The sequence below is a fragment of the Stutzerimonas balearica DSM 6083 genome, assembly GCF_000818015.1.
Classification (GTDB): domain Bacteria; phylum Pseudomonadota; class Gammaproteobacteria; order Pseudomonadales; family Pseudomonadaceae; genus Stutzerimonas; species Stutzerimonas balearica.
Genome location: NZ_CP007511.1, coordinates 1 through 229,446, shown reverse-complemented (window position 1 = coordinate 229,446; position 229,446 = coordinate 1). Strand labels below are relative to the sequence as shown.

The 229,446-nt window shown below is 66.3% G+C and carries 193 protein-coding genes, 2 tRNA genes, 1 pseudogene and 3 riboswitches (1 of these 199 only partly in view); of the genes and pseudogenes, 89 read left to right on the top strand and 107 right to left on the bottom strand.

What is annotated here, in order from left to right:
• The 7 genes in view from CL52_RS00960 to CL52_RS00930 are tightly spaced (at most 54 nt apart) and all read left to right on the top strand, a layout consistent with a single transcriptional unit that may run on beyond the window.
• Positions 1–1,101 carry the 3' portion of a PAAR domain-containing protein gene (locus tag CL52_RS00960; RefSeq protein ID WP_043217894.1) on the top strand. It extends 819 nt beyond the left edge of the window, so 1,101 of the gene's 1,920 nt are visible here — the last part of the coding sequence; its start codon lies beyond the left edge, outside the window; its stop codon occupies positions 1,099–1,101.
• Positions 1,098–1,733: a DUF2931 family protein gene (locus CL52_RS00955; protein WP_043217893.1), complete on the top strand. Its 636-nt coding sequence runs from the start codon at positions 1,098–1,100 to the stop codon at positions 1,731–1,733. The genes CL52_RS00960 and CL52_RS00955 overlap by 4 nt, the downstream gene beginning before the upstream one ends.
• Positions 1,720–2,430, top strand: coding sequence for a hypothetical protein (locus CL52_RS21390; protein WP_235366385.1), 711 nt, complete (start codon positions 1,720–1,722; stop codon positions 2,428–2,430). The genes CL52_RS00955 and CL52_RS21390 overlap by 14 nt, the downstream gene beginning before the upstream one ends.
• Before the next feature lie 54 nt (positions 2,431–2,484).
• Positions 2,485–4,275, top strand: a complete 1,791-nt coding sequence (tssF, locus tag CL52_RS00945) for a type VI secretion system baseplate subunit TssF (protein WP_043217892.1) — start codon at positions 2,485–2,487, stop codon at positions 4,273–4,275.
• Complete coding sequence (gene tssG / locus CL52_RS00940) at positions 4,239–5,312, top strand: type VI secretion system baseplate subunit TssG (protein ID WP_082041960.1); 1,074 nt, start codon at positions 4,239–4,241, stop codon at positions 5,310–5,312. Before tssF ends, tssG begins: the two co-directional genes overlap by 37 nt.
• A gap of 9 nt (positions 5,313–5,321) precedes the next feature.
• Positions 5,322–7,922 (top strand): type VI secretion system ATPase TssH, encoded by a 2,601-nt coding sequence (gene tssH, locus CL52_RS00935; protein WP_043217891.1) that lies wholly within the window; start codon positions 5,322–5,324, stop codon positions 7,920–7,922.
• Between the two features lie 28 nt (positions 7,923–7,950).
• Positions 7,951–9,441 (top strand): sigma-54 interaction domain-containing protein, encoded by a 1,491-nt coding sequence (locus CL52_RS00930; protein WP_043222842.1) that lies wholly within the window; start codon positions 7,951–7,953, stop codon positions 9,439–9,441.
• A gap of 42 nt (positions 9,442–9,483) precedes the next feature.
• On the opposite strand, the gene CL52_RS00925 is transcribed toward CL52_RS00930, so the two are convergent.
• Positions 9,484–10,479, bottom strand: coding sequence for a GGDEF domain-containing protein (locus tag CL52_RS00925; RefSeq protein WP_041108836.1), 996 nt, complete (start codon positions 10,477–10,479; stop codon positions 9,484–9,486).
• Positions 10,480–10,622: 143 nt separating this feature from the next.
• Positions 10,623–11,813 carry a delta-9 fatty acid desaturase DesA gene (gene desA / locus CL52_RS00920; RefSeq protein ID WP_043217890.1) on the bottom strand — a complete coding sequence of 397 codons (1,191 nt, stop codon included), beginning with the start codon at positions 11,811–11,813 and terminating at the stop codon, positions 10,623–10,625.
• 408 nt (positions 11,814–12,221) lie between these two features.
• On the opposite strand from desA, the gene CL52_RS00915 reads away from it, so the two are divergent.
• The 10 genes from CL52_RS00915 (at position 12,222) to CL52_RS00870 (ending at position 27,008) form a co-directional block, all read left to right on the top strand.
• A complete protein-coding gene (locus CL52_RS00915; RefSeq protein WP_063613240.1) occupies positions 12,222–15,227 on the top strand; it encodes a PAS domain S-box protein in 3,006 nt (1,001 codons plus the stop codon).
• Entirely contained in the window at positions 15,190–15,576 is a 387-nt protein-coding gene (locus CL52_RS00910; protein WP_043217889.1) for a response regulator, read from the top strand. The genes CL52_RS00915 and CL52_RS00910 overlap by 38 nt, the downstream gene beginning before the upstream one ends.
• Positions 15,577–15,624: 48 nt before the next feature.
• The gene (locus CL52_RS00905; protein WP_043217887.1) at positions 15,625–18,036 is read left to right on the top strand and encodes an ATP-binding protein; all 2,412 of its coding nucleotides are present in this window, start codon (positions 15,625–15,627) and stop codon (positions 18,034–18,036) included.
• Positions 18,033–18,419: a response regulator gene (locus CL52_RS00900; RefSeq protein WP_041108843.1), complete on the top strand. Its 387-nt coding sequence runs from the start codon at positions 18,033–18,035 to the stop codon at positions 18,417–18,419. The genes CL52_RS00905 and CL52_RS00900 overlap by 4 nt, the downstream gene beginning before the upstream one ends.
• Positions 18,412–20,073: a diguanylate cyclase gene (locus CL52_RS00895; RefSeq protein WP_043222839.1), complete on the top strand. Its 1,662-nt coding sequence runs from the start codon at positions 18,412–18,414 to the stop codon at positions 20,071–20,073. Before CL52_RS00900 ends, CL52_RS00895 begins: the two co-directional genes overlap by 8 nt.
• A gap of 64 nt (positions 20,074–20,137) precedes the next feature.
• The gene (locus CL52_RS00890; protein WP_043217885.1) at positions 20,138–22,984 is read left to right on the top strand and encodes an ATP-binding protein; all 2,847 of its coding nucleotides are present in this window, start codon (positions 20,138–20,140) and stop codon (positions 22,982–22,984) included.
• A complete protein-coding gene (locus CL52_RS00885; protein ID WP_041108847.1) occupies positions 22,981–23,370 on the top strand; it encodes a response regulator transcription factor in 390 nt (129 codons plus the stop codon). The genes CL52_RS00890 and CL52_RS00885 overlap by 4 nt, the downstream gene beginning before the upstream one ends.
• On the top strand, positions 23,367–24,497 hold the full coding sequence (locus CL52_RS00880; protein WP_043217884.1) for a YaiO family outer membrane beta-barrel protein: 1,131 nt from the start codon (positions 23,367–23,369) through the stop codon (positions 24,495–24,497). Before CL52_RS00885 ends, CL52_RS00880 begins: the two co-directional genes overlap by 4 nt.
• Complete coding sequence (locus tag CL52_RS00875; RefSeq protein WP_043217882.1) at positions 24,487–25,611, top strand: HEAT repeat domain-containing protein; 1,125 nt, start codon at positions 24,487–24,489, stop codon at positions 25,609–25,611. Before CL52_RS00880 ends, CL52_RS00875 begins: the two co-directional genes overlap by 11 nt.
• Positions 25,608–27,008 (top strand): glycosyltransferase family 2 protein, encoded by a 1,401-nt coding sequence (locus tag CL52_RS00870; protein WP_043217881.1) that lies wholly within the window; start codon positions 25,608–25,610, stop codon positions 27,006–27,008. Before CL52_RS00875 ends, CL52_RS00870 begins: the two co-directional genes overlap by 4 nt.
• Before the next feature lie 66 nt (positions 27,009–27,074).
• Here the strand turns inward: CL52_RS00870 and CL52_RS00865 are convergent, their stop codons facing one another.
• Positions 27,075–28,568: an aldehyde dehydrogenase gene (locus CL52_RS00865; protein WP_043217880.1), complete on the bottom strand. Its 1,494-nt coding sequence runs from the start codon at positions 28,566–28,568 to the stop codon at positions 27,075–27,077.
• Between the two features lie 266 nt (positions 28,569–28,834).
• On the opposite strand from CL52_RS00865, the gene aptA reads away from it, so the two are divergent.
• Entirely contained in the window at positions 28,835–30,160 is a 1,326-nt protein-coding gene (gene aptA / locus CL52_RS00860) for an omega-aminotransferase AptA (protein WP_041108855.1), read from the top strand.
• 73 nt (positions 30,161–30,233) lie between these two features.
• Here the strand turns inward: aptA and rpmG are convergent, their stop codons facing one another.
• Both rpmG and rpmB read right to left on the bottom strand, forming a co-directional pair.
• Positions 30,234–30,389 carry a 50S ribosomal protein L33 gene (gene rpmG / locus CL52_RS00855; RefSeq protein WP_003284185.1) on the bottom strand — a complete coding sequence of 52 codons (156 nt, stop codon included), beginning with the start codon at positions 30,387–30,389 and terminating at the stop codon, positions 30,234–30,236.
• An 11-nt stretch (positions 30,390–30,400) separates the two neighbouring features.
• Positions 30,401–30,637, bottom strand: coding sequence for a 50S ribosomal protein L28 (gene rpmB / locus CL52_RS00850; RefSeq protein ID WP_041108857.1), 237 nt, complete (start codon positions 30,635–30,637; stop codon positions 30,401–30,403).
• A 354-nt stretch (positions 30,638–30,991) separates the two neighbouring features.
• Between rpmB and CL52_RS00845 the strand changes: the two genes are divergently transcribed.
• Positions 30,992–31,774, top strand: coding sequence for an IclR family transcriptional regulator (locus tag CL52_RS00845; RefSeq protein ID WP_043217876.1), 783 nt, complete (start codon positions 30,992–30,994; stop codon positions 31,772–31,774).
• Between the two features lie 9 nt (positions 31,775–31,783).
• On the opposite strand, the gene CL52_RS00840 is transcribed toward CL52_RS00845, so the two are convergent.
• Entirely contained in the window at positions 31,784–32,371 is a 588-nt protein-coding gene (locus CL52_RS00840; protein WP_043217874.1) for a TetR/AcrR family transcriptional regulator, read from the bottom strand.
• A gap of 92 nt (positions 32,372–32,463) precedes the next feature.
• On the opposite strand from CL52_RS00840, the gene CL52_RS00835 reads away from it, so the two are divergent.
• Complete coding sequence (locus CL52_RS00835) at positions 32,464–33,330, top strand: alpha/beta hydrolase family protein (protein WP_043217872.1); 867 nt, start codon at positions 32,464–32,466, stop codon at positions 33,328–33,330.
• A gap of 99 nt (positions 33,331–33,429) precedes the next feature.
• Here the strand turns inward: CL52_RS00835 and CL52_RS00830 are convergent, their stop codons facing one another.
• From CL52_RS00830 to gabD, 5 genes are all read right to left on the bottom strand, one after another.
• Positions 33,430–34,572: an acyl-CoA dehydrogenase family protein gene (locus tag CL52_RS00830; protein ID WP_043217869.1), complete on the bottom strand. Its 1,143-nt coding sequence runs from the start codon at positions 34,570–34,572 to the stop codon at positions 33,430–33,432.
• Positions 34,573–34,584: 12 nt separating this feature from the next.
• The gene (locus CL52_RS00825; RefSeq protein ID WP_043217867.1) at positions 34,585–35,781 is read right to left on the bottom strand and encodes an acyl-CoA dehydrogenase family protein; all 1,197 of its coding nucleotides are present in this window, start codon (positions 35,779–35,781) and stop codon (positions 34,585–34,587) included.
• Between the two features lie 42 nt (positions 35,782–35,823).
• Positions 35,824–37,929, bottom strand: a complete 2,106-nt coding sequence (locus tag CL52_RS00820) for a 3-hydroxyacyl-CoA dehydrogenase NAD-binding domain-containing protein (protein ID WP_043217864.1) — start codon at positions 37,927–37,929, stop codon at positions 35,824–35,826.
• A 154-nt stretch (positions 37,930–38,083) separates the two neighbouring features.
• Positions 38,084–39,280, bottom strand: a complete 1,197-nt coding sequence (locus tag CL52_RS00815; protein ID WP_043217861.1) for an HDOD domain-containing protein — start codon at positions 39,278–39,280, stop codon at positions 38,084–38,086.
• 157 nt (positions 39,281–39,437) lie between these two features.
• The gene (gabD, locus tag CL52_RS00810) at positions 39,438–40,886 is read right to left on the bottom strand and encodes an NADP-dependent succinate-semialdehyde dehydrogenase (protein ID WP_043217859.1); all 1,449 of its coding nucleotides are present in this window, start codon (positions 40,884–40,886) and stop codon (positions 39,438–39,440) included.
• Between the two features lie 311 nt (positions 40,887–41,197).
• Between gabD and CL52_RS00805 the strand changes: the two genes are divergently transcribed.
• Positions 41,198–41,647 carry a c-type cytochrome gene (locus tag CL52_RS00805; protein WP_041108917.1) on the top strand — a complete coding sequence of 150 codons (450 nt, stop codon included), beginning with the start codon at positions 41,198–41,200 and terminating at the stop codon, positions 41,645–41,647.
• An 8-nt stretch (positions 41,648–41,655) separates the two neighbouring features.
• Here the strand turns inward: CL52_RS00805 and CL52_RS00800 are convergent, their stop codons facing one another.
• On the bottom strand, positions 41,656–42,351 hold the full coding sequence (locus CL52_RS00800) for a cytochrome b/b6 domain-containing protein (protein WP_043217856.1): 696 nt from the start codon (positions 42,349–42,351) through the stop codon (positions 41,656–41,658).
• Positions 42,352–42,516: 165 nt separating this feature from the next.
• Between CL52_RS00800 and CL52_RS00795 the strand changes: the two genes are divergently transcribed.
• Positions 42,517–42,593: transfer RNA gene (locus CL52_RS00795), tRNA-Arg, on the top strand.
• Positions 42,594–43,210: 617 nt separating this feature from the next.
• Here the strand turns inward: CL52_RS00795 and CL52_RS00790 are convergent.
• The 13 genes from CL52_RS00790 to CL52_RS00740 all read right to left on the bottom strand — a co-directional run bounded on the left by CL52_RS00790 (position 43,211) and on the right by CL52_RS00740 (position 64,095).
• Positions 43,211–43,702 (bottom strand): hypothetical protein, encoded by a 492-nt coding sequence (locus tag CL52_RS00790; protein WP_043217855.1) that lies wholly within the window; start codon positions 43,700–43,702, stop codon positions 43,211–43,213.
• 232 nt (positions 43,703–43,934) lie between these two features.
• Complete coding sequence (locus CL52_RS00785; protein ID WP_043217852.1) at positions 43,935–45,551, bottom strand: dynamin family protein; 1,617 nt, start codon at positions 45,549–45,551, stop codon at positions 43,935–43,937.
• Positions 45,544–47,787: a dynamin family protein gene (locus CL52_RS00780; protein ID WP_043217848.1), complete on the bottom strand. Its 2,244-nt coding sequence runs from the start codon at positions 47,785–47,787 to the stop codon at positions 45,544–45,546. The genes CL52_RS00785 and CL52_RS00780 overlap by 8 nt, the downstream gene beginning before the upstream one ends.
• A 50-nt stretch (positions 47,788–47,837) precedes the next feature.
• Complete coding sequence (locus tag CL52_RS00775; RefSeq protein ID WP_043217847.1) at positions 47,838–49,547, bottom strand: dynamin family protein; 1,710 nt, start codon at positions 49,545–49,547, stop codon at positions 47,838–47,840.
• Positions 49,548–49,624: 77 nt separating this feature from the next.
• Positions 49,625–49,747, bottom strand: a complete 123-nt coding sequence (locus tag CL52_RS21595; RefSeq protein ID WP_256363841.1) for a hypothetical protein — start codon at positions 49,745–49,747, stop codon at positions 49,625–49,627.
• A 14-nt stretch (positions 49,748–49,761) separates the two neighbouring features.
• Positions 49,762–50,937 carry a restriction endonuclease subunit S gene (locus CL52_RS20435; protein WP_074519786.1) on the bottom strand — a complete coding sequence of 392 codons (1,176 nt, stop codon included), beginning with the start codon at positions 50,935–50,937 and terminating at the stop codon, positions 49,762–49,764.
• Entirely contained in the window at positions 50,934–52,538 is a 1,605-nt protein-coding gene (locus CL52_RS00770) for a type I restriction-modification system subunit M (protein ID WP_043217845.1), read from the bottom strand. Before CL52_RS00770 ends, CL52_RS20435 begins: the two co-directional genes overlap by 4 nt.
• Positions 52,538–54,661, bottom strand: a complete 2,124-nt coding sequence (locus CL52_RS00765) for a DNA recombination protein RmuC (protein WP_063613239.1) — start codon at positions 54,659–54,661, stop codon at positions 52,538–52,540. Before CL52_RS00765 ends, CL52_RS00770 begins: the two co-directional genes overlap by 1 nt.
• Positions 54,662–54,669: 8 nt before the next feature.
• On the bottom strand, positions 54,670–58,050 hold the full coding sequence (locus CL52_RS00760; RefSeq protein WP_043217842.1) for a type I restriction endonuclease subunit R: 3,381 nt from the start codon (positions 58,048–58,050) through the stop codon (positions 54,670–54,672).
• Between the two features lie 49 nt (positions 58,051–58,099).
• A complete protein-coding gene (locus tag CL52_RS00755) occupies positions 58,100–59,581 on the bottom strand; it encodes a sigma-54 interaction domain-containing protein (RefSeq protein ID WP_043217841.1) in 1,482 nt (493 codons plus the stop codon).
• A 338-nt stretch (positions 59,582–59,919) separates the two neighbouring features.
• Entirely contained in the window at positions 59,920–60,903 is a 984-nt protein-coding gene (locus CL52_RS00750; RefSeq protein WP_043217840.1) for a zinc-dependent alcohol dehydrogenase family protein, read from the bottom strand.
• Between the two features lie 64 nt (positions 60,904–60,967).
• Positions 60,968–62,323, bottom strand: a complete 1,356-nt coding sequence (gene mifR / locus CL52_RS00745; protein WP_043217839.1) for a sigma-54-dependent transcriptional regulator — start codon at positions 62,321–62,323, stop codon at positions 60,968–60,970.
• Complete coding sequence (locus tag CL52_RS00740; protein ID WP_425288329.1) at positions 62,320–64,095, bottom strand: sensor histidine kinase; 1,776 nt, start codon at positions 64,093–64,095, stop codon at positions 62,320–62,322. Before CL52_RS00740 ends, mifR begins: the two co-directional genes overlap by 4 nt.
• Before the next feature lie 205 nt (positions 64,096–64,300).
• On the opposite strand from CL52_RS00740, the gene CL52_RS00735 reads away from it, so the two are divergent.
• From CL52_RS00735 to CL52_RS00725, 3 genes are all read left to right on the top strand, one after another.
• Entirely contained in the window at positions 64,301–65,521 is a 1,221-nt protein-coding gene (locus tag CL52_RS00735) for a cyclic di-GMP phosphodiesterase (RefSeq protein WP_074519804.1), read from the top strand.
• 284 nt (positions 65,522–65,805) lie between these two features.
• Positions 65,806–67,299 (top strand): SulP family inorganic anion transporter, encoded by a 1,494-nt coding sequence (locus CL52_RS00730; RefSeq protein ID WP_041109049.1) that lies wholly within the window; start codon positions 65,806–65,808, stop codon positions 67,297–67,299.
• Between the two features lie 14 nt (positions 67,300–67,313).
• Positions 67,314–68,162 (top strand): universal stress protein, encoded by an 849-nt coding sequence (locus tag CL52_RS00725; RefSeq protein ID WP_043217836.1) that lies wholly within the window; start codon positions 67,314–67,316, stop codon positions 68,160–68,162.
• Positions 68,163–68,183: 21 nt separating this feature from the next.
• Here the strand turns inward: CL52_RS00725 and cfaB are convergent, their stop codons facing one another.
• Entirely contained in the window at positions 68,184–69,365 is a 1,182-nt protein-coding gene (gene cfaB / locus CL52_RS00720) for a C17 cyclopropane fatty acid synthase CfaB (RefSeq protein ID WP_043217834.1), read from the bottom strand.
• Positions 69,366–69,485: 120 nt separating this feature from the next.
• Between cfaB and CL52_RS00715 the strand changes: the two genes are divergently transcribed.
• Together CL52_RS00715 and CL52_RS00710 are read left to right on the top strand one after the other, a co-directional pair.
• Positions 69,486–69,857: a DsrE family protein gene (locus tag CL52_RS00715; protein WP_041109055.1), complete on the top strand. Its 372-nt coding sequence runs from the start codon at positions 69,486–69,488 to the stop codon at positions 69,855–69,857.
• Positions 69,854–70,318 (top strand): glycine cleavage system protein H, encoded by a 465-nt coding sequence (locus CL52_RS00710; protein ID WP_043217833.1) that lies wholly within the window; start codon positions 69,854–69,856, stop codon positions 70,316–70,318. The genes CL52_RS00715 and CL52_RS00710 overlap by 4 nt, the downstream gene beginning before the upstream one ends.
• Positions 70,319–70,324: 6 nt before the next feature.
• Here CL52_RS00710 and CL52_RS00705 read toward each other — a convergent pair.
• The 4 genes from CL52_RS00705 to glnT form a co-directional block, all read right to left on the bottom strand.
• Positions 70,325–70,420, bottom strand: a tRNA-Sec gene (locus CL52_RS00705).
• 126 nt (positions 70,421–70,546) lie between these two features.
• Positions 70,547–71,176 (bottom strand): TetR family transcriptional regulator, encoded by a 630-nt coding sequence (locus CL52_RS00700; RefSeq protein ID WP_043217831.1) that lies wholly within the window; start codon positions 71,174–71,176, stop codon positions 70,547–70,549.
• 107 nt (positions 71,177–71,283) lie between these two features.
• A complete protein-coding gene (locus CL52_RS00695) occupies positions 71,284–72,354 on the bottom strand; it encodes a putative urea ABC transporter substrate-binding protein (protein WP_043217829.1) in 1,071 nt (356 codons plus the stop codon).
• An 11-nt stretch (positions 72,355–72,365) separates the two neighbouring features.
• Positions 72,366–73,730 (bottom strand): type III glutamate--ammonia ligase, encoded by a 1,365-nt coding sequence (gene glnT, locus CL52_RS00690; RefSeq protein ID WP_043217828.1) that lies wholly within the window; start codon positions 73,728–73,730, stop codon positions 72,366–72,368.
• A 138-nt stretch (positions 73,731–73,868) separates the two neighbouring features.
• On the opposite strand from glnT, the gene CL52_RS00685 reads away from it, so the two are divergent.
• Positions 73,869–74,888, top strand: a complete 1,020-nt coding sequence (locus tag CL52_RS00685; RefSeq protein WP_043217826.1) for an alpha/beta fold hydrolase — start codon at positions 73,869–73,871, stop codon at positions 74,886–74,888.
• Between the two features lie 19 nt (positions 74,889–74,907).
• On the opposite strand, the gene CL52_RS00680 is transcribed toward CL52_RS00685, so the two are convergent.
• The 11 genes from CL52_RS00680 to CL52_RS00630 all read right to left on the bottom strand — a co-directional run bounded on the left by CL52_RS00680 (position 74,908) and on the right by CL52_RS00630 (position 84,724).
• Complete coding sequence (locus tag CL52_RS00680) at positions 74,908–75,747, bottom strand: ABC transporter ATP-binding protein (protein WP_043217823.1); 840 nt, start codon at positions 75,745–75,747, stop codon at positions 74,908–74,910.
• Positions 75,744–76,628: an ABC transporter permease gene (locus tag CL52_RS00675; protein WP_043217822.1), complete on the bottom strand. Its 885-nt coding sequence runs from the start codon at positions 76,626–76,628 to the stop codon at positions 75,744–75,746. The genes CL52_RS00680 and CL52_RS00675 overlap by 4 nt, the downstream gene beginning before the upstream one ends.
• On the bottom strand, positions 76,625–77,470 hold the full coding sequence (locus CL52_RS00670) for a hypothetical protein (RefSeq protein WP_052264499.1): 846 nt from the start codon (positions 77,468–77,470) through the stop codon (positions 76,625–76,627). Before CL52_RS00670 ends, CL52_RS00675 begins: the two co-directional genes overlap by 4 nt.
• Positions 77,467–78,108: a cysteine hydrolase family protein gene (locus CL52_RS00665; RefSeq protein WP_041109071.1), complete on the bottom strand. Its 642-nt coding sequence runs from the start codon at positions 78,106–78,108 to the stop codon at positions 77,467–77,469. The genes CL52_RS00670 and CL52_RS00665 overlap by 4 nt, the downstream gene beginning before the upstream one ends.
• Entirely contained in the window at positions 78,108–78,881 is a 774-nt protein-coding gene (locus CL52_RS00660) for a creatininase (protein ID WP_043217820.1), read from the bottom strand. The genes CL52_RS00665 and CL52_RS00660 overlap by 1 nt, the downstream gene beginning before the upstream one ends.
• Complete coding sequence (locus CL52_RS00655; RefSeq protein WP_043217818.1) at positions 78,878–79,762, bottom strand: DMT family transporter; 885 nt, start codon at positions 79,760–79,762, stop codon at positions 78,878–78,880. Before CL52_RS00655 ends, CL52_RS00660 begins: the two co-directional genes overlap by 4 nt.
• Positions 79,759–80,496, bottom strand: coding sequence for an SDR family NAD(P)-dependent oxidoreductase (locus CL52_RS00650; RefSeq protein ID WP_043217816.1), 738 nt, complete (start codon positions 80,494–80,496; stop codon positions 79,759–79,761). The genes CL52_RS00655 and CL52_RS00650 overlap by 4 nt, the downstream gene beginning before the upstream one ends.
• The gene (locus CL52_RS00645) at positions 80,496–81,281 is read right to left on the bottom strand and encodes an SDR family NAD(P)-dependent oxidoreductase (protein ID WP_043217814.1); all 786 of its coding nucleotides are present in this window, start codon (positions 81,279–81,281) and stop codon (positions 80,496–80,498) included. The genes CL52_RS00650 and CL52_RS00645 overlap by 1 nt, the downstream gene beginning before the upstream one ends.
• A 1-nt stretch (position 81,282) precedes the next feature.
• Positions 81,283–82,314, bottom strand: coding sequence for a fatty acid desaturase family protein (locus CL52_RS00640; RefSeq protein WP_041109080.1), 1,032 nt, complete (start codon positions 82,312–82,314; stop codon positions 81,283–81,285).
• Between the two features lie 43 nt (positions 82,315–82,357).
• Positions 82,358–83,365, bottom strand: a complete 1,008-nt coding sequence (locus CL52_RS00635; protein ID WP_043217812.1) for an ABC transporter substrate-binding protein — start codon at positions 83,363–83,365, stop codon at positions 82,358–82,360.
• A gap of 46 nt (positions 83,366–83,411) precedes the next feature.
• Positions 83,412–83,515, bottom strand: a riboswitch (guanidine-I (ykkC/yxkD leader).
• Between the two features lie 237 nt (positions 83,516–83,752).
• Positions 83,753–84,724 (bottom strand): aldo/keto reductase, encoded by a 972-nt coding sequence (locus tag CL52_RS00630; protein WP_041109084.1) that lies wholly within the window; start codon positions 84,722–84,724, stop codon positions 83,753–83,755.
• A gap of 121 nt (positions 84,725–84,845) precedes the next feature.
• Here CL52_RS00630 and CL52_RS21220 point away from each other — a divergent pair, with 121 nt between their 5' ends.
• Positions 84,846–84,986: a small membrane protein YohP gene (locus tag CL52_RS21220; protein ID WP_158485392.1), complete on the top strand. Its 141-nt coding sequence runs from the start codon at positions 84,846–84,848 to the stop codon at positions 84,984–84,986.
• A gap of 91 nt (positions 84,987–85,077) precedes the next feature.
• On the top strand, positions 85,078–86,379 hold the full coding sequence (locus CL52_RS00625; RefSeq protein WP_043217811.1) for a mechanosensitive ion channel family protein: 1,302 nt from the start codon (positions 85,078–85,080) through the stop codon (positions 86,377–86,379).
• Between the two features lie 184 nt (positions 86,380–86,563).
• Here CL52_RS00625 and atzF read toward each other — a convergent pair whose 3' ends face one another.
• From atzF to CL52_RS00600, 5 genes are all read right to left on the bottom strand, one after another.
• On the bottom strand, positions 86,564–88,369 hold the full coding sequence (atzF, locus tag CL52_RS00620; protein WP_043217810.1) for an allophanate hydrolase: 1,806 nt from the start codon (positions 88,367–88,369) through the stop codon (positions 86,564–86,566).
• A 301-nt stretch (positions 88,370–88,670) separates the two neighbouring features.
• Positions 88,671–92,330 carry an urea carboxylase gene (uca, locus tag CL52_RS00615; RefSeq protein WP_043217809.1) on the bottom strand — a complete coding sequence of 1,220 codons (3,660 nt, stop codon included), beginning with the start codon at positions 92,328–92,330 and terminating at the stop codon, positions 88,671–88,673.
• A 216-nt stretch (positions 92,331–92,546) separates the two neighbouring features.
• The gene (locus tag CL52_RS00610) at positions 92,547–93,182 is read right to left on the bottom strand and encodes an urea amidolyase associated protein UAAP2 (protein WP_041109091.1); all 636 of its coding nucleotides are present in this window, start codon (positions 93,180–93,182) and stop codon (positions 92,547–92,549) included.
• A gap of 140 nt (positions 93,183–93,322) precedes the next feature.
• Positions 93,323–94,054, bottom strand: coding sequence for an urea amidolyase associated protein UAAP1 (locus CL52_RS00605; RefSeq protein ID WP_043217808.1), 732 nt, complete (start codon positions 94,052–94,054; stop codon positions 93,323–93,325).
• 53 nt (positions 94,055–94,107) lie between these two features.
• Positions 94,108–95,175, bottom strand: coding sequence for a putative urea ABC transporter substrate-binding protein (locus CL52_RS00600; RefSeq protein ID WP_043217807.1), 1,068 nt, complete (start codon positions 95,173–95,175; stop codon positions 94,108–94,110).
• Between the two features lie 70 nt (positions 95,176–95,245).
• A riboswitch (guanidine-I (ykkC/yxkD leader) is annotated at positions 95,246–95,345 on the bottom strand.
• Between the two features lie 853 nt (positions 95,346–96,198).
• Here CL52_RS00600 and CL52_RS00595 point away from each other — a divergent pair.
• Positions 96,199–97,224: an isopenicillin N synthase family dioxygenase gene (locus CL52_RS00595; protein WP_043217805.1), complete on the top strand. Its 1,026-nt coding sequence runs from the start codon at positions 96,199–96,201 to the stop codon at positions 97,222–97,224.
• Complete coding sequence (locus tag CL52_RS00590) at positions 97,221–98,147, top strand: hypothetical protein (protein WP_043217804.1); 927 nt, start codon at positions 97,221–97,223, stop codon at positions 98,145–98,147. Before CL52_RS00595 ends, CL52_RS00590 begins: the two co-directional genes overlap by 4 nt.
• A 716-nt stretch (positions 98,148–98,863) precedes the next feature.
• Here CL52_RS00590 and CL52_RS00585 read toward each other — a convergent pair.
• The 11 genes from CL52_RS00585 to uvrD form a co-directional block, all read right to left on the bottom strand.
• The gene (locus tag CL52_RS00585) at positions 98,864–99,793 is read right to left on the bottom strand and encodes an ABC transporter ATP-binding protein (RefSeq protein WP_082041956.1); all 930 of its coding nucleotides are present in this window, start codon (positions 99,791–99,793) and stop codon (positions 98,864–98,866) included.
• Positions 99,790–100,605: an ABC transporter permease gene (locus CL52_RS00580; RefSeq protein WP_043217803.1), complete on the bottom strand. Its 816-nt coding sequence runs from the start codon at positions 100,603–100,605 to the stop codon at positions 99,790–99,792. Before CL52_RS00580 ends, CL52_RS00585 begins: the two co-directional genes overlap by 4 nt.
• Before the next feature lie 155 nt (positions 100,606–100,760).
• Positions 100,761–100,859: riboswitch (guanidine-I (ykkC/yxkD leader) on the bottom strand.
• A gap of 214 nt (positions 100,860–101,073) precedes the next feature.
• Positions 101,074–102,984 (bottom strand): selenocysteine-specific translation elongation factor, encoded by a 1,911-nt coding sequence (selB, locus tag CL52_RS00575; RefSeq protein ID WP_043217801.1) that lies wholly within the window; start codon positions 102,982–102,984, stop codon positions 101,074–101,076.
• On the bottom strand, positions 102,981–104,387 hold the full coding sequence (gene selA / locus CL52_RS00570; RefSeq protein ID WP_041109096.1) for an L-seryl-tRNA(Sec) selenium transferase: 1,407 nt from the start codon (positions 104,385–104,387) through the stop codon (positions 102,981–102,983). The genes selB and selA overlap by 4 nt, the downstream gene beginning before the upstream one ends.
• The gene (gene fdhE, locus CL52_RS00565) at positions 104,384–105,301 is read right to left on the bottom strand and encodes a formate dehydrogenase accessory protein FdhE (protein ID WP_041109098.1); all 918 of its coding nucleotides are present in this window, start codon (positions 105,299–105,301) and stop codon (positions 104,384–104,386) included. The genes selA and fdhE overlap by 4 nt, the downstream gene beginning before the upstream one ends.
• 110 nt (positions 105,302–105,411) lie before the next feature.
• Complete coding sequence (locus CL52_RS00560; RefSeq protein ID WP_041109100.1) at positions 105,412–106,029, bottom strand: formate dehydrogenase subunit gamma; 618 nt, start codon at positions 106,027–106,029, stop codon at positions 105,412–105,414.
• 61 nt (positions 106,030–106,090) lie between these two features.
• Entirely contained in the window at positions 106,091–107,026 is a 936-nt protein-coding gene (gene fdxH, locus CL52_RS00555) for a formate dehydrogenase subunit beta (protein WP_043222834.1), read from the bottom strand.
• Entirely contained in the window at positions 107,026–110,100 is a 3,075-nt protein-coding gene (gene fdnG, locus CL52_RS00550; RefSeq protein WP_143008609.1) for a formate dehydrogenase-N subunit alpha, read from the bottom strand. The genes fdxH and fdnG overlap by 1 nt, the downstream gene beginning before the upstream one ends.
• Before the next feature lie 405 nt (positions 110,101–110,505).
• Positions 110,506–111,345 carry a Tim44 domain-containing protein gene (locus CL52_RS00540; protein ID WP_043217798.1) on the bottom strand — a complete coding sequence of 280 codons (840 nt, stop codon included), beginning with the start codon at positions 111,343–111,345 and terminating at the stop codon, positions 110,506–110,508.
• Between the two features lie 108 nt (positions 111,346–111,453).
• Positions 111,454–112,554: a TRAP transporter substrate-binding protein gene (locus CL52_RS00535; protein WP_041109107.1), complete on the bottom strand. Its 1,101-nt coding sequence runs from the start codon at positions 112,552–112,554 to the stop codon at positions 111,454–111,456.
• Between the two features lie 40 nt (positions 112,555–112,594).
• Complete coding sequence (gene uvrD, locus CL52_RS00530) at positions 112,595–114,784, bottom strand: DNA helicase II (protein WP_041109109.1); 2,190 nt, start codon at positions 114,782–114,784, stop codon at positions 112,595–112,597.
• A gap of 212 nt (positions 114,785–114,996) precedes the next feature.
• Here uvrD and CL52_RS00525 point away from each other — a divergent pair, with 212 nt between their 5' ends.
• A complete protein-coding gene (locus CL52_RS00525; RefSeq protein ID WP_043217795.1) occupies positions 114,997–117,849 on the top strand; it encodes an EAL domain-containing protein in 2,853 nt (950 codons plus the stop codon).
• 51 nt (positions 117,850–117,900) lie between these two features.
• On the opposite strand, the gene CL52_RS00520 is transcribed toward CL52_RS00525, so the two are convergent.
• The 3 genes from CL52_RS00520 to CL52_RS00510 form a co-directional block, all read right to left on the bottom strand.
• Positions 117,901–119,298 (bottom strand): aminoacyl-tRNA deacylase and HDOD domain-containing protein, encoded by a 1,398-nt coding sequence (locus CL52_RS00520; protein ID WP_043217794.1) that lies wholly within the window; start codon positions 119,296–119,298, stop codon positions 117,901–117,903.
• Between the two features lie 75 nt (positions 119,299–119,373).
• A complete protein-coding gene (recG, locus tag CL52_RS00515) occupies positions 119,374–121,446 on the bottom strand; it encodes an ATP-dependent DNA helicase RecG (RefSeq protein WP_043217793.1) in 2,073 nt (690 codons plus the stop codon).
• A gap of 4 nt (positions 121,447–121,450) precedes the next feature.
• Complete coding sequence (locus CL52_RS00510) at positions 121,451–122,371, bottom strand: hydrogen peroxide-inducible genes activator (protein WP_041109117.1); 921 nt, start codon at positions 122,369–122,371, stop codon at positions 121,451–121,453.
• A gap of 158 nt (positions 122,372–122,529) precedes the next feature.
• Here CL52_RS00510 and CL52_RS00505 point away from each other — a divergent pair, with 158 nt between their 5' ends.
• The 5 genes from CL52_RS00505 (at position 122,530) to CL52_RS00485 (ending at position 126,788) form a co-directional block, all read left to right on the top strand.
• Positions 122,530–123,390 (top strand): NAD-dependent epimerase/dehydratase family protein, encoded by an 861-nt coding sequence (locus CL52_RS00505; RefSeq protein ID WP_043217792.1) that lies wholly within the window; start codon positions 122,530–122,532, stop codon positions 123,388–123,390.
• Positions 123,383–124,186: a helix-turn-helix transcriptional regulator gene (locus tag CL52_RS00500; RefSeq protein WP_043217791.1), complete on the top strand. Its 804-nt coding sequence runs from the start codon at positions 123,383–123,385 to the stop codon at positions 124,184–124,186. The genes CL52_RS00505 and CL52_RS00500 overlap by 8 nt, the downstream gene beginning before the upstream one ends.
• Positions 124,187–124,245: 59 nt before the next feature.
• On the top strand, positions 124,246–124,869 hold the full coding sequence (locus CL52_RS00495; RefSeq protein WP_043222832.1) for a LysE family translocator: 624 nt from the start codon (positions 124,246–124,248) through the stop codon (positions 124,867–124,869).
• A 169-nt stretch (positions 124,870–125,038) separates the two neighbouring features.
• Positions 125,039–126,211 (top strand): zinc-dependent alcohol dehydrogenase, encoded by a 1,173-nt coding sequence (locus CL52_RS00490; protein ID WP_041109123.1) that lies wholly within the window; start codon positions 125,039–125,041, stop codon positions 126,209–126,211.
• Positions 126,212–126,269: 58 nt separating this feature from the next.
• A complete protein-coding gene (locus CL52_RS00485; RefSeq protein ID WP_043217790.1) occupies positions 126,270–126,788 on the top strand; it encodes a hypothetical protein in 519 nt (172 codons plus the stop codon).
• A 421-nt stretch (positions 126,789–127,209) separates the two neighbouring features.
• On the opposite strand, the gene CL52_RS00480 is transcribed toward CL52_RS00485, so the two are convergent.
• From CL52_RS00480 to CL52_RS00470, 3 genes are all read right to left on the bottom strand, one after another.
• Positions 127,210–127,932: a ferritin-like domain-containing protein gene (locus CL52_RS00480; RefSeq protein ID WP_041109126.1), complete on the bottom strand. Its 723-nt coding sequence runs from the start codon at positions 127,930–127,932 to the stop codon at positions 127,210–127,212.
• A gap of 14 nt (positions 127,933–127,946) precedes the next feature.
• A complete protein-coding gene (locus CL52_RS00475) occupies positions 127,947–129,116 on the bottom strand; it encodes a hypothetical protein (protein ID WP_041109128.1) in 1,170 nt (389 codons plus the stop codon).
• A gap of 183 nt (positions 129,117–129,299) precedes the next feature.
• Complete coding sequence (locus CL52_RS00470; RefSeq protein ID WP_043217787.1) at positions 129,300–130,373, bottom strand: aminopeptidase; 1,074 nt, start codon at positions 130,371–130,373, stop codon at positions 129,300–129,302.
• 115 nt (positions 130,374–130,488) lie between these two features.
• On the opposite strand from CL52_RS00470, the gene CL52_RS00465 reads away from it, so the two are divergent.
• The 3 genes from CL52_RS00465 (at position 130,489) to CL52_RS00455 (ending at position 132,469) form a co-directional block, all read left to right on the top strand.
• Positions 130,489–130,908: a PA0061/PA0062 family lipoprotein gene (locus tag CL52_RS00465; protein WP_041109132.1), complete on the top strand. Its 420-nt coding sequence runs from the start codon at positions 130,489–130,491 to the stop codon at positions 130,906–130,908.
• A 71-nt stretch (positions 130,909–130,979) separates the two neighbouring features.
• Positions 130,980–131,405, top strand: coding sequence for a PA0061/PA0062 family lipoprotein (locus tag CL52_RS00460; RefSeq protein ID WP_041109274.1), 426 nt, complete (start codon positions 130,980–130,982; stop codon positions 131,403–131,405).
• A 68-nt stretch (positions 131,406–131,473) separates the two neighbouring features.
• Positions 131,474–132,469 (top strand): LLM class flavin-dependent oxidoreductase, encoded by a 996-nt coding sequence (locus CL52_RS00455; RefSeq protein WP_043217786.1) that lies wholly within the window; start codon positions 131,474–131,476, stop codon positions 132,467–132,469.
• A 3-nt stretch (positions 132,470–132,472) separates the two neighbouring features.
• On the opposite strand, the gene CL52_RS00450 is transcribed toward CL52_RS00455, so the two are convergent.
• Entirely contained in the window at positions 132,473–133,009 is a 537-nt protein-coding gene (locus CL52_RS00450; RefSeq protein ID WP_043217782.1) for a gamma carbonic anhydrase family protein, read from the bottom strand.
• A gap of 53 nt (positions 133,010–133,062) precedes the next feature.
• Positions 133,063–133,881: an AraC family transcriptional regulator gene (locus CL52_RS00445; RefSeq protein WP_043217779.1), complete on the bottom strand. Its 819-nt coding sequence runs from the start codon at positions 133,879–133,881 to the stop codon at positions 133,063–133,065.
• 81 nt (positions 133,882–133,962) lie between these two features.
• On the opposite strand from CL52_RS00445, the gene CL52_RS00440 reads away from it, so the two are divergent.
• From CL52_RS00440 to CL52_RS00430, 3 genes are all read left to right on the top strand, one after another.
• Positions 133,963–134,955 (top strand): bile acid:sodium symporter family protein, encoded by a 993-nt coding sequence (locus CL52_RS00440; protein ID WP_041109140.1) that lies wholly within the window; start codon positions 133,963–133,965, stop codon positions 134,953–134,955.
• 64 nt (positions 134,956–135,019) lie between these two features.
• Complete coding sequence (gene prlC / locus CL52_RS00435; protein ID WP_043217777.1) at positions 135,020–137,071, top strand: oligopeptidase A; 2,052 nt, start codon at positions 135,020–135,022, stop codon at positions 137,069–137,071.
• Positions 137,071–137,346, top strand: coding sequence for a YheV family putative zinc ribbon protein (locus tag CL52_RS00430; RefSeq protein WP_102847933.1), 276 nt, complete (start codon positions 137,071–137,073; stop codon positions 137,344–137,346). The genes prlC and CL52_RS00430 overlap by 1 nt, the downstream gene beginning before the upstream one ends.
• Positions 137,347–137,819: 473 nt before the next feature.
• On the opposite strand, the gene CL52_RS00425 is transcribed toward CL52_RS00430, so the two are convergent.
• Positions 137,820–138,890, bottom strand: a complete 1,071-nt coding sequence (locus CL52_RS00425) for an acyltransferase family protein (RefSeq protein WP_041109146.1) — start codon at positions 138,888–138,890, stop codon at positions 137,820–137,822.
• Between the two features lie 302 nt (positions 138,891–139,192).
• Here CL52_RS00425 and CL52_RS00420 point away from each other — a divergent pair, with 302 nt between their 5' ends.
• The 6 genes from CL52_RS00420 to CL52_RS00395 all read left to right on the top strand — a co-directional run bounded on the left by CL52_RS00420 (position 139,193) and on the right by CL52_RS00395 (position 145,940).
• A complete protein-coding gene (locus CL52_RS00420; RefSeq protein WP_043217775.1) occupies positions 139,193–140,257 on the top strand; it encodes a PA0069 family radical SAM protein in 1,065 nt (354 codons plus the stop codon).
• An 825-nt stretch (positions 140,258–141,082) separates the two neighbouring features.
• Positions 141,083–141,313, top strand: a complete 231-nt coding sequence (locus CL52_RS00415; RefSeq protein WP_425288330.1) for a hypothetical protein — start codon at positions 141,083–141,085, stop codon at positions 141,311–141,313.
• Between the two features lie 271 nt (positions 141,314–141,584).
• On the top strand, positions 141,585–142,718 hold the full coding sequence (coxB, locus tag CL52_RS00410) for a cytochrome c oxidase subunit II (protein WP_043217774.1): 1,134 nt from the start codon (positions 141,585–141,587) through the stop codon (positions 142,716–142,718).
• 12 nt (positions 142,719–142,730) lie between these two features.
• Complete coding sequence (gene ctaD / locus CL52_RS00405) at positions 142,731–144,368, top strand: cytochrome c oxidase subunit I (RefSeq protein ID WP_043217772.1); 1,638 nt, start codon at positions 142,731–142,733, stop codon at positions 144,366–144,368.
• A gap of 106 nt (positions 144,369–144,474) precedes the next feature.
• On the top strand, positions 144,475–145,047 hold the full coding sequence (locus CL52_RS00400) for a cytochrome c oxidase assembly protein (protein ID WP_041109153.1): 573 nt from the start codon (positions 144,475–144,477) through the stop codon (positions 145,045–145,047).
• Entirely contained in the window at positions 145,044–145,940 is an 897-nt protein-coding gene (locus tag CL52_RS00395) for a cytochrome c oxidase subunit 3 (RefSeq protein WP_043217768.1), read from the top strand. Before CL52_RS00400 ends, CL52_RS00395 begins: the two co-directional genes overlap by 4 nt.
• A 5-nt stretch (positions 145,941–145,945) precedes the next feature.
• Here the strand turns inward: CL52_RS00395 and CL52_RS00390 are convergent, their stop codons facing one another.
• On the bottom strand, positions 145,946–146,146 hold the full coding sequence (locus tag CL52_RS00390) for a twin transmembrane helix small protein (protein ID WP_041109156.1): 201 nt from the start codon (positions 146,144–146,146) through the stop codon (positions 145,946–145,948).
• A gap of 70 nt (positions 146,147–146,216) precedes the next feature.
• On the opposite strand from CL52_RS00390, the gene CL52_RS00385 reads away from it, so the two are divergent.
• From CL52_RS00385 to CL52_RS00360, 6 genes are all read left to right on the top strand, one after another.
• A complete protein-coding gene (locus CL52_RS00385; protein ID WP_041109277.1) occupies positions 146,217–146,924 on the top strand; it encodes an SURF1 family protein in 708 nt (235 codons plus the stop codon).
• The gene (locus tag CL52_RS00380) at positions 146,921–147,502 is read left to right on the top strand and encodes a PA_0111/PP_0108 family redox-active disulfide protein (RefSeq protein WP_043217764.1); all 582 of its coding nucleotides are present in this window, start codon (positions 146,921–146,923) and stop codon (positions 147,500–147,502) included. The genes CL52_RS00385 and CL52_RS00380 overlap by 4 nt, the downstream gene beginning before the upstream one ends.
• A 66-nt stretch (positions 147,503–147,568) precedes the next feature.
• On the top strand, positions 147,569–148,627 hold the full coding sequence (locus tag CL52_RS00375) for a COX15/CtaA family protein (RefSeq protein ID WP_043217762.1): 1,059 nt from the start codon (positions 147,569–147,571) through the stop codon (positions 148,625–148,627).
• 16 nt (positions 148,628–148,643) lie between these two features.
• The gene (gene cyoE / locus CL52_RS00370) at positions 148,644–149,543 is read left to right on the top strand and encodes a heme o synthase (RefSeq protein WP_041109161.1); all 900 of its coding nucleotides are present in this window, start codon (positions 148,644–148,646) and stop codon (positions 149,541–149,543) included.
• A gap of 17 nt (positions 149,544–149,560) precedes the next feature.
• Positions 149,561–150,196, top strand: coding sequence for an SCO family protein (locus tag CL52_RS00365; protein WP_041109163.1), 636 nt, complete (start codon positions 149,561–149,563; stop codon positions 150,194–150,196).
• Positions 150,197–150,314: 118 nt separating this feature from the next.
• A complete protein-coding gene (locus tag CL52_RS00360; RefSeq protein ID WP_043217758.1) occupies positions 150,315–151,250 on the top strand; it encodes an AEC family transporter in 936 nt (311 codons plus the stop codon).
• Positions 151,251–151,977: 727 nt separating this feature from the next.
• Here CL52_RS00360 and CL52_RS00355 read toward each other — a convergent pair.
• Positions 151,978–152,931 carry a methyltransferase gene (locus CL52_RS00355; RefSeq protein ID WP_043217757.1) on the bottom strand — a complete coding sequence of 318 codons (954 nt, stop codon included), beginning with the start codon at positions 152,929–152,931 and terminating at the stop codon, positions 151,978–151,980.
• 17 nt (positions 152,932–152,948) lie between these two features.
• Positions 152,949–154,385 (bottom strand): iron-containing redox enzyme family protein, encoded by a 1,437-nt coding sequence (locus CL52_RS00350; RefSeq protein ID WP_043217755.1) that lies wholly within the window; start codon positions 154,383–154,385, stop codon positions 152,949–152,951.
• Positions 154,386–154,538: 153 nt separating this feature from the next.
• On the opposite strand from CL52_RS00350, the gene CL52_RS00345 reads away from it, so the two are divergent.
• From CL52_RS00345 to CL52_RS00335, 3 genes and pseudogenes are all read left to right on the top strand, one after another.
• Positions 154,539–154,784, top strand: coding sequence for a hypothetical protein (locus tag CL52_RS00345; protein WP_369806176.1), 246 nt, complete (start codon positions 154,539–154,541; stop codon positions 154,782–154,784).
• Positions 154,785–155,417: pseudogene (locus CL52_RS00340) on the top strand (flagellin family protein); the annotation flags it as partial.
• 12 nt (positions 155,418–155,429) lie between these two features.
• The gene (locus CL52_RS00335) at positions 155,430–156,464 is read left to right on the top strand and encodes a hypothetical protein (protein WP_043217751.1); all 1,035 of its coding nucleotides are present in this window, start codon (positions 155,430–155,432) and stop codon (positions 156,462–156,464) included.
• Positions 156,465–156,498: 34 nt separating this feature from the next.
• Here CL52_RS00335 and CL52_RS00330 read toward each other — a convergent pair whose 3' ends face one another.
• A complete protein-coding gene (locus CL52_RS00330; RefSeq protein WP_052264498.1) occupies positions 156,499–157,698 on the bottom strand; it encodes a lactonase family protein in 1,200 nt (399 codons plus the stop codon).
• Between the two features lie 133 nt (positions 157,699–157,831).
• Between CL52_RS00330 and CL52_RS00325 the strand changes: the two genes are divergently transcribed.
• Together CL52_RS00325 and CL52_RS00320 are read left to right on the top strand one after the other, a co-directional pair.
• Positions 157,832–158,989, top strand: a complete 1,158-nt coding sequence (locus tag CL52_RS00325) for an acyl-CoA dehydrogenase family protein (protein WP_043217750.1) — start codon at positions 157,832–157,834, stop codon at positions 158,987–158,989.
• A complete protein-coding gene (locus CL52_RS00320; protein WP_043217748.1) occupies positions 158,986–161,778 on the top strand; it encodes a response regulator in 2,793 nt (930 codons plus the stop codon). The genes CL52_RS00325 and CL52_RS00320 overlap by 4 nt, the downstream gene beginning before the upstream one ends.
• Here CL52_RS00320 and CL52_RS00315 read toward each other — a convergent pair.
• The 9 genes from CL52_RS00315 to CL52_RS00275 form a co-directional block, all read right to left on the bottom strand.
• Positions 161,741–161,953, bottom strand: coding sequence for a hypothetical protein (locus CL52_RS00315; RefSeq protein ID WP_043217746.1), 213 nt, complete (start codon positions 161,951–161,953; stop codon positions 161,741–161,743). The two genes, CL52_RS00320 and CL52_RS00315, sit on opposite strands and share 38 nt — an antisense overlap.
• Positions 161,950–163,080: a PepSY-associated TM helix domain-containing protein gene (locus CL52_RS00310; protein WP_043217743.1), complete on the bottom strand. Its 1,131-nt coding sequence runs from the start codon at positions 163,078–163,080 to the stop codon at positions 161,950–161,952. Before CL52_RS00310 ends, CL52_RS00315 begins: the two co-directional genes overlap by 4 nt.
• Positions 163,080–165,293: a TonB-dependent receptor gene (locus CL52_RS00305; protein WP_052264497.1), complete on the bottom strand. Its 2,214-nt coding sequence runs from the start codon at positions 165,291–165,293 to the stop codon at positions 163,080–163,082. The genes CL52_RS00310 and CL52_RS00305 overlap by 1 nt, the downstream gene beginning before the upstream one ends.
• A gap of 290 nt (positions 165,294–165,583) precedes the next feature.
• Positions 165,584–165,799, bottom strand: coding sequence for a dodecin (locus CL52_RS00300; RefSeq protein WP_041110449.1), 216 nt, complete (start codon positions 165,797–165,799; stop codon positions 165,584–165,586).
• A gap of 104 nt (positions 165,800–165,903) precedes the next feature.
• Positions 165,904–166,119 (bottom strand): KTSC domain-containing protein, encoded by a 216-nt coding sequence (locus CL52_RS00295; protein ID WP_041110447.1) that lies wholly within the window; start codon positions 166,117–166,119, stop codon positions 165,904–165,906.
• Positions 166,116–167,912 (bottom strand): ABC transporter ATP-binding protein, encoded by a 1,797-nt coding sequence (locus CL52_RS00290; RefSeq protein ID WP_043217741.1) that lies wholly within the window; start codon positions 167,910–167,912, stop codon positions 166,116–166,118. The genes CL52_RS00295 and CL52_RS00290 overlap by 4 nt, the downstream gene beginning before the upstream one ends.
• Positions 167,909–169,060, bottom strand: coding sequence for a glycoside hydrolase family 1 protein (locus CL52_RS00285; protein ID WP_043217739.1), 1,152 nt, complete (start codon positions 169,058–169,060; stop codon positions 167,909–167,911). The genes CL52_RS00290 and CL52_RS00285 overlap by 4 nt, the downstream gene beginning before the upstream one ends.
• A 112-nt stretch (positions 169,061–169,172) precedes the next feature.
• Positions 169,173–170,414: a UDP-galactopyranose mutase gene (gene glf / locus CL52_RS00280; RefSeq protein WP_043217737.1), complete on the bottom strand. Its 1,242-nt coding sequence runs from the start codon at positions 170,412–170,414 to the stop codon at positions 169,173–169,175.
• Positions 170,402–171,586: a glycosyltransferase family 1 protein gene (locus CL52_RS00275; protein ID WP_043217736.1), complete on the bottom strand. Its 1,185-nt coding sequence runs from the start codon at positions 171,584–171,586 to the stop codon at positions 170,402–170,404. Before CL52_RS00275 ends, glf begins: the two co-directional genes overlap by 13 nt.
• A 414-nt stretch (positions 171,587–172,000) precedes the next feature.
• Between CL52_RS00275 and galE the strand changes: the two genes are divergently transcribed.
• The 3 genes from galE (at position 172,001) to CL52_RS00260 (ending at position 176,310) form a co-directional block, all read left to right on the top strand.
• Entirely contained in the window at positions 172,001–173,056 is a 1,056-nt protein-coding gene (gene galE / locus CL52_RS00270; protein WP_041110437.1) for a UDP-glucose 4-epimerase GalE, read from the top strand.
• A gap of 220 nt (positions 173,057–173,276) precedes the next feature.
• Entirely contained in the window at positions 173,277–175,145 is a 1,869-nt protein-coding gene (locus CL52_RS00265; protein WP_043217734.1) for a di-heme-cytochrome C peroxidase, read from the top strand.
• A gap of 22 nt (positions 175,146–175,167) precedes the next feature.
• Positions 175,168–176,310 carry a catalase family protein gene (locus tag CL52_RS00260; RefSeq protein WP_043217732.1) on the top strand — a complete coding sequence of 381 codons (1,143 nt, stop codon included), beginning with the start codon at positions 175,168–175,170 and terminating at the stop codon, positions 176,308–176,310.
• A gap of 10 nt (positions 176,311–176,320) precedes the next feature.
• Here CL52_RS00260 and CL52_RS00255 read toward each other — a convergent pair whose 3' ends face one another.
• Positions 176,321–177,205: a LysR family transcriptional regulator gene (locus CL52_RS00255; RefSeq protein WP_043217731.1), complete on the bottom strand. Its 885-nt coding sequence runs from the start codon at positions 177,203–177,205 to the stop codon at positions 176,321–176,323.
• 208 nt (positions 177,206–177,413) lie between these two features.
• On the opposite strand from CL52_RS00255, the gene trpB reads away from it, so the two are divergent.
• Positions 177,414–178,625 carry a tryptophan synthase subunit beta gene (trpB, locus tag CL52_RS00250; RefSeq protein WP_043217730.1) on the top strand — a complete coding sequence of 404 codons (1,212 nt, stop codon included), beginning with the start codon at positions 177,414–177,416 and terminating at the stop codon, positions 178,623–178,625.
• Entirely contained in the window at positions 178,622–179,431 is an 810-nt protein-coding gene (trpA, locus tag CL52_RS00245) for a tryptophan synthase subunit alpha (RefSeq protein WP_043217729.1), read from the top strand. The genes trpB and trpA overlap by 4 nt, the downstream gene beginning before the upstream one ends.
• 171 nt (positions 179,432–179,602) lie before the next feature.
• Here the strand turns inward: trpA and CL52_RS00240 are convergent, their stop codons facing one another.
• The 4 genes from CL52_RS00240 to CL52_RS00225 form a co-directional block, all read right to left on the bottom strand.
• Positions 179,603–179,791, bottom strand: a complete 189-nt coding sequence (locus CL52_RS00240; protein ID WP_043217728.1) for a DUF1289 domain-containing protein — start codon at positions 179,789–179,791, stop codon at positions 179,603–179,605.
• A 2-nt stretch (positions 179,792–179,793) separates the two neighbouring features.
• Entirely contained in the window at positions 179,794–180,165 is a 372-nt protein-coding gene (locus CL52_RS00235; RefSeq protein WP_043217727.1) for a hypothetical protein, read from the bottom strand.
• Between the two features lie 161 nt (positions 180,166–180,326).
• Entirely contained in the window at positions 180,327–181,568 is a 1,242-nt protein-coding gene (locus CL52_RS00230; protein WP_052264496.1) for a type II toxin-antitoxin system HipA family toxin, read from the bottom strand.
• Positions 181,565–181,801, bottom strand: a complete 237-nt coding sequence (locus CL52_RS00225) for a helix-turn-helix domain-containing protein (protein WP_224109194.1) — start codon at positions 181,799–181,801, stop codon at positions 181,565–181,567. The genes CL52_RS00230 and CL52_RS00225 overlap by 4 nt, the downstream gene beginning before the upstream one ends.
• Before the next feature lie 260 nt (positions 181,802–182,061).
• Here CL52_RS00225 and yghU point away from each other — a divergent pair, with 260 nt between their 5' ends.
• Both yghU and CL52_RS00215 read left to right on the top strand, forming a co-directional pair.
• The gene (gene yghU / locus CL52_RS00220; protein ID WP_043217724.1) at positions 182,062–182,904 is read left to right on the top strand and encodes a glutathione-dependent disulfide-bond oxidoreductase; all 843 of its coding nucleotides are present in this window, start codon (positions 182,062–182,064) and stop codon (positions 182,902–182,904) included.
• Positions 182,905–183,120: 216 nt separating this feature from the next.
• Complete coding sequence (locus tag CL52_RS00215; RefSeq protein WP_043217721.1) at positions 183,121–183,891, top strand: hypothetical protein; 771 nt, start codon at positions 183,121–183,123, stop codon at positions 183,889–183,891.
• A gap of 88 nt (positions 183,892–183,979) precedes the next feature.
• Here the strand turns inward: CL52_RS00215 and CL52_RS00210 are convergent, their stop codons facing one another.
• The 4 genes from CL52_RS00210 to dgt all read right to left on the bottom strand — a co-directional run bounded on the left by CL52_RS00210 (position 183,980) and on the right by dgt (position 187,392).
• Entirely contained in the window at positions 183,980–184,477 is a 498-nt protein-coding gene (locus CL52_RS00210) for a DUF4126 family protein (protein WP_043217719.1), read from the bottom strand.
• 172 nt (positions 184,478–184,649) lie between these two features.
• Positions 184,650–185,216 (bottom strand): DUF1993 domain-containing protein, encoded by a 567-nt coding sequence (locus CL52_RS00205; RefSeq protein ID WP_074519784.1) that lies wholly within the window; start codon positions 185,214–185,216, stop codon positions 184,650–184,652.
• Between the two features lie 104 nt (positions 185,217–185,320).
• Positions 185,321–185,893: a primase 1D-like protein gene (locus CL52_RS20965; protein WP_143008608.1), complete on the bottom strand. Its 573-nt coding sequence runs from the start codon at positions 185,891–185,893 to the stop codon at positions 185,321–185,323.
• Entirely contained in the window at positions 185,893–187,392 is a 1,500-nt protein-coding gene (gene dgt, locus CL52_RS20430; RefSeq protein WP_074519783.1) for a dGTPase, read from the bottom strand. Before dgt ends, CL52_RS20965 begins: the two co-directional genes overlap by 1 nt.
• Positions 187,393–187,503: 111 nt before the next feature.
• Here dgt and CL52_RS00200 point away from each other — a divergent pair, with 111 nt between their 5' ends.
• Entirely contained in the window at positions 187,504–188,034 is a 531-nt protein-coding gene (locus CL52_RS00200; RefSeq protein WP_043217717.1) for a DUF421 domain-containing protein, read from the top strand.
• A 50-nt stretch (positions 188,035–188,084) separates the two neighbouring features.
• On the opposite strand, the gene CL52_RS00195 is transcribed toward CL52_RS00200, so the two are convergent.
• The gene (locus CL52_RS00195; RefSeq protein WP_043217715.1) at positions 188,085–189,281 is read right to left on the bottom strand and encodes an MFS transporter; all 1,197 of its coding nucleotides are present in this window, start codon (positions 189,279–189,281) and stop codon (positions 188,085–188,087) included.
• Positions 189,282–189,378: 97 nt separating this feature from the next.
• Between CL52_RS00195 and CL52_RS00190 the strand changes: the two genes are divergently transcribed.
• Entirely contained in the window at positions 189,379–190,275 is an 897-nt protein-coding gene (locus CL52_RS00190) for a LysR substrate-binding domain-containing protein (protein ID WP_043217713.1), read from the top strand.
• Here the strand turns inward: CL52_RS00190 and CL52_RS00185 are convergent, their stop codons facing one another.
• A complete protein-coding gene (locus CL52_RS00185; protein ID WP_043217711.1) occupies positions 190,276–190,476 on the bottom strand; it encodes a DUF2934 domain-containing protein in 201 nt (66 codons plus the stop codon).
• 240 nt (positions 190,477–190,716) lie between these two features.
• Here CL52_RS00185 and pgm point away from each other — a divergent pair, with 240 nt between their 5' ends.
• Both pgm and CL52_RS00175 read left to right on the top strand, forming a co-directional pair.
• Positions 190,717–192,381 (top strand): phosphoglucomutase (alpha-D-glucose-1,6-bisphosphate-dependent), encoded by a 1,665-nt coding sequence (pgm, locus tag CL52_RS00180; RefSeq protein WP_043217709.1) that lies wholly within the window; start codon positions 190,717–190,719, stop codon positions 192,379–192,381.
• A 195-nt stretch (positions 192,382–192,576) separates the two neighbouring features.
• Positions 192,577–192,903: a hypothetical protein gene (locus CL52_RS00175; RefSeq protein WP_041110408.1), complete on the top strand. Its 327-nt coding sequence runs from the start codon at positions 192,577–192,579 to the stop codon at positions 192,901–192,903.
• Positions 192,904–193,073: 170 nt separating this feature from the next.
• Here the strand turns inward: CL52_RS00175 and pbpG are convergent, their stop codons facing one another.
• Positions 193,074–193,991 (bottom strand): D-alanyl-D-alanine endopeptidase, encoded by a 918-nt coding sequence (pbpG, locus tag CL52_RS00170; RefSeq protein WP_041110475.1) that lies wholly within the window; start codon positions 193,989–193,991, stop codon positions 193,074–193,076.
• 276 nt (positions 193,992–194,267) lie between these two features.
• Between pbpG and CL52_RS00165 the strand changes: the two genes are divergently transcribed.
• Positions 194,268–194,579: a glycine zipper domain-containing protein gene (locus CL52_RS00165; protein ID WP_041110406.1), complete on the top strand. Its 312-nt coding sequence runs from the start codon at positions 194,268–194,270 to the stop codon at positions 194,577–194,579.
• 3 nt (positions 194,580–194,582) lie between these two features.
• Positions 194,583–195,170, top strand: a complete 588-nt coding sequence (locus tag CL52_RS00160) for an NAD(P)-dependent oxidoreductase (protein WP_043217707.1) — start codon at positions 194,583–194,585, stop codon at positions 195,168–195,170.
• A gap of 12 nt (positions 195,171–195,182) precedes the next feature.
• Here CL52_RS00160 and aroE read toward each other — a convergent pair whose 3' ends face one another.
• The 5 genes from aroE to hemF all read right to left on the bottom strand — a co-directional run bounded on the left by aroE (position 195,183) and on the right by hemF (position 201,182).
• Positions 195,183–196,004, bottom strand: a complete 822-nt coding sequence (aroE, locus tag CL52_RS00155) for a shikimate dehydrogenase (protein ID WP_043217706.1) — start codon at positions 196,002–196,004, stop codon at positions 195,183–195,185.
• A 74-nt stretch (positions 196,005–196,078) separates the two neighbouring features.
• Positions 196,079–197,599 (bottom strand): sodium:proline symporter, encoded by a 1,521-nt coding sequence (locus CL52_RS00150; RefSeq protein ID WP_043217705.1) that lies wholly within the window; start codon positions 197,597–197,599, stop codon positions 196,079–196,081.
• Between the two features lie 5 nt (positions 197,600–197,604).
• Positions 197,605–199,605 (bottom strand): TonB-dependent receptor, encoded by a 2,001-nt coding sequence (locus tag CL52_RS00145; protein WP_235366430.1) that lies wholly within the window; start codon positions 199,603–199,605, stop codon positions 197,605–197,607.
• Positions 199,606–199,759: 154 nt separating this feature from the next.
• The gene (locus tag CL52_RS00140; RefSeq protein ID WP_043217704.1) at positions 199,760–200,149 is read right to left on the bottom strand and encodes a DUF2946 family protein; all 390 of its coding nucleotides are present in this window, start codon (positions 200,147–200,149) and stop codon (positions 199,760–199,762) included.
• Positions 200,150–200,267: 118 nt separating this feature from the next.
• Positions 200,268–201,182: an oxygen-dependent coproporphyrinogen oxidase gene (gene hemF, locus CL52_RS00135; protein WP_041110396.1), complete on the bottom strand. Its 915-nt coding sequence runs from the start codon at positions 201,180–201,182 to the stop codon at positions 200,268–200,270.
• A 141-nt stretch (positions 201,183–201,323) separates the two neighbouring features.
• Between hemF and CL52_RS00130 the strand changes: the two genes are divergently transcribed.
• Positions 201,324–202,301 carry an NADPH:quinone reductase gene (locus CL52_RS00130; RefSeq protein ID WP_043217702.1) on the top strand — a complete coding sequence of 326 codons (978 nt, stop codon included), beginning with the start codon at positions 201,324–201,326 and terminating at the stop codon, positions 202,299–202,301.
• 10 nt (positions 202,302–202,311) lie between these two features.
• Here the strand turns inward: CL52_RS00130 and tsaC are convergent, their stop codons facing one another.
• From tsaC to CL52_RS00115, 3 genes are all read right to left on the bottom strand, one after another.
• Complete coding sequence (gene tsaC, locus CL52_RS00125) at positions 202,312–202,869, bottom strand: L-threonylcarbamoyladenylate synthase type 1 TsaC (RefSeq protein WP_041110392.1); 558 nt, start codon at positions 202,867–202,869, stop codon at positions 202,312–202,314.
• Positions 202,870–202,930: 61 nt separating this feature from the next.
• On the bottom strand, positions 202,931–204,025 hold the full coding sequence (gene dprA / locus CL52_RS00120) for a DNA-processing protein DprA (protein ID WP_043217701.1): 1,095 nt from the start codon (positions 204,023–204,025) through the stop codon (positions 202,931–202,933).
• 80 nt (positions 204,026–204,105) lie between these two features.
• Positions 204,106–205,131 carry a LysM peptidoglycan-binding domain-containing protein gene (locus CL52_RS00115; RefSeq protein ID WP_043217700.1) on the bottom strand — a complete coding sequence of 342 codons (1,026 nt, stop codon included), beginning with the start codon at positions 205,129–205,131 and terminating at the stop codon, positions 204,106–204,108.
• A gap of 147 nt (positions 205,132–205,278) precedes the next feature.
• On the opposite strand from CL52_RS00115, the gene def reads away from it, so the two are divergent.
• From def to CL52_RS00070, 9 genes are all read left to right on the top strand, one after another.
• Positions 205,279–205,785, top strand: a complete 507-nt coding sequence (gene def / locus CL52_RS00110; protein ID WP_041110386.1) for a peptide deformylase — start codon at positions 205,279–205,281, stop codon at positions 205,783–205,785.
• A gap of 54 nt (positions 205,786–205,839) precedes the next feature.
• Positions 205,840–206,772, top strand: coding sequence for a methionyl-tRNA formyltransferase (gene fmt / locus CL52_RS00105; RefSeq protein WP_043217699.1), 933 nt, complete (start codon positions 205,840–205,842; stop codon positions 206,770–206,772).
• Positions 206,769–208,133 carry a 16S rRNA (cytosine(967)-C(5))-methyltransferase RsmB gene (gene rsmB / locus CL52_RS00100; protein WP_043217698.1) on the top strand — a complete coding sequence of 455 codons (1,365 nt, stop codon included), beginning with the start codon at positions 206,769–206,771 and terminating at the stop codon, positions 208,131–208,133. Before fmt ends, rsmB begins: the two co-directional genes overlap by 4 nt.
• Positions 208,130–209,503, top strand: coding sequence for a Trk system potassium transporter TrkA (gene trkA / locus CL52_RS00095; protein WP_041110380.1), 1,374 nt, complete (start codon positions 208,130–208,132; stop codon positions 209,501–209,503). Before rsmB ends, trkA begins: the two co-directional genes overlap by 4 nt.
• A 385-nt stretch (positions 209,504–209,888) precedes the next feature.
• Entirely contained in the window at positions 209,889–210,746 is an 858-nt protein-coding gene (gene ehuB / locus CL52_RS00090; protein WP_041110378.1) for an ectoine/hydroxyectoine ABC transporter substrate-binding protein EhuB, read from the top strand.
• A 133-nt stretch (positions 210,747–210,879) separates the two neighbouring features.
• Positions 210,880–211,539: an ectoine/hydroxyectoine ABC transporter permease subunit EhuC gene (ehuC, locus tag CL52_RS00085; RefSeq protein WP_043217696.1), complete on the top strand. Its 660-nt coding sequence runs from the start codon at positions 210,880–210,882 to the stop codon at positions 211,537–211,539.
• Positions 211,536–212,192: an ectoine/hydroxyectoine ABC transporter permease subunit EhuD gene (gene ehuD, locus CL52_RS00080; RefSeq protein WP_041110374.1), complete on the top strand. Its 657-nt coding sequence runs from the start codon at positions 211,536–211,538 to the stop codon at positions 212,190–212,192. Before ehuC ends, ehuD begins: the two co-directional genes overlap by 4 nt.
• Positions 212,192–213,004 (top strand): ectoine/hydroxyectoine ABC transporter ATP-binding protein EhuA, encoded by an 813-nt coding sequence (gene ehuA / locus CL52_RS00075; protein ID WP_041110373.1) that lies wholly within the window; start codon positions 212,192–212,194, stop codon positions 213,002–213,004. Before ehuD ends, ehuA begins: the two co-directional genes overlap by 1 nt.
• Positions 213,005–213,092: 88 nt before the next feature.
• Positions 213,093–213,410 carry a tetratricopeptide repeat protein gene (locus CL52_RS00070; protein WP_041110371.1) on the top strand — a complete coding sequence of 106 codons (318 nt, stop codon included), beginning with the start codon at positions 213,093–213,095 and terminating at the stop codon, positions 213,408–213,410.
• A 7-nt stretch (positions 213,411–213,417) separates the two neighbouring features.
• Here CL52_RS00070 and CL52_RS00065 read toward each other — a convergent pair whose 3' ends face one another.
• The 3 genes from CL52_RS00065 to CL52_RS00055 are packed head-to-tail and all read right to left on the bottom strand — an operon-like array spanning position 213,418 to position 215,207.
• Complete coding sequence (locus CL52_RS00065; protein ID WP_041110369.1) at positions 213,418–213,681, bottom strand: PilZ domain-containing protein; 264 nt, start codon at positions 213,679–213,681, stop codon at positions 213,418–213,420.
• A 29-nt stretch (positions 213,682–213,710) separates the two neighbouring features.
• Positions 213,711–214,598, bottom strand: coding sequence for a lysophospholipid acyltransferase (locus tag CL52_RS00060; protein WP_043217695.1), 888 nt, complete (start codon positions 214,596–214,598; stop codon positions 213,711–213,713).
• 45 nt (positions 214,599–214,643) lie between these two features.
• Positions 214,644–215,207: a DNA-3-methyladenine glycosylase I gene (locus tag CL52_RS00055; RefSeq protein WP_041110366.1), complete on the bottom strand. Its 564-nt coding sequence runs from the start codon at positions 215,205–215,207 to the stop codon at positions 214,644–214,646.
• Positions 215,208–215,324: 117 nt separating this feature from the next.
• On the opposite strand from CL52_RS00055, the gene glyQ reads away from it, so the two are divergent.
• Genes glyQ through CL52_RS00030 form a run of 5 tightly spaced genes read left to right on the top strand, consistent with a single transcriptional unit; the run spans position 215,325 to position 221,026 of the window.
• Positions 215,325–216,272, top strand: coding sequence for a glycine--tRNA ligase subunit alpha (glyQ, locus tag CL52_RS00050; protein ID WP_043217693.1), 948 nt, complete (start codon positions 215,325–215,327; stop codon positions 216,270–216,272).
• Positions 216,269–218,323, top strand: a complete 2,055-nt coding sequence (gene glyS / locus CL52_RS00045; protein ID WP_043217692.1) for a glycine--tRNA ligase subunit beta — start codon at positions 216,269–216,271, stop codon at positions 218,321–218,323. Before glyQ ends, glyS begins: the two co-directional genes overlap by 4 nt.
• A 4-nt stretch (positions 218,324–218,327) precedes the next feature.
• The gene (gmhB, locus tag CL52_RS00040; protein WP_041110363.1) at positions 218,328–218,870 is read left to right on the top strand and encodes a D-glycero-beta-D-manno-heptose 1,7-bisphosphate 7-phosphatase; all 543 of its coding nucleotides are present in this window, start codon (positions 218,328–218,330) and stop codon (positions 218,868–218,870) included.
• The gene (locus CL52_RS00035; RefSeq protein ID WP_041110362.1) at positions 218,867–219,616 is read left to right on the top strand and encodes a lysophospholipid acyltransferase family protein; all 750 of its coding nucleotides are present in this window, start codon (positions 218,867–218,869) and stop codon (positions 219,614–219,616) included. Before gmhB ends, CL52_RS00035 begins: the two co-directional genes overlap by 4 nt.
• A gap of 30 nt (positions 219,617–219,646) precedes the next feature.
• Positions 219,647–221,026 carry a diguanylate cyclase gene (locus tag CL52_RS00030; RefSeq protein ID WP_041110361.1) on the top strand — a complete coding sequence of 460 codons (1,380 nt, stop codon included), beginning with the start codon at positions 219,647–219,649 and terminating at the stop codon, positions 221,024–221,026.
• Between the two features lie 81 nt (positions 221,027–221,107).
• Here the strand turns inward: CL52_RS00030 and ahpF are convergent, their stop codons facing one another.
• From ahpF to dnaA, 5 genes are all read right to left on the bottom strand, one after another.
• On the bottom strand, positions 221,108–222,673 hold the full coding sequence (gene ahpF / locus CL52_RS00025) for an alkyl hydroperoxide reductase subunit F (protein ID WP_043217691.1): 1,566 nt from the start codon (positions 222,671–222,673) through the stop codon (positions 221,108–221,110).
• A 183-nt stretch (positions 222,674–222,856) separates the two neighbouring features.
• Positions 222,857–225,277, bottom strand: coding sequence for a DNA topoisomerase (ATP-hydrolyzing) subunit B (gene gyrB, locus CL52_RS00020; protein WP_041110359.1), 2,421 nt, complete (start codon positions 225,275–225,277; stop codon positions 222,857–222,859).
• Positions 225,274–226,389 (bottom strand): DNA replication/repair protein RecF, encoded by a 1,116-nt coding sequence (recF, locus tag CL52_RS00015; protein WP_041110358.1) that lies wholly within the window; start codon positions 226,387–226,389, stop codon positions 225,274–225,276. The genes gyrB and recF overlap by 4 nt, the downstream gene beginning before the upstream one ends.
• A gap of 12 nt (positions 226,390–226,401) precedes the next feature.
• Entirely contained in the window at positions 226,402–227,505 is a 1,104-nt protein-coding gene (gene dnaN, locus CL52_RS00010) for a DNA polymerase III subunit beta (RefSeq protein WP_041110357.1), read from the bottom strand.
• Between the two features lie 26 nt (positions 227,506–227,531).
• Positions 227,532–228,983, bottom strand: a complete 1,452-nt coding sequence (gene dnaA / locus CL52_RS00005) for a chromosomal replication initiator protein DnaA (protein WP_041110356.1) — start codon at positions 228,981–228,983, stop codon at positions 227,532–227,534.
• Positions 228,984–229,446 lie beyond the last annotated feature (463 nt).

Genomic DNA, 229,446 nt, shown 5'->3' with positions numbered 1-229,446 from the left:
GAAGACTCGGCATACGGGCTGGCTACGGGCATGGGCGATACCGGTGTGGTGGCCCGCGTGATGCAAAGCCCGCAGAAGATCCAAGAGTCGCTGGACCGCCTGCTGGGTAATAACCCCGATCTTGAGATCGAAGGGCTGGAACTCGACATCTTTGGATTCAGTCGCGGGGCTGCTGCGGCTCGTCACTTCGCCAACGAAATACTCAAATCGAAAAGCGGCGTCCTGGCGAGTTTATTCAATGCGCAGGCACCTGGGTTTAGCGCGAAATTCGACTGGGCCACCAACGTTCAGATTAATTTCATCGGTCTGTTCGATACGGTGGCGGCCGTGGCCGACCCGTTCAGCTGGGACTTCAGCCCTGCTGACCACCTTAATCCCGGCGTCAACCTGTACCTTCCTCCGGGTTGCGCACGCAAGGTAGTCCAGCTCACGGCTCGAGATGAGATGCGCTGGAACTTCGCGCTCAATAGCGTGGCTCCGCATCATCAGGAGATAGCCCTTCCCGGCGCGCACTCGGATATCGGTGGTGGCTATCTCCCGATTGCCCAGGAAAAGCTGATCCTGAGTCGTCCTGTCACATCCACGGTGCCCGCGGGGGCTCCAGTTGAACGTACACACGCCTGGAGCAAAACCGAGCGGCAATATGAGAAGTGGAAGGCTCTCGGGTTTCCGGAGAGTCAGCTTAAAAAAGACGTTCGCCCCATCCGCAAAATCCACCCCCGCGGTGTTAACCATCCGCCGGAGGAATTGATGTTAGGCCTGGTAACCATTGAGCGTCCGATACGTGGCGAGCTAGCGCTAGTGTATTTACGCGTGATGCGGGAACTGGCAGTGCGCCAAGGCGTTCCTTTCGACTTCATTGATGAAAAGGAAAGCGCAACCGCGCTGCCCGAGGATCTCCAGGGAATTGCCGAGAAGCTGATGGCTTTTTCCAAAGGAGGCCGTTACGACCTGGACGAAGACGAAGAACGCCTGCTCCGTACGCGCTATATCCATCTGTCTGCACACTGGAAGCCAACCAGCGGCCTGCTTATCAGCAAACCAGCGCCCAATGTTCGCCTGGTCTATAGCAACAAGCCACAGCAGGGCTATCCGGAATGAAAACTCTTGTTCTCGCTTGCACCATCCTTTTGCTCTGCGGCTGCACCAGTAGCCAGGCTCAACCGAAACTCCCCTATAACGCCTGGTATGTCGGTGTATTCGCACCTGAACACATGGAAGTCTGGGTGGAAAGCGTGGATGTAATCGACCGCCGGGGGCTGGCCTACGAGCGGGTCAGTGGCGGGGTCCCGTCCTATACAGGCAAGGTCGACGGCTGGCCCAAGCATCCAGCGGGAGGAGCCGGTAAGGATCTACCCGGCATCGATCTGCCGGAAATCGTGTTTGTGCGCTGGCAGTCGATGGTCGAGCCGCAGACCTACAACGTACGAATCAATATTCCCGAGTGGGTGCGCGAGGAGATGCTCAAGCCTCAGCGAGGCTATTGCCACTTTCAGGGCAAATGGCTGGATGGGCAATTTCGCAAAGACATCACCATTGGCTTGGCTCCCGGAGGCATAGCCAAGGCCTGGGTAGGAGGCCCCTGCCTGCAATCCATCGAAATCGGTCGCTTCGAAGCGGCTATCAGCAAGGTCGGACCATACGGCGGGAAGTCCAACGGAGAACATCGTCCGCTTTCCGACAAAGCCAAGGCCTATATCGAGCAGCATGGAGTGCCCTATGGCTCTTGGTAAATTCTCTTCGTCCTGCGCCCGCACGGCACTCGCCGCCCTCGCGCTGACATTAGCCGCTTGCAGCAGCACGTCCCCGCCACCGCGTGAGCTGGCCGGACATTACGAACTGGTCGGCGTGATGGAAATGGGCTCACAGCTGCTGCTTCGTGAGCAGGGTACGTTCGAGGCGGTGCTTTACTACGGCTCCACCGACATCAATGCGAGGGGCCGCTGGTCCATGGTCGACGGACAGGTTGAACTGGACGTCAGGCCGAAGCCCATCCCGCCCAAAGAGACGCTAGGTATTGCTACCACCGACTTCACCGAACCTTCGGCGGCAGCGGAGAAACACGAGAACTACCGGCTCAGCAGTTTCTCGATGTCCCTCGATGCCATGCAGACCCCTCTCGAAGTCCGATGGTTGTTTGACGACGATAGCGAGCAACAGACGGTCTGGAATGCCAGCGAAATCGAGGACGCAGTTCTGCCGATACGCGCTGGTCGCGCGCTGATGATGCTCGGCATACGCGCCGCCGGTGCCGACGACCACTTCGTATGGGCAGACGTATTGCCCGACGAACGCCACTTCACGGTTATACGAACCCTCCTTCAGGAAGGCGAGCCGAGGGCCTTCTTCCACAAGATGAGGCTGGCGCCACGCGGCAACTGCCTGCTCGTGGCCATGGGATCCAGCACGGGATGCTACCGCCGACGCTAGGAGAGCCCCGCTTAAGCGCGTCGGATACGTAACGACAAGGATGAACCGTTAGCAATGTCCTTCAACCATCACTACCAAAGCGAACTCACCGCCCTGCGCCAGCTGGGCAAGCGCTTTTCCGAGCGCAGCCCGGCGCTGGCGCCGTTCCTCGGGCAGGCTGGACGCGATCCGGATGTCGAGCGCCTGCTCGAAGGCTTCGCCTTCCTCACCGGGCGGTTGCGGCAGAAACTCGACGACGAGCTGCCGGAGCTGACCCACTCGCTGATGCACCTGCTGTGGCCGAATTACATGCGGCCGCTGCCGGCGTTCAGCATGCTGCAGTTCGATCCAGTCAAGCGCAGTGGCAAGGCGCTCAGCGTGCCGCGTCACACGCCAGTCGAGGCCAAGCCGGTACGCGGAGTGACCTGCCGTTTCCGCACGGCCTATGCCACCGAGGTGCTGCCGCTGGAACTGACCGAGCTGAACTACTCGGTCAAGGGCGACGGCGCCTTGCTGAGCCTGCGTCTGGGCATGACCGCCGATGGCCACCTGGGCGAGGTCGACGTGCGCCGGCTGCGGCTGCACCTGGCCGGCGAGCGTTACGTCAGCCAGATGCTCTACCTCAGCCTGCTGCGCCATCTCGATGGTATTCAGCTGATCGCATTGGATGCCCAGGGCAAGCCATTCACCGACGCCCAGGGCCTGCCGTTGCCGCCCCTGACGCTGGAGGCCGGCAAGGTGGAGCCGGTCGGTTTCGCCGAGGACGAGGCGCTGATCCCCTACCCACTCAACACCTTTCGCGGCTACCGGCATCTGCAGGAATACTTCGCCTTCCAGGAGAAATTTCTCTTTGTCGACCTCGGCGGCCTCGACGCGCTGCAACGCCTGCCAAAGGAGCGCCTGGAGCAGGCGCGCGGCTTCGAGCTGCGCTTCGACATCCGCAAGGCCGGCGCGCAGCGCATCCGGCCGACGCGCGACAACGTGCGGCTGTACTGCACGCCGGTGGTCAACCTGTTCGAGCACGATGCCATCCCGGTGCGCCTGGACGGCAAGCAGGACCAGTACCTGGTGCGCCCCGCCGAGCTGGACAGCAGCGGCTGCGGCATCTTCTCGGTCAACCGGGTCACTGGCTGGAAGCCGGGCGGCAAGGGCTACGAGGAGTACGTGCCGTTCGAATCCTTCGAGCACGACCCCAGCTTTGACGTACCCCTGGCGCGCCCGCACTACAGCGTCCGCCAGCAACCGTCGCTGCTCGGCGATGGCCTGGAAACCTACCTGGCGTTCGGCCTGCGTGATCTGGACGGCCACGAAACGCTGTCGATCGAGCTGACCTGCACCAACCAGAACCTGCCGCGCGAGCTGCGCCTGGGCGACATCTGCCTGCCCAGCGAGGACACGCCCGAATTCCTCACCTTTCGCAACATCAGCCCGGTCACGCCGAGCTATGCGCCGCCGCTGCACCGCGACTTCCTGTGGAAGCTGATCAGCAACATGTCGCTCAACTACCTGTCGCTGGCCAACGTCGAGGCGCTCAAGGTGATCCTCGAGACCTACGACCTGCCGCGCTACTACGACCAGCACGCCGAGAAGGTCAGCAAGCGCCTGCTCGGCGGGCTGAAAGCCATCGCCCATCAGCATGTAGACCGCCTGCACCGCGGCCTGCCGGTGCGCGGCGTGCGGACCGAACTGACCATGGACCCGGACGGTTACCTGGGCGAAGGCGACCTGTTCCTGTTCGCCTCGGTGCTCAACGAATTCTTCGCACTCTACGCCAGCCTCAACTCGTACCACGAGCTGCGCGTGAGCAGTACACAGGGAGAGGTGTACCAATGGACGCCGCGCATGGGGCAGCAGCCCCTACTTTGAGTGCAACAACTACTTTGAGCGCAACAGCCCCTGCTCTGAGCAGCGGGCCGCACGGCGCCGGGCTCGGCCGGCTGAGCCAGGGCATTCGCGAGTACAGCCTGTTCCAGGGCGTGTTGCTGGCGCTGGATCGCCTGCGCGCGGTGCATCCGGAGCTCGACGAGCAGGCCCTATATGAGCGCCTGGACTTCCAGGCCAACCCGAGCCTTGGTTTTCCCGGCACCGATATCGACGCCGTCGAGTTCTACGAGGACGACCGCGGCTGGCGCGCCCGGCTGCGGCTGAACCTCGTCAGCCTGTTCGGCGCCGGCTCGCCGCTGCCAGCCTTCTATGCCGACCAGGCGCTGGGCGACAGCATCGACGGCAACCCGACGCGCGAATTTCTCGACCTGTTCAACGACCGCCTGCAGCGCCTGCTGCTGCCGATCTGGCAGAAGTACCGCTACTACGCGCGCTTCACCACGGGCGCGCGCGACCCGCTGTCCGAACAGCTGTTCGCCCTCATCGGGCTCGGCGGCGAGCAGATCCGCGCGGCGAGCGAGCTGAACTGGAAGCGCCTGTTGCCCTACCTCGGCCTGCTCAGCCTGCGCGCGCATTCGGCGGCGCTGATCGAGTCGGTGCTGCGCTACTACTTCAAGCATGCCGACCTGCGCATCGAGCAATGCCTGGAGCGCCAGGTCGACATCCTCGGCGAGCAGCAGAACCGCCTCGGCCGCGCCAACAGTCAGCTCGGCGAAAACCTCGTGCTGGGCGAACGGGTACGCGACCGCGGCGGCAAGTTCCGCATCCACATCCGCCAGCTCAGCTGGGACCGCTTTCACGAATTCCTGCCGGTCGGCACGGGCTACCAGCCGCTCTGCGCGCTGGTGCGCTTCACCCTGCGCGACCCGCTGGACTACGACATCCGCCTGGCCTTGCGCCAGGACGACATCCGCGAGCTGCGCATCGGGGAAGGAAACCCCTGCCGCCTCGGCTGGACCAGCTGGCTCGGCACCGAACGGGCCGACGGCATGGTCACCCTCGGCAGCAAGCTTCATTAAGGAACCGACATGATCAACGTAGACCTGCAACAACTCGTCCAGGCGCTCGACGCGCCGACCAAGCGCGACCTGGAAGGCGCCGCCGAACGCTGCGTGGTACGCGGCGGCAGCAAGATCCTGGTCGAAGACCTGCTGCTCGGTTTGCTCGAGCGCGCCGACGGCCTGCTGTTACGCGCCCTGCAGGACGCCGGGGTGGACGCTGGCGAGCTGGCCCAGGCCCTGCAGGCCCGCGGCGAGCACAGCGAATCGCGCAACCCGGTATTTTCCGCCGAGCTGGTGCAGTGGCTGCAGGACGCCCTGCTGGTCGGCAACCTCGAACTCGGCCAGAGCCAGATCGATCAGGCCGCGCTGTTGCTCGCGCTGCTGCGCAACCCGATGCGCTATGCCGGCAGCCGCTACCAGCCGCTGCTGGCGCGGCTGAATATCGAGCGCGTGCGTGACTTTGCGCTGGCGCAGCAACCCCAGACGGCGCCCGGAAAACCGGCCGCGAGCGGCGAATCGAACCTGGCGCGCTTCACCCACAACTTCACCCAGCAGGCCCGCGACGGCAAGCTCGACCCGGTGCTGTGCCGCGACGGCGCGATCCGCCAGCTGATCGACATCCTGGCCCGCCGCCGCAAGAGCAACCCGATCGTGGTCGGCGAAGCGGGCGTCGGCAAGAGCGCCATTGTCGAGGGCCTGGCCCTGCGCATCGCCGCTGGCGAAGTACCGGAGACGCTGAAGAACGTCGAACTGCTCTGCCTCGACCTCGGCCTGCTGCAGGCCGGCGCCAGCGTCAAAGGTGAGTTCGAGCGTCGGCTGCAGGGCGTGATCGACGAGGTCAAGAGCGCCGCCAAACCGACCATCCTGTTCATCGACGAGGCGCACACGCTGATCGGCGCCGGCGGCCAGGCTGGTAGTGGCGATGCGGCCAACCTGCTCAAACCGGCCCTGGCGCGCGGCGAGCTGCGCACCATCGCGGCGACCACCTGGAGCGAATACAAGAAGTACTTCGAGAAGGACCCGGCGCTGGCGCGGCGCTTCCAGCCGGTGCAGTTGCACGAGCCCACAGTCGACGAGGCGGTCACCATCCTTCGTGGCCTGGCGCCGGTGTACGAGAAGAGCCACGGCATTTACCTGCGCGACGATGCCGTGGTCGCCGCGGCCGAACTGTCGGCACGCTACCTGGCTGGCCGACAGCTACCGGACAAGGCCGTGGACGTGCTCGACACCGCCTGCGCCCGCGTGCGCATCAGCCTGGCTGCTGCCCCCGAGGCGCTGGAACGCCTGCGTGGCGAGATCGCCGAAGGTGAACGGCAGGGCGAAGCCATGCGCCGCGACCTGGACGCCGGCCTGATCGTCGACCACGACGCCCTGGATGCTCTGGAGGACCGCCTGGTCGCCGCTCGCGCCGACCTGGAGCAGGTGGAAACCCGCTGGGCGGTGCAGCGTGATCTCGCCGAACGCCTGCTGGAACAACGCAAGCAATGCGCCGCCGCGCGCCTGGGCAATGACGAGGGCGCCAGCGACGAACCACGCCCGAGCCTCGAGCAGTTGGAAGCCGAGCTACGTACGCTGCAGGCCGAGCTGGCGGCAGCCCAGGCCAGCGAGCGGCTGGTCAGCTTCGAGGTCTGCCCACGCCTGGTGGCCGAAGTGATCAGCCACTGGACCGGCGTGCCGCTGTCGCAGCTGGCGCGCGAACACAACAGCAAGGTGCTGAGCTTCGCCGACGACCTGCGCCAGCGTGTACGCGGCCAGGAACAGGCGGTCGCTGCGCTGGACCGGGCCATGCGCGCCACCGCCGCCGGCCTGAACCGCCCCGACGCGCCCGTCGGCGTGTTCCTGCTGGTCGGCCCCAGCGGCGTCGGCAAGACCGAAACCGCGCTGGCCCTGGCCGACCTGCTGTATGGCGGTGAGCGCTTCCTCACCACCATCAACATGTCCGAGCTCCAGGAAAAGCACACGGTCTCACGGCTGATCGGTGCGCCGCCCGGCTACGTCGGCTACGGCGAAGGCGGCATGCTCACCGAGGCGGTGCGGCAGAAGCCCTATTCCGTCGTGCTGCTCGACGAGGTCGAGAAGGCCGATCCGGACGTGATGAATGTCTTCTATCAGATCTTCGACAAGGGCGTGGCCAACGACGGCGAAGGCCGCGAGATCAACTTCCGCAACACCCTGATCCTGATGACCAGCAACCTCGCCAGCGACGAGATCGCACGCCTGTGCGCCGCCGGCCAGCGCCCCGCGGCCGAAGACCTGGAGACGGCCATCCGCCCCGCCTTGAGCCGTCACTTCAAGCCGGCGCTGCTCGGGCGCATGAAGGTGGTGCCCTACTACCCGGTCGCCGGCAAGGTGCTGGCCGAACTGGTGGGCGTCAAGCTGGCGCGCTTCGGCGAACGGCTGGCCCGCCGCAATCTGCGCTTCAGCCATTGCGAGGCGCTGGTCGATCACCTCGCCGAACGCTGCACGCACAGCGAGAGCGGCGCGCGGCTGATCGACCACCTGATCGACCAGACCTTGCAGCCGCAGGTGGTCGACCGCCTGCTCGCTGCCATGGCCAACGGCGAAGCCCTGCAGCAGGTGCATGCCACACTCGACGGTGATGGAGCGGTTGTCTGTGAGTTCGCTTAAGGTCTCGGCGGTGATCCCCGATGCGGCCATGCCCGGCGCGGCGAGCCGCCTGCTCGCACAACTCGCCGAACTCGCCTGGAGTACCGACACCAGCGCCTGGCTGGGCGGGTTGATGGAAGTCGCTGCGCAACTGGCCGGATGCCCGCTGGCGCAGCTCTACCTGCTCGATGCGACCCATACACGGCTGACGCTGTCGGCCGAATGGTTCGACGGCGAACGGCGCCACGACGCCGCCAGCCTGCCGAGCGACTATGACGGCGAGCAACTGCTGCAGTACTGCCTGAGCCAGAACCGGCTGCTGAGCATCGCCTCGCTCGACGCAAGCCTGCACGCGACGGGTTTTCTGCCCGAAGCGGCACGCCCCTGGCGCAGCCTGCTGTGCCTGCCGTTGCCGGATGCCGAGGGCCACGCGGTCGGGCTGCTGGTGGTCGCAAGCCGAGCCGGGCAGGACCTCGCCGAAGCCGTCGAGCCGCTGGCCAGCCTCGGTCGCTTTGCCCTTGGCCAGGTGCAACTGCTCAACCGCCTGCGCGGCACGGCACACCCGGCGCCGTCCGAGCAAACCCATACTCCGCGCTGCGCCAGCGGCTATGGCCTGATCGGCGACAGCCCGCGCATGCGCGCCGTGTACAGCCTGATCGGCAAGGTGCTGCACAACCCGGTCAGCGTGTTGCTGACCGGAGAGACCGGCACCGGCAAGGAGCTGGTCGCCCGCGCCATCCATGACTGCGGCTCGCGGCGCAGCCAGGCCTTCGTCGTGCAGAACTGCGCGGCGCTGCCAGAACACCTGCTCGAAAGCGAACTATTCGGCTATCGCAAGGGGGCGTTCACCGGTGCCGAGCGCGACCACGAAGGCCTGTTCGATGCGGCCAATGGCGGCACGCTGTTTCTCGACGAGGTCGGCGACATGCCGCTGACCCTGCAGGCCAAGCTGTTGCGTGTGCTACAGGAAGGCGAGGTGCGACCGCTGGGCAGCACCCGCACCCACAAGGTCGACGTGCGTATCGTCGCCGCGACCCATCAGGACCTGCACAAACGTGTCGAGGAAGGGCGCTTTCGCGAGGACCTGTACTACCGCCTCTCATTGTTTCCCATCGAGCTGCCGCCCTTGCGCGAGCGCGATCAGGACATCCTGCGCCTGGCCCGGCATTTCGCCGACAAGGCCTGCGGCTTCCTGCAACGCGACACCGTACGCTGGTCGGACGCGGCGCTGGAGCAGCTGGCCGCCTACGCCTTTCCCGGCAACGTGCGCGAACTCAAGGGCTTGGTCGAGCGCGCCGTCCTGCTCTGCGACGGCGGTGAGCTGTTGCCGGAGCATTTCAGCCTGCGCGCGGTGGACGACGCGCTGGACAGCACGCTGAATCTGCGCGAACGGCTCGAACGCGTCGAGCGCAACCTGCTGGTCGACAGCCTGCGCAAGAACGGCGGCAACCAGAGCCAGGCCGCACGCGAACTCGGCCTGCCGCGCCGCACCCTGCTCTACCGGATGGAGCGGCTGGGAGTCAGTACCAGCAACCTCTGAGCCGATGGCTACACATCAGCCCCGCCGGCCGTGGCGGCCGGCTCAGGCAACGATCACCTGATTCTTGCCCAGGCGCTTGGCCCGGTACATGGCCGCGTCGGCGCGGGCGAACAGCGCCGAGAGCTCGAGATCGCTGGCCTTGAGATAGGTCAGGCCGAAGCTCGCGGTCACCCGGAAGCGCTCGCCGCGCGGCGTGGTGAAGCTCAGCCGCTGGATCTCGCCTTGCAGGCGTTCGGCGATCTGCTCGGCCAGGTCCGGTTGGCAGCCGGGCAGCAGCGAGGCGAATTCTTCGCCGCCGATCCGGCCGAACAGGTCGCCGCGCCGCAGCACACGGCTGCCGCACTCAGCCACCCGCTGCAGCACCTGATCGCCGACCTGGTGGCCGTGGCAATCGTTGATGCGTTTGAAGTCGTCGATGTCGAGCAGCAGGAAGGCCAGCGGCGTGGCGAACTGCCGGGCATGCTCGAACTCGCGTCCGGCGCACTCGAAGAAGTGCCGGCGGTTGCTGCTCTGGGTCAGCACATCGGTAGTAGCCAACCGCTGCAGCTCACCCTCGAGCTGCTTCTTCTCGGTGATGTCTTCGGCGATGCCGACCAGAATCGGCCCCTGGCCGTTCTGCGCCGGCCGCCCGAGAAAGCACTTGTCGCTCAACCAGCGCAGCTGGCCATCGCCACGAATGATGCGGTACTCGCGGGTTTCCACCGCGCCCTCGTCAAGTACGTCGAGCATGCTCTTCTGGGCGTATTCCAGGTCGTCCGGATAGATACTGTTGCGCCACTCGCTGTAGTCGGCGAGCAGCAGCGCGGCGGAGCGCCCGAAGATGCGCTCGTACGCCGGGCTGACGTAGATCATCCGCTGCGCCTGCCAGTCGAAGGCCCAGAGGACGGCATTGACCCCGCCGAGCAGGGTGCTGAACAGATGGTCGCGCTCGCGCAGGCGTGCCACTTCGGCACGCGCATGCATCAGCGCCACGAGCATCTGGGGATCGGCGCCGGGCAACAGGCCGCCCGCGCTGGTGCGATTGCCAAGCAACTGCATAAAGGCATTCCAGAATTACCGCAGGCGCTCTAGTTCGGCGCCTACGGCGGGTTGAGAATGCCTTTCAGAGAGTCGCCGATATGCAAAGTTCCGGAGCGCCCCGGGAATTTGTCAGGCAGCGGACGACTGACCGGAAAAGCGGCTCAGGCGCTTGCCGGGGCCGGACGCAGCGAGTAGGTCTTGAGGTGCTCGGCGAACTCGCGCAGCGACTGGATACCGCTGGCCTCGGCCTCCTGCACCCACTGACGGATCGCGGCCAGCATCTCGTGCCCGTTGCTGCTGGTCCGCGTCCAGATCTGCTGCAGCGCCAGGCGCTTTTCGTAGATCACCTGCAGCGGCTGACTCTGCTCGAGCATGGCGCTGATGTGCGCCTGCTGCTCGTCCTGCAACAGGCTCGGCTCGCGCGCCAGCAGGCGCTTGGCACGACGGAGCTGATGCCGCACCGAGGCATCCACACGGCCGAGTTCCTGCCGCACCAGCGGCACGATCACCAGCCGGCGGTACTGCGCCATGATCTGGAAACGGTTGTTGAGAATCGCCATGGCGCTGTCCATGTCCAGATGCCCCTTGCCCTCGATGCGATGGGCGATCGGCGCGACGCGGGTGACCTTGGCCAGGCCGAGCAGGCTGAACAGGCGAATCCACGCCCAGCCCATGTCGAGCTCCCATTTGCGCACCGAGAGCTTGGCCGAGTTGGGGTAGGTGTGGTGGTTGTTGTGCAGCTCCTCGCCGCCGATGAGGATGCCCCAGGGCACCAGATTGGTCGCAGCATCGCGGCATTCGAAGTTGCGGTAGCCCACCGCATGGCCGAGCCCGTTGACCACGCCGGCGGCCCAGAACGGGATCCAGATCATCTGCACCGCCCAGACGGTCAGGCCGATGATGCCGAACAGCGCGAGATCCAGCGCCAGCATCAGGACGATGCCCAGGTTCGGGAAGCGACTGTAGAGGTTGCGTTCGATCCAGTCGTCCGGGCAGTTCTTGCCATAGATGCGCAGGGTCTCCTCGTTCTTCGCCTCGGCCATGTACAGCTCGGCCCCTTTGCGCAGGACGGTGCCCAGCCCCTTGTGCACCGGGCTGTGCGGGTCGTCCGGGGTTTCGCACTTGGCGTGGTGCTTGCGGTGAATGGCGGTCCACTCGCGGGTGTTCATCGCCGTGGTCAGCCACAGCCAGAAGCGGAAGAAGTGCTTGAGCGCCGGGTGCAGCTCCAGCGAGCGGTGCGCCGAATAACGGTGCAGATAAACGGTCACGCTGACGATGGTGACGTGGGTCAGGGCCAGCGTGGCGACGATGAGCTGCCAGGCCGACAGATCGAGAAAACCGGTGTACCACATATGCAGCAGGTGCCTCGCAACGGAGAAAAACGACGCCCGGCAGCAGGCCGGGCTCAGCGCATTATGTCGTGCATCCGCGGCCAATCCAGCCTGCAGCTCGTCGCCCCGACGTACGCGTTGCGCCTCCCATCCGGCCGATGGAGGCTATGCCGCGGCTAACTCGCCAGCCCCGTTGCAGTTTTTCGCGGCGCGCGAGGCGATGCCGACGGCCGGCTCTGAAAGACCCTGCGACAAAATTCCGGATGCTCTACAATTCGCGCCGGTGTCTGATATCAATAAGCCACCACCTATTTCACCTGCGCCGTCATTCGGCCGCCCGAGGTTGCCCTTGCGCTCCTACCGAAGCCGCCGTCCCGCCATCAGCGCCAGCTCGATGCCCCGCGGCGAATCCCGACGCCGATGAAAACCATGCAACCCCAACGGGTCTTCGGCATCGGCAGCCTGCTGCTCGCCGTGCTGTTCGGAGCGCTTGCGCTGTACGATTTCCAGACGCGCCAGGCGGCGCATCGGCTGGCCATCGCCAAGCAGGGCGAGCTGCAGCACCTGGCGCTACAGAACGCCCAGCATGGCCAACGCACCCAGGCCGAGATGCTCGCCGACGGGCTGGCGAACAATCCGCTGCTGGTGGGCCTGGTCCGCGAAGCCGCACGGCGCCTCGACACCCCCGCCGCAGGCCAGGACACCCAGCTGTATGCCTTGCGGCGAAGGGCGATCGAGGTGCTCGAGCCGCCTTGGCGGGCCATGCAGCAGCACCAGCCGGTGCAACTGCACCTCTACCTGGGCAATAACGGTTTCGCCCTGCTGCGCCTGCAGGACCCCGGGCGCTTCGGCAGCACCATGACCGAGAGCCGGCCGCTGCTGCGCGAGGTGATGCGCAACGGCCAGCCGCGCTCGGACGCCGAGATCGACGGCTACGGTGCCAGCATTCGCGCCGTCGCCCCGATCCAGGATGCCGCCGGCAAGCCGATCGGCGCGCTCGAAGTCAGCCTCGGCTTGCTGCCCGAGCTGGTCGACCTCGGCGAACGGCTCGACGCCGGGCTGGCGCTGATGATCAATCGGGTCGCGCTGACCGAGGCGCTCGGCTACCCGCCAAGCGGCGTGCAGCTGGGGCCGGACTGGCTGTCGGGCGGGCACTCGGCGACCCAGGCCCTGCACTGGGCGCAGATGGGCACGCTGCCCAGTCCCGCCGAGGGACGGGTCTGGCGCCTGCTCGATGCCGACGAGCGGACCTTTCTGCTCAACCAGATTCCGCTCCCGACCCGTGCAGGCGAGGCCGGCAACGCTACCGGCCCGCTCGCCGCCGCGCTGGTCTGGCGCGACGTCACCGAACTGGTCGCCGAGCATGCCCGCGAGAGCCGCCAACTGCTGCTCAAATGGGCGCTCGCCTGGCTGATTGCCGAAGCGCTGCTGCTGCTGCTTGCGGTCCTGCTGTACCGGCGCATCCGCGCACAGCTACGCCACCAGCTGAGCCGGCGCCAACAGGAACGCAACCGCCGGCGCCTGCTCGACCGGGCGCGCAAGATCGCCCGCCTGCTGCCGGGCATGGTCTTTCAACTCAAGCGCTTCGCCGACGGTCGTTATGCGTTTCTCTATGTCAGCGAGGGTGCACGCGCGGTTTACGGTTTGCCGCCTTCGAGCCTGATCCGCGACGCCGGCTGCGCGCTGGCGGCGGTGCACACCGAAGACCTGCCGCGACTCAGGGGGACGTTGCTGCGCCTGGCGCTGCAGGGTGGCAGCGCCTCGACCGAATGCCGCATCCGCCACCCCGAGCGCGGGCTGATCTGGGTCGAATGCCGCGCCAGTGCCGAGCGCCGGCGCGACGGCTCGGTAGTCTGGCAAGGCTTCGTCACGGAGATCACCGAAGTGATGGAAGCCACCCGTGCGCTGCAGAAGAGCGAAAGCCGCTTCCGCGCGATGGTCGGCAACCTTCCCGGCGCGGTGTACCGCTGCCGCAACGACGGCGAGCGGCGCATGCGCTATGTCAGCGAAGGCATCGAGCGCCTGACCGGCTACCCCGCCGAGCACTTCACCGGCGACGGCGCACAGCGCTACTGCGCCCTGATCCACCCGGACGACCGCGACTGGGCCCGGCTGGCGCCCGAGCGCGGCAGCCACGAGCTGACCTATCGCCTGCGCCACGCCGACGGCAGCACCGTGTGGGTTCGCGAGCGAGCCCGCCTGCTGCATGACCGAGACGAACCGCTGGGCTGGTGCGACGGCTTCATCTGGGACGTTACCGCGCAGGCACGCGCCGAGGCCGAGATGCTGGAGCGCGAGCGCTACCTGCGCATGCTCATCGACAATGTGATCGATGCCATCGTGATCATCGACGAGCACGGCCTGGTCGAATCCTTCAACCATGCCGCCGAGCGGATTTTCGGCTACCGCAGTGACGAGATCGTCGGGCGCAACCTCTCGCTGCTGATGCCCGAGCCGGTGCGCTCGGCGCACGACCATTACCTGGGCGAATATGTCAGCGGCGCGCAGCCGCGCGTGCTGGAGCGGACCCGCGAGCTGCAGGCCCAGCGCCGTGACGGTCAGGTGTTCAGCATCGAGCTGCGCGTCTCGCAATTCAGCCACCACGGCCAGCGCAAGTTCATCGGCCTGGTGCGCGACATCAGCGAACGCAAGCGTGTCGAGCGGATGAAGAGCGAGCTGGTCTCGATCGTCAGCCACGAGCTGCGCACGCCGCTGACTTCGATCAATGGCGCCCTCGGGCTGATCGCCGGCGGCGCGCTCGACACCCAGCCCGAGCAGCTGCGGCGCATGCTGCAGGTCGCCCACCAGAACAGCCAGCGCCTGGCGCGGCTGATCGACGACCTGCTCGACATGGACAAGCTGGTCGCCGGCAAGATGAAGTTCGAACTGAAGGTCCAGCCGCTGGCACCGATCCTCGCCCAGGCGCTCGACAGCAGCCAGGGCCATGCCCAGCAGCAGCAGGTCCGGCTGCGTCTGACGGCGGTGCCGGCCGTGCAGCTGAACGTCGACGAGAATCGCTTGCAGCAGGTCTTGGCGAATTTCCTCTCCAACGCGGTCAAATTCTCGCCGGCCGGTGGCACCGTCGAACTCTCGGCGGGTGCCCGGGCCGGTTGGGCACGGATCAGCGTGAGCGACCAGGGGCCGGGCATCCCCGACGAGTTTCGCGCCCGGATCTTCCAGAAGTTTTCCCAGGCCGACTCGTCCGATACGCGCCAGAAGGGCGGCACCGGGCTGGGGCTGGCGATCTGCAAGGAGCTGGTCGAACGCATGGGCGGGCGCATCGGCTTCGAGTCCGAGCCCGGCCGTGGCACCTGCTTCTGGTTCGAACTGCCGGTCGCCCGGCCGCCGGCACAGGCTTCAACCGACACAACCTTTGAACGAACAGCGGAGAACGAGGATGAGCGAGCTGAGACGGATCCTGCACATCGAGGATGACCCTTCCATCCAGTCGGTCACCAAGCTGGCCCTGGAAGCGGTTGGCGGGTTCGAGGTGCTGAGCTGCTCGTCCGGCGCCGAGGCCCTGCGCGAAGCACCCGGCTTCGCCCCCGATTTCGTCCTGCTGGATGTGATGATGCCCGGCATGGATGGCCCGGAAACCCTCGCCCGGCTGCGCGAGTGCATCGATCTGGAGAAAATTCCGGTAGCCTTCATGACGGCCAAGGTGCAGAGCAGCGAGATCGATCACCTGCGCAAGCTCGGTGCGCGCGACGTGATCATCAAACCCTTCGACCCGATGCGTCTGGCCGAGCAGATTCGCTCGATCTGGAGTGCTGGCCGATACTAGGGTAGCCCCAGGCCCCGCGCCTTCTTACCGACCCCGTACAGGCCATTCATGCAACCACCCAAAGCAGGCACGGATGCCGATGCGCACCACAACGAGCTGTCCCGGCTGGCGGCGCTGCTGCGCTACGAAATCCTCGACTCGGCCGAAGAGGCGGCCTTCGACGATTTCACCCAGCTGGCTTCGCGCCTGTGCGATACGCCGATCGCGCTGATCTCGCTGGTCGACGACCGCCGCCAGTGGTTCAAGAGCCGGGTGGGCCTTGCGGTCAGTGAAACGCCGCGCGACATCTCCTTCTGCAGCCATGCGATCCGCAGCAGCGAAATCTTCGAGGTGCCGGACGCCCTGGCTGACCCGCGCTTTCGCGACAACCCGCTGGTGACCGGCGAGCCCGGCATCCGCTTCTATGCCGGCACCCTGCTGCGCACCCCGGACGGTCACAACCTCGGCACGCTCTGCGTGATCGACCGCAAGCCGCGCAGGCTGAGCGCCGATCAGCGCGACGCGCTTGGTCGCCTCGGCCGCCAGGTGATGCGCCTGTTCGAGCAGCGCCTGTTGGCGCGCCGGCACGCCGAGCAGGCCGCGCTGCAGCAGGCCATCCTCAGCAGCGCCGCCACCGCGGTGATGACCACCGACATCCTCGGCCGGCTGGAGAGCCTCAACCCGACTGCCGAGCGACTGCTCGGCTACAGCGCAGCGGAGCTGGTCGGCCGCGGCATCTGCAACACCCTGTTCGACCCGATCATGCTCGAGCACCGTGCGCGCCTGCTGGCCGAAGAGTTCGGCCACCCGGTGCAGGCCTGCTTCGACGTGCTCACCCTGCCGCTCGAGCGCGGCCTGCCGGAAATGGCGCAGTGGCGCCTGCGCCACCGCAACGGCAGCGATGTCCCGGTGCTGCTGCACGTGATGGCCATCCGCGACGAGGACGAGCGCCTGCATGGCTACCTGCTCAGCGCCTTCGACCTGGCCTACCAGGAGCAGCTGCAGCTGCGCCTGCAGCAGATCGCCGCGCAGGTGCCGGGCATGCTCTACCAGTTCCACTGGCGCCCGCGCGGCGGTGGCGAGTTCCCCTACATCAGCCAGGGCGTGCAGGACATTTTCGGGCTCAGCGCCGGGCAGATCAGCAACGACATCCGCACCATCTACAAGCGGGTGCACCCGGCCGACCTGCGCGAGGTGCAGCGCAGCCTGCGTCAGGCGGCCAGGCAGCTGGTGCCCTGGCAGGCCGAATACCGCGTCGAGCATCCCGAGCGCGGGCTGCGCTGGGTCGAGGCACGCGCCACCCCGCTGCCCCAGGCCGACGGCACGGTGCTCTGGAACGGCCTGGTCACCGACATCACCGAACGCAAGGCCGAACAGCTCGAACTCGACAAGCAGCAGGAGATGAACCGCCGCCTGCTCGAGGCCCTGTCCGAAGCGGTGATCGCCTGTGATGCCGAAGGCAACCTGACGGTCTTCAACGAAAAGGCCAAGCAGTGGCATGGCGGCGATGCCGAGGCGATTTCGCCGATGCAGTGGGCCAGGCGCTACCACCTCTACCTCGCCGACGGCGTGACGCCGATGCCGACCGAGCAGATTCCGCTGCTGCGTGCCTTGGCCGGCGAGCACATCGCCGACCTGGAAATGGCGATCGTCTGCAACGGCGCGCCGCGCTACGTGATCTGCAACGCCAACCCGCTGTACGGCACGGGCGGCCAGCTGATGGGCGCGGTGACGGTGCTCTACGACATCACCGAGCGCAAGCGCATCGAGCGCCTGCAGCGCGAATTCATCTCCACCGTCAGCCACGAGCTGCGCACCCCGCTGACGTCGATCACCGGGGCGCTGGCGCTGATCAGCGCCAACGTTCTGGGCCAGGTGCCGGAGCCGCTGCGCGAGCTGCTGGAGATCGCGCACCAGAACAGCCAGCGCCTGAGCGCCCTGATCGACGACCTGCTGGACATGGACAAGCTGCACGCCGGCAAGATGCGCTTCGACATGCGCCAGCAAGCGTTGGCACCGCTGCTGCGCAGCGCCCTGCGCGCCAATTACAGTTACGCCGAGCGCCGCGGCGTCGAGTTCCGCCTCGAGCACTGCGACCCGGTGCTGGTCGAGGTCGACGCGATGCGCTTGCAGCAGGTGCTGAGCAACCTGCTGTCCAACGCCGCGAAGTTTTCCCCGGCCGGCGAGCACATCGACGTGCGCGCCGACCGACGTGACGCCTGCGTCCGCGTCAGCGTCCGAGACCACGGGCCCGGCATTGCCGACAGCTTTCGCGAGCGGGTCTTCCAGAAGTTCGCCCAGGCCGATTCATCGGACAGCCGCCAGCAGGGTGGCACAGGCCTGGGACTGGCCATCAGCAAGGAGTTGATCGAACGAATGGGTGGACATATCGGCTTTCACTCCGAGCCGGGCCAGGGCGCCTGTTTCTGGTTCGAGCTGCCCTGCCAGGAGGCGCCGGTCAACGGCGTCGCATCGGCATGAATTCGCTCCGGCGCATCCTGCACGTCGAAGACGTGCCGTCGATCCAGGTCATCACCCGCATCGCCCTGGAAAAGCTCGGTGGCTTCGAAGTGCGTACCTGCTCGTCGGCCCAGCAGGCGCTCGACGAGGCGGCCGACTTCGCGCCCGACCTCATCCTGCTCGACGTGATGCTGCCGCAGATGGATGGCGTCGAGTTGCTGCACGCCCTTGGCGAGCGGCTCGACCTGACGCAGGTGCCGGTGGTGTTTCTCACCGGCCAGACTCAATTGGACAATCTCGAGCAACTGCAGGAGCAAGGTTTGCGCGCCGTGATCAAGAAGCCCTTCGACCCCTTGCAGCTGGCCAGGCAGCTGCGCGACATCTGGGATGCCGCGCATGGGTGAGCAGGCACGCCTGCTGCTGCAACAGCAGCTACAGGCGCAACGTGAACAGTACGCCGCACACCTGGAAAGCGAGCTGCCGGAACTGGCCGCGCTGGCCAGCCGGCTGCAGCAGCCCGGGGCGCTGGAGTCGCGCCGCCAGCAGGTGCAGAACCTGCGCGACCGCCTGCACCGCATGGCGGGGGCCGCAGGCACCTTCGGCTTTACCCAGGTGGGCAATCGCGCGCGCGCCCTCGAGCAACGCATCGACCGCTGGCTCGACAGCCAGAAGCCCAGCGGCCAGGCCCTGGCAGCGCTGGCCAGCAGCATCGGCCAGTTCGCTGGCGAAGCGTTCGTCATCGACAGCGAGCTGGCATTGCCGCTGCACCCGGAAACGGATGAAGAGCTGTCGTCGGGTTGCCGCATCTACCTGCTCGACAGCCTCGCCCTGGCCGCGCAGGCCACCGCCCAGGCGCTGCGCAATTTCGGTTACGAGGTGCTGCTGTGCCAGGACCGCCCGGCGCTGCGCCAGGCGATCGCCCGGCAGGCCCCCGATGCGCTGGTGGTCAGCGTGCGCGACGACGCCGACCTGGCGGAAGTCGCCGCACTGCAACAGGGGCTCGAGGCGCCGATTCCGCTGCTGGTCATCCATGAACGCTTCGACTTCGCCAGCCAGCTCGCCGCCGTGCGCGCCGGCGCCCAGGGCTATTTCGCCCGGCCGCTGAACATCACCCAGCTGGAGACCGGCCTGGAGCGCTGCCTGAACCGCCCGCAACACGAGCCCTACCGGGTAATGATCGTCGACGACGATGCGGTCCTCGCCGAGCACTACAGCCTGGTGCTGCAGGACTCGCAGATGCAGGTCAGGCTGACCTCCGCGCCGGAGCAGGTGCTGGACATGATGCAGGCCTTCAATCCCGAGGTGCTGCTGCTGGACGTCAACATGCCCGGCTGCAGCGGCCCGGAACTGGCGCAGATGATCCGCCTGCACGACGAATGGCTGCGCGTGCCGATCATCTACCTCTCCGCCGAAACCGACATCGCCCGGCAAATGGCTGCGCTGCTGAAGGCCGGCGACGACTTCATCACCAAGCCGATCAGCGACAGCCAGCTGATCGCCTCGGTGTTCTCCCATGCTCAGCGGGCGCGGGCGCTCAGCAACGCGCTGGCGCGCGACAGCCTGACCGGCCTGCTCAAGCATGCCGACATCAAGGAGCAACTGGCGCTGGAGGCCTACCGCGCCTCGCGGGCGAACAAGCCGACCAGCGTGGTGATGCTCGACCTCGACCACTTCAAGGCGATCAACGACACCCACGGTCACGCCGCCGGGGACAGCGTGATCCGGGCGCTGGCCAACCTGCTGCGCCAGCGCCTGCGCCGTATCGACAGCCTGGGGCGCTACGGCGGCGAGGAGTTCGTCGTGGTGCTGCCCGAATGCCCCGCCGCCGAGGCGGCACGCATCTTCGACGAAATCCGCGAGCGCTTCGCCGAACTGACCTTCAACGGCAGCGGCGACCGGCCGTTTCGCGTCACCTTCAGCGCCGGCATCTGCGAAACCGAAGGCGATGCCGCGGCCAGCGCCCTGCTCGAGCGCGCGGACCAGGCGCTGTACCGGGCCAAGCACGACGGCCGCAATCGGGTGCGCATCGCCGCCGCACAGGCCTCGGCCAGCCGCTGAGGCGAACGTGCCGGCTCCGCCGGGTCTATAGCGAGGTATAGATCCCGGCCAGAGGAGTCCTGGTTTGCCGGCACGCCCCGCGAAAGCTTGGCATTGGCTGGCGTTTCTGTTCGCGTCGATCCTGCTCGTCGCCCTCGGCTGGCAGGGCAAGCGCACCCAGGAAGCGCTGCTTGAAACCAATCGCTCGGTCAGCGACAGCCTGGAAATCATCACCTCGATCCAGGCCATGCTGTCGTCGCTGCAGGACATCGAGACCGGCGCGCGCGGCTTCATGCTGACCGCCGACTCGCGCTACCTCGAACCCTACGAACGCGGCCTCGAACAGCTGGAATGGCGGCGACGCGCACTGTTCGAACAGCTGCGCGGGCGCGAATACCCCAGCTGGCACTGGTTCGACACCCTCGACTCGACCATCGCCGCACGGCTGCAGGTCGCCGCGCAAAACATCCAGTCGCGCCGCAGCGAGGGCCTGGCCATCACCATCGAGCGGCTGCAGCGTTCGGGCAGCAAGGAGCTGATGGATCGCTTGCGCGGCATGCTCAATGCCGTCGAACAGCACGAGCATCGACGTCTGGCCGCTGCCAACGAGGCCGTGGCGCAGGCGACACGACACAGCCAGCGGCTGGCGCTGATCGGCAGCCTGCTGGTGGCACTGCTGTCGCTGGCCGCGTTCTGGGCCGTGCAGCGCAACCTGCGCATCCGCCAACGGCTGGCTGAAGGCGCCCAGGCCGGCGAAGCCCGCCTCGACGCGCTGCTGCAGGCCATTCCCGACCACCTCTATGCGGTCGACGTACAGCGCCGGGTCACCACGCTTTCGCAGGGTGCACCGCACCGCGGACCGCCGCCAGACATCATCGAGCCGCTGCTGCTCGACCTGGCGGCGCGCCACGAGGACGGCCAGCTGCGCCAGACCCTGTGGTGCGAACCGCAGACGCGGCGGATCTTCGAGGTGCGCCTGATGCCGACCGGAGCAGGCGAACAGCTGGCGATCGCCCGCGACGTCAGCGAACTGGAGTACAGCCGCGACTCGCTGCGCGAGCAGCAGCTGTTCCTCCGCCGCGTGGTCGACAGCGACGAAAACCTCATCTTCGTCCGCGACGCGCAGGGGCGCTTTCTGCTGTGCAACACGGCCCTGGCGGCCGTGCTGGGGCTGCAACCGACCGATATCGAGGGGCGCACGCCGGCCGAGGTGCCGGCCGCGCACCTGTTGCAGCCACTGCTGTTCGGCCAGGGCGAACTGCGCATCAGCGAGGTCGCGCTCACCGATGCCGACGGCCAGGAGCGCTGGCTGCAGGTGGTCAAGCGCCCCCTGCGCATCGCCCCGGGGGGCACCCGGGTGGTCACGGTGGCGGTGGATATCTCGCTGCGCCGACGAATGGAGCAGATGAAGACCGAGTTCATTTCGACCGTCAGCCACGAGCTGCGCACCCCGCTGACCGCCATTCGCGGCGCACTGGGCATGCTCATCAGCGGCACCGCCGGGCCGCTCGACGAAGGCCTCAAACCGCTGCTCGGCATCGCGCACAAGAACACCGAGCGCCTGGTGCGGCTGATCAACGACATCCTCGACATCGAGAAGCTCGAGGCCGGCCGGCTGGCCTTCGATCTGCGCCGCTGCGATGTATGCCCCCTGCTGGAGCAGGCGCTGTTTGACCTCGCGCCCTACGCCCGCGAATACGACGTCAGCCTCGAGCTGGCTCCGCAGGCCGAGCCGTTCGCCAGCGAAGCGCGGCTCGATGCGGATCGTTTCACCCAGGTGATGGCCAACCTGTTGTCCAACGCCATCAAGCATTCGCCGCGCGGCGCCACGGTAACGGTCGACCTGCAACGGCACGGCCAGCAGCTGGAAATCGGCGTGCGCGACCGCGGCGCTGGCATCGCCGAGGATTTCCGCCCGCGCGTCTTCGAGCGCTTCGCCCAGGCGGACGCCTCCGACGCCCGCCAGCGCGGCGGCACCGGCCTGGGGCTGGCGATCACCCGCGCCTTGATCGAGCAGATGGGCGGGCAAATCGGCTTCGACACCCGGGCCGGCGAGGGCACGCGCTTCTGGTTCCGCCTGCCGCTTCCAGCCGACGCCGACCCACCGCCCGATACCACGGTCGTCGCCCCCGAGCCGCGGGCATCAGGCAGCGGACCGGCACGGATTCTCATCCTCGAGCCGGACGCGGCCGCCGCCGTGCAACTGGCCGAGGCGGTCAGTGCGCAGGGCTATCAGTCCGTCATCGCACACAGCGCCGGGCAGGCCCGCGAACTGCTCGGGCAATACGTTATCCATGCGCTGACGCTGAGCCCGGCGCTGGACGACGCGGACAGCCTGGATTTCCTGCAAAACCTGCGCAGCCAGCCGCGCTATCAGCAGCTGCCGGTGCTGATCGTCGGGCTGCAGCCACAGCGCCGTGCGGAAGATGACGGCGCGCTGCGCGGCGGCGCGGTCGGCGTGATCGACTGGCTGATCAAGCCCGTCGACCCCACGCAGGTGTTGCGCGTGATCCAGGCCTGCCTGCCGCCCCGCCACGGCCGGCCACGCCTGCTTCATGTCGAGAACGACGAGGATCTGCGCACCCTCCTGGCGCGGCGCTTCGAGGCGCTGGACGTCGAGCTGCACGGCGCAGCGACGCTGAGCGAGGCGCGCCAGCTGCTCGCCGCGCAATCCTTCGATCTGGCGATCATCGACCTGATGCTGCCCGACGGCAGCGGCAGCGAATTGTTCGACCAACTGGCGCAGAGCGACCCGCCGCCTCCGGTGATCCTGTTCTCCGCGCTCGACGCCCCGGTCCATGACAGCCGGCTGACCCTGCGCCAGCTGGTCAAGTCGCGCCACGACGGCGAGCAACTGGCCAGGCTGATCCAGCACCTGCTGCAACACTGGCCGCCACTCGCACAACCCGACACTGACGAGGTTCACCGATGACCGAATCCGCCAGCCAACGCATTCTCATGGTCGAGGACGAGGAGGACATCGCCTTTCTGATCCGTTTTCTGCTCGAGCGCCACGGCTTTGCCGTCGAGCACGCGGCCGACGGCCGCCAGGCGCTCGACTGCCTGGCTACGAACGCACCGCCCGACCTGGCGCTGATGGACATCATGCTGCCCTATCACGACGGTCTGGAACTGATCGAGCGGCTGCGGGCGCAACCCGGCTGGGAAACGCTGCCGGTCCTGATGCTCACCGCCAAGGCCCGCGAAGTCGACGTGGTGCGCGCGCTGGAACTCGGCGCCGACGACTATGTGACCAAGCCATTCCAGCCCGAAGAGCTGCTGGCGCGCATTCGCCGCCTGCTGAGGACGCGCCGATGAGACGCCTGGCCCTGTGGCTGTCGCTCGCGCTGTACGGCACCGGAGCCTGCGCCGGCGTCGCCGAGGCCGAGCGCCAGGTACGTGAACAGCGCCTGGACGCAGCGCGCCAGACGCTGGAGACGCAACTCGCCACGGCACCGCAGGACCGTGACGCACGCTTTCTGCTGGCGCGCGTGCTCGCCTGGCAGGGCCACGCCGAGCAGGCGCTGCCCCTGTACCAGCGCCTGCTGAGCGAGCAGCCGGACAACGCCGACTACCTGCTCGGCCAGGGGCAAGCGCTGCTCTGGGCCGGCTTCCCGCAGCGCGCACTGGTCCCGCTGGAACGCGCCGAGCGCCTCGCACCGGGCTATACCGAAGTGCAGCAAGTCATCCAGCAGGCGCGCGCCGCCCTCAGCGTGCCGGTGACAGGCGCCGCGCCAACCGTCGCCGCGCCAGCGACCCGCCGGCATGAACTGGAGATCTCTGCCCGCCAGGACTGGCTCGACAACGGCTTCGACAACTGGCGCAGCCAGCGCCTGGATTACGCCTCGACGCAGCCCGAGGGGCTTGGCTGGTATGCCGCGCTGTTGCGCGAGCAGCGTTTCGGCGAGTGGGACGAGGGCGCCGAACTCGGCGCCGTGGTGCCGCTGGACGAGAACTGGGCGCTGCAACCGGAAATCGGCTACCAGCCCTCGCCCTACTTCCTGCCCGAATGGCATGCCGACCTGCGCCTGCAGCGCCGACTGCCGCACGGCTATCTCGGCGCGCTGAGCCTGCGGCGTACCGAGTATGCGACCACCCGGGTCGACCGCCTGGCGCTGGCGGCCGAACGCTACTGGGGCAACTGGCGCGCCGGCTACACGCTCAACCTCACCGATGTCGCCAACGCCGGTACGCCGATCGGCCACGACCTGGCGCTGGACTATTACTACGACGGCCTGAGCTACGCCGGCCTGCGCCTGACCGCGGGGGAGGAGGAGGCGGTCGAGGAGCGCCAGGTGATCACCAGCGACGTGCGCGCCATCAGCCTGCAGGGTCGCCACTGGTTCAGCCGGCGCTGGGCGCTGACCTGGGAAATCGGCCATCACCGCCAGGGCGACTATTACGACCGCCAGTGGCTGCAGCTCGGCCTGCGCCATGCCTTCTGACGGATCGATGCGCTGCCCGGCCTGGCTCTGCGAAGCGCCGGCAGACCTCATCGCGGCGCTACGCCCGGAAGATGCAATCCTGCAGCTGGCGTTCTACTGCGCGCTGGCCCTGGCCGGCCTGACCCTGCTGGTGTTGCTGCAGGTGCTCCTGCTGGGCGAGCTGACCCGGCTGCGCGGCCGGCGCCGGCAGGCCTTCAACGATCACTGGCGCCCCTACTTCGCACTGTGCAGCCTGAGCGACGAACTGCCTGAAGCGACGGCACCGCGTGCCCGCAACCATCGGCTGTGGTTTCTCTTGCAATGGAACCGCACCCAGCTGCAGTTGCGCGGCGCCGCCCACGAGCGGATGAATCGCGCGCTGGTCGCCCTGGGCATGGAGCGCCGGGCGCTGGACCTGTTGCGCGGCCGCGTTCGTGCCCGGCTGATCGGCCTGACCTGCCTGCGCCACCTGGCCGACCCGCGTCACTGGGAAGCGGTGTTGCCGTTGCTGCGCAACCGCAACACCAGCGTTGCCCTGGCCGCGGCGCAGACGCTCATCGCCATGGACCCGGCGCGCGCCATGCAGACCCTCCTGCCGCTCGCCGCGCAGCGCGCGGACTGGGCGCTGCCACGGCTCACCGGACTCTGTCTGCAGGCCGGCGCCGAGGCGGTTACCGGCCCGTTGCTGGCCCTGCTGAACCTGCTCGACGAGCCGCAGCGCACGCGCATGGCGGCACTGCTGGTGTACGGCGACCCACGTCACGCCGCGCCCTGGGCTCGCGCCCGGCTGGACGAGGGCGCCGCCGCCGAAGCCTTGCAGATCGCCCTGCGCTGCCTCGGCGAGCTTGCCGACCCGCGTGATCGGACGCGCCTGCAGCGAGCCCTGGCACACGCCGGGGCCGACGTGCGTCTGGCCGCCCTCGAAGCGCTGCAGCGCCAGGCGCGCCGCGACGACAGTCCGCTGTTCGTGCCCCTGCTCGCCGACAGCAACTGGGCGGTACGCCAGGCCGCGGCCGACGCCCTGGCGCACCTGCCCGGCGCCACGCCGGAGCGACTGCAGCATCTGCTGCAGGAGGTCGACGACCGCTACGGCCAGGACGCCCTGCGCCGTGCCATGGTGGAGCTGAAGCGATGAGCGTTGACTGGCTCTGGTGGCTGCAGCTGGGCTTCCTCGGCTACTTCCTGCTGCTCAATGGCACCTATCTGCTGCTCAATCTGCTGTCGATGGCCAGCCTGATGGGCTACATGCGGCGGCGCGCCGAAGCGGGCGAAGCTGCGCCCTACCTGGGCGTGGAGCCACCGGTGTCGGTGCTCATGCCCGCCTTCAACGAAGAGGCGACCATTCGTACTTCGGTGCGCTCGATGCTGCAGTTGCAGTACCCCGAGTTCGAGGTGGTGGTGATCAACGATGGCTCCAGCGACCGCACCCTGGCCTTGCTGATCGAGGAATTCGAGCTGCTGCCGCATCCCGAGCCGCTGCGCCAGGCGGTGCCGCACCAGCCGGTCACTGCCATCTACCGCTCGCGTCGCTACGCCAACCTGCGGGTGGTGGACAAGGCCAACGGCGGCAAGGCCGATGCGTTGAACGCCGGCATCAACGCGTCGCGCTACGGCCTGTTCTGCGGTGTCGACGCCGACTCCATCCTGCAGCGCGACAGCCTGCTGCGGGTGGTTCAGCCGTTCCTGGAAGACGAGCGCACCATTGCCGCCGGCGGCACCGTGCGCATCGCCAACGGCTCGCAGGTGCGCGGCGGTTTTCTCATCCGCGCCGGGCTGCCACGCAACTGGCTGGCGCGCTTTCAGATCGTCGAGTATCTGCGCGCCTTTCTCTTCGGCCGCCTCGGCTGGTCGCCGCTCAACGCGGTGCTGATCATCTCCGGCGCCTTCGGCCTGTTCGACCGTGAACGGGTCATGGCCGTCGGCGGCTACCGCACCGATACCGTGGGCGAGGACATGGAGCTGGTGGTGCGCCTGCATCGCCATCATCGCAAGGCGCGCATCCCCTACCGCATCCGTTACCTGCCCGACCCGATCTGCTGGACCGAATGCCCCGAAGACCTCGGCACCCTCGGCCGCCAGCGCAGCCGCTGGCAGCGCGGCCTGGCCGAAAGCCTCGGCCGGCATACGCGCCTGGCCTTCAGCCCGCGCGGCGGCACGCCCGGCTGGCTGGCCTGGCCGTTCATGACGCTGTTCGAATGGCTCGGCCCGCTGATCGAACTGGCGGGCTACGGATTCATGCTCGGCGGCTTCGCCCTGAGCGCCGTATCGCCGGCGGCCCTGGCCCTGTTCCTGCTCGTGGCGATCGGCATGGGCATCCTGCTGTCGGTCAACGGCCTGCTGCTCGAGACGTTGTCGTTTCATGTCTACAGCCGCCGCCGCGACATGCTGCAGCTGTTTCTCATGGCGGTGCTGGAGAACTTTGGCTACCGCCAGCTCAACACCCTGTGGCGCGTGCGCGGCCTGTGGCAGTGGTTTTCACGGCGCAAGCATCACTGGGGTGTGATGCGCCGCAGTGGCAGCTGGGGCCAGTGACTCGGCCGCTCTGTGGCGCTGCCGGCACGGATCGGGCGGTGATCCGTGCCAGCGCCGTGTCGGCTGCTACAGCTTGATCCAGGTCGCCTTGAGCTCGGTGTACTTGTCGAACGCATGCAGCGACTTGTCGCGGCCGTTGCCCGACTGCTTGAACCCCCCGAAGGGCGCCGTCATGTCGCCGCCGTCATACTGGTTGACCCACACGCTGCCGGCGCGCAGGGCGCGCGCCGTGCGGTGCGCCTTGGACAGATCGGCGGTCCACAAGGCAGCGGCCAGCCCGTAGGGGGTGTCGTTGGCGATCGCCACCGCCTCTTCGGCGCTGTCGAAGGTAATGACCGAGAGCACCGGGCCGAAGATCTCCTCGCGGGCGATCTTCATCGCATTGTCGACCCCGTCGAACAGCGTCGGCTCGACATAGACGCCACCGGTTTCCTCCAGGGTGCGCGCGCCGCCCAGCAGCACCTTGGCCCCGGCTTCGCGGCCGGCCTCGATGTAACCGAGCACGGTATTCAGCTGCCCGTTGTCGACCAGTGCGCCGACGTTGGTCGCCGGATCGAGCGGATTGCCCGGCTTCCAGCCCTTGAGGGCCTCGACGACCATCGGCAGAAAGCGCTCCTTGATCGAGCGCTCCACCAGCAGGCGCGACCCTGCAGTGCATACCTCGCCCTGGTTGAAGGCGATGGCGCCGGCCGCTGCCTGGGCCGCCGCAGCCAGATCAGGCGCATCGGCAAAGACGATGTTCGGGCTCTTGCCGCCGGCCTCCAGCCAGACCCGCTTCATGTTCGATTCGCCGGCGTAGATCATCAGCTGCTTGGCCACGCGGGTGGAACCGGTGAACACCAGCGTATCGACATCCATGTGCAATGCCAGCGCCTTGCCCACCGTGTGCCCGTAGCCGGGCAGCACGTTCAGCACACCGGCCGGAATACCGGCCTCGATCGCCAGCTGGGCGACACGCAGCGCGGTCAGCGGGGATTTCTCCGACGGCTTGAGGATCACCGAGTTGCCGGTCGCCAGCGCCGGGCCTAGCTTCCAGCAGGCCATCAGCAGCGGGAAGTTCCACGGCACGATGGCGGCGACCACGCCCACCGGCTCGCGGGTGACCAGCCCCAGCTGGTCCTCCGGTGTTGCGGCCACCTCGTCGTAGACCTTGTCGATCGCTTCGCCATTCCAGCGGATCGCGCGCGCGGCGGCCGGCATGTCCACCGCCAGGGCGTCGGCGATCGGTTTGCCCATGTCCAGGGTTTCCAGCAGCGCCAGCTCTTCGGCGTTCGCCTCGATGAGTTCGGCGAAGCGCACCAGCACGGCCTTGCGCCGTGCCGGCGCCATGCGCGACCAGACACCGCTGTCGAAGGCCGCCCGGGCGCTGGCCACGGCCTGTTCGGCGTCGGCCTCGTCGCAACTGGCTACCTGGGTCAGCAGCCGCCCATCCACCGGACTGATGCAGTCGAACACCTCGCCCTTCGCCGCCGGCGTGTAGCGCCCCTGGATGAAGGCGCGACCTTCGATGTGCAGATCGCGCGCACGCTGTTGCCAGTCGGCGAGGGTCAGAGTGGTCATGGAGCGTCCTCTTGTGGATGGAGTCGAATGAGCTGCGCCAACCAGCCGAGCGGCGGGATCCCGCAGGACCCGCCAGGCGGTTTGCGCCTCGTCAGACAGGCACCCTAAATGAGCGGCCCTGGGCTATCAATATTTTTTACGAAAGCCCAGGATATCGGCTTGTTTTGTTCGTTTTATTAAACATAGACTCCAGGCATCGCTGTGCAAGCACCGCCCGGTCGCCACACAGCATAGCCGCCGAACCCGCATTCCTGCCGGAGCTTGCCATGGCCAACGATTTCCACCCCAGCGCCTCGCCCGATCATTTCTGGATGCCCTTTACCGCCAACCGCCAGTTCAAGGCCAGCCCACGCTTGCTGGAAAAGGCCGAGGGGCTGTACTACACCGCCAGCGACGGCCGCCAGATCCTCGATGGCACCGCCGGTCTCTGGTGCTGTAACGCCGGCCACGGCCGACGCGAAATCAGCGAAGCGGTCAGCCGGCAGATCGCACAGATGGACTTCGCGCCGACCTTCCAGATGGGTCATCCGCTGCCCTTCGAGCTGGCCGAGAAGCTCAGCCACATCACCCCCGCCGGGCTCAGCCGGGTGTTCTTCACCAACTCGGGTTCGGAGTCGGTGGACACTGCGCTGAAGGTCGCGCTGGCCTACCAGCGCGCCATCGGCCAAGGCACGCGCACGCGACTGATCGGCCGCGAACTGGCTTATCACGGCGTCGGCTTCGGTGGCATCTCGGTCGGCGGCATGCCGAACAACCGCCGCGCCTTCGGCGCCCTGCTGCCGGGGGTCGACCACCTGCCACACACGCTGGACCTGGCGCGCAATGCCTTCAGCCGCGGCTTGCCGCAATATGGCGTGGAAAAGGCTGACGAGCTGGAGCGACTGGTCACGCTGCACGGCGCAGAGAACATCGCCGCTGTGATCGTCGAACCGATGTCTGGCTCGGCCGGCGTGATCCTGCCCCCGGTCGGCTACCTGCAGCGCCTGCGCGAGATCACCGCCAAGCACGGCATCCTGCTGATCTTCGATGAGGTCATCACCGGCTTTGGCCGTGTCGGCAAGGCCTTCGCCGCCGAACGCTGGGGCGTCACCCCGGACATGATCACCTGCGCCAAGGGCCTGACCAACGGCTCGGTGCCGATGGGTGCAGTGTTCGTGGCCGATCACCTGTTCGAGGCGTTCATGACCGGCCCGGAAAGTGCCATCGAGTTCTTTCACGGCTACACCTATTCCGGGCATCCGGTGGCCTGTGCCGCGGCCCTGGCGACCCAGGAGATCTATGCGCGCGAGGGGCTGTTCGAAAAAGCCATCGAGCTCGAGCCGTACTGGCAGGAGGCGCTGTTCAGCCTGCGCGACCTGCCCCACGTGATCGACATCCGCACCGTCGGGCTGGTTGCCGGCGTGCAGTTCGAGGCACACCCCGACGGGGTCGGCAAGCGCGGCTACGAGGTGTTCCGTCAGTGCTTCGAAAAGGGTCTGATGGTGCGTGCCAGCGGCGACACCATTGCGCTGTCGCCGGCATTGATCATCGACAAACCGCACATCGATGCGATGATCGAGCGCTTCGCCGACGGCATTCGTGCAGCCGCCTGAGCGGCTGCCTGCACAAGCCGCCAAAACGAAAGAACCCGCCGATTGGCGGGTTCTTCGTTCAAGGGCCGATCAATTACTTGATCTTGGCTTCCTTGTAGATCACGTGCTTACGAACGACCGGATCGAATTTCTTGATCTCGATCTTGTCGGGCGTAGTGCGCTTGTTCTTGTCGGTGGTGTAGAAGTGGCCGGTACCGGCGCTGGACACCAAACGGATCAGGTCACGCATGATTGTTCTCCTTAAACCTTCTCGCCACGGGCGCGCAGCTCGGCCAGAACGGCGTCGATGCCACGCTTGTCGATGATGCGCATGCCCTTGGCGGAAACGCGCAGACGCACGAAGCGCTTCTCGGACTCGACCCAGAAGCGGTGATGCTGCAGGTTCGGCAGGAAACGACGACGGGTTTTGTTGTGTGCGTGGGAAATGTTGTTCCCGGTTACCGGACCCTTACCGGTAACTTGACAGACTCTCGACATGCCTCAGCCCTCTAAACCACATGCCCAACCCGGCATGGGTTGGCCGCTTGAAATCAATTGTCATCTGGCGCTTGGCGCCGCGTTTCATCGGGGTCTTACCGGCTACGCTGCGAACGAACAAAGCGTGCCCCTAGAAAAGAGCGCTGCTTTATATCAGAAACCCCCCGGTGCAACAAGCGCGGTGTGGTTTTTCCACCCGAACGGTTGCCGCTGCGCGCATCTTGCGCGATGCCGTCTCGCCGGCGTTCCGCTTCCTTTATAAGCCCGCCTCGCGCATCCCCGCATGCCGCACTGCCGCTGACGGGGCGATCTGTTATCGTTCGCCCCGCTGCCCTTTTGCCGGAACCCCAGAGCATGACCGACCACCCCGACTCCAGCCCACCCAAGGACCGCAAGTTCGTCGAGGCCTTGGCCCGCGGGCTCGAGGTGCTGCGGGCTTTCACCCACGGCTCGGTAGTGCTCGGCAATCAGGACATCGCCCGCCTCACCGGCCTGCCGAAGCCGACCATCTCGCGCCTGACCTACACCCTGACCCGCCTCGGCTACCTCAGCTATTCACCGCAGCTGGAAAAGTACCAGCTCGATTCCGGCGTGCTGGCGCTCGGCTATGCCTATGTCTCGAACCTGCGCGTGCGGCAGCTGGCCAAGCCCTACATGGACGACTTTGCCCGGCGCACGCACACCACGGTCGGCCTGACCTGCCGCGACCGGCTGTCGATGATCTACGTCGAGAACTGCCGCCCCGCCGAGGTCACTACCCTGCGCATGGATGCCGGCGTGCGCCTGCCGCTGGCGACCACCGCTGCAGGTCGGGCGTTCCTTGCCGCCACGCCGGAAAAGGAGCGCGAGCATCTGCTGGCCGCGCTGGCCGCCAAGTACGGCGATGAATGGGCGCCCATCGAAGCCTCGCTGCGCGGCTCGTTCGCCGAGTACGAGCGCGACGGCTTCTGCCTGTCGCTCGGCGACTGGGACCGCAACGTGCGCGCCGCCGGCGTGCCGCTGCGCCTGGCCGACGGCAGCATCATGGCGCTGACCTGCGGAGCGCCATCGTTCCAGCTCGACGAGGCGACCCTGCGCAGCTCGCTGGCGCAACAGCTGGAAATGCTCGCCCGCGACATCGAAAGCCTCGGCGTCTAACGTCGCCGTTCAGACCGCCGCTGCGCGCACGCTGTCCCAGGCGATCTGCGCCAGCAGCTCGCGGTACTCGGCCAGCGGCCGCTTGCTGCGCCCGGCCAGCCAGTTGCGCGCCATGTCCTGGCTCGGCCCGATGACCACCGAAACGAAGCACTCGCCGGGCAACTCACGAAACGCGCCGGCCTGGCGGTGCTTGCGCAACACGCCCGCAATCCGCTCGCCATGGGCCTGGTTGAACTGCCGCAGGCGCTCGCCAGCCTCGCCGGCTTCCACCCGCCCGCGATTGTGCAGGATGAAGCGCGCCCAATCGGGATGCTCGACCACCCAATCGATGTAGCCGGTCACGAACAGGCGCACGCAGGCCTCGGCGTCGAGCGTGTCGATCAGGCCTGCTTCGAGCAGGCCTGCGTACTGGCCAATGCCTTCCAGATAGAGCGCGGCGATGATCCGCTCGCGGTTGCCGAAGTGATGATAGAGGCTGCCGATGCTGGCGCCCGAGCGGTCACGGATCATCTCGATCGTGGTGCCGTCGACGCCGTGCTCGCTGAAGCAGGCCAGCGCCGCCTGGAGAATCTGCTGCTTGCGGCCATTGCCGGCCATAGGCGCTCCTTGACTAGAAAAATATTCTAGAACTATATTCCAGCCGGCCTATGTTGCCACGCCGTCGCCCTGCCCTGCACCGGAGAACAATAATGAAATCCTTGCACCCTCAGGCACGCCGCCTCGAAAACCGTCAGGGCCAGGCATTGGCCAGCTACTGGTACGCGCCGCGCGGCGAAGCCCGTGGGGTCGCACTGCTCGCTCCGGCCATCGGCGTCCCCCAACGCTTCTACCGCGACTTCGCCGCCTGGCTGGCCGAGCGCGGCTACCTGGCGGTGACCTTCGACTATCGCGGCATTGGCGAATCGCACTGTGGCCCGCTGCGCGCACTCGAGGTGGACATCCTGGGCTGGGCGCGCGGCGACTGCAGCGCGGTGCTCGACGCCGTCGCCGAAGCTGCCGGCGACCGCCCGCTGTACTGGCTCGGACACAGCCTCGGTGCGCAGATCGTCCCCTTGGTCGAGGGCCATGAACGCATCGCGCGGGTTATCACCATCGCCGCCGGGAGCGGTTACTGGCGCGACAACAGCCCGCAGATTCGCAAGCAGGCATGGCTGCTCTGGCATGCCCTGGCGCCCGCGCTGACCCCACTGTTCGGCTATTTCCCCGGCAAGCGTCTCGGTGCGGTGGGCGACCTGCCTGCCGGCGTCATTCGCCAGTGGCGGCGCTGGTGCCTGCATCCGGAATATCTGGTCGGCGCCGAAGGCGACTGGATGCGCGACGCCTTCGCCGCGGTGCGGACGCCACTGGTATCGCTGTCGTTCACCGACGACGAAATGATGTCCGCACGCAGCACCGCTTCGCTGCACGGCTTCTACGTCAACGCACCCAAGCGCATGCAGCGCCTCGCACCGCAGGATGTCGGCGCGTCACGCATCGGCCATTTTGGCTTTTTCCGCCCCGCGCAGCGCGAAGCGCTGTGGGAACAGCACCTGCTGCCAGCCCTGGCGCCGGCCTGAGCCGGCGGGCGCCGGGTGGCAAACGCCGAAGGCGTTTCCACCGATCTGGGCCGAGCCGGTGGAAAACCGCTGCGCGAGCTTTCCACCGGCCGGCCGCCCTCACGCCACCTGCATCAACCCGGCGAACGCCTGGAGGTGGTGGTCGTCATCGCCGAACTCGTGGCCGATCATGACCAGGCGCTTGGCGTGGTGGGCCAGGTTGTATTCCCAGGTCATGCCGATGCCGCCGTGCAGCTGGATGGCTTCCTCGGCGATCTTGCGACCGGCGCGGGTGCAGATGTACTTGGCTGCAGCCAGCACGCGGCGGCGGTCGTCGTTGTCTTCGCCGTCGGCAAAGGTCGCGGCGAGGATCGCCATGCTGGTGGCCTGCTCCAGCTCGGTCTGCATGTCGACCATGCGGTGCTGCAGCACCTGGAACTTGCCGATCGGCACGCCGAATTGCTTGCGCGTCTTCAGGTAGTCGAGGGTCAGTTTGCAGGCTTCGTCCATGTTGCCCAGCGCCTCGGCACATTGCGCGGCAATGGCGCGGCCCTGCTGGTAGCACAGCGCGGCGAAGGCCTGGCCCGGCGCGCCGAGTACCGCGTCGGCAGCGACCTGGACGTTGTCGAGGAACAGCTCGCAGCCCTTGCGTCCGTCGATGGTCGGGTACACGCGGCGAGTCACGCCCTGTGCGCTCGGGTCGACCAGGAACAGGCCGATGCCCTGTTCGTCGAAGCGCTCGCCACTTACCCGTGCCGAGACGATGAGCCTGCCGGCGGTGTGCCCGCCGATGACCACCGCCTTGCGGCCGGACAGCCTGAAGCCATCACCGGCCGGCTCCGCCTTCGTCTGCACGTCGTTGAGGTGATAGTGGCTCTGCGGCTCTTCGAGCGCCACGGCCAGCTGCAGCGAGGCGGCAGCGACCTGCGGCAGCAGGTCGTGCTTTTGCGCGTCGCTGCCGAGCTGGTCGATCAGCCCGCCGCCGAACACCACCGAGTGCAGGTAGGGCTCGAGCGTCAGCCCGCGGCCCAGTTCGGTCATCACCAGCATGGTTTCCACGCCGCTGCCACCGAAGCCGCCGAACTCTTCGGCGAAGGGCACGGCAGTCAGGCCCAGCTCGCCGAGCTGGCTCCAGAACTCGGCGGAGAAGCCCTGCTCGGATTCGCGATATTTCTCGCGCCGCTCGAACGGGTAGGCGTCGCGCACCAGACGCGCCGCCGTGTCCTGCAGCATTTGCTGCTCTTCGGTCAGTTTGAAGTCCATTGCAGTGCCCCCTTACAGCTCGAGAATCATCTTCGAGACGATGTTCTTCTGGATTTCGTTTGAGCCGCCGAAGATCGACAGCTTGCGGAAGTTGAAGTAGTGGCCGGCCAGCGCGGGGATGTAGTCGGCGTGCAGCGGCTCACCGCTGTAATCGAGCTCCAGCTCTTCCTCGAGGAAGGGCAGCGCGTAAGGGCCGATGACCTTGCGCAGCAGGTGGGTGATCGCCTGACGGATCTCGGTGCCCTTGACCTTGAGGATCGAGGATTCGGCACCCGGCACACCGCCTTCCTTCGCCGCGGCAAGGATGCGCAGGGTGCTCATCTCGATGGCCATCAGCTGCATCTCGACTTCGGCGACCTGGGCGCGGAACAGCGGGTCGTCGAGCATCGGCCGGCCGCCCGCGGTTTCCTTCATGGCGATGCGCTTGAGCTGCGCCAGCGCCGCCTTCGACGCACCGATGCCGGCCAGGCCCGTGCGCTCATGGGTCAGGAGGTACTTGGCGCAGGTCCAGCCCTTGTTCTCTTCGCCGACCAGGTTTTCCACCGGCACCTTGACGTTGTCGAAGAAGACTTCGTTGACCTCGTGGTCGCCGTCGAGGGTGATGATCGGGCGCACGCTGATGCCCGGTGTGCTCATGTCGATCAACAGGAAGCTGATGCCGCGCTGCTGCTGCGCTTCCGGGTCGGTGCGCACCAGGCAGAAAATCATGTTGGCGTGCTGGCCAAGGGTGGTCCAGGTCTTCTGGCCGTTGACGATGTAGTGATCGCCTTCGCGCACCGCACGGGTCTTGAGGCTCGCCAGGTCCGAGCCGGCGCCCGGCTCGGAGTAGCCCTGGCACCACCAGTCCTCGCCGGAGAGGATGCGCGGCAGGTAATGGTCGATCTGCTGCTGGGTGCCGAACTTGATGATCACCGGGGCGACCATGTTGACGCCGAAGGGCACGGTGCGCGGCGCGCCATAGGCGGCGCACTCTTCGTCGAAGATGTGCTTCTCGACCGGGCCCCAGGTGGTCCCGCCCAGCTCTACCGGCCAGCCCGGCGCATACCAGCCGCGCTTGACCAGGATCTGCTGCCAGCGCTGGTGGTCTTCCTTGGACAGGTGCTTGCCGAGCTTGACCTTGGCGGCGATGTCCGCCGGCAGTTCGCTCTCGAGGAAGGCCCGCACCTCGTCGCGGAACGCGAGCTCTTCAGGCGTGAAATTGACGTTCATTGATGCATCCTCTGATCGTTCGACAGGGGGTTGGCAGGCGGCTCATTGGCCGGGCTGCCAGTCCGAAAAGGTGCGGCCTTCGGCGGCCAGTTTTTCCAGCAGCGGCGCCGGCTTCCACCAGTCGCCGCAGCGCGCGTGCAGCGCCTTGACCCGCGCCAGCACCTGGTCCAGGCCGACGCTGTCGGCATAGAACATCGGGCCGCCGCGGAAGGCCGGGAAGCCGTAGCCGTTGAGGTAGATGACGTCGATGTCGCTGGCGCGCTGGGCGATGCCTTCCTCGAGGATCTTCGCGCCCTCGTTCACCAGTGCGTAAATCGTCCGCTCGATGATGTACTGCTCGTCCAGTTCGCGCCGCTCGAGGCCCTTCTCACGCGAGGCAGCGTCGAGCATCGGCGCGAGGTCGGGGTTCTCCAGCGGCGTGCGGTTACCGGGCTCGTAGCGGTAGTAGCCGGCGCCGGTCTTCTGCCCCAGCATGCCGGCTTCGCAGAGCTTGTCCGACACCGTGGGAAAGTCGCGGTCGGCCGGCAGCTCGGCGCGCTGACGCTTGCGGATCGCCTGACCGATGTCGAGCCCCGAGAGGTCGCGCATGGCGAACGGCCCCATGGCCATGCCGAAATTGCGCAAGGCGCCATCGACCTGCTGCGGCGTAGCCCCCTCCTCCAGCAGGAACTCCGCTTCGCGCCCATACTGGAAGACCATGCGGTTGCCGACGAAGCCGTCGCACACGCCGACCACCACCGAGACCTTTTTCAGCTGCTTGCCGACAGCCATCGCAGTGGCCAGCACCTCGTCGCTGGTCTTCGCGCCGCGTACCACTTCGAGCAGGCGCATGACGTTGGCCGGGCTGAAGAAATGCAGGCCCACCACGTCCTCGGGTCGCTGGGTGAATGCGGCGATCTGGTTCAGGTCCAGCGACGAGGTATTGCTGGCAAGGATGGCGCCCGGCTTGCAGACCGCATCGAGCCGCTCGAAGACCTGGCGCTTGACGTCCATCTCCTCGAACACCGCCTCGATCACCAGGTCGACGTCCGCCAGGGCGGCATAGTCGGTGACGCCCTCGACCCGCTTGAGGCGCTGCTCCATTGCCTCCTCGGTCAGGCTGCCACGCTTGACGCTGGCGCCATAGGTGTCGCGGGCGCGCTGCAGCGCGCGGCCGAGCGCTTCTTCGTTGATTTCCAGCAGCTTGACCGGGATACCGGCATTGGCGAAGCACAGGGCGATACCGACGCCCATGGTGCCGCCACCGATCACCGCGGCCGACTTGACTGCGCGCGGCTTCACGTCGGCCGGCAGGTCGGCGATCTTGCCGGCCTGGCGCTCGGCGAAAAAGCTGTGCACCAGCGCGGCGCGCTGCGGCGACTGCAGGCATTCGGCGAACAGCTCGCGCTCGCGCTTGAGGCCCTCGGCCAGCGGCAACTTCGTCGCCGCCTCGACTGCGGCGACGCAGCGCAGTGGCGAGAACAGCCCGCGCATGCGCTTGGCCACCTCGGCGTGCTTGGCGGCGATCAGCTCGGCATTGTCGGCGCCTTCCAGCCCTGCGCTCTGCTCGCCGGTACGGCGCGGGCCGCGCCCCTCATCGATCAGGCGCTGCGCATAGGCCAGGCCCGCTTCGACCAGATCGCCCTCGAACAGCTCGTCGACGATGTGGTGCTCGAGGGCCTCCGCGGCGCCGATCGGCTGACCGCTGACGATCATGTCCAGCGCCTTGGCCACGCCCGCCAGGCGCGGCAGCCGCTGGGTGCCGCCGGCACCGGGCAGCAGGCCCAGCTTCACTTCGGGCAGGCCGACCTTGGCGTCTTTGCGCGCAACGCGGTAGTGACAACCCAGCGCGACTTCCAGACCACCACCCAGGGCGGTGCCGTGAATGACCGCGACGCTCGGCTTGCGGCTGTTCTCGATGCTGTCGATGACGTCCGGTAGGCTCGGCGCCTGCGGCGGTTTCCCGAATTCCTTGATGTCCGCGCCGGCGATGAAGGTATTGCCCTCACAGACCAGCGCTACGGCCAGCACCTCGGGATCGGCGTCGGCCGCCTGGAAGGCCTGCTGCAGGCCCTGGCGCACCGGCTGGCTGAGCGCATTCACGGGAGGGTTATCGACGATGATCAGGGCGATCGCGCCGTGTCGTTGCAGTCGCACGAACTCTGCCATGCAATCCTCCGCTTGTTGTTGAAATTACGGAATCTTGTTTCGCACTGCAGAATAGATAAGCGTACGGACGCTGTCGACCCGCTCCCGTTGATGGGCCGTCATGCCTTGTAGTGATAGCAGTGGGGCGGTGCATACCGCGCCGATCATTGACCGGTCAGGCGCTACGCGGAGCCTGCTCGAGTACAGCCGGATCGAGGCGCAGCAGGCGCGCCGCGCGACAGTCGGCCAGGCTGGTCGCTGGCGTCTCGGCGGGCAGCTCCAGCAGTTGCCGCACGAGATTGAGCACCAGCGCTTCACGGCTGAGCACACCGCCCCCCAGCGTGTAGTAGGCGCCGATCAGCTGGCGCAGGCCGAGCGGCAGGCCCCAGCGCGTGCGCAACGCCGAGCCGTAGCCGGCGGCGCGGGTGGCCAGCTGGCGTTGCAGTTCGGTTTCGTCCAGCTCGCCACCGCCGTCGAGCCAGTCCTGCGTGGAGCGCAGCACCGCCAGCTCACCGATGTTCTGCAGCAGGCCGGCGGTGTAGCACAGCCGCGCATCGAGCTGCAGGCGGCGCGCCAGCCAGGCCGCCAGTTCGGCCGCCAGCAGCGCCTGCGCGGCGACCCTGGCTCCATGCTCGCTCAGGTGCGGGTCGCTCAGCCTGGCGTTGTGCTGGATCGCCAGCTGGCCGAGCAGCTCCTGGCTGCGGTGGCGCCCGAGGCGCTCGATGGCCTCGGTCAGGGTCTGGCTGGGCTCGTCCTGCTGCGGGCCGTGACTGTTGGCAAAACTGATGACCCGCGCGGTTACCTGCGGATCGCAGCGCAGCACGGCGTGCTCTTCGGCCAGCTCGCTCTGCCCGCCGAGCAGGCTGGCGATCGAGGCGTGGGCCGCCTCGGTCAGCGGCGCACCGCGGTTGTTCTCACGCATGCGCTCGAGAAAGCCGTCGAGGCTGTCGTCGGCCGGCTGCACGCGCCCGATGCCACCGGCCGAGCGCGGCAACAGCCGATCGAGCCGCAGCCGCAGCGCAGCCAGGTCATAGGGCTTGCCGAGATAGGCGGCCGGCGACAGCGGCAACGCAGCGCGCACGCTCACCGCATCGGTGCGTTCGCTGATGAGGATGCAGGGCAGGCGCTGGCTCGGCCCGTGTCGGCGCAGCTCGCGCAGCAGGGCGAAGCCGTCGAGGCCCTCCAGCTCACCGTCGACGATCATCAGGTTCGGCAGCTGCCGCCGGCAGGCCGCCAGCGCCGAGCGGCCGTCACTGAACAGCGCCACCTGCATGCCCGGGCGCAGCTCGTTGACCAGCCGGCACAGCTGGTCGGCGCGCCAGGGCTCGCTGTAAGCGATCAGGACAAAGGAGAGATGAGAAGACGCGGGCAAGGCTCGAACTCGGCAGACGGGACGAACGGGGCGGTTCGCGATGCCGGTCTGACGCAGCAGGCGGCAACCACGACACAGCCCATCGGGTCATTGTGTTCAAGCAGCCGGAAGACAGCCAGCCCTCCGGATCAAGAAGGGCCGGCTGCGACGACATGCCTCAGAGGCCGAGGCAGAGGTATTTGATCTCGAGGTAGTCCTCGATGCCGTACTTGGAGCCCTCGCGCCCCAGGCCGGAGGACTTCACGCCACCGAACGGCGCCACTTCGGTGGAGATCAACCCGGTGTTCACGCCGACCATCCCCGATTCCAACGCCTCGGCGACGCGGAACACGCGGCCCAGATCGCGGGCGTAGAAATACGCCGCCAGGCCGAACTCGGTGTCGTTGGCCAGGGCGATCGCCTCGGCCTCGTCCTTGAAGCGGAACAGCGGCGCCAGCGGGCCGAAGGTTTCCTCCTTGGCCACCTTGGCGTCGTGCGGCACATCGACCATCAGCGTCGGCTCGAAGTAGCTGCCACCGTTGTCGTGCGCCTTGCCGCCGGTGAGCACTCGGGCGCCACGGCCAACCGCGTCCTCGATGTGCTCGCGCACCTTGGCGGCGGCCTTGGCGTCGATCAACGGGCCGACATCGGTACCCTCGGCCAGGCCATCGCCGACCCGGAGCTTGGCCACCGCCGCCTGGAATTTTTCGGCGAAGGCCTCGTACACGCCGTCCTGCACGTAGATGCGGTTGACGCACACGCAGGTCTGCCCGGCGTTGCGGTACTTGGACTGCATCGCGCCCTTGACCGCCTCGTCGAGGTCGGCGTCGTCGAAGACGATGAAAGGCGCGTTACCGCCCAGCTCCAGCGAAACCTTCTTGATGCCGGGCGCGCACTGGGCCATCAGCTTGGCGCCCACTTCGGTGGAGCCGGTGAAGGAGATCTTGCGTACCGTCGGGTTGCGCGTGAGTTCGTCACCGATATCACCGGCCGAGCCGGTGACCACGCTGAACACGCCCCTGGGAATCCCGGCGCGCTCGGCCAGTGCGGCCAGCGCCAGCGCGGAGAACGGTGTCTGCGAAGCCGGCTTGAGCACCATGGTGCAACCGGCCGCCAGCGCCGGGCCGGCCTTGCGGGTGATCATCGCCGCGGGAAAGTTCCACGGCGTAATTGCCGCAGTCACGCCGATCGGCTGCTTGATCACGATGATGCGCTTGTCGGCCTGGTGCCCGGGGATGGTGTCGCCGTACACCCGCTTGGCCTCTTCGGCGAACCACTCGATGAAGGACGCCGCGTAGGCGATTTCACCCTTGGATTCGGCCAGCGGCTTGCCCTGCTCGAGCGTCATCAGGCGAGCCAGGTCGTCCTGGTTCTGCATGATCAGCTCGAACCAGCGGCGCAGCGTCTGCGAGCGCTGCTTGGCGGTCAGATCGCGCCAGGCCGGCAGCGCACGTTCGGCCGCCTCGATGGCACGACGGGTCTCGGCCGCGCCCATCTTCGGCACGCTGCCAAGGATCTCGTTGCTGGCCGGGTTGTTCACCTCGATGGTCTGGCCGCCGTCGGCATCCTGCCAGGTGCCGTCGATATAGGCCTGCTGGCGAAACAGCGAGGGATCGTTGAGTTGCATGGCAGTCTCCTTATGGGCGGCATCAGCGGCCCGCTTGAAAATGAGCCTCGGCTTGTGCGGCGTTCATCTGAGCCGCCCGGGCAGCCCCCGGTTCCAGCCAGCCAGGAACGGACCATGCTAGGACCGCTGTCGGCCGAGCGGCAAGTTCATCGGGCAGGACATGGTCACGCCATAGCCCGGGCTGATTTGCACGGCTCTGTTACGGCATGTCACAAACCGCTCTAAGCCGGCAATCGCAGCGGTATAGTCTGGCCTCCCGGCGGTCTTGGCCGCCAACCACCGGAATCTGAGGAGTGAACGTGAAAGCACTGATGTTGGGCGCTGCCGCAGCGCTGCTGGCAAGCACCGCCGTCCAGGCGCAGATGAAGCCGGAAGAGATGGTCGAAACCCGCCAGGCGGGCTACCAGTTCATGTCCTGGAACATGGGCAAGATCAAGGCCCAGGTCATCGACGGCAAGGAGCCGTTCGACCAGGCCAAGGTCGCCGCGGCCGCCGATGTCATCGCCGCCATCGCCAACTCGGGCATGGGCTCGCTGTTCAGCCCCGACACCACCACCGAGCAGTTGGGCGACAAGACCCGCCTGAAGCCGGAGTTCTTCCAGAACCTCGACGAAGCCGGGCGCATCGGCAAGCAGTTCAACACCGCGGCCAACCAGCTGGCCAGCGTCGCCAAGAGCGGCGACCAGGCTGCGATCAAGAAGGCCTTCGGCGATGTCGGCGCGTCCTGCAAGTCGTGCCACGACAAGTTCCGCGCCGACTGACCCCGCCCCTACCAGTCCAGCGCGGGCGCAGGCGCCGCCGGTGGCGGCGCCATCCAGCCGGCGGCGGACTGCACCGTCCAGACCACGGTCACCGCCAGCAGCACGGCGGCAATGGCCGCGACCCAGGAGCCGCCCTCGGCATCGCGCTGCGCCGGGTGCTCGCGGCGCCCGCGCCCGTTGAGCATCGCACCTACCAGCGGCAACCGGCGCACCAGCGTGTAATAGAGGATCGCCAGCAGGTGCAGGCCGATCAGCGCCAGCAGCAGCCACTTGGCCTGGCGATGCAGGCCGCTTAAGAGGTCCGCGCTCGCCGCACCGACCAGCGCATTCAGCGGCCCCTGAAAGGCGATGTCATCGGTCGCCACCAATCCGCTGCCGACCTGGAAGCCCACCAGCAACAGCATCGCCAGCACCGACAGCGAGCCCAGCGGGTTGTGCCCCGCCTCCTGCCAACTGCCGCGAAGATAGGCACGAATGCCAAACGCCGCCGCGAGGATGCGCGGCCAGCGCGCATAGGTCGAACCGCACAATCCCCAGACCAGCCGGAACACCAGCAGGCCCAGCACCAGCAGGCCGAGCCGGCCATGCCAGACCATCAGACCGCCGCCGAGCCAACCGGTGACGATCGCCGCCGTCACCGCCGTGGCGAATAACCAGTGGAACGCACGCAGGGGCAGATCCCACAGCCGGATCGTTTCGCTCATTGCCTCTCCTTAACCGCAACCGCTCTGGAACGAGCCCCCGAGCCTAGCAGGCCGGCCCGCTGGCGGCAGCCCGGCGATCTGTAGCCGGGTATTTCGGACGCCAAAGCGGACCGCCCGCCGGCATGGACGCCCGCAGGCGAGATGCGTATGATTGCGCCCCGCAACGCATCCGTAGCTCAGCTGGATAGAGTACTGCCCTCCGAAGGCAGGGGTCGTGGGTTCGAATCCCGCCGGATGCGCCATTTCTCTGCTTGTTAGCTTTTTCTAGGCTTTAAGCTATTCAACTCCTAGGCCGGCTCGCTCCTGCACAATCTTCCATGTCGCTCGTCAGACCGCGACGAGCACTGGCTTCACCACCATTCTTTTTGGCTATTGTCGGGCTGTGCCTGTACCGTGCCGCAGCCCATGATCGAGTGCCATCCCTAGCCAGCTACATGAGCACTAGCTCAGCGCGCGTCGCCACATACACTCAAAAAACGGCGCTTAGTCAGCCGAACTCAGAAGTTCAGCCCTTCTCGCGAAGTAGCTTCCGATTCAGACTTTGGACAAACGCATCAAGTAACTTCGACAGCTGAAGATAATCAGCTTTCTGCGAGACGGTTCCTGCAATGTTGAATGACTAGTCCTCTCGGCAGTCGATGGGGTAACCGCCCGAATTGCACCCGACACTGCACTGCAGCCTCGGGGGTAGTGGTTAAGGAGGCTAGAGCCTCACTTGGAGATGGTCTTATCCATGACCTTATCTCGCCTCACATTAATACTGCCGCACACGGGACATTTGAGCCCAAAGCGCCGTTTTGACGTGAAGCGGTGATCGCACCTCTTGCACAAAAAGAAGTACAGCGGGCCCGGCCAGAAGCTACTTAGCATTGCGCTTGAGCGACATCTTGAAAGCGCCGCCGCCCCCCATCTCTGGCTTTTCGCCCGAGGCACCTACCTGTCCGCTTGTACTGGCATCGATGTCCAAAGCGTAATCCTTATGCATCGCCAGTGCCGCAAGTCCCAGCACACCCAAGACAGAGATGCATGCAACTATCACCGCGGCCGTACCGCCAGAGATGCCTGCCGCAGAAATAGCCGCAGCGCCTCCGACCGCAGTGATACCCGAGGCGACAAGCCCCGAGGCTGTAACTGCAGTAGCTGCGCCAGCTCCCCAGCCGGCAGGGTTCCAGAAACCAACAGCGGCAACTCCCGCGCCGGTTGCGACAATTGCTAGTTTGGCGTAAGTGACCGACTTAATCACACGTACAGCGAAAGCGAGTTTCTTGTCAGTGATTACAATGTAGTCGGCCTTGTCGTTCAGAGCTTTTTTGAGCTCCTTGGCGCTGCCGACATAGCGGGAAGAGAGCATTTCGTAAACGTCCTTGCTGAATGGATCGATATAAGATGCATCAAAATGCCATCACTGGCCAGCTCTGCACCCGGCTTGCTGCTCAGTGCTCATCGAACAGCAATAGCTGAGCGATGAAGGGCTTTGACGATGTTGCCGAAGCCCTTGCAGGAATGCAGTGCCAGCACTCCCATCGGCTTTCAGCTAAACCGTGCCGCGCACCGTCCTATAGCAGCCGAATCTGTGAAAGACCTTACTCCAAGGACACTTCATGCTTTAACGGATGAACGAGATACGGTCCGAAATTTTCCTGCAGAAGTTTGTGACCACACAAACGCATATTCTCAAGCGTCTGAGATATTTCGCTTCGCTCGACGCCAAAAATACTCTCTGCCAGCTCTTTCAACTGTCTAATTCTACTTTGAGCCGTCTGGAAAACTGCCGATTCAGAGCCTGCTATCTCTAAGATATCTAGTTCAAGCGAGTGAGCCAGCTCGCCGACCATTTCGACTTTATGGAGCTGTTGGCTGGAGTGTTTCGCCAAGTTTGTAACTAACGTGTCGAATTCTTTATGGAGAACAAGCGCTGCGTCAGACAAGTGATCCCACTCATTCATGACTTCGCTGAGGCTTTTGCCTTCATGCAGCAGTTCTTTTGCGAGCGTTGAGCTGTAAGCACAAATACCCTCGAATTGAATGCCGCTGTCTTCCAAGTGCTCTTTGATCTCCTCAATAACTGCTTCCAGGTTGGCGAGAGGCCGCAGATCTGCCTTGTTGAGCACGACGTATAACGGTCTGTCATCGGCGTGCTGCAGCAAAAACTCGAGATCATTGGCGGGTAAGGTGCCGTTACTGTCCAGCGCAACCAGCCAGATCACAGCATCCGCTTCGCTCAAGGCGGCGCTGGCGATTCCATGATCAGCGGCAGTATCAGCTGTATCAGAAGCTGCCGGGTCGTAACCCGGCATATCGATGAAGGCAAGGTGCTTCAGCCCGGGCATGGGGGATTCGATCACCACATGCGGCATGATCTCTTTAACGCTGAAACCCATGTTCGCAATGAAGTCATGTGTCAGTTGAGCGTACTCATCCTTCGATAGCTGGACGTGTGCGCCTTTGCTGGTGTGCCCATAGATTGAGAGTTCATTGCCAGGCATCACATAGGTTGGAATCGCTGTTACCGGCTGGATACCCTTTGCCAGCAGCTGCGAATATTCCTTACGCATGAAGCTGGTAACGAAGGATGATTTGCCACTGCTGAAGCCACCAGCCACTGCTACCAGGAACTTGGTACGCAGTGCAGGCGAGTCGCTGAGAAGCTCTACGTGCAACCCGATAGCGTTCGCCTGCTCCAAAGCCGGACTGGTAACATCGGCGGACAGTTCGAGCCTCTGCACGTCTCGGGCGAATTCGCCTGCCAACCAACCCTTTAGCTCGCTCAGGGCAGCGTTCTCGGCCGGCTTGCTGTTGAGGATATTGCAGACCAGGGTGTAGCGGCTCTCGATCAAAGCCGCCGTTTTGCCGAGCGTTTCATACTCAAGCTGAAGCTGCTCTTGCGACTCTTTCAACGCGTCATAGGCGATTGATCGCTCCAGTAGCTGCTGCGTTTGCACAGCGTGCGCCGCCTCTAACTGCTGATGCTGCGACTGCCACTGTTCGAGATCGGTTTCAGTTCTGACTAGCTCGGCTTTGACCCTGGTTAGCTCAGCCTCGATGCGCTGGCGCAAGGCCTGCATGCGCACCGTACGCTCATCGGCGGCTGTGATGTGCTGCTGAAGCTGCTCGATCAGCCCCTTGCGGCCCCACGGCCAAATGCTTTTCAGGCGCGTAAGTGCAGGCTCCAACTGAGGCGTGAGCAATAAGTCAGACATAACTTTGCAGCTCCTGGAGTTCGACCAACAGCTCGTCGTAGCGCTGCAAGGTTTTATCCCTGTCTTGTATCTGCGCTCTGACCCCATTGAGATGCTCTTCGTAATGCACAAAAAGCGCATTACCCACATCGGCAGCATTTAAGCGTTCTTCGAAACTCTTTGTCAGAACACGCGCTTCTTTGGCAGCCAACTTTTTCAGTTGTGCTAGATATTCCAGGGCAGCGCTTTCGTAACTGCTGGCGTCACTGCCTTTCAATGTGCCGTTTTGCATCAGGTTGGATGGCAGTGAAGGCAGCTCAGGATCATCGAAGTCCCGGACCATGGCCAAGGCGGACCTGCACGCTTGCGCGAGACGGGTAGTATCGATATCCCGATCGCTGACAACCTTGTGCTCTCGCAGAGCCGCCAGAATCCCTGCTTCGATTTTCTTGCGAAGCCCTTGGCGAGTGTTATCGACAAGAGTGGTTATTTGAGTGCTGAATGAAGCCTGAAAACCCTCGAGCGCACTGCGAATTTTAGTGGAATCAACGGTCTGGACTGTTTTTGATGTTCGCTCGGCACTGACTAACCCCAAAGTAAGGAAGCTAGCGACCTTGCGTAAGGTACTTGGATCTGTGTATTCGACCTCATAGTCTTTCGACTGCTCAGCCGTATTTTGAGCACCGCTGAAAAGTTCTTGGATCTTACTGTTTATTTGCCTGCGTAAGCTCTCCCCGGCGTCCTCTGCAATATCCCCCACGGCAACATTGGTTGCCCGGACAGCCGCTTCACGGAAGCTTTGCATGGCGCTGAGCTTTTCTTCCAAGTCGCCGGCCTTGGCATTGACGATCTCTTCACGGTTACGCCGCACAGCCTCTGGTGCACCGTCCAGGTATCCACGCAAGGCCTTGGCTTGGTCATCCAGAAAAGCGTTGATCTTTTCGTCAGTGATGGCCTGCTTACGCCCACGCACCTGCTCAAGCATGAGCTCGGTTTGCGCAATGCCGGCCATAGCCTCGAGGTGGCTCTTGGCGCTGGCCACTTGAGCGCACTCCGCCGGATAACCTGTACTCAGCAGCGACCAGGTATGGCGTGCGTTGTCATCCCAATCGGATTCGGGTTGGGTCAACAGGGCATAGGCAACGCTGGAGGTAACAACGAGGCGCTCCGCCAGTTGGCTTTTAAGCGTGTCCAGGCCCTGATTGCCGCCTGGTACAGCCCCGAGGGAGCCCCCGGCCTGGCTTGCCAAGGTGTGCCGCAGCCCTTGCAGCACGTCGGGAAGGCGACCTTCGTGTTTATCACGCTCGCTGCCAAACAACTGACCGTCAATTTGGCTGGCGACAAGAAAGACCTCGCGCACGCCATCCTTGTAGGTCAGACGGCCCATCAGGTCCAGATCCTGTTGGTTCAGGAACTGCCCCGAAGGGCTGACCACGAAAACCACATCACAATTGTGCAGTTCCTCCATGGTGCGCTCTTCACGGGAACGAATAGGGTCATTCACGCCGGGGGTATCGACTACATCCACGCCTTCTAGCGCCGGTAGCGGTAAATACAGCGACAGACACTTGGTGAAGGGCGTAAAGCGCCCTCCTGCACCGACATAATCAGCCAGCTTGGTTTGCAGGTCCGCAAGATCACGCCCTTCAATGCGCTGAGTCTCATTGGCTGGCAAGCCACCGGCAACGCGGATACGTTCATACATATCCTTAGCACCGCCCAATCTTGGGTCGGCATCGAGCTCACGTTTTACCGAGGCCTTGAGGCGCTCCGGGTCTGGTTTTGGCACAGCGCGGGCACCTGGGCGGGCCGCCTTTTCTTCGGCGGCTTTCTGCCTTTCTGCCAAGGCAATTCGGAAGCGCTCGTCATACTCCTCTGCCAGCAGGCGCATATCGTTCACGTCTTCCGGGAGGAAATACTCCACCTCAGCATAGGGGTTGGCCTGCTCGCTGTAGCGCAGAACCGTCAGCGAAGCGGTCATCGGCGTAGCGGCCTGGGGCAGTACATCCTTACCGTCGAACATCAGCGCATTGAGCAGTGAAGACTTGCCTGCCTTGACCCTGCCAATGACGCCCACGCGCAGATTGCGCCCTTCCTGCGCCATTGCGTTCGCATCACGCTGTACCGTTTCCGGCTTAAGCGGCGCTGAGTCGCCATAAACGCCATCAGTGAAACCGGGACCGGGATATTTGGCGACAATGGCATTCAGCTTTTGCATGCCATTCACGAGTTTTTCGATGCGTTGCTCGACGAGCATGATCTCTTCCTTAAATGTATAAACAGCTACTTGCGGTGGTACTCGCTGCATTACCGCTTAGCGGTCTGCAAATGCGCATGAGCCAGCGCACGCACCTCGGCAAGGGCTTCTTCCAATACCCGGATCCGCGCCTCGAGATTGCCGCTCTCGGCTTGCTGATTGATTTTTTCCAAAATGTCTTTTTGCGCTTTGATCTGCTGGTCAAAAGCATCAGAGACAGCTCGCACGATTTCTTCCTGCGCCTGGAGCAGGAAGCTGCTGATCTCTGGGCGCAGGCCGCGCTCCACATCCGGCAGTACCTGTGTGCGAATAGCGTCCTTGGCCTGCTCCAGCTTTTGCCCCTCGCTAATGCGACTGAAAAGCGCGCCGAGCAGACTGGGCAGGACGGTAACCACGACCTGGAGGATGGGATTGGGGATAAGACGCGCGGCTGCCATGCTTGACATCGCAGTGGTCAACAGTCCACTGGCTGCGCCGCCGGCTTGGCCGCCAATAGCCGAAAGCAGGCCTGGCAGCAGCTGCGCTTGCAGCGTTTGCAGCAAGCTGTCTGTCCAGTTGTTCTGCGTCAGATGCAGCTCCGGCCGCAGGGAGCCGCTGACGTGCTGGCTGAACTCATTCACCATATGGGCAGACATACTGTCCGTAGCTCGCTTAAGCCCTACAGTCAGACCGCTGCGCACTTCATCGGAAATGATCCGAGTCATCTCATCCTGGCTGCGCAAGGCCGCGCGGGCCATCTCATCTATAGAGCCGGCAAGGCGTGTGTGCACGCTGCGCAATACCTCATCGACAATGCGCTCCAGATTCCCGGCACTGTTTGCCTGGGTTTGCTGCTCACGCTCTTGCTCCAAGGCGCGCAAGGCATCTTCTATCTCAGCAATTTTCTGCTCGTTACTTTCCTTGTCGCTGTTCAGCCCAGCCAGCGCCGTACTCAGGGTGCTTTCGATGGCGAAATTTTGCTGGAGCAGTTCAGGCTGGAAAATTGAGCCGAACAGCTCCTCTGGATTGAAGCTGCCCAGCATGGCGTTGACGGAGGAGATATCGTTTTTGCTGACAGCGCATACCGTGGCCGGAAAGCCCTCATCCTCGAGTTGCTCGCTGATGTAGTCGCAAATGCCCTGCACATCGGCAGCGGGCTTGAGGTCTGCCTTGTTCACGCAAACGCTGAAGTTGCGGCCCATGAGAGTGACTTCATCCATATTGCGCAGGATCTGCTTGTGCAACGATCCTTCTTCAACACTGACCACAAACAGATAGTGCGCCCCTTCGCCGATGTAGTGGGCGATGGCTTTGTTATGGGCATCGAGCGGCGAATTGAAACCGGGCATATCCACCAGCACCAGCGGCGCCAGCCCCTTCAACGCCGGACGGTTGATGTATAGCCGCAATAGCTGAAGCTCTTCCGCCCGCTCCTGCAGGGCAGGCAACTGCTCAATGCCGAATCGCTCGGTACGGCCATCGGCAAACAAAGCCTCCAGCCGCTCCTGCGTATCGTGGCGCAACTCGGTTGGGATAGCGGTTTCCGGCTTGATATCCATCGGCAGGATGCTGCTGCCGATGATGGCATTGAGAAGCGAAGATTTACCGGCGCTGAACGCACCCACCACAGGTACCAGCAGTTCACGTTCTGCAACCGCCTGCGCAAACGCCTGAGTTTGTGTGGGCTCGCCTTTGATATCCAGCTCAGCCGTACGAACGTTTTCGATGACCTGAGCTAAAGAATTTAGATAACTAATAAGAGCCTTTTGCGTGTCGAGCATAAAATTTACCTATTCCTTGTCGGTTGTGTGGGTGCGTGTCGGTTGGGCGTCAGGCACCTGGCGTGTTGGTGTTTTCTCTAGTGGGCAGTCTGCGCTGCTTGGTACGGCCCGACGAAGCCGGCCATGGCTTCGTCGATGGGAATAACCGTGGTAGTGCGGTAGCCGCGAAAATGGCTGAGCTTGACGGACTTGAGGCGCATGTGGATTTCCTTATCTACAGCATGCCGGAAAAGGCTTTTTGGCTTAGCGAATTAAAAGCGTCATTTGATGTATTTAGCGACTCTATTAGCCGTGCTCTCATACAGCCAAAATTATCTACAAAATCAATCCATTCATCCTGAATGGCTAATGATGGCACAGGCAGCTTTATCTCCTTGATCTCCACCAAGTGCAAGTTTGTTACTGTTGCGGATTTTGCTTTTTGAGTGGCCTGTTTCAATGCAAACGGCGTTTGCAAGAACGAATACAAATATCGCCCCCTCAGATAATTCGGATTCGGTTTAATCAAACACAAACTGACAAAAATACTAAACTCCTGATCCCAGTCAATCAATCTAGGCACACCAATGGTTCCATTCTTTGAATAAAGAACATCACCTTTTTCAGGTTTGCAGCGCTTAATTAACTCTTGATGCTCTTCAAGTGGAATATATTTCACTTTCGACCAGTCAACTTCACCCCTATTAATATCAGTCACCCTCAGAAAAGGTATGCCCGAGTCAACATAAGTAGGCGTAAAATGAGCACCATCTGTAACTTTTAAGGCAACATCCTTTAGTGACCTAGAGCCGAAGGGCGAATCCTTGGGATCACCAAATTTTTGCAAAAACTGTGCACTTAAGAAATCGTCGGCGAGCTGGATGGCTTGCTGGCGTTTGCGGCGGATGGCGTCAGCCTTGTCGAGGATGGCGGCGATGCGCTTTTGTTCGGGCAGGGATGGGAGAGGGACTTGGAATTCGGCCAGCTCAGAAACTCTTATATTTTTAATATTCGCACCAGAAGAAGCACTAGTCCAATTCTTAAATACTGGAGAGCATAAGAAGTGATACAAATATGAAGGTGATGCTTTTTCCTGATCAGCTCTTATCCCAGCACAAAAGGCGCCAAAAGACCCATCAAAATCTTCCGTTGACCGTGCACACTTGCCAACCAGATCAGAACTTCCAGAAGAAGTACACATCACAATGTCATCAATTCGAATCTTCTGACTGCTCTTTATCTTGTCAGCTGGCACCCAGATTTGCCCCTCACGGAGCAATAGTGACTCCTGAATACTTCCAGCTCTGATAACAGGTAAATGCCCCTCTAGAGGAAGAAGGCTCCCTTCCTCTTTGGAAAAGCTAACCCCACGGACCAATGTAGCAATATCACCGAGAGGGACATTCTTCACAGCATCCCCTCCAGTTCATCCAGATCCGCCAGAATCTCCTGCTCCAGACCTTTGAGCCGTTGCAGTATCACTTTCGGATCTTCGTACTGCTCCTGCTGGTACTCCACTTCCTTGTAACGGTTGATGGAGAGGTCGTACTTGTTGGCGGCGATATCTTCGGCGGGCACAACAAAGGCCTTTTTGCGCTTGTCGCCGAACAGGGTGTTGATGGTGCTGGCGCTGACATTGCCTTCGACCATCTGCCGGTATTTGTGCCACTGGGCGATGGCGTCAGGTAGGTCATTGCTGCCCTCGCCTTTCAGCTCGGTGCGTTTGTCGTCCAGCGAGTAGCCGTCGGCCTGCAGGTCGTAGAACCACACACGCTCGGTGCTGCCGCCCTTGGTGAAGATCAGGATGGCAGTGCTGACGCCGGCGTAGGGTTTGAACACCCCGCTGGGCAGGCTGACGATGCCTTCCAGCTGGTTGTTGTCGAGCAGCTCCTGGCGCAGTTGCTGGTGCGCCTTGCTGGAGCCGAACAACACGCCGTCCGGCACGATCACGGCGGCACGACCCCCGAGCTTGAGCGAGCGCAGAATGTGGGCGACGAACAGCAGCTCGGTTTTCTTGGTTTTCACCAGGCCGAGCACATCCGGGTTGGTGTTGCTTTCGTCCAGGCTGCCTTTGAACGGCGGGTTGGCCAGCACCACGTCGAAGAAGTTTTCCTCCTGGCGCGGGTAGTGCTCCTTGATGGATTTGCTCAGGGAGTCCTGATAGCGGATGTTCGCGCCATTCACCCCGTGCAGCATCATGTTCATGCTGGAGACACGAAGCATGGTGGTGTCGAAATCGAAGCCCCAGAACATGTGCTTGTTGATGTGATCGCGATAGGGCTCCAGTAGGTCGCCCGAGTAATGCAGGTTGCCGTCTTCGTCGGTGAAGGTGCCCTCCGGGCTGGAGTGCACGCGATTGAGGTATTCCATGGTGCGGGCAAGAAAGCCCGCCGTGCCGCAGGAGGGGTCGCAGATCACTTCGCTTGGCTGCGGGGCGATCAGCTCGATCATGGCGTCGATGATGTGGCGCGGCGTGCGGAACTGGCCGTTGATGCCGGCAGTGGTGAGCTTGCTCAGCAGGTATTCGTAGATATCGCCCTTCACGTCGCTCTGGGTCAGCGGCAGGTCGTTGACCATCTCCACGGCGGAGGTGAGCACGGACTCGTTCTTGATCTCCAGGTCGGCGTCCTGCATGTATTCGCCGATGTGGCCGAGCGCTTCCAGCGCACTGCCGTCCTCACCCAGGCCATCGACCGCATCGGACTTTCGGCCCAGCTTGGCGAAGTAGGGGTAAACGTTCTGCTTGAGGTGCTTGTGCAGCTCCCGGCCGCTCATGTTGCGGAAGTTCTTCCAGCGCAGTAGCTGGCCATCCGGCGTGTTAGGAAACAGTCGGTCGAAGGGCTTGCCGGTGCGGTTGGCCTTGCGCTCGGCCACGTCTTCCTGCATGTCGAGCATGCGGGCGAACATCAGGTAGCTGATCTGCTCGATCACGGTCAGCGGGTTGGTTATGCCACCCGTCCAGAACTTTTCCCAGAGCTTATCGATATCGTTGCGGATTTTGCCGGTGAGCATCAGGCGGTCTCGTAGTCGGTTTCAGTGTCGGCTTCGGCGAGCAGCTCTTCATCGTCGGCGCTGTCGGTCAGCACCTCGATATTCTGCTCGGCAGGGATGAAGTCGATTTCCAGCGCAGCCTTGTCGGCGAAGTAGGCTGGTAGCTGCGCCTTGATGGCGGGTGCCAGGTTCTTGAATTCGCCCACCTGTTTGACCAGGTTGCCCTTGCCGCTGACCAGTTGGCCTTCGGCCTTGACGTAGGCTTCGGTGGCCGTTTCCAGGCCCTTCTTGATCTTCTCGAAGCTGGCGAGGAAGGTGTTGAGCTTTTTAAAGACCGCCTCTGCCCGGCTGGCCAGGGCGGCGGTGTGCTTGTTCTGGTCTTCGTAGCGCCAGAGCTGGCGGACAATGTTGAGGCTGGTCAGCAAGGTGGTGGGTGTGGCCACCAACACATTGTTCTCGATGGCCCTCTGGAACAGAGTTTCATCAGCCTTGAGGGCCTCAACAAACGCAGATTCAATGGGAATGAACATGAACACCATGTCCGGCGAATTCAGCCCTGGCAGCTTGTAGTAATCACGATCCGCCAGTTCCTTGATCCGATTACCGACAGCCTGCACATGCTCCTTAAGGGCAATAGCGCGCTCGCCCTCGTCTTCGGCATTCACGAAGCGGGTATAGGCATTGAGCGATACCTTGGCGTCGATAATCAGGTGCTTGCCCTGCGGCAGGTACACCACGGCATCAGGACGCTGGCGGCCCGCTTCAGTAGTAAAACTGACTTCGCGATCGTAATCCTTGCCCTTCTGCAGGCCGGAGCGATCCAGCACGTTCTCAAGCACGAGCTCACCCCAGTTGCCCTGAAGCTTTTTCTGGCCGCGCAGTGCAGTGGAAAGCTCGTGAGCTTCAGTGGTGATCTGCTGGTTCAGCGCCTTGAGAGACTCCAGCTCCTTGCGCAGCTCACCTTGCTGGGTGGTTTCGCGGTGGTGGATCTCTTGCACTTCACGTTTGAAGGTGTCGATCGACTGCTGGAACGGCGTCATCACGGCACTCAGACTGAGCTTGCTGCTTTCCTGCAGGGCCTGGGTTTTCGCTTCTAGAATCTCGTTGGAGAGCAGCTTGAACTGCTCGCTCAGGCTGGCTTTCTGTTGCTCGAAGTTGGCCAGCTCCCGGGCATGGCTGGCTTCGCGCTCATCCAGCTCGGTTTTGAGCTTGGTGTACTCGCTGCTCTGTGCGGTAAAGCGGGCATGGAGCGCTTCGTAGCGTTCAGCGGCAGCCACTTGCTGGGCTTTAATGTCTTGCAGCTGCTCGCGGACTTCACGCTCGGATGTCGCCAAGGATTGGCTGCGTTTGCTTTCGTTTGCTAGCGAATCCTTCAGCTGATCCCGATCAGTCTGCAGTTGTGCATTAACAGTCTCGGCAGCATTTAGTCGATCACGCAATTCGGCCACAAGCTCTTCACGTTTTTGCAGCGACGTATTGAGCTCCGCATGTTGATTGCTGAGCGGCTGATAACGCCCAAGCAGCTCATTGTATTGCTGGGCTCGGCTGGCCAATTGCTGACGAATCTCAGCGAGTTGTTCGCGTGCCTCGCGCTCGCCTGTTGCCGCCACCTTGGCGCTGGCATCCAGGCTTGCCAGCTCGTTTTTGAGGTTGTCGCGCTCGCCTTGCAGCGAGGTGATAGCGGCTTGCGCGGTGCTCAGGCGATCGCGCAGGTCGGTGACTTGCTCGTGCAGCGATCGGCTATCGGCTTGCGCGGTTTCGAGGCGCTTGGCGGTTTCGTGATGCTGCCGATTGACGTCCTCAAGTTTTAGATTTTGGGCTGCCTTTTCATCCTTGCTCTCCTGCAGCTCGTGGTTCAGTCGCGTCACATTATCGAAAGCCGCCTGCAGTTTGGCCTTCAGTGTGCTTTCTGCGACTTGAAGCTCCTGACTGCGTGCTTCTGCAGCCTTGAGTTGCTCACTCAGCGCCGTGCTGGCGGCTATTGCTGAGGCCTGCCCCTGTTGCGCCTGCTCAAGCTGTGCGGTCAGCGTGCCGATCTGTCGGCCCTGCCGAAGGGTGGCGATGAAGTAGCCGATCACAAGACTGGCTAAGGCGAGTACCGCGCTGATCGCGATGATTTCAGTCGTCCATTGGCTGGCTTGCATGATCACTCCTAGTGACTGGCTGGCGGGTTATCCCCGCGCAAAAAGGGCTTGAGCACGGCGACCAGCTCGGTGACATCCTCGGGCGTAAATACACCGTCGATACCGTCGTGAGCGATGCTGGAAAAAGGCGCGTCGTAGAGCTTTTCGATCACGATGCTGCCGTGCTGGGCAATGTAGGTTTTAAGCAGGTTCATAAAGCGCACCTGCTGGGCTGTAAGGGCTGGATGGCTATGAAGGAAGCTTTTGAAATGCTGCTCGATTGCCTGCGCATCCAGGCCGACAATCTCGCGCACGGTGAGGTGGAGCTGATCTGCCGTGCGACCGTAGAACTCGTTGAGCACCTCCAGGCTCACCCCCGGATGGCTGGTGAGAATGGTTGAGGTGAGCGTTTTCAGCTCTGCCTCCGCGATGGGCTCGCCTTTATGGATCTTCTGCAGAGTCGGGTTGGCAGCCAGCATGCCGTCGAGGATGTCCTTGAGGCGACGGCGGTAGATCATTGCCTCGTTGGCACCGGCAATTTTCACTTCGCGTACGCCGACCTGTACGCCACCATCGCCGGTCGTGGTGCTGGGCATGGCGTATCCGCCACCGCCTGTTGTCTGGCGGTACTTCATGATGCCGCGCAGCTCCTTACGGGCGTTCTCCAGCTTTTCTATTGTCGGCTGAAGCCAGAAATCTGCGCTGCGAACCTCGGCGATGATCGAATCCTTCTGACGTACCGCCTGGATGTTGACCGCCAGCTTGTCCAGCTCAGCGAGCAAGGCATTCTTGCCGTCCTCAAAGCAGCTGGCTTGGTCAACCATACAGCGCTGGATACCCGCCATAAGCTTGTCAAAAGCGGTGGCATGCTTATCGCTCAGGACCCGGGCAGACATCAGTGGCGCGATGGTGCCAGTCAAAAGGTGTTGGGTTTTCGCGTTGAAGCTCATCAGCAGATCGGTCTGCTGCAGCTGGTGAACCAGGCGCAGCTCGCGCTTCACTGCAACGCTGTCGTCTGGCAGATCGTTGATATCTGCACGCAGCAATGCGATAGCCGCATCGAAGGCCGCAGCATGATTCTTTTTCAGTGCGGCCTGGGCCAACTCCAAACGTGCCTCGAAGGTGGTTTGGAGTAGAGACTTGCCACCCGTGTCTTCTGGCTCCTGATATTCCTCCTCGAAAAAATCGAAGTTTCCGTAGTGGTCGAATATGAGGAACTCGGTCTTGTCCTTGCCCGGGCCGAACAGGTTCGGGCGCAGACGAGTGCCACGGCCGATCATCTGCCAGAACTTGACCCAGGATTTGACCGGCTTGGCGAAGACCAGATTGACCACTTCAGGCACGTCGATACCGGTGTCGAGCATGTCCACCGAGATGGCGATACGGAAGTCGTTATCAGGCTTCTTGAACTCCTTGATCAGCGTATCCACATGCGGAATTTCGTTGTGGATGACCTTGCAGACCTTGGTGCCGTACTGCGGGTAGAGCTTGCAGAACAGCTTTTCCAGATGCTCGGCATGGTCCTGCCGCTGGGCAAAGACGATTGTCTTGCCCACCAGTGAACCGGTCTCATCCTTGATGCCGTTGTTGATCAGGTTTTCCAGAATGATGCGGTCGGTGTCTTCGCTGAAGATCTTGCGCCCGATGTCCTTGCCAGCAATGGTGGTGCGCTTGGCCTCTTCCTCGCCCAGATCCTCTTCAAGCTGTCGCTTTTGGTCTTCGCTCAGGTCGTTGTAGTGGATGCCGTCGCGCAGGAAGTCGGTGGTCAGGTCTTTTACCCTCGGCGGAACCAAGTAAGGCGGATCGTTGTTGATCGCCTTATCCAGGCCGTACTCGAAGGTTGGGTCCGTGGTGTCACAGTCGAACAAATCGAAGGTGTTTCGGCTAACGAACTTGACCGGCGTGGCTGTCAGGCCCACCTGCAGCGCATCGAAGTAATCGAACAGGTCGCGGTACTTGTTATAGATGCTGCGGTGGCTTTCGTCGGCGATGATCAAATCGAAGAAGCCAACATCGAGCTGGGCGAAGCGGTTCATCATGCCCGGGTAGGTGGCGATGTAGATACGCGCGGTCTGGTCCACCTTGCCAGTTTCGCCAATCACGCAGCGGGGCTCGCTCGGTAGATTCTGCTTGAACGCATCATCGGCTTGGACGCGCAATTCCTTTCGGTCGCAAAGGAACAGCACGCGCTTCGCCCAGCCGGTACGCAGCAGCAGTTCGGCCAGACCGATTGCAACACGAGTCTTGCCGGTGCCGGTGGCCTGGATGATCAATGCCTTGCGGCGTTGATCCTGGAAATGCTTGGCTACGGTCTTGATGGCTTCGATCTGATAATCCCGGTCTGCGATGCTCAGATCAGGATTGAATCTCTCGGGTTCAGGTTCGCGGTACTGCCGCTGGTAGGTGAGATATTCCAGGCTGTCCTTGCTATAGAGACCGTATACCGGACGATAAGTGTTGTACTGTTTGTCATCCCAAATGAAGGTTTCATAGCCGTTGCTGTAGAAAATGACCGGGCGCTGCTTGCCCATCCGTTCGAAACCATCGGCGTACATGCGGGCCTGTTCCCGGCCAGCCTGCAGGCTCACATTTCCCGATTTTTTGGCTTCGATAACGGCTAGCGGCTGGCCGTTGTCGCCCCACAGCACATAGTCAGCACGGCCTTTGCCTGAGACGTTATCGGGGAAGTCCACATCCACTTCCAGGCCAACCTGCGCTGGATTGCTGACATCCCACCCGGCCTGCAGCAGCATTGCGTCGATCAGTAGCGCGCGGGTCTTGGCCTCGTTCCATTGCAGGCTGTCTGCAACCTGTTGGCTCTGCTGTTGGCGCTTCTGCTGATCGGGCTTGGCCGGAGGTTCAAGCTTGTCCAGGTTGCGGGTGCGCTCCTGCTCCAGCTTGTCCATGACGCGCTGCAGCTCTTCCTGCTGCTGGTTGAGCTCCTTCTCATAGCTGGAAACGGTTTTCTGCAGGTTGAGCAGCGCGGCAGTCGGATCCTGCACTTCGGAAAACTCGGGAATTGTCGCTTGCGCTGTGCCGTAGTACTTGATGGCCATGTACATGGCCAGCTGGTAGGCAGTCTTGAGCGCCGCCTGTGCGTTGCGCAGCTCGCCTTCGGCACCGTGGGCGGTATCGTTTCCCTGGATGCGCAGAAAGTTGATCTGGTGAACCAAGGGCTTGCTGACGCAATCGACAAACACCGGGTTTTTTACCAACTCATAGAAGCTCGACTGCGGCAGGCGCGGCAGCAGCTCTTCCTTGTAGATGGCTTTGGTCAGCTCTTCGGCAAAGCTACGCAGGCGAGTAAGTGCACTGCCCGGATCGATGTGCAGTACCGCCTCGGCGAGGCCGGCCAAGTTCGCCAGCAGTTCGTTGCCGGGACGGAGAAATTCGAAGTTGACTGATTTCATAAAGGCGATTCTGTCCATGACGGTCCTAGAGCGAGGACCGTGCCAAGTTTTATTCGATGCCGTACTTGTCCATCCAATTGCTCAGCGTCTGCTGGCTTCTTAGGCCTAGCAGGCTGGCCGCACGGGTCTTGTTATTGCCGGTGAGCGTCAGCGCCTTGCGCAGATAATGCCCTGCCACATCGGCGATTACCTGTTGCAGATCAATGCCTTGCGTAACATCCATAGCCAATACATCAGCCTGCGCTTGCGGCAGCTTGAACAGTGCTTGCTCGATATCATGAGCAGCAATCAAATCCCCCTGACACCAGAGCGCTGCGCGCAACAAGGTGGATTGCAGTTCGCGGACGTTGCCACGCCAGGGGTTTTGAAGAATAAGATTTTTTGCTTCTGCGGAAATTTTCTTATCGCCCAGACTGGCGTCCTGACTGGCAATGCCTGCCAGCAGCCTTTCCGACAGTAACAGCAGGTCACCTTCGCGCTCTCTGAGCGGCGGGAGGTGCAGCACCCCCACAGCGACGCGATAGAACAGGTCTTCACGGAAGCGCCCGTGAGCAACTTCCTGCATCAGGTTGCGGTGAGTGGCGGAGATCAGCCGCACATCGGCCTTGAGTTCCTGGCTGGAGCCAACCGGGGTAAACGTGCCTTCCTGCAATACGCGCAGGAGGCGCACTTGCACATCCGGCGTTAGCTCACCAAATTCATCCAAAAACAGCGTGCCGCCATGGGCCTGTTGGACGACGCCGGGGCGATCCGCAATAGCGCCGGTGAATGCGCCCTTCTTGTGACCAAACAAGGTGGAATCGATCAGCTCCGGCGCGATAGCACCGCAGTTCACCGCAACAAAGGGCGCTGCAGAACGTGGGCTGGCGTTGTGAATGGCACGGGCAAACAGCTCTTTGCCGGTGCCGGTTTCACCGTAAATCTGTACTGGGACCTGCTTCGTCGCGAGTATCTGCGCCTGCGCCTTGAGTGCCAGCATGCGCTCGCTCTGCGTCACGATGCTGTCGAAGGCTGCATTCACCGGGACATTCAGCCCCGCAAGCTGAACCAACTTGTCGGTGCTGATGGTATTGGCAGCCGGCACATACTCGGCAGCGATCTCGAAAGGCACTTCGACCTGCTGAACGCCTTGCTCTAATGAGGACTGGTAAAAGGTTGCCGGGTAGCGGGTCTTGCCGAGAAGAATCCACACTGCTTGCATGGCCGGTGTGCCGGGACTGAGCAGAATGGAAAGCTGATTGCCGGAAGTGCACAGACGTTTTAAATGCTGGCTGGCGGCTTGGTAGATCTCCCCGAAATGAACGGGGGAGGACAGGCAAACGTAATGCGCGGTGATTGATACATTGACCTGCTGGCGCAGCCAGGCCAAATAGGGTTCAACGATCTCGGCGGGGTATGAACAAAGCAGCTCGACGCTATCAAAGGCCACCTTGTCCAGGGTCGACAAGATCGGGCCTGCCTCATCACCTGCAACTGCTTTGAGATCATTCCCGCCAACCCAGCTGGCCAATACGCGCTGCTTCTTTACCACTGTCCCTGTACTCCCGGCCTCCCTCTTGCCCATTTGCAGGCAGGAGAAAAATGTGCTCTGGTTCGCGTCCGAATAGTAAAGCAATTCTTCAACCCGGGTCTTTAACTGCCTGACTGGATGTTCAAGTTGCGCTGTAGCAACAGCGAAACTTTTGCTCCAAGCAAAGATTGGGATGTGCTGCTGCCGGGGTAGAGGGGCTCTATCCCGTTAGCCGGGACACTTTCGAGTAAGCTCACACAGGAGCTGAAGGAGTGTTTATGTCCAAGCGCAAGAAATACAGCTCCGAATTCAAGCGGGAAGCCATCGAACTGGTTCGTCGTTCGTCTGGCCGGCGAGCGTCAGGGCACCAGCACGGCGGCGCCCTGAAAGCGGCCGTGACGCAGATCGTCCAGCGCCTGGTTGGCCTGCTCCAGCGGATAGGCATGGGTCTCGGTGCGAATGCCGACCTGCGCGGCGATGGGAAAGAAGTCCAGGCCATCCTGACGGGTGAGGTTGGCGACCGAGAGCAGCTCGCGCTCGTGCCAGAGGATGTCGTAAGGGAAGCTCGGGATGTCGCTCATGTGGATCCCGGCGCAGACCACCCGGCCACCCTTACGTACCGCGCGCAGCGCGATCGGTACCAGCTCGCCGGCCGGCGCGTAGATGATCGCGGCGTCCAGCGGCACGGGTGGCGGCATGCCCGAGTCGCCGGCCCAGGCGGCACCGAGCGAGCGGGCGAAGGCCTGGGCGGCGAGGTCGCCCGGCCGGCTGAAGGCGTAGACTTCGCGCCCCTGCCAGCGCGCGACCTGCAGCACGATGTGCGCCGCCGCACCGAAACCGTAGAGCCCCAGCCGCCTGCCGTCGCCGGCCTTGACCAGCGAGCGCCAGCCGATCAACCCGGCGCAGAGCAGCGGCGCGGTGGCGACATCGTCGCCGTCCTCGCCCAGCGCAAAGGTAAAGCGGGCATCGGCCACCACGTATTCGGCGTAGCCACCGGGGCGGGTGTAACCGGTGAACTGTGGCGCCTCGCAGAGATTTTCTTCGGCATGCTGGCAGTGGCTGCAATGTCCGCAGGTATGCCCGAGCCAGGGCACGCCCACCCGCTGGCCGAGCGTCAGATCGGTCACCCCCGGCCCCAGCGCATCGATTCGCCCGACCACCTCGTGTCCGGGAATGATCGGCAGCGGCGCAGCCGGGAGTTCGCCGTCGACCACATGCAGGTCGGTGCGGCAGACGCCGCAGGCGCTGACCTTCACCCGCACCTCGCCCGCGCCGGGCTGTGGCAGGGGCACCTCGCGCAGCGCCAGGGGTTGGCCGATCCGCTCCAGTTGCATCGCTCGCATGCTCGCACTCCTTGGCCAGGTCTCGCTCAGCTTAGGCGCAACGCCAGCGCGTTGCGCGCCGTGGTCAGCCCTCGCCGGCGCCGGCCGGCAGGTAATCGCCGCGGCTCAGGCCGTGGCGCTGCATCTTTTCGTTGAGCGTGCGCCGCGGCAGCTGCAGCAGGCTCATCACCTCGCCGATATTGCCGCGGCACTGTTGCAGCGCGTTGTGCAGGCACTGCGCCTCGAAGGCCTCCAGCTGTTCGGCCAGTGATTGCCCGGTCGCCACCGCCGCCGCGGCCGCCGGCACCGGCGCGCCGAGGCCCAGGGCGTGGCGTTCGGCGGCGTTGATCAGCTCGCGGACGTTGCCCGGCCAGTCGTGCGCCAACAGCCGTGCCAGCTCGGCAGGCGCCAGGCTCGGCGGTTCGCGCCCGTTGCGCTCGGCGGCCTGGCGGGCGAAATGTTCGAACAGCAGCGGGATGTCCTCGCGCCGCTCGCGCAGCGGCGGTATGCGCAGCTCGGCCACGTTCAGGCGGTACAGGAGATCCTCACGAAAGCGCCCGGCGCGCACCTCCTCGAGCAGGTCCGGCTTGGCCGCACTGATCACCCGCAGGTCGACTTCGATGCTGCGGTTCGAGCCCAGGCGCTCGAGCGTGTGCTCCTGCAGCACGCGCAGCAGCTTGACCTGCTGCGCCAGCGGCATGCTCTCGATCTCGTCGAGAAACAGGGTGCCGCCATGGGCATGCTCGATGCGGCCGATACGCCGGCCCTGGGCGCCGGTGAAGGCGCCACTCTCGTGGCCGAACAGCTCGCTCTCGAAGATGGTTTCCGGGATGGCCGCGCAGTTGAGCGCGACGTAGGCGCGCTCGGCGCGGCGACTGAAGTCGTGCAGGCAACGGGCGACCTGCTCCTTGCCGCTGCCGGTTTCGCCGCGAATCAGCACATTGACGTCGGTGCCGGCCAGGTCCAGCACCTGCCGGCGCAGCGCCTCCATTGCCCGCGACACGCCGAGCAGCTGCGACTCGATGCGCCCCTTGCGCGCGTATTGCTCGCGCAGCTGGCGGTTCTCGCAGACCAGCCGGCGCTTGTCCATCGCGCGACGCACCGAGTCGAGCAGGCGCTCGGGGGTGAATGGTTTCTCGATGAAGTCGTAGGCGCCCTGGCGCAGCGCCTGCACCGCCATCGGCACGTCGCCGTGCCCGGTGACCATGATCACCGGCAGCTCCGCGTCGAGCGCCACGACCTGCTCGAGCAGGCCGAGGCCATCGAGATCGGGCATGCGCACATCGCTGACCAGCACGCCGGCAAAGCCCCGGTCGAGCAGCGCCAGGGCCTCGCGCGCGCGGGCGAAGGTGCGCACCTGGAAGCCGGACAGCTCCAGCCACTGCTGCACCGCCTGGCGTATCGCCGCTTCGTCGTCGATGAAAAACACCTGCCCGCTCATCTCTCGCTCTCCTGCCGCTGCTGCGCCGCGGTCGGCTCGACCGCCGGCAGCCTGACCTCGAATACCGCGCCCTGCTCGCCATTGTGCGCCTCGAGGCTGCCGCCCAGGTCGCGGACGATGCCGTAGGACACCGCGAGCCCGAGGCCGAGGCCCTGGCCGACCGGCTTGGTGGTGTAGAACGGTTCGAAGATCTTGTCCAGGTCCGCTTCGGCGATGCCGCCACCGCTGTCGCTGACCGCCAGCCGCCAGCTGTCGCCGTCGCGCCGGCAATCGATGCCGAGCACGCGCCGCTCGCTCTCGCGCATGGCGTCCAGCGCATTGTTCAGGAGGTTGATCAGCACCTGCTCCAGGCGGATCGCATCCCCGCTGATGCAGGCCTCGGCCGGCACCTGGCAATGCACCTGCACCGCCTCGCTGCGCAGGCGCGGGCCGAGCAGTTGCAGCGCCTGTTCGAGCACCTCGTGCAGCACCAGGCGCTGCGCCAGCCCGGCCGGGCTCTTGCGCGCGAAGGTCTTGAGATGGCCGGTCAGCGCCGCCATGCGCTCGAGCAGGCCCTCGACCTGGCCGAGACCGTCGCGCACCTCCTGTTCGCGGCCATTGTCGAGCAGCAGGCGCAGGCTGCCGAGCTGCATGCGCAAGGCGGTCAGCGGCTGATTGATCTCGTGTGCCAGCGCCGCGGACATCTGCCCCAGCGCGGCCATGCGCGCGGCATGCACCAGTTCGTCCTGGGCGGTGCGCAGCTCGCCGGTGCGCTCCTCGACCAGCCGCTCCAGCTCGTTGCGGCTGCGCTGCTCGACACGCCGCGTCTTGCGCCGCTGCGCCAGGTAGAGCAGCAGAAAGGCCAGGGTCATCCAAACCCCGGCGGCGGCCAGGCGATAGCTGCGCACGGTTTCGCTCACCGCCTGCGGTTCGAGCAGCAGGTGCAGGGTCCAGTCCTCCTTGGGCAGGTCGAGGCTCTGCCAGAGGTAGTCGCGGCTGCCGTCGGGGCCTTCCACACGCCGCCGCTCGGCGCCTTCGCCGAGGCGCTCGATGCGCGAGCTCGGCAGCGGCTGCAGGGTCTGCTCGGCATAGCGCCGCGCCGCGACCAGGCGTTCGCGCACCGCTTCGTCGAGCGGACGCAAATGCCGAAAGCGCCAGGCCGGCCGGTTGGTCAGGATGACGATGTCCAGCGAATCGGCAATCAGCAGGATGCCCGACTGCCCGGCCCATTCGCGCTGCATGTCCTCGAGTTCGAGCTTGACCACCAGTACGCCGAGTATCTCGCCGTTCTCGCCATGCACCGCGTGGGAAAGAAAGTAGCCGGGAATGCCGGTGGTCACGCCGACGGCGAAGTAGCGCCCGCTGTCGTGGGCCACGGCATCGCTGAAATAGGGGCGAAAGGCATAGTTGTTGCCGACAAAGCTCGACCAGTCACGCCAGTTGCTCGCCGCGATGGTTTCGCCGTAACGGTTCAGCAGGTAGAGCACCGAGGAGCCGGCCGCCTGGTTCTGCTGCTCCAGGCGCAGGTTCAGCACCTTGCGCAGCTGGCGGTCGTCGGGAGCCTCGAGCAGGCGCCGGATATCGCTGTCGAGCGCCAGCAACGCCGGCACCGAGCGAAAGCGTTCGACCTGGGTGTGGATCGCCTGGGCATAGAGATCGAGCTGGCCACGCGCCTCCTGGCTGCGCTCGGCCCAGACGCGCTGCTCGGCGATGCGCCCGGCCCAGAACAGGCTGAGCGCCAGGCCAAGCAGGATCGATGCGACGATCAGGATGAAGCGCAGGCGGCTGGACATGGGCAAAAAGCGCAGGCTCGAGGTAAAGGATCAAGACGCGAGGATGGTAAGCGAAAGCCGCGGCCCGCGCAGGCCGGTGCTGCCTGGGCGAAGCGGAAAAGTCTTGACCCATGGCAGTAATGTCATTGTGATATCACTTGCATCATGGATGCGACTGTCGGACAAGCAGGGACCGCTGACCAGCACGATCAAGCGAGGTCCCGCTTTGCTCAAGAAAATCGCCATCAGCCAGCTGCGTGCCGGCATGTACATCCATGCGCTGGACGGCAACTGGTTCAACCACCCGTTCTGGCGAACCAGGTTTCTGCTGACCGATCCCGCCGACCTGCAGACACTGCGCGCCAGTGGCATCAAGGCGCTGTGGATCGACGTGCAGAAAGGCCTGGACGTGCAGGCCCCGACCACGGCAGCAGAACAGCCTGCGCGCCCGGCCGATGCGCCGACGCCGCCCCCGCAGGCAGCTGCCGCACCCGCAAGCCCCGCCCCGTCGAGCGACCTGAGCGAGGAGCTGCAGCGTGCCAGCCGGCTGCTCAAGCGCTCCAAGCAGCAGATGACCGGCCTGTTCAACGAGGCGCGGCTGGGCAAGGCGGTCGACCCTGCCCAGTGTCTGCCGCTGGTCGAGGAGATCTCCGCGTCGCTGGCGCGCAACGGCTCGGCCTTGCTCGGGCTGGCGCGGCTCAAGACCAAGGACGAGTACACCTACATGCATTCGGTGGCGGTCTGCGCGCTGATGGTGGCGCTCGCCCGCCAGCTCGGCATGGCCGCGGATCAGGTTCGCGAGGCGGGCATGGCCGGGCTGTTGCATGACATCGGCAAGATGGCCATGCCGCTGGAAGTACTGAACAAGCCCGGCAAGCTGGATGACGACGAATTCGCCATCATGCGCAGCCATCCCGAGCGCGGGCATGCCATTTTGCTGAACGCGCAGTCATCGGTGTCCGAGGCGGTACTCGATGTCTGCCTGCATCACCACGAGAAGGTCGACGGCACCGGCTACCCGCACCGACTGGCGGGCGAGCAGATCAGCCTGCTGGCGCGCATGGGCGCGATCTGCGATGTCTACGACGCCATCACCTCGAACCGCCCCTACAAGACGGCCTGGGACGCCTCGGGCTCGCTGGCCAAGATGGCGCAATGGCAGGGCCACTTCGACACGCAACTGCTGCACGCCTTCGTGCGCGCCGTCGGCATCTATCCGCTCGGGACTCTGGTGCGCCTGCAATCCGGGCGGCTGGGCGTGGTCATCGAGCAGAATCCGCAGCAACTGACTGCCCCGCGGCTGAAGCTGTTCTACAGCAGCCGCACCCGAGCGGCGATTCCCCAGCAGGAGCTGGACCTGTCCGATGCGCGTTGCGACGACCGCATCGTCGCCCGCGAAGACCCGGCGGCCTGGGGCTTCGGCAACCTCGACGAGCTCTGGACCTAGCGGCAAGGGTCGTCAAAGCAGGGGCCGGCGGCTAGACTGTCGCCCCCCGAACGCGATCCGCCCCGGCGAATCGCTCGGCAACGAGCCCGTATTGCCCATGACCTGGCTGCCTGGTCCGCCATAGCGCTCCGCCCCTCGCGTCATCTTGCGGCTGCCCGTCAGGGGCCGGTCGTTCGCCGCTGTCCGCGCACCGCCGTTGGACAGTTCAAGCCTCAGCCTGAAAACTCGCCTTGTATCGCTGCCGGCCACCTCGGGTCTGCACGTGCCATTGCCTGGATATAACGATGCTGCACACGATCAAACACAACTGGCTTTCCAACCTGCGCGGCGACCTGCTGTCCGGCCTGGTCGTCGCCCTGGCGCTGATTCCCGAAGCGATCGCCTTTTCCATCATCGCCGGGGTCGACCCGCGGGTCGGCCTCTATGCCTCCTTCTGCATCGCCGTGGTGATCGCCTTCGTGGGTGGCCGGCCAGGCATGATTTCCGCCGCGACCGGCGCCATGGCGCTGCTGATGGTCACCCTGGTGCGCGAGCACGGCCTGCAATATCTGCTGGCGGCCACGCTGCTGTGCGGCCTGTTGCAGATCGTCGCGGGCTACCTGCGGCTCGGCTCGCTGATGCGCTTCGTTTCGCGCTCGGTGGTCACCGGCTTCGTCAATGCGCTGGCGATCCTGATCTTCATGGCGCAGCTGCCGGAACTCACCGGCGTGACCTGGCACGTCTATGCGATGACCGCGGCGGGCCTGGGCATCATCTACCTGTTCCCCCACGTGCCGAAGCTGGGCAAGGTGATCCCTTCGCCGCTGGTGTGCATCCTCTCGATGACCGCGGTCGCGGTGTATTTCGGCCTGGACATCCGCACCGTCGGCGACATGGGCGAACTGCCCGACACCCTGCCGGTATTCCTCTGGCCCGAGGTCCCGCTGACCCTGGAGACGCTGGCGATCATCCTGCCCTACTCGGCCGCGCTGGCGGTGGTCGGCCTGCTCGAGTCGCTGATGACCGCGACCATCGTCGACGAGCTGACCGACACCGGCAGCGACAAGAACCGCGAGTGCAAGGGCCAGGGCGTGGCCAACATCGTCGCCGGGCTGTTCGGCGGCATGGCCGGCTGCGCGATGATCGGCCAGTCGGTGATCAACGTGAAATCCGGCGGCCGCACCCGCCTGTCGACGCTGGTCGCCGGCGTCGTCCTGCTGCTGATGGTGGTGTTTCTCAGCGACTGGGTCGGGCAGATCCCCATGGCCGCGCTGGTGGCGGTGATGATCATGGTCTCGATCGGCACCTTCAGCTGGGACTCGCTGCGTAACCTCAGGCGCTACCCGCTGTCGACCAACATCGTCATGCTCGCCACGGTGATCGTGGTGGTGTTCACCCACAACCTCGCCTTTGGCGTGCTGGCCGGCGTGCTGCTCGCCGCGCTGTTCTTTGCCAACAAGGTCGGCCATTACCTGCACATCGGTTCGGAACTCGACGGCGGCGGCCAGCATCGCACTTACAAGGTGACCGGCCAGGTATTCTTCAGCTCATCGGACAAGTTCACCTCGGCGTTCGATTTCCGCGAGGCGATCGAGCAGGTCACCATCGACCTGTCGCGGGCGCATTTCTGGGACATCACCGCGGTCGCCGCGCTGGACAAGGTAGTGCTCAAGTTCCGCCGCGAGGGCACCGAGGTCCGGGTGCTCGGGCTGAACGAGGCCAGCGCCACCATCGTCGACCGTTTCGGCGTGCACGATAAGACCGACGCCGCCACGGCCGACCAGTTGATGAGTCACTGAGCAGGAGAGCGAGAATGACCCACGTGATGGCTTGCATCGACGGCTCGGCCGTCTCCGCCGCGGTCTGCGATTGCGCGGCCTGGGCCAGCCGGCGCCTCGGCGCGCCGCTGACCCTGCTGCACGTGCTCGACCAGCGCGAATACCCGACCGCCGCCGCCGACCTCAGCGGCATCATCGGCCTCGGCAGCCGCGAGTTCCTGCTGCATGAGCTGGCCACGCTCGACGAACAGCGCAACCGCCTGGCGCTCGAGCAGGGCCGGCTGATGCTCGAAGCGGCGAAGGAGCGCGTCAGCGCCGCCGGCGTCGAGGCCGCCGAGCTGCGCCAGCGTCACGGCGACCTGCCGCAAAGCCTGCGCGAGCTGGAGCCGGAAACCCGCCTGCTGGTCATCGGCCGCCAGGGCGAAAGCGCGCCGGAGCAGCAGGTCGGCAGCCAGCTCGAAAGCGTCATCCGCATCCTGCATCGGCCGATCCTGGTGGTGCCGCCGCAGTTCGAGGCGCCGCGCTCGGTGCTGTTCGCCTTCGACGCCAGCGACACCGCGCGCAAGGGTGTCGAGATGCTCGTCGACAGCCCGCTGTTCAAGGGCCTGCCACTGCATCTGGTGATGGTCGGCGCCGATAGCGGCGATGCCTGTGCCGCGCTGGAGGCCGCTCGCGCCAGCCTGGAGGCGGCCGGGTTCGCCGTGCAGGCGGCGATTCGCCCCGGCGAGGTCGAGCCCGAACTGCATGCCTACCAGGCCGAACACGGCCTCGACCTGCTGGTGATGGGCGCCTACGGTCACTCGCGCATCCGCCAGTTCTTCGTCGGCAGCACCACCAGCAGCCTGCTGCGCACCAGCACCACGGCGCTGCTCCTGCTGCGCTGAGGGCAGCCCCGCGGCCCCGGTTCAGCGATAGAGGTCGGCGCGGCTCCAGGGCAGCTCATGCGAGCCGTCGGCCAGCGGCTTGCTCGCCAGGATCTGGTGCAGGTTGATCCAGTTGCGGCGGAAGCCGTAGGCGCACCCGGCCAGGTAGACGCGCCAGATCCGCAGCGCCCGCTCGGGCACCAGCCGGGCGGCCTCGTCCAGGCGGTCCTCCAGGCGCTGGCTCCAGAACTCCAGCGTGCGCGCGTAGTGCAGGCGCAGGCTCTCCACGTCGACCACCTCCAGCCCGGCATCGCTGATCCAGCCGGTGATGCCGGCCACATGCGGCAGCTCGCCGTGCGGGAACACGTAGCGGTCGATGAATTCGCCGGCGCCATGGCCGACCGGCCGGCCATCGGTATGCCGCGCGGTGATGCCGTGGTTCATCACCAGGCCACCCGGGCGCACCACGTCGTAGAGCTTCTGGCAATACAGCGGCAGGTTGGCGTGGCCGACATGCTCGAACATGCCGACGCTGACCACCTTGTCGAAGCGCCCGTCCCCCGGCAGGTCGCGGTAATCCATCAACTCCAGCGTCACCCGATCCTGCAGCCCTTCGGCCACGACCCGCTCGCGCGCCAGCTGCAGCTGCTCACGGCTCAGGGTGATGCCAAACACCTCGACACCGAATTCTCTCGCGGCAAAACGCGCCAACCCGCCCCAGCCGCAGCCGACGTCCAGCAGCCGCTCGCCGGGCTTGAGCCGCAGCTTGCGGCACAGATGGCGCAGCTTGGCCTGTTGCGCGGTGTCGAGGTCCTCGGTGCCGGTCTCGAAGTAGGCGCAGGAGTAGACCATGTCGCGGTCGAGCCACAACTGATAGAAGGCATTGGACAGGTCGTAGTGATAGGAGATGGCCTGCGCGTCGGTGTCCTTGTCATGCGCCTGGCGCAGCGGCAGCGGGAAGTTATCGTCGCCGAGGGCGCGGGTGATCTCGTCACCGATGCGGATCACCTCGCCCATCGGCCCGAGCAGGTCGATCCGCCCTTCCACAAAGGCCGTGCCGAGCAAATCCAGGCTTGGGCGTGCCAGCTGCTGCACCAGGGCAGGGTCGCGGATCTCGAGCGTCACCAATGGCTGCGCGGTGATGTCCATCTCGGTGCCGTCCCACAGGCGCAGGCGCAGCGGCAGGCCGAGTTCGCGCAGGGCGGGGAGCATTGAAGCCAGCATGCGTCGTTCTCCATTCGGTCCATGAAAGAAAATCCTAGACCAACTTTGAAAAATTGTAGGCTATGGAGCCGATAGCCCCGCCCTATCGAGCCCAACGACGAAATCTGCGGAGAACATGCCATGGCCCAAGCGACGCAACGCGTGCTGATCCTGGTCGCCAGCGGGCCGAGCACCCCGGCGCGCTGCGCGGCGCCCTTCCACATCGCCACCCTGCTCGCCTGCATGGACGCCGAGGTCACGCTGTTTCTCACCGGCGAAGCCACTCAACTGGCTCGCCGCGAGGTGGCCGACAGGCTGCGCGCAATCGAAGGCGGCGAGCCGCTGCGGCACTTCATCGGCCAGGCGAAAAGCGCCGGGGCGCGCCTGCTGATGTGTCGCCAGCCAGGCGTGGTGATCGTCGCGGAGGCGCTGATCGACGAACTCGACGACATCTCCAGCGGCGGCGAGCTGGCGCAGATGATCCTCGAATACGACCGGGTGCTGACCCTATGAATCTCCACGGCCTGCCCTTCCCCGACAGCCTGCTCTACGCCCCCGAACACGCGCTTTGGCTGCGCGAGGAAGCCGACGGCAGCGTGACCCTCGGCCTCACCGCCTACGGCTGCGCGCTGTACGGTGAAATCTTCGCCTTCACCCCCAAGCGCATCGGCGCACGCATCGAGGCGGGCCGCAGTTTCGGCGTGGTGGAATTCGCCAAGGCCGCCTCCTCCGCCCGCAGCCCCCTGGCCGGCGAGCTGTTGGCCGTGAACGAGGCCCTGGAAAAGCGCCCCAACCTGATCAACCGCGACCCTTACGATAGCGGCTGGATGGTGCGCCTGCAGCCAGACGACTGGCCCGAAACCCGCGAACGCTTCCTCACCGGCGAACCCGCCCTGGCCGCCATCGCCGAACGCATGCGCCTGGACAACTTCGACCCGGCACGCGGCGAGGTACAGGCGCTGCAGTGGAAGTAGGGGAGTTGGCGGAAGGCAGTGAGAGTCGAACTCACCCGGGAACGGCTGCCGTCCCCAACCGGGTTTGAAGCCCGGCCGCACCACCGGGTGCGATTGCCTTCCTCTTTGATTTACAAGGGATTTTCCTGCGTCAGCTGAGGATCAGACGCGGGAGTGTCGATGCGCTGCGACACACGCGTGGAGCCGAAGGCTAGCACGGGTGGCGGCGCGGGCGACAGGGGCGGTGGGTCAGGTCGCGGGCGTGCCTGGGTCGGTGTGCAGCAGGGCCAGCAGCGCGGCGCTGAAGTGCGGTGCGCGGTCCTTGAGGGAGAACAGCCGCGGCGAGAACAGCCAGGTATGGGTGATGCCCATTAGCGAGGAATAGAGCAGCAGGCCGAGCGAGGTCGGGTCCTGCGTGGCGGGGATCAGCCGTGCGCGTTGGGCCTGTTCGATCAGGTCGCCTAACAGGCGGGTCATCTGCCGGGTCAGCTGGCGTTCGCGCTGCAGCGTGCCGGCGAGCTGGGCGGTCAGCTCGGTCTTGTTCAGCAGGATCTCGAACGACTGCCGGTGCCAGCGGTTTTCCAGCAGCAGGCGAAACCAGTGTTCGACGAAGTGGGCGAGCGCGAGCAGCGGTTCGCCGGCCAGCGCGCGAGTGCGTTCGACCAGTTGTTCCAGCGGTTGCTGGGAGTAGGTCAGCACGGCTTCGTAGAGTTCGTCCTTGTTCTTGAAGTGCCAGTAGATGGGGCCGCGGCTGAAGCCGGCGGCTTCGGCGATCATCGCCAGGGTGGTGTTGGAGTAGCCGTTGCGGCTGAACAGCTCGAGCGCGGCTTCGATGACCTTCAGGCGAGTCTGTTCGGCGTCTTCTTTGGTGCGGCGCATGGCGATGTCGGTCGGTTGCGAGGGAAGCGATGGTAGCGCAGCCGGCCGGCTCGGGGAGCCGACCGGGTGACGCCGGGTTGCAGCGGGTGCCGGCCCCGCGCAGCCGTTTACAGCGAGCCGTCGGCGGCCATCTGCATGTAGCGGGTGTCGAAGCGCAGCTTGATGTTGCCGGTGTCGCCCAGCACCTGATCGCCGGGCATGGCGATGCCGACGAAGTCCACCGAGTCGGCGCCTTCGCCGAGCAGGCCGTGATCGAAGGAGAAGCGGCGCACGCTATCCATCGCCTGGCGGGCCTCGTCGCTGGTGATGAAGGCCAGCGAGTCGGCCGGTTTCCAGAACATCTTCATGCCCTCGAGCTGCGCCTCATAGCCGGCCTGGTCGGTGCCCGAGGCACGGCCCAGCGCGGCACGGGCCTTGGCACCTTCTTCGCTGTCGCTCTCAAGAATCGCCATCACCTCGTACCAGGCGCCGACCAGGGCCTTGCCCAGCGCCGGGTTGTCGGCCAGGGTCTGGCTGTTGACGATGGTCAGGTCCTTGATGTGGCCGGGTATCCGGCTGGAGTCGAACACCAGATGAGCGTCGGGCATGGCCTGCACCTCGGCGAGCAGCGGGTTCCAGGTCACCACGTTGCGCACATCGGGCGTGCCGAAGGCGGCGACCAGGTCGGCGTCGGAGGTGTTGACCACCTGCACGTCGCGTTCGGAGAGGCCGACGCTTTCCAGCGCGTGCGCCAGCAGGTAGTGCGAGACCGACAGCTCGACCAGGTGCACCGGCTGGCCCTTGAGCGTCTTCAGGTCGCTGCTGCCCTTCATCACCATGCCGTCGTTGCCGTTGGAGTAGTCGCCGACGATCAGCGCGGTGGTGTCGAGCCCGCCGGCGGCGGGGATCGACAGGGCATCCATGCTGGTGGCGACCACGCCGTCGAACTGGCCGGCGGTGTACTGGTTGATCGATTCGACGTAGTCGTTGACCTGGGTGATGTTCACGGTGATGCCGTACTTGTCGGCCCACTTCTTCATGATTCCCGACTCGTCGGCGTACTGCCACGGCATCCAGCCGGCGTAGATGGTCCAGGCGAGGTCGAAGCTGTCCTTCTTCTCGGCCTGTGCCAGCGGCGAGAGGCTGGCCAGTGCCAGGGCGCCGGCGCACAGCCAGCCTTTGAGCATCGTGATCTGCATGGTGTCGCTCCTTAGAAGAACTTCAGATAACGCTGGATTTCCCAGTCGGAGACGTGCGTGTGGTAGGCGCTCCACTCGTCACGCTTGAACTGCACGAAGGTTTCGAACAGGGCGTCGCCGAACACCTGCCGCGACAGCGGGTCGGCCTCGAAGGCGTCGATGGCTTCGTCGAGGGTGCGCGGCAGGGTCTCGATGCCCAGCTCGCGGACCTCCTTTTCGCTGTAGTGGTACATGTTCTCGCGGTGCGGCAGGCCAGGGTCGAGCCGCTCGCGAATGCCTTCCAGGCCTGCGGCGAGGATCATCGCGGCGCCCAGATAGGGGTTGCAGGCGATGTCCGCCGCGCGGCATTCCACCCGCCCGCCCTGCGAGGGGATGCGCAGCATGTTGGTGCGGTTGTTGTTGCCGTAGCAGCAGAACACCGGAGCCCAGGTCGAGCCGGACATGGCGCCTTTGCGCACCAGGCGCTTGTAGCTGTTGACGGTCGGCGCGATCACCGCGCAGATCGCCTTGGCATGCTTGAGCACCCCGGCGATGAAGTGATAGGCCAGCGGCGTGACGCCGCAGCCGTGCGGGTCCTCGCCTGTGACCTCGAAGAGGTTCTGACCGCTGCCGAGGTCGGCCAGCGACATGTTGTAGTGCGCGCCCGAGCCGGTGCGGTTGGCCGAGGGCTTGGGCATGAAGCTGGCGAAGGCGCCGTGCTTGCGGGCGATCTCCCCGGCCATCAAGCGGAAGAACACGAAGCGATCGGCCATGGTCAGCGCGTCGGCATACTTGAAGTCGGTCTCGAACTGTCCGTTGGCGTCCTCGTGGTCGAAGGAATAGACGCCCCAGCCCATCTCGTTCATCGCTTCGACCAGCTCGTCGATGATCGGCAGGTTGTCCATCAGCCCGCGCGGGTCGTAGCAGGGCTTGGCCGCGGTGTCGCGCGCCGACAACGGTGCGAAGCCGCCCTCGGGCGTGTCCTTGAGGAGAAAGAATTCGGTCTCGATGCCGAGGTTGAAGCGGTAGCCGAGCGCGGCGGCGGCCTCGGTCTGGCGCTTGAGGATATTGCGCGAACACGCCTCGAAGGGCTGGCCGTCGAGGTACAGGTCGCTGGCGAACCAGGCCAGCTCGCGGTTCCAGCTGCACTGGGTGGCGCTCGCCGGGTCGGGCATGGCGGCGACCTCGTTGTCGCTGATGTCCTGCGGCACACCGTCGAGTGCAGCCCCGGTGTAGAGCTCCGACCCCTTGAGCATCTGCCCCAGGTGCGGCAGGGGCACGAACTTGCCCTTGATGACGCCGTGGATATCCACGTAGCTGGCCATGGCGTACTTCACGCCCTTGGCCTGCAGCTGCTGTTTGAGTTCGTCGACGATCGATTGCGGGAAGGTGGTCATGTGGCGCTCCTAGCTGAATTCGGGCCAGCCTCTCGGCCGTGGCACGAATCCTTCATCCAATATACATGCCAGCGTGTATAGAAAAGGCAGAGCGGCGGCGCAGCAGCGCTGTACGCAGACCCGGACGGAGATGGCCAAATGATTGAAATACATAAAGAAAAACACTTCCTGGAACTCGGCGAACTGGCCCTGGAAAGCGGCGCGACCCTGCGACAGGCGCGGCTCTGCTATCAACTAGTCGGCCAGCCGAACGCCGCGCGGGACAACCTGGTGCTGGTCCCGAGCTACTACGGTGGAACACATTGGGGCAGCCTGCCCCTGATCGGTGCAGGCAGTCCGCTGGCCGATGGCGAGCACTGCGTGGTGCTGACCAACCTGTTCGGCGCCGGCTGGTCCAGCTCGCCGAGCCAGGCACATGCCACGCAGCGTGGCGCCGACTTCCCGCGCATCGGCCTGCTGGACAACGTGCGGGCCCAGAAGCAGCTGCTCGATGCGCTGTTCGGCGCGGACTGGACGCTGCGCCTGGTCACCGGTTGGTCGATGGGCGGCATGCAGGCCCTGTACTGGGCGATGGCCTACCCCGAGCGGGTGCGCGCGATCCTGCCGTTCTGCTGCACGGCGCGCTGCTGGCCGCACAACCGGGTGTTTCTCGACGGCGTGAAGGCGGCGCTGTGCGCCGATGCCGCCTGGCACGACGGCCGCTACCAGGCGCCGCCGCAGCGCGGGCTGCGCGCCTTTGGCCGGGTCTACGCCGGCTGGGCCTATTCACAGGCGTTCTACCGCCGCGAAGGCTGGCGCGAGCTTGGCTTCGATTCGCTCGAAGCACTGCTCGCCTGGTGGGAAGCCGATCACCTGGCGCAGGACGCCAACGACCTGCTCTGCGTGCTCGATACCTGGCAAAGCGCGGACCCGGCCCGCGACTTTGCCGTCGCGAGCCTCGCCGAGGCGCTCGGCCGGGTCCGCGCGCGCACGCTACTGATGCCGGGTAGCAGCGACCTGTATTTCACCGCAGACGACGCCCGCCATGAGGCCGGGCTGATCCCCGGCGCCGAGCTGCGCGTACTGGAGTCGGACTGGGGCCACTGCGCCGGCGGCCCGGGGCGCAACCCGGCGGCGATGGCCCAGGTGTTCGCCGGCATGGCCGAGCTGCTGCGCTGAGCCGGCCGGCGCGGCGGGTCTAGTGGGCCACGGCGGTGAGCCGGGCCAGCTGCTCGAGGTCGGTCTGCATGCCGGAGGTTTCGCGGATGCGCCCGAGAATCTCGCGCTTGAGCTCGGTGAAGGCCGGCGCGAGCTTCATGTCCTGGTCGCGCACCGCCGGCAGCGGCACCTCGTAGATCGAGTCGATGCGCCCCGGGCGCGGCGCCATCAGCACCACACGCGTGCCGAGGTAGATCGCCTCCTCGACATCGTGGGTGACGAACAGGATGGTGGTCTTTTCCAGCTTGTGGACATGCCGGATGAGGTCGTGCATCACCTCGCGGGTCTGCGCATCGAGCGCGCCGAAGGGTTCGTCCATCAGCAAGGTGGCCGGCTTGGGCATCAGCGCGCGGGCGATGGCGACACGCTGCTGCATGCCGCCGGAGAGCTGGCTGGGGTAGGCGTCGGCAAAGCTGGTCAGGCCCATCAGCGCGAGCAGCGCGTCGGCGCGGCCGCTGGCGGTCTCGATGTCGGCATCGCCGCGCACCTGGTCGGCGATGACCTTCAGCTGCCGGCAGAACTTGATGTTCTTCATCACCGTCAGCCAGGGGTAGAGGCTGTAGTGCTGAAAGACCATCGCCCGGTCCACGCCCGGGCCGTCCACCGGCCGGCCGTCGAGCAGGATCTGCCCGCGGCTCTGTGCCTCCAGCCCGGCGACGATGCGCAGCAGCGTGGACTTGCCGCAGCCCGAGGCGCCGACAAAGGTGATGAACTCGTTGGGCTGCACGTCGAGGCTGACCGACTGCAGCGCCTCGACCTCGCGGCCCTCGCTGACAAAGGTCTTGCCGACCTGGCGGATGGCGATCTTCGGTGGGGTCATGCTTGTTTCCTCCAGGGAAAGGCGCGGCGCGACAGCCAGCGGAAGGCCTGGTCGGTGAGCAAGCCGATCAGGCCGATCAACAGGATCCCGGCGAAGATCTTGTCGGTGTGCATGTAGCGCTGCGCCTTGAGAATCGCGTAACCCAGGCCCGAGTTGGCGGCCACCAGCTCGGCCACCACCAGGTAGGTCCAGGCCCAGCCGCAGGTGACGCGCAGGGTATCGAGCAGCGCCGGGCGCGCCGACGGCAGGATCACCAGCTTGACGATCTCGGCGCGGGTCGCGCCCATCGTCTGCGCCGCCTCGATCTGCGCCATCGGCACCCGGCGCACGTCCTCGGCGACCATCAGCACCATCTGGAAAAAGGTGCCGATGAAGATGATGAGCACCTTCGAACCCTCGTCGATGCCGACCCAGAGCATCACCAGCGGGATGAAGGCCACCGCCGGCATGTAGCGGATGAAGTCGGTCAGCGGCTCGAGCAGCGCCTGCACCGGGCGGTAGGTGCCGATGTACAGCCCCAGCGGCAGGGCCACCAGCGCCGAGGCGGCAAACCCGGCCATGACGCGCCAGACACTGATGCCGATATCGCCGAGCAGGCCCTCCTCGCGCCACCAGCGCAGGATGCGCTCGAACACCGCACCGGGGCTCGGCATGAACAGCGGATCGGCCAGGCCGAGCGCGGTCCAGGCCCACCAGAGCAGGAAGGGCGTGGCCAGGCCGGTCGCCGCCAGCGCCCAGACCGTACGGCGCGGCAGCTCGCCGCGCAGCGTCCACAGACGTGCGCGGCGCGGCGTCGGCGCGGTGGCCGTCGCCGCCGGCGGGTCGCACGGCGCAGGGCTTGATGCCAGGTCCGGATGAGTCAGGCTGAGTTGCGCAGTCATGGGTGGTTCTCCTGCGAAGCGGGCAAAGGGGGCGGCGCCAGCGCGACCCAGCCACCGGCCGGGCAGTGCTGGCCCAGCGCGAGCAGGGCCGAGGCCGGCAGCGCGGCGGCCGACACGTAGGGGCAGTCGGCCGGCAGCAGCGCCTGGCCGGCTCGCCCCGGCAGCGTCGAATGGCTGATGCGCCAGGGCGTGGCGCCGCCGCGCTGGCGACCGAACGAGAGCTCGAAGCCGAGCAATGCCGGACGTTGCGCCGGACCGACCTCGGCCAATCGCTGGCGCAGGCTGCCGCCGTCGGGCAGCGCGCAGGCCCGCTCGGCGGCAAACAGGAAGTAGTCGCCAGCGACCAGCAGGCAGCCCTGCCGCCCGCCCGTCGCGGCCTGCAGCCAGAGGCCCCAGTTGTGCCCGCGGGACTCCGGCAGCCGCTGCCAGACTTCGTGATAGCTACCGTCGAGCCCGTCCTCGAGCAGGCGCTCGGGCTGCTCGAAGCGCATGCGACCGATGTCCGCCGGCCCGCCGCCGGGCTGGAAGTCGATCAGCCGGTGCCACTGGCAGCGGTCGCCGCGCACCTCGGTGAGCCCGGCAAAGCCGGCCTGGTCGGCCAGCTCCAGCTGTTCGGCATGGCTGGCGGTTTCCAGCGAGGCGGCGCGCACCCCCGGCTGCGGCAGGCGCAGGTCGGCATGCAGGCAAGCGGTCTGCAACCAGAACACTTCGCTGGTCTCGTCGCGCAGCCCCGCGCGGGTGGTCAGCAGGCGACGCTGCCAGACACCCAGATAGGCCTCGGGCACGGCACCGGCGGGCCCGGGCGACGCCGGGGTCGCCACGTTGTGGATGGCGGCGCTCATGCGGCACCTCGCAACCATTCGAGCAGCGCCGTGCTGTCGGCGACCCGGCCGAAGATGCCGCCCTCGACCTCGATCATCGCCAGGGCGGCGCGATGCAGCGTCGGCTCGGTACTGGCGCAGGCGTCGCTGATGGTCAGGCAGTCGAAGCCCAGGTCGATGGCCTGGCGCAGTGTCGAGGCCACGCAGACTTCGGTGGTCACGCCCGTGAGGATCAGCGTCTCGATGCCACGCTTGCGCAGCAGCAGGTCGAGATCGGTATGGGCGAAGGCGCTGTAGCCGGGCTTGTCGATCACCGGCTCGCCGGCCAGCGGCTGCAGTTCGTCGACCAGGTCATGGCCGTATTCGCCGCGCACCAGCAGCCGGCCGAGCGGGCCGGGCGAGCCGATCGGCGCGCCGGTGGCCTCGGCGCGGTGGCGCTTGGCCGCCGGCAGGTCGGTCAGGTCCGGGCGATGGCCTTCGCGGGTATGCACCACCAGCAACCCGAGCGCCCGCGCGTGCGCCAACAGGCGGGCGATCACCGGGATCGGCGCGCGCAGGCGGTCGATGTTCAGCCCTGCCTGGTCGGCATAGCCGCCGGGGGCGCAGAAGTCGCGCTGCATGTCGATGACCAGCAGCGCCGTGCGGCGTAGATCGAGCATCACGGCTGCTCCAGCTGGAATTCGTGGCACACCGCCGCGGCGATGCCCGCGACGATGTCGGCGGCCATGCGCTCGCCCTTGGCGGCGCTCGAGCCCCGGGCCGAGGACAGCACGCCGGAGGGTGGCACCCAGGCGGTGCGTGTCGGATACATGTCGTACGGCGGGAAGTCGGCCGGGCCGTCGTCCGGAATCTTCTCCAGCGCCACCAGCTGCGGGTGGAAGTGCAGCATCAGCGAGGTCTCGATCACCGCCGCGTGCTCCAGGGCAAAGCCGGGAAAGCCGTCGGGAAAGATCTCGCCCAGCGTCTGTTCGCGGCAGAAATCCCAGTGTTCCAGGCGCATCACCTCGAGCCCGGCGCCCGGGCCGAGATCGCGCAGCGCCAGCTGGATGCCTTCGGCGACGAACCAGGTGTTCTCGTAATGGCCGAGCACCAGCACCAGCCGCCGCACGCCGTGCCGGTGAAACTCGCGCACCGCATCGCGAACCAGCGCGCTGAGGGTGGCGCCGTCGAGGCTGGTGGTGCCGCAGAAGTGCTGCCCGCCGCCGCACCTGGGCTGCGACTTGTAGCCGTAGGAAAGCGCCGGCGCGACCAGCCCACCGACGCGCGCGGCCACCTCGGCGCTGATCGCGCTCGCCAGCAGCGCATCGGTGCCCAGCGGCAGGTGCGGGCCGTGCTGCTCGGTGGCGCCGCAGGGCAGGAACAGCACGGCGCCGTCGCGCACGCGGCGCTCGTAGTCGACCCAGCTCAGTTGATCCATATGGACGGGGTTCATGTCAGCGGACTCCTTGCAACGGGTAGTGCCGGCCGCTCGGGCCAGCCGGCGATCAGGGCAGCAGCGGTCACCAGCGCGGCGCCGAACCATTCGTGAGTGGCGATGCCCTGCTGGCCGAGCCAGGCCGCCGAGAGCACCGCGGCGATCAACTCGAACACCACCAGCAGCGCGGCGCGCCCGGCTTCCAGATGGGTCAGCCCGTACTGCACGGCGGACATGCTGAGGATCCAGCCAAGGGCGAGCAGGCCGACCTGCCAGGCGAGGGTGAAGTCGACCGCCGGCAGGGCCTGTTCGCCGAACAGGCAGAACAGCGCACCGAGCAGCGCACTGCCGACGAAGCTGACCAGCGCCTTGCTCGCCAGCGGCACCCGATCGGCGGCGCGGGTCGCCAGGTTGTTGAGGCTGAAGGCCAGCCCGGCCGAGAGAGCCAGCCAGTCGTTCGGCTGCAGCGGGCGCAGCGTTTCGCGGCTCACCCCCAGGGTGACGGCGATCCCCAGCAGGGCCAGGCCCAGGGCGAACACCCGCGCCAGGCTCAGGCGCTCGCCAAGCAGCAGCCAGCCGCCGAGCATCGCCCACACCGGCGCCAGGTAGAACAGCAGCATCACCCGCACCACATGCCCCTCGCCCAGTGCCGTGATCAGCGCCGCCGTTGCCCAGCCGCCGCACAGGCCGATGACGAGCAGCTGCCGAGGCTGCGTGGCCCAGCGCCGGCGCTGCCGCCAGAGCACCGGCAGGGCCAGCAGGCTGAGCAGCGCGTAGGTCAGCAGCACCAGTGGCATGCCGGCCAGGCCGCGCGCGGCGAAATACTGCAGCGGCAACCAGCCCAGCCCCCACATGACCGCGCCACCGATCAGCATCGCCTGGGGCAGCAACCGGCTCATGCGCCCATCCAGGAGCCACCGTTGGGCCCGAGCGTCTGTCCGGTGAAATAGCTCGCCTGCGGTGACAGCAGGAAGACGATCGCCGCGGCCACCTCCTCCGGCGTGCCCAGGCGCGCCATGGGAATGGCCAGCTCCTTGGCCATCCATTCGTCGCTCATGTGCTCCGCGCTGACCATCGCCGTGGCGATCGGCCCGGGGGCGACCGCGTTGACACGGATGCCGTCGGCGGCGAACTCGCGCGCCAGCGAGCGGGTGAGCCCCAGCACCCCGGCCTTGGCCGTGCAGTAGGCGGCGTAGTGCTCGCGCCCGAGAAAAGCGAGGTCCGAGGCGACGTTGACGATGGCCCCGCGACGGCGCTCGCGCATGCCGGGCAGCGCATGCCGGCAGCAGCGATAGACCGCGGTCAGGTCGACGCCGAGCACCCGCGCCCAGTCGTCCTCGTCGGTGTCGAGAAAGGCTTTCTCGAGGATCACCCCGGCGTTGTTCACCAGCAGGTCCAGCGGCCCTTCGGCGGCGATCGTCTCGAACAGGGCGGCAACCGCCTGTGGGTCGCTGACATCGGCCTCGACCGGGCGTATGCCGTGGGCCTGCAGCTCGCCGGCCGCGCTGTGCTGGCCGAGATGGTTGGCCCATACCGTTGCGCCGGCCGCCGCCAGGGCCAGCGCGGTGGCGCGCCCGATGCCGGTCGCCGCGCCGGTGACCAGGGCCATCTGGCCGCTGAGCTGGAGGTTCATCAGTGCATCACCTCGCCGTGGCTGACCGACAGCGCCTGCCCGGTCAGGGCAGCGGCCAGCGGCGAGCCGAGAAACAGAAAGGTCCCGGCCAGATCGGCCGGTCGCAGCAGTTCGGGGATCGCCTGAGCGGCCAGGATCACCTGCAGTTCGGCGGCCTCGCTGCGGCCGTGCTCGGCGGCCATGCTGCGCAGCGAACGCATCGCCGCCTCGGTAGCGATCCAGCCGGGGCATACGGCGTTGACGCGAATGCGCCGCGCGCCGAGTTCCCAGGCCAACGCCCGGGTCAGGCCGATCACCGCGTGCTTGCTGGCGACATAGGCGGAAAAGCCCGGCACGCCCTTCAGCCCCCAGATCGACGCCTGGTTGATCACGCTGGCGCCAGCGGCCAGGCGCGGCAGCAAGGCTCGGGTCAGGCGCTGCATGGAGGCCACGTTGTTGTCCAGCAGCTCGGCCCAGCGGCGGTCGGCCTGTGCGCTCGCCTCGCCCAGCGGGGTCGGATATTCCATGCCGGCGTTGTTGATCAGCACATCGACCGTCAGCTCCTGCGCCGCCAGGTCGTCGGCGTAGGCCTGCACGGCGGCCAGATCGCCCAGGTCGAGCACCACGGCGCGCGCCTGGACGCCCTCCGGCAGGGTGGCGCAGAGGCGGTCGAGCGCGGCGCCGTCACGATCGATCAGTTCCAGCCGCGCGCCGGCCTCGGCGAAAGCCTGCGCCAGGCCCTGGCCGATGCCACCGGCCGCGCCGGTCAGCACCAGCGTGCGACCGCGGTAATCGAGCGCATTCATCTCACACCGCCGTCAGAAAGGAGACGCCCACGGCGCCGTAGAAACCCTCGGCCTTGCCGGGGCCTTCGCCGACCACACCGTAGTCATCGCTGAGCACGCGCTTGAGGCGGTAGCGGTGAAACGGCCCGAGCAGCTGGCGCATCGGGATGACCTGGGCATAAGCGCTGCCGTAGAGCTCCTCGTGCAGCCGCGGCAGGCGGTACCAGGGCGCCACCGGCTTTTCGTGATGGGCGTTGTGGTAGCTGAAGTTGAGCAGCAGCAGATTCAGCGCCGGCCAGCGCAGCGAGACGACGTTGCTGAAGGTGTTCTGCTGTTCGTAGCGGCGGTCGCGCGGCTTGTCGTCGGGCACGGCGCCCTCCTCCAGCACGGCGAAGGCATCGTAGGTGTGCTGGTAGGCATCGGCGAAGCGCAGCACGCTGAGCATGATCAGCCAGGCGAGCAGGTACAGCGCGAGCGCCTTCAACGAGACCAGCCCCATGACGGTGAACAGCAGGCCGCGCACCGCCAGGGTCAGCGCCACCTGCCGACGACGGGCGCGATGCTTGTCGTTGCCGGTGATGAACGGCAAGACGATGACGTAGCCGTGCATGATCAGCTCGACCGCCGGGATGTAGGCCCATTCCAGCGCCAGCACCAGGCGCCGGACCCAGCCCGGGCAGGCCAGCAGGAAGGCCTTGCTGTCGAAGGTGATGACGTCGGCGCGGTCGACGTGGTGGCGCATGTGTTTCTTGCGCAGGTCCTGGAACTCGGCGTAGCAGCTGCCGGCCATCCAGCTGCACAGGTTGCCGGCCCAGACGTTGTGGCGCGGCACGCTGAAGATGGTGCCGTGGGCGAACTCGTGGATCAGGTAGGCGGCGATGATCATCGCGTGCGCCAGCAGCAGGGTGCCGAGCGCGTTCAGCCAGGCACTCCCGGCGAACAACAGGGCGATGCCGCCGACATAGCCGAACAGCGTGTAGCCGATGGCCAGGGTATTGGGCAGCCGGCCGTCGGCGTAGCGGAACAGCGACTTGGGCTTGGCGGTAGTGGTCATGACGGGCTCCGCAGGGGCCGACCGCAGCCGGCCCGGTCAGGGTTCACTGGACGAGCGCTTCGACGAAGCGGGCGTCGTAGGTCTGGGTGAAATCCGGAATGGTCGGGATCTGGCCGTTGGCCTTCAGCAGCTTGGCGATGATCGCGCCGCTGCCGTGGAACGAGCTGGTGGCCTGCGAGGGTGCGAAGCTGGCCGGCATTTCCTCGAGGCTGAGGTTGTGCGCGCCGGCCATCTGCGCCTGCGCTTCGGCGGCGCTGACGCCAAGCACCTGGCCAATGATCTGCGCCGATTCCTCGGGGTGCTCGCGCATGTAGGCCAGGCCGTCGAGGTAGCCCTCGATCAGCGCCTTTATGGCCTCCGGCTTCTTGGCGATCATCGCCTCGTCGAACACCAGCACGTCGGTGATGAGGCCGGGGGCGTCCTTCGACGAGAACACCACCTTGAACTTGCTACCGTCGCCCATGCCGAGGATCTGCGACACGTTCGGCTCGTAGGTCACGCCTACCGGCAGGCTGCCCGAGGCCATGGCGCCGGGAATGCCCTCCGGGGTCATGTTCACCGGGACGATGTCCTTGTCGCTCATGCCGTTCTGCTGCAGCGCGTAGGCCAGCAGGAACTCCGAGGGCGACAGCGGGTTGAAGCCGACCTTCCTGCCCTTGAAATCGGCGACCGAGCCGACCGAGGCCTCGGCGACGATGGCATCGCCGCCGTTGGAGAAGTCGATGGGCATCACCACGCGGTGCTTGAGCCCCTTGGCGACCGAGGCGACCACCTGGTCGTAGGTCAGCATGCCGCCGTCGAGGGCGCGGCTGGCCAGCGCCGTGGGAATCAGCGCCGGATCGTTGAAGAACTGCAGTTCGACGTCCAGGCCATGCGGCTCGAACAGGCCCTTCTTGTCGGCGACGTAGAACGGCCCGTAGCCGGCCCAGACCACGGTGCCGATCTTCATCGATTCGGCCGCCTGGCCGGCCAGTGGGGCAAGCAGGGTGCTGGCGGCCAGGGTGGCGCCGAGCAGGGCCTTGCGCAACGAGCGAAACGCGGAAGCTGACATGGACGTGACTCCTCACGGTGGAATGACAGGCACGGGATGACATCGCGTCTCCCGGGCTTTTATCCCGCCGTGTAGCCCGCATCCTTCGGGCCGGAGAACTCTCGGACCAGCGCCTGCGTCCTGCAGACCGGAACCCTAGTTCGCCTGGGTGTTGCTCCAGTGTGTGCCGTTACAAGCGGCGCGAGCGCGCGACTCATCCCGTTCACAGGGGACAGAGCAGCTTGCGTGCCATGTGCCCTGAAACGAGAGAAAGCCGCGGATATTCAAGAGGTTGCCGGCCGAAGCCGGCACGTCGACAGCTGGCCAGCGCTGCCGGGCGACGCCCCAATGGGGAGCCCGGCAGGAAAAAATGCCCCGTTTCGGCCGGCCTGCGGGGCCGATGCGCCGTCAGGCCGGTACCGGCACGTCCTCGCCGAGCAGCCCTTCGTGCTTGAGCGCCTGCCAGAACTCGGCCGGCACGCGAGCCTGGTAGTAGCCCATGTACTGCGCCGGGCGCGCCGGGTTGGCGGTACCCGGAATGGTCGAGAGCACCGCCGGGTGCGCGAGGCAGAAGTGGATCGCCGCCGCGCGCAGGTCGACGCCGAAGCGCTGCGCGACCTGGTCCAGGCGCGCCTTGCGGTCGCGGATCTCGTCCGGGATGCGGTCGTACTCGAAGTGATCGCCGCCGGCCAGCACGCCGGAGTTGAACGGCCCGCCGACCACGATGCCGACACCACGCTCAAGGCAGCGCGGAAACAGGGTCTCCAGCGCCTCGCGGTGATCGAGCAGCGAATAGCGCCCGGCCAGCAGGAAGACGTCGGGGTCGGCCTGCTCCAGCGCCATGCGGCAGGGTTCGACGAGGTTCACGCCCAGGCCCCAGCCGCGGATCAGGCCCTGCTCGCGCATCTCGGTCAGGGCCTTGGCGGCGCCGCTCATCGCCTGCTGGAAGTAGTCGCGCCACTGCGGGCCCCACTGGTCTTCCGAGACGTCGTGGATGAACACCACGTCCAGCCGATCGACGCCCAGGCGTTCCAGGCTGTCTTCGATGGAGCGGCGCGCACCGTCGGCCGAATAGTCCGGCACCCGCTTGTTGGGCAGCTCATCGACGAACGGTTTGGCGTTCTCCGGCGCGCTGGCCGGCTGCAGCAGCCGGCCGACCTTGGTGCTGAGCACGAACTCGTCACGCGGCTTGCCTGACAGCAGGCGGCCGAAGCGCTGTTCGGCCAGCCCGGCGCCGTAGTGCGGCGACACGTCGTAATAGCGAAAGCCGGCATCCCACGCGGCCTGCAGCGTGGCATCGGCGGTGGCCTCGCTGAGCGGGTGGAACATGTTGCCCAGCGGCGCGCCGCCGAGCCCGATCCGGGGCAGAGAAATTCGCATGCAAGCCTCCTCGCGAACGTCGAGCCGACAGGATGTCGGCCGCTTTCTCATCGGAGAAGCGCAGGCGCAGGGATGTTCCGGCGAGGCGACGGGAGCGATCACCCATCCGAGCGGGTGAACGATGACAAGGGGTGCCGAGTCGGAACAGATAGACCCCCTGCACAGGAGAGCCACCATGTTGAAGTTCCTCAGCAGCACCATCGGCATCATCTTTCTGATCGGCCTGATCGTGGTCATCGGCCTGTTCGCGCTGGTCTTCTGACGCGCCTGCAGTTGCCCCCTGGGTCGTGGACAGCGCGTCGATCGGCCCAGGGGAACGCGCTCCCCGCCCCCGCCCTCCCGTGACTCGACCGATGCATTGGCCGCTGGCCCTGCTGCTGTCACTGCTCACCCTTTTTCAGACATTTCCCGCCGCCGCTCAGGTGGACGATGGCCTGGCGACGGTGCGGCTCGACGGCCGCGCGCTGTTTCGCCTTGGCGGAACCGAAGACCTGGAGGCGCGCCTGCGGGCCCGGCAGATCGAGCGGCAACTGCTGACCGTGCTGGAAACGCCGCAGGGCATCAGCAGAGCGCGCATCGCTGCGGCCGGGGAAAACGCCGCGTCGCGCCAGATCACCATGGCCGGTCGCGTGCTGATGCAGGTCACCAGGGAAGACGCCGAAGCCAACGGCATGGCGCTGGACGCGCAGGCGCGCGAGTGGGCGTCGATTCTCGAAACTGCTCTGGCGCAGGCCAGCACACGACGCACATCCGAGCGGGCACGCTTCGTGACCGACGTGCGCGCCAGTGTCGATACCGCCTTCGCCAGATTGCTCGAAGCGGCCATCAGCATCGTGCCGCGCGCCTTGGCGGCATTGCTGGTAATCGGCGTGTTCTGGGCGTTGGCCGCAGGCGTGCGCGCAGTGGTCCGGATGATTTCCCGCCGCTTGATTCACGATCGGACGGTGGAGAATCTGATCAAGCAGGTCAGCTACTACACCGTCTGGCTGCTGGGCCTGATCGTCGCTGCCACCGCCTTTGGCCTCGAACCCGGCGCCCTGGCCACCGGGCTTGGGCTGACCAGCCTGGCATTGGGCTTCGCCCTGAAGGACATCCTGTCCAACTTCGTCAGCGGCTTGCTGATCCTCACCCTGCGGCCCTTCCAGCTCGGCGACCAGATCGTCATTGGCGAGACCGAAGGCACCGTCGAACGCATCGAACTGCGCGCCACGCAGATTCGCACCTACGATGGCCGCCGGGTACTGGTGCCGAATGCCGACACCTTCACTTCACGGGTCACCAACAACACCGCTGCGCCCGTGCGTCGTGGCCAGGTGGTCTGCTACCTCGGCTACGACGTCGAGCTGCAGAAGGTGCTGCGTGTACTCGAGGAGGCCACCCTGCGTGCCGAAGGCGTCATCGCCGAACCGCAGCCCTCGGTGGCTATCCGCGAAATGGGCCAGAGTGAACTCGCCTTCCAGGTGCAGTTCTGGTGCGACTCGCGCAGATCGGACTTCATGCTCACCGCGTCCCGGGTCAGGGCGAACCTGATCGACGCTTTGCGCGCTGCGGGAATCGCGCTGCCAGGCCCGGCTGTCCATCAGGTGGTGCTGCGAGAGGCCGGGCCAGCGCCGGACCAGGCCTTGCCGAGGCGCCGCCGCAGCGACGAAAACTAGCGTGAGACCGGACGCGGCCGGTTCCGACCTGGCCGCCTGAGCGGTTCGCCCCTAGAGCCGCCGGCACCATCGAAGGCTGCGCGGGGCGCATCCGAACCGCATGCCGGTCGACAGTCCCGCGCCTGCACCTCGCGCCCCTCACTGCTCCTGTGTGAGCGGGGCGCGGGTGAGGTCTCTGGCTGTCTCAACCCCGCTGCGCCAGCCACGCCCGCCAGCCGCCGAAGCGGGTGATGTCCTCGGCGCCCTCCAGGCCGTAGCCCTCGCAGATAAAGCCGGTCTCCCAGCGCCCGTCGGCCAGCTCGACCTTGCCCAGGCCGAGCGGCGCCGGGATGCCGGTGAGGAACGAGCCCAGCTCGGCGCTGGGGATTTCCCAGACTTCCACGCCGATCGCCGCACCGCCTTCGCTGACCCGGACCATGCCCGGGCGCAATACCGGCCCGCCGGCCAGGGCATAGAGCCTGTAGGCCGGGGCGCTTTCGGTCGCCTGCAGCAGCCGGCCGCCGCGCTGGCGCAGCTGCCAGTTGAGCGGCAGGCCGTCCAGGTGCGCACCGCAGACCACCACCTTCGCCCGGTCGTTGCGCGCCGGGTTCTGCGGCGCGGGGGCGCTGATCGCGTTGCCGCCGACCAGCGTCAGGCCTGTCTGGCGCTGCAGCGCGGCGGCCAGGCTCAGGAGGTACTGGTCGGTGAACACCCGGCCGAACAGCGTCACGCCCCAGGGCAGGCCGTTAGCCATGACGCCGGCCGGCACGGCGACGGCGGCGTAGTCGAGCATGTTCATGAAGTTGGTGTAGTAGCCCAGGTCCGAATTGCGCTTGACCGGCTCGGCGTGCAGCTCGGCCAGGGTCACCGGGCGCGGGTAGGCGGGCGTCAGCACGCAGTCGACCTCGGCCATGATCCGGTCGCAGATCGCCTTGAGCTGCTGCAGGCGGTATTGCGCCTGGAACAGCTGCACGGCGGTGGTGCCCGGGGCCTTTTCCAGTACCGCCCTGATGACCGGCAGCACGGCATCGGGCTGCTGCTCGATCAGCGCGCCGGCCACGCTGTAGCGCTCGGCGACCCAGGGGCCTTCGTAGAGCAGGCGCGCTGCTTCGAGGAACGGCGCGAAGTCGATCTCCACCGGCTCGCCGCCGATGGATTGGAGATGCTCAATGGTGGCGGCGAACAGCGCCGGGCTTTCCGGGCAGCCGAGAAACTCGGGGTTTTTCGGCACCCCGAAGCGGAAGGTTTTCACCTGGCCGAACGCCGAGCCGTCGTTCCACAGCGGGTTGGCGCGGCTGTACTCGTCGCGGGGGTCGAGCCTGGCGGTGAGCGCCAGCAGCCGGCTGGCTTCGGCCGCCGTCGCGGTGAAAAAGGTCACGCAGTCCAGTGTGCGGCAGGCGGGGACGACGCCGGCGGTGGAGATCAGGCCCTTGCTGGCTTTCAATCCCACCAGATTGTTCAGCGCCGCCGGCACCCGGCCGGAGCCGGCGGTGTCGGTGCCGAGGGCGAAGCTTGCCAGCCCCAGCGCGACGGCCAGCGCCGAACCGGCGCTGGAGCCGCCGGAGGGGTAGTCCGGGTGTACCGAGTTGCGGCATTCGCCGTAGGGCGAGCGGGTGCCGTTGAGGCCGGTGGCGAACTGGTCGAGGTTGGTCTTGCCCAGCGGCACCGCGCCGAGGGCGATCAGCTGCTCGACGATCGTCGCGCTGGTGTCGGAGGTGTAGGCGAAGGCCGGGCAGGCAGCGGTGGTGGGGACGCCGGCCAGGTCGATGTTGTCCTTGATGGCGAAGGGGATGCCGTAGAGCGGCAGCTCGGCGGGCGTCTTGCCGTCGAGCGCGGCCAGGTAGGGTTCGAGCTCGGCGGCGCTCAACAGGTGGATGAAGGCGTTGAATTCGTCGTTCAGGTCGGCCGCCTGGTCGCGCAGAGCGAGGATCAGCTGGCGCGGCGTGGTGGCGCCCGCTTCATAGGCCGTGCGTAGCGTGTCGAGGCGCAGGTCGAATGTGTCGTCGTTCATGCTCGGTTCCTTCGTAGGGTGGAAAACGGCGAAGCCTTTTCCACGCGTGTCGTTCCGGCCGGTCCGGTGGGTTCGTTGCCGGCCCGCTGGGCCGGTTGGTGGATCGGTGAAGCGCGATCCACCCTACGTTGCTTCGACCCCGGTTGTTCCGGCTGGCGTAGGGTGGAAAACGGCGAAGCCTTTTCCACGCGCGTTGTTCGGGTCGGTCCGGCGGGCCCAAGTTCGTTGCCGGCCCGCTGGGCCGGTTGGTGGATCGATAAAGCGCGATCCACCCTACGGTTGCTTCGGGTGCCGAGGGGCCTCACACCTCCTCGATCACCACCACCCGCTGCCCGGCGCGGACCGGCGACCCGGGTTGGGCGCGGACTTCCCTGACCACGCCGGCGACCGGCGCGGTGAGCGGAATTTCCATCTTCATGCTCTCGAGGATCACCAGCACGTCGCCGGCCTCGACCCGCGCGCCCTCGGCCACCGAGACCTGCCAGAGGTTGCCGGCGATATGGCTGTCGATGCCGTGCTGGCCGGCGCCCAGCGGGGTGTCTTCACCGAGGTCGGGCGCCACTTCCTCGCTCTCGAAATGCGCCTGCCCCGATTCGATCCAGCGCTGGCGCTCGGCGTCGAAGGCGGCGCGCTGCTGTTGGCGGAAGGCGTCGATGCCCTCGGCTTCGCGGTCGAGAAACGCCTGGTAATCGGACAGGCGCAGCTCGGTCTCCTCGATCTTCAACGGGTAGCGGCCCAGCGGGAAGTCGCGGCGGATCCTCAACAGCTCCTCCGCCGAGACCGGGTAGAAGCGGATCTGGTCGAAGAAGCGCAGCAACCAAGGTTGGCCGCCGAACGCCTCGACCGCGCGGTAGCGGTTCCACATCTGCAGGGTGCGGCCGACGAACTGGTAGCCGCCCGGGCCCTCCATGCCGTAGATGCACATATAGGCGCCGCCGATGCCCACCGAGTTTTCCGCGGTCCAGGTGCGCGCCGGGTTGTACTTGGTGGTGACCAGACGGTGGCGCGGGTCCAGCGGGGTGGCCACCGGCGCGCCGAGGTAGACGTCGCCCAGGCCCATCACCAGGTAGCTGGCGTCGAACACGGTCTGGAACACCGCCTCGAGATTCGGCAGGTCGTTGATGCGGCGGATGAACTCCAGGTTGCTCGGGCACCAGGGGGCGTCCTTGCGTACCGTGGTCATGTATTTCTCGATGGCCAACTGGCAGGCCGGGTCGTCCCAGGACAGCGGCAGGTGGACGATGCGCGACGGCACCTTCAGATCCTGCGCGGCGCAGACCGCGTCCCACAGGCCAGCGACGATCGCCAGCAGATCCTCCAGCGACAGGGTTTCCGGCTGGTAATGCACCTGCAGGGAGCGGATGCCGGGGGTGAGGTCAACGACGCCGTCGAGCGCCTTGGCTTCGAGCGCCTGCATCAGCGCATGCCCACGGAAGCGCAGCACCAGGTCCAGCTCCGGCTGGCCGATTTCCAGCAGCAGGTGGGTGTCGCCGGAGAGGCGCGCGACCAGGCGGGTGTCGTCCTGGCCGAGGTCGAGGACGATGGGGGAGGTGAACGACGAGCTCATGGTCGTAGGAGCGAGCTTGCTCGCGAAGGATCCAGCTCCGAGCGTGTCAGGTTCGCGAGCAAGCTCGCTCCTACCAAAAGCAGGATCGGTGCATTCCTCGGCCAATTCCCTTGCCAGCTCCCGCGCCGTGGCCACATCCACCGGCACGAAGCGCACCTTGTCGCCGGCCTTGAGCTGGCCGAGCTGCCACAGGTCGGCCTCGATGACCGTGACCGGGCAGACGAAGCCGCCCAGGCTCGGGCCGTCCGGGCCGAGGATCACCGGCATGTCGCCGGTGAAGTCCACCGCGCCGATGGCGTAGGGATTGTCGTGGATGTTCGACGGATGCAGGCCGGCCTCGCCGCCGCTCTCGCGGACCCACTCGGGTTTGGGGCCGATCAGGCGCACGCCGGTGCGGCTGGAGTTGAAGTGCACTTCCCAATCGGTGGCGAAGAAACGCGCGATGTAGCCTTCGGTGAAGTACTCCGGCGCGCCGTGGGGGCCGTAGATCACGCGAATCTCACGGACGGCAGGCAGCTCGCGGCACAGCTCGGCGGCCAGCGTGGCGCCCGCCGACGCATCGGTCAGCGGTGCCAGATGCAGCACATCCCCGGCACGCAGGGCGCGGCCGGCATGCCCGCCGAACTGGCCGAGGGTGAAGGTGCTCTTGCTGCCCAGGTAGTCCGGCACCTGCAGCCCGCCGCGCACGGCCAGATAGGCCCTTGCACCGGCGCCGAAGAGGGTGCCGATGGCCAGGGTGCTGCCGGCCGGGACGAACAGCGCGGTGTTCATTGGTTGCGGCGCATCGTCGAGCTTCACCGGGATCTCGGCGCCAGTCACTGCCACCACCGCATCGGTGTTGAAGCGCAGGATCGGCCCGCTCATGGTGATCTCCAGCCCGGCGGCATCGGCCGGGTTGCCCAGCAGCGCATTGCCCAGGCGCAGCGCGCGGCTGTCCATCGGGCCCGACGGCGGCACGCCCACAGCCCAGTAGCCGAGGCGGCCGGGGAAGTCCTGCACGGTGGTCTGGGTGCCGGCAGTGATCACCTCGACGGTGGTCGCGCGGTAGGCGAGGCCTTCCAGGCAGCGGGTCCAGGCGTTGCCGCTGGCGAAGGGCGCGTCGGCGAGAATCTGCCGCAGGTAATCGCGGTTGGTCTCCACGCCGTAAAGGGTGGTGCCACCGAGCGCGGCGTCCAGCGCGATGCGGGCTTCTTCGCGGCTCGGCGCCCAGCTGATGAGCTTGGCGATCATCGGGTCGAAATAGGGCGGGATCTCGCAGCCGGCCTCGACCCAGGTGTCGATGCGCAGGGCCTGGCCGTCCGCCGACGGGAAGTCCACGGCGGTGAGCAGGCCCGGGCTCGGCTGGAAGTCGCGGCCCGGGTCCTCGGCGTACAGGCGCGCCTGGATGGCGTGGCCGCTCGGCTTGAGACTATTCACCAGCTCGGCCAGCGGCGGCAGCTCGCCGGCGGCCAGTTCGATCATCCAGCGCACCAGGTCGACGCCCCAGACCTGCTCGGTGACGCCGTGCTCCACCTGCAGGCGGGTGTTCACCTCGAGGAAGTAGAAGCGCTGGGCTTCGGCGTCGTAGACGAACTCGACGGTGCCGGCGCTGCGGTAGCTGACCGCCTTGGCCAGGGTGATCGCCGCCGCGCAGAGTTCCTCGGCCATGCCGGCCGGCAGGTCTGGCGCCGGGGTTTCCTCCAGCACCTTCTGGTTGCGCCGCTGCACCGAGCAGTCGCGCACGCCGAGGGCAATCACCTCACCCTGGCCGTCGCCGAACACCTGCACCTCCAGGTGGCGGGCGCGCTCGATGTATTTCTCGATGAACACGCCCGAATCGCTGAAGTTGTTCTGCCCCAGGCGCTTGACCGCCTCGAAGGCCTCGGACAGCTCCCCGGCATTGCGGCATACGCGCATGCCGATGCCGCCGCCGCCGGCGGTGCTTTTCAGCATCACCGGGTAGCCCACCTGCTCGGCTGCGCCGAGGGCATCGGCGAGGCTGTCGAGCAGCTCGGTGCCTTCCAGCATCGGTACGCCGTGCTGCTTGGCCAGGGCGCGGGCGGTGTGCTTGAGGCCGAACACCCGCAGTTGCTCGGGCGTCGGGCCGACGAAGGCGATCCCGGCGGCTTCGCAGGCTTCAGCAAAGGCGGCGTTCTCGGAGAGAAAGCCATAGCCGGGGTGGATCGCCTTGGCGCCGGTCTGCCGGGTAATGCCGAGGATCTTATCCACCACCAGGTAGGTGCTGGCGGCCGGGCCGTCGCCCAGGCTGTGGGCTTCGTCGGCCTGCTGCAGGTGCAGGCTGGCGGCGTCGGCCTCGGAGTAGACGGCCACGCCTTTCACGTCCAGGGCACGCAGCGTACGCAGGATGCGGCAGGCGATGGCCCCGCGGTTGGCGATCAGGAGTTTGTCGAACATTCATTAACCCTCGGAGGGCTGGGCGGGCCGTCCCGCCTTTATTCGTTCAGTACCCCCGGCCGTCCGGAGGTTGAAATGCGCATTTGGGGCCGCGCGGCGATCCGCTTTAGCGCACCAGCGCGCGCTTGCATGGCCTGCGGTGGGCTGAAGCCCACCGCGCATACAGCCCGGCACGCGCCTGCAGCAGCGGCAGCAGGTAGCGGCGAAGCAGCGGCATCAGGCCCATACCAGCACCTCGGCGGGGGTCGGGTTCCAGCCGTTGCAGGGGTTGTTCAGCTGCGGGCAGTTGGAGATCAGCACGATCACGTCCTGCTCGGCCCTCAGCTCCACGTACTTGCCGGGCGCGGAGATGCCGTCGGCAAAGGTCAGGCCGCCTTCGGGCGTGACCGGCACGTTCATGAAGAAGTTGATGTTGGCGCCGATGTCGCGCTTGGTCAGGCGCCCGTCATGGAGGCTGGCGCGCAGGAAGTTGTCGCGACAGCTGTGCATGTAGCGCTTGTCCAGGGCGTAGCGCACCACGTTGCTCTCCTGCGCGCAGGCCCCGCCGAGGGTGTCGTGGCGGCCGCAGGTGTCGGCGACGATGGTCAGCAGCGGGTTGCCCAGGTTCGAATAGAGCACTGTGCCGGTGGTCAGGTACACGCGGTTCTGCCGGCGCAGGGTGCGCTGCGGGTCGTAGCGCTCGCGCGGGTTCCTGGCGCTGAAGAACAGGGTGTCCACGGCCTGGTTGCCTTCGAGATCGAGCAGGCGCAGGGTCTGCCCGGCCTCTACTTCGAACAGGTACGGCTCGCCGGCCGGGATCACGTGGCGGAAGGCGGCGGTTTCGGGGTGCAGGCTGCTTTCGGTAAGCGTCATGGTTAGTCTCCTTCAGGCTGCTGCGCCCGCAGCCCGGCAGTACAGGATGTGCTGCCCGCGAATCGCGTGCGATTCGGCGGGAGCCTGTCGCGGACACGTGCCGCGACAGGCGTCGCATGAGCGGTTCAGGGACGAACCGCTCATGCCAGATAAAGCCGTTCGGTGTTATGGAAGGCACGGCCGTTTTCCGGGCGCGAGGTGCGGCAGAGCACGCTGATGCCGTCGCTCGCCACCTGGTGCCAGGTGAGCTGGACCGGCTTGGGCGCGTACACCGGGTTCGGGTCCATCGGGTGCTGCAGGGCGGTGAGGATCACCAGGGTGTCCATCGGCGCGTACAGCTCGACGTAGTCGCCGGCCTGGCTGTTGCCCGGCTGGAAGGCGAAGGCGCCGTCGGCGGTGACGTCCACCCGGCTGAACAGGTTGAGCACCATCAACAGGTCCTGCAGGTTGAGGTCCCACTTGCCCATCTCGACGAGCAGGTTGTCCACGCCGTTGCGAAAGAAGGCATTGCGCAGTTCCTGGTAACGCCCTTCGCCGTACTTCTCGGCGACTTCCTCGGCGTTGAGCACGCCGCCAAAGCTGTCGTGCCAGCCGCAGGTATCGGCCGTGATGGCGGCCAGTACCCGCCCCATGTCCGAGTACAGGCAGTGGCCGGCGGTCAGTTTGGCGGTGTGCTGGCCCTTGAGGGTGTCCGGCAGGTTGAGGCGTTCGCTCTTCTCATGGGCGTTGAGCAGCATGACGCTGACGTTGGCACCGCCTTCGAGGTCGGTCAGGCGCAAGAGCTGGCCGCGCTTGAGCACGAAGGAGGTATGGCCGCCGCCGGGGACGGTTTCTTCGTAGAGGGTCGGGCGCAGGGTCGGCTCGGTGTTCATCGGTTACCTCGGGTTTTGCAGACGGCGCCGGGCGCCGTGGAAAAGGGGCGGGTTCAGAGCTTGCCGTCGGCGGCCATCTGCACGTAACTCGGGTCGAAGCGCAGCATGACGTTGCCTTCGTCGCCGATCACGGTATTGCCGGGAAACTGCATGCCGATCACCTCGGGGCTGGCGGCGCCTTCGCCGAGGATGCCGTGGTCGAAGCTGAACTGCGCGACCCTGGCCATGGTGTCGGGCAGCGCCGGGTCGGTGACGAAGGCCAGCGCGTCCGCGGGCGTGTAGAAGAGCTCGGTGGCGGCGAGCTGGGCCTTGTAGCCCTCGAGATCGGTGCCGGAGGCCTTGGCCATCTCGGTCAGCGCGGCGGTGGACTCGGGGGTGCCGGCCTGCATCAGCGCCATGGTTTCGAACCAGGCACCGACCAGCGCCTTGCCGAAGTCCGGGTTGTCCGCCAGCGTCTCGGTGTTCACCACCATCATGTCAAGGATTTCGCCGGGGATCTTCGAGGAGTCGTAGACCAGGCTCACGTCAGGCTGGGCGGCGATCTCGGCGAGCATCGGGTTCCAGGTGGCCACCGCCTGCACATCCGGGGTGGCGAAGGCGGCGATCATGTCGGCGTCGGAGGTGTTCACCACCTTCAGGTCGCGCTCGCTCATGCCGGCCGATTCCAGCGCGCGGGCGAGGAAGTAGTGGGACACCGACAGCTCGACGAGGTTGATCGGCCGGCCCTTGAGGTCGGCCAGGGTCTTGCCCTCGCCCTTGATCACCAGGCCGTCGTTGCCGTTGGAGTAGTCGCCGACGATCAGCGCGGTGGAATCGACCCCACCTGCGGCCGGGATGGTCAGCGCGTCCATGTTGGTCATGCCGCAGCCATCGAACTCACCGGCGGTGTACTGGTTGATCGACTCGACGTAGTCGTTGAGCTGCACCACGTCGATCTCGATGCCGTATTTGTCGGCCCATTTGTCGATGATGCCGGAGGAGGAGGCGTAGCCCCAGGGCATCCAGCCGGCGTAGATGGTCCAGCAGACGCTGAACTGGTCCTTCTTTTCGGCGTGGGCGTTGACGCTGAGGGCAGCGGCGAGGGCGGCGGCGGCGAGGGAGAACAGACGGCGCTTTTGCATGGAAATCTCCGTTACGAGGATGGATGCAAGCAGGAGTCACGGCACGTTTCGAATCGCTTCGAAAGGCGCGTTCTCCCGGGCTTTTATCCCGCCGTGTAACCCCGCTCGGAGGTCGACGACTCTCGGACCAGCCGTTCGCCGAGCGAACCGGAACCCTAGTCGTCCATTTGCAGATTGTGGTGCCGTAATCCGGATAGCCGGATAGCTCCTGCACGGTAACTGACAAAGCGAATTGTGTGCCAGTTTGGGGAGGGCGCAGGGAGGCGGTTTCAGCGGCTTGTGGGTGGGGAGGGTGCCGGGGAATGGGGCATTGGGGGTCAGTGGTGCACTTTAATGGGGCGGAGCGAGCTCGGGGCCGTTGTGATCCGCTCGGTGGCTTTGTTGGGAGGTTTGTTGCTGCCACCCCTGCGACTTCACCGATTACTTTCCTCGCGCCGGGCGACAGGTTGCGCCTTGCACGGCGCCTTACTTTTCTTTGTGTGGGCAAAGAAAAGTAAGTAAAAGAAAGCCCACCCCGACATCCGGGTCCGGGCGCTTCGCCCCCGGACTTCCCTCGCTCCGGTGCCGCTCCGGGGGGCGGTCTGAAGGGGCATCCCTGCCTCGGCGGCCCCGCCCCTTCAGACCTCGCTCGGCGTCCATGCCTCGCGACCCCCTGCGCAACACCTCCACTCGGCCTCCTGACGGGGACTCGCGTCCGTGCAGTCCAGTGGCGCGGTGCACCGTAGGGTGGTCAACGGCGAAGCCTTGGCCACCATGGTGCTCGGGACTCGCATTTCCCACGCGGTCTCTTGTAGGAGCGGCCCATGGCCGCGAGCTCTCGGGCGGCGTTGCCGCCTTTCGCGGCCATGGGCCGCTCCTGCAGGCTCGTTCCATGTGCATTGGTCAAAGAACGCCCAACCGCCACTGGCACAAAACTCGCTTCCCCTCACGCTCGCTGGGGCCATCGCATGGGCCTTCGGGACGACCCGACCTGCCGCTTTTCTGGACGACCAGGTAACCGACTTGTTCCCGGAGAGGTTGCCCATGGCACACACCGACTTCACCACCATTCCCGTCGTCGACATCGCCGGCCTGCACTCGCCCGATCCGGTCGCGCGCCAGGCGGTGGCCGACGAACTCGGCCGCGCCGCCCGCGACGTGGGCTTTCTGATGGTCACCGGCCACGGCATTTCCCGCGCCCTGCGTGACGGTCTGCTGGAGCAGGCCCGCGCCTTCTTCGCCCGACCGCTGGACGAGAAGATGCGCGTCTACATCGGCCAGTCGACCAACCACAGCGGCTACGTGCCCGAGGGCGAGGAGCAGTTCGCCGGTGGCAGCAGGGACCTGAAGGAAGCCTACGACGTCAATTACGACTACACCGACGGCCCGCAACGCTTCCCCTTGCTCGGGCCGAACCAGTGGCCGGATTCGCCGGCCTTTCGCGACAAGGTCGGTGCCTACTACCGCGCCGCGCTGGCGCTCGGCGACCGGCTGTTCGCCGGCTTCGCCCTGGCCCTCGGCCTGCCCGAGGACACCTTCGTGCCGATCACCCGCCAGCCCACCAGCCAGCTGCGGCTGATCCACTACCCGCTCGATACCGACCCGGCCGCCGACCGCCCCGGCATCGGCGCGCACACCGACTACGAGTGCTTCACCATCCTGCTGCCCACCGCCGAGGGCCTGCAGGTGCAGAACGGCGCCGGCGAGTGGATCGAGGTGCCGCTGGTGGAGGACGCCTTCGTGATCAACATCGGCGACATGCTCGAGGTGCTGAGCAACGGCCAGTTCGTCGCCACCGCGCACCGGGTGCGCAAGGTCGCCGAGGAGCGCTTCGCCTTCCCGCTGTTCTGCGCCTGCGACTACGACACCCGCATTGCGCCGATCGAGGGCCTCGCCCCGCGCGGCGAGCGCCAGTACACCCCGGTGATCTGCGGCGACCACCTGTACGCGCAGACCGCGCAGACCTTCCGCTACCTGCGCGAACGCCTGGAGGTCGGCGAGCTGAAACTGCCCGAGGGCAGCCTGGGGCTGTCGAGCTTCGGCCCCGGCCGCCAGGGGGTGGGCGCATGAACCTGTTCGAACTGGCGAGCCGCTACCCACAACGCGCCGAGGGCGGGGTGCCCGAGTGGATGCTCGGGCATTTTCGTCGGCGCACCATCAGCTTCGCTGACGGGCGCAGTGACCAGCGCACCCGGGTGCACTGGCTGCAGAGCCGCACCTTCACCATCGACCTGCGCCTGCCGAACGGCCCGGCGCTTCCGGTGCGGCCGCTGGCCGATTACAGCGCCGAAGAGCGGCGGGTGCTGGCCAATCACGAGGGCTGGGTGGCCGACAGCGTCTGGGCCGAGGGCCGGCTGAGCTGGGAGGGCGGGGTGGCGCTGCAACTGCACAACCGCTGGCCGGAGCCGGCGCTTCTGCAGCGGGTCGGCAACTGCATGATCGAATTCGCCCCCAGCGGCGCCTACGTCGAGGACTGGCGGTTGCAGGCCACCGGCGGCCCGCTGCTCGGCCTGCGCCTGATCGACGAGCGTGACGCGCAGAGCGGCGAGCTGCTGCATCAGGGCGGCGGGCTGATCGTCTGCGGCGCGCACGCCGGCTGGGTGCATGGGCGGCCGGAGGCGTTGCCCGACTCGCCGCTGGGCTTGCGCGAGCGCGCCGGGCAGGCGGATGCGACGGCACTGGCGGCGTTGTTCGACTTCGAGACTTCACTGGCGGTGGGCGATGCGCAGGCGGGCTACCGGGTGGAATTATCCACCGTGCCGGCGCGGGTCGGACAGGCGCTGGTGCTCGACGGTTTCGAGCGGCTGGCCGACGGGCGCCTGCGCCAGTGTCTGGAAACGCCGGAAGGGCGGGCGGTGGTCAGGCTGTTCGAGGTGGACACCCTGGAGCCGGAATGGCGGCCGGTGCTGGCCACGCCGTCGTCAGCCGAGGCGCAGGGGTGGTTCGAGGCGGAGGCCGAGACCCTGGGGCGGTATCTGGAGGTGCTGGAGTAGCGGGGGCCTTCAGGTGGTGGGAAAGGCTGCGCCGTTTCCCACCCTACGGTTCCGTGGGCGGTTGAGCCGGGAGAGCACCAAAAGCCAATGAGCCAAAGGAGAAGTGTCCAAGCCGACTACTTTCCGCGCGGCGGGCTACAGGTTGCGCCTTGCACGGCGCCTCACTTTTCTTTGCTCGTGCAAAGAAAAGTAAGCAAAAGAAACACGCCCCGACATCCGGGTCCGATTGCTCCGCAATCGGACTCCCCTCCTTCCGGTGCCGCTCCGGGGGTCGGTCTGAAGGGGCGTCCCTGCCCCTTCATCCCTCGCTCGGCGTCCATGCCTCGCGACCCCCTGCGCGACACCTGCACTCGGCCTCCTGACGGGGACTGGGCGTCCGTGCAGGCCGGTGGCTTGCGTTATCGTGTAAGCGCGGTGGACCGTAGGGTGGTCAACGGCGCAGCCTTGGCCACCTGCCGGGGGGAGGAAGCCGTGCAAGGCCGGTGGTGCGGTGCTGCGCAGGGGGGCTCGCGACAATGCCCGTTCGCCCGGACCGTCGGAAGGTTCGAATGCTTTTCTGTAGGAGCGGCCCATGGCCGCGAGCTCTTGATGGCCATTGAGCCTGTCGCGGCCATGGGCCGCTCCTACAGGTTCGTTCCAGGTGCACGGGCTTGTACTTCGCAGGATGGCCAACGGCGCAGCCCTGTCCACCGCTTCGCGCTTTACCACCGCCTGCCTCAACTCCCCTGCACCCCCTCCAACCGCTCCACCACCTGCGCCGGCAACACCGCCTCGGCCGCCCGCGCCGCGCGGCGCTCCTCGTTCAGCGGGATGTCGTAGGTCACCCGCGCGCCATAGGCGCCGGGGGCGTGGGGGTCGATGCGTGGGCGGTCGAACACCATCAGCCGGGTGCCGAGGGTGAAGCCCTCGGAGAGGTCGTGGGTGACCATGAACACGGTCAGCCGGGTCTCGTTCCACAGCTCGAGGAGCAGGCCGTGCATGTCCTTGCGGATGCCCGGGTCGAGGGCGCCGAAGGGTTCGTCGAGCAGCAGCACCCGCGGCTTCATGATCAGCGCCTGGGCAATCGCCAGCCGCTGCTGCATGCCGCCGGAGAGCTGCGCCGGGTATTTTTTCAGCGCATGGCCGAGGCCGACCTTTTCCAGCATGGCCGCCGCTTCCTCGCGGGCGCGGCGTTTGGCGCCGCCCAGCAGGCGGCCGAGCAGCGGGGATTTCGGCAGCTCCAGGCCGAGGGCGACGTTGTCCAGCACAGTCAGGTGCGGGAACACCGAGTAGCGCTGGAACACCACGCCGCGGCTGGCATCCGGTTCGTGGGCGATCGGCGCGCCGTCCAGCAGGATCTCGCCGCGGCTGGGGCGCTCCTGGCCCAGCAGCAGGCGCAGGAAGGTGGACTTGCCGCAGCCGGAGGCGCCGACCAGGGTGCAGAACTCGCCTTCGGCAACGCTCAGGTCCAGGCGCTCCAGCACGACCTGGTCACCGTATTGCTGCCAGACATTCTTTACCGCAATGAAGGGCTTGGAATCGCCTGCTAGGCGGGCCGCGGGCTGCGTTGCGCGGTGCTCATCGACTGCGTGCCCACTCCGGCCGCCTTGCTCCGGGCGCCTTGCCAAGGACCCGCTCGCGACGGCTCCGCTTTCGTTACGGCTCATGCCTTGGCTCCTTCGTACCAGGGAAACAGCGTCCGGGTCAGGCGGCGCAGGGCGTAGTCCATCGCCCAGGCGAGCAGCGTGATCCAGGCGACGTAGGGCAGGATGACGTCCATCGACAGGTAGCGACGCACGAGGAAGATGCGGTAGCCGAGGCCGCCGGTGCTGGCGATGGCTTCGGCGGCGATGAGAAACAGCCAGGCCGAGCCGAGCACCAGGCGCAGCGCGATGAGCAGGCGCGGCATCAGCTGTGGCAGCACCACCCGCAGGATCAGCGTCCAGGTGTTGGCGCCGAGGGTCTGCGCCTTGATCAACAACTCGGCCGGCAGCTGGCGGGCCTGCTGCTCGAGGTCGCGCGCCAGCACCGGGGTGATGCCGATGACGATCAGCATCACCTTCGACAGCTCGTCCAGGCCAAAGACGATGAACAGGATCGGCAGGATCGCCAGCGGTGGCACCATCGAGAGCACCGTCAGCAGCGGTGACAGGGCGGCACCGAACAACGGTAGCGTGCCGGCCAGCACGCCCAGGCAAAGCCCGGCCAGTGCGGCAATGCCCAGGCCCATGCCCAGGCGCTTGAGGCTGGCGAGCGTGTCCTGCCAGAGCAGGTAGTCGCCGCTGCGCTTGTCCGGGGTGAAGGCCATGCGCTCTACCGCATCGGCCATCTGCTGCATGCTCGGCAGGAGCTTGTCGCGCGGGTTCTCGGCCAGACGCTGCGCGGAGCTGCCCAGGTAGAGCATCAGCAGCAGGGCGAACGGCAGGATGGCCAGCATCATCCAGCCCGGGCGGCCGGGGTGGCGGTTGATCAGGCGCATGGTGTGTTCCCTCGGCTGAGGGAGAGACGAACCGCGGTGTCGTCCGCGCCGCTGGGCGCGGCGGGGCGCAATGCCGGATGGCAGGTCTGGTTCATGTAGGACTCCCTCCAGTTTTTCGAGACAGGGCGGTAGGAGCTGCGGGTGCTTGCACGCAGTTCTCCCGGGCTTTTATCCCGCCGTGTAACCTCGCTGGAGGTCGCCAACTCTCGGACCAGTCACTCGCCAGGCGAGCCGGAACCCTAGTCGGCCATTTTTGAGCAATCTGGCTCATCCGTGAGCAGCAGCTCCCTGCACCCGGAGCGTTGCAATGCCGGTGCCAGTTCCCGCGCACTCGCCGCAAAGCCGCATGGCGCCCGGCCCGCAGGCGTTCGGCGCGGCCACTGTCAGCCGCTGCCAGACACGGCGAGCGCACCACAGAGGTGCATCGCTGCTTCATGACGGCTCAGCGGTAACGGGAAACGGAGCGGGCTAGTTGGCCTGCAAGGCCAGTGCGCTGTCGCGTCGAACCTTGCGCTCGTTGCCGAAGCGCCGGGTCAGGCCGATGCGGTCGAAGTGCTCGAGCAACTGGATGCTGCGCTTGCGGCCCAGGCCGATACGGTCACGAAAGGCGGCGGCTCGGATCACCCCCTGCTGCGCCTCCAGTTCGAGCACCGTAGCGGCCAGCTCGCGCAGCGTGTGCTCGGGGTAGAACAGGTCCTTGACCACCTGCTGCAGCTGGCCAAGGCGCGCCAGCTTGCGCAGCAGCAGGCGCATCTGCGCTTCCTCCACGCCAAGCTCGCGGGCCAGGTCGCGTACCCAGGGCGGGTCGAAGCGCCCGGCTTCCAACTGCGGCCAGAGCCGCGCGCGCAGCGCTTCTTCGGGCTCGCTCAGGCGCACCTGGTGATCGGGCAGGTGCAGCCAGGGGCCGCTGGCGGCCACCCGACCGGCGGCCAGCGCCTGCTCCAGCAGGGCGATGAACACCGGTCGCTCGAGCGCGGCGAAGGCGTAGCGGCGCAGGCGGTCGCGGTCCGGGCCGAGTTCGTCCGGCTGCGCCTCGTGGAAGCGCCCGAGGGCGGCCACCAGTTCCTCGCCAAGCGCCTGCCAGCGGGGTGCGTGGAATAACCGGGTTCCGCCGCGCGTTGCGACCGGCAGCGCCGTCTGCGGCAATTGCCAGCCCGCGCTTGGCCGGTTGAACTGGCGCTCCAGCGCCGCCGGGTCGAGGCCGTTGAGGCTCTGCGCCAGCAGGGCCGGCAACGCCTGTTCCAGCTGCTCGGCGGCGAGCGCCTCGAGCTGCGCCAGGCGTGCCTCGCGGCGGCGGTTGCGCGGCGGCGCGAAGGGATCGAGCACGCGCCCGCCGCCAAGCGTGCGCTGCGCGGACTGGTCGCGCAGCACGATGCGATCACCATGCACCGCATGCACCGGCGCGTTGAGCTGCAACTGCACGAAGGCCGTGGCGCCCGGTGCCAGCTGCTCGCCGGCCAGCAGGGCGACGCGGCCGGTGACGTCCTGGGCGCCGAGGTGCACATGCACCGGGGTCCAGTGACGCAGTTCGTGCGCTTCACCGGCAAGCAGGCTGAATTCGACTTCGATGCGCTGGGTCGGCGCGTGCAGCCGCGGCTGCAGCAGCCAGTCGCCCCGGCGAATCTGCTCGACGTTCAACCGCTCGCCGGCCAGGTTCAGTGCCACGCGCTGACCGGCATGGGCCTCGCCGGCCTCGCGGTTCTGCGCGTGCAGGCCGCGCACCCGCACGCTGCGCCCACTGGGGCTGAGCAGCAGCTCGTCGCCGACCTGAACGCGCCCGGCGAAGGCCGTGCCGGTGACCACCACACCCGCGCCGGTGACGCTGAAGGCGCGGTCGATGGCCAGGCGGAAGTGGCCGTCGTCGCGCCGCGCGGCCGCCCTACCCGCCTCGGCGACCAGCGCCGCACGCAGCTCCTCGACACCTTCGCCGGTCAGGCTGGAGACGGCGAAGACCGGTGCCCCGGCCAGGGGTCCGGCGGCCAGCAGGCCTTCGACCTGTTGCCGGACGTGCGCAATGCGCGACGGCTCGACGCGGTCGATCTTGCTGATCGCCACCAGCGCACGGCGGATGCCGAGCAGTTCGACGATCGCCAGGTGTTCGCGCGTCTGCGGCATCACGCCGTCGTCGGCGGCCACCACCAGCAGCACGCAGTCGATGCCGCTGGCACCGGCCAGCATGTTGTGGATGAAGCGTTCGTGCCCCGGTACGTCGATGAAGCCGGTGAGTGCGCCTTCGCCCAGGTCGGCATAGGCGTAGCCGAGGTCGATGGTGATGCCGCGCTCGCGCTCCTCGCGGCGGCGGTCGCCCTGCTGGCCGGTCAGCGCCTTGAGCAGTGCGGTCTTGCCATGGTCGATATGGCCGGCGGTGCCGACGATCACGCCAGGGCCTCACGCAGCAGCGGCAGCTGTTCGACGAAGCCCGGCTCGTCGTCGAGCTGGCGCAGGTCGAGCCAGAGGGCGTCGTCGTCGATCCGACCGAGCACCGGAAGCGGCAGGCCGCGCAGGGCGTCTTCCAGCTGACGCAGGCTGCGGCCGCGCAGGCGCCTGGACTGCTGCGGGCGGATGCACAGCGCGGCGCTGGGCAGGCGTGCCACCGGCTGTGCGCCACTGCCGATCATGCCCAGGGCATCGGTTACTGCGACGTGCCAGCGCTCGCCGAGCACGCCGGCCAGCGCCGGGGCGAGGCGTTCGGCCTGGCTGCGGATCTCCGCCTGCGGGCGGCTGAGCAGGCGCAGGCTGGTGAGGCGTTCGGCCAGGCGGTCGGGGTCGCGATAGAGGTTGAGCACCGCTTCCAGCGCGGCAAGGGTCAGCTTGTCGACGCGCAGGGCGCGCTTGAGCGGGTTCTTCTTGATCTTCTGGATCAGTGCCTTGCTGCCGACGATCAGCCCGGCCTGCGGGCCGCCGAGCAGCTTGTCGCCGCTGAAGGTAACGATGTCGGCGCCGTCGCGCAGCGCTTCCTGCACCGTCGGCTCTTTCGGCAGGCCCCAGCGCGAGAGGTCGAGCAGGCTGCCGCTGCCGAGGTCTTCCAGCAACGGCAGATCGTGGGCATGGGCGATGCGTGCCAGTTCAGCGGTGGCGACGCTGGCGGTGAAGCCCTGCACGCTGTAGTTGCTGGTGTGCACGCGCATCAACAGGCCCGAGCGCGGGTTGATCGCCGCCTCGTAGTCGCGTGCGTGGGTGCGGTTGGTGGTGCCGACTTCATGCAGCTTCACGCCGGCGCGGGCCATGATGTCGGGGATGCGGAAGGCGCCGCCGATCTCGATCAGCTCGCCGCGGGAGATGATGCCTTCCTTGCGTACGCCGAGGCTGTTCAAGGCCAAGAGCACGGCGGCGGCGTTGTTGTTCACCACGGTGACCGCCTCGGCGCCGGTCAGCTCGCGGATCAGCCCTTCGATGAGGTCGTCGCGGTCGCCGCGCTTGCCGGTGGCGAGATCGAATTCCAGGTTGAGCGGGTAGCGCGCGGCAAGGGTGATTGCCTCGATGGCTTCATCCGGCAACAGGGCGCGACCGAGGTTGGTGTGCAGCACCGTGCCGGTGAGGTTGAACACCCGGCGCACGCGGCTCTTGTGCTGGCTGGCCAGGCGTTCGCCGGCGCGCCCGGCGAGCACCGCTTCGGACAGCTCCAGCGGCGCAAGCTGGCCGCTCAGCGCCGGCTCGCGCAGCTCGTCGAGCAAATCGCGCAGCGTGGCGAGCAGCGCCTGGCGCCCGTAGCGCTGCTGCAGCGGCTGGCAGGCCTCGGCACGCAGCAGTTTGTCTACCGAGGGCAGGCGTCCGCTGTTCACCCCTCGCCTCCCGGTGCCAGCAGCAGGTTGGGTGCCCGGCGCTGGTGGCCCTGTTCGGCGAGCAGCAGATCCAGGTCGAGGGTGGCGAGGTCGGCCGATAGCGTCTCGCCGTCGGGCGCCAGCTCCAGGTAGAGCAGCTTGAGGTAGCTGTCGCAGCCGGGGCAGACCTCGGCCTTGATGCCCTGCGGCGAGCCCTCGAAGTGCAGGTAGTCGAGCTTCTTGGTGCTCTGGCAGTGGCTGCACTTGAGTCGCACGTAATGCCACTCGCCAGCGCACAGCGAGCAGACCAGGTAGCGCAGGCCGTTCATCTGCCCCCGGTGGCGGATCACGCCGGCCATCGCCGGGGCGCCGCAGCAGGGGCAATGCGCCTGGTCCTCACGCTCGCGCAGCGTGCTGAAGTCCAGCTCCAGCGCCAGCTGCGTCCAGGCCGTCTGCAGCGCCGCGCCCAGGAAGGGCACCAGCGCTGCCGGCAGGGCGTCGTATTGGCCGCTGAGCAGGGTGGTGGCCCAGGCGATGCGTTGGCCGGCGTCGGCCGTGCGCAGCTGCTCGATGGCCGCCTCGACCGCGGGGTTGGCCGGCACCTCGTAGGCCTCGAGCCAGGCGTCGAGGACAGGCAGCCAGCCCCCTTCACGCACCAGGGTGTCGGTCGCCAGCGGCGGCATGCCGTGGGCCAGGCACTCACGGGTGCGATGGGGATCCGCGGCCGGTAGCGCCGGCGGATTGTCCAGCACCTGCTGCTGCGCCCGGCAGACGCCGGCGAGCAGGCGCAGGTAGTCGCCCATCGGATGGCCATCGGCGAGGCGCTCGAGACGCTCGGCACGCAGCACGAAGAGTTCACGGGGAGGCAGGTTGAAGAACGGCGGTTTGCTGGCGGCAGCTTCGATCTGCCCTGGCTCGAGAATGGTGCCTGACACGCAGGACTCCTTGATCGGGTGAGACGGCGCCGGGGCTCGGCGCCGTCGTTGAGCTTTGAGAGCGGGCCGCCACGAAGATTCCCCCTGGGGGCTCCGTGACGGCGACGGCCTTACTTGCGCTCGACCTCCTTGGCCCAGAGCGGATGATGCTTGCGTGCCCAGGCGCGGCTGACCGTACCGTAGAGCATCGCGCCCATCGAGCCCTTGATCCAGATCGCCGCGTAGATGTGCACGATGATCGAGACGATCAGCACGAAGGCGGCCAGTGCATGCAGCACGGCAGCCAGACGCAGCGTGGTGATGCCGAAGAAACTGCTGAAGTACTCGCGCCAGATGACGATGCCGCTGAACAGCAGCACCAGCATGCTCAGCACCAGCGTCCAGTACAGCAGCTTCTGTCCGGCGTTGTAGCGCCCGACCGGCGGCAGTTTTTCTTCGCGATTGTGCACCACGTCGTTTATCTGCCTGAGCCACTGGCGGTCTCGTGCTTCGATGCGGTTGTGCCCGGCGAAGCGGATTGCCAGCACCAGAAAGAAGACGAACATCGCCACCCCGATGAACGGGTGCAGGATGCGCGTCCAGGTGCCGCCGCCAAACAGCCCGGAAAGGCCGAACAGCGCCGGGTGGAACAGCGCCAGCCCCGACAGTGCGGCGAGCACGAAGAGGATGGCGACCGCCCAGTGATTGGACCGCTGGGACGGGGTGTAGCGTTCGATGTCGTGTTTCATCGTTGGCTCCTTGAGCAGGCGATTACCCGCAACGGCAGCCCCCGCGCGGGGGCCGCTGCCGTCAGGCTCTCGGCTCCTTCGGATCGACCACGTGCACGGCCGGATCGACCTGATGCACCCCCGTTTCGCCCGAGGCGTCGGCCTCGTCTTCCTCCACGCGCACCGGACCGACCCGCGTGTAGTGGAAGAAGCCGGCCAGCACCGCGGCGCCCATGCCGAGCAGCGCGAGCGGCTTGGCCACGCCCTTCCACAGACTCACCAGCGGGCTGATGGTCGGCTCGTTCGGCAGCTCGCTGTACAGCGTCGGCTGGTCGGCATGGTGCAGCACGTACATCACGTGGGTGCCGCCCACGCCATCGGGGTCGTACAGCCCGGCCTTGTCGAAGCCACGCTCCCTGAGGTCGGCGATGCGCCCGGCGGCGTGCTCCTTCATGTCGTCCTTGCTGCCGAAGACGATGGCGCCGGTCGGACAGGTCTTCACGCACGCCGGCTCCAGGCCGACCGAAACGCGATCCGAGCACAGGGTGCACTTGTAGGCCTTCTTGTCCTTTTCCGACAGGCGCGGCACATCGAACGGGCAGCCGGTGATGCAGTAGCCGCAGCCGATGCACTTGTCCTGGTTGAAGTCGACGATGCCGTTGGCGTACTTCACGATCGCCCCCGGGCTCGGGCAGGCCTTCAGGCAGCCCGGCTCGGCGCAGTGCATGCAGCCGTCCTTGCGGATCAGCCACTCGAGGTTGCCGCTCTGCGGGTTCTCGTACTCGGCGAACTTCATCACCGTCCAGGATTCGGCGGTGAGGTCGATCGGGTTGTCGTAGGTGCCATGGCTGGTGCCGACCTCGTCACGCAGGTCGTTCCATTCCGAGCACGCCACCTGGCAGGCCTTGCAGCCGATGCACTTGGACGTGTCGATCAGCTTGGCGACCTCGCCGATCTCGCGGATCGACGGCCGCTCCGTGGTCGTGGCGGAGCGGGCAATCACGTCTTGAGTAGCCATCATGCCTTCTCCACGTTGACCAGGAACGACTTGAACTCCGGCGTCTGGGTGTTCGCGTCACCGACGAAGGGCGTCAAGGTGTTGGTCAGGTAGCCGTTGCGCGCCACGCCTGAGAAGCCCCAGTGCAGCGGAATGCCGACCTGATGCACGGTCTTGCCGTCGACCGTCAGTGGCTTGATGCGCTTGGTCACCACCGCCACCGCCTTGATGTAGCCGCGGTTGGACGACACCTTGACCCGCTCGCCGGCCTTGATGCCGAGCTCGTTGGCCAGCACCTCGCCGATCTCGACGAACTGCTCGGGCTGGGTGATGGCGTTGAGCCGGCAGTGCTTGGTCCAGAAGTGGAAGTGCTCGGTCAGGCGGTAGGTGGTCGCCGCATAGGGGAACTCCTCCGCCGTGCCGAACAGCTCCATGTCGTTCTTGAACACGCGCGCTGCCGGGTTGCTGACCGCCTTGGGGTTGTCCGGGTGCATCGGGTTGCGCCCGATCGGCGTCTCGAACGGCTCGTAGTGCTCGGGGAACGGCCCCTCGTTCATCTTGTCGACGGCGAACAGCCGCGCCACCCCTTCGGGGTTCATGATGAACGGGTTCATGCCCGCCTCCGGCGGCGAGTCGACCTTGAAGTCCGGCACGTCGGTACCGGTCCAGGCCTTGCCGTTCCACCAGACCAGACGCTTCTTCTCTGCGTCCCACGGCTGGCCGGAGACGTCGGCCGAAGCGCGGTTGTAGAGAATCCGCCGGTTTGCCGGCCAGGACCAGGCCCAGCCAAGGGTCTGCCCCATGCCGTAGGGGTCGGCATTGTCGCGCCGCGCCATCTGGTTGCCGGCCTGGGTCCAGGCGCCGCAGAAGATCCAGCAGCCGCTGGCCGTACTGCCGTCGGCACGCAGCTGGGCGAATCCGGCGAGCTGCTCGCCGGCCTTGGCCAGCACCGCCCCGGTCGTCGGGTCGGTCACATCGGCCAGGGCCTTGCCGCTGAACTCACGCGCAATCTCCTCGGGGCTCGGCTCGTCCGGGCGCATGTACGACCAGTCGATGTTGAGCAAGGCGTCGGCGTTGGCGCCGCCCTCCTCCCGGTACAGGTTGCGCAGGCGATGGAACAGCCCACCCATGATCGCCACGTCGGTGCGCGCCAGCCCCGGCGGTTCGGCGGCCTTCCAGTGCCACTGCAGCCAGCGACCGCTGTTGACCAGCGAGCCGTCTTCCTCGGCGAAGCAGGTGGTCGGCAGGCGGAACACGGTGGTCTGGATACTCGCCGTGTCGACGTCGTTGTATTCGCCGGCGTTGCGCCAGAACTCGCTGGTCTCGGTGGCCAGCGGATCCATCACCACCAGGTATTTCAGCTTCGCCAGCGCCGCGCTGACCTTGGCCTTGTTGGGGAACGACGCGATCGGGTTGAAGCCCTGGCAGAAGTACCCGTTGACCTGGCCCTGATACATCATGTCGAAGTACTTGAGCACGTCGTAGCCGGGGATATCCAGCTTCGGCAGCCAGTGGAAGCCCCAGTCGTTCTCGGCCGTGGCGTTCTTGCCGTACCAGGCCTTCATCAGGCTGACGTGGAACTTCTCGTAGTTCTGCCAGTACGACAGCTGCCCCGGGCGGATCGGCTTGGCCGTGCGCTTGGCGATGTAGGCCGCGTAGTCCTGCTCGCCTTCCATCGGTACGGTGAGGTAGCCGGGCAGCAGGTTCGAGAGGAGCCCCAGATCGGTCAGGCCCTGGATGTTGGAGTGACCGCGCAGGGCGTTCACCCCGCCGCCGGGCATGCCGATGTTGCCGAGCAGCAGCTGCACCATGGCGCCGGTGCGGATCATCTGCGAGCCGACCGAGTGCTGCGTCCAGCCGAGCGCATACATGATGGTCATGGCCTTGCCTGGCGCGGAGGTCTCGGCAATGGTTTCCCAGACCTTGAGCATCGCTGCCTGCGGCGTACCGCAGATGTTGCTGACCACGTCCGGCGTGTAGCGGCTGTAGTGCTTTTTCAGCAGCTGGTAGACGCAGCGCGGGTGCTGCAGGGTCGGGTCGACCTTGGCATAGCCCTGCTCGTCGAGCTCGTAACCCCAGGTGCCCTTGTCGGTGTAGGCGCGCTTGTCGGCGTCGTAGCCATTGAACAGGCCGTTCTCGAAGCCGAAGCCTTCCTTGACGATGAAGGAGACGTCCGTGTAGTTGCGCACGTACTCATGCTGGATCTTGTCGTTTTCCAGCAGGTAATTGATCAGCCCGCCAAGGAAGGCGATATCGGTTCCGGTACGGATCGGCGCATACAGGTCGGCCACCGAGGCCGAACGGGTAAAGCGCGGGTCAACCACGACCAGCCGGGCCTTGTTATGGGCCTTCGCTTCGGTCACCCATTTGAAGCCGCACGGGTGGGCTTCGGCGGCGTTGCCGCCCATGATCAGTACCAGGTCCGCGTTCTTGATGTCGGACCAGTGGTTGGTCATGGCGCCGCGGCCAAACGTCGGGGCAAGACTTGCCACCGTCGGGCCGTGTCAGACGCGCGCCTGGTTGTCGAATGCCAGGATGCCGAGCGAACGCACTACCTTGTGAGTGATGTAGCCGGCCTCGTTGGAGGATGCCGAGGCGGCGAGAAATCCGGTGCTGAGCCAGCGATTGACGATCTGCCCCTGCTCGTTCTTCTCGACGAAGTTGGCGTCGCGGTCGTCCTTCATCAGCCGGGCGATGCGATCGAGGGCTTCATCCCAGTCGAGGCGCTTCCACTCGTTGCTGCCGGCTTCGCGTACCTGCGGGTACTGCAGCCGGTTCGGGCTGTGGACGAAATCCAGCAGACCGGCACCCTTCGGGCAGAGCGTGCCTCGATTGACCGGGTGATCGGCGTCGCCCTCGATGTGGATGATTTCCTGCGCGACGTTCTTGCCGCCGCTGCCCTGGCTGTACAGGATCAGCCCACAGCCAACGGAGCAGTAGGGGCAGGTATTGCGGGTTTCGCGTGTGTTGGTCAGTTTGAAATGCCGGATCGACTCGGCGTACGCCACAGGTGGCGCCATGCCCAACGCAGCCATGCTCGACGCTCCAAGGCCCACGCCACAGACCTTGAAGAACTGTCGACGGTTCATGTCCATCGTGGTTCTCCTCAACAGGCAGAGCGCCAGTACATTGCCGGCGCCTCGTTCTTCAGCTTAGCCAAGCGCCAGATGAGCGGGGGATTAATCGCGGTTCGACCTTTGGCTAATTGCCTTTCTCGGAGCGCCTCTGGGGCGGGACGTGCCAGACGCCACGCAGGGAGGAGCCGGCGTGCGAACGGCCTCGCCCGGGCGCTGCGAAAAAAAATCCGACCAGCGGCAGCTCCTTTCACCAGCAGCAGGCAAGCGCGACGACGGCAGCGGCCCCTGGCTTGGCGCGCGCTCGCCCGCAATCGTTGTACGGGGCACCGTGAGCGTCCAGCTCCCCCGCTGGCGTTGCGCTGGTAAAAACAGCGGCCAAAGAAAAGCCCGGGACCAGCCCGGGCTTTTCTGGGCGCCTTATGCTCAGGCGTTCTGGCGAATACCGGCGACCAGCCAGGGCTGGTTCTCGCCCTGCTCGCGCTCCATGCGCCAGCTCTCGCTAAAGGCTTCGCCCTGGTCGAAGCGCGAGGTCTTGGCCACGCCGCTGAAGGTCAGGGTTGCCACCGTCTTGTCGGGCGTATCGTCGACACCGTCGAGACCGATCTGCAGATCATCGATGTAGGTCGACTGGTAGGCGTCACCGATCTCGGCGCGCTCCTGCTTGAGAAACGCCAGCAGCTGAGGGGTGACGAACTCGGCGATCTTGTCCATCTCGTTGGCATCCCAGTGCTGCTGCAGCGCCAGGAAGTGCTCGCGCGCCGCGGCCAGGAAGCTCTGCTCGTTGAACCAGGCCGGCGCGTTGATCACCGGCGCCGCCGGGGCGGCGCTGCCGCCGAAGATCGACGGCTGCTGCGGCATCTCGCGCTGCATCGGCGCATGGCCCGGCGCGGCCATGGCCGGCTGCTGGCGGCGCCGCGCGGCGAGGAAACGGAACAGCACAAAGGCCAGCAGGCCGAAGATCAGGATGTCGAGAAATTGCAGGCCTTCGAAGCCGTCACCCATGAACATCGAGGCCAGCAGACCACCGGCGGCGATACCGGCCAGCGGGCCGAGCCAGCGCGAAGCGCCACTCGCTGCCGGCTGTTGACGACCGGCCTGCTGCTGAAGGGTTGCGTCGTTGCGCTGCTGCGGCGCTTGACGGGTCTGGTGACTCGGTGCCGCGCCAAAGCTCTTGCCACCGCCGAAGCGCTTGGCCGCGCTGGCATCGAAGGCAAAGGTCAGGCTGATACACAGCGCCATGAATACGCTAAGCACACGTTGCATTGAGTGTTCCCGCTTGTCGGTTGGATACGCGCGTCATGTTGCATCTCACCCCGGGCATCGGCCAGCTGCAGAGTGTTTCCGGCTTTTGCCCGCAGTGTTCGGATGACGTCAGCGCCAGTTGTAGAGTTCCTTTTCGGTGAGCGCGTGCATCGGCTCCACCTGCGCCTGGAAGGCCTTCATCGAGGCCCAGATACGGCCGTTGAGCTCGCTCTGCGCCGCGAGCTCGCCGAGCACCTGCTCGGACTGCTCGCGCAGGGCGGCCAGCACTTCGTCCGGGAAGCGTTTGAGCTCCACGCCCTGCTGCTTGAGCTGATCGAGGGCCAGCGCATTGTTGTAGACGTAGTCGTCGAGCATTTCGCGGCTGGCGGCACGGGTCGCCTCGGTGAGGATCGCCTGCAGATCGGCAGGCAGGCTGTCGAAGGCCTTCTGGTTGACCAGCAGCTCGAGCACTGCCTGCGGCTCCTGCCAGCCCGGGTAGTAGTAGTACCTGGCGGCCTTGTGCAAGCCGAAAGCCAGGTCGTTGTAGGGGCTGACCCAGTCGGTAGCGTCGATGGCACCGGTCTGCAGCGCGGTGAACACTTCGCCGCCAGGCAGATTCACCGTGGTCGCCCCCAGGCGCGAGAGAACCTCACCACCCAAGCCGGGCATGCGGATCTTCAAGCCCTTGAGGTCGTCCAGGCTGTTGATTTCCTTGTTGTACCAGCCGCCCATCTGCATGCCGGTGTTGCCCACCACCATCGGCTTGACGCCGAAGGGTGCGTAGGCTTCCTCCCAGAACTGCTGGCCCTGGCCACGGCTGAGCCAGGCATTCATTTCGTTGGTCGACAGGCCGAAGGGCACCGAGGTGAAGAACTGCGCGGTGGGCACCTTGCCCTTCCAGTAATAGGCCGCACCATGGCCCAGCTCGGCAGTGCCGCGCGAGACCGAGTCGAACACTTCCAGGGCCGGGACCAGCTCACCGGCGGCATAGACCTTTATCTTCAGCCGGCCGCCACTCATGGTGTCGACCCGCTCGGCCAGGCGCTCGGCCGAAGTGCCCAGCCCCGGGTAGTTCTTCGGCCAGGCGGTGACCATCTTCCATTGATAGGTCTTGGCAGGTTCGCTGGTGGCACCGGCGCGTTCGGGCGCGGGCTGGTCGTCGTTGCAGCCGGCGAGCCCGAGCAAGGCGAACAGGGCGGTGGCGGCACCGAGCAGATAGCGGCGTTTCATGGGTCTCCGGGTCCTCGATGGGGCTCGTTGAAATGATCGGTCAGAGGGCTTCGAGCTTGGCGTAGCTGAGCATCAGCCACTTGCTGCCTTCGCTCTCGAAGTTCACCTGCACCCGGGCCTGGGCGCCGGCGCCTTCGAAGTTGAGGATGGTGCCTTCGCCGAACAGCGAATGGCGCACGCGCTGGCCGAGGGCAAAGGGGGTTTCCGGCACGCCGGCGCCGGCGAACAGCGAGGCGCCGCTCATGCTGCGCCCGGCAAAGGTGCGGCTGACCGTGTTGTTCAGCCGCACTTCCTGAATCAGCGCCGGCGGGATCTCCCGCACGAAGCGCGAGACCTTGTTGTAGGTCTCGCTGCCGTGCAGACGACGGGTCTCGGCGTAGGTGATCACCAGCTGCTGCATGGCGCGGGTGATGCCGACATAGGCCAGGCGGCGCTCCTCTTCCAGACGGCCGGACTCCTCCAGGCTCATCTTGTGCGGGAACAGCCCCTCTTCCATGCCGACCAGGAACACCAGCGGAAACTCCAGGCCCTTGGCGCTGTGCAGCGTCATCAGCTGCACGCTGTCCTCGTGCTCGCCGGCCTGCTGCTCGCCGGCCTCCAGCGAGGCGTGGTCGAGGAAGGCCGCCAGCGGCGACTGCACGCTGTCGTCCTCCTCGTTGTAGCTGTCGAAGGCGCGCGCGGCGGACACCAGCTCCTCGAGGTTTTCCACCCGCGCCTGGGCCTTGTCGCCCTTTTCGTCGCGGTGATAGGCGAGCAGCCCGGAATCCTCGATCACCGCCTGGGCCATGCTGTGCAGGGGCAGCTTCTCGACCTTCAGCGCCAGGCTGTCGATCAGCTCGACAAAGGCGTTCAGCGCACTCGCCGCGCGCCCGGAGACCGCCTTGGTGCCGACCGCCTGATGCAGCGCCGCCCACAATGACAGGCCCTGCTCGCGCGCCAGCTGGCGCAGGCTGTCGACGGTCTTCTCGCCAATGCCGCGCGCGGGCAGGTTGATCACCCGTTCCAGCGCCGCGTCGTTGTCGCGGGTCTGGATCAGGCGCAGGTAGGCCATGGCGTTCTTGATCTCGGCGCGCTCGAAGAAGCGCTGGCCACCGTAGATGCGGTAGGGAATCTTCTCGCGCAGCAGCGCTTCCTCGAGCACCCGCGATTGCGCGTTGGAGCGGTAGAGAATGGCGATCTCGCTGCGGCTCATGCCGTCGCGGATGGCCTTCTCGATGCTCTCGACGACGTAACGCGCCTCGTCATGCTCGTTGAACGCGGCGTACAGGCTGATCGGCTCGCCCTCGCAACCGGAGGTCCACAGCTCCTTGCCCATGCGCCCCTGGTTGTTGGCGATCAGCGCGTTGGCCGCCTTGAGGATGCAGGCGGTGGAGCGGTAGTTCTGCTCCAGGCGGATGATCTCGGCATCCTGGAAATCGTCGCCGAACTGCTGCAGGTTTTCGATCCGCGCACCGCGCCAGCCGTAGATCGACTGGTCGTCGTCGCCGACCACCATCAGGCTTTCGCCGCCCTTGGCCAGCAGCCGCAGCCAGGCGTACTGCACGGCGTTGGTGTCCTGGAACTCGTCGACGAGGATGTGCCGGAAGCGCCGCTGATAGTGCTCGAGCAGGCCCGGATGATCGCGCCACAGGTCCAGCGCGCGCAGCAGCAGCTCGGAGAAATCGATCACCCCGGCACGTGCGCAGGCCTCCTCGTAGGCCTGGTAGATCTTCAGCTGGGTGGCGAGGAACAGATCGCCACCGGCCTGGATGTTCTGCGGGCGCAGGCCCTCGTCCTTCTGCGCGTTGATCCACCACTGCGCCTGGCGCGCCGGCCAGCGCTGCTCATCCAGCCCCAGCTCGCGGATCACCCGCTTGACCAGGCGCTGCTGGTCGTCGGAATCGAGGATCTGGAAGTTCTCGGCCAGCTTGGCCTCGCGCCAGTGCGCGCGCAGCAGGCGGTGGGCCAGGCCGTGGAAGGTGCCGACCCACATGCCTTGCGGGTTGACGTGCAGCAGCTGCTCGATGCGCTGGCGCATCTCGGCGGCGGCCTTGTTGGTGAACGTCACCGCCAGGATCGAGTACAGCGAGGCGCGCTCGACCTGGTTCAGCCAAGCGATGCGGTGCACCAGCACCCGGGTCTTGCCCGAGCCGGCGCCGGCAAGGACCAGTTGGCGTCCCAGGGGCGCGGCTACGGCCTGGCGCTGGGCATCGTTGAGGGAGTTGAGCAGGTGGGAGATATCGTCGTGCATCACGGCATTCTATGGGAAATGCCCGCGCCGCGCTCGCCTGCCGGCCCGCCGAGCGGCACGGCAGGCACGCCGGCACCTGCCGTCGGTCGGAGCGCGCTCCAGCGAAGGCAGGAACCGGCCGATCAAGAGGGTATGACTCTCGCTATCAACGTGCCATTATCGGCGAGCAATCGCACCTCGACCGCTTCGGACAAGTAGTACAAGAACAACCGATGACCGATTCCGCTCGCGCCGCCTACAAGGCCTCTCGACTGCCTGCCAGCCCCGAACGCACGGAGGCGGAGCCGGGCAGTCACGATGTCGAGCGCGTTCGTCTGCTCTACCGCGGCTCGCGCATTCCCAATCTGCTGCTGTTGCTGACCAGCCTGGCCTGCGTGCTGCTGCTCTGGCCGGACGCCGGCACCGGCCGGCTCGGCGTCTGGGCGCTATGGATGGTCAGCCTCGCCCTGGTCTGGCTACAGCAGGCCTCGGCCTTCGACCAGGCAGGCGCCGACCGGCAGCGCGAGCCCGGCTGGTACTGGCGCTTCTTGCTCGGCAGTGCGGTTTCGGCCGTCAGCCTGGCCTACGCCATCATCGCCCTGGTGCCCAGCGAGGCCTTTCTCCAGCAAGCCACGCTGTACGGGCTGATCGGCTCGGTGGTGGTGTACACCAGCGTCGCCTATGGCGTCAGCCTGCCGGCCTTCCTCAGCTTCGCCGTGCCCTGCCTGCTGCCGTCCGGGCTGTTCCTGCTGTTCAGCGACGAAGTGCTGCAACGCGGCTGGGGCGTGCTGGCCATCATCGTCCTCGCCGCGCTCAGCCTGACCGCCTGGCAGATAAGCCGCCTGATCGGCGACAGCCTGCAGCAGCGCCTGCAGAAGCTGATCCTCATCGAGCGCCTGGGCAGTGCCGCGCAGCGCGCCGAACAACTCAACGCCGAGCTTGCCCGCGAAGTCGAGCAACGCCGCAACGCCGAACGCCAGCTGCGCCAGGCCTACGATGAACTCGAACAGCGTGTCGCCCAGCGCACCCGTGAACTGGCCGAGGTGGCGGACGAGCTGCGCGAGAGCGAGGCGCGCCTGAACTTGGCGCTCGACGCCAGCGAACTCGGCCTGTGGGACTGGGACCTGGCGCATGCCAAGGTGCTGCATACCCGCCTGGAAGTGGTGTTCGCCCGCGACGACCAGCGCGCCCACGACGAGCCGCTGCCGGACATCCACCCGGACGACCTGCCCCGGGTGCGTGCCACGCTCATCGCGCACCTGAAGGGCGAGACCGAGCAGTACGTGGTCGAGTACCGCGCCATCACCCATGATGGCGAATGCCTGTGGATCGAGGACCGCGGCCGGGTCATCCAGCGCGCCGACAACGGCCGCGCCCTGCGCATGATCGGCACCCGGCGGGACATCAGTGCGCTGCACCAGCAGGCCGAACAGCAGCGCCTGGCGGCCACCGTGTTCGAGGCTGCCGCCGAGGGCATGGTGATCATGGATGCGCGCTACCGCATCCTGGCGATCAACGATGCCTGCTGCGAACTCTCCGGCTTTACCCGCGACGAACTGCTCGGCCGCAGCGTGGCGCTGCTGGCCAGCTCGGTGGAATCGCAACGCCAGTACAGCCTGATGCGCGAGTCGCTGGAGCGCGACGACCAGTGGCAGGGCGAGCTGACCGAAGCGCGCAAGAACGGCGAGACCTACCCGCTCTGGGTGCAGTTGCGCCGCGTGCATGGGGCCGGTGGCGAGGTCAGCCATGTGGTCGGCTTCCTTTCCGACCTGACCATGCGCCGGCAGGCCGAGGAGCGCCTGCGCTACCTGACGCTGTACGACGATCTGACCGGCCTGGCCAATCGCAGCCTGCTCAAGGAGCGCCTGCACGAGGCCTGTCAGCGCGCCCGCCAGACCGGCCGCCATCTTGCGGTGCTGTTCGTCGACCTGGACCGCTTCAAGATCCTCAACGACAGCCTTGGCCACGAGGCCGCCGACTCGCTGCTGCGCGAAATGTCGCGCCGCCTGGCTCAGACCTTTTCCGACGCCGACACCATTGCCCGCCTGTCCGGCGATGAATTCGTCGTGCTGATCGAGTCCTACGGCAGCCTGTCAAACCTCGCCTACCTGGGCAGCCGCCTGCTGGCGCGTATCCGCAAACCGACCATCATCGACGGCCAGGAGCTGGTGCTCAGCGCCTCGGTCGGCATCAGCCTGATGCCCGAGAACGCCCGCGAGCCGGCCAGCCTGCTGCGCCAGGCGAACATGGCCATGCAGCAGGCCAAGCACCTGGGCGGCAATACCCTGCAGTTCTTCACCGAGCGCCAGCAGGACAGCAGTCTGGAATTGCTGCGCCTGGAGAACCAGCTGCGCAAGGCGCTGGTCGAGCAGCAGCTGGAGGTGTTCTACCAGCCGCGCCTGAACCTGACGAACGACCGCATCGATGCCGCCGAGGCCCTGGTGCGCTGGCGCCACCCTGAACAGGGCCTGGTGCCGCCCGGGCAGTTCATCTCGCTGGCCGAGGAGACCGGCCTGATCATCCCGCTGGGCGAATTCGTCCTGCGCGAGGCCTGTCGGCAGGCCGCGCAGTGGCGCCTGCAGGGCGTGGCGGACATCCGCGTATCGGTGAACCTCTCGGTCAAGCAGCTGCGCCAGGGCAACTTCATCACGCTGGTGCGTCAGGTGCTCGAAGAGACCGGCCTGCCGGCCGAGCGGCTGGAACTGGAGCTGACCGAAAGTCAGCTGCTTGACGATGTCGACGGCGCCATCGGCATCTGCCGCCAGCTGCGCGCGCTGGGGGTGAAGATGGCCATCGACGACTTCGGAACCGGCTATTCGTCGCTCAGCTACCTCAAGCGCTTCCCGGTCGACTATGTGAAGGTCGACCGCTCGTTCGTCGCCGAGCTGGAACATTCCAGCGAAGACGCCGCCATCGTTCGGGCCATCATCGCCATGGTTCACAGCCTGGAACTGAAGGTGGTCGCCGAGGGGGTGGAAACCGAGGCGCAGCTGGCGTTCATTCGCGCCCAGCGCTGCGACGAGATGCAGGGCTACCTGATCAGCGCGCCAGTGCCGGCCGAGCGCTTCGTCACGCTGCTGCGCTAGCTCCGCTCACGGCGCGGGTGGCAGGCGGCTCCCGGGCGGGAGCCGCCCGACTCAGTGGGGGAATTGCCGGGCCAGGGCGCGCAGGGCTGCCTCGGCGTTGAGCACCCGGGTCACCGCTTCCTCGGCCTTGTCCGGACGGATTTCCAGGCGCTCGAACAGGCCCGGCGGAATCGGCTCCTGCGGCCCCTCGCCAATCCCGCGGTTGCGCAGCAGGCGCACCGCCAGGCAGACCAGGTTGGCATAGGCGAAATCCTTGCCCTGGTAGTTCGGGTCGGCCTGGAAGCGCAAGGCGTTGGCCAGTTCCACCGGCATGCCCCAGTAGCGCATCAGCCAGGCGCCGATCTGCTCGCGGGTAATGCCCAGCAGGTGGTGCTCGACGAGCGAATGGTGCAGGTGCGGGTTGACTTCCAGGTGCCGGCACAGCAGCGAGAAATGCGGCGGAAATACATGCGCCAGCACCAGATAACCGAAGTTGTGCAGCAGCCCCGACAGGTAGCTCAGGCCGGGTTCGGGGCGCCGTTCGCGCGGGATCAGCCGGGTCAGCCCCTCGATCACCGCGGCGGTGTAGATCGCCTGGTGCCAGTAGGGCGTGGCCTGCTGCGGATGGTCCTTGGGCAGGCTCAGGGTCTTGCCCAGGGCCAGGCCCAGCGCCAGGTTGATCACCAGGTCGAAGCCGAGCACGCGCACGATGGCGTCCTCGACCGAGCGAATCTTCCCGGGCGCCGCGTAGTAGGGCGACGCCGCCCAGCTGATCACCTGCGCCGCCAGCGCCGGGTCGGTCTCGACCACGCCAGTGATGTCGTCCACCGTGGCCTCGGGCATCACCCGCAGCTTGATGATGCGCTGCGCGGTATGCGGCAGCGGCGGGATCTCGATGGTCTGCTCCAGGCGCTGCTGGATGCGCCGGGCAGTAAAGCTCTGCACGGCCTGGGTGATCTCGGCGCGGTCGTCATCCGGGCGATCGAGATTCGGGCGGATCTGCTGCAGCGCCACGCTGAAGCTGCCGGCACTGCAGCGGTCGACCAGCCGGCGGAAGGCGTCGTTCTCCACTTCCAGCCAGAAACCGGGCTGGCCGGTTTCCAGAAGCAGCCGCGGCTGCTCCAGCAGGCGCTGTTCATACAGACACGGCGAGCCGGTCAGCGGCGGCAGCGCCGGCGCACTGCTCAGCTCGTGCTTGCCGAGCAGGCGCGCCAGGCGTTCGGGCTTGACCGCCACCAGCTGCCGGCCGGTCAGCTCGGTCAGGCGCGCCAGATCGAGCAGGTGATCCTGTGGAAACAGCACCAGCATCAAGCCGATGGCATCTTCGAGCAGCACGGCCTGCACGCGGCGCAGCGCGGCGAACCCGCTGCGCTCGGTGTGCAGCCGATAGGCCAGACCGAGGTCGTCGAGAAGCTTGCGAATGGAGGCGGACAGTTCGGCGGGGGACTCGTTCGAAACAGCTGCGTTCATAGAGGGGTCCGTCGAGAGAATGCCCGCAGTATAGCCAAACGCACCTGGCGGAACCTCGTTCCGACGGATGGTTTGTCAGACCTGGCCGTACTCCTGGCCATGACGCAGCCAGCGCTCGAGCAACGGGCTGACATGCTGCGGCCAGCGCGCCAGCAAGGTCTGCGCCGCGTCGCGCACGGCCGGCAGCAGGTCGGCGTCGCGCATCAGGTCGGCGACCTTGAACTGCAACAGACCGGTCTGGCGGGTGCCGAGCATCTCGCCGGGGCCACGCAGCTCCAGGTCCTTTTCGGCAATGATGAAGCCATCGGTGGTCTCGCGCATGATCGCCAGGCGCTCGCGGCCCATCTGCGACAGCGGAGCGTGGTAGAGCAGCACGCAGTGGCTCGCCGCGCTGCCACGCCCGACCCGTCCGCGCAGCTGGTGCAGCTGGGCCAGGCCGAGGCGCTCGGGATTCTCGATGATCATCAGGCTGGCGTTGGGCACGTCCACGCCGACCTCGATCACCGTGGTAGCGACCAGTAGCTGCAGTTCGCCGGCCTTGAAGCGCTCCATCACCGCGGCCTTCTCGGCCGGCTTCATGCGGCCGTGGATCAATCCGACGGCCAGCTCGCCGAGCGCGGCCGAGAGTTCCTCGAAGGTGGTCTGCGCGGCCTGGCAGGTGAGCTCCTCGGACTCCTCGATCAACGTGCAGACCCAGTAGGCCTGACGGCCCTCGCGGCAGGCGGCGCGCACCCGCTCGATAACTTCCAGCCGGCGGCTGTCGGCGATCACCAGGGTATTGACCGGGGTCCGCCCGGGCGGCAGCTCGTCGAGGATCGAGGTGTCCAGATCGGCATAGGCGCTCATCGCCAGGGTGCGCGGAATAGGCGTGGCGGTCATGATCAGCTGATGCGGGCAGAGCCGGCCGTCGATGCCCTTCTGGCGCAGGGCCAGGCGCTGCTGCACGCCGAAGCGGTGCTGCTCGTCGATGATCACCAAGGCCAGGCGCTTGAACACCACCTCGTCCTGGAATAGCGCATGGGTGCCGACCACCATCGGGCAGCCGCCGGCGATCTGCTCCAGCGCCGCGGCGCGGGCCTTGCCCTTGAGCTTGCCGGCCAGCCAGGCGACCTCGATGCCGAGCGGTTCGAGCCACTTGCTGAAGTTGAGAAAGTGCTGCTCGGCGAGGATTTCCGTGGGCGCCATCAGCGCCACCTGGTAACCGGCTTCCAGCGCCTGCAGGGCGGCGAGGGCGGCGACCACGGTCTTGCCGGCGCCGACGTCGCCCTGCACCAGGCGCAGCATCGGCTCGTGCTGGGCCAGGTCATAGGCGATCTCGGCGCCGACGCGCTGCTGCGCGCCGGTGGGGGCGAAACCGAGGTTGGCGAGAAAGCGCTGCGGCAAGGCTTTCGCCGGTGGCAGCGCTGGTGCCTGCTGGGCGCGCACCCGCTCGCGCAGGCGCTGCAACGACAGCTGATGGGTCAGCAGCTCCTCGAAGGCCAGCCGGTGCTGCGCCCAGTGACGGCCCTCGGCGAGTTCCTCAAGGTCGGCGTCCGGCGGCGGTCGGTGCAGGTAGCGAATCGCCTCGTCGAGCGCGCCGAGGCGGTGTTCACGCGCCAGCTCGGCCGGCAGCCAGTCAGGCAGGCTGTGCGGGCCGAGTCGCGCCAGCGCCTGCCCGGTGAGCTGGCGCAAACGCTGCTGGGTCAGGCCCTCGGTGGTCGGGTAGATCGGCGTCAGGGTCTGCTCGACCGGCGCCGGATCGTTCGTCAGCGCGCGGTACTCGGGGTGATAGATCTCCAGCCCCGAGGCCCCGGGGCGCGCCTCGCCATAGCAGCGCAGCTGGGTGCCGCGCTTCATGGCTTCCTTCTGCGCGTTGCTGAAGTGATAGAAGCGCAGGCTCAGCGTGCCGCTGCCATCCTGCAGGCGCACCAGCAGGCTGCGCCGACGGCCCATGACGATGTCGGCGCCGGCGACGATGCCTTCGATCACCGCGTCCTGCCCCGGGCGCAGCGAGCCGATCGGCACCACGCGGGTGCGATCCTGGTAGCGCAGCGGTAGATGGAACAGCAGGTCCTGCAGGGTTTCCAGGCCGACCCGCGCGAGTTTCTCGGCCAGCGCCGCGCCGACACCCTTGAGCGCGGTGACCGGCACCGCCGCCAGTTCGCTCATCGGCTCAGGCGTTGATCACGGGCGGCTTGGCGACCGAGCACAGGCGGATGGAGTCGGCGAGCACCTCGATCGCCTTGGGCCGCGGGAAGCTGGCGCGCCAGGCGATGGCGACGGTGCGGAACGGCGCCGGCGGCGTCATCGGCCGCACCTCCAGCACCCCGGGCGCGTAGTGATGGCTCTCGACCGCCGACAGCGGCAGGATCGACACGCCGAGCCCGGAAGCGACCATGTGGCGGATGGTCTCCAGCGAACTGGATTCGACCGTGGTGTGGCTGGCCGCCTCGCCCTTGCGCGTGGTCGGGCAGGCTTCGAGCACCTGATCGCGGAAGCAGTGGCCCTCGCCGAGCAGCAGCAGGCTCTTGTCGTTGAGCATCTCGGCGTCGATGGTCTTTTTTGCCGTCCACGGATGGTCGGCCGGCATCAGCACGTAGAACGGCTCGTCGTAGAGCGGCTTGGTCAGCACGTCGGCTTCCTGGAACGGCAGCGCGATGATGATCGCGTCGAGCTCGCCGGTACGCAGCTTGTCGCGCAGGATGTGGGTGAAGTTCTCTTCGATGTACAGCGGCATGTCCGGCGCCACGCGGTGCAGCTGCGGGATCAGGTGCGGGAACATGTAGGGACCGACGGTGTAGATGGCGCCGACCTTGAGCGGCGCGGCCAGCTGGTTCTTGCCGACCTGCGCCAGCTCGCGGATGCTCTGCGCCTGCTCGAGCACCTTCTGCGCCTGGGTCACGATGCCCTCGCCCACCGGCGTCAGGCGCACGGCACTCTTGGTGCGCTCGAAGATCAGCACGCCGAGCTCGTCCTCGAGCTTCTTCACGCCCACCGACAGTGTCGGCTGGCTGACATGGCAGCGCTCGGCGGCGCGGCCGAAATGCTGTTCCTGGGCAAGGGTGACGATATAGCGCAGTTCGGTCAGGGTCATAGTCAACGTCCATCAGGTTGCCGCCAAGCATAGCCTTTGCTTTGCAACGAACCAACTGGCACGCCAGCTGCACGGAATCTTCGGCCATACGAAACCGGCGCGCGGCATTACACTTTCAATCGGGCTCGCAGGTAGCCAGCAACAGGGAGCGTAGGACCATGGGTAAGCGTTGCTCCGTTTTGATCGCCGGCTGCGGCGATCTGGGATGTCGGCTGGGCATGCGCCTGAGCGCGGCGGGCTGGCGGGTCTACGGGCTCAGACGGCAGGCGGCGGATCTGCCAGTGCCGATCCTGCCGGTCAAGGGCGACCTCAACAGCGAGGCCTGCCCACGTGCCTGGCCCAACGGCGAGCTGGACTACCTGGTCTACGCCGCCTCGGCCAACCAGCACGACGAGGCCGGCTATCGCCAGGCTTATGTCGACGGCCTGCGCCACGTGCTCGGCTGGCTGGACGCACGCGGCCAGCGGCCGCGGCGGCTGCTGTTCGTTTCCAGCACCGGGGTCTACGGGCAGAGCGCCGGTGAATGGGTCGACGAGGAGTCGGCCACCGAGCCGACCGGCTACACCGGCCAGGTGATGCTCGAGGCCGAACGCCTGGCCCTCGGCGCCGGGCTGCCGGGCACCGTGGTGCGCCTGGCCGGGCTCTACGATCCGGCACGGCCCTGGTTGCAGAACCAGATCCGCGCCGGCCTGCAGGTCGACCGCGAGCCGCCGCAGTACAGCAACCGGCTGCACCGCGACGATGCCGCCGGCCTGCTCGCGCATCTGCTGCTGGCCGATGCCGCCGGCACCGCGCTGGCGCCCTGCTACCTGGGGGTCGACGACGAACCGGCGCCGTTGCACGAGGTGGTCGATTGGCTGCGCGAGCGCATGGGCGTCAGCCATTGGGCCGACCAGCGCATGAGCCGTCGCGCCGGCAGCAAGCGCTGCAGCAACGCGCGGGCACGGGCGCTGGGCTGGCAGCCGAAGTACCCCAGCTACCGCCAGGGCTACGCCTCGGTCGGGCCGCGGCGTGACTGACGGCAACCGCCTGCTGGCTCGCGCCTGGCTGCCGGGCGTCGAGCTGTTTCATGCCGACTTTTCCGGCCAGCCGTTCGGCCGCCACAGCCACGACGCCTTTGCCATCGGCGCCATCGTGCGCGGCGTCGGCGGCTATCGCTGCCGTGGCGAACGGCATGCGCTGCCGGCCGGCACGCTGTCGCTGATGAACCCCCAGGAGCCGCATACCGGGCACGCCGAATCCCCACGGCTGATCTATCGCATGCTCTACGTCGAGGAATCGCGCCTGCCCGCACTGCTGGGCCGCAAGCGGCTGCCGCGCGGCTTTCGCCAGCTCAACCCGGCCGATGACGGGCGCGTCGCCGCCGGGCTGGCGGCGCTGGCCGACGACTTCCTCGGCAACGACGCGCTGGGCCTGGAATCCCGCCTGGTGGCCCTGCTGCAGCTGGTCTTCACCCGCCACGGCGGCCTGCCCGAGCTTGCCGCCGCACGCCGGGACAACCAGGTCGTCGCCGCGCTGCGCGATTACCTGGATGCGCATTACCACGAGTCGATCAGCCTGCAGGCCCTGGCCGCCGAGCTGCAGCGGCACCCTCGCCACCTGATCGAGGCGTTTCGCCGGCAGTACGGCGTGCCGCCGCACACCTGGCAGCTGCAGCGCCGGGTGCGCGAGGCCAAGCGCCGCCTGCTCGACGGCCAGCCGCTGGCTGGGGTGGCGCTGGACCTCGGCTTCTACGACCAGGCTCACTTCAGCGCCACCTTTCGCCGCTTCACCGGCGTCTCGCCAGGTCGCTTCCGCCTGGCCGCACGCACCTGACTTTCCTCCAATACCCGCGCGCCGGCACCAGACAGACTGATCGCTCCTGACCGGAGGTGATCATGTCCCTGTTCCTGCTCGTTGCCGGCACCCACTTCGCGGCGCTGCTCTCGCCGGGGCCGGATTTCTTTCTGTTGATCCGCACGGCCCTGCGCCACGGCCGCCGCCAGGCCGACGGCTGCGCCTGCGGCATCGCCCTGGCCAACCTCGCTTCGATGCTCCTGGTGCTCGGCACCCTCGCGCTGCTGCCCGAGGCCGGCAGCACATTCACCCGCCTGCTGCAGCTGCTGGGCGGCGGCTACTTTCTCTGGCTCGGCGCAACCGCCGTGCTGGCGCGCCGCGAACTGAGCCTGCCGGAGGGCGATGCGCAGGCGAGCGGCCGCGCGCTGGCCGGGCTCCTCCAGGGCCTGCTCGCCAGCAGCCTGAACCCCAAGCTGCCGCTGTTCTACGCCGGGCTCTTCGGTGTGCTGCGCGACGCCGCCACGCCAGCCTGGGGGCTGGCCCTGGCGATGCTGTGGATGGGCGCCGTGGTGCTGCTCTGGGACCTGGCCCTGGTGCGCCTGCTGTACCGCCGGCGCTGGCGCAACGGGCTGCGCCGCCGGGTGCGCACGCTCGACCGGCTCTGCGGCGCGCTTCTCGCGCTGCTCGGTAGCGCCCTGCTGGGCGGCGCGCTCGCGCCCTGATCTCCGTCGGTCAGGGCGGCGGCAACTTCTGCTGGCGGGCGGCGCACTAAAAATCTGACAGGCAAACGCCGCACGGCACGCAGAGGAAGAATCAGCGCCAGCAGCGCACCAGGCGACAGGAAGCGAGACCCGGCGGCAGGTACAGACACCCGACCAGGAGATACCCCCGATGAGAGCGCTCCGCTGGCACGGCAAGCACGACATCCGCTGCGACAACCACGTTCCCGATCCGACCATCGAAGACGCCCGCGACGCCATCATCAAGGTCAGCTCGTGCGCCATCTGCGGCTCCGACCTGCACCTGTACGACGGCTTCATGCCCGGCATGAAGCACGGCGACATCATGGGCCACGAGTTCATGGGCGAGGTGATGGAGGTCGGCAAGGACAACAAGAAACTCAAGGTTGGCGATCGCGTGGTGGTGCCTTTCACCATCGTCTGCGGCGAATGCGACCAATGCCGACGCGGCAATTTCTCCGTGTGCGAGCGCACCAACCGCAACAAGGACATCGCCGACAAGGTCTTCGGCCACACCACCGCCGGGCTCTACGGCTACACCCACCTGACCGGCGGCTACCCGGGCGGCCAGGCTGAATACGTGCGCGTGCCCTATGCCGATGTCGGCCCGGTGGTGGTGCCCGACGGGCTGACCGACGAACAGGTGCTGTTTCTCGGCGACATCCTGCCCACCGGCTGGCAGGCGGCGGCGCAGTGCGACATCCAACCCACCGATACCGTCGCGGTGTGGGGCGCAGGGCCGGTCGGCCAGTTCGCCATCCGCAGCGCCGTGATGATGGGCGCCGAGCAGGTCATCTGCATCGACAACGTGCCCGAGCGCCTGTCGATGGCGCGCGCCGGCGGCGCCATCACCATCAACTTCGACGAGGAGAGCGTCCTCGAGCGCCTCGCCGAACTGACCCGCGGCAAGGGCCCGGAGAAGTGCATCGACTCGGTCGGCATGGAGGCGCACGCGGCGCGCTCGATCGACTCGATGTACGACCGCGCCAAGCAGGCGCTGATGATGGAGAGCGACCGCCCGCACGTGCTACGCGAGATGATCTACGTCTGCCGCCCGGCCGGCATCATTTCGATTCCCGGCGTCTACGGCGGGCTGATCGACAAGATCCCGTTCGGCGCGGCGATGAACAAGGGCCTGACCTTCCGCATGGGCCAGACCCACGTCAACCGCTGGACCGACGACCTGCTCAAGCGCATCCAGGAAGGGCAGATCGATCCGAGTTTCGTCATCACCCACAGCGTCAGCCTCGAGCAGGGTCCGGACATGTACAAGACCTTCCGCGACAAGCATGACGGCTGCATCAAGGTGGTCCTGAAACCCTGACGGCACCGATCCCCGTGGCGGGGGTCGGCCGGGTCTTCCTATCGAGCGAGGAGTCCTTATGAGCATTCCACGACAAGTCACCCGGCCCAACCACTCGGCGCGCTCGCTGGCGCGCGGGCTGGGCTGGTTCAGCATCGGCCTGGGCGTCGTCCAGCTGCTGGCACCGCGGCAGGTGTCGCGCTTCATCGGCATGCCGGGGAGCGAGACGGTGGTGCGCGCCTGCGGCATCCGCGAGATCGCCACCGGGGTTGGCATCCTCCTCAGCGATGACCCGCGGCCGTGGATCTATGGCCGTATTGGCGGCGATGCGCTCGATCTGGCCGGGCTCGGCTGGAGCATCGAGCGCGGTGACCAACCGGCCAGCGCGGCACTCGCCGCCGGCGCCGTGGCCGGCATCACCGCGCTGGACGTCAGCTGCGCCAAGGGGCTGGACGCCGAGCGCGAGCCGACCATCGAATGGGATTACAGCGACCGCAGCGGCTTTCCCGAGCCGCCGGCCGCCATGCGCGGCAAGGCCGAAGCGGAGCTGACCTCGGCGCGTGCCGAGCCGAACGGTTTCCCGCCGGTGCTGCACTAGACGCGAGGGGATGCGTGCATTGGGCGCCTGCGGGCGCCCTTTTTTGTGGCTCGGTGGTTTGCCAGGCCGCGGTGCCCGCTGCATGCAAAATGCACCAGAGGCGGGCCGCTACGCATGCTGGATGATGCTGGCTTCGCCCAGGCGGATGACTCGCGCTGTCCAGTCGCCGGAACGCAGGATCGATAGAAGCAGGCTCCGGATCGCTGCCTCGATCCGACCCTGCCGCGCCGCCACCAGGGAGCCCCGCTCACCCGCAGGACACGCCAAGCGAAGCCCCCCGGCGCTGCAGCTTGCCGGCGCTAGCTTCCGGCCCCGCCGGGCGCCCGGGTGGAGGCTCGCGCGAAACGCGAGCGACCTGACGCCAACCGCCCAGGCAAAAAAGAAGGCGCCCGCAGGCGCCTCCCAGACGGCTCATCGGGCGTCACTTGGTCTGCATCACCAGATCGCGGCGCATCAGCGTCTTGATCTTCACCACATGATCATCCTCCTGCGTCTTCGCCTTGACGAAGCTATCGGCGATGTTCGGGTGGCCGGCGGCCTGCGCCAGCTCGATCAGCAGTTCCCAGGCGGCGTTGTCGGCCAGCTCGACCGTCAGCAGCGCGTTGAAGCACTGGTCGACGTTGGTCCGCGGATCGGTCAGCACGTTGACGATGCCCAGCGCCATGGCCCCGACGACATCGGCGCAGGGCGTCTGCGCGGTCGGGTCGGCGCCCAGCGATTCGATCGCCTGGTGCACCAGCATCATGTGCTCGTGCTCTTCGTCGCGGATATGCGTGAGGGTGTCGATCAGCCCTGCGTCCGGCGTATGCAGCGCCTTGGCCTTGGCGATCATCGCCTCGTACAGGCGCACGCCGTTGCGCTCGTAGGCCAGGCGCTCGCCGAGCTTGTCGAGGAACACTTCCGGGCTCTTGCCCTTCATCATGTCGAAGCCGGTCTTGAGCATGCCCTTGGCCGAGCCGGGTACCGGCACCGAGCCGATGCGCCCGGCCTCGGCGCTGCGCTCGGCGCGCTCCATGAGCATGCCGGTCTCGTCGCCCGGTACATCCGGGTGGATCTCGTTGACCGCTTCGAGCAGGCGCTTGGTGTCCTTCGGGGACATCTGCACGCCGGTGAAATTGGTACCTACTTTTGCTGCAGTTGCCATGTCGATCTCCTCGCTCAGGAAGCCTTGCGCATCAGTTCGCCACCGGGCGCCCACTGGTAACCCGCCGAGACGATGTCCGCGGCGATACCCTGCGAATTGAGCTGGTTGCGGTAATCGAGCGAGGACTGCGGCTCCTTGCTCTTGTCGACGTATTCGATGCCGTAGCTGCGCAGGTTGACCTCGGCGGCCAGGACCTTGCGCACGAAGTCGCGCTGGCTCTTGAACTCGACCATCTTCGGCAGCGGGCCGGCGAGGATCTCCGCCGGGTCGCGGCCTTCAAGCTTCTTGAACCACTCGCAGGCGACGTTGAGGTGGCCCAGTTCGTAGTCGAGGAAGCGCTCCCAGATCGCCTTGATCCGCGGATTGGTCTCCTGCTCGGCGCAGCTGGCGTACATGTAGACCTCCATCGCCTCGTGGACCAGCCACTTCTCGATATGGCTCTCGCTGGGGTCCGACAGCGAGCCGTACTGGGTCACGTGCTGCTCCTCGACCGAGGCGATCTCGGCATACAGCTGGCGCGCCAGCGGGTCGGCGAACAGCGGGCCGATGTTCTGGTAGTAGTCGTGGGTCTGGTATTCGGCACCGGTGATCAGCGCCGCGTGGATCTTGGTGATCAGCGCCGCGCTGTTCTTTTCGTAGTTGTCCCGGATGTCGTTCTCCGGGTGCCGGTGGTGCTCGGAGGTGGGCCGGCCAGGCACGATGTCGGTATAGCCCTGCAGGATGTTGTTGGCATCCTTGCCCTCCAGGCGATCGAGCATCGCCGCGTAGCGGTACAGGTGGTCGAAATCCTCGAGCAGCCCGTAGCGATAGGTCTGCGCCTGGTAGGGGTCGGGCTCGTTCTGCGCCACCGCGGCGGTGACCTCGATGGCGACCTGCTCGTAGGCCACGGTGGTTTCCAGCGGCGAGTGATCGGCGCCGATCAGCCAGTTGACCATGGTCGCCTGGTGTTGCTCGACGCGGCGGATCTCGGCCAGTGGCAGGCGCAGCTCCTTGTTGAAGCGGGCGATGCCATGCTTGAGACGCAGCGCGTCGGTTTCCACGCCGTTCATGAGGATGATGCGCACCCGGGTGAAGGCGTCGTCATCGAGTTTGCTGATGGGCTGCCCGGCCATTTCCTTCCATGTGAATTTCTGCTTCTCCAGGGGCGTGCCTTTGTTGTCGAGAATTCCGGAAATGGTCTCCATGGAGCCTCCGTTGTCGGATTCGGGTCGTCAGGCTGGTGAGCGCCGCGGCAATGGCGGCCTGCAAGAGGTGACCGGCCGGGCGCGCGGACAATTCCCCGTTGGCTGACGAACGTTCGTACCGTCTGGCGGGCATGCGCCGCGGTTTTCCCCGAAGATCGATGCAAAGCCGCGCCGGAGGCGGGTTCAGCGCTGCGCTTGCGTTTCGGCGAGGCGCGCCAGGCGCCGGTTGCGCTCAGCGGCCGGCAGCCGGGCGAGTTCGGCCGCCGCCCGGTGGAAGGCCGCCCAGTCACCGTCGCGTTGCCGATACAGCGCGGCAAACGCCGGCACCCAGCCGTCGTAGAGCCCGAACGGCACCAGGCTGGCGTTGTTCAGCGGCTGCTCGAAGAAGCGGTCGAAGCGCCGGTCACCGCCCCAGTGCTGGTCGCGCAAGGCCCGGTAATCGCGCCGCAGGCGGCTGAACTCGGCCTGCTTCAAGGCCGCGAGTTCCGCCTCTGGCAGGTTGCGCGCGTACCCTTCACGCAGCCGTTCGCGGGTCGCCAGCAGCAGCTGTACCAGCTCGCGGTAGCGCGCCTGGCGGCGGGCGTCAGGCGCGAGGAGACCGCGGCTGCGCTGCCACTGGCGCAGCCCCTCGCGCTCGACAAAGCTGGCGTACGACTCGTTGAACGCGGTATCGCTCGGCACGTAGAGCTGCTGATGAGCCAGCTCATGGAAGATCAGCCCGGCCAGCTGCTCGTCATCGCGGCGGAGCATGGCGCTGAGCAGCGGATCATCGAACCAGCCGAGCGTGGAGTAGGCGTCGACGCCGGCGACCTGCACGTCCTTGCCCTCGAGCCGCAACCGGGCCGCCGCGGCACGCGCCGCCGCCTCACGGTAATAGCCGCGATAGGCCACGCAGCCGGCGATGGGAAAGCAGTGCTGCAGCGGTTCCACCGAGTAGCGCTCGGTGGCGAACAGGTTCCACACCACGAACGGCCGGCCGATCTCGGCATAGCTGCGATAGCTGCCGTTGTCCGGCAATTGCAGCACCGCGCTGGCGAAATCGCGCGCTTGCTGGGTCTGCGCCAGGCGCCGGCGCAGCGTGGGGCTGCGCGTCTCGTCGGCGAGCACCGCGGCGACCGGCTCGCGCTGACGCAGCAACGCGAGGTGGCCCTGGGCCAGTTGCGTGTAGTAGCTGCAGCCGCTCAGACAGACGGCAAGCAATACGGGAACCCAGAGCCGGCGGCGGAGGTCGATGGGGGCGGCGTTGGGCTTTGTCATCGGGCAGCCTTTGGCGGGAGGCGCAGCGTCGGCAGGTGCGGTCCGCGCACCCTACAAAGACGCCGCGGCGAAATCCACACCGCAGCATTCCTGCAAGCCGCTCCTGGAGCCCTCGATGCGTATCGTCCTCACCCTCGTCGCCCTCTCGCTGCTCGGCGGCTGTTCGCTCTGGATGCCTCGCCACGACCCCAGCCAGGCCTGGATCGAGCTGGACCCGGCAGCCGACATGCAGGCGCTGGCAGTCGACGGCCGCGAACTGGACGACGGCCGCTACTTCCAGATCAGCCCCGGCAGCCACACCCTCGATGTGCGCTACCGCTTCGAGGTCAGCGGCGCCGACGTCGGGCGCGGCAGCCCGCCGCTCGAACGCGACTGCCGGGTGCGCGTGCAATACGACCGCTTCGCCGCAGGCAGCCGTTACCGCCTGGCCGGGGGCGCCTATGGTTTTCGGCCGACGGTCAAGCTGCAGGACGTACACCGCTACGAGTTGACCCGCGCCGAGGAACAGGGCTGCGGCAACTTCGCCGAGCGTTGAAAAAGCCCCGCCACTGGCCCAGGCTTGGATGACTTCCGGCGCGCTGCGCCGTGCTCGTCAGGGTCATCGCCATGCGTTCGCCACTCGCCACTCTTGCCGCCTGCACCGTCCTTTCGCTGACCGGCTGCGCCGGCCCGCTGCCACAACCCGATCCGGGCATGGCCTGGGTCGACCTGCAGGGCCAGGTCACCGATATCTTCATGTCCGACCGGCTGGACGGTAAGCGCACGCCCGACGGTCGCTATTTCCAGGTGCCGCCGGGTGCGCATGAACTCGAGGCACGCTACGACTTCGAAGTCACAGGAGGCGGTGGCGGCTGGGGCCTGGACAGCGACATGCAGACCATTCGCTGCACCCTGTGGGTACGCTACGAGCACTTCGAGGCTGGCCAGCGCTACCGGCTGCAGGCGCGCTCGCTGGGTTTCACCCCGCAGGGCTGGCTGTACGACGCGACCGGCAAGGTGCTCGCCGAAGCCGATTTCCGCCACTGCCACTAGCCCCGGACCGCATTTCAACAGGCGGTGCAGCGCCCGCTGGCGCGCATCGCCGCTGTGAGAGGTAGAGGATGTCCCGCATCAAGAACACCGCCTTTTCCGCACTCGACCTGGCCCCCATACGCGACGACGGCACGCCGGCCCAGGCGCTGCACAACGCCCTGGCACTGGCCCAGCACGTCGAACAGCTGGGTTTTACCCGCTTCTGGGTCGCCGAGCACCACAACATGGACGGCATCGCCAGTGCGGCGACCGCCGTGCTGCTCGGCTACCTGGCCGCGCATACCCAGCGCATCCGCCTCGGCGCCGGCGGCGTGATGCTGCCCAACCACGCGCCGCTGGTGATCGCCGAGCAGTTCGGCACGCTCGAGGCGCTCTATCCCGGGCGGATCGATCTGGGCCTGGGTCGCGCCCCGGGGGCCGATCAGTTCACCGCGCGGGCACTGCGGCGGGATCGCCTCGGCGGCCCGGACGACTTCCCCGCCGACGTCGAGGAACTGCAGGCGCTGCTGGGGCCGCGCCAGCCGAACCAGCGGGTGATCGCCATGCCCGGCGTCGATAGCCACGTGCCGATCTGGCTGCTTGGCTCGAGCCTGTTCAGCGCCCAGCTGGCGGCCGCCAAGGGCCTGCCCTATGCCTTCGCCTCGCATTTCGCACCGCGCTATATGCACCAGGCGGTGCGCCTGTACCGCGATAATTTCCAGCCCTCGGCGGTGCTCGACAAACCCTACGTGATGCTCGGCGTACCGCTGATCGCCGCCGACAGCGACGAGCGCGCCGAGTACCTGGCCACCAGCGTCTACCAGCGCATCCTCGCGCTGATCCGCGGGCAGAGCCTGGTGCTGCGCCCGCCGGTGGAGAGCATGCAGGGGCTGTGGCTGCCGCACGAGCAACAGGCAGTGGGCGACTTCCTCGGCCTGGCGCTGATCGGCGGAGCGGAAAAGGTCCGCGCGCGCCTGGAGGTGCTGCTCGAGCAGACCGGCGCCGACGAGCTGATCTTCACCTGCGACCTTTACGAGACCGCCGACCGCCACCGCGCCTTCGAGATCCTCGCCGAGCTGCGCTGATGCTCAGCCCTGTTCGGCCAGGTGCCGGTCCTTGAGCCTGACGTAGTTGCCGGCGGTGTAGGCGAAGAAGCTGCGCTCCTTGTCGGTCAACGGGCGCGCCTGCTTCACCGGGCTGCCGACGTAGAGATAGCCGCTCTCCAGGCGCTTGCCCGGCGGCACCAGGCTGCCGGCAGCGATGATCACCTCGTCCTCGACCACGGCGCCGTCCATCACGATCGAGCCCATGCCGACCAGGATGCGGCTGCCCAGCGTGCAGCCGTGCAGGGTGACCTTGTGCCCGACGGTGACCTCGTCGCCGATCGTCAGGGGAAAGCCGTCCGGGTTGTACGGCCCGGCGTGCGTGATGTGCAGCACGCTGCCGTCCTGAATGCTCGAACGCGCGCCGATACGGATGCGGTGCATGTCGCCGCGGATCACCGTCAGCGGCCAGACCGAGCTGTCTTCGCCGATCTCGACATCACCGAGCACCACGGCAGTAGGGTCGACGAACACCCGCGCGCCGAGCTTCGGGGTGTGCTGCTGGAAACTGCGAATGGACATGGGCGGCTCCGCTGAAAAGGGCCGGACAGCTTCGGCGCTCGCCGCCCGGGGCGTCAACCGCGGCCCTGTTCGCCGCGTCGCGCCAGGCGGAAGAATTCGCCGGGCGTGGCGCCGAACTGCTCGCTGAAGGCGGCGATGAACGCCGACAGCGAGTCGTAGCCGGCGGCCAGCGCCACATCGGTGACCCGCTCGCCGCGCTCGAGCGCCGGCAGCGCACCGAGCAGGCGCAGGCGCTGACGCCAGGCGCGAAAGGTCAGCCCGGTTTCGCGGACGAACAGGCGACTGAGCGTGCGCTCGGACAACCCCAGCCGCGCGCTCCAGCCACCCAGCCCGCGGCGTGAATCGGGGTGACGCTGCAGGTTCTGGCACAGCCGGCGCAGGCGCGCATCGGCCGGCAGCGGTAGCACCAGCGGAACTTCCGGCGCGGCGCCGAGCTGGTCGAGCAGCACCTGCACCAGGCGACCGTCGGCACCGGCCTCGTCGTAGGTCTCCGGCAGCTCGCCAAAGGCACGAATCAGCTCGCGCAACAGCGGGCTGACCTGCAGCACGCGGCAGCGCCCCGGTGTCGGCCCGACCGCCGCGACGTCGATGTAGAGGCTGCGAATGCAGGTATTCGGTGCGCAAAACACCTGGTGTTCGAGGCCGGCCGGAACCCACACCGCCCGCAGCGGCGGCGCGATGAAGCGGCCCTGCGCGGTACGTACCTCGAGCACCCCCTCGACCGCGTGCGAGAGCTGGATCCACGGGTGGCTGTGGCGATAGCCGAGCGCGGTGTTCGGCGGCGCGTCGAGCTGGCCGTAGACCGGGCGCGGCAGGCGCTCGAGCTGTTTGAGACGGGCCTCGGCGGCCCCTTGCTGTCCGATAGGCGACATTTGTTGGCGGTTTGACGTTAGCTGACCCTGGAACGGCACGCTAACGTCGCCCACTCCTGTTCCGCAAGCGCTGGTATCCGTATGTCCGTTCTTCGCCTGTTGTTCGATCGCTTCACCTTGACGCTGCTGGCAGTGGTCGCCGCCGCCACGTTCCTGCCGGCCCACGGCGATGGCGCCCGCTTCTTCGGCGTGCTCACGGACCTGGCCATCGGCCTGCTGTTCTTCATGCACGGGGCCAAGCTCTCGCGCGAGGCGATCTTTTCCGGCGCCGGCCACTGGCGCCTGCACCTGACGGTGTTCGCCTGCACCTTCGTGCTCTTTCCGCTGCTGGGCCTGGCGCTCAAGCCGGTGCTCACCCCGCTGATCGGCACCGAGCTCTACCTGGGCATGCTCTACCTCTGCGCCCTGCCGGCCACGGTGCAGTCGGCGATCGCCTTCACCTCACTGGCGCGCGGCAATATTCCCGCGGCGATCTGCAGCGCCGCCGCCTCCAGCCTGCTCGGCATTTTCCTCACGCCGCTGCTGGTGATGCTGCTGATGGGCGTCGAAGGCGAGAGCGGCTCGACGCTCGATGCCATCGGCAAGATCGTCATGCAGCTGCTGGTGCCGTTCGCCGTCGGCCACGTGGCGCGGCCCGTGATCGGCGCCTGGATCACGCGCAACAAGAACTGGCTGAAGAACGTCGACCAAGGCTCGATCCTGCTGGTGGTCTACACCGCCTTCAGCGACGCGGTGGTCAGCGGCCTGTGGAACGTCATCCCGCCGATGCGCCTGATCGCCCTGACGCTGGTCTGCTGCGCGCTGCTGGCGCTGGTCCTGTGGCTGACCAGCTTCATCGCCCGGCGCCTGGGCTTCAACCTCGAAGACCGCATCACCATCGTCTTCGCCGGCTCGAAGAAAAGCCTCGCCACCGGGGTGCCGATGGCCCAGGTCCTGTTCACCGGCGCGGCGGTCGGCCCGCTGATCCTGCCGCTGATGATCTTCCACCAGATCCAGCTGATGGTCTGCGCCGTGATGGCCCAGCGCTACGCCGAGCGCGACGACAGCGCGCCGATGGCGGCGCCGGCACCCTGACCCCGCGGCGCGGTCTCTTGTGCTGTTACCATGCACCGCGTGATTCATTGCAAGAGGCCCGCCCGTGAGCGCCAACAATCCCCTGCTACAGGATTTCGATCTTCCGCCGTACTCCGAGATTCGCCCCGAGCATGTGGAGCCGGCCATCGACAGCATCCTCGGTGACAACCGGGTGGCCATCGAGGAACTGCTCAGCCGCCCCGCCGAGCGCCTCGACTGGCAGACCCTGGTGGTCGGCCTGGACGAGATGAACGCCCGCCTTGGCCGCGCCTGGAGCCCGGTCAGCCACCTCAATGCCGTGTGCAACAGCCCGGAACTGCGCAGCGCCTACGAGGCGTGCCTGCCGAAGCTGTCGGCCTACTACACCGAGCTGGGCCAGAACCGCGCCCTCTTCGAAGCCTACAAGGCGCTGGCCGAAGGGCCCGCCGCGGCCGGCTTCGAGGTCGCGCAGAAGACCATCCTCGAGCATTCGCTGCGCGACTTCCGCCTGTCGGGCATCGACCTGCCGCCGGTCGAGCAGCAGCGCTTCGGGGCGATCCAGATGAAGCTCGCCGAGCTCGGCAGCCGCTTCTCCAACCAGCTGCTCGACGCCACCCAGGCCTGGACCAAGCATCTCACCGACGAGGCCGCGCTGGCCGGCCTGCCCGACTCGGCCAAGGGGCAGATGAAACAGGCTGCCGAGGCCAAGGGCCTGGACGGCTGGCTGATCACCCTGGAATTCCCCAGCTACTACGCGGTAATGACCTACGCCGACGACCGCGCCCTGCGCCAGGAGGTCTACACCGCCTACTCGACGCGGGCCTCGGACCAGGGGCCGAACGCCGGGCAGTTCGACAACGGCCCGGTGATGGAAGAGATCCTCGACCTGCGTCAGGAGCTGGCCAGGTTGCTCGGCTACGCCAGCTACGCCGAGCTGTCGCTGGCAACGAAAATGGCCGAATCGCCCGAGCAGGTGCTCGGCTTCCTGCGCGACCTGGCGGTACGCAGCAAGCCGTTCGCCGAGAAGGATCTGGCCGAGCTGCGCGCCTTTGCCGCCGAGCAGGGTCTGGACGACCTCAAGAGCTGGGACACCGGCTACTACGCCGAAAAGCTGCGCCAGAGCCGCTACAGCCTGAACCAGGAAGAGCTGCGCGCGTATTTCCCGATCGACAAGGTGCTCGCCGGCCTGTTCGCCGTGGTCCAGCGCCTGTACGGCATCGAGATCGTCGAGCTGGAAGACTTCGACGCCTGGCATCCGGAGGTGCGCCTGTTCGAGATTCGCGAGCACGGCGAGCACGTCGGCCGCTTCTTCTTCGACCTCTATGCCCGGGCCAACAAGCGTGGCGGCGCGTGGATGGACGGCGCGCGCGACAAGCGCCGTGATGCCGAAGGCCGGCTGATCAGCCCGGTCGCCAATCTGGTGTGCAACTTCACCCCGCCGGTGGGCGAGCGTCCGGCGCTGTTGACCCACGACGAGGTCACCACGCTGTTCCACGAATTCGGCCACGGCCTGCACCACCTGCTGACCCGCGTCGAGCACGCCGGTGCCTCGGGCATCAACGGTGTGGCCTGGGACGCGGTCGAGCTGCCCAGCCAGTTCATGGAGAACTGGTGCTGGGAGCCCGAGGGCCTGGCGCTGATTTCCGGCCACTACCAGACCGGCGAGCCGCTGCCGCAGGAAAAGCTCGAGCGCATGCTCGCGGCGAAGAACTTCCAGTCCGGAATGATGATGGTGCGGCAGCTGGAGTTCTCGCTGTTCGACTTCGAACTGCATGCCACCCACGGCGACGGCCGCAGCGTGCTCGAGGTGCTCGAAGCGATCCGCGACGAGGTCTCGGTGCTGCGCCCACCCAGGGAAAACCGCTTCCCCAACAGCTTTGCGCACATCTTCTCCGGCGGTTACGCGGCCGGTTACTACAGCTACAAGTGGGCCGAGGTCCTTTCGTCGGACGCCTTCTCGCGTTTCGAGGAGGAAGGGGTGTTCAATGCCGAGACCGGACGGGCCTTCCGCGAGGCGATTCTCGCCCGTGGCGGCTCCCAGGAGCCGATGGTACTGTTCGTCGATTTCCGAGGCCGCGAGCCGTCCATCGACGCCCTGCTGCGCCACCTCGGGCTGAGTCAGGAGGAGGCCGCATGATGAACCAGGCAACCGAACAACCGACCAAACGCTTCATCGCTGGCGCCGTGTGCCCGGCGTGCAGCGAGCCGGACAGCGTGAAGATGTGGGACGTCGACGGCGTGCCGCACCGTGAATGCGTGGTCTGCGGCTACGCCGACACGCTCAATGCCCAGGGGCAATCGGTACCCCTGGAACTCGGCACGCGGGTCAACAAGGTCCAGCCCAAGCCGGCCAACCCGCAGGTGCAGTCGGTGCAGTTCTTTCCCAATCCGAAGTTGAAGAAGCCGGAGTGATGCGTTTCGGTTGAACGAAAAGCCCGCCATTTGGCGGGTTTTCGTTTTCTGCGGGATGAACGAACGAGAGGTGCCACCGGTCCGTTTTGGCTGGCGGTCTTGAGATGAAGCCGATCGCCAGGTGTGCTGATGCCCCGGGTTTCGGCCCCGGCCGAGTCACGATGGGACTCCCTAGGCGACCCCGTTCTTGGCCAGCCAGGCCGCACCAACCAACTCTTTCAGGACGGTGAGAACCGTAGGGGGGAAGAACCGCGCAGCGTTTTCCACCTTGTTTGAGGTGAGGTTTCGGCGTGTGTCTCGAGGTGACGCCGCGCTTTCACAGGCCCGGCCGGCAGATTCGGCCGCGGGAGCCGAAAGCCATGGCATCAGGCCGCTCGGTATGTGCCCCGGTCCGTAGAAGCAGCCCTAAGCGGGCCAGCAACGCTCAGCCGTCGACAGCAGAAGGCCCGGTGAGCCGTCCTCGCATCACCCAATCAACCCTCAACCTTCGGCGTCGCCCGCCCCGGCTGGGCCGGCGAGGCGAACAGCCGCTTCATCTTCATCGCCGGCGCCTCGATCAGGTGCCACGACAGCGCCGCGAGGATCAGCGTCGGCACGAAGGCGATCAGCGTCAGCCCCAGCACGCCGATCTGCGGCCCGAACAGGTAGACCGTCAGCTGCTGGAACGGGAACGCATAGATATACAGCCCGTAGGACACATCGCCGTACTTGCCGAAGCGCGAGACCCAGGGCAACGGCGCGTAGGCCAGGTAGATCACCAGGTATGGCAGGGCGACGAAGTACACCAGCGGGCCGACGTCCGTGCGGAAGGTGCCGACCAGCGCCACGGTCAGCACGCCGGCGATCCAGCCGCGCCAGGGGATGTCGTCGCGATAGAGGAAGATCGCCGCGCCGCTGTAGTACAGCAGGCCGAGCTTGAAGATATTGCGGATGAAGTACGAGTCGATGCCGAGCCGGCCGACCAGCCAGAAGTGCCCGACCGCGAGCACGGCAATCGGTAGGAAGATCAGCCGGCGTTTGAGGAAGCCGGTCAGCCCCAGGATCATCACGCCGATGTACATCAGCACTTCCAGCGGCAGCGTCCACAGCGAGCCGTTGACCACCGACGGGTAGACGTTCTCGGTGAACACGCCCGGCAGTTCGTAGCGCGTGACCAGCAGGATGTTCTGCAGGTAGGTCCAGGTGCCATCGGCGGCCAGGTATTGGGCCACGCTCGCCTGCGATACCAGCGGGCCGATGATGAACGCCGAGAACAGCACCGCGACGATGAGCGCCGGAAAGATCCGCAGCGCACGCTTGACCAGAAAGCTCTTCGGGCTGCTGCTGGCCAGCCAGGACGAGGTGATCAGGTAACCGCTCATGACGAAGAAGATGCCGACGGCAATGGAGCCGCCCTTCTCGTAGCCGGTCAGCAGCGTCAGTGGCTCATCCCCGCGACGCCCCACCAGGGGGTAGCTGTGCGCGAAGAGCACCAGCGCCGCCGCGAAGAAGCGCAGGAAATCGAAATTGTTTTCCCGGGTGTGAAAGGAACGGGTGGTGTGCATGGTCGGCTCCTGAATCCGGACGGCAGTTCGCGAGGCAAGCGCATGAACATCGCTGGGCACTACTGCCGGGTCGGAGCAGGCTCCGGTCCTCCCTGTCTGGTCGCCAGCGCACGCTTCACCGGGCCGGCACAGCAAGCCTCTGGCCGTCCGACCCCGATCAGCCCCTTTGTCCACCTCAACGGCAAAAAGGTTCGCCAGGCCGACGGACGGTCGTCCCCTCTCGTCGCCGATCCAGGCTCGCGGCTGGCCAGGCGGCGCCTCACCCATTACTGTATGCATGAACAGTATCAGACGGAGCGAACATGACCGTTCCCCTCACGCGCATCCGCGGTCGCGGCACTGCGATCAATCCGGACAATCGCTTCGCACCGACGCGCAGCGAGGCCTTCGACGACGGCTGGGAACAGGAGGTCCCGCCGACACGGGCGACCGAAGTGCGCCGAGAGACTGCGAAAAGCGTACTCACCCGCAACCAGTCGCCGGACGTCGGCTTCGATCGCTCGGTCAACCCCTACCGCGGCTGCGAACATGGCTGCATTTACTGCTTTGCGCGGCCCAGCCACGCCTACTGGGACCTCTCGCCGGGGATCGATTTCGAAACGCGGCTGATCGCCAAGACCAACCTGGCCGAACGCCTGGAGGCCGAACTGAGCAAGCCGGGCTATGTACCCCAGCCGATCGCGCTGGGTGTCAATACCGACGCTTACCAGCCGCTGGAACGCGAGCAACGGCTGACGCGCCAGGCGCTGGAGGTGCTGCTGCGCTTCCGCCACCCGGTGCACATCATCACCAAGGGCTCGCTGGTGCTGCGCGACCTCGATCTGCTGGTACCGCTGGCCGAGCAACGCCTGGTGAGCGTATCGGTCAGCCTCACCACGCTGGACGACGAACTCAAGCGCATCATGGAGCCGCGCGCCGCAGCGCCGACCGCACGCCTGCGGACCCTGCGCACCCTGCACGAGGCCGGCGTGCCGGTCAGCGTGATGTGCGCGCCGATGATCCCGGTGATCAACGACATGGAGCTCGAGCGCCTGCTCGAGGCGGCACGCGACGCCGGGGCGGGCTCGGCTGGCTACGTGCTGCTGCGCCTGCCACACGAGGTGGCGCCGCTGTTCGAGCAGTGGCTCGGCGAACACTTCCCGCAGCGCGCCGAGCACGTCATGAGCCTGGTGCGCCAATCGCGCGGCGGCAAGGCCTACGACAGCCGCTTCGGCAGCCGCATGCGCGGCGAAGGCCAGTTCGCCGAGCTGCTCGCCCAGCGCTTCCGCCTGGCCAGCAGGCGCCTGGGCTTCCACCGCCGCGAACAGAACCAGGGCCTCGATTGCAGCCGCTTCGCCCCGCCGGGGCGGCAGATGAATCTATTGTGAGAGGGCCGGGGCCGTGCGAGGGCCAACCGGACGCGTGGAAAACGCTGCGCGGTTTTCCACCCTACGCACGGATAACCGTAGGGTGGATAACGCTCTGCTTATCCACCGAAGGCACTGCCGAATCGAGCCTGTTACCTCGGCCTGCGCACAGAGGCTCCCCCTCGATGATGCCCGGGCAGATCGCCGGTCCGCGTGCTGGCTCCGGCAGACGCGTGGAAAACGCTGCGCGGTTTTCCACCCTACGCACGGTAACCGTAGGGTGGATAACGCTCTGCTTATCCACCGAAGGCGCTGGCGGGGCGAACTTGGCACATCGGCTTGCGCACGCAGGCTTCCCTCGATGATGCCCGCCGAGATCGCCGGTCCGCGTGCTGGCGCCGGCAGACGCGTGGAAAACGCTGTGCGGTTTTCCACCCTACGCACGGTAACCGTAGGGTGGATAACGCTCTGCTTATCCACCGAAGGCGCTGGCGGATCGAGCCTGTTACTTCGGCTTGCGCACGCAGGCTTCCCTTCGATGATGCCCGGGAAGATCGCCGGTCCGCGTGCTGGCGCCGGCAGACGCGTGGAAAACGCTGCGCGGTTTTCCACCCTACGCACGGTAACCGTAGGGTGGATAACGCTCCGCTTATCCACCGAAGGCGCTGGCGGATCGAGCCTGTTACATCAGCTTGTGCACGGAGGCTCCCCTAGATGGTGCCCGCGGAGATCGCCGGTCCGCTCGTGGCGCCAGCGAGGAACTATCTGCACTCGCCACGGCACCAATTCCTGAACCCCGAGCCTGGAGGCAATGTGGACTGGATCGACCTGCTGCAATGGCCGGCGATGGTGGTGACGGTGACGGCTGCCTGGCTGATCGGTTCGTTGCGACCGGGCCGGCGCTTCGTCGGTTTCTGCTGTTTTCTGCTGAGCAACCTGCTCTGGGTGATCTGGGGCTGGTATGCCGAAGCCTGGGCGCTGATCACCCTGCAGGTCTGCCTGGCGGCGATGAACATTCGTGGCGTGAAAAAGAACGACGAGCCGCAGAAGGCCGAGGTAGAGCGCTCCGGCGCCTGAATTGCCTACACCGGATCGCTGTCTATACTCCGAGTCAGGCGTACCTGATTGAGCAATCCGACCGTGCGTGCAAACGCCGACCGGGTTCGCCGGTAGCAGATCGACAAGGCTCCTGTGCCTTGCACCGATCTCGTAGTGCAGCGACCAGGTTGGTGACGGTTCCGAAGCAACACCCACCGGCTTCGCGGGCAAGACGCCCCGAGACATGCCGTCAGGCAAGCGACGTAACCGAGCGGTTGGCCCAGAACAAGAATCATAAGGGGAACCCGCAATGTCTCGACATCCACGCGCTTGGATGGGGCTTGGGCTGCTAGCGACCGTCGCTCAGGCCCGTGCCGCCTGGGACGTGAACATGCGCTCGGGTGCCACCGACGTCAGTCGCTCGGTGTTCGACCTGCACATGACCATCTTCTGGATCTGCGTCGTCATCGGCGTGCTGGTGTTCGGCGTGATGATCTGGTCGATGATCGCCCACCGCCGCTCGCGCCGTCAGCAGGCGGCCAATTTCCACGAGAACACCCGCGTCGAAGTGCTCTGGACGGTCATTCCGCTGCTGATCCTGATCGGCATGGCGGTGCCGGCCACGCGCACGCTGCTGCACATCTACGATGCCAGCGAGTCGGACGTCGATATCCAGATCACCGGCTACCAGTGGAAGTGGCACTACAAGTATCTGGGCGAAGACGTCGAGTTCTTCAGCAACCTCACCACCCCGCGCGAGCAGATCAACAACCAGGCGCCCAAGGGCGAGCACTACCTGCTGGAAGTCGACCAGCCGCTGGTCATTCCGGCCGGTGCCAAGGTGCGCTTCCTGATCACCGCCGCCGACGTCATCCACTCCTGGTGGGTGCCGGAACTGGCGGTGAAGAAGGACGCCATCCCCGGCTTCGTCAACGAATCCTGGACCCGCGTCGAGCAACCGGGCCTGTTCCGCGGCCAGTGCACCGAGCTGTGCGGCAAGGACCACGGCTTCATGCCGGTGGTGGTCGAGGTCAAGTCGCAGGAGGACTACGCCACCTGGCTCGGCGAGAAGAAGGCCGAGGCCGCCAAGCTCGCCGAGCTGAGCAGCAAGGAGTGGACCCTCGAAGAACTCGTCGCCCGTGGCGAAAAGGTCTACCAGGCCAACTGCGCCAGCTGCCACCAGCCCACCGGCGAGGGCCTGCCGCCGATGTTCCCGGCGCTCAAGGGCTCGGCCATCGCCACCGGCGAGCCCGAGGGGCACCTGAACATCGTCTTCAACGGCAAGCCCGGCACCGCCATGGCCGCCTTCGGCAAGCAGCTGTCGGAGGTCGATATCGCCGCGGTCATCACCTACGAGCGCAACTCGTGGGGCAACGACAAGGGCGACATGGTCACGCCGAAAGACGTGCTCGATTTCAAACAGGCCGAAGAAGCCACCCAGTAAGAGGACAGGCTGATGAGTGCAGTGATCGACGATCATGGGCATGCCGCGCATGACCACCACCACGGCCCGGCCAAGGGGCTCTCGCGCTGGCTGCTGACCACCAACCACAAGGACATCGGCTCGATGTACCTGTGGTTCAGCTTCTGCGCCTTTCTGCTCGGCGGCTCGATGGCCATGGTGATCCGCGCCGAGCTGTTCCAGCCGGGCCTGCAGATCGTGCAGCCGGAATTCTTCAATCAGATGACCACCATGCACGGCCTGATCATGGTCTTCGGCGCGGTGATGCCGGCGTTCGTCGGCCTGGCCAACTGGATGATCCCGCTGATGATCGGCGCGCCGGACATGGCGCTGCCGCGGATGAACAACTTCAGCTTCTGGCTGCTGCCGGCGGCCTTCGGCCTGCTGGTTTCGACCCTGTTCATGGAAGGCGGCGGGCCGAACTTCGGCTGGACCTTCTACGCGCCGCTGTCGACGACCTACGCGCCGGAGTCGGTGACCTTCTTCATCTTCGCCATCCACCTGATGGGCATCAGCTCGATCATGGGTGCGATCAACGTGATCGCCACCATCCTCAACCTGCGCGCGCCAGGCATGACGCTGATGAAGATGCCGCTGTTCGTCTGGACCTGGCTGATCACCGCCTTCCTCTTGATCGCGGTGATGCCGGTGCTGGCGGGCGTGGTGACCATGATGCTGATGGACATCCACTTCGGCACCAGCTTCTTCAGCGCGGCCGGTGGCGGCGACCCGGTGCTGTTCCAGCACGTGTTCTGGTTCTTCGGCCATCCCGAGGTGTACATCATGATCCTGCCGGCCTTCGGCGCGGTCAGCTCGATCATCCCGGCGTTCAGCCGCAAGCCGCTGTTCGGCTACACCTCGATGGTTTACGCCACCGGCGCGATCGCCTTCCTCTCCTTCATCGTCTGGGCGCACCACATGTTCACCGTCGGCATCCCGCTGACCGGCGAGCTGTTCTTCATGTACGCCACCATGCTGATCGCCGTGCCCACCGGGGTGAAGGTGTTCAACTGGGTGTCGACGATGTGGCGCGGCTCGCTGACCTTCGAGGCGCCGATGCTGTTCGCCGTGGCCTTCGTCATCCTCTTCACCATCGGCGGCTTCTCCGGGCTGATGCTGGCCATCGCCCCGGCGGACTTCCAGTACCACGACACCTACTTCGTGGTGGCGCACTTCCACTACGTGCTGGTGCCGGGGGCGATCTTCGGCATCTTCGCCTCGGCCTACTACTGGCTGCCGAAGTGGACCGGGCACATGTATGACGAGACCCTGGCCAAGCTGCATTTCTGGATGAGCTTCATCGGCATGAACCTGGCGTTCTTCCCGATGCACTTCGTTGGCCTGGCCGGCATGCCGCGACGCATCCCGGACTACAACATGATGTTCGCCAACTTCAACATGATCTCGAGTATCGGCGCCTTCCTATTCGGCGCCACGCAGCTGTTGTTTCTGTTCATCGTCATCAAATGCATTCGCGGCGGCGTCCCGGCGCCGGCCAAGCCCTGGGACGGTGCCGAGGGGCTGGAATGGAGCGTGCCCTCACCGGCGCCCTATCACACCTTCCAGACGCCGCCGGACCTCAACGACGTGCATGAACACCGCAAGGGCACCGGCGGGGAGCTGACGCCATGAACGGCATGAAGGCTGCGCTACCGGGCGCTCCGGAAGGCGCGGGCTGGGCAGGCCACCACGACAGCGCCTGCGCGCCGCGCTCCCGGCGCCTGCCGAGGCCGCGCCCATGAGCGCTGAAATGCCCACCGCCCGCCTGGTCCGCCGGCTACTGCTGCTGGTGGCGGTGATGTTCGCCTTTGGCTTCGCCCTGGTGCCGATCTACGACGTGATGTGCAAGGCGTTCGGCATCAACGGCAAGACCGCCGGCGCCTACAGCGGCGCGCAGATGGCCGACGAGGCGCGCCAGGTGCGCGTGCAGTTCCTCGCCACCAATGCCGCCGGAATGGTCTGGGAGTTCCAGCCGCTGGCCGACCAGCTCGAGGTGAACCCCGGCGCCAACCGCGAGATGCGCTTCATCGCCTACAACCCGACCGACAAGCCGATGACCGCGCAGGCGATCCCCAGCGTGTCGCCGTCGCGGGCCGCGGCCTACTTTCACAAGACCGAGTGCTTCTGCTTCACCCAGCAGGTGCTGCAGCCCGGCGAGCGCATCGAGATGCCGGTGCGCTTCATCGTCGATCGCGACCTGCCGGCCGACATCCGCCACCTGACCCTCGCCTACACGCTGTTCGACATCACCTCCCGCCAGCCTCCGGTCGCCGTCCACGACGCGACTTCAGCCAAGGAGCGTCTGCAATGAGCCACCAGAGCACGCACGAGCAGTACTACGTCCCGGCCCAGAGCAAATGGCCGATCATCGCCACCGTAGCCTTGCTGGTGACCTTCTTCGGCCTCGGCACCTGGTTCAACGACCTCAAGGCCGAACGCGCCGAATCCAGCGGGCCGCTGATCTTTTTCGTCGGCGCCCTGCTGATTGCCTACATGATGTTCGGCTGGTTCGGCTCGGTGGTGAAGGAAAGCCGCGCCGGGCTCTACAGCGCCCAGATGGACCGCTCGTTCCGCTGGGGCATGAGCTGGTTCATCTTCTCGGAGGTGATGTTCTTTCTCGCCTTCTTCGGCGCGCTGTTCTACATCCGCTACTGGGTCGGCCCCTGGCTGGACGGCGAGGGCGACAAGGGCGTCAGCGCGATGCTCTGGCCGAATTTCGAGTACAGCTGGCCGCTGATGAACAACCCGGACCCGAAGCTCTACCCGGCGCCCGAAGGCACCATCAGCCCCTGGGGCCTGCCGCTGGTCAACACCATCCTGCTGGTCAGCTCCAGCTTCACCCTGACCTGGGCGCACCATGCGCTGCGCAAGGGTGACCGCAGCAAGCTGAAGCTCGGCCTGGGCGTGACCATCCTGCTCGGTGCCGCCTTCCTCATCCTGCAGGCCGAGGAATACGTGCACGCCTACAACGAGCTCGGCCTGACGCTCGGCTCGGGCATCTACGGCGCAACCTTCTTCATGCTCACCGGGTTTCATGGCGCCCACGTGACCATGGGCACGATCATTCTCACGGTCATGTTCATCCGCATCCTGCGCGGGCACTTCGATGCCGAGCACCACTTCGGCTTCGAGGCGGGCGCCTGGTACTGGCACTTCGTCGACGTGGTGTGGATCGGGCTGTTCGTCTTCGTCTACGTGCTCTGAGGCGGTCAGCCGAACCCCGGCGTCAGCTGGCCGGACCAGAAGCCCCAGGCAATCAGCGCGAGGGTCACGGCGCTGAGCGCCACGCGCACGGTGAGGGAGACGAGCACACGCGAGGTGCGGCCCTCGTCGCGAACAAGAAAGAACAGGCCGCTGAACAAGCTGACCACTGTGGCTACTAACGACAGAACGATCGCCGCCTTGAGCATGAGCCGATCCACGACAGGGGTGATGGAGGTGCAGTATAGCCAGCCGAATCCATAGCCGGCGGAGCAGGCCATGAGCCGCTTCCGCCCCGGCCTGCTACCGAGCCTGCTGGTGCTCGCGCTGCTGCCGACGCTGGTCTGGCTGGGCTTCTGGCAGCTCGAGCGCAGCGAACAGAAGCGCGAGCTGCTCGAGCGTCAGGCCGCCCGCCAGCAAGCCGCGCCGGTCGCCGTCGAGCGCATCGACCTGCTCGACGACCCGGCCTACAGCCGGGTCTGGCTGCAGGGCCGCTTCGATGCCGAGCACAGCTTTCTGCTCGACAACCGCACCCGCGACGGCCAGGTCGGCGTCGAGCTGCTGCAGCCCTTCTTCGACGAGCCGAGCGGGCGCTGGGTGCTGCTCAACCGCGGCTGGATCCCCTGGCCGGACCGCCGCGTGCCCCCGCAATTCGATACCCCGGAGCAGCCACTGAAGCTGGCCGCCTGGGTGTACGCGCCCTCGCGCGAACCGTTCATCCTCAATCGCTGGATGTCCGAAGGCTGGCCACGGCTGATCAACCATGTCGCGCCCGACGAACTCTGGGCGCTGCTGGAGCGTCAGGGCGTCGACCGCGAACTGCGCCTGGAACCCGGCCCGGCGGCCTATCGCGCGGACTGGCCGGTGACCAGCATGAGTCCGCAACAGCACCTGGGCTATGCGGTGCAGTGGTTCGCCCTGGCCGCCGCGCTGCTCGCACTCTTCATCTATTTCGGCGTGCATCAGGCACGCAGGAGTCCCGCATGAACAGGCTCGCCTCCTTTCCAGCCGAAGCCCCGCGCCGCGGTCGCGGCCGTCTGCAACTGCTGCTGATCCTGGCCATCGTGCTGCTGCCGATGCTGCTGGCCTCGGCGATGTACCGCTTCGGCTTCTGGGTGCCGGACAGCCGCAACTATGACGGCGTGCTCGTCGCCGACGGGCGTGATCGTGCGGCACTTGGGGTCAGCGCGGCCGCCACGCATCGCTGGGAACTCCTGGTGACGGCCCCCGACGGCTGCGCGCAAAGCTGCCGGCAGCTGGTCTACCTGGCCCGGCAGATCCATATCGGCCTGGCGCGCGATGCCGCGCGTGCCGGCCATGCGCTGGCCAGCGCCGGCAGCCTGGATGCCGCCTACGAGGCCCAGCTGCGCGCCGAATATCCGCAACTCGCCCGTTATCCGCTGGACCCGGCCGCTTACCGCAGCAACGGCGAGCTGCCTGCCGGTGCCCAGCTCTGGATCGTCGACCCGCACGGCAACCTGGTCCTGCGCTACGGCAGCGAGGCCAACGGCAAGGCGATCCTCGAGGACCTGCGCCACCTGCTCAAGTCGTCGCAGATCGGCTGAGCGTGGCACTCAGGCGTTTCGCTGAAGTCCCACAACAACAGACGTGCCCAACACAAGGAGCAATCGATGGCCCGCCCCGGATTCCGCCTCGCGCTGCTCGCTACCCTGCTGGCCGGGGTCGTGGTGCTGCTGGGCGCCTATACCCGGCTGACCCACGCCGGGCTCGGCTGCCCGGACTGGCCGGGCTGCTACGGCTTTCTCGCGGTGCCGATGAGCGAGGCGCAACAGGCGCTGGCCGCCGAGCGCTTCCCGGCGGCGCCGCTGGAGGTCGAGAAAGGCTGGAACGAGATGGTCCACCGTTATTTCGCCGGCGGGCTGGGCCTGCTGATTCTCGCCCTGGCGCTGCAGGCGCTGCGCCGCCGCGGGCAACCGGGCCAGCCGCTGAAGCTGCCGCTCGTGCTGCTCGCCGTGGTCATCGCCCAGGCGCTGTTCGGCATGTGGACGGTGACCCTGCAGCTCTGGCCGCAGGTGGTCACGGCGCATCTGCTGGGGGGGTTCACCACCCTGAGCCTGTTGTTGCTGCTGTGCCTGCGCCTGGCCGACCGCTGGCCGGCGCTGGCTGGCGTGCCGGCACGGCTGCGCGCGTTTGCCGGCGCCGCGCTGGCTCTGGTGGTTCTACAGATCGCCCTGGGGGGCTGGGTCAGCAGCAACTACGCAGCGGTGGCCTGCATCGATTTCCCCACCTGCCATGGCCAGTGGTGGCCTGCGATGGATTTTGCCCGCGCCTATGACCTGACCCACCACGAGATCGGCTCCAACTACCTCGGTGGCCTGCTCTACGGCGAGGCGCGCACCGCCATTCATGTCGGCCATCGGCTCGGCGCGCTGACGGTCGCGCTGGTACTGCTGGCCCTGGCCTGGCAGCTCTACCGACACGGCTTCGGCCGGCTGGCGGCCCTCCTGCTCGGTGCGCTGGCGCTGCAGCTCGGCCTCGGCATCGCCAATGTCCTGCTGAGCCTGCCGCTGGCCGTGGCCGTGGCGCACAACGGCGGCGGCGCGTTGCTGCTGCTGGTGCTGGTAACGATCAACTACCGGCTGCGCCCGGCTCGCCTGCTCCAGCCGGCGAGTGCCAGCGACTCCCCGCTCCCACCCCGCACCGGCCGGCTCGAGCTGCCCGGTGCCTGATCAGAAGGAGACCTCCATGGCCACTCTACTCAGCGTTCGCCGCGGCCAGGCCGGCTGGCGCGACTACCTGGAGCTGACCAAGCCGAAAGTGGTGGTGCTGATGCTGATCACCTCGCTGGTCGGCATGTTTCTCGCCACCCGCGCCGGGGTGCCCTGGACGGTGCTGCTGTTCGGCAACCTCGGTATCGCCCTGTGTGCCGGCGGCGCGGCGGCGGTGAACCATGTGGTGGACCGGCAGATCGATTCGGTGATGGCCCGCACGCACAAGCGGCCGCTGGCCGAAGGCCGGGTCTCGCCGGCGGCGGCACTGACCTTCGCCTTCGTTCTCGGCGTCAGCGGGCTGGCCCTGCTGCTGACCTTCACCAACGCCCTCGCCGCCTGGCTGACGCTGGCCTCGCTGATCGGCTACGCGGTGATCTATACCGGCTTTCTCAAGCGCGCGACGCCGCAGAACATCGTCATCGGCGGGCTGGCCGGCGCCGCGCCGCCGCTGCTCGGCTGGGTCGCGGTGACCGGGCAGATCAGTGCCGAACCGCTGCTGCTGGTGCTGATCATCTTCGCCTGGACGCCGCCGCACTTCTGGGCGCTGGCCATCCACCGCAAGGCCGAGTACGCCAAGGTCAACATTCCGATGCTGCCGGTGACCCATGGCGTGCACTACACCAAGGTGCACATCCTGCTCTACACGGCGGTGCTGCTGGCGGTCAGCTTCATGCCCTACGTCATCCACATGAGCGGCCCGCTGTACCTGGCGGCCGCCGCCGTGCTCGGTGCGCGCTTTCTCTACTGGGCGATCGCGCTGTACCGCGACAGCCGGCCACATGCGGCGATTCGCACCTTCAAATTCAGCATCTGGTACCTGTTCGCGCTGTTCATCGCCCTGCTCGTCGACCATTATCTGCTGCTCAACGTCTAGCCATCGCAGGAGCATCGATGACCCGCATCCAGAAAACCGTCTTCATCCTCGTCGCGCTGGTCGCGCTGGTCGTCGGGCTGACGGTGTCGAAGGTGCTCAACAGCGAACGCCAGGCCGACCCGGCGGCGCTGCTCGACGCCGGCATCGTGCTGCTGCCGACGCCGCGCGAGGTGCCGGCGGTGACCCTGACCAGCCAGGACGGCGAGCAGGTGGCGGTCGATCGCTTCGAGGGCGGCTGGACGCTGCTGTTCTTCGGCTACACCTATTGCCCGGACATCTGCCCGGCGACGCTCGCCGAGTTGCGCCAGCTGCGCGGCCAGTTGCCCGAGCCGACCCGCGAAGCGTTGCGCATGGTGCTGGTCAGCGTCGATCCGGCGCGCGACACGCCGGCGCAGCTCAAGCAGTACCTCGACTATTTCAACGCCAACTTCCTCGGCCTGACCGGCGCGCCGGACGACATCCAGACGCTCGCCAACGGCGTCGGCATTCCCTACATTCCCGGCGACACCACCCGCGAGAACTACACCGTCGACCACAGCGGCAACCTGGTCATCATCGGCCCGGATGGGCGCCAGCGCGGCTTCATTCGCGCCCCGCTGAAGGTCGAGCGGCTCGCCGAGCGCCTGCCCGAGCTGATCGGCCCGGGCCGCTGAGCGAAGCCGGCACTCGCCCGGCAGGCGAACTTTGCTAAGGTGGCCGGCCGGCCCGAGTGGCCGGCCCGTTCCGCCGCTTTGTCCGGCGTTCGCTGACAAAGCCTGCAGATGAGTCCTCATGTCCTCGGTCGTCAACGTCGTTCTGCCCGTCTTCGCCATGATCCTGCTCGGCTACCTGTGCCGACGCAGTGGCCGCCTGGGGCCGACCGCCGCCTCCGAACTCAACCGTTTCGTGGTCTGGCTCGGCCTGCCGGCGCTGCTGTTCAAGATCACCGCCACTTCGCACTGGGCCGCGGTCTGGCAGCCAGGTTTCGTCGCCGCCTTCAGCGCAGGCTGCCTTGGCGTGTTCGCCTTCACCCTGCTCTACCGCCGCCTGCAGCAACAACCGCTGGTCGACGCCAGCCTCGACGCCCTTGGCGCGGCCTATGCCAATACCGGCTACATCGGCTTTCCGCTGTGCCTGCTGATCCTCGGCGAGGCCGCGCTGCAACCGGCGCTGGTCGCCACGCTGGTGGTCGTCTGCGTGCTCTTCGCCATTGCCCTGGCCTGCGTCGAGACCGGCCTGCATGCCGGCCAGGGCCTGGGCGCGACGCTGCGCAAGGTCAGCTCGGCGCTGCTGCGCAACCCTCTGGTGATCGCCCCGCTGCTGGGCATCGCCTGGGCGGCCGGCGGGCTCGAACTGCCGGCCGGCCTGCGCACCCTGCTCGACCTGCTCGGCGCTGCGGCGGCGCCCTGTGCGCTGGTTTCCCTGGGGCTGTTCCTTGCCCACACCCAGCCGGCGCGCGGCGAGGTGACCGGCGTCTGGCCGCTGGTCGCGCTGAAGCTGCTGGTCCAGCCGCTGCTGACCTGGTATCTGGCGGCCGAGGTGTTCGAGCTGGAGCCGGTCTGGGTCCACTCCGCGCTGCTGCTCAGCGCGCTGCCCACCGGCACCGGGCCCTACATGCTCGCCGAGCTGTATGGCCGCGAGGGTTCACGGGTGTCTCGCGTGGTCCTGTATTCGACGCTCGGCTCGCTGGTCACCCTCTCGCTCTGCCTGGTGCTGCTGCCGGTCTGACGCGACTGCTGTGCCAGGCCGCGTGGATAAGCCTGGCGGCGTTATCCACCCTACGCCACCTACCAACCGTAGGGTGGATGGCCGAAGCCATCCACGTGGTGCGAGGGCAGGCCCTGGGCGCTGGTGCCGGGTCGGTACGCGTGGATAAGCCTGGCGGCGTTATCCACCCTACGCCACCTGCAGACCGTAGAGTGGATGGCCGAAGCCATCCACGCGGTGCGAGGGCCGGCCCTGGGCGCTGGTGCCGAGTCGGTACGCGTGGATAAGCCTGCGGCGTTATCCACCCTACGCCGCGTGCCAACCGTAGGGTGGATGGCCGAAGCCATCCACGCGGTGCGAGGGCCGGCCCTGGGCGCTGTGTGCCGAATCGGTACGCGTGGATAAGCCTGCGGCGTTATCCACCCTACTCCGCCTGCCAACCGTAGGGTGGATGGCCGAAGCCATCCACGCGGTGCGAGGGCCGCCCCTGGGCGCTGTGTGCCGGGCAGGGACACGTGGATAAGCCTGGCGGCGTTATCCACCCTACGCCACCTGCCAACCGTAGGGTGGATGGCCGAAGCCATCCACGCGGTGCGAGGGCTGGCCCGGGCGCTGATGCCGGGTCGGTACGCGTGGATAAGCCTGCGGCGTTATCCACCCTACGCCACCTGCCAACCGTAGGGTGGATGGCCGAAGCCATCCACGCGGGCGGTGGTGGGGCCAGGCGAGGGGGTTGAGGCCCGTGGACCTATCCATCGGCCAGCGGGCGGGTGACCTCCAGCACGACTGCAGCGATGCGATCGCAAGCCGTGTAGGCGCCCTCCAGCAGTTCCTCACCGAACACGTCCGGGTCCATTTCCCGGTAGCGCCAGCTGAAATCGCGGCCCTCGAGGCGCTCGCGCACCGCGGCGAGGAAGGGGTCGGCGTTATCGAGCATCGCCACGCCGGTGTACAGCAGCAGGGTGCCGCCCGGCGCCAGGCGCGCCAGCGCCGCATCTACGATCGCCAACGACAGCCCTGCGCCGAGCGGGCCGCCGCCGTGGCGATAGGTGCGCTCGCCGGGATCGACCAGGTAAGGCGGGTTGGCCAGGATCAGGTCGAAGGCGCCCACCGTCTCGCCGAGCAGGTCGCTGTGCAGCGCCTGGAGGTTTTCGGCGCCGGCCAGGGCGGCATTCAGCCGGGTCAGGCGCAGCGCCGCCGGATTGATGTCCACCGCCAGCACCTCGGCCTGCGGCCGTGCCAGCGCGACCAGCACGGCACCGGCGCCCGATCCGCAGCCGATGTCCACCGCACGGCGGATCTCACCGCGGTGGTTGTCCAGGTGGCAGCGGATGGCGTTGGCGAAGCGATAGGTATCGGGGCCGAAGAACACCGCGTCGGCGGCCTCGGTGGGAAACGCCGAATGCGCGAACAGCTGGCCGTCCAGACGCGAGAAGCGCAGCCGGCTGCGCCAGCCCGAGCCGCTGGGTTCGAGCAGCTCCGCCTGGTCCATCAGGCTGAACAGCGCCGGCGGCAGCAGGTCGGCGTGAAACGGCCGGTTCCAGCCGAACACCCCGGCCAGGTCCTCGGCCATGCGGTTTTCCGGGCGCTCGTTGACCCGGGCGTGGGTCAGCGGCGTCGGGGTGATGAAGTGATAGCCGCGCTCGTCGAGCGAACGGGCCAGGGCGAGCAATGCGCGTTCCTGCGCCGTGTGCGTGGTCATCTGGTTTCCCTGCGATGTCAGTTGAACAGCCCGCTGAACAGCCGCGTGGCCAGAAGGCCCGCGGTATGGTGATGACGGGTCGGCGCGAGCAATGGCAGCAGGTGGCGCAGGCGCGCCTCGCGGCTGGGCAGCTGTGCCAGTTGTTGCTCGAGCAGCTCGGCTTCGGCATCGAAGTCGCCGCCCTCGGGCCGCGCCGCGACCGGCCCGGCCGGCCGCTCGGCAGCTACCCGGCGCCGGCTGTTGAAAAGGGCCTGGCGCTGGGCCAGCCGCTGGCCGGGCGCCGCCGGCGCCTGCGCGAGCGAACCCCCAGCGATCCAGTCATGGATCAGCTGCTGCTCGTGGTGGCTGAAGACACCGAACATCGGCGCCTGCTCACCGGCGATCAGCTGCCAGAAGCGGCTGTCCTGCGGGTCCTGATGGCGGCGGATCCAGCCGCGTCGCTCCAGCGTGGCGAGAAAATCACCGACCGCCCCGGGCTCGGCCAGCCACTGGTTGACCGTACGCCCGTCGAAGCGGCAGTAATCCGAATGCACGAACTGGCCGACCGCCGCCTTCTTTTCCAGCACCCGCTGGACTTCCTGCTCGATGTCGAAGCCGTCGATCACCGACAGCGTGCTGGCCCCCAGCTCGTTGAGGCGGTAGCCATTGCGCACGCGCCGCATGAACGCGTCGCGGTCGCCGACCTGCGGCAGCGCCGCGCGCAGCCCTTCGAGCGCCTTGCGCGCATGGCCGTTGTCAGCGTTGTCGACGGTGACGTGCAGGGTGAAGTAGTAGGGGTCGATGCCCAGCTCGGTCAGCTCGTAACTGGTGATCAACAGGTGCAGCGGCAGCTGCTCGTAGCCCAGGTTGAAGCCGATCACCTCGGGCAGGAAGCGCTCGGCGTTGCAGCCCAGCGCCAGCTGGATCGCGCCCTGGACGAAATGCTCGTCGTCGAGGCTCTGCCAGTCGTCGCAGCCCTGGCTCGCCAGCAGCTTGCGGTAGAGCACCACGTGGTTCTTGTCCGGCTGGCCCTCGCCCAGTTCCTCGAGGTAGGTCTGGATCAGCAGGGTGAAGCGCGGATCGTCCCAGCGCTGCAGCAGCCCGTACAGCCAGGCGCCGTCGACCAGCTTGGTCGGCGCCACGCCGCGCAGGAAATGCAGCGCGTGAGCCTTGCCGCCGAAATAGCGCCGTGGCGCGCCGGCGCGCCGTTCATCGAGGTAGCTGCGGTACCGACGGCCGACCTCGGCGGTGTGCGCCTCGAGCCAGGCATCCAGCTCGGCGAGCGATTCCGGCAGGTCGCAAGGCAACCCGGCCGCCGCTTCGAGACGGCTTTCCAGATAAGCGGCAGCCGCCGCGCGCGCAGGTTCCTCCGCCTCGCTCTCGAGCAGCGCGAAGTACAGCGCCCTGGACTCTGTCGCGGGGCTGGAAGGCGCTGGCGAGACAGCGCCGGGCAGGCAGGTAGAAGTCAGTTGCATGTGCGTATCGACCGGACTCTTGTCCAGGTTTTGGCCGGGGGCTGGCGGTTTGGTTCACGTCAGCCGCCGGATGGCGTGCAACTTCGGCATGCGCCGTCCGCCTAAACACTCGGGCCGGCAGGTCGCCGGCGCACAGCGAGGAGATGGCACATCATGATGGTCAGCGAACGAACGATCTTCGTCAGCGAGCGCGGGCGAGAGAGCATTGAATCGATCAACCAGACGCCGGGCCCCAGCGAGCAGGACCCGGAAACCAGCATCACCAATGGCGAGGTCTCCGGTGGTACCGAATACGACGTGCCGGGCGGCGCCTACAACGTGCCACCGGGAATGGCCGACGAGGTCAGCGACGAGGAAGCGCTGCACCAGGAGCGCCGTCCGTGCACACCCGAGCGCTAACTCTGGGCCGCCAACGGCAGCAATACCAGCGAAGACCTGGCGGCCATCGCCAACGAGCTGAAGACGCTCGAAGGCACCATTCTCAGCTTCGCCAACGTGCGCGACGAGGAAGGCCGCTACCTGTTCGCCGGCACCCTCAGCGACCGCCCGGCGGTGACCTTCGACGCCGCCAGCGACAGCTACCAGCTCAGCGGCAACGCCGGGCATAGGCAGGCCGCAGTGGCCAACGGCGTGCTGGTCGAAGAGAACGTCACCGCTGCCGAGATCTTTGGCGGCGGGGTCGACATGCTCAACCGCCTGCATGAGCTGGTCGCGATGCTCGAAGACCCGGCGCTCGATGCCGGCGACCCGGCGGTGCGCAGCCAGATCAGCGCCACCATGGACGCCCTGGACCTGACCCACGGCGAATTGCTCGGCGCGGTGACCGACCTCGGTGGCCGGCAGAACACCCTTACCCTGCTGACCGGCAGCAACGAAGACGTCTCGCTGGTGAACCAGAAGATCGAAGGCGAGCTGTCGACGCTCGACTACGCCGGCGCCAGCATCGACCTGAACAACTACCAGCTGTCGCTGCAGGCCACCCAGAAGACCTACCTGAAGATCAACGGCCTGTCGCTGTTCGGCCTGCTCTGACCGGAGGCCGCCATGAAGATCGACAAGCAGTTACCCGCCATCGGCGCGATCGACCCGCAGGAGCGGCGCCAGCCGCTTGCCACCGAGCGCCGTGCCCGCCAGCCGCAGCGCCGCGAGCTGGACACCGCCACGGCCGAGGCGCGCGCGCGCAAGAGCACCAGCTTCAGCCTGCAGCTCAACCAGCAGCTGTCGTCGATGCAATCGGCCGAGAACTACCTGGCCGACCTGCATGGCCGGCTCTCGCAACTGAAGCTGAGCCTCGGCCGCGAGCTTGGCGCCGCCAGCCCCGGCAGCGGTGCCGAGGCCATCGGCGAGCAACTGGAAGCGGTCGGTACGCTGCTGGGGCAACGCCGCGAGCGCTCGGCCGAGGCGCTGGACGCCGACTTCCGCCTGCGCCTGAACGAGCCGGTGCGCAGCCGCTTCACCCTTGCCGGCCTGAGTTCGCCGGAGGCGATCCGCGAGTCGGGTGCCGAGACGCTGGTCTTTCGCGCCGGCCGGCAGCTGGCCGAGCCGGTCGCGGTGGTGCTCGACGAGGCCATGAGCGACGAGCAGATCCTGCGCCGCTTCAATGCCAGCCTCGGCCAGGCAGGCATCCGTGCCGAACTCGACGACGGCGGCCAGCTGCGTTTCTCCGCGCGCGAGAGCCTGTGGGACGCGCTCAAGGGCGAGCTGGCGGTGCGTGGCGAGGGCAAACTGTTCGCCGGCGAGCGCTTCCAGCGCGTCGACAGCCATCAGGAGCAACTGCTGGAGCTGCCGGCCGCGCCCGCACTCGATTCGTTCAACGAGCTGCGCCAGGTGTTGGACAAGGTGGTCGCCGCCCTCGACCGTATCGCCAGCCTGCGCGACCAGCTCGGCCAGCGGCAGAAGGAGATCCGTGAATTTCTCGCCCGCCAGGCCGACCGCGACGAGAAACAGTGGGCGCTGGACTTCTCGCGCTCGGTGTTCAACCTGATGCAGCGCAGCCCGTCGAGCTACGCCGCCGTCACCCAGACCGTCGCCGCCCAGGCCACGCTGAGCCGCTTCACGGTCGTCAGCCTGCTGTCCTGAGCGCAGGCGCCACGGTGCGCGGGCCGGTTTGCCGCTACGGCGCGAAGAACTCGATCGCCGAGGGCCGCGCCAGCCGAAGCCGTTGCACGGTCTCGCCGAGCAGGCCGCTGGCCGGATCGCGGCGGAACACCACCAGGCTGTCGCCGAACTGATTGGCCACCAGCAGGAAGCGGCCGTCCGGGGCGATCGCCAGTTCGCGCGGCTCGCGCCCTTCGCTGTCGCGCTTTTGCAGCAGCTGCAGCCGGCCGTCGGCGGCAATCGCATAGACCAGGATGCGGTTGGCCTCGCCGCGATCGGTGACATAGAGAAAGCGCCCATCGCTCGAAGGCCGTATCGCGCCCGGCGAGTGCCGGTTGGCCGCGCCCGGCTCGGCGAGGTCGATCAGCTCGCGCAGCTGCAGACGGCCGTCATGCACAGCCAGCTGCGCCACCTGCGCACTGAGCTCGAGGGTCAGCCAGGCGTGCCGGCCGTCGGCCGAGAAGGCCAGGTGACGCGGGCCGCTGCCGGGCGGCAGCGTCAGGCGGGCCGCCTCGTCCAGGCTGAGCGGCCGCTCGCGCTGGGCCGGGTCGTAGCGGTAGGCGACCAGCTGGTCGGCGCCCAGGTCGCTGACCCACAGCCGCTTGCCGTCCGGGGCGAACAGCGCCTGGTGCACATGTGCGCCCTGTTGGCGTGGGTGCGCACCGCTGGGCTGGTGCCTGGCGAGCTGGGTCACCGGCAGCGGTTCGCCCGCTTCGCCCAGCGGCATGACCGCCAGCTGGCCGCCCGGGTTGGCGCGCGAGCCGTAGTTGCTGACGAACAGGTAGCGCCCGTCCGGGCTCAGGCTGGCATGGGTCGGCTCGTCACCCAGGCTCGGCGTGCGGCCGAGCGGCTGGAAGCGGCCCTCGTCGTCGAGCCGCCAGGCGCTGACCCGGCCCACCGGGTCGGCGTGCCCGGGGGCGTTCTCGTTTGTCGCGTAGAGCCGTCCGCGGCGCCGGTCGAGCAGCAGCCAGGAGGGATTGTCGCTGGCCAGCGTCTGCAGCGGCCGCTCGGCGATCTGCCCGCTGGCCGGGTCGAAGCGCAGGCGCAGCACGCCGGGGCTGGAGCTGTCGTGGGTGTAGCTGCCGATCAGAAGATGCATGTCGCCGCTCGCTGCCTGTACTGGCGCCGCCAGCAGCAGGCCGAGCGCCAGCGCAAGGCCCGCACGGGCACGCCGGAGAAACCGCGGGGGCTGCTTGTGCGGCTGGGTCGAAGTCATGCGACTATGACCGCCGTCATGGCTCGACGCTCCGTCGAGTCGGTATCGCGCTGCCGTAGAACCGCCCCTGGCGGAGTCATGTCTATGTTCAGCCGGGTGGACGCCGGCGCTGCCCCCAGGAATTACCGAGACCATGGATCATTTGCTTCCCGTGCAGCTTGCCGAGCTGCAGAAAATTGCCACCAGCCTGGCCGAAAGCCGGATCGCACCGCTGGCCGCCGAGGTCGACGCCGAGTGCCGCTGGCCGGCGCATGCCATGCAGGCGCTGGCCGAGGCCGGACTGCTCGGCCTGCAGGTGCCCGGCGAGCTCGGCGGGCTGGGCCAGGGCCTGCTCGGCCTGTGCGTGATCACCGAAGCGATCGGCCGCGCCTGCCCGTCCTCGGCGCTGTGCTTCGGCATGCATTGCGTGGCCACCGCGGTGATCGCCGCCAAGGCCACCGAGCATCAGCGCGAGCACTACCTGCGCGACATCGCCGCCGGGCGCCATATCACGACGCTGGCGCTGTCCGAACAGGGCACCGGTGCGCACTTCTACCTGCCGGAAACGCGCCTGCGCGCCGAGGCGGACAGCTTTGTCGTCGACGGCACCAAGCAGTTCGTCACCAGTGGCGGCCACGCCGATTCCTACGTGGTTTCCACCGTCGCCGCCGGCGGCGAGGCCGGCGACTTCAGCTGCCTGGTGGTCGACCGCGACAGCCCCGGCATGCACTGGCTGGATGCCTGGGACGGCTTCGGCATGCGCGGCAACTCCTCGCGGCCGCTGCGCCTGGAACAGGTCCGGGTGCCGGCGCAGAACCTGCTCGGCGAGCCGGGCGATCAGGTCTGGTACGTGTTCGAGGTGGTCGCACCGTTCTTTCTCATCGCCATGGCCGGCACCTACCTGGGCGTCGCACAGGCCGCGCTGGACGAAGCCGAGCTGCACCTGCGCCAGCGGCGCTACAGCCATTCCGGCGAGGCGTTGCTCGACGTGGAGGCGCTGCAGGTACGCTACGGCGAACTCTGGACGGCGCTGGTCAAGAGCCGGGCGCTGGTGCGCGAGGCGGCACGGCGCGGCGACGGCGCCCATCCCGAGGCGCTGCCCTTCATTCTCGCGGCGAAAGCCGACGCAGCGGAGACCGCCGTGCGCCTGACCAACGAAGCGATGACCCTGTGCGGTGGCGCCGCCTACCGGGCGAACAGCCGCGTGGCGCGTCTGCTGCGCGACGCGCGTGCGGCGCACGTGATGACGCCGACCACCGACCTGCTCAAGCTCTGGACCGGGCGCAGTCTGCTCGGCCTGCCGCTGCTATGAACCCCGAGCTGCAGCTCGATTGCCTGGCGCTGCTCGACGACGGCGACCTCGCACTGCACCAGCGGGTCGCCGCGCTGGCCGCCGAGCGCCACTGCCAGCTGCGCCTGTTCGACCCGGCCGGCGAGCTGCCGGGCGACGCGCCGGAGCCGGCGCTGGTCATGCTGGCGCCGGGCCTGCTGCGCCCGGTCAGCCTGGCCCGGCAGCTGCGCATGCGCTGGAAACGCAGCCAGCTGCTGTTCCTCAGCACCGATGCCGAGGCGAGTACGCTGCGCCGCGAGCTCGGCCCGGCGCCACTGCTCGGGCCGCACTGGTCGATCGTCGAGAGCGCTCAGCTGCCGCGGGTGCTCGACCAGACCCTGGCAGACGTGCGCCGCCGTGCCCGCCTGCGTACCACCCTGGCGCGCGCCAACGCCCACATGGACGCCGCGCAGGCAGCGGGCAAGCGCTCGCCGGCCGAGGCCGACCTGTATCTGCACCATTTCATCGACGCCGCGCGCGATGCCATCGTCGGCCTCGACAGCCAGCACGCGGTACTCTACTGGAGCGCCGGCGCCGTCGAGCTGTTCGGCCAGACCCGGGTGCAGACGCTCGGGCGCAACGCAGCCAGCCTGCCGTTCTGGACGCCGGCGCTCGGTGGTGCGCTGGCTAGCACGCTGCAGAGCGGCACGACGCGCACCCTGCAGTTCAACGACCCGGCCACTGGCCGCACGCTGGAAGCCGTGGTCGCGGCCGTCACCGCACCGCAGGGCGACGTGGTCGGCGCGGCGTTGAGCCTGCGCGACGTCTCCGCGCTGGTCGCCGAGCGGCGCGCCAGCGAACGCCAGGGCCGGGTACTGACCGAGGAGCGCCGGCACCTGCAGCGCCTGTTCGATCAGGCGCCGGGCTTCATCGCCATCACCCAGGGCCCCGAACACGTCCTGCAGATCGCCAATCGCGCGTTCCATGAGCTGGTCGGCACGCGCGAGGTGATCGGCAGCCCGGCCTTCAAGGCCTTTCCGCAGCTCGAAAGCCGCGCCGTCGCCGACCTCCTGCAGCAGGTCTACGTCACCGGCCGGCCCTATGTCGGGCGCAATCTCGCGGTGCGCGTGCGCCCCGAGGGCGGCGGCAAGGCCGAGCGCCGCTTCGTCGATTTCGTCTTCCAGCCGGTGCTGACCGAGGACGACCAGGTCAGCGGCATCTTCTGCCAGGGTCATGACGTCACCGCCCAGGTGCTGGCGCAGGAAGAACTCCAGCGCTCGCGCGAACACCTGCTGGAGCTGGTCGAGGAGCGCACCCGCGAGCTGGAGGTCAGCCGCCAGGCGCTGTACCAGTCGCAGAAGCTCGAGGCCATCGGCAAGCTCACCGGCGGCGTGGCGCACGACTTCAACAACGTGCTGCAGGTGATCGCCGGCAACCTGCAACTGCTGCAGCCGCTGCTGCAGGACAACCGCCCGGCGGCCAAGCGGGTCGACGCCGCCAGCTCGGCGGTCGAGCGCGGGGCCAAGCTCGCCCGGCAGCTGCTCGCCTTCGCCCGCCGCCAGCCGCTGCGCCCGCAACCGACCAACCTGGCGCGTCTGCTGCGCGAGCTCGACGAGTTGCTGCGCCAGGCGCTCGGCGAGCGCATCGAGATCGAGACGGTGGTGGCCGGCGGGCTCTGGACCACCATGGTCGACGCCCACCAGCTCGAGCAGGTGGTGCTGAACCTGGCGATCAACGCCCGTGACGCCATGCCCGAAGGCGGCCGGCTGACCCTGGAGCTCGGCAATGCCATGCTCGACGAACTCTATGCCAGTACCCAGAGCGACGTGACGCCCGGCCAGTACGTGCTGCTGGCGGTGTCCGACACCGGCGTCGGCATGCCCGCCGAAGTCGTCGAGCAGGCCTTCGAGCCCTTCTTCACCACCAAGCCGGAAGGGCGCGGCACCGGGCTGGGGCTGAGCATGGCCTACGGTTTCGCCAAGCAGAGCGGCGGGCACATCCGCCTGTACAGCGAGCCGGGCAGCGGCACCACGGTCAAGCTCTACCTGCCGCGCACCGAGCAGCCGGAAGTGCTCGCCGTGCAACCGGCCGCCGGCCCGGTCGTCGGCGGCAGCGAGACCATCCTGGTGGTCGAGGACGACCTGCCGGTGCAGGCCACGGTGGTCGAGCTGCTCGAGGGGCTGGGCTATCAGGTGCTCAGGGCCAACGATGCGCAGGCGGCGCTGGGCATTCTCGGCAGCGGCCTGGCGATCGACCTGCTGTTCACCGACGTGGTGATGCCGGGGCCGGTCAGCAGCCCGGAGCTGGCCCGCCAGGCGCGCCTGCTGCAGCCCGGCATCGCGGTGCTCTTCACCAGTGGCTACACGCGCAACGCCATCGTGCATGGCGGGCGCCTGGACGCCGGCGTGGAGCTGCTGAGCAAGCCGTATCGCCAGGAGGACCTGGCGCGCAAGGTACGCCAGCTGCTGGCCACGCACGAAACCGAGGCCCGGCCGGGCGAAGCGCCGCTGGTGATGGTGGTCGAGGATCAACCGGCGCTGCTCACGCTGACCGGCGAGATGGTCGAGGAACTGGGCTATCGGGTCCGGGGTTATGCCGATGCCGAGCAGGCCGAGCTGGCCCTGGGCGAGCAGCGCTTCGACCTGCTGCTGCTGGACGTCAACCTGCCCGGGCGCTCGGGCCTCGATTTCGCCGTGCAGGCCCTGCAGGTTCAGCCCTGGCTGCGGCTGATCTTCGTCTCCGGCGAAGGCCGCATCAAGACGCGACTGCCGGCACGCTCGCTGCCCAAGCCGTTCAGCCTCGACCAGCTCGCCGAGGCACTGGCCGACTGAGCGGCACGGAGCGCTGGCCGCGGCCGCGCCACAGGCCCTGCAGGCCGAGCGCCGTCGGCAGGCCGAGGGCCAGCCAGCTCAGCCAGTCGCCGGCGCCTTCGGAGACCAGTCCGGCGATCAGCCCGAGCGCCGAGGCCAGGGCAATCGCCACCGGCCAAAGCCAGATGCGCATCATGCCCGCACCTCCGCCGTCGCACCGCGCTTGAGCCACAGGTACAGCCCGCTGCCCAGGACGACGAGGGTGAGGATGTCCAGCAGCGCCCAGAGGACCTTCAGCGGCAGGCCGGCGTAATCGCCGAAATGCAGCGGCTCGGACAGTTGCAGCGCGGTGACGTACCAAGGCCGGGGGCCCGCTTCGAGCACCTCGCCACTGGCCGGGTCGACCAGCAGCGCCTGGGTCAGGCGCGAGGTCAGCGGTGTGTCGCCGCGCAGGATCACCGCGACATGCTCCGGCGTGGCGCGCAGCGTGCCGGGGTAGGCAATCATCGACACCGCCATGCCGGGTGCGGCGGCCAGCACGCGGTCGACCGCGGTCTGCAGTGAGCCGTCGGCAGCGGGCGCCTCGCTGGCGTCGGCCGCGAGCAGCACGCGGGTCTCACCGGCTTGCAGTGCGGCGACCTGTTCGGCCTGCCAGGCCTGGAAGATCAGGTCTGCCCAGGTATTGATCACCCCGGTGAAGCCCACCGCCAGGGCCCAGACCAGGGTGACGATGCCCAGCAGGTTGTGCAGGTCCAGCCAGCGGGTGCGCGCGGTGCGTTCCTGACGTACCTCGCCGAAGCGAAGCTTGCGCATGAAGGGCGCGTAGAGCACCACGCCGGAGATGATCGCCACCATCAGCAGCAGGCCCATGAAACCGAGAAACAGCTTGCCGGCGAGCCCCGCGTAGAGGTCCACGTGCAGGCGGTACATCACGCTCATGAAGCCTTCGTCGAAGTTCGGCGCGCCGAGCACCTCGGCCGTGCGCGCGTCGGAAAGGATCAGCGTCGAGGCGCTTTCATCGGTGTCGACCCGCGTGTCGAGCTTGACGTACCAGACATCCGGCGCGTCTTCCTCGGCGAAGAGGTACAGCGGCACCAGCCCCGGATAGGCCTTCACCGCTTCGGCGGCGACCCGGTCGAGCGCAGCGCGCGGCGTGCCCTCGGGCATCGTCGGCGCTTCGATCTCGCTGCCGGCCAGGTGCTCGATCTCGTGCGAGAAGATCAGCGGCAAGCCGGTCAGGCACAGCAGCAGGATGAACAGCGTAGAGACGAGGCTGGACCACTTGTGGACCCAGCCCCAGCGCCGCAGGGTGACTGCCTGCATCAGAAGTCGACCGTGGCGCTGACCGTGAGCGTACGCGGGGCGCCGAGGACCAGGTAGTTGGCGTTCGGGTAGCCGCCCACCGAGGCCCAGTAGTCCCGCCCGGTCACGTTGTCCAGGCGCGCGCGCAGGGTCACGTCGCGCTCGTCGAGCACCATGCGGTAGCGGGCACCGAGGTCCAGACGCGTCCAGGAAGGCGCTTCCAGGTCATTGGCGGCATCGGCGTACTGGCTGCTGGTGTAGACCACGCGGCTGGTCAGGGTCAGGCCGTTGGTGCCCGGCACGTCCCATTCGCCGCCAAGGTTGGCCTGGGTGCGCGGCACGCCGATGGCGCGATTGCCTTCGTTGGCGCCGTCCTGGGTGCTGGTCAGCTCGGCGTCGAGCAGGGTCAGGCCGCCGAGCAGGCGCACGCCGTAGGTCGGCTCACCGAACACCGACAGCTCGATGCCGCGGTTGCGCTGTTCACCGCCGTCGGTGAACACGCCGTTTTCAACCGTGCTGAACGGACGTTCGGTGGTGAACAGCGCCAGGCTGCCGCCGAGACTGCCGCCGTCGTACTTGATGCCGACCTCGGTCTGCTCCGAAACGTAGGGTTCCAGCGCCTCGCCGGCATTGACGACGGCCACGCCACCGCTGCTGGCTGGCGCGATGTCGCCTTTGACCAGGCCCTCGATGTAGTTGGCATAGACCGACAGCTCGTCGGTCAGCTGATACACCACGCCGGCAACCGGGCTGTTCTTGTAGCGGTTGTACGAGGACAGCCGGTCAGCGCTGTTGTAGTCGTAGGTCTTGGCTTCGATGCCCTGGCGGCGCGCGCCGAGCGTGACCAGCAGGCGCTCGTCCATGAACCCCAGGGTATCGGCAATGGCCAGGCTCTGGGTCTGGGTGCGCTCGGTGACGTTGGGGTTGGACATCGCGCCGCCAAACCAGATCGCATCCGGCATCGCGACGGCGAACGGCTGGTAGATGTCCGCTGCGTAGTTGCCCGACATGGCGTAGGCGTTGCGGGCCTCGAGGTCGAACATGGCCGCCGACATTACCCACTCGTGTGAGACGTCGCCGGTCCGGCCGCGCGCGCGAAGGCCCACTTCGCTGGTGAATACTTCCTCCTCACGCACGTTGTCGAAGCGATAGAAGGTGCCCGATCCGGTGCTGCCCGCCTTCATGCTGGCCAAGCGGTTCTTCTCCTCGCCTTCGCGCACGCCGGCTGCGAGCCAGCCGGTCACGGCGTCGGAGAAATCGTATTCGGCGCGGAAGGTGCCAAAGGTCTGTTTCTCCTTCGAGTAGGTCCAGGGCTGGGCGAAGTTGTCGTCGGCATCCGGCGCGCTGGGAAGGCCGCCGTTGGGGGTCACGCTCGGCCGCGGCTGGTCGATGAAGTGGTACTGGTGGCCGATGTCGCCCGAGAGGCGGAGGTTGTCGCCCTGGTAGTCGAGGCCGAGGGCGAACATGTCGAGGGTGCGATCCTCGTCCTCGACCGTGGTCTCGCCGGCGCGCTTGGCCGCGTTCAGGCGTACGCCGAAGCGTTGCTCTTCGCCGAAGCGGCGGGCGATATCGGCATGGGTCATCGCCTGGCCGCCGCTCTCGGCGCCGAGGGTCAGACGCGTCAGCGGCTCGTTCGGCGCGCGCTTGGGCAGGATGTTGATCGCCCCGCCAATGCCGCTGCCGCCCGGCGCCGCGCCGTTGAGGAAGGTGTTGGCGCCGCGGAACACTTCCACGCGCTCGATGAATTCGGCGGCCACATACTGGCGTGGCAGCAGGCCATAGAGGCCGTTGTAGGAAATGTCGTCGGAGAACAGCGGGAAGCCGCGGACCACGTACAGCTCCTGGAAGTTGCCGAAGCCGCGGGCGACGCGCACCGAAGGATCGTTCTGCAGCACGTCGGACACGCTGCGCGCCTGCTGGTCCTGGATCAGCTGCGAGGTGTAGGACGTCGAGGTGAACGGCGTTTCCATGTAGTCGCGGTTGCCGAGGATGCCGACCCGGCCGCCACGGGCAACCTGCTCACCGGCGTAGGGCTGGGTCAGGCCGTCGGCCGAGGCATCGGCGCTGGCGACGATCTCGGTTGCCGGCAGCGCCAGCGGTTGCTCGGCCTGGGCCTTGGGGTCGGCAGCGGCGTCCCGGTCCGTCGGGGTTGCAGCGTAAGCCGTGCTGCCAATGGCGAGGCAGAGGGGCAGCAGGGCGTAGAAGTGACCGGGTTTGTTCGGATATCGGCGCATCGAAGAAGACCTGTGGAGGACCGGAAACGGGTGCGATTGGGCGCAATTGCAAAATGCTATATTTAGCAATAATGATTCGCAACTGTATTAGTGCCCAGGCACCCACCGCCGGTCGGCCTCGATGGCGCAAATGCACGACGGAAAACCCCAGGCAATGGCACGCCGAGCCGCAGCGCAGAGCGGCGCGCGTGTCAGCGGGGCGGGGAGGTCGATTGGCGCGGCCGGGAAAGGCCAGCGGAGTCTGCGGCGGGGCGACGCCAGGGCGCGGGCGCGCCCCAGCCGTCGGGGGATCAGCTGTCGCGCAGGCGGAAGCCGACCTTCATGGTGACCTGGAAATGCGCGACCTTGCCGTTCTCGACATGGCCGCGGATTTCGCCGACCTCGAACCACTCGACGTTTTCCAGCGTCTTGCTCGCTTCGGCGACGGCATTCTGAATGGCATCGTCGACGCTGGTGCGCGAGGAGCCGACGATCTCGATCTTCTTATAAGTGTGATGATCCGACATAGATAACCCCTTCTGGTCTGGCGAGCCTCCGCTCGAAGATTCGTCCTGTCTGCTTTCTGAGGCTGGCAGCGCCGGCTTAGTTCAAAGCGCCAGGCGCAACGGCCTCAGCGCAGGCGCCGGTAGGGAAACTGACAGGGCTTGAACACCTGGTTGAAATGCCGGCCCAGCGAGTCGGCCGCCAGCAGGGCCTGCACCGCTTCGGGCGGAACCCGTTCGTAGCGGTACAGGCTACCGTTGTGGAACTCGACTTCCAGTGCCTGCTCGTCTTCAGCGTAGCCCAGCGAGCGGATGCTGCTGGAGTCCACCGCGGCGCGCTTCACGTGACCGCGCCGGGCTCGCGGCTGAAGCCCTCGGCCTGCATGCGCCAGAGCGCCTCGAACTCGCCACCGCGGCGGCGCAGCTCGTGCGGCGGGCCGTCCTCGACGATGTGCCCCTCGCGCAGCACGACGATGCGGTCGAACCCCGCCAGGGTCGACAGTCGGTGCGCCACGGCGACCACCGTGCGGCCCTGGATGAGCTGGTTCAGGGCGTCCTGAATCTCCGCCTCGGACTGCGTGTCGAGTGCCGAGGTGGCTTCGTCGAGAATCAGGATCGGCGCATCCTTGAGGAAGGCACGGGCGATCCCCAGGCGCTGGCGCTGGCCGCCGGAAAGCATCACCCCGCGCTCGCCGACGAGCGTGCGATAGCCCTCGGGCAACTCGCGGATGAAGCCGTCGCAGAAGGCATGCCGTGCCGCCTCGTAGACTTCCTCGTCGCTCGCCGCGGGGCGGCCGTAGCGGATGTTCTCGAGGATGCTGCGGTTGAACAGCGCGGTCTCCTGCGGCACCACGGCGATCTTCTCGCGCAGGCTGTCCTGGCTGACCTGGCGCACGTCCTGGCCGTCGATGAGGATCTGCCCGCCATGCACGTCGTCCAGCCGCTGCAGCAGGGCGAGCAGGGTCGACTTGCCCGCGCCCGAGGCGCCGACGATGCCCACCGCCTGCCCGGCCGGGATGTGCAGGTTGAAGTCCTCGAAGATCGCTGGCCGCTCCGGGTAGCCGAAGCGCACATGCTCGAAGTCGATGTCGCCGGCTTCGAGGGTCAGCCTCGGCTCAGGGTCTGCCAGGCCGTGCGGCTGGTTGATGATGCGCAGGGTGTCGGCGATCGCACCGACCTGCTGGGTGGTGTCGACCAGCGCCAGCGCCAGGTCGCGCGAGCCATGCAGGATGCGAAAGGTCAGCGCGCTGACCAGCACCACGTCGCCGGCGCTGACGCTGCCGCCCAGCCAGCTGCGGATCGCCCATACCAGCATGCCGCCGGCCATCAGCGACAGGCAGATGTCATGCAGTACGCGGGCCTTTTCCAGGTACATCCAGCTGCGTCGCTGGGCGCGCGCCTCGCTGCCGATCTCCTGGGCCAGGCGCTCGGCCTCGCGGTCGCGGGCGGAAAAGGCCTTGATGGTCCAGACGTTGGACACCGCATCGACCAGCTCGCCGCCGACCCGCGCCGCCTGCGCGGCGAAGCGCTGGTGCTTGCTGCGCCCGCGAATGCCGAAGCCGGTGATCAGCAGCGCCACCACGATGACGAACACCACCAGCGCCACGGCCATGCGCCAGTCGACGGTGAGCAGCACCACCACCGCGCCGATAAAGTCGACGATCGGCGGCACGATCTTCCACGCCAGCCCGCCATAGATGGTGCCCGCCGCCTGGCCGACGGCGGAGATGCGGTTGCCCAGCGAGCCAGCGAAATGCTCGTTGAAGTAGCGCATCGGGTGGCCGGTGAGGTAGCGGAACAGGTCGACGCGGATATCCACGCAGCTGGCCACCACGGTGCGGCAGCCGAGCCAGCCGCCGAGGCGCCAGAACACGTTCTCCACCACGATCAGGCCGAGGAACAGCCACAGCGGCGCCCAGACGTTTGCCGTGGCGCGCTGGTCGCTGCCCTCGGCCATGGCATCGACCAAGAGCTTCATGCCGTACTGCACCGCCACCGCGCAGATCGCCGCGCTGATCACCAGCGTTGCCAGCCCGCCGAAATGCCAGGGTCGCTGGCAGATGTAGTGCCAGAGAAAGGCCAGCGGCCGGCTGGGCAGGACCGTGGGGGCAGGCGGGACCGCAACGGGCTTGTTCATGCGGGTGTCACAGCGGGCTCATGATGCGCTTGGACCGAGGCGAAGCGGGTCTGTTGCAGGCGCAGCTCGTCGGCCAGGCCGGCATGCTCGGGGCGCTCGCCACGGGCGTCGGGGAAGCCGAACAGGCCGGTCGGGCAATGCCGGTCGTCGTCCCAGCCGGGGTAGTCGAGCACCGGGTACAGGCAGATGCCCTCCACCGGGACACCCTGCTGCAGCGCCAGGCCGACCTGCTCGCTGACGTAGCGCAGCCAGTCGCCGCGCAGGTCGCCTTCAGCGCCGGTTTCGGCAACCAGGATCGGCCGCCCGTAACGGCGGTGGATCTCCTTGAGGATGCCGCGGAACGGGCGGTAGTCCGGGTGGCCGCGAACGATGGTGTCGCCACCCAGGTACCACTGGTTGTCCGAGTAGTAGTTCACCCCGACGATATCGAGGTACTCCGGCTTGCCACCCAGGCCCGGCCAGGCCTTGCCGCAGAGCATGTCCCAGGCTTCGAACTGCGCCTGACGGGCGTTTTCCGCCTCGCGCTGGGCGGCCGGGCGCAGCACCTGCGCACTGATGTGGATCGCCGGGTCGACCTGGACGAAGCGCGCCCGCGGCTCGACCGCGCGGATCGCCTCGATGGCCGCGATGCTGGCACGGATCAGCTGGTGCTTGAGCTCGGCGCCACGGCCCTGGCCCAGCGGGTTGAAGCGCGCATGGTCGCCGCCGGCCCAGGCCCAGAAGGAGATCTCGTTGACCGGCGAGTAGAACGGCACCGCGTCGCTGTGCTCGCGCACCAGCCGCGCCACCTCGCCGGCAAAGCGGGCGAAACGCTCGACGAACTCAGGGCGCCAGATGTCGATGTCGTCGGGCCAGCCGTAATGGCACAGGTCCCAGATCACCTGGGTGCCGCTGTCGCGCGCGGCCGCGAGCATCGGCAGGAAGCTGGACCAGTCGTAGCGGCCCGGCTGACGCTCGATCAGGTGCCAGCGCAGGCCGTCGCGGGCACTGCGGATGCCGTGGCGCTGCAAGGCGCGGTAGTCCTCGGCGACCAGCCGATCATGGCCGGTGGCGGCCAGCAGGTCGAGCCGGCGGCCGTCGTGGCGGCGGTGCGTGGAGCACTCGAAGCCGCCGAGAAAAAAGCTATCGAACAGGGTCGGTCGATACATCGCGAACCTCTGCTAACAGGCACGGCGAACCGCACCGCGCCTTCCGGCGCGATTGCGGCTGCCTGCCTTTCAATTCAACGCTGCCGCTTGTGCGGCAACCCTCGCGCCGGGCTCAGCCGGCCTGTTCGGCGAGGCTGCACGCAGGCGCGTCGCGCTCGCCGGTGGCCGGGCCACGCTCGGCTTCCTCGATGCGTTTGTACGCCGCCAGCGCCTGGCCGACCACCTGATCCATGTTGTAGTACTTGTAGGTACCCAGGCGACCGATGAAGGTCACGCCCGGCGTCTGCTCGGCGAGCTGCTGGTAGCGCTTGTACAGCTCGGCGTTTTCCGGACGTGGGATCGGGTAGTAGGGGTCGCCCTCGGCGGAGGGGTATTCGTAGGTGACGCTGGTCTTCGGGTGGACCTGCCCGGTGAGGTGCTTGTACTCGCTGATGCGCGTGTAGGGCACGTCCTCGCTCGGGTAGTTGACCGTGCCGACCGGCTGGAACTGCTCCTGCTCGAGCTGCTTGTGCTCGAAGCGCAGCGAGCGGTACGGCAGCTTGCCGAAGCGGTAGTCGAAGTACTCGTCGATCGGCCCGCAGTACACCAGGTGGTCGTACTCGACCTCGTCGCGAATCTCGCGGTAATCGGTGTTGAGCATGACCTTGATGTTCGGGTGGGCGAGCATCTTCTCGAACATCTTCGTGTAGCCGTGCCTGGGCATCTGCTGGAAGCTGTCGGTGAAGTAGCGATCGTCGGTGTTGGTGCGCGTCGGCACCCGCGAGGTCACCGACTTGTCCAGCTGCGAGGGGTCCAGCGCCCACTGCTTGCGCGTGTAGCCGCGGAAGAACTTCTCGTACAACTCGCGGCCGATGCCGTTGATCACCACGTCTTCGCTGGTCTGGATGTCGGCCACCGGCTCGGCGCGGCTGGCCAGGTACTCGGCGGCCTGCTCGTCGGTTTCCAGGTTCAGGCCGTAGAGCTTGTTCAGCGTGGTGCGGTTGATCGGAATCGGCACCTGCTGGCCGTCCACCTGCGCCAGCACGCGGTGCTCGTAGGGGCGCCACTCGGTGAAACGCGACAGGTAGTCGACGATGCGCTGCGAATTGGTGTGGAAGATGTGCGGGCCGTAGCGGTGGATCAGCACGCCGGATTCGTCGTGATGGTCGTAGGCGTTGCCGCCGATGTGCGGGCGCCGGTCGACCACCAGCACGCGCTTGTTGAGCCCGGCGGCCAGGCGCTCGGCGAGCACGCTGCCGGCGAAACCGGCGCCGACGATGAGGTAGTCGAAACCACGCTGGCGTACGCCCGGCACATCACCGGAGCCCCCGCCGAGACGTTCGGGATTGCTGTCTTGCGGGTTCATATCGCGCATTGGATCTTCTCCTTCATCAGGCTCCAGGTGTGGTCCCAGGACATGTCGCCGAGGATCTCGTCGGCGCGGGCCAGCAGGCGGTCGCGGTCCTCGGCATCCTTCAGCGCGGCCTCGCAGGCGGCAATGAAGGCCTCGGCGCCGTCGGCGATGCGCACGATGCCGGTGTCGCCGTAGGTGCGCACCACGTCGGTGATCGGCGTCGATACCACCGGGCGGCCGCCGGCCAGGTATTCGGGGGTCTTGGTCGGGCTGATGAAGCGCGTCGATTCGTTCAGCGCGAACGGCATGATCGCCACGTCCCAGCCCGCGAGGTACTGCGGCAGCTCGTCGTAGGTCTTGCCGCCCAGGTAGTGCAGGTTGTCGCGCCGCGGCAGCTCGGCCGGGTCGATCTTCACCACCGGGCCGATCAGCACCAGCTGCCAGTCGGGCTTGAGCCGCGCGACCTGCTCCAGCAGTTCGAGGTCCAGGCGCTCGTCGATCACGCCGTAGAAGCCCAGGCGCGGCCGCGGGATCTCGGCCTGGTCGTCCGGGTCGTGCTGCGGCCGCCGCGCGGCGGCGAAGTGCTCGACGTCGACGCTGCTGGGGAAGGGATGCGCGTCGTCATGCAACTCGCGCTTGGCTTCCCAGATGCTGTAGCCGCCGGTGAACACCAGGTCGGCGCGCTTGAGCAGCTCGCGTTCGCGCTCGATCAGCTCAGGCGGTGCACCGCGGAAGGCCGAGAGCTCGTCCATGCAGTCGTAGATGGTCACGCGCGGCTCGAGGTGGTCGGAAAACGCCAGGCTCATCGGCGTGTAGTACCACAGCAGCAGGTCGTCGACGCCAAGCTTGGCCAGGTAGCCGTCGAGCAGCTCGCGCTGCACGCGGTCGGCTGCCTCGCCGGCGCAGCCGTGCGGCAGCCGCGGGATCAGCACCTGCACGCCGTTCTCTTCGGGGCGGACTTCCAGCCACGGCTGGTCGTCCTCGGTGGCAATCGGTTCTTCGCAGAACAGCACGTTGAAATCGCGGGCGAAACGCGACATCAGATGTTGCGGGCGCTGGTAGACGAAGCTCCAGCGCAGGTGCGACAGGCACAGCAGCGTCGGCACCTGCTCGTCGAAGACCACTTCGGCCGGCGTGTGCTGGGCGTTGCGGGATTTGCCGATGTCGTACTGGAAGGGGCCGGCCCAACTCATCTAACACCTCGTTCGATAGGGCAGTGCTCGTGGCGATCCTGCCCGCACGATGCCTGAACAACGCCCGGGAACTCCGCTCCGGGCCTTGAAAGGGCGGGCGCGCCGTCCGGTTCGAACGTTTCGTCGGCAGCTGCCCGCGGGCTATTGACGGCGGCCAATCGATTGGGTTCCCGACCAGCCATCCGACCGAACCCACCGTCGGGACAGCGCAGCGGCGCCGGAACTTGGCTGCAACTTCTTCGTCCCTATCAGCGAGATCACCTGGTTATGCCCGGCGTCGGAACCTCGCACGCAGCTCGCTTTTGGCGTCCTGTTCCGCACCGCCGACCCCAATTACGGACCTCGATGCGACGCCAGCCGGCAGCCGCAGGCTCGCGGGTGTGGCCGCAGAATTTTCCATGTGGAGGTAGACAGATGATTCTGGTGACGGGAGGAGCGGGTTACATCGGCTCTCATGCATGCCTGGAGCTGCTCCAGGCAGGCCACGAGGTGCTGGTGCTCGACAACCTGTGCAACAGCTCGCGCCGGGCGCTGGACCGGGTCGAGCAGCTCGCCGGGCGCAAGCTGCAGTTCGTCAAGGGCGACGTGCGCAATCGGCCGCTGCTCAACGCGCTGTTCGCCGCCTATCCGGTGACCGCGGTGATGCATTTCGCCGGGCTCAAGGCCGTCGGCGAAAGCGTGCGCGAACCGCTGCGCTACTACGAGACGAATGTCAGCGGCAGCATCGCGCTGTGCCAGGCGATGGCCGAGGCCGGCATCTTCCGCCTGGTATTCAGCTCTTCGGCGACCGTCTACGGCGAGAGCGCGGTGATGCCGATCACCGAGCACTGCCCGACCGGCCAGCCGACCAACCCCTACGGCCAGTCCAAGCTGATGGCCGAGAACGTGCTGCGCGGCCTGGCCAATTCCGACCCGCGCTGGTCGATCGGCCTGCTGCGCTATTTCAACCCGATCGGCGCCCATGAATCCGGGCTGATCGGCGAGGACCCCAACGGCACGCCGAACAACCTCCTGCCCTACATGCTGCAGGTGGCCATCGGCCGGCGCCGCGAACTGAGCGTCTACGGCGACGACTACCCGACCCCGGACGGCACCGGCATCCGCGACTACATCCACGTGGTCGACCTGGTGCAGGGCCACCTCAAGGCGCTGCAACGGCTCGAGCAGGTCAATGGCGTCTCGGTGTGGAACCTCGGCACCGGCAAGGGTTACTCGGTGAAAGAGATGATCGGTGCGCTCGAAGAGGTCATCGGTCGCCCGCTGCCGCACGTCATCAAGCCACGCCGCGCCGGCGACATCGCCCAGTGCTGGTCGGACCCGACCAAGGCCGCCGTGGAGCTCGGCTGGCGTGCCGAGCGCGACCTGATGACCATGCTCGCCGACGCCTGGCGCTGGCAGAGCCGCAACCCGCAGGGTTATGCCGAACCGGCAGCGGCGCCGAAGACCACGCCCGCCGCGCTGGCCAGCTAAGCCCCCGCCACGCTCGTACGCGAGCACCCCGGCCTGGTGCACGGAGCGCACCGCCCACCGGCCCCTCCGCTCCGAATCCCCCGCGCGACCCCGCCCTATTACTGCCGGAACCGATCTCCGGAGACAGAACACGCCGACACGCTCAGCCCCTGGCCGTTTGCCATTATCCGCCGAGCCTGCGATAAAGCCGCACCCGCCATAGCGCTACAAGGATGTACAGATGCGATTGCTGCGACGTGCCCTGCTCGGGCTGCTGTCGCTGGCCGTGCTTGCGGTCGGCGTCGGGCTCTACTTCATCGCCTACCCCAACCTGCCGCAGTATCAGCCGCCGCAAGCCCTGCACTATCTCGAGCAGTGGAGCGACGCGGACCGCCAGCGCTACTACTACACGCCACAGGGCACCCAGGTGAAAGGCCTGCAGTACGACTGGTTCACTGCGCTGGAGCTGCCGTTCAGCACCGATCGCTTCGCCGCCCCCGAATACCTGGCCCGCTTCGGCTTTCTGGTCGACCCGGCGCAGGCGCCAAGTGCGGCGAACCCCGGCAACCTGCCGGTCGGTTTCGCCCGCCACGAGGACGACAGCGGGCGCAGCTACCTCGACGTGACCTGCGCGGCCTGCCACACCGGCGAGCTGCGCTACCAGGACCAGGCGCTGCGCATCGACGGCGGTGCCGCCATGCATTCGCTGGCCTCGACCGTACCCACCCTGCGCGGCGGCTCGTTCGGCCAGGCGCTGGGCATGAGCATGGCCTTCACCTATTACAACCCGCTCAAGTTCCGTCGCTTCGCCGAGCAGGTGCTGGGCGAGCGTTACGAGCAGGACCGCGCGCAGTTGCGCCACGACTTCAAGCAGGTGCTCGACCGTCTGCTCGGCACCGCCTACAACGACTGGCACCGCGGGCTCTACCCCACCGAAGAAGGCTTCGGCCGTACCGATGCGTTCGGCCGCATCGCCAACAGCGTGTTCGGCGATGCCATCGATCCGGCGAACTACCGCGTGGCCAACGCGCCGGTGAGCTACCCGCATCTGTGGGATATCTGGAAGTTCGACTGGGTGCAGTGGAACGGCTCGGCCATGCAGCCGATGGCACGCAATATCGGCGAGGCGCTGGGTGTTGGCGCCACACTGCGTCTGCTGCACGAGAACGGCCAGCCCATCGCCGAAGCCGAGCGCTACGCATCGGGCGTTCGCGTACGCGACCTGCACAGGCTGGAAACCACCCTCATGCAGCTGGCCCCGCCTCGCTGGCCCGAAGACGTGCTGGGCGCGATCGATCTAGAGCAGGCCAGCCTCGGTCGCGCGCTGTACAAGGAAAACTGTGCGCATTGCCACGACGCCAGGCCCAAGCCGGTCGACAAGCGTTTCGCTGCCGAACGCGACCCCGAGTGGCACATGAAGGTGATCCCCACCTCCTTCGTCGGTACCGATCCGACCACAGCCGACAATATTGCCGACCACCGCTTCGACCTGACCCGCCTGGGCTGGACCCAGGATGAGCTGGATCGCCTGGATGTGCAGCTGTATGGCGCGTCATCCGGCCCGCTCGATCTCGCCAGCCTGTCCAGCGCCAAGGGCCTGGCCTACATCACTGCCTACGTCGAGGAACGCGCCTACCGCGAGGCGGGCATCGCAGCGCCGGAGCGCGCCAGATACGACGGCTTCGGCCTGCCGATCGGCGTGCAGGAGCTGCGCGGCTACAAGGCACGCCCGCTGGACGGCATCTGGGCGACGCCGCCGTTCCTGCACAACGGCTCGGTGCCGAACCTGTTCCAGCTGCTCTCGCCGGTCGCCGAACGGCAGAAGCAGTTCTGGGTCGGCAGCCGCGAGTTCGACCCGCGCCATGTGGGTATTCGTACCGAGCGCTTTGCCGGCGGCTTCCTGCTGGATACCGCGATCACCGGCAATGGCAACCGCGGCCACGAGTTCCGCGCCGGTTGCCGCGGCAACGGCGTGATCGGCCGCGCCCTGGCGCCGCACGAACGCTGGGCGCTGGTCGAGTACCTCAAGGTGCTCGGCGACCCGGCGTTCGAAGCGCGGCTGACCGATATCCCGCCACAGCCCTACAACCCCGGCCCGGCCTGCCCATGACCCCCTGCACGAGGAAGCTCCCATGTTGAAGCGATTCTGGCTCTGGCTCGGCAGGCTGCTCGGGCGCCTGCTGCTCGCCCTGACGGTGCTCGGCCTGGCCGGCTGGGCCATTGCCGCCCTGCACTTTCACCTCACCCATCGTGGCCCCGTCTCCAGCGAGGAAGTCATCGCGCCGACTGAAGCGGCCGATACCCAGGCGATCATCGAGGACGCCATCGCCGTGGTCGAGCAGCACCGTGACAACACCCGCGTCCTGCGCGATGCGCATGCCAAGGCGCACGGCTGCGTGCGGGCCGAGGTCAGCGTGCGCGCCGATCTGGAACCGGCGCTGCGCCAGGGTGTGTTCAGCGAGCCGGGCAAGACCTGGCAGGCCTGGATGCGGCTGTCCAACGGCAACGCCTATCCGCAGTTCGACCGCATCCGCGACGCCCGCGGCATGGCGATCAAGCTACTCGACGTGCCTGGGGAAAAGCTCACACGTGACCCGCGCCATGCCGGTGAACAGGACTTCGTGATGTTCAACCACCCCGTGTTCTTCGTCCGTGACGTTGCCGAATATCGCAGCAACTTCGCTGCCCAGGCGCAGGGCAAGAAGGCGCTGGCGTTCTTCCCCAGCATCGATCCGCGCAGCTGGGAGCTGCGCCACCTGTTCATCGCACTGCAGACCCTGGCGCCCGCGCCCGAGAGCCCGGTGGCTACCACTTACAGCTCCGTGGCGCCATACAAGCTCGGCCCGCACAACATCAAGTATCGGGTGATCCCGACGCCCGAGCGCTGCCCGGACTATCGGCTGCCGGAGCAGAACCGCGACCTGCCGAACTTCCTGCGCAGTGCGCTCTACCAGCAGCTCTCGCTCGACCGGGCGCCGGCCTGCTTCGCCCTGCAGGTGCAACGGCAGAATCCGCAGCACTACATGCCGATCGAAGACACCAGCATCGAGTGGGACGAGGCGATCGCACCTTTCGAGACCGTGGCCGACATTCGCTTGCCGGCACAGGACTTCGACAGCCCCGAGCAGAACCTCGCCTGCGACAACCTGGCCTTCAACCCGTGGCACGCGCTGCCCGAGCATCGCCCGATCGGCGGGATCAACCGCTTGCGCAAGGCCGTCTACGAGGCAATCAGCAGCTACCGGCTGGAGCGTAACGGCGCCCTGGCGCCCTGACGGCGCGCCATCAGGCCAGTGCCCCGGCCAGCCACTCGGCCAGGCGTTCGGCACGCCGGTCGAGCCGGCGTCGCGGCACCCACAGCGCCAGCTGCGCCCGTGTCTCGACGAAACCCCAGGGCGCCAGCAGGCGCCCGGCGGCGAGGTCATCGGCGACCAGCTGCTGCGGCGCGATGGCTATACCGAGCCCGGCCAGTGCCGCCTCGAGCAGAAAGTACAGGTGCTCGAAACCCTGCCCGTAGCGCAACTCGCCAGCGGCCAGCCCCTGCCCGGCCGCCCAGGTCGGCCAGGCCTGCGGGCGCGACACCGTATGCAGCAGCGCCTCGCCGAGCAGCGCCGCCGCCGGGGCGCCACGCAGCTCGGCACAACGCGGGTGATGCGGGCTGAGCACCGGGCCAATGCGCTCGGCCGTCAGCTCGAATACCTGCATGTCGGCCGGCCAGGGCGGCTCGGCGTACCACAGCGTGGCATCCAGCCCCGGCTTGCGCGGGTCCAGCTCGCCCTCGCTGGCCGATAGCTGCAGGCGCAGCTCCGGCAGGTCGCGATTGAGCCGGTCCAGCCGCGGAATGAACCAGCGCGCCAAAAGGCTGCCGGGACAACCGAGCACGAACGGCGCCTCGGCCGTGTGCCGTTGCAGTTCGGCGCAGGCGCTGCGCAGGCGCTCAAACGCCTCGCTGGCGGCCTCGCCCAGACGTTGGCCGGCATCGGTGAGTTTTACGCCGCGCCCTTCCTTGGCGAACAGGGCCAGACCGAGGGCTTCTTCGAGCTGCTTCAGCTGCCGGCTGATGGCCCCGTGGGTGACGTGCAGCTCGCGTGCGGCTTCGCTTACGCTACCCAGGCGGGCAGCCGCCTCGAAGGCACGCAGGGCATTGAGCGGTGGCAGATCGCGGGCCATATATGTGAGTTTTCCTGACAGGTCCGCGCGATCTTATCGCTTTTATCCGGGCGCCGGCAGCCGTAAGCTCGCCCCCAATGATTGCCGTAGGGTGGAAACTCACGAAGCGACTTTCCCCGCTGGCGTATCGATCGCGTGGACAAGGCTGCGCCGTTGCCCACCCTACGCTCACCCCGACTGCGTGTCGGCACCCTCCAAGGAGCCTCGCATGACCTCATACCGCACCGGCCCGGACAACCGCGGGCTGTTCGGCCGCTTCGGCGGCCAGTTCGTCGCCGAAACCCTGATGCCGCTGATCAACGAGCTGGCCGCCGAATACGAGAAGGCCAAGAACGATCCGGTCTTCCTCGAGGAACTGGCCTACTTCCAGCGCGACTACATCGGCCGCGCCAGCCCGCTGTACTACGCCGAGCGGCTGACCGAGCACTTCGGCGGCGCGAAGATCTACCTCAAGCGCGAAGACCTGAACCACACCGGCGCGCACAAGATCAACAACTGCATCGGCCAGATCCTGCTGGCCAAGCGCATGGGCAAGCAGCGCATCATCGCCGAGACCGGCGCCGGCATGCACGGCGTGGCCACCGCCACCGTGGCCGCGCGCTTCGGCATGCAGTGCGTGGTCTACATGGGCACCACCGACATCGAGCGCCAGCAGGCCAACGTCTTCCGCATGAAGCTCCTGGGCGCCGAAGTGATTCCGGTCACCGCCGGCACCGGCACGCTGAAGGACGCGATGAACGAGGCGCTGCGCGACTGGGTGACCAACGTCCACAACACCTTCTACCTGATCGGCACCGCCGCCGGCCCACACCCCTACCCGGCCATGGTCCGCGACTTCCAGTCGGTGATCGGCAACGAAGTGCGCGAGCAGATCATGCAGAAGGAGGGCCGCCTGCCCGACTCGCTGGTCGCCTGCATCGGCGGCGGCTCCAACGCCATCGGCCTGTTCCACCCCTTCCTCGATGACGAGAGCGTGCAGATCGTCGGCGTCGAAGCGGCCGGCCACGGCATCGACACCGGCAAGCACGCCGCCAGCATGGCCGGCGGGGCGCCGGGCGTGCTGCACGGCAACCGCACCTTCCTCCTGCAGGACGAAGACGGCCAGATCACCGACGCGCATTCGATTTCCGCCGGCCTCGACTACCCAGGCGTCGGCCCCGAGCACGCCTGGTTGCACGAGATCAAGCGCGTCGAATACGTGCCCTGCACCGACCATGAGGCGCTGCAGGCCTTTCACGACTGCTGCCGCCTGGAAGGCATCATCCCCGCGCTGGAATCAGCCCACGCGCTGGCCGAAGCCTTCAAGCGCGCGGCCAAGCTGCCCAGGGAACACCTGATGGTGGTCAACCTCTCCGGCCGCGGCGACAAGGACATGCAGACCGTGATGCACCACATGAGCGAACAGGAGACGCACGCATGAGCCGCCTGCAGAGCCGCTTTGCCGAGCTGAACGAACAGAACCGCGCCGCGCTGGTGACCTTTGTCACCGCCGGCGACCCGGACTACGCCACTTCGCTGGCGATCCTCAAGGGCCTGCCGGAGGCCGGCGCCGACGTGATCGAGCTGGGCATGCCCTTCACCGACCCGATGGCCGACGGCCCGGCGATCCAGCTGGCCAACATCCGCGCCCTGGCCGGCAAGCAGAACCTGCCGAAGACGCTGCAGATGGTCCGCGACTTCCGCGAGACCAACCAGACCACGCCGCTGGTGCTGATGGGCTACTACAACCCGATCTTCGCCTATGGCGTGGAGCGCTTCGTCAGCGATGCGAAAGAGGCCGGAGTCGATGGCCTGATCGTCGTCGACCTGCCGCCGGAGCATAACGACGAGCTCTGTGACCCGGCCCAGGCCGCCGGCATCGACTTCATCCGCCTGACCACCCCGACCACCGACGACCAGCGCCTGCCCACCGTGCTCAACGGCAGCTCCGGCTTCGTCTACTACGTCTCGGTGGCCGGCGTGACCGGAGCAGGTTCCGCCACCCTGGAACACGTCGAGGAAGCGGTAGCGCGCCTCAAGCGCCACACCGATCTGCCGGTATGCGTCGGCTTCGGCATCCGCACGCCGGAACAGGCCGCCGCCATCGCACGGCTTACCGAAGGCGTGGTGGTGGGCTCGGCACTGATCGACCAGATCGCCGGGGCCAAGAGCCCGGAAGACGCGGTGGAAGGTGTGCTCGGCCTGTGCCGCCAGCTCAGCGCCGGAGTACGCGGCGCCCGCGGTTGAGGCTTTAGTGCCGTAACCGAAAAGCCGCTGCTCCCGTGAGAGGGCAGCGGCTTTTTCATTCCTGTAGCGGGCTTTTGCGCAGATTCCTGCCTAGCGGCGCCAGGCATGGACATACCAACGGCCCCGCCCAGCGCCGGCAGGCGACACCCACGCGCGGCGCCCCTTGCGGGCTCAGCCTTTCTTTTTCTTCTTCTTCAGTGCCTTCAACCGCTGCGCCGCGCGCTCCACTGTCGCCTTCTTGTCCGGGCGCTTCATGCGCTTCCATTTGCGGATCTCGTCCTTGGTGCGACCACAGCTGGTACACACCTCGTCCGTGAGCTTGCAGACGGAAATGCACGGATTCTCGACGTCCTTGCCCACGGTCAGTGCCGTGTCGCGGCGTTGCGGGCCAGGCGGCGTTGCCAGTCACCGCCATCGTTGCGCTTGCAGGCTTCCTCGCTGTCGAAACGCACCGGTGCGATCAGGGCATCCATGTCGATACCCGCCTCAGCGAGCGCTGCTCGGGTCAGCGCCTGCATCCGTGCGCCCTGCCCTGTATCAATCGCCAGAGCCCTCTGCGCCTCCGTGGCGAATACCCAGGTGACCTGCAGGCTCTCGGGAAAGCGCGCGTAATCGACCTCATGGGTGAGCCAGTTGAAGCCGACGATTTCCGCCTTGCCCGCTTCGCAGGCCTGGGTCAGGCAGCTGGAAAGTTGCCGCTCCATACGGGTCTGATCGCGTTTGCCGAGAAGCATCGTGACGTCCTGTATCAGGGTTGGCCCCGAGTCTGGGGGACAGTAGGAAGGAGTCTAACGCGAGCGCTCCATGCCGGATCCTCGGCAGCGCTTGTTGCCAGTACCGCTGATCGATACGTCGCAGGCTGCGAAGCACATTCCCGAGGGCAGGACCCTAGCCACTACAACTTGCGGTAGCGGCGGCACTGCTGAACGACATATTTGCGCACATGCTGGACCTTTGCCCAACCCACCTCATCCATGCCAACCGTCTCCAGCTCGGCTTGCAACTCGGCGCTATTGGCAGCTGGCTCGAGCAGATCCAGCATTTGCCGCAGCTCCCGCAGTACGAACGGCGGCGCAAGGCCCATGTGGCGTGCCAGCTCTTCCCAATCGGCTCTGCGCAGCTGCTGCGGATGGAAGTTGCTGCCGACCGCGAAACCAAGACTGGGGCTGTATGGCAGCACCATCGTACATACCAGGTCATAGGCCGGCGCCAATGACCAGCGCCCCTTGGCGTCCTGTAACAACGAGATGTTCTTGGCATGGCCATCGCTGTTGCCGGCCAGCACGTTGAATATCTGCCAGCGCAGCAGCTGGCGCACCTGCAGCGCAGGCGTGGTCGTCACCGCGCGCAACAGCCCTGCGCAGGCCGCCAGCGTCGGGCCGCCCTCTTCCTGGTACTTGAGCCGCCGCGGATAGCCAAGCGCCTGGCACATGTCCTCCTGGTGCACCCGCTCGATCCGGTTATCCACTCGCTCACGATCGTAACGAGCCACGGCAAGATAGTGAGCCTTCCCTGCCTGACCTGCGTGCGAGTCGGGAACCAAAAGCCCAGCGATCCGAGCCAGACGGTTCATATAGAGCTCGTTGAAAACCAACGCCGGCTTTAGCGAGAACTTGATCAGATGCGAAGAAGCGGCGGCACCGCTCGGGAGGTAGAGCTGGCCGCCTTCGAGGATTACGGGAATCTTGTCCTGAGCGCCGGCAAGGGAAAGACGTGTCGCCTTGCCCGGCTGGAACAAGGCGTAGCGCTCTTTACCCTGTGCCCAGCGCGCCAGCTGATTGGGGTCGACCGGCTCCTGGCCAGATTCGATCAACGCATCGGCCCGCTCCGGGTCAACAATGCGCAATGCACCGGCACAATCACCACCGATGGCGGCCAACAGCGAAAAGTCGTCATCGGCGATCCCAAGCCGGTTCACCAGCAACTGCCGCGAAGCTTCTTCGGGAAGTAGATTGGCAAACCAGTTGTGTGCCGTGCCGGTCGTTGGCGCAAACATACCGGTTGCAAGCGGCAAGCTATTGGAGATTGCAAACCGCGCTGCTTCGCTATAGCGAAAACCCATGCTGCGGCCATCGTCACCCAGCCAAAGCTCACCGATACGGCTATCACCCCGATAGACGCCGAGCAGTCCGCTCATAGGTCGCCCCCGTCACGTCTAGCCGCCAGCAGCTCGATGCCCAGCGTATGACACACGTTCAGCACCCGTCCGAACGAACAGCTCTCGCGGCCATTTTCCAGCTCGCTCAGAAAGCGCACGCTCACGCCACACAGGCCGGCAGCGTCCACCAGACGCAGCCCCTGACCCTTGCGAGTGCGCTGGATCAGCTTGCCCAGCTCGGCCATCGAAACAAATGCAGTAGGTTCAGCCATTTTCCCGTTCCGTACAATTTGCCCTTCGGAAACAGCTCAGTGCCAATTTTTTCCCAATAGGGAAAATACTCCCTGCCGCTGGCCGGCGCACCGAATTTTTACCGATCGGGAAAAAAGATCCTTCTGGTGCATCTCAAAGAACTACCACGCAGAACAAACCCTCAGCCATCGATGACCAATATCGACCGGCTCGATTTCGAGCGCGCCCGCCGAGCGCGTAGCATGCCCTGCACGGCCCCGTTCCACTCGAGGAGATCGACATGCCCGATACCGCCTACGTACCGCCGAAAGTCTGGACCCACGACGCCCCCTCCGGCGGCAAGTTCGCCAGTATCAATGCGCCCACCGCTGGCGCACGCGAGGAGAAGGCGCTGCCGGTGGGCAAGCACCCGCTGCAGCTGTATTCGCTGGCCACGCCCAACGGGGTGAAGGTGGGCATCATGCTCGAGGAGCTGCTCGCCCTCGGCCACAGCGGCGCCGAGTACGACGCCTGGCTGATCCGCATCGGCGAGGGCGACCAGTTCGGTAGCGGCTTCGTCGAGATCAACCCGAACTCGAAGATTCCCGCGCTAGTGGACCACAGCGCCGCGGGCGGGCCGCTGCGGGTGTTCGAGTCCGGCTCGATCCTGGTCTACCTCGCCGAAAAGTTCGGCGCCTTCCTGCCGACCGAGGTCCGTGCGCGCACCGAGACGCTGAACTGGCTGTTCTGGCAGATGGGTTCGGCGCCCTTCCTCGGCGGTGGCTTCGGCCACTTCTATGCCTACGCGCCGGAGAAATACGAATACCCGATCAACCGCTACGCCATGGAGGTCAAGCGCCAGCTCGACGTACTCGACCGCCAGCTGGCCGAGCATCGCTACGTGGCCGGTGCCGAGTACAGCATCGCCGACATGGCGATCTGGCCCTGGTACGGCGCGCTGGTGCTGGGCGAGCTGTATGGCGCCGGCGAATTCCTCTCGGTGCACGAGTACCGGCACGTGCAGCGCTGGGCCAGGGAGATCGCCGAGCGACCGGCGGTCATCCGCGGGCGCAAGGTCAACCGCAGCTGGGGCGACGAATCCGAGCAGGCGCCAGAGCGCCACAGCGCCGCCGACCTCGACTGAGCGGCCAGCAGCGGCGGAACCCAGCCGTTCCGCCGCTCTGCGCGTCGCCCTCGCCCGCCCTGCATGCCGACCGCCGATCCCGCCTGCTGAACTCTCACCGCCACCGCTTAACCAACCTGATATGAGCGCTGCCAAGCCCGCGAGGCCCGCTTCGCCAGGCGCCACGCCGCGACCAGCGCTCAGGACCCGGTTGTTCAGCACAACGTGAGGTGAGCCATGAAACACACACTGGTAGCAGCGTTCGCCACGCTGACCGATGCCAATCGCACCCGTGGCGACCTGATGTCGCGCGGCATCCCGCGCGAGCAGATCCATGCGGTGGGCGCCGAGAGCGCCGAGATTCACGCCTACGACGCGCCCTACTCCACCAACGACGCCACGCCTGACCGCCACGAGCATGAATCCAAGGTCGCGCACTTTTTCAAATCGCTGTTCGGCCACGAACCGCACGAGGAACACCGGCGCTACGCGACCGCCTACCCCGAGGCAGTGCGCCGCGGCGCGCTGGTGATCGCGGTGGATGTGGTCGACGACGACCAGCTGGCCAAGGCGCGTGACGCCCTGGAATACAACGGCGCCATCGACATCAACGAACGCGGCAGCGCCCGTGTCGCCGACGGCTACCCCGGCCCGAGCAGCCCCTATGCCGGTGCGACGGGCGGCGACAGCCATCTGGACAAGCACTTCAGCGGCCGCCAGACCGCGGCCGCTGGCGCCATGGCTGGCAGCCGTCACGGCGAACACGAGCCACTCGGCGCGGGCAGCCACACGTCACGCCAGGGCGACGCCGTCAGCGGCAGCCACGGCATCGGCAGCGCCGGCAAGCGCGCCGGCACCGATTACCCGCCCACCACCGCCACCACCTCACCGACCGGCGCCGGCACCACCGGCCACGGTGCCAACCCCACCGAGGTCGCGCCCGGCGTGGCGACGCGTGAGTCCGGGCTGTGCAGTGACCGCGTCTGCGTCATCCAGCGGCCCAGCTAAGCAGGCCCAGCCGTAGGGTGGAAAACGGCGCAGCCTTGTCCACCACTCGGCCTTTGCTTCTGGTGGCCCGGCGCGGGGGCCTTTTCGCCTACCGCCCGGGCCGCTGCAAGCCCTGGCGCAACGCTGCCCGGCCGAGGCCGAACGCCAGCCCATCCTCGACCATGCCAAGCGCGGCATTGGCCACAGGCCGGGGCTGATGGGGCTTGCGCAAACGCAGCCCGACTCGCGACGACACCAGCGCCGCCGCGGCCCCCAGCAAGGCCGGCAACAGCGCCGGCTCACGCCGCACGCCAGCCAGCGCAGCGGCACTTACACCGGCGGACAGCGCGCGAAACAGCAGCGACGGCGCGATGGTGCGATCCGGCGCGAAGGGCAGCTTATCACCGGCCAGCTCGCCGGCCGCCAATACCGGCAACACCGCCTGCGCCGCGTCGGACGTCAGCAGCCGTGCCGCCTCGCCCGCCCCGTGCAGATCGTCCCGCTCGCTCAACGCCCGGCTGACCAGGGTCGGCGCCAGCAGGCTGCGCATACCCGTCACCGCGCCAATGGCCAGGGCGGCCAGTAACACATTGCTGGAAGTGCTCATGCAGGTATCTCCCGGTGGCTGTCTAGAGTCCGACCGGGGTGAGGGGGGACGCGTTCGGCGCGGCGGGCACGAGGTGACGGGCGCTCGTGCGTGGCTCTCCTGCGGGCCGGCCCGCCTGAGTAGAGGGGCCGTCTCTGGAGGCCATCGGTGCCCTGGTTGAGGGGCGCGATGGTCAACCCTTGGGAATCGTTTCCGGGCGCAGATAGGGCAGCATGTGCGCCACGTAGTCGGCCTTGCCCAGCTCGATCCCCTGGTTACGCAAGATCGAATAAGCCGTCATCACGTGGAAATAGAACTGCGCCAACGTCCAATCACGCGCGTATTGCTCCGCGGTCAGGTCGAAAATCATCCCGTTGGCCAGCTCATGGGCGATCGGCTTGCCCGCATCTATATCCAGCGCATCGGCGGCAAGACCGTCGAGCAACGCCACCGTCTCATCGATCCGGGCATAGGCATCGGCCAGCGTGCCCGGCCGCTCCCCCGCCTGCCGCCCCTCGTCCAGCAGCTCGTTGATCGCGGCCGGGAACGCCTCGCCCCTCAGCCGGCACACCGCCTCGCGCGCCTGCACGCAGGCAAAACGAACCTGCGTCGACAGCGGAAACATATCCGGCGCCAGCCGCGCGGCTAACAACGCCTGCGCCTCCGCTTCCGGCAGCTGGGCCTGCGCCTTCTTTAGCCAGCCGGAGAGGGTTTTGAGCATTTGGGTGTAGGTGGGGACGAGGAGGGTTGTTAGCTGCATGGTTTTACCTAGTGCAATTGAGGCATACGCTGAATAAGCGTGACAGACTCCATCTTAGCTAGTCACGAGAAAGGTAAATAAATCCTCTATTCCCCTATTAATCATCAACTGGTTTTCTTTGGCGTCTCTTTGTAATGCTCGGTGTTTTTTGTCCATCTTAGTGCTGCGTACCCACCGATAAGTCGGTGCCCAACCCAACGAGGGTCGACTACTGGCGGCATGCCCGGCTCGTTCGCAAGCAAGAGCTTCCCCATATATGCAGACCAGTCAGCCTCAGCAATTAGCGCGTTGCCATATCCATGAAAAGAGCGACCGCTCTTGTACCAAGAAAATTGCTGCCTATGAGCGAAATCAAGATAGTCTCTGTATTTAGCTAATTTTGCTAATGATTGACTTGACATATCCGCCATAGGTATATGTGCAATCGATCCCTCTCGCAGATGCACAAGGGAATGAATTGCTAACTCATAGCCTACTGGCGCCGACAATAACAATCTGGACATATTGATTTCTTGCATAAAATCGGCAACAGGCAATTTAAATTCTTTCCGCTCATCTGTTAAGCTCTGAGGGGTATATCTATAATAGCTAAAATTCAAAAAATTTATCTTGCCATCGCACTCGTCTACGAGTCGCCTGACATGCCAATAAGGATGGCCTGCGTCAATCACTTTCATTAAACCTTAATACCTGACAAAGACTGGTAAGTCTTCATCGAATAGTCGTCTGTCATTCCCGATATAAAATCAGTTATTAAGTGCGCTCTCAAGTTCCACTCTTTGATCCTATCTGAATCTTTAGAAAGATCTAACAAGCGGACCTCCTCCTCGTATACTTCTTTATAGTTTTTTGGAAAAATTACTAAAAGCTTATTCTCAACAATTATTTTTCTACCGTTACAATCTTTATTAGTATTATAATTAAGGGCACACGCAAATCGTTCGGCATCGCATTCCAAAAGCACCTTAAAGTTATCTAGCAGACCTGAAATTGCTTTATAGCCAGCCAATTCCGTTTTTTGCACCGAAACATGGCAGTAAACATTTTCGCGACAATATTTTTTTAAGAGCTTTAGCACTTTACCTTCAGCTGAAGATTCGGGTATCAAAGACTCAAGCTCCCCAGCCAATATTTTTTCGTGATTTTGTATATAGCTTTCAGTTGCACGCTTAACAAGAATCCTATTTAAATGTGTTCTAAAATCGGTAAACGTAAATGGTTGACCATCCTTTTTTTCCCACTGAGCCCACTCAAACAAATCAGCAATTAAGGTGTACTCATTCTCTTCGTTATTTTCTTCGCACATCCATTCACTATGTAATTCTCCGAAAGCTTTATTTTTGTTTAAAAGATTTTTTTCGATAGAATCTTCCAAATCACTTATACAGTATGCAATATCATCCGCCGCCTCCATGATGTAAGCGAGAGGGAATCTTTGAGGGGCTGAATAGCCAAGATCATGCCAAATACTCTGTATTAAATCTCTTTCCGTCGAAAAGAATCCTGCTTTTTTCATGAACGGCTTTTGACTGCTCGCAGCCTCACCACTTTCTCTAATATATTTTAAGTATGATGCGAGCGTCGTTTTTGTTAGATTCAAACCATAAATATCAGAGTTTTTTTGCAGCTTCGCCACTACCCTTAATCCTTGCGGGTTCCCATCAAACTCAATGAAATCAAATAAGGCAGATTGTAATTGAGGACTTAAAACATGCCATTTATCTTCATCTATCAACCCATCAGCATTTGAACAAAATAGCTTTTTAAGTATTGCAGGCCCTTGCTGCGAAAACCATTGCGCAATCGCTGCCTCTCCAAAATGACCAAAGGGAGGATTTCCTATATCGTGCATCAAGCAAGCCGTCTCTACGAAAGTTGCAATAGCGAAGCACTCTTGTTGGGTAGCTAGCCCATTCTCTAGTAGCCTTATGGTAATCTCATCGGCTATATACCTTCCGGTTTGAGATACCTCTAATGAGTGTGTCAGCCTGCTTCTTACCGCAGCGTTTGATTCAAGAGAAAATACTTGAGCTTTTTGCTGAAGCCTACGGAATGCAGGACAAAACAGAAGACGCCCTCTATCGCTTTCGGCGCTTAAAAGAATACTTCTATTAGACACCGCTGACTCTCTAAAGCGCAACGCGGTCAGCAGTTCCCCGTATTTAGAACTTGACATAAGCATTCCTAAAATAAGCTATACATATACAAATATTTATTGCTATCGCTTGGGATATTATTCCATCGTTGAAAAAGTGGATAGATATTTTATTGTGTTGCGGAGGTGATCGTGGAAGGCATGTTTTTCAGTAGCGCAACGACGCTGATTCGCACGCTGGTGGTGGGCGTGCTGGCCTATGTCAGCCTGGTGCTGTTGTTGCGCGTTTCGGGGCGGCGGACGTTGTCGAAGATGAATGCCTTCGATCTGGTCGTCACCGTGGCGCTGGGGTCGACCTTTGCGACCATTCTGCTGAGCCGCGAGGTGTCGCTGGCGCAGGGCGTGCTGGCGCTGGCGTCGCTGATCGCGTTGCAGTACGCGGTGACCTGGTCCAGCGTGCGGGTGGCCTGGGTGCGCAAACTGGTCACCGGCGAGCCGGCGCTGCTGTTCTACCGGGGCCGCTTTCTCGGCGAGGCGTTGCGCAAGGCGCGGGTGGCCGAGGCGGAGGTACGTGCGGCGGTGCGCGCCAGCGGCTCGGCGTCGCTGGAGGGCATCGAGGCCGTGGTGCTGGAGACCGATGGCAGTTTCAGCGTCATCTCCGCGGCCGCCGGTGGCGGGCGCTCCGCGCTGGCCGGGGTGAAGGTGCCGGGCGCGGGCGAGTAGGGCGCCGATGCGCTACTCACCTGTCACCTGCTTGGCGAAAAGGCGGCCGATCAGCCGGCCCAGGCGCCGTCCGGCGCCGCTTCGGCAGGGCCATGCCGGTCGAGGCGACCGGCCCAGGCGGTCAATGCGAGTGCCAGCAGCACCACCAGCGCACCGATCCAGGCGGTGTGGATCAGGCCGAGCCCGGCGACGATATGCCCGCCCAGCCAGGCGCCGCCGGCAATGCCGAGGTTGAACGCGGCGATGTTCAGGCCCGAGGCGACGTCCACCGCCTGCGGGCTGTAACGCTCGGCCTGCCGCACGACATAGAGCTGCAGCCCCGGCACGTTGCCGAAGGCGACGGCGCCCCAGAGCAGTACGGTCGCCAGGGCCAGCCAGGGGTTGCCGGCAGTGAAGGTCAGCACCAGCAGAACGGCGGCGAGCAGGACGAAGATCAGCTTCAGCGCGCCGATCGGCCCGCGGCGGTCGGCCAGCTTGCCGCCCCAGATATTGCCGACCGCCACCGATACGCCATAGACCAGCAACACCAGGCTCACCGCGTTGGCGCTGAAGCCGCTGATGTCCTGCAGGATCGGGGCGAGAAAGGTAAAGGCGGTGAAGCTGCCGCCGTAGCCGAGGGCGGTCATCGCGTACACCAGCAGCAGGCGCGGCTGGCGGAGCACGCCAAGCTGGGTCAACAGCGATGCCGGCGGGCTGTGTCGAATGCCGCGCGGCACGAACAGCAGGCTGCCGACAAAGGCCAGCACACCGAGGGCGGACACCGCCAGAAAGGTCTCGCGCCAGCCGAAGTGCTGGCCGATGAAGGTGCCCAGCGGCACGCCGGTGACCAGGGCCACGGTGAGGCCGGTGAACATGGTGGCGATGGCGCTGGCAGCCTTTTCCTTCGGCACCAGATTGGTGGCGATGGTCGAGCCGATGGAGAAGAACACGCCATGGGCGAGGCCGGTGACGATGCGCGCCAACACCAGCGATTCGTAGCCTGGTGCCTGCCAGGCCAACAGGTTACCGGCGGTGAACAGCAGCATCAGGCCGAGCAGCAGCGCCTTGCGCGGCAGACGGCCGGTCAGCGCGGTGAGCAGCGGCGCGCCGACCGCCACGCCGAGCGCATAGAGGCTGACCAGCAGGCCGGCCGAGGGCAGGGCGACGCCGAGGTCGCTGGCGATGGTGGGTAGCAGGCCGACGATGACGAATTCCGTGGTGCCGATGGCAAACGCGCTGAGCGTCAGCGCAAGCAGGGCAAGGGGCATGATTGGCTCCGGGTCTGTTGAAGGCGCGCAGTATCGAAGCCACACTCCTGCGGAAAAACCGGCCAATCCGCCAAACACATTTGACTTGGGCTCAACAATGAAGACCAGCCTCGAGGAAATGCAGGCCTTTGTCAGCGTGGTCGACAGCGGCTCGTTCAGCGCCGCGGCCGAGCAGCTGCAGCAGACCGCGTCCGGTATCAGCCGCGCCTTGAGCCGCCTGGAAGACAAGCTCGCGGTGACCCTGCTGCGGCGCACCACGCGGCGTCTGGAGCTGACCGAGGAGGGCGAGGTGTTTCTCGCCCAGGCGCGCCGTATCCTCGCCAGCGTCGAGCAGGCCGAGGAGCAGATGGCGCTGCGGCGCCAGGCGCCGGCCGGGCGGTTGCGGGTCAATACCGCCGCGCCGTTCATGCTGCACGTGATCGTGCCGCTGATCGGCGATTTCCGTGCGCGCTATCCACAGATCGAGCTGGAGCTGTACAGCGACGACCGCATCATCGACCTGCTGGAGCGGCGCACCGACCTGGCCATTCGCCTCGGCCCGCTGCCCGATTCCAGCCTGCATGCGCGGCCGCTGTGCCACACCCTGCGCCGTGTGCTGGCCAGCCCGGCCTACCTGGCCCGGCATGGCACGCCGCAGCAGGTCGAGGCGCTCGCCGCGCACAGCCTGATCGGCTTCACCGAGCCGGACAGCCTCAACGACTGGCCACTGCGGCACGCACAGGGCGAAAGCTGGCGGATCAGCCCGGCGCTGCGGGCCTCCAGCGGCGATACCGTGCGCGCGCTGGCGCTGGCCGGCGAAGGGCTGGCCTGCCTGTCGGATTTCATGACCGCCGGTGATCGCGCGCGCGGCGCTCTGGTGGAAGTGCTCGCCGCGCAGCGCGTCGACGTGCGCCAGCCGATCAACGCGGTGTACTACCGCAACACCGCGCTGGCCTCGCGCATCACCTGCTTTCTCGACTACCTCGGCGAACGCCTGGGCAGCCCGGCGCGCTAGCTATCGCTCGCCATCGCCCGAACGCGGCATGGGAATGGCGACGCTGCTTTCGATGCTGCCGGCCTCGGCGTTGCCTTCCTTGTAGAAGGGCTCGATCTCGTCGCGGGCGCGCTGCCAGTGGTCGGCTTCCTGGCCCTCGGGGCGGCCTTCGGATTCCCAGATCTCGTAGGCGTGCTGGCGGATGCGTTGTTCAACGTTCATGGCTGCTCTCCGGTTGGCATGAGCGGGGTGCTCAAGCAGCAGAGCAGGGGGCGGCGGGCCAGGTTCCGGCCGCACGACGGGCGTAGGCACAGGCTGCCCACCGCGCTGGGCAGGGCGGCTGGGGAACCGCGACGATCGCCGCGGTCTTAGCTCTGGATAAACGACGCCGACTGGCGTTTCATTCGCACCGCAACCGGCCCGGAGGGCCGGCGCATCGTCACTTCGAGAAAGGACCGCCCCATGAGCCTCGCCCCCAACGCCGGACGCCTGCCCGACCCGCACAGCCTGACCCACCTGCCGCGCCTGGTGGCGCGCTACTACAGCGACCGGCCGGACCCGTCCGACCCGGCGCAGCAAGTGGCATTCGGCACCTCCGGGCACCGCGGTTCCTCGCTCAAGGGCAGCTTCAACGAGTGGCACATCCTCGCCACCACCCAGGCGATCTGCGATTACCGCCGCCAGGAAGGCATCGACGGCCCGCTGTTCATGGGCATGGACACCCATGCGCTGTCCGAGCCGGCGTTCGTCTCGGCACTGGAAGTGCTGGCGGCCAACGGCATCGAGACGTGCATCGACGCCGGTTGCCCGGAAACCGGCGGCGAGCCGGGCTATACCCCGACCCCGGCGATCTCCAACGCGATCCTCAGCTACAACCGCGGCCGCGCGAGCGGGCTGGCCGACGGCATCGTCATCACGCCGTCGCACAACCCGCCGGGCGATGGCGGCTTCAAGTACAACCCCACCAATGGCGGCCCGGCCGACACCGGCGTGACCAAGTGGATTCAGGAACGCGCCAATGCGCTGCTGGTCGCCGGTCTCGATGGCGTCAAGCGCATGGATTACCGCCAGGCGCTCAAGGCCGCCACCACCCAGCGCTTCGATTTCATCGACGCCTATGTCGGCGGGCTCGAGCGGGTGATCGACCTCGACGCCATCCGCGGCTCGGGCCTGAAGTTCGCTGTCGACCCGCTGGGCGGCGCCGGTGTGCACTATTGGCCGCGCATCGCCGAGCGCTTCGGCCTGCCGCTGGAGGTGCTGTCCACGGTGGTCGACCCGACCTTCCGCTTCATGCGCCTGGACTGGGACGGCAAGATCCGCATGGACTGCAGCTCGCCGCACGCCATGGCCGGGCTGATCGAGAACAAGGACCGCTTCGACGTGGCCTTCGCCTGCGACACCGACCACGACCGCCACGGCATCGTCACCCGCTCCGGCGGGCTGATGAACCCCAACCATTACCTGGCGGTGGCCATCGAGTATCTGTTCACCCATCGCCCGGGCTGGAGCGCCGAGGCCGGCATCGGCAAGACGCTGGTGTCTTCGTCGATGATCGACCGTGTTGCCGCCGGCATCGACCGCCGTCTGGTGGAGGTACCGGTGGGCTTCAAGTGGTTCGTCGACGGCCTGATGGATGGCAGCCTGGGCTTCGGCGGTGAGGAGTCGGCCGGCGCTTCGTTCCTCGACAAGAGGGGCGGCGCCTGGTCCACCGACAAGGACGGGCTGATCCTCGGCCTGCTGGCCGCGGAAATCACCGCAGTCACCGGCAAGGACCCGAGCGAACGCTACAGGGCGCTGACCGACCGCTTCGGCGCGCCGGTGTACCAGCGCATCGACGCCGCGGCCAATCGCGAGCAGAAGGCACGCCTGGGCAAACTGTCGGCCTCGCAGGTCTCGGCGAAGGAGCTGGCCGGCCAGCCGATCACGCGCATCCTCACCGAGGCACCGGGCAACGGCGCAGCCATCGGCGGGCTGAAGGTGGAAACGGCGAACGGCTGGTTCGCCGCGCGGCCGTCCGGCACCGAGGACGTGTACAAGATCTACGCCGAGAGCTTCGAGGGCGAAGCGCACCTGGCGCGCATCCAGGCCGAGGCCAAGGCGCTGGTGGACTCGGTGCTGGCCGGCTGATCCCGGCGGGTTCGCCGGGCACGGCGCGTGCGGACTCGGCTCGTGCGGCTGAAACATTTGCACACGTTCGTCCGACGCGACATTGCGCCGCACCCTGGCGAGGACTAGATTGAAGGCAAGCGCACCGGGCCGCCGGCCCGCTGCAACAGCCGCTCGCAGTCGCGGCGCCCGGCTTTCCCAAGGAGGATCGCAGCCATGAAATCGTCTTCTCCGCTGGCTTTCATGATGATCAAGCGCCCGCTGGGCGTGGTGTTCTGGCTCTACGGGGTGATCCCCAGCCAGGTGCTCTGGGGCATGGCCCTGTTCGGCTACTTCAACGGCGCTTCGCTGAGTACCAACCTGATGATGTTCGGCCTGATCCTCGGCTACACGGCGTGGATCATCGGGGAGATCTGGCTGTGCGCCGATAACGTGCGCAACAGGCTCTACGGCGACATGGCCCGACTGCTGACCGCCGCCTGGGCGATCAACAGCGTGCTGTTGGTGTTCTTCCTTACCGTGCAGCGGCTCGGCGGCATCTGAACAGCACTCACCTGACCGGCCGGTAGCGCTGGCGCCGGCAGGAACACCGGCGAGCCGGACGACCGAGGGCAGCCGCGCAGGCTGCCCGCTTCGCCATCAAGCCTATCCCCACTCGTCAAGCGTTGGCAGTGCTCGCGGCCACACGGCGGCGAGCACTGCCGATGTAACGCTTACTGCGCCGCCTGCAACAGGCCCTGGCGCTGCGCCATCTTCTGCTGCTTGTAGGCCAGCGCCGCCGCTGGCACGGGGGTAATGGTGCCGGTCTCGATCCACTTCTTCAGGCGATTGGCATCGGCCATGTGGGTGTACTTGCCGAACGCATCGAGCACCACGAAGGCCACCGGCCGGCCGTTCATGCGGGTGCGCATCACCAGACAATGGCCGGCGGCGTTGGTGAAGCCGGTCTTGGTCAGTTGGATGTCCCAGTTGGGCTTGCGCACCAGGGCATTGGTGTTGCGAAAGCCCAGGGTGTAGCTGGGCTTGCGGAAGGCCACGGTCTTCTCGCGGGTCGAGCTGAACTGGCTCAGCAACGGGTAGTTCTGGCTTGCGCGCAGCAGCTTGACCAGGTCGTTGGCGCTCGACACGTTCTGCTCCGACAGGCCGGTCGGCTCGACGTAGCGGGTGTCGCGCATGCCCAGCGCACGCGCCTTGGCGTTCATTGCCTGGATGAAGGCGCTGTAGCCACCGGGGTAGTGGTGCGCCAGGCTGGCCGCGGCGCGGTTCTCCGAGGACATCAGCGTCATCAGCAGCATCTCGCGCCGGCTGACCTCGCTGCCGATGCGCACGCGCGAGAACACGCCGCGCATCTCCGGTACTTCGCGGATGGTGATCGGCAACACTTCGTCGAGCGGCAGCTTGGCGTCGAGCACCACCATGGCGGTCATCAGCTTGGTCACCGAGGCAATCGGCACGACCAGGCCGGGGTTGCTCGAATAGAGCACTTCGTTCGTCTTCAGGTCGACCAGCAGTGCGCTGCCCGAAGCCAGTTCCTGGGTGGCCGCGGCCTTGGGCGCCGCGAAGCTGGCGGGGGCCAGCACCATGCTGCTGCAGGCCAGCAACAGGCCGAACATTGTGTGGCGAAACTTCACTGCATTCACCGATTTGGGCAAGAGAGAGGGGAGTGGGGCGGCGCCTGAAGCGCGGCGCCGCAGTATACGGAAAAGCCCGTCCGACTTGGCGTCGCTCACACGCGGCAAAGCGCTCACGGCGTCGGCGACGCGCCGCCGGCCTACTAGAGTGTAGAAGAGGCCTGCCGAAGCGAACGACCGTCTGGCGCAACGGCGGCCCGTGGTCGCAGCACCGCGATTGCACCTTCAACGACCGCAGCAGTCCAACAGACAGGTTTATCAGGGGAGGTACCCGCCATGTCCCGCTTCAGCCATACACCGACCACCCGCGAAGACATCCAGCACGAGATCGACAACCTGGTCCGCGCCCTGGACAAACTCAAGCACGACGCCGCGCGTGAATCGCGCCATGGCCTCGGCAGCCTGCGCTCGCGTGCCGAAGCGCTCTGGCAGGACGCGCACTGGGACGAACATTGCGCCGAGCTCTCCCGCCGCAGCCACGACGCCGGGCGCATGGCCAAGGAATGCGCCCGCCAGCATCCGTTGGCGACTGCGGCGCTCGCGGCCGGCGCCTTCGCGCTGATCGGTTACCTGGTCACGCGGCGCTGAACCATGCGCAACGCCGAAACGCCGCGCCTGAAGTTCGCGCTCTATGGCGCGCATTGCAGCCTGGGCAGCGCCCTGTTGGTCGAGCTGCTCAGCCGGCAGCACGAGGCGGTTGCCCTGCTCGACGATCTCAACTCGCTGACCGCACGCCCGGGCTTGCGCACCAAGCCGGCGGATCTGTACGACCCGATCAGCGTGAGTGAGAGCGTGGCCGGCATGGATGCGGTGCTCTGCCTGTTCAATGCCGACCGGCTGCCGAGCAGCCCGGCCTCGCCGCAGGGCTTCGAGCAGGCGCTGGCCGCCTTGCTGAGTGGCTTGCCAAGGGTGAACGTCGACCGGCTGCTGCTGGTCGCCGACTTCCCGCGGATCGAGCAGGACCCGTCGGTGCAGCGCGGCTTGCAGCAGCTGACCGCCACGCCGCTGCGCTGGACGCTGATCGATGCCGAGCACAGCGAACCGGGGCTGAGCATCGAAGACCTGGCTCGCGCCAGCGACGACACGCAACATGAGTCACTGCGCCGGCTGGCCGCGGGCATCGTCGACGAACTGGAGCAGCCGCGTCACCTGCGCGAGCGCATCCACTTCCGTCTCTGAGGCGAGCCGCCTTCAGGACGCCTGCAGCTGTCGCCGCAGTTCGGCTTGCACGGCCGCGGTGTCAGGCCGTACGCCGCGCCACAGCAAAAAGGCGGCAGCCGCCTGCTCGACGAGCATGCCCAGGCCGTCGCGGCACTGCGCGCCGAGCCGGCTGGCCCAGCGGCAGAAGGGCGTCGGTTCGGCGCCGTACATCATGTCGTAGCAGAACGTCCGGCCGGCCTCGACCAGCTCGTCGGCCAGCGGTGGCAGCTCGCCACCCAGGCTCGCCGAGGTGCCGTTGACGATGACATCGAAGGGCCCCTGCAAGTCGGCGAACGCCACCGCCGACACCGGGCCGCGCGCGGCGAACTCGGTGGCCAGCGCCTGTGCCCGCGCCGGCGTGCGGTTGGCGATCACCAATGCCGCCGGGCGCTGTGCCAGCAATGGCTCCAGCACGCCGCGCACCGCACCGCCCGCACCCAGCAGGAGGATGCGCCGGCCCTGGAGTTCGACGCCGGCATTGGCGGTCAGGTCGTTGACCAGGCCGATGCCGTCGGTGTTGTCGCCCAACAGGCGGCCATCATCGAGTTTCTTCAGGGTATTCACTGCGCCGGCGCAACGAGCCCGCTCGGTCAGATCGTCGGCCAGGCGCCAGGCCTGCTCCTTGAACGGCACCGTGACATTGGCGCCGCGGCCTTCGACGAAGAACGCCCGGGCCGCTTCGGCGAAGCCGTCCAACGGCGCGAGCACCGCCTCGTAGGTCAACGCCTGGCCGGTCTGCTCGGCGAACAGACGGTGGATCTGCGGCGACTTGCTGTGGCCGATCGGGTTGCCGAATACACCGTAGCGGTCCATGGGAGTCCTCAGCTGGAAGGCAAAAGCCGGAAGCTTGCAGTTTTTTGCCAGCGGCTGCCAGCGTCGTGCAACCGTCAGGCATCGGCCGCACGCCGGCAGGCCGCCGCGCCTGACCGGCCGGGCCGCTGGCGACGGCGCCTTAACCGTCGCCAGCCCAGCAGCACGCCGCTCAGGCTGATCACCAGCGCACCCGCACTGAAGGCCAGCAGCAGGCCGTCGCGCAGCAGCGGCCGTTGCAGCAAGGGCAGCCAGTCCCAGCTGTGCAGCAGCTTGAACACCCAGCGAACGGCACGCCGGCGCTGATCCAACTGTTCGATGACGGTGCCGCTGTAGGGATCGAGATGCAGCCAGGTCGACGCCGGATCGTCGAAACGCACCCGCAGCATCGGCAGCCGTCGCGGTAGATGGCTGTAGAGGCTTGGTTCGTTGCGGGCGTAGTAGTGGAAGTCTTCCTGCTCCAGCCAATCGAAGTGCAGCCGCTGCTCCGGCCAGGTCTGACGGACCTGGCGCTCCAGCACCGCGCGTTCCAGGCGCAGCTGTGCCGGCGCGGAACCGCTGGCGCGCAGGATGCGCGTTTCGCCCCTGGCATCGATGCCGAGCAGGTAGGGCTGATCGCCGAACACCTGCCACTGCAGTTCCACCGGCGCGATACCCGCCTCGCGCAACCGGGCCAGCGTAGAGACAAGGCCCGTCTTAACCGCCCCAGCGTTCAGCGGCGCGCTTCTGAGCGCGGCGGCGTCGATGGTCGAACGTTTCTCGAACAGCCCCCAAGGCTCCATCGACAGCATGCCGCTGACCAGCCAGACCAGCAGCGCCACGCCGATCAGCAGACCGCCGACGTGGTGCACGCGGCTGGCGCCGGCCGGGTAGGGCGAGTGCGAGCCGTTGCGGTAGCGCCCGGTGAAGCGCCAGCGCAGCAGGCCGATCAGCATGCCCAGCAGCGCCAGCACCGCGGCGAGCAACGCACCGTAGACCAATGCCACCGACCAGAGCGCCTTCGGCATGACTTCACGCAATGGGTAGAGCCAGTGCAGCCAGGCGCCAAGCAGGTTCCAGGATCGCTCATGGGCCGTGGCGTCGCGCACCACCAGCCCGGTGTGGCTGGAAACGTAGAGCAGACGCCCTTCGCCATCGTCGGCCTGCAAGCGATACAGCGGTCGCTCGCGGGCCAGCGCATGATTGCGCGTCCAGGCATCCTCTTCGACCCGGTCGAGCAAGCGCACCTCGGCACCGGCGAACTGCCGCGCGCTGGCCAGGGCCTCGGCAGCGCCGATGTGCTGGATGCGCTTGCCGCTGCGTGCGTCTACCGCCAGCAGCGGCCCGTCGCCGTAGTCCAGCAGATAGCGCGGCGAGCCACCGGCACCGGTCAGGCGCAGGCTGAGCGGGGTGCGCGGATCGCCACTGGCGGCAAGCGCCACACCCGGCGCGATGCAGCAATCGGCGCTTAGCGGCTGCAAGCGTGAAAGGTGCTCCTCTGGCGTCAACTTGGGGTAGCCGACGAAGAGCATCACCACGCCGCTGACGATCCAGGCCAGGACGAACAGCCCCAGGGCGATGCCGAGCCAGCGGTGTGCGAGGTACAGATAGCGCTTCATGCGGCTCAGAGGTCCAGGGTCACGGCGGCATACAGCGAGCGGCCATCACCCGGCGCATGCAAGGTCTCGGCACCGTCGTACCAGACGTACTCGTAGTAGCGGTCAGTGAGGTTCTTCAGCTGCAGGTCGACGGCCAGCTGCTCGGTCAGCTGGTAGCTGGCGCCCAGGTTGAGCAGCACGTAGCCGCCGTATCGGCCCTGGGTGTTCTCGCGCTCGAGGTAGTAATCGGTCTGGCCGTTGAGCCAGGCGCTGAGCTGCAGGTCCGGCGTCGCCTGGTAGGTGCTGCCGGCCGAGTACAGCCGCTGCGGCACGTGGTCGATCTGCTGGCCCTGGCTCGCCGGCAGGCTCGGGTCGGCTTTCTCGATCTCGGAGAACTGCCAGGAATGCGCCAGCCACAGGCTGAGCTCGGCAGTGGGGTAGAGATTGAGCTGGGCGTCATAACCCCAGCGACGGGTCTGGCCGAGGTTCTCCGACTCGCCACTGGGATCGTTGAGCCGGCGCCGGACCTCGTCGGACGCCACCTGCTCCCAATAGGCGATACGGCCGTCGAGCCAGGGTACGGGGTTGAACTTGATACCGGTCTCCCAGCCATCATTGATCGACGGCGACAAGTCCGCGGTGCGTGGCGGCACCTTGTAGGCGGCTGCGCCAGTGCCGATCTGGAAGGTCCGCCCCCAGTTGCCATACAGGCTCAACTGCTCGACGGGGGTGTAGATCAGGCTGATCTTCGGCTGCTCGATGCTGCCGTAGTCGTTGATGGCGTAATCGTTGCCACTCAGCTCGTCGGTGAAGTCGCCCTCGATGCGATCGACGCGAAACGCCGGGATGATCTTCAGCGACTCGACCGGCTGGATCACCGCCTGCAGGTAGGCGCCGTAGCTGTCGTAGTCGAAGCGCTGGTCGCGGGTCTGGGTCACGACCTGGCGCTCGACGGTGGTGTAGCGCTCGCTGCGGTTGCGCTGCTGCTCGGTGTCGAGCCCACCTTCGAGGGCCAGGTCGTATAGCCAGGACACGTCCGGGCGGTAGGTCAGCGCGGTGCGTGCGCCGTAGTGCTTCTCTTCGGTGAAGCGCCGCTGTTGCGGTGCGGCCAAGGAAAAGCGCACCCAGCGATCGTCGTCCAGGGTGTTGAGCCAGACCTTGGTGGCCCACGACAGATCGGCCGCCAGCTGGCTGTCCAGATGCAGGCTGAGCTGGTTCATGCGCCGCTCGCCCATGTCACTGGACGACAGCGCGTAGGACTGGCGTGGCGAGTGCCGCGCATCCTCACGGGAGAGGTAACCCGGTTCGTCGGCCTCGGCCTCGTAGTGCCGGGCGATCAGGCCCAGGCGCCAGTTGCCGGCATCCGGCGTGTAGAACCATTTGCCGGACAGGCTGCTGCGCTCGCTGCCGGCATGGTCGCGGTAGCCATCGCTCTTCTGCTGGCCGATGAAGTAGTTCTGCGTCCAGTTGCCGCTTTCGATGCCCTTGGCCAGCTGCAGCTCCTGGGTGTCGTAGCTGCCGTAGCGCAGCCGCGCCTTGCCGTAGTCGCCACCGATGCGCGACTGCACGGCGACGTTACCGGCGATGTTGTACAGGCCGTAGCGCGGGTCGTTGGTGCCACGCACCACCTCGATGCCGTCGATCTCCAGCGGAAACAGCATGTCCAGGTAGGGCATGTTGCCGTCGTTGCTGTTGCTCGGGATGCCGTCGATCAGCAGCTTGACCGCGTTGACCTCGCCCTCGCCGTTGAAGCCACGAAAGGACAGCTTGCCGGAGGTGGTGCCCTGGCCGAATTCGGTGAGCATCACCCCCGGCGCGCGGCGGAACAGCTCCCAGCTGTAGAGCACCGGCTGCTGCTCGAGGATGTCGCTGCCCAGCAGGTCGACCGAGCTGATCACGCTGCTGGTCGGCAGGCTGCCGCTGGACGGGTTGGCGATGACGGTACTGCTGCCCAGCGACAGGGCAGTATCGGCCGAAGCCGAGGTGGAGTGGACGCCGAGCAGGGCGCAGGCAAGCAGGCAGGGCAGCGCGGCGCGCGGCGCGCGGCGCAGGGTGGTAGAACATCTCGCAGTTTCCTTGTGCAACAGGCAGGCCGCGGCAGGCAGCCGTCGGCAGGCGCACACGCCATCGACTGGCGACGTGGGCGTTCGGGTGTGCAGGCAGGGAAGACGCCGGCAGGCGTTAGGCGAGCGGCGAGGCGCGCGGGTTGAGCGCCGGCCAGCGTTCGCGGGGTGACGGCCAGGCACTGTGCCGTTCGGCCCGCGCATAGGTGCGCCTGGCTGTGGCCGGCAGGACGGGGGGCGAGGCCACAGGCAGGGCGGCGAGGCCCATGGCACCGGTGCAGCAACAGGGCGGCATTCCGCCGTGGCCGGCGTGCGGCTGTTCGTGGCTACCCGCTGCGGCGTGCGCCGCGTGCCCTGGATGCGCCTCGCCTTGTGCCAGTGACGTGCGATCACCGTGCTCGAGCAGGCGGCCGCTGTCGGCCGGCCACGCACCGGCGAGCGACATGCTCAGCAGGTGCAGCAGCAGGGCCAGACTGGCCAGCCAGGCGGGGAATCGGTGGTGCTTCATCGGCAGTCGGGCACATCGCAGTTGGCGATGGGGCGCATGGTATTGAGCATCGACATGAAAAAGAATTGAGCGAGCTCAAGAATCATTCTTGATTGCACCCGATTCAAGCCCGCCGGCGTTACCGCTCCTGCAGCCAGTCGCGCTCCTGAAGGAAGTATTCGGTCAAGCGCGCCTCGGGCGTGCCCGGCTCGGGGTGCTTGTCGTAGCCCCAGCGCACCACCGGCGGCAGCGACATGAGGATGGATTCGGTGCGCCCGCCCGATTGCAGGCCGAACAGGGTGCCGCGGTCATAGACCAGGTTGTACTCGACGTAGCGGCCGCGGCGCAGCTGCTGGAACTCGCGCTCGCGCTCACCATAGGGCAGGTGCTTGCGCCGCTGGAGGATCGGCAGGTAGGCCTCCAGATAGGCATCGCCGACGGCACGCATGAAGGCGAAGCTGGTGTCGAAATCCCATTCGTTCAGATCGTCGAAGAACAGGCCGCCGATGCCGCGTGGTTCGGCACGGTGCTTGAGGTAGAAGTAGCGGTCGCACCATTGCTTGAAGCGCGGATAGACGTCGCCGCCGAAGGGCGCGCAGGCGTCATGGGCGACGCGATGCCAGTGCACGCAGTCCTCTTCGTTGCCGTAGTAAGGGGTCAGATCGAAGCCACCGCCGAACCACCAGACGGGCGCTTCGCCATCCTTTTCCGCAATGAAGAAACGCACATTGGCGTGCGAGGTCGGCACGTAGGGATTTTCCGGATGGATCACCAGCGACACACCGAGCGCCTGAAAGCCGCGCCCGGCGAGTTCCGGCCGGTGCGCACTGGCCGAAGGCGGCAGCCCGGCGCCAAACACGTGAGAGAAGTTGACGCCGCCTTTCTCGATGAGCGCACCGTTCTCGATCACCCGGGTGCGCCCGCCGCCACCGGCCGGGCGTGTCCAGGCGTCCTCGGCGAAACGGGCACTGCCGTCTTCGGTTTCCAGCGCAGCGCAGATGCGGTCCTGCAGGTCCAGCAGATAGGCTTTGACGGCTTCGATCTGTTCGTTCACGGGTAGAGCACCATGCCTGGGCCGCACAGCCAGGCAGGGCAGTGCGGGAGCGAATCGGGTCGGCAAGCATAGCATCCGGGCGATTGACGAAAGCAGGCCGGGACGGGTTCGATAGCCGCTTACCCACCTGTCGGAGTCGATATGAGCAAGCGCATCCAATTCAGCCAGCATGGCGGACCGGAAGTCCTTCAGCTGGTCGAGGCCAGCCCGGCCGTGCCAGGCGCCGGCGAAGTGCTGGTCCGCAACCACGCCGTTGGCCTGAACTTCATCGACACCTATTTCCGCACCGGGCTCTATGCCCCGCCCGCCTTGCCGTCGGGGCTGGGCACCGAGGGCGCCGGCGTGATCGAAGCGGTCGGCGCGGACGTCGAGCACCTGCGCGTCGGCGACCGCGTCGCCTATGCCACCGGGCCGCTGGGCGCCTACGGCGAGCATCATTGCCTGCCGGCCCGCCATCTGGTCCGGCTACCCGACGCGATCAGCTTCGAGCAAGCCGCCGCAGTGATGCTCAAGGGGCTGACCACCCAGTACCTGTTGCGCCAGACCCATGCGGTGCAGCCCGGCGAGACGCTGCTGTTCCATGCCGCCGCTGGCGGCGTGGGCTCGATCGCCTGCCAATGGGCCAAGGCGCTGGGGGCCAGGCTGATCGGCGTGGTCGGTTCCGCGGAAAAGGCCGAACGGGCCAAGTCACTGGGGGCCTGGGCGACCATCGACCGCAGCCGGGAAGACGTGGTGCAACGCGTGCTCGAACTGACCGACGGCAAGAAGTGCCCGGTGGTCTATGACTCGGTAGGCAAGGACACCTGGGACATTTCGCTGGATTGCGTCGCCCCGCGCGGGTTGCTGGTGAGTTTCGGCAACGCGTCGGGGGCGGTCAGCGGCGTCAACCTTGGCATCCTCGCGCAGAAGGGGTCGCTGTATGTCACCCGTCCGACGCTGGCCGGTTACGCCGATACCCCCGAGCGCCTGCAGGCCATGGCCGACGAGCTGTTCGAGATGATTGCCAGCGGCCACCTGCACGTCGAGATCGGCCAGCGCTACCCGCTTGCCGAGGCCGCCGAAGCACAACGGCAACTGGCCGGCCGGGCAACGGTCGGCTCGACCATTCTGCTGCCTTGAACGGGCACCGCTAGCCGGGGCGTACCACCGTGCCGGTGCGCAGATCGCGGATCAGGCTGGGGTTGCGCCGGCCGCCGAGCGGGCCGCAAAAGACGTAGTCCAGCCGGTCGCCGAAGTACTGCCGCACACGCAAGGCGCTGCGGGCCGCGGGCCGGCCGGCCGGGTTTGCCGAGGTCGATACCAGCGGCCCGGTCAGCGCGCACAGCCGTGCCACCAGCGGGTGATCGGTCACCCGCAGCGCCACGCTGTCGTGGCGGCCGGTGATCCACGGCGGCAAGCGGTCCTGGTGCGGCACCAGCCAGGTATTGGGCCCCGGCCAGCTGTTGGCCAAACGTCGCAGCCAATCGTCGGGCAGGTCCTGCAGCAGGAAATCGAAGCGCTCCATGCAGTCGGCGACGAGGATCAGGCCTTTCTCCACCGGGCGCTGCTTGAGATCCAGCAGGTGGTAGACCGCCTCGCTGTCCCAGGGGTCGCAGCCCACCCCCCACACCGCTTCGGTCGGATAGGCGATTACGCCCCCCTGCCGGACCACGTGTGCCACCTGCTGCAACCGCCAATCGCCCACCATTGCCGCCCCCGCTCGCAAAAAAATCGCAGCAGTTTAGCCAAGCCCCGTGCTGCCTGCAGCTTCAGCACCGCCGTGCCGACCAGAGGCCATTCTCGCTGACGACGCGGTCGTCGATTTCCAGCTCCGTCAGTTGAGCCAGCACCTCACCCAGCGGCAGGTCCAGCGCCATCGCCAGTTCCTCGCTGGTCATCGCCCCGGCGAGCAACTGCTGCAGCAGCGGATGACCGCTGCCGGCGCCGCCATCGGTGACCGACGGTGCACTGACCTGCTGCCAGCCGCGTAGTCCATGCAGGACGTCCTGCACGCTTTCGACCAGCGTTGCGCCGTCACGGATCAGCTGATGGCAACCACGCGCACCGGGGTGGTGGATCGAACCGGGGATCGCATAGACCTCGCGCCCCTGCTCGGCAGCCAAGCGTGCGGTGATCAGCGAACCGCTGGAGGGGCTGGCCTCGACAACCAGCACGCCGAGCGACAGGCCGCTGATGATCCGATTGCGACGCGGGAAATTGCTTGCCTGCGGTGCGCAGTCGAGCGGCAGCTCCGATACCAGGGCGCCGCCGCCGGCCACGATGGCTTCGGCCAGGCGCGCATGTCGCTGTGGATAGAGTCGCTGCAGGCCGGTGCCAAGCACTGCGATCGTTCGCCCGCCGACATCGAGCGCGCCCTGATGGGCCGCTCCATCGATGCCCAGCGCAAGACCGCTGGTGACGGTGAAACCCGCGCCGGCCAGGCTGCGGGCGAAGGCAGCGGCGTTGTCCAGACCATGGCGCGACGCCCGGCGGCTGCCGACCATCGCCAGCTGCGGACTTTCCAGCAGGCCCGGGTCGCCGGCGACGAACAGCAGCGGTGGCGCATCCGCCAGCTCGGCGAGCAGGGCGGGGTAGCAGGGGTCGTCCCAGGCGACCAGCTGCTGCTGCGGCTGCTCCAGCCAGGCGAGGGCAGCGCGGGCGCGTTCGCGGATCTCGGCGCTGCGCCGCGGCTCGGCGCAGCTGGCCGGCAGACCCAGGGCACGCCAGGCACCCGCCGGCGCGCTGAGCGCCGAACAGGCATCGGGAAAGGCACTGAGCAGGCGCCGCAGTCGTCGCGGGCCCAGATCGGGCAACAGGTGCAGGCGCAAACGCGCCTCGAGTTCGGCAGGGGAAACGAGAGGCATGGGGGACGGTCCTTGTCCACGGCCGGCATCCTGCCGGCCTTTAAAGTACGAGCCCCGCATCAGCGGGGCTCGGGGATCGATCAGGGATTGCGCAGCTTGTCGTTCACGGCCAGTGAGCGGGTGGCCTGCAATACCAGGCCATAGCTGAGCTTGTCGTAGGTACGGAACACCATGAGCAGCCCGGCACGCTCGTCCGGCACCTTGACGTTTTCGCCGGTCACCCGGTCGCGTACCGTCTCACCGGTCTTGTACACGGCCAGCACGTTGCCTTCCTTGAGGCCGTCGCGCATGCCCTTGTTCAGCGTTACGACATCCAGCTGGCCGATCTGCGTCACGCCGCGCGGAACGTCGATGATCAGGCCGTCGATGTCGCTGCTCGGCGCGCTGGGCATGAAGGTCGAATTGACCGCGCGCTCCTCGCTGGCGAACAGCCGATCGCCGATGCGCGCTTCCTGCGTGGTACGGGTCAGCTGCAGCGTGGCGATGTCACCCTCGACCTGAACGACCTCGACGGTGCCGACGTCGTCGGCATTGATGCCGAGGAACTCGCCGGTCTTCGGATCGGTGTATTGCTTGCCCTGACGGAAAATCCCGTACACCGGGATATTCGCGGAAAAATCGCCCCGGCCGTAGATGCGGTCGCCAGCGCCGCTGATCACTCGCTCGGCATTGCCGGCGACGATATAGGGCGCGGCCTCGAACTGCGCCTGCGAGTCGATGATGCGGTTGCTCAGCAGAAAGCTGTTGATCTGCTCCAGCGGTATCGTCGGGATCGCCTCGGCCATCGGCGTGGTACGCACGGTCGGCGACAGTTTGATCGTGCCGCGGCTGGCTCCGCGGTTGAGCATCAGCTTCGGCTGGCCATCGATATACACCAGGCTCAGGCTGTCGCCCGGATAGATCAGGTGCGGATTTTCGATCTGCGGGTTGGCGTGCCACAGCTCCGGCCACTTCCAGGGCTCGCGCAGGTAGCGCGCCGAGATGTCCCAGAGGGTATCGCCCTTCACTACCGTGTAACGCTCCGGGTAGCCTTCCCTGAGCTGGACGTCGGCCTGGGCGAACCCGCTGGCGGCCACCAGCAGCAGGGCGAGTAGTGATTTCCTCATATGGTGAATCCCTTTATGATGTGCCTTCGCCTGAGGCGCCCCAGCGCCGCAAACCCTTGCAGAACGCGGCGCGTAGCCGGTTTCAAAGCTGCCGGGCATCTTATCAGCGGCTTTTGACTTTATTCCATAAGTGCATCACAAACGCATATGGCCATTCTGAACATCCTTGAGTTTCCCGATCCGCGCCTGCGTACCATCGCCAAGCCGGTGGACGTGGTGGATGACGCCATCCGCCAGCTGGTCGACGACATGTTCGAGACCATGTACGACGCCCCCGGCATCGGCCTGGCGGCGACGCAGGTCAATGTGCACAAGCGCGTGGTGGTGATGGACCTGTCCGAGGACAGGAGCGAGCCGCGGGTCTTCATCAACCCCGAGTTCGAATCACTGACCGACCAGATGGACCAGTACCAGGAAGGCTGCCTTTCGGTGCCGGGCTTCTACGAGAACGTCGACCGTCCGCAGAAGGTCAAGGTCAAGGCGCTCGATCGCGACGGCCAGCCGTACGAGCTGATCGCCGAAGGGCTGCTGGCGGTGTGCATTCAGCACGAATGCGATCATCTCAACGGCAAGCTGTTCGTCGATTACCTGTCCAATCTCAAGCGCGACCGGATCAAGAAAAAGCTGGAAAAGCTGCACCGTCAGCAGGCTTGATTCTCGAACCCCGAAAGGCTTGCTCCGGCAAGCCTTTTTCTTAGCGAGTTTCCCATGCGTATCGTCTTTGCCGGCACTCCCGAATTCGCCGCCCAGCATCTCGAAGCCTTGCTGCAGGCCGGTTATCAGGTGGTGGCCGTCTACACCCAGCCGGACCGTCCGGCCGGGCGCGGCCAGAAGCTGATGCCCAGCCCCGTCAAACAGTTGGCCCTGCAGCATGGCCTCCCCGTGATGCAACCAGCGACCCTGCGCGATGCCGAGGCCCAGCACGCACTGGCTGCACTGCAGCCGGATCTGATGGTGGTCGTCGCCTATGGCCTGATCCTGCCGCAGGCCGTGCTCGATACGCCACGGTTGGGCTGCATCAACAGCCACGCCTCGCTGCTGCCGCGCTGGCGCGGTGCGGCGCCGATCCAGCGCGCGATCGAGGCCGGCGACAGCGAGAGCGGGGTCACCGTGATGCAGATGGAGGCCGGGCTAGACACCGGCCCGATGCTGCTGAAGGTCAGCACGCCGATCGGCCCGAGCGATACCGGGGGCAGCCTGCACGACCGTCTTGCCGCACTCGGCGCGCAAGCCGTCGTCGAGGCGGTCGCACGGCTGCAGGCCGGCGCCCTGCCGGGCGAGCGGCAGGACGATACGCACGCGACCTACGCACACAAGCTGAGCAAGGACGAAGCGCGCCTCGACTGGCAGCGCCCGGCCGCAGAGCTGGAGCGGCTGGTCCGGGCCTTCAATCCCTGGCCGATCTGCCACAGCAGCCTGGCCGGTGACGTGTTGAAAGTGCATGCCGCGCGGCTGGCCCCGGGGCAGGGCGAGCCCGGCCGTATCCTCGCGGTTGGCAAGGACGGCCTGACCGTTGCCTGTGGCACGGGCGCGCTGCAGCTGACTCGCCTGCAACTGCCCGGTGGCAAGCCGCTGGACTTCGCCGATCTGTACAACAGCCGCCGCGAGCAGTTCACGCCCGGCCAGGTGCTCGGCCAGTGAATCCGCGCCTGGCAGCGGCTCGCGCACTGGCTGCGGTGTTAAACGGCAAAGCCTCGCTGGGCAGCAGCCTGCCGGAGGTGCTCGACAAGGTCGATGCACGCGATCGCGGCCTGACCCAGGAGCTCGCCTTTGGCACCGCCCGCTGGCAGCCGCGCCTGGCTGGCCTGGCCGAACGGCTGTTGCAGAAGCCGTTCAAGGCCGCCGACCGCGACGTCGAGGCGCTATTGCTGGTGGGCCTCTACCAGCTGCTGCACACCCGCATCCCGCCGCACGCGGCGATCGGCGAAACGGTAGGCTGCGTCGACAAGTTGAAAAAGCCCTGGGCCAAGGGCCTGCTCAATGCCGTGCTGCGCCGTGCCCAGCGTGAAGGGCAGACGCTGCTCGGCGAGCTTGAGCGCGACCCGGTGATCCGCCTGGCGCACCCGCGCTGGTTGCAGAAAAGCCTGAAGGCGAACTGGCCCGAGCAGTGGGAAGCCATCTGCGCGGCCAACAATGCCCACCCGCCGATGACCCTGCGGGTCAACCGTCGGCAGACCGACCGCGACGGCTATCTTGCCGAGCTGCAGGCCGCTGGCATCGAAGCCTTTGCCTGCCCGTTCAGCGAAGACGGGGTTCGCCTGGCGGGCGCTCTCGACGTGCAACGCTTGCCCGGCTTCGCCGAAGGCCGCGTCAGCGTGCAGGACGAAGCGGCGCAGCTGGCCGCACGGCTGCTCGACCTCGCTCCGGGCCAGCGCGTGCTCGATGCCTGCTGCGCGCCGGGCGGCAAGACCTGCCACCTGCTCGAGCGCGAACCGGGCCTGGCCGCACTCACCGCACTGGACCTCGAGCCCCGACGCCTGGCGCGGGTCGCCGAAAACCTGCAGCGTCTGCGCCTCGAGGCCCAGCTGGTGGCCGCCGACGCGCGCGATACGGCGGCCTGGTGGGACGGCCAGCCGTTGCAGCGCATTCTGCTCGACGCGCCCTGTTCGGCGACCGGCGTGATTCGTCGGCATCCGGACATCAAGCTGACACGCAAGGCCGAAGACATCCCCGTGCTGGCCCGCCTGCAGGGCGAGATGCTCGATGCGCTCTGGCCCACGCTCGACGTTGGCGGCGTGCTGCTGTATGCCACCTGCTCGGTGATGCCGCAGGAAAACCGCGAGGTAATCGCCGGTTTCCTTGCCCGCACCCCTGGCGCCCGCGAGCTGGACCTGCCGCCCGGCTTCGGCGTACCGCAGCCGCATGGCCGCCAGCTGCTGCCGCAGCCCGACGGGCACGATGGGTTCTACTACGCCAAACTGATCAAGATCGCCGCGCAGCCGCGCAGCGCCCGGCCGCAGGCAGGGGCGGGCGAACAAGCCGTTTCGGGAGTCCTGTCTTGAAGATCATCATTCTCGGTGCCGGGCAGGTCGGCGGCACCCTGGCCGAACACCTGGCCAGCGAAGCCAACGACATCACCGTGGTCGATACCGACGGCGACCGCCTGCGCGACCTGGGCGACCGCCTCGACATCCGCACCATCCAGGGCCGTGGCTCGTTCCCCACGGTGCTGCGCCAGGCCGGCGCCGACGACGCCGACATGCTGGTGGCAGTGACCAACAGCGACGAAACCAACATGGTCGCCTGCCAGGTGGCCTACAGCCTGTTCCACACGCCGACCAAGATCGCCCGCGTGCGCGAATCGGCCTACCTGGTGCATTCCGGGCTGTTCCAGAACGAATCCATCCCGGTCGACGTGCTGATCAGCCCCGAGCAGGTGGTGACCAACTACATCAAGCGCCTGATCGAGCATCCCGGCTCCCTGCAGGTGATCGATTTCGCCGAAGGCAAGGCCCAGCTGGTCGCGGTTCGCGCCTATTACGGCGGCCCGCTGGTCGGCCAGGAGCTGCGCCAGCTGCGCCACCACATGCCCAACGTCGACACCCGGGTGGCTGCCATCTTCCGGCGCAACCACCCGATCCTGCCGCAGGGCGACACGGTCATCGAAGCCGACGACGAGGTGTTCTTCATTGCCGCGCGCGGGCACATCCGCGCCGTGATGAGCGAGATGCGCCGGCTCGACGAGAATTACAAACGCATCGTCATCGCCGGTGGCGGGCACATCGGCGAGCGGCTGGCCGAGGCCATCGAGAGCCGCTACCAGGTGAAGATCATCGAGATGAATCCGGCGCGCTGCCGCTACCTCTCGGAAACCCTGGACAGCACCATCATCCTGCAGGGCAGTGCGTCGGATCGCGACCTGCTCGAAGAAGAGAACGTCAACGAAGCGGACGTGTTCCTGGCGCTGACCAACGACGACGAAGCCAACATCATGTCGTCGCTGCTGGCCAAGCGGCTGGGCGCGCGCAAGGTGATGTGCATCATCAACAACACCGCTTACGTCGACCTGATCCAGGGCGGCGAGATCGATATCGCGATCAGCCCGCAGCTGGCTACCATCGGCACCTTGCTGACCCACGTCCGCCGCGGCGATATCGTCAGCGCGCACTCGCTGCGCCGCGGCGCCGCCGAGGCCATCGAGGTGGTGGCCCACGGCGATGCGCGTTCGAGCAAGGTGGTCGGCCGGCGCATCGGCAAGATCGCGCTGCCGCCGGGCACCACCATCGGCGCCGTGATTCGCGACGAGCAGGTGCTGATCGCCCACGATGACACCCTCATCGAGTCCGGCGACCACGTGATCCTCTTCCTCACCGACAAGCGCCACATCCGCGACGTCGAACGGCTGTTCCAGGCCGGCCTCACATTCTTCTGATCGACCGCTGCGCTGCTCGGCCCGGGTTCTCTCCGCGGGCCGGGCGCCCGGCTGGCCGCGATAGCGCGCGGCTGATGGGCCAGGTTTAATTCCTTCAATCGACGCCGGCGATTCCTGGCCTTCGATGCCGCTTCAACGATCTGGCTGATTCGAATCCATTCGTCTCAATTGGCCTCCTGATTTCACATAAGGAGCGCTTTTTTGTACCCTCCAGGCGGATCGTCGCAAACCAGCACCGCCTCCTTGCGATTATCGAAAGCTATCGACGGTGCCTGAAAAGGCACCTTTACTGACCCAGTGAGGTCTTTTCTAAGCCCGACGAAGACAGCGCCTCCTACGAAAAACGATCCGTTCGCGGGTCTCACAAGGAACAGGAGAACTTCCCATGAGGATCAGCATCATCCCGTCAAACACCCGCCGGTTACTGATCGGTTGCACCGCACTGGCGGGCATCCTGATCGGCAGCCAGACACAGGCCGATACCCTGGAAGACATCAAGCAGGACAGTTCCGTCCGCATCGGTTACGCCAATGAAACCCCGTTCGCCTACACCGCACTGGACGGCAAGGTCACTGGCGAATCACCGGAGATCGTCCGGCACATCTTCGAACGCATGGGCGTGGAAACCATCAAGCCGGTCCTGACCGAATGGGGCTCGCTGATTCCGGGCCTGCGCGCCGGCCGCTTCGATCTGATCGCCGCCGGCATGTACATCACACCCGAACGCTGCAAGCAGGTGATCTTCACCGACCCGCACTATCGTCTGCTCGACACCCTGCTGGTTGCCGAAGGCAACCCGAAGAACCTGCACAGCTACGAAGACATCGCCAACAACCCCGACGTCAAGATCGCCATCATGTCGGGCACGGTGAACCTGGGCTATGCGCGCGAGGCCGGCATCAAGGACGCGCAGATCCTCCAGGTACCCGACACCACCTCGCAGTTGCAGGCCGTGCGGACCGGCCGCGCCGATGCGGCAATCGGTACGCAGCTGACCATGCGTGGCCTGGCCGACAAGGCCGGCGACCAGGTTGAAGCCATCGACGACTTCAAGGATGACCCGGCCCGGGCCGGCTACGGCGCGCTGGCGTTCCGGCCGAAGGACAAGGCGCTGCGCGATGCCGTCAATGCCGAACTCAAGCAGTGGCTGGGCAGCGAAGAGCACCTGGCGACCGTCAAGCCCTTCGGCTTCGACCGGTCCAACCTGCCGGACAAGACGGCCGAGGAACTCTGCGCCCAGTAACGGTAGGCGGGGCCAGCGTCCCGCCCTCCCGATCTCTCGCTTCATCACGCCCTTGCCAGACGCCGCGGCGCTCGACGCCGAGGTGCGCTGGCCAAGGGCGTCGTGCGTCTGATGCCTCTACCGGATACCGGCCATGATCGACTTGCTTCCGCTACTCCTGCAGGGCGCCTGGGTGACCGTAAAGGTCACCTTCTGGGGCTCGCTGCTGGCCATTTTCTGCGCGCTGATCGGCGCCTTTGGCCGCCTGTCACCCATTGCTCCGCTACGCTGGCTGGCCATCGCCTATATCGAGGTGTTTCGCGGCTCGTCCCTGCTCGTGCAGCTGTTCTGGCTGTACTTCGTCCTGCCGATGCCGCCTTTCGAGATCGAGATGAGCGCCTTCACCGTCGCGGTGGTCGGCCTCGGCCTGAACATCGGCGCGTATGGAGCCGAGGTGCTGCGTGGGGCGATCCGTTCGGTCAACCCCGGGCAACACGAGGCCTGCCATGCGCTGAACATGACCCCGGCGACGCGCTTTCGGCGGATCATCCTGCCGCAGGCGCTGCTGGCCGCGATCCCGCCGGGCACCAACCTGCTCATCGAGCTGCTGAAAAACACCTCCCTGGTGTCGCTGATCACTCTGTCCGATCTGGCCTTCCGCGCCCGCCAGCTCGACCAGGCGACACTGATGACCCTGGAAATCTTCGGCCTGGCGCTGGTGATCTATTTCGTTCTGGCACAGCTGATCAACGCCTGCATGCGCCTGCTGTATCGGCGCCTGGCACGCGGGCAGACACGCGGAGGCCTGGCATGAACTTCTTCGACTGGAGCTTTGCCTGGCAGATCCTGCCGCGCCTGCTCGACGCCTCGCTCGCGACGCTGGGCATCGCCCTCGGCGGCTTCGCCATCGCCGTGGTGCTTGGCCTGTTCCTCGCGCTCGGCCGCCGCAGCCGGCAGCGCTGGCTGGCCTGGCCGGTCACCGGGCTGATCGAATTCATCCGCAGCACACCGCTGCTGATCCAGGTGTACTTCCTCTTCTACGTACTGCCGAACTACGGGCTGCACCTGTCGGCGCTGCAGGCCGGCATCCTCGGCATTGCGCTGCACTATGCCTGTTACACCGCCGAGGTATATCGCGCCGGCCTCGATGCCGTGCCGCGTGCGCAATGGGAAGCGGTGACCGCGCTCAACCTCTCGCCGTGGACCGCCTATCGCGACGTCATCCTGCCGCAGGCGCTGCGCCCGGTCCTGCCGGCGCTGGGCAACTACCTGATCTCGATCCTCAAGGACACACCGGTGCTGTCGGCCATCACGGTGGTGGAAATCATGCAGCGGGCCAAGAACATCGGCTCGGAGAGCTTCCGCTACCTGGAGCCGATCACGCTGGTCGGCGTGTTCTTTCTCATCCTCAGCCTGGGTCTGGCCTGGTTCGTACGCCGCCTGGAAAAACGCATGGAGCTCGCCTGATGAACGACACCCCACAAGCACCGGCCGATACTGCGGCGCAACCCATGGTGCGCTTCGCCGGCGTCACCAAGCGCTACGGTGAGCTGACCGTGCTCGACCACCTTGATCTGGAAGTCGCCGCGGGCGAGAAGGTCGCCATCATCGGTCCCAGCGGTTCGGGCAAATCAACCCTGCTACGCGTATTGATGACGCTCGAGGACATCGATGACGGCGTGATCGAAGTCGATGGCGAGCCGCTGACGCACATGCCCGGCGCGAACGGCGAGCTGGTTCGCGCCAACAGTCGATACCTGCGGCGCATGCGCGGCAAGGTGGGCATGGTGTTCCAGAGCTTCAACCTGTTTCCGCACATGGATGCGCTGCACAACGTCATGGAGGCGCCGGTTCAGGTCCTCGGCCTGTCGAAGGCCGAGGCTCGTGAACGCGCCGTGGAGTTGCTGGCCATGGTCGGCCTGGAGGACAAGCTCGAACACTTTCCGTCGCAGCTCTCCGGCGGCCAGCAGCAGCGTGTGGCGATCGCCCGCGCACTGGCGATGCGTCCCCAGGTGATGCTGTTCGACGAAGTCACCTCGGCCCTCGATCCGGAGCTCTGCGGCGAAGTGCTCAATGTGATCCGGCGGCTCGGCGAAGCGCACAACCTGACCATGCTGATGGTCACCCACCAGATGGGCTTCGCTCGCGAATTCGCCGACAGGGTGTGCTTCTTCCACCAGGGCCGCATCCACGAACAGGGCACGCCAGAAGCCCTGTTCAACGATCCGCAGGAGGAGCGCACCCGGGAATTTCTCAGCGCGGTCAACGAGGCGCACTGAACGCGTGCATGCGCCTCGCGCATGAGTGCTTGCCGATCGGGCGCTTTTCACTACAGTAAAGGCCCCGGGGTCGAATCGCAGGTGCGCCATGCTCGAATCGTTGGAAAAAATGCTCGCCCAAGGCATCGACAATCCCATGCTGCGCTTCGGCCTGGGCAAGGGCTATCTGGACGCCGAGCAACCAGCCAAGGCCGTCGAGCATCTGCGCCGCTGCGTAGAAATGAACCCGCGCTACTCGGCGGCCTGGAAACTGCTGGGCAAGGCCATGCAGGCCGCCGGTGACAGCGCCGGCGCGCGCCATGCCTGGGAGCAGGGCATCGCAGCCGCGGCGGAGCAGGGCGACAAGCAGGCCGAACGGGAAATGGCGGTGTTCCTCAAGCGCCTCGGGCGCCTGACGCCCGACTGAACGGGGCTCAGCCCTCGACGAAACGCAGCCCGGCGCCTTCGGCGTCCACCCGAGTGACAACCATCTCCAACTCAGGCGCCGGCACCGGCAGATCCTGTACCTGCCCGATGAGAATCGCGCCTGGCTCGAGCGCAGCCAGATCCGGATGACGAATGTAGACGCCCCCATCGGACAGGTCGCGGGTGTGGCCGATCAGCTCACCGAAAGATTCATGGCGGACACGGATCCGGCACTTGAGCGGGGTACGCGGGTGCTTTCGCAGGTTGTGCATGCTGAACGTCCTTGTCGATGGCCTTTGGTTCAGTACCAGCACTTCTCACCCGGCGGACGCTTCTTGAAGCGTTTCATCGTCCACATGTACTGGGCCGGATAGGCGCGCACGTATTTCTCGATCATCGCGCTCATGGCAGCGACCCCGACCGCCGGGTCGGTGCTGTACATCTCGGCCGGCGCGGCCTCGAGAACCACCTTGTAGCCCGAGCCGTCCTCCAGGCGCAAGGCATGCAGGAAAACGCCCTCGGCCTTGCCTCCGGCGAGCATGCCGGGGACGAACTTGCTGGTCAGTGCCTGGATCGCGAAGAACGGTACGAACAGGCCGCTGCCTTCGCTGGGCTCCGGGTCGGCGGGAATGCCCACCGCACCGCCGCGGCGGACTTCCTTGATCACGCTGAGGATGCCTTCCTTGGTCGACGGCGCGACACGATTGCCCAGCTGTACGCGCTGCTGCTGCAGCAGATCGTCGACCGCTTTGAGCTTCGGCGGGCGGTAGAAGATGATCGGCTTGCACTGCGCGCAATAGAAGTGGTTCAGCACCTCCCAGTTGCCCAGATGGCTGGTGATGCCGACCACGCCCTTGCCCGAGGCCAGGGCGCGCTCGAGCACCTCCAGGCCCTCGACCTGCTTGATCAGACCCAGGGTTTTTTCGGCCGGCCAGATCCAGGCACAGGCGCTCTCGGTAAAGGTCTTGCCAATGCCGTTGAGGCTCTTGCCGAGCAGGCGGTCGATGGCCGCGGCGTCATGCTCGGGAAAACACTTGGCGAGGTTGGTGCGCGCCACCTCACGCGAGCGGTTGGGCAGCTTCCACATCAGCCAGCCGATCACGGCCCCCAACCCTTGCACCAGCGGCCAGGGCAGCATTGCCACCAGGCGCAGCACGCCGACCACCAGAGCACCTTTGAATTTTTCCACGCCGAACTCCAGCCTCGAAAACGCGCCAGTTTACCCGTAGCGCCTTCAGCCGGCATATTCGCCAGCCAACTGGGCGTGCCGCTCGCAGTCGACCAGATGATCGAGGACCATGCCACAGGCCTGCATGTAGGCATAACAGATGGTCGGCCCGACAAAGCTGAAACCGGCGCGCTTGAGCGCCCGACTCATGGCTTGCGCCTCGTCGGTAACGGCCGGGACCTGATCCAGGCGCTCGAAGCGGTTGACCTTCGGCCGACCATCGACAAACGACCAGACGAAGCCCGCCGGGTCTTCCAGAGCCAGCCAGGCACGCGCATTACCGCGCGCTGCCTCGAGCTTGCGGCGGTTGCGGATGATGCCGGGGTCCTGCATCCGCTCGTCGATCTCGCCGTCGCTCATGATCGCCAGCCGCTCGGCATCGAAGCCGAACAGTACCTGCCGATAGCGTTCACGCTTGCGCAGCACGGTGATCCACGAGAGCCCCGCCTGGAAGGCCTCGAGCAGGAGAAATTCGAAAAGCAGCTGCGGGTCGCGCGTCGGCACGCCCCATTCCTCGTCGTGATAACGCACATACAGCGGGTCGTCGCCGCACCAGGCGCATCGGGGCATGCTGGGTTCCTCGCATCGGAAAAACGGCTGCCGGGCCGGGGCCGAAACAATCGCAACCAAGGGGAGGCCGCGGGTATACTTCGAGGCTTTCTGTCGAAGCCCAGCACAGGTGAAATTTTGAGCCAGACTACGCCTGCCGTGCGCACCTTCCAAGACCTGATCCTCGCCCTGCAAAGCTACTGGGCCGAGCAGGGTTGCGTGGTCCTGCAGCCCTATGACATGGAAATGGGCGCCGGTACGTTCCATACCGCCACCTTCCTGCGCGCCATCGGTCCCGAGACCTGGAACGCCGCCTACGTCCAGCCCTCGCGCCGCCCGGCCGACGGCCGCTACGGCGAGAACCCCAACCGCCTGCAGCACTACTACCAGTTCCAGGTGGTGTTGAAGCCCAACCCGGAGAACATCCAGGACCTGTACCTCGAGTCGCTGCGCCGCATCGGCGTCGACACCGCGGTACACGACGTACGTTTCGTCGAGGACAACTGGGAATCGCCGACCCTCGGCGCCTGGGGTCTGGGCTGGGAGGTGTGGCTCAACGGCATGGAAGTCACCCAGTTCACCTACTTCCAGCAGGTCGGCGGCGTCGAGTGCTACCCGGTCACCGGCGAGATCACCTACGGTCTCGAGCGCCTGGCCATGTACCTGCAAGGCGTCGACTCGGTCTACGACCTGATCTGGGCCGACGGCCCATTCGGCACCGTGACCTATGGCGACGTGTTCCACCAGAACGAGGTGGAGCAGTCGACCTACAACTTCGAACACGCCAACGTGCCGAAGCTGTTCGAACTCTTCGACTTCTACGAGAGCGAAGCCAACCGGCTGATGCAGGCCGAGCTGCCATTGCCGGCCTACGAGATGGTGGTCAAGGCCTCGCACACCTTCAACCTGCTCGATGCCCGTCGCGCCATTTCGGTCACCGCGCGCCAGCAGTACATCCTGCGCGTGCGCAGCCTGGCGCGTTCGATCGCCCAGAGCTACCTGCTGGCCCGGGCCAAACTCGGCTTCCCCATGGCCACCCCCGAACTGCGTGACGAAGTGCTGGCCAAGCTGGAGGCTGCAGAATGAGTGCACTGGATTTCCTCGTCGAACTGGGTACCGAAGAACTGCCACCGAAGGCACTAGCCAAGCTGGCCGAAGCCTTCTGCGCCGGTATCGAGAAGGGCCTGAAGGACGCCGGCCTGGACTTCGCCAAAGCGCAGGCCTACGCCGCGCCGCGCCGTCTGGCGGTGCTGGTCGAGCAGCTGGCGACCCAGCAGCCGGATCGCAGCATCAACCTCGACGGCCCGCCGCTGCAGGCCGCCTTCGACGCCGAAGGTGAGCCGACCCAAGCCGCCCTGGGTTTCGCCCGCAAGTGTGGCGTGGATCTGGCCGAGATCGATCGCAGCGGGCCGAAGCTCAAGTTCAGTCGCACCATCGAGGGCCAGCCTGCCGCCCAATTGCTGCCAGGCATCGTCGAGGCCTCGCTGAACGACCTGCCGATTCCCAAGCGCATGCGCTGGGCCGCACGCAAGGAAGAGTTCGTGCGCCCGACCCAGTGGCTGGTGATGCTGTTCGGTGAGCAGGTGATCGATTGTGAGATCCTTGCCCAGCGCGCCGGTCGCGAATCCCGCGGCCACCGCTTCCACAGCCCGGGCCAGGTGCACATTTCCAAGCCGGCGAGCTACCTGGAAGACCTGCGTGGCGCCCATGTGATCGCCGACTTCGCCGAGCGCCGCGAGCTGATCGCCAAGCGCGTCGAGCAGCTGGCTGGCGAGCAGAACGGCACGGCCATCGTGCCGCCGGCGCTGCTCGATGAAGTGACCGCGCTGGTCGAGTGGCCGGTGCCGCTGGTCTGCTCGTTCGAGGAACGCTTCCTCGAAGTGCCGCAGGAAGCGCTGATCTCGACCATGCAGGACAACCAGAAGTACTTCTGCCTGCTGGATGCCAACGGCAAGCTGCTACCGCGCTTCATCACCGTGGCCAACATCGAATCGAAGGACCCGGCACAGATCGTATCCGGCAACGAGAAGGTCGTGCGTCCGCGCCTGACCGACGCCGAGTTCTTCTTCAAGCAGGACAAGAAGCAGCCACTGGAACGCTTCAACGAACGCCTGAAGAATGTGGTGTTCCAGGCCCAGCTCGGCAGCGTGTATGACAAGGCCGAGCGCGTCTCGCGCCTGGCCGGGCTGATTGCCGAACGCACGGGTGGCGACAAGGCGCGCGCCATGCGCGCCGGCCTGCTGAGCAAGGCTGATCTGGCGACCGAGATGGTCGGCGAATTCCCCGAAATGCAAGGCATCGCCGGCTACTACTACGCGCTCAACGAGGGCGAGCCGGAAGACGTCGCCCTGGCGCTGAACGAGCAATACATGCCACGCGGTGCCGGCGGCGAGCTGCCGAGCACACTCACTGGTGCGGCCGTGGCCGTGGCGGACAAGCTCGACACCCTGGTCGGCATCTTCGGCATCGGAATGCTGCCGACCGGCTCCAAGGACCCCTACGCCCTGCGTCGTGCCGCCCTCGGCGTGCTGCGCATCCTCATCGAGAAGCGTCTGGACCTGAACCTGGTCGAGGCGGTGAATTTCGCCATCGGCCAGTTCGGTACGCAGGTGAAGAGCACCGGGCTCGCCGACCAGGTGCTGGAGTTCATCTTCGACCGTCTGCGGGCGCGTTACGAGGACGAGGGCGTCGACGTCGCCACCTACCTCTCGGTACGTGCCGTGCAGCCCGGTTCGGCCCTGGACTTCGACCAGCGCGTACAGGCCGTTCAGGCCTTCCGCACATTGCCGGAAGCCGAGGCGCTGGCCGCGGCGAACAAGCGGGTCTCGAACCTGCTCGGCAAGTTCGAGGCGAAGCTGCCCGACGCGGTCGAGCCACGCTGGTTCGACAATGCCACCGAGTTCTCGCTGTATTCGGCGCTGCAGCAGGCCGAGCAGGCGGTCCAGCCGCTGGCCGCAGCACGCCAGTACCGCGAGGCGCTGGAGCGCCTGGCGCACCTGCGCGGCCCGGTGGATGCCTTCTTCGAGGCGGTGCTGGTGAATGCCGAGGATGCCTCGGTGCGCGCCAATCGTTATGCCCTGCTGGCCCGGCTGAGAGGACTGTTCCTTGGTGTCGCCGATATTTCCGCACTTGGCTAAGCCGATGAAGCTGATCGTCCTGGATCGCGACGGAGTCATCAACGAAGACTCCGACAATTACGTGAAGTCCCCGGACGAGTGGGTGCCGATTCCGGGCTCGCTGGAGGCGATTGCCCGCCTGTGCAAGGCCGGCTGGACGGTGGCAGTGGCCACCAACCAGTCGGGCGTCGCCCGGGGCAAGTTCGATCTCAGCACGCTGGGCGACATGCACCTGAAGATGCAGCAGCTGGCGATGGAGGCGGGCGGACGCATCGATCTCATCGTGCATTGCCCGCACGGCCCCGACGATGGCTGCGATTGCCGTAAGCCGCTGCCGGGGTTGTTTCGGCGCATCGCCGAACATTACGGCCTGACTGACCTGGTCGGGGTGCCGGTGGTCGGCGACAGCCACCGCGACCTGCATGCCGGCCTGGTGCTGGGCGGCACGCCCTATCTGGTCCGGACCGGAAAGGGCCTGCGTACGCTGCAAGGCCCGCTGCCGCCGGGCACCCAGGTCTTCGATGACCTGGCCGCCGTCGTCGACCATCTGCTCGGAACCTCTCGATGAGCGCCCTGTATCCCTTTCGCATCGTCCTGTTCTACACGCTGCTGGCACTGAGCGCCTTCGTCTGGTGCCTGATCAGCGTGGTGTGTGCGCCGCTGATGTCGTTCCGTGGGCGCTATCGTTTCGTGGTACGCGCCTGGTGTCGCTGCGCCGTCTGGCTCGCGCGCACGCTCCTCGACATCCGCTATGAGGTGCGCGGCGCCGAGCACGTCCCGCAACGCCCTTGCGTGATCCTGGCGAAGCATCAAAGCACCTGGGAGACCTTCTTTCTCTCGGCCTACTTCGAACCCTTGACCCAGGTCCTCAAGCGCGAGCTGCTGCGCGTGCCGTTCTTTGGTTGGGCGATGATGCTGCTCAAGCCCATCGCCATCGATCGCGACAACCCCAAGGCCGCTCTGCGCCAGGTGGCCAAGCAGGGCCAGGAGCGGTTAGAGCAGGGCATCTGGGTGCTGATCTTTCCTGAGGGCACCCGCGTCCCGGTCGGGCAACCCGGGAAGTTCTCGCGCGGAGGCACCGCCCTGGCAGTCAATGCCGGCCTGCCAGTACTGCCCATCGCGCATAATGCCGGCGTCTTCTGGCCTCGCAGCGGCTGGCACAAGCACCCAGGTACCATCGAGGTCGTCATCGGCCCGGCGATGCACGCCGAGGGCGAGGGCCCACGCGCGATCGCCGAACTCAACCAGCGCGCCGAAGACTGGATCAACGCCCAGGTAACCGAGCTAGAGGCTCGTCCCCGCTTTCATCACTGACCGCCGCGCGCCGTCTCCCAAGGCCCTGCAATGCATATCACCAATGAAGAACTGGCCGGCGAGTGGCAGCGGCTGACCGCTGCCTATGCGCCTGCTGCTGCCGACGCGCTCCGCCAGCTGGCCGAGCAGGAGAGCGCCGAGCTGGCGCGCTACTTCTATGCGCAGATGCTCGCCGACCCGCAATCGGCCATGTTTCTCAGCCACGACCAGGTCAAGACGCGGCTGAGCGCCTCGATGCAGCGCTGGGTCTGCAACGTGTTCCGCGCGCCGGACGAGCCCCGCTTCATCGAAGTGATCGAGCAACAGCGCAAGGTTGGCGAGATCCATGCGCGTATCGAGATTCCGGTCAGCCTGGTGCTGCGCGGTGCACGCGCGCTCAAGCACCGCCTGCGCGAGCTGCTGGAAGAGCAGGGCCTCGACGAGCCGCTGCGACGCCAGGCGGCCCGACTCGGCGCTGACATCATCGATCTGGCAATCGAGATCATGTGCTTTGCCTTTTCCCAGTCGCACGATCGCAATTCCCGCGCGGAAGAGGCGTACCGGCTGTTCTCCGTGTCGCAGAACATCGGCGCGGAAAAAGAGCGCCAGCGCGCCGCGCTGCTGGACTGGGAAAACCAGCTGATGTTCGACTTCGCGATCGGCAATACCGCGACCGGCCTGCCGCAGCTGGCCAGCTCCGAATTCGGCCTGTGGTTCCGCCACAAGGCATCGCATGCCTTCCAAGGGTCACCGGAAAGCGCCAGCATCCTCGGCTACATCGACAGCATCGACCGGACGCTCGGCGAACTCTGCGAAGCGCCGCCGAGTGCCGAGCGCGGTGATCTCGGCCTGTTGCACCAGGTCCGCGAACAGACCCGCGCGATCAAGTTCCTGCTCGACAGCCTGTTCGAGCAGGCCAACGATCTGGAGGCCGGGCGAGACGTGCTCACCCGTCTGCTCAACCGCAAGTTTCTGCCGGTCGTGCTGTCGAAGGAGGTGCTCTACAGCCGCCAGTCCGGCAGCACCTTCGGTGTGCTGGTGATCGACGTCGACCACTTCAAGCAGGTCAACGACCGCTATGGCCACGATGGCGGCGACCAGGTCCTGCAGCAGGTCGCCACACTGCTGGCGAGCAACTCGCGTGGCGGCGACTACGCATTCCGTCTCGGCGGTGAAGAGTTCCTCATGGTGCTGGTGGATATCGATGCCAGCAAGGCGCTGCAGATCGCCGAGAAGCTGCGCAAGCGCATCGCCAGCGAAACGCTGCGCCTGCAGAAGGGGGGTGAACTGCAGGTGACCGTAAGTATTGGCATGGCCGTGCACGACGGCCATCCCGACTACGAGCGGCTGCTCAAGCGGGCCGACGAGGCGCTGTACCAGGCTAAGCATGAGGGCCGTAACCGCTGCGTGGTACACAGCAGCGTCAGCTGAGCCATCGGCCGCGTCAGCTGGTCAGGCAAAAAAGGGAGCAGCCTTGCGGTCCGCTCCCTTTTTTCATGCCGCTTTCGCGCCTCAGATCACCGGGGCACTGCTGCGGATCAGGTGGTCGAAGGCCGACAGCGAGGCCTTGGCGCCTTCGCCGAGGGCGATGACGATCTGCTTGTAGGGCACCGTGGTCACGTCACCGGCGGCGAACACGCCGGGGATGTTGGTCTGGCCCTTGGCGTCGACCTCGATCTCGCCGAAGCGCGACAGGTTGACCGTGCCCTTGAGCCAGTCGCTGTTGGGCAGCAGGCCGATCTGCACGAAGATGCCTTCGAGCTCGAGGTCCTGGACCTCGTCGCTGTGGCGGTCCTTGTAGACCAGCCCGGTGACCTTCTGCCCGTCGCCCTTGACCTCGGTGGTCTGCGCCATGGTCAGGATGGTCACGTTCGGCAGGCTCTGCAGCTTGCGCTGCAGCACCGCGTCGGCCCGCAGGCTCTCGCCGAACTCCAGCAGGGTGACGTGGGCGACGATGCCGGCCAGGTCGATCGCCGCCTCGACGCCAGAGTTGCCGCCGCCGATCACCGCCACGCGCTTGCCCTTGAACAGCGGGCCATCGCAGTGCGGGCAGTAGGCGACGCCGCGGCCGCGGTATTCCTGCTCGCCGGGCACGTTCATCTCGCGCCAGCGCGCCCCGGTGGCGAGGATCAGGGTCTTGGCCTTGAGCTCGCCGCCGTTGTCGAACCGCACGGTGTGCAGGCCGTCGTCGCCCGCCGGGATCAGCTGGCTGGCACGCTGCAGGTTCATCACGTCGACCTCGTACTCGCGCACGTGTTCTTCGAGCGCGCAGGCCAGTTTCGGGCCTTCGGTTTCCTTCACCGAGATGAAGTTCTCGATGGCCATGGTGTCCAGCGCCTGGCCGCCGAAGCGCTCGGCGGCGACGCCGGTGCGGATGCCCTTGCGCGCGGCGTAGATCGCCGCCGCAGCGCCGGCCGGGCCGCCACCGATGACGAGCACGTCGAAGGCACTCTTGGCCTTGAGCTTCTCGGCATCACGCGCACCGGCGCCGGTGTCGAGCTTGGCGAGGATCTCCTCGACGCCCATGCGGCCCTGGCCGAAGGGTTCGCCGTTGAGGTAGAGGCTCGGCACCGACATGATCTGCCGCGCTTCGACCTCATCCTGGAACAGCGCGCCGTCGATGGCCACGTGGTGGATGTTGGGGTTGAGCACGGCCATCAGGTTCAGCGCCTGGACCACGTCCGGGCAGTTCTGGCAGGACAGCGAGAAGTAGGTTTCGAAGCGGTATTCGCCCTCGAGCGCCTGGATCTGCTCGATCAGCTCTGGCGCCAGCTTCGACGGATGGCCGCCAACCTGCAGCAGCGCGAGCACCAGCGAGGTGAACTCATGGCCCATGGGCAGGCCGGCGAAACGCAGGTCGATCTCGCGGTCGTGGCGCACCAGGGCAAACGACGGCCGGCGCGCATCGTTGCCGGCGGTGTTCAGGCTGATCTTGTCGCTCAGGCCGTTGATGTCGTTCAGCAGCGCGAGCATTTCCTCGGACTTGGCGCTGTCGTCCAGCGAAGCGACGATCTCGAACGGCTGGGTGACCTTTTCCAGGTAGGCCTTCAGTTGGGTCTTGAGATTGCTATCGAGCATGCGGTTTCCCCTGTCAGATGTGCCTGGCCGAGCGGCCTGTAAACATTGACGCTCAAGTTACCCGCCCCTCAGGCTCAGCGGAAATTGATTGAGGCATTCGCCTCGATTGAGCGAGCCTATAAACAAAGACACCCTGCCAGGGCAGGGTGTCTTTAGACCGCAGAGCAGCGCGTCGCGGACGGATCAGAAATCCAGATTGGAGACCGCCAGTGCATTGGACTCGATGAAGTCCCGACGTGGCTCGACCGCGTCTCCCATCAGCGTGTTGAAGATCTGGTCTGCCGCAATCGCGTCCTCGATGGTCACCTTCAGCATGCGACGCACTGCCGGGTCCATCGTGGTTTCCCAGAGCTGATCCGGATTCATCTCGCCGAGTCCCTTGTAGCGCTGAACGCTATGACGGCGGGTGCCTTCGTTCATCAGCCAGTCGAGCGCCTCCTTGAACGACGCAACGGGCTTCTTGCGCTCGCCACGCTGAACATAGGCTCCATCCTCCAGGAGGCTGTTGAGCTTTTCTCCAAGCGTGGTCATCGACCGGTAGTCATTGCTCGCAAAGAAGTCCCGATTGAAGGTGACGAAGCTCGACAGGCCGTGCGAGGTGATCTCGACCTCTGGCAGCCACAGATGGCGTTCCTTGTCCTCGTGCAGGCGCACCTGGTAGGTCAGCCCGGATCGCTCGATGTCCTTGAGTTTCAACGCATAGCCTTCCAACCAGCGCTGCATTGCCCCCTGGTCGGCGAGTTGTTCCGCCGTGACACGCGACAGATAGATGAAGTGCTCGGTCAGCTCCTGCGGGTAGATCCGGGAGAGACGCTTGAGCGTCTTCATCACGTTGCGGTATTCCTGCACCAGGCGCTCCAGCGCTTCGCCAGAGAGGCCCGGCGCATCCTCGTTGACGTGCACGCTCGCATCTTCCAGGGCCGACTGAGTGAGGTATTCCTCCATCGCCTCGTCGTCCTTGATGTACTGCTCGTGCTTGCCGCGCTTGACCTTGTACAGCGGCGGTTGGGCGATATAAATGTAGCCACGCTCGATCAGCTCGGGCAGCTGGCGGAAGAAGAACGTCAGCAACAGCGTACGGATGTGAGAGCCGTCGACGTCAGCGTCGGTCATGATGATGATGTTGTGATAACGCAGCTTGTCGATGTTGTACTCTTCACGCCCGATGCCGCAGCCCAGCGCGGTGATCAGCGTGCCGACCTCGGCGGAGGAGAGCATCTTGTCGAAGCGTGCCTTCTCGACGTTGAGAATCTTGCCCTTGAGCGGAAGGATCGCCTGCGTCTTGCGGTTGCGGCCCTGCTTGGCCGAGCCACCCGCGGAATCACCCTCCACGATGTAAAGTTCGGAAAGGGCAGGGTCCTTTTCCTGGCAGTCGGCCAGCTTGCCCGGCAGGCCGGCGATATCCAGCGCCCCCTTACGACGCGTCATCTCGCGCGCCTTTCGAGCGGCTTCACGAGCACGCGCGGCGTCGATCATCTTGCCGACCACGGCCTTGGCTTCGTTCGGATGCTCCAGCAGGAAATCGGCGAAATGCTTGCCCATTTCCTGCTCGACGGCGGTTTTGACTTCACTGGATACCAGCTTGTCCTTTGTCTGCGAACTGAACTTGGGATCCGGCACCTTCACCGAAATGATCGCCGTCAGGCCTTCACGCGCATCGTCACCGGTGGTAGCGACCTTGTGCTTCTTGGCCAGGCCCTCCTGCTCGATGTAGTTGTTCAGGTTGCGGGTCAGCGCCGAGCGGAACCCTGCCAGGTGGGTACCACCGTCGCGCTGCGGAATGTTGTTGGTGAAGCAGAGGATGTTCTCATTGAAGCTGTCGTTCCACTGCAGCGCGATTTCGACGCCGACCCCATCCTCTTCACGCTGGACGTTGAAGTGGAAGACCTGGTTGATCGCCGACTTGTTGGTGTTCAGGTAGGAAACGAACGCGCTGAGGCCACCTTCGTACTTGAACAGCTCTTCCTTGGCCGTACGCTCATCACGCAGCAGGATGCCGACCCCCGAATTGAGGAAAGACAGCTCGCGCAGCCGCTTGGCAAGAATGTCCCAGCTGAAATGAATGTTCTTGAAGGTTTCCGCCGAGGGCTTGAAATGGATCTCGGTACCGGTGCCTTCGGTCTCGCCCATGGCGGTCAGCGGAGCCTGGGGTACGCCATGACGATAGATCTGTTCCCAAACCTTGCCTTCACGACGGATGGTAAGGATCAGCTCCTCGGAAAGGGCATTGACTACCGAGACGCCTACGCCGTGCAAGCCGCCGGAAACCTTGTAGGAGTTGTCATCGAATTTGCCGCCGGCATGCAGCACAGTCATGATCACTTCGGCAGCGGAAACGCCTTCTTCCTTGTGGATATCTACCGGAATTCCGCGGCCGTTGTCGCGCACCGTGATCGATTCGTCTGCATGAATGGTGATCGAGATCTCGCTGCAATACCCCGCCAGCGCTTCGTCGATCGAATTGTCGACCACCTCGAAGACCATGTGGTGCAGACCAGTACCGTCATCGGTGTCGCCTATATACATGCCAGGACGCTTACGCACGGCATCCAGTCCCTTGAGCACCTTGATGCTGGACGAATCGTACGCGTGGTTTTCGCTCATGCCTTCACTCCCGAGGGGTCCGTGGCTGGGGCAATGTCCCCATGTTCCACGTGAAACATTGAGACTGGCGTCTGCTCACGCCAGACTGCTTGCAATACCGTTGAATCGACGCAGGTAATGAAAACCTGACATTCCAGTTGCTCGAGCAACTGGCAAAGCGCTCGTCGATGATGCTCGTCGAGCTCCGAAGGCAGGTCGTCCACTAGATAGACGCACTGACTTCGCTTGGCCTCGTCGAGAAGCCGTCCCTGCGCTATGCGCAAGGCAGCGACCACCAGCTTCTGCTGACCGCGCGAAAGGACCTCAACCGCGTTGTGGCCGGCGATACGAATGCGCAAGTCAGCTCTTTGCGGGCCCGACTGCGTATGCCCCAGTAGCCGATCGCGTTCGAACGAGCCGTCGAGAACCTGGGCAAGCGACCTGTCCTTGTCCCACCCCCGGTAGTAGCTCAACTGGAGGGAGTCCAAGCGAATCAGCTGGGCCAAGACCTCTTCGAAAACCGGTTTCAGCGCTTGAATATAACTGCGGCGATACTCGTCGATCTCTTCGCTGGCCGCGACCAACTCGTGGTCCCACGCGGCGCGCAAAGCACCGTCAAGTGTACCATGCCGCAGCCAGGAGTTTCGTTGCCGAAGCGCCTGCTGTAGCCGCTGCCAGGCCTTGATGAAGCGAGGTTCCACGTGGAACACGCCCCAATCAAGAAACTGGCGCCGCAGCTTGGGGGCACCCTCCAGAAGCCGGAAGCTATCAGGATTGATCAGCTGGAGCGGCAACGCAGCGGCCAGCTCCGCGGCGCTGCGGACGCTCTCGCCGTCGATGCGGATTCTCGCCTCGCCACCCGAGCGCTCACGGGACACACCGACCGACCGTACGCCACCATCGTCGCGGCGAATCTCGCCGAAAACGGTGCAGCTGTCGGATTCATGCGTAATGACCGGCGCCAGCTTCTGGCTACGAAAGGATCGACCCAGGCCGAGCAAGTGCACCGCCTCGAGGAGGCTGGTCTTGCCGCTGCCGTTTTCGCCGAAGAGAAGGTTGATGCGAGGGGAAGGAAACAGCGTCACCGGTTGCAGATTGCGCACACCGGTGACGGCAATACGACTTAGCGACATTCAGCGAAGCAGCTACAGACGCATGGGCATGACGACATAAGCCGAGTCATCGTTGTCTGCCTCTTGCACCAGCGCACTGCTGTTGGAATCCGACAGCGTCATCCGGACCTGATCGGCGGTCATCACGCCGAGCACATCCAGCAAGTAGCTGACGTTGAAGCCGATCTCGAGTGCCGCGCCGGAGTAATCGACCACCACTTCCTCTTCAGCCTCTTCCTGCTCCGGGTTGTTCGCCTGAATCTTCAGCAGGCCACTCTCGAGCTGCAGGCGAATGCCGCGGTACTTTTCGTTGGAGAGGATGGCCGTGCGGCTGAACGCCTCGCGCAGGGTCTGCCGGTCACCAATCACCAGCTTGTCGCCACCGCGTGGCAGCACGCGCTCGTAATCAGGAAACTTGCCGTCGACAAGCTTGGAGGTAAAGGTGAACTCGCCAGTGGTGGCACGGATATGGTGCTGACCGAGCACTACGTTGACCTGCGCGTCCTGATCGGTCAGCAAACGTGCCAACTCCAGGATGCCCTTGCGCGGCACGATCACCTGGTGGCGATCGGCCTGCTCGATGCCCGCTTGCATGGAACACATCGCCAGGCGATGACCATCGGTGGCAACCGCGCGAAGCATGCCGTTCGACACCTCGATCAGCATGCCGTTGAGGTAATAACGCACATCCTGCTGAGCCATGGCGAAACCACTGCGCTCGATCAGCCGGCGCAACTTGCCCTGCTCCACGCTGAAATTCAGCGACCCGGGGCCTTCCTCGACGGTGGGGAAATCCGACGCCGGCAGGGTGGAAAGGGTAAAACGGCTGCGCCCCGACTTGATCAGTGCCTTTTGTTCGTCCAGGCGTACGTCGATCAATGCGTCAGCAGGCAGGCTCTTGCAGATATCCATGAGTTTGCGGGCCGGAACCGTAATCTCCCCTGGCTCGGCTGCATCTTCGAGCGCGACGCGTCCGACCAGTTCGACTTCCAGGTCTGTCCCGGTAAGCGACAGTTGCTGTCCCTCGACCACCAGCAGGACATTGGAAAGCACCGGCAGCGTCTGACGGCGTTCGACGACGCCAGCGACCAGCTGCAGAGGTTTCAACAGGGCTTCGCGCGAAATGGTGAAATGCATGAGGTCTGATCCCTTGCCTGGTGATGTCAGGTGGTCAATGTACGCAGCAAATTCTTGTAGTCTTCCCGAATATCGGCATCTAATTCCCGAAGTTCGGCGATTTTACGACAGGCATGCAACACGGTGGTGTGATCCCGCCCACCGAACGCATCGCCGATCTCCGGCAGGCTGTGATTGGTCAGTTCCTTGGCCATGGCCATGGCCACCTGCCGCGGACGGGCAACCGAACGCGAACGACGCTTGGACAGCAAATCGGAAATCTTGATCTTGTAGTACTCGGCCACCGTGCGCTGGATATTGTCGACGCTGACCAGCTTGTCCTGCAACGCCAGCAGATCCTTGAGCGACTCGCGGATCAGTTCGATCGTGATATCACGGCCCATGAAATGCGCATGCGCGATGACCCGTTTCAAAGCGCCCTCGAGTTCGCGCACGTTCGAGCGTATCCGCTGCGCAATGAAGAAGGCCGCATCGTGTGGCAGCTCGACCTTTGCCTGATCGGCCTTCTTCATCAGGATCGCGACTCGTGTCTCCAGCTCCGGCGGTTCGACCGCTACGGTCAGCCCCCAGCCGAAGCGAGACTTCAGACGCTCCTCCAGACCGTCGATTTCCTTTGGATAGCGGTCGCTGGTGAGAATCACCTGCTGGCCGCCTTCTAGCAGGGCATTGAAGGTATGGAAGAACTCTTCCTGGGAGCGTTCCTTCTTGGCAAAGAACTGGATGTCGTCGATCAACAATGCATCAACCGACCGATAGAAACGCTTGAACTCGTTGATCGCATTGAGCTGCAACGCCTTGACCATATCCGCGACGAAACGCTCCGAATGTAGATAGACCACCTTCGCGTTGGGATTCTTCTTCAGCAGATGGTTGCCTACGGCATGCATCAGGTGCGTCTTGCCGAGACCGACGCCACCATAGAGGAAGAGCGGGTTGTAGCCATGCTTCGGGTTGTCGGCGACCTGCCAGGCTGCGGCGCGCGCGAGCTGGTTGGATTTGCCTTCTACGAAATTCTCGAAGGTAAAGGTCCGATTGAGGTAACTGGTGTGTTTCAACCCGCCTTCGACTTGAACCGTACGCTCCGTCGCGACCGGAGCCGGCTCGACTGCGGGCGCCTGGCTGACTTTTACCTGTTCGGCCTGCACGCGCACTGGCTGGCTGGGCTCGCTGGCCGTCGCCACCGTCTGTTGCGCCCGCGCAGCGGACGCCGAAGGCAGCGCCGAGGACGAAGTGCGCTTGCTGCCAATCAGAAGGGAAAGCTGTGGAACGATGCCGGTGGCGCGCTCGCCAAGCAGCTCGAGCAGCCGCGTCAGATACTTCTCGTTGACCCAGTCGAGCACGAAACGATTGGGCGCATAGACGCGCAACTCGTCGCCCTGAGCTTCGACCTGCAGCGGACGTATCCAGGTATTGAACTGCTGAGCAGGCAGCTCATCGCGCAAAAGCTCGACACATTGCTGCCATAGTTCTACCGACACGAACCACCTCGATCATCTGACGCAAGAAAGCGTGGATTGTACTCGCCACGCCTACTGTTATCCACAATGCGCCAGACAAAGTCCGAACCTTCCATCCAACGATGCCCCAGGGAGATCTGTGGATAAAGCCGCCTTAGCGTTGTGTGTTAGCGGTAGGAAATGCGCCTGCATAACCTGGGCTGTGCACAAATGCCTACTCCATCCACAGCTCCCGCAACGGGTGTGCAACGGAAACAAACCAGATCTGCACAAGGTTACGTTTCGCGGTAAGCCTTGCGGCGCCAGGCCTCGCAGTGGTTATCCACAGCGATACGCCACGCTATACATAAACACAGCTTCTAGAAAACCTTATCTTTCTTCTCTTCTTCTATTCCTGACCCCAGCTCAGCCCGGTGGCTCTCGACGTGCCGGTTGGAAATTGACCTGCACCCTTGGCTTCTCTACAATCGCCGGTCTCTTAAAA

Excerpts from the sequence above, each read along its gene's own strand:
- CL52_RS00955 (WP_043217893.1), top strand. The coding sequence starts at position 1,098 with ATGAAAACTCTTGTTCTCGCTTGCACCATCCTTTTGCTCTGCGGCTGC.
- CL52_RS21390 (WP_235366385.1), top strand. The coding sequence starts at position 1,720 with ATGGCTCTTGGTAAATTCTCTTCGTCCTGCGCCCGCACGGCACTCGCC.
- tssF (WP_043217892.1), top strand. The coding sequence starts at position 2,485 with ATGTCCTTCAACCATCACTACCAAAGCGAACTCACCGCCCTGCGCCAG.
- tssG (WP_082041960.1), top strand. The coding sequence starts at position 4,239 with ATGGACGCCGCGCATGGGGCAGCAGCCCCTACTTTGAGTGCAACAACT.
- tssH (WP_043217891.1), top strand. The coding sequence starts at position 5,322 with ATGATCAACGTAGACCTGCAACAACTCGTCCAGGCGCTCGACGCGCCG.
- CL52_RS00930 (WP_043222842.1), top strand. The coding sequence starts at position 7,951 with ATGCCCGGCGCGGCGAGCCGCCTGCTCGCACAACTCGCCGAACTCGCC.
- CL52_RS00925 (WP_041108836.1), bottom strand. The coding sequence starts at position 10,479 with ATGCAGTTGCTTGGCAATCGCACCAGCGCGGGCGGCCTGTTGCCCGGC.
- desA (WP_043217890.1), bottom strand. The coding sequence starts at position 11,813 with ATGTGGTACACCGGTTTTCTCGATCTGTCGGCCTGGCAGCTCATCGTC.
- CL52_RS00915 (WP_063613240.1), top strand. The coding sequence starts at position 12,222 with ATGCAACCCCAACGGGTCTTCGGCATCGGCAGCCTGCTGCTCGCCGTG.
- CL52_RS00910 (WP_043217889.1), top strand. The coding sequence starts at position 15,190 with ATGAGCGAGCTGAGACGGATCCTGCACATCGAGGATGACCCTTCCATC.
- CL52_RS00905 (WP_043217887.1), top strand. The coding sequence starts at position 15,625 with ATGCAACCACCCAAAGCAGGCACGGATGCCGATGCGCACCACAACGAG.
- CL52_RS00900 (WP_041108843.1), top strand. The coding sequence starts at position 18,033 with ATGAATTCGCTCCGGCGCATCCTGCACGTCGAAGACGTGCCGTCGATC.
- CL52_RS00895 (WP_043222839.1), top strand. The coding sequence starts at position 18,412 with ATGGGTGAGCAGGCACGCCTGCTGCTGCAACAGCAGCTACAGGCGCAA.
- CL52_RS00885 (WP_041108847.1), top strand. The coding sequence starts at position 22,981 with ATGACCGAATCCGCCAGCCAACGCATTCTCATGGTCGAGGACGAGGAG.
- CL52_RS00880 (WP_043217884.1), top strand. The coding sequence starts at position 23,367 with ATGAGACGCCTGGCCCTGTGGCTGTCGCTCGCGCTGTACGGCACCGGA.
- CL52_RS00875 (WP_043217882.1), top strand. The coding sequence starts at position 24,487 with ATGCCTTCTGACGGATCGATGCGCTGCCCGGCCTGGCTCTGCGAAGCG.
- CL52_RS00870 (WP_043217881.1), top strand. The coding sequence starts at position 25,608 with ATGAGCGTTGACTGGCTCTGGTGGCTGCAGCTGGGCTTCCTCGGCTAC.
- CL52_RS00865 (WP_043217880.1), bottom strand. The coding sequence starts at position 28,568 with ATGACCACTCTGACCCTCGCCGACTGGCAACAGCGTGCGCGCGATCTG.
- aptA (WP_041108855.1), top strand. The coding sequence starts at position 28,835 with ATGGCCAACGATTTCCACCCCAGCGCCTCGCCCGATCATTTCTGGATG.
- rpmG (WP_003284185.1), bottom strand. The coding sequence starts at position 30,389 with ATGCGTGACCTGATCCGTTTGGTGTCCAGCGCCGGTACCGGCCACTTC.
- rpmB (WP_041108857.1), bottom strand. The coding sequence starts at position 30,637 with ATGTCGAGAGTCTGTCAAGTTACCGGTAAGGGTCCGGTAACCGGGAAC.
- CL52_RS00845 (WP_043217876.1), top strand. The coding sequence starts at position 30,992 with ATGACCGACCACCCCGACTCCAGCCCACCCAAGGACCGCAAGTTCGTC.
- CL52_RS00840 (WP_043217874.1), bottom strand. The coding sequence starts at position 32,371 with ATGGCCGGCAATGGCCGCAAGCAGCAGATTCTCCAGGCGGCGCTGGCC.
- CL52_RS00835 (WP_043217872.1), top strand. The coding sequence starts at position 32,464 with ATGAAATCCTTGCACCCTCAGGCACGCCGCCTCGAAAACCGTCAGGGC.
- CL52_RS00830 (WP_043217869.1), bottom strand. The coding sequence starts at position 34,572 with ATGGACTTCAAACTGACCGAAGAGCAGCAAATGCTGCAGGACACGGCG.
- CL52_RS00825 (WP_043217867.1), bottom strand. The coding sequence starts at position 35,781 with ATGAACGTCAATTTCACGCCTGAAGAGCTCGCGTTCCGCGACGAGGTG.
- CL52_RS00820 (WP_043217864.1), bottom strand. The coding sequence starts at position 37,929 with ATGGCAGAGTTCGTGCGACTGCAACGACACGGCGCGATCGCCCTGATC.
- gabD (WP_043217859.1), bottom strand. The coding sequence starts at position 40,886 with ATGCAACTCAACGATCCCTCGCTGTTTCGCCAGCAGGCCTATATCGAC.
- CL52_RS00805 (WP_041108917.1), top strand. The coding sequence starts at position 41,198 with ATGTTGGGCGCTGCCGCAGCGCTGCTGGCAAGCACCGCCGTCCAGGCG.
- CL52_RS00800 (WP_043217856.1), bottom strand. The coding sequence starts at position 42,351 with ATGAGCGAAACGATCCGGCTGTGGGATCTGCCCCTGCGTGCGTTCCAC.
- CL52_RS00790 (WP_043217855.1), bottom strand. The coding sequence starts at position 43,702 with ATGCTCTCTTCCCGCTATGTCGGCAGCGCCAAGGAGCTCAAAAAAGCT.
- CL52_RS00785 (WP_043217852.1), bottom strand. The coding sequence starts at position 45,551 with ATGTCTGACTTATTGCTCACGCCTCAGTTGGAGCCTGCACTTACGCGC.
- CL52_RS00780 (WP_043217848.1), bottom strand. The coding sequence starts at position 47,787 with ATGCTCGTCGAGCAACGCATCGAAAAACTCGTGAATGGCATGCAAAAG.
- CL52_RS00775 (WP_043217847.1), bottom strand. The coding sequence starts at position 49,547 with ATGCTCGACACGCAAAAGGCTCTTATTAGTTATCTAAATTCTTTAGCT.
- CL52_RS21595 (WP_256363841.1), bottom strand. The coding sequence starts at position 49,747 with ATGCGCCTCAAGTCCGTCAAGCTCAGCCATTTTCGCGGCTACCGCACT.
- CL52_RS00770 (WP_043217845.1), bottom strand. The coding sequence starts at position 52,538 with ATGCTCACCGGCAAAATCCGCAACGATATCGATAAGCTCTGGGAAAAG.
- CL52_RS00765 (WP_063613239.1), bottom strand. The coding sequence starts at position 54,661 with ATGCAAGCCAGCCAATGGACGACTGAAATCATCGCGATCAGCGCGGTA.
- CL52_RS00760 (WP_043217842.1), bottom strand. The coding sequence starts at position 58,050 with ATGAAATCAGTCAACTTCGAATTTCTCCGTCCCGGCAACGAACTGCTG.
- CL52_RS00750 (WP_043217840.1), bottom strand. The coding sequence starts at position 60,903 with ATGCGAGCGATGCAACTGGAGCGGATCGGCCAACCCCTGGCGCTGCGC.
- mifR (WP_043217839.1), bottom strand. The coding sequence starts at position 62,323 with ATGAGCGGGCAGGTGTTTTTCATCGACGACGAAGCGGCGATACGCCAG.
- CL52_RS00740 (WP_425288329.1), bottom strand. The coding sequence starts at position 64,095 with ATGTCCAGCCGCCTGCGCTTCATCCTGATCGTCGCATCGATCCTGCTT.
- CL52_RS00730 (WP_041109049.1), top strand. The coding sequence starts at position 65,806 with ATGCTGCACACGATCAAACACAACTGGCTTTCCAACCTGCGCGGCGAC.
- CL52_RS00725 (WP_043217836.1), top strand. The coding sequence starts at position 67,314 with ATGACCCACGTGATGGCTTGCATCGACGGCTCGGCCGTCTCCGCCGCG.
- cfaB (WP_043217834.1), bottom strand. The coding sequence starts at position 69,365 with ATGCTGGCTTCAATGCTCCCCGCCCTGCGCGAACTCGGCCTGCCGCTG.
- CL52_RS00715 (WP_041109055.1), top strand. The coding sequence starts at position 69,486 with ATGGCCCAAGCGACGCAACGCGTGCTGATCCTGGTCGCCAGCGGGCCG.
- CL52_RS00710 (WP_043217833.1), top strand. The coding sequence starts at position 69,854 with ATGAATCTCCACGGCCTGCCCTTCCCCGACAGCCTGCTCTACGCCCCC.
- CL52_RS00700 (WP_043217831.1), bottom strand. The coding sequence starts at position 71,176 with ATGCGCCGCACCAAAGAAGACGCCGAACAGACTCGCCTGAAGGTCATC.
- CL52_RS00695 (WP_043217829.1), bottom strand. The coding sequence starts at position 72,354 with ATGCAGATCACGATGCTCAAAGGCTGGCTGTGCGCCGGCGCCCTGGCA.
- glnT (WP_043217828.1), bottom strand. The coding sequence starts at position 73,730 with ATGACCACCTTCCCGCAATCGATCGTCGACGAACTCAAACAGCAGCTG.
- CL52_RS00685 (WP_043217826.1), top strand. The coding sequence starts at position 73,869 with ATGATTGAAATACATAAAGAAAAACACTTCCTGGAACTCGGCGAACTG.
- CL52_RS00680 (WP_043217823.1), bottom strand. The coding sequence starts at position 75,747 with ATGACCCCACCGAAGATCGCCATCCGCCAGGTCGGCAAGACCTTTGTC.
- CL52_RS00675 (WP_043217822.1), bottom strand. The coding sequence starts at position 76,628 with ATGACTGCGCAACTCAGCCTGACTCATCCGGACCTGGCATCAAGCCCT.
- CL52_RS00670 (WP_052264499.1), bottom strand. The coding sequence starts at position 77,470 with ATGAGCGCCGCCATCCACAACGTGGCGACCCCGGCGTCGCCCGGGCCC.
- CL52_RS00665 (WP_041109071.1), bottom strand. The coding sequence starts at position 78,108 with ATGCTCGATCTACGCCGCACGGCGCTGCTGGTCATCGACATGCAGCGC.
- CL52_RS00660 (WP_043217820.1), bottom strand. The coding sequence starts at position 78,881 with ATGAACCCCGTCCATATGGATCAACTGAGCTGGGTCGACTACGAGCGC.
- CL52_RS00655 (WP_043217818.1), bottom strand. The coding sequence starts at position 79,762 with ATGAGCCGGTTGCTGCCCCAGGCGATGCTGATCGGTGGCGCGGTCATG.
- CL52_RS00650 (WP_043217816.1), bottom strand. The coding sequence starts at position 80,496 with ATGAACCTCCAGCTCAGCGGCCAGATGGCCCTGGTCACCGGCGCGGCG.
- CL52_RS00645 (WP_043217814.1), bottom strand. The coding sequence starts at position 81,281 with ATGAATGCGCTCGATTACCGCGGTCGCACGCTGGTGCTGACCGGCGCG.
- CL52_RS00640 (WP_041109080.1), bottom strand. The coding sequence starts at position 82,314 with ATGACCACTACCGCCAAGCCCAAGTCGCTGTTCCGCTACGCCGACGGC.
- CL52_RS00635 (WP_043217812.1), bottom strand. The coding sequence starts at position 83,365 with ATGTCAGCTTCCGCGTTTCGCTCGTTGCGCAAGGCCCTGCTCGGCGCC.
- CL52_RS00630 (WP_041109084.1), bottom strand. The coding sequence starts at position 84,724 with ATGCGAATTTCTCTGCCCCGGATCGGGCTCGGCGGCGCGCCGCTGGGC.
- CL52_RS21220 (WP_158485392.1), top strand. The coding sequence starts at position 84,846 with ATGACAAGGGGTGCCGAGTCGGAACAGATAGACCCCCTGCACAGGAGA.
- CL52_RS00625 (WP_043217811.1), top strand. The coding sequence starts at position 85,078 with ATGCATTGGCCGCTGGCCCTGCTGCTGTCACTGCTCACCCTTTTTCAG.
- atzF (WP_043217810.1), bottom strand. The coding sequence starts at position 88,369 with ATGAACGACGACACATTCGACCTGCGCCTCGACACGCTACGCACGGCC.
- uca (WP_043217809.1), bottom strand. The coding sequence starts at position 92,330 with ATGTTCGACAAACTCCTGATCGCCAACCGCGGGGCCATCGCCTGCCGC.
- CL52_RS00610 (WP_041109091.1), bottom strand. The coding sequence starts at position 93,182 with ATGACGCTTACCGAAAGCAGCCTGCACCCCGAAACCGCCGCCTTCCGC.
- CL52_RS00605 (WP_043217808.1), bottom strand. The coding sequence starts at position 94,054 with ATGAACACCGAGCCGACCCTGCGCCCGACCCTCTACGAAGAAACCGTC.
- CL52_RS00600 (WP_043217807.1), bottom strand. The coding sequence starts at position 95,175 with ATGCAAAAGCGCCGTCTGTTCTCCCTCGCCGCCGCCGCCCTCGCCGCT.
- CL52_RS00595 (WP_043217805.1), top strand. The coding sequence starts at position 96,199 with ATGGCACACACCGACTTCACCACCATTCCCGTCGTCGACATCGCCGGC.
- CL52_RS00590 (WP_043217804.1), top strand. The coding sequence starts at position 97,221 with ATGAACCTGTTCGAACTGGCGAGCCGCTACCCACAACGCGCCGAGGGC.
- CL52_RS00585 (WP_082041956.1), bottom strand. The coding sequence starts at position 99,793 with ATGAGCCGTAACGAAAGCGGAGCCGTCGCGAGCGGGTCCTTGGCAAGG.
- CL52_RS00580 (WP_043217803.1), bottom strand. The coding sequence starts at position 100,605 with ATGCGCCTGATCAACCGCCACCCCGGCCGCCCGGGCTGGATGATGCTG.
- CL52_RS00560 (WP_041109100.1), bottom strand. The coding sequence starts at position 106,029 with ATGAAACACGACATCGAACGCTACACCCCGTCCCAGCGGTCCAATCAC.
- fdxH (WP_043222834.1), bottom strand. The coding sequence starts at position 107,026 with ATGGCTACTCAAGACGTGATTGCCCGCTCCGCCACGACCACGGAGCGG.
- CL52_RS00540 (WP_043217798.1), bottom strand. The coding sequence starts at position 111,345 with ATGCAACGTGTGCTTAGCGTATTCATGGCGCTGTGTATCAGCCTGACC.
- CL52_RS00535 (WP_041109107.1), bottom strand. The coding sequence starts at position 112,554 with ATGAAACGCCGCTATCTGCTCGGTGCCGCCACCGCCCTGTTCGCCTTG.
- uvrD (WP_041109109.1), bottom strand. The coding sequence starts at position 114,784 with ATGCACGACGATATCTCCCACCTGCTCAACTCCCTCAACGATGCCCAG.
- CL52_RS00525 (WP_043217795.1), top strand. The coding sequence starts at position 114,997 with ATGACCGATTCCGCTCGCGCCGCCTACAAGGCCTCTCGACTGCCTGCC.
- CL52_RS00520 (WP_043217794.1), bottom strand. The coding sequence starts at position 119,298 with ATGAACGCAGCTGTTTCGAACGAGTCCCCCGCCGAACTGTCCGCCTCC.
- recG (WP_043217793.1), bottom strand. The coding sequence starts at position 121,446 with ATGAGCGAACTGGCGGCGGTGCCGGTCACCGCGCTCAAGGGTGTCGGC.
- CL52_RS00510 (WP_041109117.1), bottom strand. The coding sequence starts at position 122,371 with ATGACCCTGACCGAACTGCGCTATATCGTCACCCTTGCCCAGGAACAG.
- CL52_RS00505 (WP_043217792.1), top strand. The coding sequence starts at position 122,530 with ATGGGTAAGCGTTGCTCCGTTTTGATCGCCGGCTGCGGCGATCTGGGA.
- CL52_RS00490 (WP_041109123.1), top strand. The coding sequence starts at position 125,039 with ATGAGAGCGCTCCGCTGGCACGGCAAGCACGACATCCGCTGCGACAAC.
- CL52_RS00485 (WP_043217790.1), top strand. The coding sequence starts at position 126,270 with ATGAGCATTCCACGACAAGTCACCCGGCCCAACCACTCGGCGCGCTCG.
- CL52_RS00480 (WP_041109126.1), bottom strand. The coding sequence starts at position 127,932 with ATGGCAACTGCAGCAAAAGTAGGTACCAATTTCACCGGCGTGCAGATG.
- CL52_RS00475 (WP_041109128.1), bottom strand. The coding sequence starts at position 129,116 with ATGGAGACCATTTCCGGAATTCTCGACAACAAAGGCACGCCCCTGGAG.
- CL52_RS00470 (WP_043217787.1), bottom strand. The coding sequence starts at position 130,373 with ATGACAAAGCCCAACGCCGCCCCCATCGACCTCCGCCGCCGGCTCTGG.
- CL52_RS00465 (WP_041109132.1), top strand. The coding sequence starts at position 130,489 with ATGCGTATCGTCCTCACCCTCGTCGCCCTCTCGCTGCTCGGCGGCTGT.
- CL52_RS00460 (WP_041109274.1), top strand. The coding sequence starts at position 130,980 with ATGCGTTCGCCACTCGCCACTCTTGCCGCCTGCACCGTCCTTTCGCTG.
- CL52_RS00455 (WP_043217786.1), top strand. The coding sequence starts at position 131,474 with ATGTCCCGCATCAAGAACACCGCCTTTTCCGCACTCGACCTGGCCCCC.
- CL52_RS00450 (WP_043217782.1), bottom strand. The coding sequence starts at position 133,009 with ATGTCCATTCGCAGTTTCCAGCAGCACACCCCGAAGCTCGGCGCGCGG.
- CL52_RS00445 (WP_043217779.1), bottom strand. The coding sequence starts at position 133,881 with ATGTCGCCTATCGGACAGCAAGGGGCCGCCGAGGCCCGTCTCAAACAG.
- CL52_RS00440 (WP_041109140.1), top strand. The coding sequence starts at position 133,963 with ATGTCCGTTCTTCGCCTGTTGTTCGATCGCTTCACCTTGACGCTGCTG.
- CL52_RS00430 (WP_102847933.1), top strand. The coding sequence starts at position 137,071 with ATGAACCAGGCAACCGAACAACCGACCAAACGCTTCATCGCTGGCGCC.
- CL52_RS00425 (WP_041109146.1), bottom strand. The coding sequence starts at position 138,890 with ATGCACACCACCCGTTCCTTTCACACCCGGGAAAACAATTTCGATTTC.
- CL52_RS00420 (WP_043217775.1), top strand. The coding sequence starts at position 139,193 with ATGACCGTTCCCCTCACGCGCATCCGCGGTCGCGGCACTGCGATCAAT.
- CL52_RS00415 (WP_425288330.1), top strand. The coding sequence starts at position 141,083 with ATGGTGGTGACGGTGACGGCTGCCTGGCTGATCGGTTCGTTGCGACCG.
- coxB (WP_043217774.1), top strand. The coding sequence starts at position 141,585 with ATGTCTCGACATCCACGCGCTTGGATGGGGCTTGGGCTGCTAGCGACC.
- ctaD (WP_043217772.1), top strand. The coding sequence starts at position 142,731 with ATGAGTGCAGTGATCGACGATCATGGGCATGCCGCGCATGACCACCAC.
- CL52_RS00400 (WP_041109153.1), top strand. The coding sequence starts at position 144,475 with ATGAGCGCTGAAATGCCCACCGCCCGCCTGGTCCGCCGGCTACTGCTG.
- CL52_RS00395 (WP_043217768.1), top strand. The coding sequence starts at position 145,044 with ATGAGCCACCAGAGCACGCACGAGCAGTACTACGTCCCGGCCCAGAGC.
- CL52_RS00390 (WP_041109156.1), bottom strand. The coding sequence starts at position 146,146 with ATGCTCAAGGCGGCGATCGTTCTGTCGTTAGTAGCCACAGTGGTCAGC.
- CL52_RS00385 (WP_041109277.1), top strand. The coding sequence starts at position 146,217 with ATGAGCCGCTTCCGCCCCGGCCTGCTACCGAGCCTGCTGGTGCTCGCG.
- CL52_RS00380 (WP_043217764.1), top strand. The coding sequence starts at position 146,921 with ATGAACAGGCTCGCCTCCTTTCCAGCCGAAGCCCCGCGCCGCGGTCGC.
- CL52_RS00375 (WP_043217762.1), top strand. The coding sequence starts at position 147,569 with ATGGCCCGCCCCGGATTCCGCCTCGCGCTGCTCGCTACCCTGCTGGCC.
- cyoE (WP_041109161.1), top strand. The coding sequence starts at position 148,644 with ATGGCCACTCTACTCAGCGTTCGCCGCGGCCAGGCCGGCTGGCGCGAC.
- CL52_RS00365 (WP_041109163.1), top strand. The coding sequence starts at position 149,561 with ATGACCCGCATCCAGAAAACCGTCTTCATCCTCGTCGCGCTGGTCGCG.
- CL52_RS00360 (WP_043217758.1), top strand. The coding sequence starts at position 150,315 with ATGTCCTCGGTCGTCAACGTCGTTCTGCCCGTCTTCGCCATGATCCTG.
- CL52_RS00355 (WP_043217757.1), bottom strand. The coding sequence starts at position 152,931 with ATGACCACGCACACGGCGCAGGAACGCGCATTGCTCGCCCTGGCCCGT.
- CL52_RS00350 (WP_043217755.1), bottom strand. The coding sequence starts at position 154,385 with ATGCAACTGACTTCTACCTGCCTGCCCGGCGCTGTCTCGCCAGCGCCT.
- CL52_RS00345 (WP_369806176.1), top strand. The coding sequence starts at position 154,539 with ATGATGGTCAGCGAACGAACGATCTTCGTCAGCGAGCGCGGGCGAGAG.
- CL52_RS00335 (WP_043217751.1), top strand. The coding sequence starts at position 155,430 with ATGAAGATCGACAAGCAGTTACCCGCCATCGGCGCGATCGACCCGCAG.
- CL52_RS00330 (WP_052264498.1), bottom strand. The coding sequence starts at position 157,698 with ATGACTTCGACCCAGCCGCACAAGCAGCCCCCGCGGTTTCTCCGGCGT.
- CL52_RS00325 (WP_043217750.1), top strand. The coding sequence starts at position 157,832 with ATGGATCATTTGCTTCCCGTGCAGCTTGCCGAGCTGCAGAAAATTGCC.
- CL52_RS00320 (WP_043217748.1), top strand. The coding sequence starts at position 158,986 with ATGAACCCCGAGCTGCAGCTCGATTGCCTGGCGCTGCTCGACGACGGC.
- CL52_RS00315 (WP_043217746.1), bottom strand. The coding sequence starts at position 161,953 with ATGATGCGCATCTGGCTTTGGCCGGTGGCGATTGCCCTGGCCTCGGCG.
- CL52_RS00310 (WP_043217743.1), bottom strand. The coding sequence starts at position 163,080 with ATGCAGGCAGTCACCCTGCGGCGCTGGGGCTGGGTCCACAAGTGGTCC.
- CL52_RS00305 (WP_052264497.1), bottom strand. The coding sequence starts at position 165,293 with ATGCGCCGATATCCGAACAAACCCGGTCACTTCTACGCCCTGCTGCCC.
- CL52_RS00300 (WP_041110449.1), bottom strand. The coding sequence starts at position 165,799 with ATGTCGGATCATCACACTTATAAGAAGATCGAGATCGTCGGCTCCTCG.
- CL52_RS00290 (WP_043217741.1), bottom strand. The coding sequence starts at position 167,912 with ATGAACAAGCCCGTTGCGGTCCCGCCTGCCCCCACGGTCCTGCCCAGC.
- CL52_RS00285 (WP_043217739.1), bottom strand. The coding sequence starts at position 169,060 with ATGTATCGACCGACCCTGTTCGATAGCTTTTTTCTCGGCGGCTTCGAG.
- glf (WP_043217737.1), bottom strand. The coding sequence starts at position 170,414 with ATGCGCGATATGAACCCGCAAGACAGCAATCCCGAACGTCTCGGCGGG.
- CL52_RS00275 (WP_043217736.1), bottom strand. The coding sequence starts at position 171,586 with ATGAGTTGGGCCGGCCCCTTCCAGTACGACATCGGCAAATCCCGCAAC.
- galE (WP_041110437.1), top strand. The coding sequence starts at position 172,001 with ATGATTCTGGTGACGGGAGGAGCGGGTTACATCGGCTCTCATGCATGC.
- CL52_RS00265 (WP_043217734.1), top strand. The coding sequence starts at position 173,277 with ATGCGATTGCTGCGACGTGCCCTGCTCGGGCTGCTGTCGCTGGCCGTG.
- CL52_RS00260 (WP_043217732.1), top strand. The coding sequence starts at position 175,168 with ATGTTGAAGCGATTCTGGCTCTGGCTCGGCAGGCTGCTCGGGCGCCTG.
- CL52_RS00255 (WP_043217731.1), bottom strand. The coding sequence starts at position 177,205 with ATGGCCCGCGATCTGCCACCGCTCAATGCCCTGCGTGCCTTCGAGGCG.
- trpB (WP_043217730.1), top strand. The coding sequence starts at position 177,414 with ATGACCTCATACCGCACCGGCCCGGACAACCGCGGGCTGTTCGGCCGC.
- trpA (WP_043217729.1), top strand. The coding sequence starts at position 178,622 with ATGAGCCGCCTGCAGAGCCGCTTTGCCGAGCTGAACGAACAGAACCGC.
- CL52_RS00235 (WP_043217727.1), bottom strand. The coding sequence starts at position 180,165 with ATGCTTCTCGGCAAACGCGATCAGACCCGTATGGAGCGGCAACTTTCC.
- CL52_RS00230 (WP_052264496.1), bottom strand. The coding sequence starts at position 181,568 with ATGAGCGGACTGCTCGGCGTCTATCGGGGTGATAGCCGTATCGGTGAG.
- CL52_RS00225 (WP_224109194.1), bottom strand. The coding sequence starts at position 181,801 with ATGGCTGAACCTACTGCATTTGTTTCGATGGCCGAGCTGGGCAAGCTG.
- yghU (WP_043217724.1), top strand. The coding sequence starts at position 182,062 with ATGCCCGATACCGCCTACGTACCGCCGAAAGTCTGGACCCACGACGCC.
- CL52_RS00215 (WP_043217721.1), top strand. The coding sequence starts at position 183,121 with ATGAAACACACACTGGTAGCAGCGTTCGCCACGCTGACCGATGCCAAT.
- CL52_RS00210 (WP_043217719.1), bottom strand. The coding sequence starts at position 184,477 with ATGAGCACTTCCAGCAATGTGTTACTGGCCGCCCTGGCCATTGGCGCG.
- CL52_RS00205 (WP_074519784.1), bottom strand. The coding sequence starts at position 185,216 with ATGCAGCTAACAACCCTCCTCGTCCCCACCTACACCCAAATGCTCAAA.
- CL52_RS20965 (WP_143008608.1), bottom strand. The coding sequence starts at position 185,893 with ATGAAAGTGATTGACGCAGGCCATCCTTATTGGCATGTCAGGCGACTC.
- dgt (WP_074519783.1), bottom strand. The coding sequence starts at position 187,392 with ATGTCAAGTTCTAAATACGGGGAACTGCTGACCGCGTTGCGCTTTAGA.
- CL52_RS00195 (WP_043217715.1), bottom strand. The coding sequence starts at position 189,281 with ATGCCCCTTGCCCTGCTTGCGCTGACGCTCAGCGCGTTTGCCATCGGC.
- CL52_RS00190 (WP_043217713.1), top strand. The coding sequence starts at position 189,379 with ATGAAGACCAGCCTCGAGGAAATGCAGGCCTTTGTCAGCGTGGTCGAC.
- CL52_RS00185 (WP_043217711.1), bottom strand. The coding sequence starts at position 190,476 with ATGAACGTTGAACAACGCATCCGCCAGCACGCCTACGAGATCTGGGAA.
- pgm (WP_043217709.1), top strand. The coding sequence starts at position 190,717 with ATGAGCCTCGCCCCCAACGCCGGACGCCTGCCCGACCCGCACAGCCTG.
- CL52_RS00175 (WP_041110408.1), top strand. The coding sequence starts at position 192,577 with ATGAAATCGTCTTCTCCGCTGGCTTTCATGATGATCAAGCGCCCGCTG.
- CL52_RS00165 (WP_041110406.1), top strand. The coding sequence starts at position 194,268 with ATGTCCCGCTTCAGCCATACACCGACCACCCGCGAAGACATCCAGCAC.
- CL52_RS00160 (WP_043217707.1), top strand. The coding sequence starts at position 194,583 with ATGCGCAACGCCGAAACGCCGCGCCTGAAGTTCGCGCTCTATGGCGCG.
- aroE (WP_043217706.1), bottom strand. The coding sequence starts at position 196,004 with ATGGACCGCTACGGTGTATTCGGCAACCCGATCGGCCACAGCAAGTCG.
- CL52_RS00150 (WP_043217705.1), bottom strand. The coding sequence starts at position 197,599 with ATGAAGCGCTATCTGTACCTCGCACACCGCTGGCTCGGCATCGCCCTG.
- CL52_RS00140 (WP_043217704.1), bottom strand. The coding sequence starts at position 200,149 with ATGAAGCACCACCGATTCCCCGCCTGGCTGGCCAGTCTGGCCCTGCTG.
- CL52_RS00130 (WP_043217702.1), top strand. The coding sequence starts at position 201,324 with ATGAGCAAGCGCATCCAATTCAGCCAGCATGGCGGACCGGAAGTCCTT.
- tsaC (WP_041110392.1), bottom strand. The coding sequence starts at position 202,869 with ATGGTGGGCGATTGGCGGTTGCAGCAGGTGGCACACGTGGTCCGGCAG.
- dprA (WP_043217701.1), bottom strand. The coding sequence starts at position 204,025 with ATGCCTCTCGTTTCCCCTGCCGAACTCGAGGCGCGTTTGCGCCTGCAC.
- CL52_RS00115 (WP_043217700.1), bottom strand. The coding sequence starts at position 205,131 with ATGAGGAAATCACTACTCGCCCTGCTGCTGGTGGCCGCCAGCGGGTTC.
- def (WP_041110386.1), top strand. The coding sequence starts at position 205,279 with ATGGCCATTCTGAACATCCTTGAGTTTCCCGATCCGCGCCTGCGTACC.
- fmt (WP_043217699.1), top strand. The coding sequence starts at position 205,840 with ATGCGTATCGTCTTTGCCGGCACTCCCGAATTCGCCGCCCAGCATCTC.
- ehuB (WP_041110378.1), top strand. The coding sequence starts at position 209,889 with ATGAGGATCAGCATCATCCCGTCAAACACCCGCCGGTTACTGATCGGT.
- ehuC (WP_043217696.1), top strand. The coding sequence starts at position 210,880 with ATGATCGACTTGCTTCCGCTACTCCTGCAGGGCGCCTGGGTGACCGTA.
- ehuD (WP_041110374.1), top strand. The coding sequence starts at position 211,536 with ATGAACTTCTTCGACTGGAGCTTTGCCTGGCAGATCCTGCCGCGCCTG.
- ehuA (WP_041110373.1), top strand. The coding sequence starts at position 212,192 with ATGAACGACACCCCACAAGCACCGGCCGATACTGCGGCGCAACCCATG.
- CL52_RS00070 (WP_041110371.1), top strand. The coding sequence starts at position 213,093 with ATGCTCGAATCGTTGGAAAAAATGCTCGCCCAAGGCATCGACAATCCC.
- CL52_RS00065 (WP_041110369.1), bottom strand. The coding sequence starts at position 213,681 with ATGCACAACCTGCGAAAGCACCCGCGTACCCCGCTCAAGTGCCGGATC.
- CL52_RS00055 (WP_041110366.1), bottom strand. The coding sequence starts at position 215,207 with ATGCCCCGATGCGCCTGGTGCGGCGACGACCCGCTGTATGTGCGTTAT.
- glyS (WP_043217692.1), top strand. The coding sequence starts at position 216,269 with ATGAGTGCACTGGATTTCCTCGTCGAACTGGGTACCGAAGAACTGCCA.
- gmhB (WP_041110363.1), top strand. The coding sequence starts at position 218,328 with ATGAAGCTGATCGTCCTGGATCGCGACGGAGTCATCAACGAAGACTCC.
- CL52_RS00035 (WP_041110362.1), top strand. The coding sequence starts at position 218,867 with ATGAGCGCCCTGTATCCCTTTCGCATCGTCCTGTTCTACACGCTGCTG.
- CL52_RS00030 (WP_041110361.1), top strand. The coding sequence starts at position 219,647 with ATGCATATCACCAATGAAGAACTGGCCGGCGAGTGGCAGCGGCTGACC.
- ahpF (WP_043217691.1), bottom strand. The coding sequence starts at position 222,673 with ATGCTCGATAGCAATCTCAAGACCCAACTGAAGGCCTACCTGGAAAAG.
- gyrB (WP_041110359.1), bottom strand. The coding sequence starts at position 225,277 with ATGAGCGAAAACCACGCGTACGATTCGTCCAGCATCAAGGTGCTCAAG.
- recF (WP_041110358.1), bottom strand. The coding sequence starts at position 226,389 with ATGTCGCTAAGTCGTATTGCCGTCACCGGTGTGCGCAATCTGCAACCG.
- dnaN (WP_041110357.1), bottom strand. The coding sequence starts at position 227,505 with ATGCATTTCACCATTTCGCGCGAAGCCCTGTTGAAACCTCTGCAGCTG.